Below are 227053 nucleotides of genomic sequence, written 5' to 3'. Positions count from 1 at the left end.
CCGACATAGGTTTCTTCCGCCGGACGCGCCACCAGTCGCAGCCCCGGCACGCCGTCCAAGCCCGCCTCTAACGCCTGATAGCGCTCGGCCCAGCGGGCCACGCGATCCGCCAACAGCCCCAACTGCGGGCGCAAAATCGCGGCGCGCAAGTTGTCCATCCGGCCCGAAACATTCGGCACTTGCATCCGCACCGCTTCAAACGCCTCGATGGGCGGGGCAGCGCGGTGCCGCCCGTAAAGCATATAAGACCCCGACAGCAGCACCGCCCGCGCCATCACGGCCGCGTCGTCCGAGATCAGAAAGCCGCCCTCACCCGCGTTTATATGCTTGTAGGTCTGCATCGAATAACAGCCGATCACCCCCGACCGTCCCGAGGCCACACCCTTCCACGCAGCCCCCATCGTATGCGCGCAATCTTCGATGATCAGCACCCCAAGCCGCGCACAAAGCGCCACCAGCGCCTGCATGTCACACAGATGGCCGCGCATATGCGACAGCATCAGCACCTTTGCGCCAGAGGACACCGCCTTCGCCGCAAGATCATCGAAATCCAGCACCAACTGGTCGGTGATCTCGACAAAGACCGGGCGCGCGCCGACCGATGCGATCGACCCCGGCACCGGCGCGAGCGTGAAGGCATTGGTCAACACCGCATCGCCCGCAACCACGCCCACCGCCCGCAAGGCACATCCCAAAGCATAACCGCCCGAGGCCACAGCAAGGCAATATTTCGCGCCCATCAGGTTGGCAAATTCTTCCTCCAGCAGCGCGGCTTCTGCGATCTCACCCGCTGCGGTATTATAGCGGTGCAACCTGCCATGCCGCAGCACGGCAATCGCGGCTTCAATCCCGGCCTCTGGGATCGGCTCTTGCTGGGTGAAACTACCGCCAAACACTTCTTGCGTCACAGGCGCTTCTCCTCATGCGGTACAATCACCATGAACATCACCAGTGTCAAAGCCATGCCAGCCCCCGCCACAAAGAACGCCACATCCGGCGACTGCCAGCCACCGGGGCGCATGAAATAGCCGAAAATCTGGCTGAAAAACACCGTCCCCGCCAGCATTGCGACGTTCATGATCGCCGAGATGCCGCCCTGCAATTCACCCTGCGCATCCGCGGGCACCGCCTTGGACATCATCGCGGTCAGCATCGGATGGATGAACCCCTCGGGCCCATGCACGATCATCAACACCACCACCACGCCCAAAGAGCCTGCAAAGCCATAGCCCGCCGCCGCGATCAGCGCCGAGATCAAGCCGACCAACGCCAGATTACGCTCGCCGAACAATTTGACACCCGGCCCGGTCAAACCGCCCTGAAACCCAGCCATCACCACGCCAAACACCGCCAAAGTCAGCCCCACCATTGCCGAAGACCAACCGAATTTCGCCATGCCCCAATAGGGCCAGATCGCCGGATATACCGAGGTGAAAAAGAAGAACGCGAACATCACCGCGCACATCGGGATCACACCGTGATAGCTGCGAAACACCTTGAACGCGCCGAGCGGGTTTGAGCGCGCAAGGCTGAAGCTGCGGCGGTTCGCTGGCGCCAAAGTCTCGGGCAGCACAAACCAGCCATAGATGAAATTCAGCCCCGAAATCGCCGCCGCCACGAAAAACGGCACCCTTGGCCCGAACTCGCCCAGCACGCCGCCCAAGGCTGGCCCCAACACAAAGCCCAAGCCAAACGCCCCGCCCATCATGCCGAAATACTTGGCGCGTTCCTCCGGTTCGGTCACATCGGTGATGAATGCATTGGCGATCACCCAGCTTGATCCGCAGACCCCAGCAATCACCCGGCCGACAAACAGCCAGCCCAAAGTCGGTGCCAAGCCCTGCAACAGATTGTCCATCCCCAGGCCCGCAATCGCCAGCAGCAACAACGGGCGGCGGCCAAAGCGATCCGACAAATTGCCCATCAACGGGCTGAACGCGAACTGCGCCATCGAGAACGCAAAGAACATCCAGCCGCCGATCACCGAGGCCTCTGACAGGCTGACGCGGCCCACCTGCTCGATCAGTTGCGGCAGCACCGGAATGATCAGGCCAAAGCCAATCATGTCGAGCAGCACACACAACAAAACAAAGATAATCGCATGGCGGGACGGGGCTTTTGTCATAGCCGCAACCTAGTCTTGCGGCGAAACACTGTCAAACCACCGAATATTCCCCATAGGCGTCGCTAAACCCGCGCTTTCCGCCCGGTGCCAATCCAGACAATGACCGCGAACAGCACCAGCGACAGCCCGGTCAGCATCGAGCCCGCGATCAACGGTGCCTCGCCCCAAGCAGCGCCCTCCAGCTTGCCATAAAGCCCAACTGCAAAGCCGATCATCCCCACAACTGTCAGCAGATAGTGCAGCCCAGACAGCCGTGTCGAGATCTGCGGATGGGCGTTGTAAAACAGCCCCGCCAGAAACATCCACACCCCGCCGATCAAGTTGATATGCGTATGTGTCGGCGCTTGGATGAAATCCTCGGTCATGCCCATTTTCATGCCCAAAACCACGCCACAGACCAGAAAGACAACGCTCGTCCGCAAAAACACAGTGCCATTCATGCAAGCCTCCAACGCATGATTTAAAATAGGCACAGTGCTAAACCTGCGGCGGGGCGTCTGGCAAGATTTTCCGCAGGCTTAGGGCAGCAGCCGCGCCACAAGTGCTGGCAAATCCTCGTAGCGGTCCAACAGCGCCTCGGGCTGCAGCCGCGACACGCCCGTGCCCTCTGGCCCAAAGGTCACCAAAGCCACCGGCACCCCCACAGCGCGGCCCGTCAAGCGATCGGTCTCGGTATCGCCAATCAGCATGGATTGCCCGACAGCACCGCCCACCCGCCGCACGGCCTCGATATAAGGTGCGGGATCGGGCTTGCGCACGGGCAATGTATCCGCCCCCACCACTGCGCCAAACAGATCACTGACGCCCAAGCGGCGCAGCAGCTCCACCGCCAAGCCTTCGGGTTTGTTGGTGCAGACGGCGGTGCGGTAGCCATTGCTCAGCAGTTCAAATACCGCTTGGATCGCACCCGGATACATCTTGGTATGCACGTCAATGCCATCCGCATAGGCCGCGAGCAGCACGGGATATTGCGCCGCAATATCCGCCTCGGAATAACTGACCCCCAGCCGGTCGAACCCCGCCCGCAGCATCGCCCGCCCGCCGTGAAACGCCGTCAGCGTGTCGCGGCCATCCAACACCACGCCATGACCCAACTGCACGAAACACATATTCGCCGCCGCCAGCAAATCCGCACTGGTATCGGCCAGCGTGCCATCCAGATCAAACACCACCGTTTTCATTCTGTAACCTTGCGTGAAGAACCACCCCTTGCGGCCCAGCCCAACCGGGGTAAAACGGGCGACACATAAAGGAAAGAGGCAGATGGCGGTTTCATTCATCGTTTTGGCGGCTGGCATGGGAAGTCGGATGAACTCTGACACCCCCAAAGTGCTGCACAACATCGCAAGCGCGCCGATGCTGCACCACGCGTTGACGGCCGTCCGCGCGCTGGAACCATCGCGGATCGTCGTCGTCACCGGCCATGAAGCCGCCTTGGTCGCCAAATCCGCCGAGGCTTTCGATCCCGCTGTCGATTGCGTGCTGCAAGAACCGCAACTTGGCACCGCCCATGCCGTCGACATGGCAGCGCCTTTGCTCGCCGATTTCGCAGGCGATGCCATCGTGCTTTATGGCGACACGCCGTTCATCCGCCCCGAAACCCTGCAAGCGATGCTGGATGCGCGCGCGCGCCATTCGGTGGTGGTGCTGGGGTTCCAAGCCCGCGATCCGGGCCGCTATGGCCGGCTTGTGGCATCAGGCGACAGCCTTGAAAAGATCGTCGAATACAAAGACGCTTCGGATGAAGAACGCGCCATAACGCTTTGCAATTCCGGCGTTCTTTGCGCCCCCGCCAAGCTGATGTTCGAGCTGATCGCGCGTGTTGAAAACAACAACGCAGCGCAAGAATACTACCTGACAGACCTGCCCGCCCTTGCCCGCGCGCAAGGTCTGTCGGCAGGCGTGGTGATCTGTGACGAGTCCGAAACCCTTGGCATCAACACCCGCGCACAGCTGGCCGAGGCCGAAGCCGCCTTCCAAGCCCGCGCCCGCGCCGATGCACTGGAAAACGGCGTCACCCTGACCGCGCCCGAAACCGTGTTCTTCGCGCTGGACACCCATATCGGCCGCGATGCCATCATCGGCGCGAATGTGATTTTTGGCCCCGCCGTCACCATTGAATCCGGGGCAGAGGTCAAAGCCTTTTGCCATCTTGAGGGCTGCCACATCTCGCGCGGCGCGGTTGTTGGCCCGTTTGCGCGCCTGCGCCCCGGTGCCGAACTGGCCGAAGATGTCCATGTCGGGAACTTTGTCGAGATCAAGAACGCCATCCTTGATGAAGGCGTCAAAGTCGGCCATCTGACCTATATCGGCGATGCTGACGTGGGCGAGTTTACCAACATCGGCGCGGGCACCGTCACCTGCAATTATGATGGCGTGATGAAGCACCGCACCAAAATCGGCAAACGCGCCTTCATCGGATCATCGACCATGCTGGTCGCCCCGGTCAGCGTTGGCAACGATGCGCTGACCGCCTCGGGCTCGGTGATCACCGAGAATGTCCCCGATGAGGCATTGTCGATTGGCCGCGCCAAACAAGTCAACAAACCGGGTCTCGCCACCAAGCTGATGGCCCGTCTCAAGGCGATCAAAGCCGCGAAAGGGAAGTCGTAAATGTGTGGAATCGTTGGCGTTCTTGGCAATAACGAAGTAGCGCCGCTGCTGGTTGAATCCCTTAAACGGCTGGAATATCGCGGCTACGACAGCGCAGGCATCGCCACCGTCAACAAGGGCAGGCTTGATCGTCGCCGCGCGGTGGGCAAGCTGGTGAACCTGTCCGATCTTCTGGTCCACGAACCGCTCGCGGGGAAGGCTGGCATCGGCCACACCCGCTGGGCAACGCATGGGGCTGCCACCACAACCAACGCGCACCCGCACCGCTCTGGCCCCGTTGCGGTGGTGCATAACGGCATTATCGAAAATTTCCGCGAACTGCGCAGCGAACTGGCAGCGGCGGGCCTGACCCAGGAATCCGAGACCGATACCGAGACCGTCGCACTTCTTGCACATCTGTACATCACCCGCGGTGCCACCCCTATTGAGGCCGCCCGCCAAACCCTGAAACGCCTGCACGGTGCGTTTGCCTTGTGCTTTCTGTTTGATGGCGAAGAAGACCTGATCATCGCCGCCCGCAAAGGCTCTCCGCTGGCCATCGGTCACGGCAAGGGTGAGATGTTCGTGGGATCAGATGCCATCGCGCTGGCACCGATGACCGACCGCATCACCTATCTGGAAGAAGGCGATTACGCTGTGATCACCCGCCAAGGCGCTGTGATCTATGATGAAAATGATCATCTTGCCAACCGCGCCGAAGCCCGCATCCAAGTCGATGCCACCCGCATCGAAAAGGCCGGCTACAAGCATTTCATGGCTAAAGAAATCGCCGAACAGCCGGTGGTGATAGCCGACGCGCTGAAGCGATACGTGCAAAACGGTGCGCTACACCTGCCAGCCGAAGTCGATTTCACCGCTGTTGACCGCCTGACGATGGTCGCCTGCGGCACCGCAAGTTACGCCTGCCATGTCGCCAAATACTGGTTTGAACAAATCGCGGGCCTGCCGGTTGAAATCGACATCGCCTCGGAATTCCGCTACCGCGAACCGCCGCTGTCGCCCAAGCAATGGGCTTTGTTCGTCAGCCAATCCGGCGAGACCGCCGATACCCTCGCCGCCCTGCGCTACACCCGTGACAAGGTCGCCAAGATCGTCGCCGTGGTCAACGTCCCCACCTCATCCATCGCCCGCGAAGCCGATCTGGCTTTGCCGATCATGGCGGGGATCGAGGTTGGCGTGGCCTCGACCAAAGCCTTTTCTTGCCAGCTGACCACCCTCGCGCTGTTGGCGTTGAAAGCCGCCCAAGATCGCGGCCGCCTGACCCCGGAAAGCCTTGCGCAACATCTCTCTGATCTCGCGGCGATCCCCGGCCTGATGAACCACGCGCTTGCGCTCTCCACCCCGATTGCCGCCATCGCGGAAGAACTGGCCGAGGCGCAAGACGTGCTGTTTCTGGGCCGGGGCGCGATGTTCCCGCTGGCCTTGGAAGGTGCGCTAAAGCTGAAAGAAATCAGCTACATCCACGCCGAAGGTTATGCATCAGGTGAACTCAAGCACGGCCCCATCGCGCTGATCGACAACCGCGTGCCGGTGATCGTGCTGGCCCCCCGCGACCCTTTGTTTGAGAAAACCGTCTCAAACATGCAGGAAGTCATGGCCCGTCACGGCAAGGTGCTGCTGATTTCTGATGCGCAAGGCGTGGCCGAGGCTGGCAGCGATTGCTGGAAAACCATCACCATGCCACAGGTCTCTGACGCCTTCGCGCCGATCCTCTATGCGATCCCGGCGCAGCTTCTGGCCTATCACACCGCCATCGCCAAAGGCACCGATGTCGACCAACCCCGCAACCTTGCCAAATCGGTGACCGTCGAATGATCGCGCATGCCCTTGACCAATTGAATGCCCTTGGCGACCCGCAAAAGGCCATCGAAGCGCTGGCTTATCACAAGACCGAACGCCCTTATCTGGGGCTGAAAGTGCCGCAAATCGAGGAATTGACCGATCAATGGCGCGCAGATCTTAACCTTGAGGACCGGATCCAGCTGGCCAGCGATCTGTGGGACAGCAACATCCACGAGGCCCGCATCGCCGCTGCCAAATTGCTGACCCAAGCCCGCATCAAACCCGATGATACCGCTGCTTGGGATCTGCTTTGCCAATGGGTGCCGCAATTCGACGCTTGGGCCATCGCTGACACCGCCTGCAAAGCCGTTGAAAAACGCATCACTGCCGATCCGTCACGCATCGAGACGGTCGAAAGCTGGACCACGTCCGAGAATATGTGGACCCGTCGCGCCGCCTTGGTCGCAACCCTGCCCTTCACCAAGCAAAACTTCCCGAAGGATTTTGAACTGGAGATCCGCGACCGCGTGCTGTCTTGGGCTGCGGTCTATATCGACGACAAAGACTGGTTCATCCAGAAATGCGTGGCGTGGTGGCTGCGCGATCTGTCGAAACACGACCCCGACCGCACCGCAGCTTTCCTGGAGGAATACGGCCTGCGCATGAAAAGTTTTGCACGCAAAGAGGCGGCGCAATATCTGGGGTAAGGCGATTTCCGAAGCCGGAAATCGTGCACGATTTACGCGGCGTAAATCGGCTTCATTCTGCGTAGATCGTGACCTGGGGCAGATCGGTCAACCCAAGCCCCAGCGCACGAAACGCCGCCAGCGACAATGAGGCCGAACCAGATCCCGGCAGCAAATCAACCGCCACCGAAGCGCCGCTTTCCGTCACCACCCGCCCCTTGGCCTTGGCGACGATCAGCGGCGACTTCACCCACAGACCCTGCTCTGCCGGGCTGCCCAACGCCACCACTGCCTCTCCCAAAGCCCGCTCTGCGCCCGCAGGCTTGACGGCTGTCGCCGCCGCCCGCTCGGCCGCCGTGGTCTGGTCGAGTGCCGCAGCAGAAGCGCCAGCACCAATCACCGGCCGCGCCATCGGTGCCGAAACCTGCGCCACGGCATCCGGTTTTGACGGTGTCATCATGGCACAGCCAGACGTCGCCAGCGCCATACTCATCAAGATCAAGGTTTTATGCATCATCCCCAAACGATACCGTGGCGCTTGCCCACGCGCAACCGTCGCATTCGACCTTGATCGCAAACCCGCGCAGCCCTACCTTGAACCCATGTCAGAACTGCCCCTCATCGACCCGTTCGCCCGCGCGATTTCCTATCTGCGCGTTTCGGTCACCGACCGCTGCGATTTCCGTTGTGCCTATTGCATGACCGAACACATGACCTTCCTGCCGAAAGCCGAATTGCTGACGCTGGAAGAGCTTGACCGTTTGTGCAGCAATTTCATTGCTTTGGGTGTTGATAAGCTGCGCATCACCGGTGGCGAGCCCTTGGTGCGCAAAGGCATCATGACGTTTTTTGAAGCCATGGCGCGGCATCTGCACTCTGGTGCGTTGCGCGAACTGACTCTGACCACCAACGGCAGCCAATTGCGCAAATATGCAGCTGAGCTTGCCGCCTGTGGGGTCAAGCGGATCAATGTATCACTCGACAGCTTAGACGCAGAGAAATTCGCAAAGATCACCCGCTGGGGTCGGCTGGATCAGGTGTTGGACGGGATAGAAGCCGCAAAGCAGGCAGGCCTGAAGGTCAAGATCAACACCGTCGCCCTGAAGGGCTTCAATGAGGATGAGTTGTTCAGCCTGACCGAATGGTGCGGGCGCGAGAACCACGATCTGACCTTCATCGAAGTGATGCCGATGGGCGATATGGGCGAAGCGCAACGGGTGGATCAATACTGGCCGCTGAAAGATTTGCGCAGGCAACTGTCCACCCGCTACACATTGCAGGATTTGCCTGACCGCACCGGCGGCCCCGCCCGCTATGTCCGGTTGGCCGAAACCGACCAGCGCATCGGATTTATCACGCCGTTGACGCATAACTTCTGCGAAAGCTGCAACCGGGTGCGGCTGACCTGCACGGGCGAACTCTATATGTGCCTTGGCCAAGAAGACATGGCCGACCTGCGCGCGCCACTGCGTGCCAGTGCCGACGACGCACAGCTGCGCCAAGCCATCCGCCGCGCAATCAGTCACAAACCCAAGGGCCATGATTTCGACTATACCCGGCAAGGGGTTAAGGGCCAGATGACCCGGCACATGAGCCACACGGGGGGGTAAGCATCGGGGCGGGTAAGCATACGGGCGGGTGAGGCTCTGCGCGCGCCTTCGACACGACCTGTTTTCGCAGCCTATGTGGGATGCTCCGCAGGGAGTATTTCAAAAAGAGCAAATCCTTCGTGGCGGTGCACTTGTCATTGCTCTTTTGGAAATACTCAAACCTTGCGGTCAGACACCCGCACAGACTGCGCCAAGTGCAAGCGCCGCTGGCAAAGCCTGCACAAGAAGTATCCGGCGTGAGGCGGTCGCGCCGCCGTAAACTCCTGCCGCCAGCACACAGATCAGAAAAAACACCGCCACATCGCGGCCTTCGACGCCAAGCCACAGGCTCCAGATCAAACCCGCCGCCAGAAAGCCATTGTACAAGCCCTGATTGGCAGCCAAAGCCTTGCTTTGGGCGGCAAATTCGGCCGAAGTGCCAAACACCGCCCGCGTGCGCGGGGCCTGCCAAAGAAACATCTCCAGCACGAGGATGTAAACATGCAGCGCTGCGATCAGCGCGATCAAGGCCGAAGCAATCATCGTCAAAGCCTTCTGATGTCACAAGGTTTCAGCTTGGCCCCACTGCCCCCCGAGGGCGGTGGGGTGGGCGGGTGGGAACCGCCTGAGGGGGGCAGTCTTACGCGGCTGGCATCCGGGATTCGACCATGCCCGCATACCAGCTTGACCCAAACGGAATCGCATTATCGTCGAAGTTATAGGCCGGATGATGCACCATCGCCGTGTCGCCGTTGCCCACAAAAATATAGGCCCCGGGCCGTTCCAGCAGCATGAAGCTGAAATCCTCTGCCCCCATCAGCGGCGCTGTGTTGGTATCCACCTGCCCCGACACCGCCCGCGCCACGTCTGCCGCGTATTCGGTATTCGCCTCGGCGTTTACCGTCACCGGATAGCCACGGGTGTATTCGACCACCGCTACAGCCCCCAAGGCAGCCGCCGTGCCTTCCGCAATCGCCTTCACCCGGCCTTCTACATAATCCTGCACGCCGAAATCCATCGTGCGCACCGTGCCCTTCATCTTGACCACCTGCGGGATCACGTTATGCGCCGTTGAATCCGTCGCCACCGTACAGACCGACACCACCACCTGCTTCAGCGGATCAACCCCGCGCGAGGCTATCGTCTGCATTGCCACGATGATATGCGCCGCCACCACCGTGGTATCTATGCAGTCATGCGGCTTGGCAGCATGGCCACCCTTGCCCGTCACCGTGATCTCGAATTGATCCGCCGCCGCCATCATTGCCCCCGGTCGGATCGCAAAATGCCCCACCGGAATCCCCGGCATATTGTGCATGCCGTAAACTTCCTGAATCCCCCAGCGGTCCATCATGCCATCGGCGCACATCTCGCGGCCACCACCGCCACCTTCCTCCGCAGGTTGGAAAATCAGCACCGCCGTGCCGTCAAAATTCCGCGTCTCCGCCAGATATTTCGCCGCCCCCAGCAGCATCGAGGTATGGCCGTCATGGCCGCAAGCATGCATCTTGCCCGGCACTTTTGACGCATAAGCCACCCCGGTCTGCTCGATGATCGGCAGCGCGTCCATATCTGCCCGCAGCCCGATCACCCGGCCCGAAGTATCCGTCTTGCCCTTGATCACGACCACAACTCCGGTGCGGCCAATGCCTTCGGTCACCTCATCACAGCCAAACTCGCGGCAGAGTTCAGCCACACGCCCAGCGGTGCGATGCACCTCAAACAACAACTCGGGGTTTTCGTGGAAATCCTGCCGCCATCCGGCGATCTCGGGCAGCATCTCGGCAAATCGGTTCTTCGGGGCCATGGCAAATCTCCTTTGCCCCATGATTTGATCAAAGCACCGAGTCCTGCAAGCCCTATCGTCCTGCAAGCCCTATCGTCCTGCAAGCGCAATCGCCCGCAAGCCCTATCCGCGCGCCCGCACCATCTCGGCCAGCCAAGCCGCCCCATAAGGCAGTCCCGCATCATTGAACGCATAGGCCGGGTGATGCAGCAGCGGCCCATCACCATTGCCGACAAACATGAACGCCCCCGGCACCGCGTTCAGAAACTCGGAGAAATCCTCGGATACCATCATCGGCGCCACATCCGCCTCAACCGCGCCCGAAAGCCCGCGCGCCACGTCCAACGCATGCGCCGCACAATCCGCATCATTCACCGTCGCGGGCGCATCGCGCAGATAATCCACCGTTGCCACACCGCCATGCGCCGCAGCCACCCCCAGCACCACCGCCCGCAACCGATCCTCAAGCACATCTTGCACCGCGAGTTCAAAACTGCGCACCGTCCCGGTCAGCACCACTCGCCCCGGGATCACACAAGCCCCCGATCCCTCACTCACCACGGTCGAGACCGACAAAACCGCAGGCTTCAGCGGATCAATGTTGCGCGAAACCACCGTCTGCAAGGCCACCAAGACATGCCCGGCGATCATCACCGGGTCCAACGCCAGATGCGGTTGCGCGGCATGCCCGCCGCGCCCGGTGATGACAATCTCAAACATATCTGCCGCAGCCATGATCGGCCCCGGACGGCTCGCATAAGCCCCCACCGCCAGCCCCGGCATGTTGTGCAGCGCATAAACCTCATCCAGCGGATAGCGCGCCAGCACACCATCGGCGATCATCGCCTTTGCCCCGCCGCCCGCTTCCTCGCCGGGTTGGAAAATCAGCACCGCCTGCCCCGCGAAATCCCGCGATGCCGCCAGATATTTCGCAGCCGCCAGCAGCATCGCCGTGTGGCCATCATGGCCGCACGCATGCATCACACCCGGCACCGCGCTGACAAAGTCCACCCCCGACGCCTCATGGATCGGCAGCGCGTCCATATCCGCCCGCAAGCCGATCCGCCGCCCCGGCCCGCGGCCATGGATGACCGCCACAACCCCGGTGCCGCCTATCCCAGCCTCAACCAGATCGCAGCCGAAACTCCGCAGCAATTCCGCCACCCGCGCCGCCGTGCGATGTTCGGCAAAACTCAGCTCTGGGTGCTGATGAAAATCGCGCCGCCACGCCACCGCTTCCGCAAAAAACGCCTCAATCGCCGCCAGCATCACGCCCCCTCAGGAAAACTTCCGCCGCGCATCCAGCGCAAGGCCCGTCCCGACCGAACCAAGCATATCCCCGGTGGCAATCGCAACCCCCGGCAGCGCCGCCTGCACGCAAGCCCGCAAGATCGGCAGGCCCGAAGAACCACCCGTCATGAACACGGTGCCAATATCCGCCACCCCAACGCCCGCCTGCGCCAGCACCGCGCCCAGCCGCTCGGAAATCCGCTCCACCTGTGGCAACACCGCCGCCTCAAACCCCTCGCGCCGCAGCATCGGGTTTGGCCCGCCCGTCAAAGCCGCCAGTTGCAACCGCACAACCTCTTGATCTGATAGCGCAATCTTCGCGGCCTCTACCGCCATCGCCACGGCATGACCTTGCCGCTCAGAGATTACCTTCATCAGACGATCCAGCAATTCGGGCCGATCAACCTCGCGCCGAAACGCCTTCAAATCCGCCAGACACCGCTGGGTGTACAGCATGTTGATGCGGTGCCATGTCGCCAGATCAAGGAAATAATGGTTTGGCATCAGGCCCTGACCGCCCTTGGTCGTGGCCTTGTAGCCCAGATGCGGCATCACTTCGGCCAGACTCAGAAACCGGTCAAAATCGGTCCCGCCGACGCGAATACCGTCATTGGCCAGAATATCCGCACCCCGATCCGCCGCCCGCGCCCGCGTGGGCGACACCCGCACGATGGAAAAGTCTGACGTACCGCCGCCGATATCGACGATCAACACCAGTTCTTCGCGCGCGATGCCCTGCTCATACTGCAAGGCGGCTGCGATCGGCTCGTATTGAAACGACACTTCCCGAAAGCCCAAACCGCGCGCGATCTCCTCCAGCGCGGTTTGCGCCTTCAAATCGCCTGCATCATCGCCATCGACAAAATGCACAGGCCGCCCCAACACCACCCGGTCTGCCCCCGGCGCATGGTCGCGCAAAACCCCGACCATATGCCGCATGAAGCGTGTCAGCACCTCGCGGAACGTCACCGCACGGCTGCCAATCGCCGTGCGCTCGTCAATCATGCCAGAGCCGAGCGTGCTTTTCAGCCCGCGCATCAGCCGCCCCTCGTCGCCGCGCAGATAGGCCGCAATCGCCGCACGACCAAACTCCGGCGCGCCGCCATCCTGCTCCCAAAACACCGCCGAGGGCAAAGTTTCGGCCTGATCTTCCAACCCGATCAGCCATGCCCGATCCGCATCCGCCAGCGATACCGTCGAGTTGGACGTGCCAAAGTCGATCCCACAAAACAGCGTCATATCCGGCCCCTCGCGCTTGGCAAAACGCGCCGTCTAACGGCCCCGCTGCGGGAAGTAAACCCAAAGCCAGGCCGAGGGCCAAGCCTCGCGCCAAAGCTGCGCCAGCCATTTCATACTGGCAAAAAATATCCCCGCCGGAGGCTCCGGTGCGATCAGACGAAACTGCGGCCAAATGTTAACAAAAGGCAAATGACCCCCGGTTAACTTCTTGATTTTGCATAAAACCAAAGCGTGTCCACGCGTGGACAGCCGACAAATCCCTAGCCCAGAATCGCCAAGACGTAATTCTTGGTCTCATCATAGGGCGGCACACCGCCGTGCTTTTCGACCGCCATCGGTCCGGCATTATAGGCCGCAAGCGCCAGCTTCCAAGTGCCGAAGCGATCATACATCATCCGCAGATAGCGTGCGCCACCCTCCAGATTTTCGCCCGGATCGTTGATATCAACGCCCAGATGCTGCGCGGTGCCCGGCATCAATTGCGCCAGACCCGTCGCCCCCTTGACCGACACCGCCCCGCTGTTCCAGCCACTTTCCTGTTGCACCAGCCGCAGGAAAACATCCTCTGGCACGCCATGCTTGCGGGCGGCCGCCTTGGCGACCTCAAGATATTCGCCCCGGTATTTGCCAGAGAACCGCTTCACCGGCGCATCCACGCCCGCCGCCGCATCATCTTTGTTATAGTTCGGCTTCAGCCGCGCCGAACCGTTATATTCCACCGCCAACCGCCCATCCAGCAGCGCCATCTGCGATTTCAAAACGCTGGAGCGGTTCTTCTTGCCGCCCAGCTTCAACGCTTCAGCATCTGCGCCCCCCGCGGACGTCAGGGCCAGCCCCGCCGCAATTGTCACCTTCAAAACCAACGCCGCAAATCGCATGGCAATCCTGTTTCAGCCGGAATAAATCTCGCGGCACTATACGCAATTTTCCGCCCGGTGCCAGCCTTGTGATGGAACCACCGCCGCGGCCATCGGCGAAGCCTTGCCCATCATGCCCTGAGGCGTGCATTGGATTACAACCGTATCAACTTGCAGCCAATGGGCGGCTGTCCGGTTGCAGGGCCAGATCGGGCGGTCTATAGAAATTATTAGCAACCTGCCGCGATGCTGGCGGGTAGATCAGACCCAAATTCGGAATCAGGGAGTCCCGTGATGGCAGGCGTCAACAAAGTGATCATCGTCGGCAATCTGGGGCGCGACCCGGAAGTGCGCAATTTCCCCAATGGCGGCAAAGTGGTGAACCTGCGGCTTGCGACCTCGGAAACTTGGCGCGACAAACAAAGTGGTGAGCGCAAAGAGCGGACCGAGTGGCACTCTGTCGCCATTTTCAACGAAAACCTTGGCAAGATCGCCGAGCAATATCTGCGCAAAGGCTCCACGGTTTACATCGAGGGTCAGCTGGAAACGCGCAAATGGCAGGACCAATCCGGCGCAGATCGCTACACCACCGAAATCGTGCTGCGCCAGTTTAATGGCACGCTGACCCTGCTGGGCGGTCGTGATGGCGGCGGCGCGGGTGGCGGTGGTGACGATGACCGTGGCCGCTATGAAGATCAGGGGGGCGGCAATTCTGGCGGTGGTGGCGGCAATTCAGGCGGCGGCTATAACCGTGGCGGTGGCGGTGGTTACGGCGGCGGCAATGCGGGGGGTGGTTCAGGTTCGGGTGGTGGACGCTCGGATATGGATGACGAAATCCCGTTCTGATCTGACGCGCTTTTTCCCCTTTTAACAGCGGATACCATAGACCATGTCCAGCGCCGCGCGCAGCCGCGCCGTCGATGTCCTGAAGCTTGTTCTGGCTTTCATGGTCGTCGGTATCCATGCCAACCCGTTCGCCCCGCTGGGTCGGACGGCGATCCTGCTGACCGGCGACGGGCTGTTTCGGCTGGGCGTGCCGATATTCTTGCTGTTCAACGGCTATTTTCTGCAAGCTGCGGTGATCCGCCAGCGTGGCTGGGGCTATGTCAAACGCGCGGGCCAGCTTTATGTGCTGTGGATGCTGTTGTATCTGCCGCTGTATTGGCCGTTGCTGGTGGCGCGCGGGCCCTTGCAAAACCTGCGCACCTTGGTGTTTGGCTATTGGCATCTGTGGTATCTGGCCGGGATGGTGATGGCGGCGGCGGTGATTGTGGCAATCTCGCATTGGTCAACCCGCGCGCTGGCGTGGGTTTCGGCCCTGACATTCCTTGGCGGCATCTTGGTGACCTATGGCATTGCCTGGGATCTGATCACGCCAAACCGCGCAATCTTTTCCGACCCCTTGTCGCCGCATCGCAACCCGGTGTTCCTCTGCCTGCCCTTCATGCTGGCAGGGTTTCTATTTGCCCGCGAAGCCGTGGCGGATCGTCTGCGGATCGGTTGGTTGCAAGTGGCAGCAGCTTTGGGCGTGGCGCTGGTGCTGGCCGAATCTCTGTTTCTGGCGCGATTTGCCATCAAGGGTGTGGCGCATGACAACATGATCGCGCTGGGGCTGGCCGCGCCTGCGCTGATGCTGCTGGCGCTGAAACTGCCCGGCACTTTGGCCAGCCGGGCCTTGAACGATTACGGCTCGGGGATTTACTTCATCCATGTCGCGTTTTGCGCTGTGCTGTTTCGGTTTACCGATTTCGGCCGCCCAGCGATCTATGCCTATGCGGTGGCGGGATCTGTGTTGCTGACTTGGGGCATCCGGCAAGCTGGCTTGGCGCGACGGCTGTTCTAGCGCTGCCATATCTCTGACGCGCGATTTCAATTTCCGGCACTGGACCTTTGCTGCGCAATCCCTATATAATTACTCAACTAACGCGTGAGAATGAGATGAACCAGCCGCTGGACCAGATCGAGGGCGCCCCCCTGATCCGCCCCTCTACCACCGAACATCCGCTGTATGAGCAGATCGTCGAGGCGTGCCGCACGGTCTATGACCCCGAGATTCCGGTGAACGTCTTTGATCTGGGCTTGGTCTACACGATCGAGATTTCGGCAGAGAACAGCGTTGAGATCATGATGACCCTGACCGCCCCCGGCTGCCCGGTGGCGGGCGAGATGCCCGGCTGGGTGCAGGATGCGGTGGAGCCCGTCGCTGGGGTGAAAGAGGTCAAGGTTGGCATGACCTTTGATCCGCCTTGGGGGATGGAGATGATGTCGGACGAGGCGCGGCTGGAATTAGGCTTTATGTAAAGGCTTGTCGGGCGCGCCCGGCATGCCTATCTTTGGCGCTATAGCGTAAAGGACCACCCCATGTTCGGCATCCCCGGCAAAGCCGCCGTCACCCTGACCCCGATCGCCGCACAGCACATTGCACGGCTGATGGCAAAGCAAGGCTCGCAGGGGCTGCGCATCGGCATCAAGAAGGGCGGCTGCGCGGGCATGGAATATACCATGGATTACGTCGCCGAAGCCAATCCGATGGATGAAGTTGTCGAGCAAGACGGTGCGCGGGTGCTGATAGCGCCCATGGCGCAGATGTTCCTGTTTGGCACCGAGATTGATTACGAATCCGATCTGCTGCATGCCGGTTTCAAGTTCAACAATCCCAACGTGGCAGAGGCCTGCGGTTGCGGCGAAAGCATCAAGTTCAAAGACGCCTGATCGGCGTGATGAACCGAATCTGCGTGATCCCATAGCGCGGCTTTGCCGCAAGTCTATCAGCGCTGACGCGCGGTGGGTGCTTGGTGTGACGGGATTTGACGGTTTCACAGCGCGCATCGGCGGGTCTGTTGCGTCGCAAGATTGAGTATTTTCAAAAGAGCAATACCAAGGGCTTTCCCTTGAGCTTTCGCTTCGCTAACCCTTTGCGCGAACCTTGGGAGGATGCGATGAAAAAGCTTGCGGCGGGCAATTGGAAAATGAACGGCAACCGGGCAGCTTTGGCGGAAGTGTCGGCGCTTTTGTCGGCCCATCCGGCCCCCGGCTGCGAGATCTTGCTGTGCCCGCCCACGACCTTGCTGGCCGAAATGGCTGGTTTGGCGACTGGATCGGCGCTTTTGGTCGGCGGGCAGGATTGCCACGCCAAGGGCTCGGGCGCGCATACCGGCGATATTTCGGCGGCGATGCTGGCGGATGCCGGGGCGAGCCATGTGATCTTGGGTCATTCAGAGCGGCGGGCAGATCATGGAGAGCGCAACGAATTGGTGCGCGCCAAAGCTGAAGCTGCGATTGCTGCGGGTCTGATCGCGGTGGTTTGTCTGGGTGAAACCGAGGCCGAGCGTGATGCCGGCGAGACTTTGGCGGTGATTGGCGCGCAGTTGGACGGCTCTGTGCCTGCCGCGGCGACGGGTTCTCAGCTTGTGATCGCTTATGAGCCGGTCTGGGCAATTGGCACCGGCCGCACCCCAACCATCGCACAGATCGCCGAAGTTCACGCGTTTCTGCGTGCGCGCCTGACCGCGCATATCGGGGCCGAAGCCGGGAAAACACGCCTGCTTTATGGTGGTTCGGTGAAGCCGTCGAATGCGACCGAGATCTTTGCGGTGCCGGATGTCGATGGTGCTTTGGTCGGCGGGGCCAGCCTGAAAGCTGCCGATTTCGGCGCAATTGTTGCCGCCCTCGCCGCCGCCTGACCGAAGCGCGTCGCGGACAGAGCAGCGCGGATCGCCGCACCACCTAGAATGAGTCGATGACAGCAGAAACCAACCTTCCCGCCGCGCCCGCGCCCAGCTTGCTGGGGGCCAATCTGATCTGTATGGCCTCGATGTTGATCTGGGCCGCGGGTCTGCCCGCCGCCGATTTCATCATTCCGTTGCTGCCTGCCGACCAGCTCAGCAGCCTGCGCATGGCATTGGCGGCGCTGGCGCTGTTGCCGGTCTGGGCACTGATGGAGGGGCCGGGCGCTTTGCTGCGTGTCAACTGGTTGAAAGGCATCGCCGTTGGCAGTCTGATCGGGCTGGGGGCGTGGTTTCTGGTGCAGGGGCAAGCGCGCGGCGGGGCGGTGACGGCGGCGGTGATCTCGGCCACCCTGCCGGTGGTTGGCATCGCGCTGGAGGTTGCCTTGGATGGCCGCAAACTCAGCCGCGCCTTGGTTCTGGGCCTGCTGTTGTCCTTGGCAGGCGGCATGATGGCGCTGGATTTCAAAGGCGGCGGGCTGTCGTTGGGCTTCGGCGCGCTTTTGTGCTTTGGCTCGGTGGTCTCTTTTGCCTTGGGTTCGCGCCTGACCGTCACGGCATTTCCCGGCCTGTCACCGATAGGCCGCACCGCTCTGACCATCGCAGGTGCAGCGATTGCTGTCAGCGCCGTCGCCAGCCTTGGCATCGCGGCTGGCAATCCACTGCCGGAGTTCAGCCGCTGGGGCTGGAAAGAGCTGATCGCCTTGCTGGCGTTTTCTGTCGGCTCGCTTGGCATCAGCCAACTGATGTGGATCATGTCGGTCGAAAAACTCGGCATCGGGCTGTCAGCTCTGCACATCAACGCGGCGCCGTTCTATGTGATGATCATTTTGTTTGCGATGGGCGGGCGCTGGGATTGGGCGCAGGCTGCCGCCGCTGGCTTGGTGGCGATTGGCGTTCTGGTGGCGCAGGGCATCATTCCCTTGGGGCGACGCGCATGAATACCCTGCATCAATCGCCTTTGGATCCGGGTTTCGTGCAAAACCCCTACCCGTTTTACGAGCGCGCCCGTGCGCAAGGTCCGTTCTTCCACTGGGCCGAATATGGCATGGCCTGCACCGGCAACGCTGCTGCCTGCTCGGCGATCTTCCGCGACCGCCGCTTTGGCCGCGAAGCCCCTGCCGAACTGGCACCCAAAATCCCTCCGCATCTGGCACCGTTCTACGCGGTTGAGGCCCATTCGATGCTGGAGCTTGAGCCGCCGCGCCACACCCGCCTGCGTGGCCTTGTGCTGCGCGCCTTCACCTCGCGCCGCATCGCGGGCCTGCTGCCCGAGGTTGAGACCCTGACGCATCAGCTGATCGACGCCTTCCCCGCAGGGCCGTTCGATCTGTTGGCGCAGTTCGGCCAAAAGCTGCCAGTCATCATCATCGCCCGCCTGCTGGGCGTGCCAGAAGCGATGTCCGATGATCTGCTGCGCTGGTCGAACGCTATGGTCGGCATGTATATGGCGGGCCGCGACCGCGCCCGCGAAGACCGCGCAATTGCCGCGACCGAGGCCTTCGTCGCCTTCATGCGGCAATATGTCGAAGCCCGTCGCGCCGATCCGCGTGACGATCTGATCACCAGCCTGATCGCCGCCGAAGAGGCCGGAGAAAAGCTGACCACGGACGAGCTGATCACCACCTGCATCCTGCTGCTGAACGCAGGCCACGAGGCCACCGTGCACACCATCGGCAATGGTGTCAAAACCCTGCTGGAAACCGGCCATACCGTCACGCCGGACAATGCCGAAACCTGCGTTGAAGAAATCCTGCGCTTTGATCCCGCCCTGCATATGTTCACCCGCTGGGCATATGAGGATATCGAGGTTATGGGCCACACGTTCCATCGCGGCGAACAGGTGGCGCTGCTGCTGGCTGCGGCCAACCGCGATCCCGGCGTGTGGGAAAACCCCGGGCAATTCCAGCCAAACCGCCCCGCCAAACCGCATGTCAGCTTTGGCGCGGGCCTGCATTTCTGCGTCGGCGCGCCGCTGGCCCGGTTGGAGCTGCAAGCAGCCCTGCCAATCCTGTTCCAACGTCTGCCGACACTGCGGCTGGCCGAGGCTCCGAGCTATGGCGACGTCTATCACTTCCACGGGCTCACCAAGCTGATGGTGCAGGCAACTTAGCCCGGGCTGCCATCTCCACGCCGCCCTGGATTTGATCCGGGGCCTCTGGTCAAAGCGGCAAACCCCGGATCAAGTCCGGGGGGCACAGGATGTCGGAAAAAGCGCAAACCCTTCAAGCCGGGGCAAAGCCAGGGGCCAACCCCTCGCCCTTCGGGCTCACCCCGGGATATTTAGGCCAGTATGAAAGCCCAAAGCGCTGAGTTTCACATTGGCGCAAGTATCCTCTGGGGTAAGGGGGCAGACAGCCCCCTTGAAATTCGTGTTTTGAATTTCGTCTTCGCTAGAGTGGCAACACAGTCGTTGCTTTGATTTCTTCCATGCTCAAAAGCGCTGTCACGTTGTAAATCTTCACTTCTGAAATCAACGCCTGATAGAACGTGTCATAGGCCCGCGCATTCTTCACCAGCACTTTCAGGATATAGTCGATATCCCCAGCCAGCCGATGCGCCTCCAGCACTTCTGGGCGGCTTCGCAGCACTTGCAGGAATTTGTGCTGCCAGTCGGCCTCGTGCTGCGAGGTGCGGATCAGCACGAAGAAACAGGCCTCCAGCCCAAGGCTTTCGGCATCCAGAAGGGCTGTCTGTTTCAGGATCACGCCTTGTTCGCGCATCCGCCGGATGCGGTTCCACACCGGGGTCTTCGACGAGCCTACTTTGCGCGCGATTTCGTCCAAAGATTGCTCGGCATCCTCTTGCAACTCGGCAAGGATTTTCCGATCCAACTCATCCAACTGGGCTGCCATTCGCCAGACACCCTCCTTTGCGGAAATTCATTCTAATCCACCGCAGTATCGGAACATTCTTCCTTATCCGCAAGGGGGACTGGCAAAAACATAGGAAAATATCCTATATTGGCAGAGTAAAACCACTGGATCACCCCTTGCCCCGCTTGACTGCCCTTGCAGGAGTGGCGGTGATCCTCTACCGCATTGCCGCAACCGATACCGACCAGCCCAACAGGGACGCAAGCATGAGCCGCCAGTTTATCCCCAAAGTCGTCACCGCCAATGATCTGCGGGAAGGCGACGTGGTTTATCTTACCGCCGATGATCGCTGGACACGCCTGCATCACGAGGCCGAGTTGATCGCGGATGAGGCTCACGCCCAGATCCGGCTGCTGTTTGGCAGCGCACAGCGCAACGTCATCGTCGGCGCTTACCTTGCCGATGCAAAAGCTGGCCCGAACGGCCCAGAGCCTGTGCATTTCCGCGAAGCCTTCCGCACCCGTGGCCCCTCCAACTATGCGCACGGCAAGCAAGTGGACCTGAGCACCGAGGCTGAAAATGTATAACTACTCTGATTTCGACGAATCTTTCGTCCGCGCCCGCGTCTCGCAGTTCACCGATCAGGTCAACCGCCGCCTTGACGGCTCGCTGACCGAGGATGAATTCCGCCCCCTGCGCCTGATGAACGGCCTTTATCTGCAACTGCACGCCTATATGCTGCGCGTCGCTATCCCTTACGGCACGCTCAATCCGCGCCAAATGCGGCAACTGGCGCTGATCGCCGACACTTGGGATAAGGGCTACGGCCATTTCACCACAAGGCAGAACATTCAGTATAACTGGCCGAAACTGCCCGACGTGCCAGCGATCCTGACCGCTTTGGCCGATGTGGAAATGCACGCCATCCAGACCTCGGGTAACACCGTGCGCAACGTCACCGCCGATCATTTCGCCGGGGCTGCGGCGGACGAGATCGAAGACCCCCGCCCCTATGCCGAACTGCTGCGCCAATGGTCCACCGACCACCCGGAATTTCAGTTCCTGCCGCGCAAGTTCAAGATCGCCATCACCGGCTCTCCGAATGACCGCGCCGTGACCAAGGCGCATGACATCGGCCTGCGCATGGTCCGCAATGCCGCCGGAGAACCGGGTTTTGAAGTGATGGTCGGCGGTGGACTTGGCCGCACTCCGATGATCGCATTTACCGTCCGCGATTTCCTGCCCGTGGCCGATCTGCTGCCTTATGTCGAGGCGGTGCTGTCGGTCTATAACGTGCTGGGCCGCCGCGATAACAAATACAAAGCCCGCATCAAGATCACCGTGCATGAGACAGGCCGCGACGAAATCAGCCGGATGATCGAGGAACGCTTCCTTGAAACCCGCCCGCAATTCGGCGGTGCCGATCAGGCTTTGCTGGAGGATATCCGCGCGGCCTTCGCCCCCCCGGCGTTCCGCAATGCGCCCATTGACGCCTATGACGCCTTCTACAAAGCCGACCCGAGCTTCCGCGCTTGGGTCGATACCAACCTTGCCCAACACCGCAACGACCAATACGCCATCGTCACCATCAGCGTCAAAGCCCACGGCCAGACCCCCGGCGATGCCACCTCTGATCAGATGCGCGTGATGGCCGATCTGGCCGAGACATACGGCCACAACGATCTGCGCATCAGCCACGAGCAGAACGTGATCCTGCCGCATGTGCATAAATCTGACCTGCCCGCCGTTCACGCGGCCCTGACCCAAGCGGGACTTGGCACCGCCAATGTCGGCCTGATCAGCGATATCATCGCCTGCCCCGGCATGGATTATTGCGCGCTTGCCACCGCCCGCTCGATCCCGGTCGCGCAAGAAATCGCGCTGCGGTTTGAAGAACTCAAGCTGGAACACGACGTCGGCCCGCTGAAAATCAAGATCTCGGGCTGCATCAACGCCTGCGGCCATCACCATGTCGGCCATATCGGCATCTTGGGGTTGGACCGCGCAGGCGTGGAAAACTACCAGATCACCCTTGGCGGTGACGGCACCGAGACCGCCAGCATTGGCGAGAAAACCGGCCCAGGTTTCGCCTATGACGAGATCGTGCCTGCCATCGAGCGCATCATCCGCGCCTATCTGGAAATCCGCGAGGATGCCTCGGAAACCTTCCTGCAAACCTACCGCCGCGCCGGATTTGCACCGTTCAAAGCCGCGCTTTATGACGCAGAAGGCGGACGTGATGCCGCGTGATTTCCCCGCAGGCTCGGTCGCTGACCGGGTTAAGGTGCTGAATACGCGGTATAAACACCATGCCGCGACTTCGGTGCTGGAACATGCGCTGAAAGACGATGATTTGGGCCAAGTCGCCCTTGTGTCGTCATTCGGCGCGGAATCGGTGGTGCTGCTGCATCTGGTTTCGGTGATCGCCCCCGAAACCCCGGTGCTGTTCGTCGACACGCGGATGCTGTTTCAGGAAACCCTAGACTATCAGCGCGAGCTGGCAGAAAAGCTGAACCTCTGCGATGTGCGCACCATCCGCGCCAACCCGGCCCGGCTAAATTTTGAAGACCCCGACAACACTCTGCATCAGTTCAACACTGATGCCTGCTGCGCCGTGCGGAAAGTAGAGCCACTGGAACGTGCCTTGGCCCCGTTCGACGGCTGGATCACCGGGCGCAAGCGCTTCCAATCCTCGACCCGCACGGCGGTGGAGTTTTTTGAGGCCGACGGCGACACCCGCATCAAGGTCAATCCGCTGGCGCATTGGGGCCGCGAGGATCTTGAGGAATACATGATCAACAACCGCCTGCCCCGGCATCCGCTGGTCGCCCAAGGCTTTCCGTCGATCGGCTGCGCGCCTTGCACCAGCAAAGTTGCGCCCGGCGAAGACCCCCGCTCGGGCCGCTGGCGCGGTCAGGATAAAACTGAATGTGGCATCCATTTTATCAATGGCAAAGCCGTTCCGATCAGAAAGGATAGCGCCGCATGAGCGTTCTCGTCACCGATCTGGGCTTCTCGCCCGCCCCTGAAGTTACCGCCGTGCCGCTGGCCGAAATCGCCAGCCACAAAGGCGCGGTTGATCTGTTGCACACCGACGCGCCCGAGGCTCTGCTGCCCTATCTGGCCGACCTCACCCTGATCCGCATCGCCTTCCCGGCGTTCTCCGACGGCCGCGCCTTCACCATCGGCCACCGCCTGCGCGCGCTGGGGTATAAAGGCCATCTGCGCGCTATGGGCCCGGTGATCGCCGACCAATATCCGATGGCACGCCGCACCGGTTTTGACGATGTCGAAATCCCCGATGAAATGGCCGCTCGCCAGCCCGAAGCGCAGTGGAAATTCCGCGCCGACTGGAAAGCCCATGACTATCAGGCCCGCCTGCGCGCCTGATCCGCCTTAGCCGAGGCTGCAAGCCCGCGCTGACGTTTTTGTTGCGCAAGCCCGCAAACCTTGTATGCCCACGCCAAATAACTCTGAGAGCATCCGCATGTCCGCAACCGCCGAGCCGACCATCACCGCCAAACCGCACCTGCCCGACGCTCAGACCGTCACTTCGGTGAAACACTGGACGGACCGGTTGTTTTCCTTCCGCGTCAGCCGCCCGAAAACCCTGCGCTTCCGCTCGGGCGAATTCGTGATGATCGGTTTGATGGGCGATACTGGCAAACCCCTGCTGCGCGCCTATTCCATCGCCTCGCCCGCTTGGGATGAAGAGCTGGAGTTCTACTCGATCAAGGTGCCGGATGGCCCGCTGACCTCGAAACTCCAGCACATCAAGGTCGGGGATGAGATTATCCTGCGCCCCAAGCCGGTCGGAACGCTGGTGCATGACGCCCTGCTGCCCGGCAAGCGCCTATGGCTTTTGTCGACCGGCACTGGCTTTGCCCCTTTCGCAAGCCTTCTGCGCGAGCCGGAAACCTATGAGAAGTACGACCAAGTCATCATGATGCACACCTGCCGCGAAGTGGCCGAACTTGCCTATGGTCAGGCTTTGGTGGAAAGCCTGTCAGATGATCCGCTGATCGGCGAATTGGTCGGTGACAAGCTGCGCTACTACCCCACCACGACGCGGGAGCCCTTCCACCACATGGGCCGCGTCACCGACAACCTGCAATCCGGCAAGGTCTTTGCCGATCTTGGCCTGCCGAAAATGAACCCGGAAGAAGACCGCGCCATGGTCTGTGGCAGCCTTGCCTTCAACGTCGATGTCAAAGCCATCCTCGAAGGTTTTGGTCTGCATGAAGGTGCCAATTCTGACCCCAAACAATTTGTGGTCGAAAAAGCCTTCGTCGGCGACGGGATCTGACGCCAAGCCGTTTCATACTGGCCCTGCACTGCCCTTTGACTTTCCACGCAGATTGGCGTATATACGCGTCAATCTGCATGGAGGCCGCTATGAACATCCTTGCCTTTTCCGAAAAATCCCTGTTCCAGCCCCGGCTGCTGGCAGAGGAATGGCTGACCACCCAAGATGAAATCGCCCGCACCGCCGGGCTTGGTCGCGATGCGATTGCGCGCAAGGATCGGCTGGCTTCGGCGAAAACCCAGACCCGCCTGCGTGAGATGGTGGAAATCATCAACCGCCTGACGCCGCGTTTTGGTTCGGGCTTGGTGGCCTATGCGTGGTTCCGATCTGAACCGCTGCCGGGTTTTGGCGGCATGACGCCTGCGCGTTTGCTGCAGGATGGGAAGGCGGCCGATGTGATGGATTACATCGACGCGGTGGATGCGGGCGGCTTTGCCTGAACCGTCCTGCGCCTATAAGGGCCCGCTCTACCGCGCGCTCAACCCGATCTGGGCGCGCGATCCTTTGTCGGGGGAAGGTGCCAAGCGCCATGGCGGGCGCTTTAACGCCAAGGGCCGCGCGGCGCTTTATACGGCGATGTCGGTGATGGGGGCGGTGGCCGAGGCCAATCAGATCGGCCGCCCGTTCGAGCCGGTGACTCTGGTCAGCTACACCGCTGATCTGACGGATATCTTTGATGCAACCAACCTAGCGCATCTGGCGGCGCGTGGCATCGCTTTGGCGGATCTGGCGGCGGATGATTGGCGCTTGCAAATGCACAGCCGCGGCACGTCACGCGCACAAGACATCGCCGAAAGCCTGATCGCTGCCGGATACCATGGCCTGATTGTGCCGTCTTACGCCAAAGGCACCGCGCCCGATGCACGCAATCTGGTGCTGTGGCACTGGCCCAATCTGACGCTGATCGACAGCGAACTGCGCTTGAAATGAAAAAGGCCGCGCTTGGGTTACCCCAGCGCGGCCCGATTGTTGCTTTACGGCAGATTACATGCCCAAAGCGGCTTTCACTGCGGCCAAAGCGCTGGCAACTTTGCTCGGGTCGGCTGCAGCGGCATCAACGCCGGCTTTCAGCGAGGTTTTCAGCGACGCATCCAAAGCCGAGGCGTCGATCATCGCATTGACCTTGGCCGCGTCAAAGTTTGCCGGGTCCAGCGCTGCCATTGCATCTGCGGCCATGCCGCCTGCAGCTTCGGTCATAGCGCCTGCTGCTTCGGTGGTGGCTTCGGCCATAGCGCCCGCAGCTTCGGTGGTGGCTGCTGCCGCGTCATTGGCCGCAGCGGTCGCCGTGGCTGCTGCTTCGGTTGCTGCCGCTGTTGCTGCCGCTGCCGCATCATCGGCGGCTTTCTGGGTTGCCGCAGCCGCATCTGCTGCTGCTTTGGTTGCGGCTTCTTCTGCTGCTTTGGCTTCCGCCGCTGCCGCCACTGCCGCTTCCTGAGCAGGCTTCATGCTGAACTGATAATAGCCAGCGCCAGCCAGAGCGATCAGCACGATGCCGATAAGGACGTTCTTGTTCATATTCATTCTCCCAATACCGATTAGCCTTCGGTTAACCGGGCTATGACAGAATCTGTCGCAAAAGAAAAGACCTGCACAGGGTGCCCGCCGCGGCGATGCGTGACGATTGCTTGCCAAACAGGCAGATCATGCACCATTTCCATGGCTTTTCAGGTTGAAGCTTGGCCCCGCCGCGACTATCTTGCGCGGGCTGATAACCATTCAAAGGACCACCACCATAGCCCGCAGACCCCACAATGCCCCGCCGCAACGCGAAACCGGCCCGCGCATCAATGATCGCATCCGCTCGCCCGAGATTCGCCTGATCGGCGCGGATGGTGAAAACGTCGGCGTGGTCACCCCCGCCCGCGCGATGCAGATGGCCGAGGAAGCTGGGCTTGATCTGGTGGAAATCTCGCCGAATGCCGAGCCACCCGTTTGCAAAATCATGGATTTCGGCAAGTTCAAATATGAGCAGCAGAAACGTGAGGCCGAGGCCCGCAAGAAGCAGCACATCATTGAGATCAAAGAGATCAAATTCCGCCCCGGCACCGACACGCATGATTATGACGTGAAGATGCGCTCGGTGCTGAAATTCCTTGATGAAGGCGACAAGGTGAAAGTCACCCTGCGCTTCCGTGGCCGCGAGATGGCGCACCAGGAACTTGGCCTTGAACTGCTGCACCGCGTCGCTGCGGATGTGGGCGAGGCTGGCAAGATCGAATCGATGCCACGGCTGGAAGGCCGCCAAATGGTGATGATGGTCACGCCGAAGTAAGGCCGCCATCATACTTACGTTTTCCAAAGGGGGCCTCTGGCCCCCTTTTTCATGCCCGCGCCCCTTGGCAAGCTGGACTTGGCAAGCTGGACTTGGCCCGCGCCACTTGGTCCGCAGCACGCAACCTGCGTCAGCATGCAACCTGCGTCCCCTGATAGACAGACCAGCAGCGCTGCGCTAACCGTAGGGCCCAGCGGTTGAAAGGATGCTATCATGGCAGAACGCGACCCCAAAATCACCAGCTTCTTCGACGCGGCGCCGATCTGGCAGGCCGAATTGCAAGCCCTGCGCGCCATTCTGCTGGGCTGTGGGCTGGAAGAAATCTACAAATGGCGCGGCCCTTGCTATTGCTTTGAAGGCGGCAATGTTGCCCTGCTTTGGGGCTTCAAAGACGCCGCCACTTTGGGGTTTTTCAAGGGGGTGCTGCTGGACGACTCCGCCGGAATTCTGGCTGCGCCGGGCGAGAATTCGCGCGCGGTGCGGATGGTGAAATTCACCGATCTGGCCCAGATCGACCAAGCGAAAGCCACTTTGATCGCCTATATCCAAGCCGCAGTTGCGCTAGAGAAATCCGGCGCGAAGATCACTTTCGCCAAGGATGATCTGCCCTACCCCGACGAACTGATCGCGGCCTTGGACGATAACCCTGATCTCGCTCTGGCTTTCGATGCGCTGACGCCGGGGCGCAGGCGCGGCTATCTTTTGCACTTCAACCAGCCCAAGGCCTCTGCCACCAAAACCGCACGGATTGCAAAGCACAGCGCCCGGATACTTGATGGCAAGGGGATGAATGACCGCTAAGCCTTTGGCCAACACATCCGAGAGCGGATCGGCACGGCGTCAAAATTGCCCTTGCCAGCGACATCCAGATGCCCGGGATCGAAGCCAGTGTGCCTTGGCTGCTGCAAAACTGGCAGCCGGAATGGCCGAAGCAAATCGCGCCCAATTTGGTGCAAAGATTAACAAACCATAAATTTAAAAAACTAACCGATTGATATAAAACAAACAAAAAAGGTCCCGAGTTGGGACCACAGCAAAAGCAAAGGCCCCGAGGTTTCCCTCGGGGCCTTGATAGCCTCAATCCTGGCCTATTTTACGCCTTTCAGCAGCGGCGTGATGATCCGCACCGCCACACGACGGTTGCGGGGCTCATCGTTCTGGGTGTCAATGCGCAGCTCGCTCTCGCCATAGCCTTGGATGACCATGTTTTCCGGCGGAATGTCGAAATATTCCGTCAGTGCCAAAGCCACAGATTCCGCGCGCCGATCCGACAAAGCAAGGTTCATCGCAGCCTTACCGGTCGCATCGGTGTGGCCCTCGATCAGGAACATCTCGCCGGGGTTTGCATCCAGCATTTCCTGCATCAAGCTGCCCAACTCCGCCAGATCGGACGCCTCATCCGCAGCAATCGCGGACGAGCCCGAGGCAAAGTTGACGTTATCGACATCGACGGTCGCCGCCAGATAGCGCACCTCTGGAATCTCGCGGATCTGGCGCAGACTGAAGGTCCGGCCGATCTTGGCAATATCCTTCGCTGCAAGCGCCGCCTTCAACGCATAGTCGTTGTCCTTGGTCGAGATAACCACCCGGTTCGGGCGCGGCTTCGGCAGATCGCGCACGATCACCACGCGCTCTGGTTCCAGATCGTCGATCAGCACCAGTTCACGACCACGCTCGTCATATTGCGCACGGCGCAGAACCCGCCCCGAAGCATCGCGGATGGTGACAACCTGCGTGCCGTCGCGGCGCTCAACAATCGTGCGGGTCGAGCCGTCACGGTAGGTTTCGGTCCGCACGTTCGAGCCGGGCTGACGCAGCACCGCATCATCGTCCTTGTAGACCTGATACGTGCCATCGGGTTTCAGAACGACAACCCGGTCACCGGTGTTTGACACCACTTTCGCGGCTTCACGGCCCCGACGATCCTTGTTGTTGTCCTGAATGATCGCGCCGACGACCAAAGCGCCCAGCGCCACGAGACCAACTTTTTCCAGATCGGAAAGCCCACTCTTTTTCTTTTTGTCGCTGCCCAGCAACACCGGAGCCGCCGCGAATTCCTGCGTCGAGCTGCGCACCGCATTATCGTCGAGCATTTCGGTGACAGTGGCCACGGCATCCGCCGACGGCGCCTGATCTGCAGGTTTTTCGCCCTCGACCGCCGGAGTCGACAAAGCAGCAGCTGCACCCAGCGCCGCCGGATCAATGCCCTCGGGTTGATCAAGCAGGTTGGTCAGCGTCTGCACCTCGGTTTCCGAGGCCACCGGTACATCCACCGGCGTTGCGTTCGGATCAACAACGGTTTCAGCGGTTTTCAAGCCAGCCGAAGGATCAACCACGGTGCCATCAGCCTCGACCGCGATTTCCTTTTCCGCTTCTGCCAGCGACTTTTCCTGCTCGGCGGCCTTGGCGGTGGCTTCTTCTTCGGTCATCGCAGCGCCAGTGGCGGGATCAACTACCAAAGTCTCGCCCGTCGCCGGATCGGTCACGGTTGCGGGCAACACTGCCGCCTCTTCGGTGGCCGGATCCACAGGAGCCGTCTCGGCACTCGCCTCTGGAGTGGCACCTTCCTCAGCGGGAGCCGCTTGCTCGGTCGTAGCTGCTTCCTCGGTCGGGGCTGCGTCGGCGGGTTCATCCGCCGGGGCGGCCTCTGTCGCTTCCTCGGTGGGGGCAGCTTCGGTGGTGTCGGTCGCAGCCTCAGCCGGAGCTGGTTCCTCCACAGCTTCATCGGTTGGGGCAGCCTGAGCAGCCTCGTCCGCCGGGGCAGCTTCCATGCCCTCACCGGCTGCGGCCTCGTCAGACGCAGCCTCATCCGCCGGAGTAACCTCTTCAGTCGCGGCCTCAGAGTCAGCTGGCTGCTCTACAGCCTCTTCCATCGGGGCCTGATCAGTCGCTTCTTCAGCAGGAGCAGGTTCTTCAACAGGAATCTCTCCGGCTGGAGCCTCTGCCTGAGCCTGTGCTTCAGCTTCTGCCTGAGCCTGTGCCGCAGCTTCGGCGTCTGCCTGAGCCTGTGCTTCAGCATCCGCCTGAGCCTGTGCTGCGGCTTCTGCCTGGGCTTGTGCTTCGGCTTCTGCCTGAGCCTGTGCATCAGCTTCTGCCTGAGCCTGTGCTGCAGCTTCGGCGTCTGCCTGAGCCTGTGCTGCAGCTTCTGCCTGAGCCTGTGCTTCGGCCTCTGCCTGAGCCTGCGCTGCGGCTTCTGCCTGAGCCTGTGCTTCAGCCTCTGCCTGAGCCTGAGCTGCAGCTTCTGCTTGAGCCGCCATCTGCTGTTCTATCGCCTTGGCCTGATCGACGAACTGCGACGGATCGCAAGCGGCATCTGCGGTCGGTTCGCACAAAACCGAGCCATCTGCCGCCACGACGGCGCCCGAGTCAGTCAGGGTTTGCGCCTGCAATGGCCAAGGTTGCACGTTGAACATCGCCATAGACAGGGCCGTGGTGGTTCCAAGCAATCTTCTCATCGATCGTCCTTTCAAAACTCATGGCGGCCAGAGATCGAAACTGATTCCGAACTGGTCGCTGATCACGCATCAAAGCACAGGGTTGGCGGTGATATGCGATAACACCCCATAAACCGCAGGCCAGATTGGCCGGGTTTGGCGATGTTATCGGCTAGCAGTCCTCCCAGATCGCCTCCTGCGCCAAAATGGCATACCGCCTTAGCCAAGCAAAGTGCAATTTGCCCTACGCTTGCCAACGCACGCCTGAAGCATTGGTTCCCAAGCATCATAGCGCGTGGATCGCCGCCCGCATCGCCTGCACCCGTGCGCGGTTTTGCGCATGAACCGCCTCATAGGGCTCAAAGTACCGCAAGGTGCCATCTTTCAGCCAAGGCGCAATGATCTCGGCCATCGGGCGCGGATCAGCCGCTTGCAGATGCCGGATGTAATCGGCGGTCGCCGCCAGCAGCTTTGCGTTATAGCCACCCTGCGCGATCATCTCTGCAGCGCCGTGATTGGGCAGCACCCACTCCGCACCCAGTTCCGCCAACCGGTTAAGATCGCGCAAATGAATGTCGAACTCTTCGGGCGCGCCCACATAGGTCACGCAATCCTCAACCGTGTCGCCTGCAAGCAAGATCCGCCGATCAGGCAACCACAACACCGTCGCATCATCGGAATGAATATTGGCCGAGATCAACTCCACCGGCTCGCCACCCAGGTCAAGCCGCATGCGGTCTTCAAACACCGTATCCGGCAAGATCAACGGCGAGATCACAGGCAAGCCGTGATCTGTGCCTGCCTCTATCGCCGCCTGCCGCGCGGTCAGATGCCCCAAGGTGCGCGCATTGGCGATCACTTGACAGTCCGCAAACGCCTCGGTGCCCGCAACATGGTCCAGATGCCAATGCGACAGCACCACCCGGATATCAGTTACCCCGTGCCGTTCCAACTCGCTGCGGATAAATCGCCCATGCGGCACTGATACATGGCTGTCATAGACAATCGCCTGCCCGCCGGCGATCAATGCATAAGACGCGATCCCAAGCGAAAGTGCGCCGTCATCCACCCAATTTGGCTCCGCAGCAAAGCGGTGGCCTGCCACCCGCCCATCATAAAACGCCAAAATCCCCGGATGCGGTTCTAAAACCCGCAGCTGTGATAGCATCGCCATCCTCCCAAAACCCGCGCCATGCTTGCCCCCGGCGCAGCAATCGGTCAAGTTCAGCTTCTCTTGCTTTTCCTCTCTGCCCAAATATCCGTCGGAGGCTTCGAGCTTCCCGCCCAAATCCCGGAAGCCCCATGCGCGCCACCGCCCTTATCGGAGTGAAAAACGAAGCGGCCTTCCTGCTGGAATGGCTCGCGCATCACCGCGCCTGTGGCTTCAGCGATTTTCTGGTTTATTCCAATGATTGCAGCGATGGCACCGATTTGATGCTGGATCGGTTGGCGGCGCTAGGCTGGCTGACCCACATGCGCAACCCCGGTCCCCACCCCGAGGGGCCGCAATGGGCGATGTTGAAGGTTGCCGACAAACACCCGCTGATCGCACAATCCGATTGGGTGCTGGTTTGCGATATTGACGAATTCGTCAACATCCATGTTGGCGACCGCAGCCTTAACGCCTTGCTGACCGCCCTGCCCGATGCCACCGCGATTGCGTTGACGTGGCGGATGTTTGGCAATGCAGGTGTGATCGAGATTGCCGATCAACCGATCACCGAAACCTTCACCAAAGCCGCGGAAGCCAGTTTCGCTTGGCCATGGCGGGCGCAGTTGATCAAGACTCTGTTTCGCAATGACGGCACATACCGCAAACTTGGCGTGCACCGTCCGCGCAGCCCTGACCCCGCGCGCGCGGGCCAAGCACGCTGGTTTGATGGCTCTGGCAGGGCATTGCCGGATACGCCGCAAGGTCGGATTTTCTCGGATTACAGCCGCGACAATTACAAATTGGTGCAGTTGAACCATTATGCTTTGGGGTCAATGCAAAACTATCTTGTCAAAGCCGATCGCGGCCGCGCCAACCGTGACGCTTCAGCCTTTGACATGAGCTATTGGGTAGAGCGCAACTTCAACGAGGTTGAGGATCGCTCGATCCACAGCCTGAATTCCGCCACCCTGCGGGCCGAGCTTTTGGCCGATCCCGTCCTTGGCCCGTTGCATTACAAAGCCGTCGCATGGCGGCAGGCGCGCTTTGCCGAGCTGATGCAAGCCGAGCCGTGGCGGGCCCTGTTTGGTCGCCTGCTGATGACGCCAGCTTCGCATACACTTCAACCAGAGCGTGCACGTCACCTTCTTCGCTACGCCACAACCAGCAAAAAACCATGACATTTGAAACAGTCTTTAGAAACTGTTCCCAAGCGCGATGCCTTTCAGCCCCGAGTTTTGCTTGCCCGAATGGCGCAAAAAGCAGATTATAGCGCCAGAGTTTTGTGCTCCCGTAAAGCGTTGACTGGATATCATGATGACCGATCTTGCCGAAACCACTCAGCTGCCGCAGACCACGCAGCAGCCGCAGGATCATTTGTCGGCTGGCATCATGCTGGATGATGATGCAAGCGACCCCTATGAAATCTGGGAACAGCAGATGGAGCAGGCTACCGAAGAGGCAGGTTATTTCCACAGCGTCGGTGACAAGCATTGGGCCTATTTTGCCGATGAAAGCACTACCCTTCTGGTCAGTTTTGAAACCATCGCCTCGGTGCTGGCACGCCCCGGCCAGATGCCTTTGGCAGACAGTCTGGCAAAGGCGCATGGCTGGTCGGTGCTGAGCATTATTTCGGATGGCGACACCTGGTTCCGCGATCCGGCGGTGTATGGCTTCTTTGACCGTCAGGTTGACGATGCTTTCTTCGAAGATTTCGATCAGGTGCTGTTTTACGGCGCGGGCATGGGCGGTTATGCGGCCTGCGCCTTTGCGGTGACGGCGCCCGGCGCGCAAGTGCTGGCGCTCAACCCACGCGCAACGCTTGATCCGGCGCAAAGCCGTTGGGACAACCGCGATCGTGCGGCGCGGCGGTTGGATTTCACCTCGCGCTATGGCTATGCGCCTGACATGCTGGAAGGTGCGGCGCAGGCAGTGTTGATCCACGATCCAACCATTGCCACCGAAGCGATGCATGCAGCCCTGTTCCGCGCACCCTATATCACCAGAATTTCCACCCGATATATCGGGGACAGTGTGGAATCGGCGCTCAGTGCCACCAGCATCTTGCCAAAAATGGTTGATCTCGCGATGGCGGGCAATCTTTCGGCGGAAAGCTTTGCAAAACTATGGCGGGTGCGGCGCAACTACGGCCCCTACCTGAACAGCCTGCTTGCAAAGGCAGAAGGTGCGCGACGCGATCAACATGCGCTGATGATCTGCCGCTCTGTCACCAGCCGACTCAATTCGCGCAATTTTGCCCGGCGCTTGGCAAAGCTGAAGGAAAAACTGGCGACACCAGAGACAACCGAGGCTTAAAGCTGGACCGCGCAGGCGCTAGTATTCCTCGGCCATCGCTTTCAGGTCGGCCACACGCTGTTCGGTCAATCGCGCGCGGCATCCGTAGATCACCATAGGCTCGGCCGATCCGCCATGCATCGCATAGCCCTCGGCTGCGCAAGTTGCATCGCGGAACGTCACCCAAGCCCGCTGACCATCGCGCAGATACTCTGCAGCGCCGCGCTGCGATGCCTCAAGATCGTCATCAATGCCCTGCATCTGCTTGCGCGCCGCGGCATAGGCAGTGTTCAGCTCAGCATCCGCCGCCATCCAATCCTGCTCGGCGCAATAGGTCAGCTCCATCTGGCTTTCCGCAGTGCCGCAATCGACATCTTGCGCGGTGGCCGGCCACGCCATCAGCGAAATCACATAAGCCGCCCGATAAAAACCCATCATGTCCCCTATTCCGACCTGCAGGCCGCAAACCTAGCCCTGCGCCACCTTACGCTGCAACCGCTTGGCATTGGCACTGGTTTTGGCGCGCACCGGCTTCATCGCTGCCATCACCATGTCAGAAATGGTACCGCCCGCCATACCAATCCGCAACGCAGCCTGCGCCGAATCCATTCCAGCGCTTAGCTTTTCCGTCATCATGCGGTCTTGCTCGGCGGCAGACATAGGCCAAAATCCGGCCATACCCGCCAGACGCAACCCAATCACCAGCTGCGATTCCACCATGATCTGGCTCGCCTCCAGTGCTGGGGCCATAAAATCAAACGGAGTCATCAGCTTCATCGCGGTTTCCTTAACCCTTTGCGGCTACATGGCGCTTAATGCTGCGCCGCAGCAAGGGTATTCTCGCCTTGGCAGCCTGCGCCCAAGGGATAGCCGCGAAAAGCTAAGATCAAGTGTCGCATCCCTGCGCCACGCCCCCTAGAGAATCGCGTCAAGCTGCGCTATCTGCATCGCTATGACACACAGCCTCACGCTTCGCCGCCCCGATGACTGGCATTTGCACCTGCGCGATGGCGCGATGCTAAAGGGCGTTCTGCCCGAAACCGCACGACATTTCGCCCGCGCCCTGATCATGCCCAATCTGGTGCCGCCCGTAGTGACGGGTGCACAGGCGCAGGCCTACCGCGACCGCATCATGGCAGCCTTGCCAACTGGCTCGGCCTTCCAGCCGCTGATGACGCTGTATCTGACCGAGGCCACCGATCCCGCCGACGTGGCCGCCGCCGCCGCATCGGGTTTGGTGAAAGCGGTGAAACTTTATCCGGCAGGGGCCACCACCAACTCGCACTCCGGCGTCGCCGACTTCAGCAAAGTGCAAGCTGTGCTGGAAAAAATGGCCGAAATCGGCCTGCCTTTGTGCCTGCACGGCGAAGTCACTGACCCATCAGTGGATATTTTCGACCGCGAGGCAGTGTTTATCGACACGATCCTTGATCCGTTGCGCCGCCGAATCCCATCCTTGCGCGTGGTGATGGAGCATATCACCACCGAAGAAGGCGTGGCCTATGCCCGCAGCGGTGGTGATAATCTGGCGGCCACCATCACCACCCATCACCTGATTATCAACCGCAACCATATCCTCGCCGGTGGCATCAAGCCGCACTATTACTGTCTGCCCGTCGCCAAACGCGAAAAACACCGGCTTGCCTTGCGTGCCGCCGCCACCTCGGGCGAGGCGCGCTTCCTCTTGGGCACCGATTCCGCCCCGCATGTCGATGCGCTGAAAGAACACGCCTGCGGCTGCGCCGGTTGCTTCACCGCCACCAACACCATGCCGCTGCTTGCGCATGTTTTCGAGGAAGAGGCGGCGCTGCATAATCTGGAATCCTTCGCCGCGCTGAACGGTCCCGCCTTTTACCGTCTGCCGGTGAACGAGGGCCACATCACTCTTGTCAAACACGAACAACCGCAAAGCTTCCCCGAGAAAATCCTCACCGAAGCAGGCCCCGTTACCGTCTTCAACCCAGGCTTCCCTGTGCATTGGCATGTCGAAGCCTAAGTCCGCCGCATTTCACACCAGTCTGAATTTCACATTGGTCTAAATATCCCCGCCGGAGGCTCTTGTCGCCTGCCCCTGCCCGCTCCGTCGGGATATTTATGCCAGTCTGAAAGCCCAAAAAGGAACCGTCATGATCCCGACCAGCTTTCCACCGAAAGAAGAAATCGCCCGCCTCACCGCACGCGCGCTGCTGGAAATCAAGGCGGTGCATTTCAACGCCGAAACCCCGTTTACCTTGGCCAGCGGCCTGCCCAGCCCGACCTATATCGACTGCCGCAAGCTGATCTCTTACCCGCGCATCCGCGCCACATTGATGGATTTCCTGACCATCACCGTCATGCGCGACGCAGGCTTTGAAGCGTTTGACAATATCGCAGGTGGCGAGACCGCAGGCATCCCCTTTGGCGCTTGGGTGGCTGAACGTTTGGCGCTGCCGATGACCTATGTGCGCAAAAAACCTAAGGGTTACGGCCGCAATGCCAGGATTGAGGGCGAAATGACACCCGGCCAGCGCGTGCTGCTGGTCGAGGATCTGACCACCGATGGCGGATCCAAACTGTCCTTCGTCGATGCGATCCGCGAAACCGGTGCCTCTTGCGCCCATACGGCGGTGATTTTCTACTACGGCATTTTTCCCGAAACCACCCAGCGTCTTGCCGATCACGGCGTCGCCTTGCATCATTTGTGCACTTGGTGGGACGTGCTGGCCGAAGCCCGCGCCCAAGGCAGTTTTGATGCCAAAACCCTGACCGAGGTGGAAAGCTTCCTGAACGATCCGCGCGCTTGGCAAGCCGCCCGCGCACCGAAGTAATCCACAGAAATCTAACGCGAAGGCACTTCACCGACCTGTGGATGGCCTGTGGGCAAGTTTTTGCCCGAATCGAGCGAGGAAGCCGTAGTTTGTGGAAAATCTCCAAACCCTGCCCAAATGTGGTAGGGTTTGATCAAGACATATGGCAACACACAGCAAAATCCCGCGCTTTTCCACAGCCTTATTCCTGCCTTGCGCCACCAATCCAATCAGCGCAAGCACACCAGCAACGTCACACGCACGACCGCCTTAGGGAAGACCATGAACGAACTCGCCACCCTTCGCCCGATGCCGCCCGCCGTGTCCGCCGCAGCCCTCGAAACCGAGGCGTTGCCGCATAATATCGAGGCCGAGCAGCAGCTGCTTGGTGCGATCCTGACCAATAATGATGTCTATGACCGCATCGCATCCTTGGTGAAGCCAGAGCATTTCTTCGACCCGGTCCACCAACGCATCTTTGAACGCGCCGCCGCGCGTATTCAGAAAAACGCTCTCGTCTCGCCCGTCACCCTGAAAATCTATTTCGAGGATGATGACGGTTTGAAAGAATTGGGCGGCCCGTCCTATCTCGTTCGTCTCGCCGGGGCCGCGATCTCGTCCTATGCAGCCCGCGATTACGCGCAGATGATCTATGACCTTGCTGTGCGCCGCGAGCTCATGTCGCTGGGCCGCGATCTGACCGCTAAAGCCGCCAAGGTCGAGATTGATTCAGAGCCGAAAGATCAGATCATCGAGGCCGAACAGCGCCTCTATAAGCTCGGCGAACAAGGTGTGGCCGAGCGCGGGTTTCAGTCCTTCCTGAAAGCCGTGACCGAAGCCGTCAACGTCGCCAACGCCGCCTATCAGCGCGGTGGTGGTCTTGCCGGCATCTCGACCGGCCTGATTGATCTCGATAAAAAACTCGGCGGCCTGCACGCCTCTGACCTTCTGATCCTCGCCGGGCGACCCTCAATGGGTAAGACCTCACTCGCCACCAACATCGCCTTCAACATCGCCAAAGCCTACAAACGCGGCCGCACCCATGACGGCCACGAAGGCGCGGTTGAAGGCGGCGTCGTCGGATTCTTCAGCCTTGAGATGAGCTCGGAGCAACTCGCCGCGCGTATTCTTTCTGAGGCATCAGAAGTCCCTTCTGAACAAATCCGCCGTGGCGACATGCAGGAATTTGAATTCCGCAAATTCGTGGAGGCAGCTAAATCCTTGGAATCCTGCCCGCTTTATATCGACGACACCCCCGCGCTGCCGATCAGCCAAGTCGCCGCCCGCGCCCGCAGGCTGAAGCGTACGCATGGGCTTGATGTTTTGATCATCGACTATCTCCAACTCTTGAAAGGCACCGGGAAAGGCGACAACCGTGTGCAGGAAGTATCGGAGATCACCCAAGGCCTGAAGGCGATCGCCAAAGAACTCAACATCCCGGTAATCGCGCTCAGCCAGCTGTCACGTCAGGTGGAAAGCCGCGAAGACAAACGCCCGCAACTGTCCGATCTGCGCGAATCCGGCTCGATCGAGCAAGACGCGGATGTGGTGATGTTCGTCTACCGCGATGAGTATTACAAAGAACGCGAAAAGCCCGGCGACCACGAGTTGGAAAAAATTGCCCAGTGGCAAGTGGTGATGGAACAAGTGCGTGGCAAGGCCGAAGTCATCATCGGCAAACAGCGCCACGGGCCCATCGGATCGGTAGAACTGTCGTTCGAGGGCCGCTTCACCCGCTTTGGCAACCTCGCGCAACAATGGCAAGGCTCCGGCCCTCGCGACGACGTCGGCTTCTAAGCGCGCCGCAGACTGGCGCAGCAAATCGGGCCGGCCAAACCATTCCGGGTCAGCGAGACTCTGGACAGGCAACACTCTGGGCCAGAAAGCGAAAGCGCTGATCGTCATCGCTGGCCCCACTCGCCTCAACCGCACTCAAAAACCCCTACCCAATTGCTCTTTTCAAAATACTCCCGCCGGAGGCTCCCCCGCCCCCAAAAACCATCACCCCCCACGGAAAGGTCCGCGGCAGCAGCGATCGCGTGGTGGCTCGATGCCACCCAAGATCGCCCTAGTTCATGCCGAGCGAAGAATTCCCCCTTGACCCCGCGCGCGGCCCTGTCAAAACCGCAATATGGCAACAGCAACTCTCTCCATCGACCTCGACGCCATCGCCGCCAACTGGCGCGCTTTGGATAAAGCCTCCGCTTCGGGGGTGCAGACCGCTGCGGTGGTCAAAGCAGATGCATACGGGCTTGGCATCACCCGCGTCGCGCGCGCGCTGGCGCAAGCAGGGGCGCGGCGGTTCTTCGTCGCCGTCGCCGAAGAAGGCGCAACCCTGCGGCAAGTCCTCGGCCCTGGCCCGCAAATCTGCATCCTGTCGGGCCATATGGGCGGCGACACCGATATGATCGGCGATCTTGACCTCACACCAATGCTGAACAGCCTTGATCAGGTCACCCGCCATCTCGAATCGCTGCCCGGCCATGCCTTCGGTGTGCAGCTTGATACGGGCATGAACCGGCTTGGCATGGAAGAACCCGAATGGGAAGCGATTGCCCCCTTTGTGCTGGAGGCTGGCCCAGAGCTGCTGATGTCGCATCTGGCTTGCGCCGATGATCCCGACCACGGCCTGAATGAAACCCAGCTTGCCACCTTCCTTGCGATGACCAATGGCACCGGCGTGCCGCGCAGCTTGGCCGCAACTGGCGGTATCCTTTTGGGTCCGAAATACCACTTCGATCTGACCCGCCCCGGCGTTGGCCTGTTCGGGGGCCGCCCGTATGAGGCTGCACGCCCCGCCGTCACCCTGTCGCTGCCGGTGATCCAGACGCGTCAAGTCGCCGCGGGCGAAGCGGTGGGCTATTCCAGCACATGGATTGCCGATGCGCCCAGCACCGTGGCGACGGTTTCGGCGGGGTATGCCGACGGTCTGCCTCGTACACTGTCCAACGCAGCTGTGCTCTGGGATGGCGACACGCCCTGCCCGCTGATTGGCCGCGTTTCGATGGATCTGATCACCGTTGATATCAGCCATCTGGCGCAGGTGCCGCGCTATCTTGACATTATCGGCCCTAATCAAACCGTGGACGAACTGGCGGATATTGCGGGCACTATCGGCTATGAAATTCTGACTGGACTGAGCCCGCGCTACATCCGCCGCTATTACGAGGGCACTGCGTGAGCCTGCTTGCTTTGCCCGAAACCGCGCTTGCCAGCCTTGGCCGTGCCTGCTTTGCCGGATTGGCGGCGGTGGGGCGGGTCGCCATTTATGCAGCTGTGACGCTGTGGCATATCATCCGCCCACCTTTTTATGGGCGCGAATTTTTCAGCGCCTTGCTGTCGGTCGGCTGGCTGTCGCTGCCGGTGGTGGGGCTGACTGCGATCTTCACTGGCGGCGCTTTGGCGCTGCAAATCTACGCCGGCGGCCAACGCTTTTCTGCCGAGGCCGTGGTGCCGCAAATCGTCGCCATTGGCATGGTGCGCGAACTTGGCCCGGTGCTGGTTGGCCTGATGATCGCCGCCCGCGTCACATCTTCCATCGCTGCCGAGATCGCCACGATGAAAGTCACCGAACAAATCGACGCTTTGACCACGCTCTCCACCAACCCAATGAAATACCTCACCGTTCCGCGCGTGCTGGCGGGGTTTCTGACAGTGCCGTTACTGGTTGGTGTCGGCGACATCATCGGGATCATGGGCGGCTTTCTGGTTTCGACCGAACAACTTGGCTTCAACCGCGCCAGCTATATCAAGAACACCGTCGATTTCCTGCAAACCGCCGATGTCGTGTCATCGCTGATCAAAGGGGCGGTATTCGGTTTCATCGCCACGCTGATCGGCTGCTATTACGGTATGAACTCGGGTCGGGGCGCGCAGGGCGTGGGGTCCGCCACCAAAAACGCCGTGGCGACCGCATCCATCCTGATCCTTGCGGCGAATTTCGTGCTGACCTCGGTGATGTTCGGACAATGATAGAGCTTTCAAACGTCGCAAAGACCTTCGGCAAGAACCGCGTCCTGCGTGGCGTCAATCTGACCATCCCGCGCGGGCAAAGCATGGTGGTGATCGGCGGCTCTGGCACCGGAAAATCGGTGCTGCTAAAGTCGATTCTTGGCCTAGTCACCCCGGATTCCGGGCGCATCACCTTGGATGGCTCGGATGTGCGCGAGGCCAACCGCGATGCGTTTCTGGCCCGCTTTGGCATGCTGTTCCAAGGTGGCGCTTTGTTCGACAGCCTGCGCGTCTGGGAGAATGTCGCCTTTCGCCTGATGCGCGGCGCGACCAAGCGTCCAAAGGATGAAGCCCGCGCCATCGCCATCGAAAAGCTGCGGCGCGTGGGGTTAAAGCCCGAAACCGCCGACCAGTTTCCGGGTGAACTTTCCGGTGGCATGCAAAAGCGTGTGGGCCTTGCCCGCGCGATTGCTGCAGAACCCGAGATCATTTTCTTTGACGAACCGACCACTGGCCTTGATCCGATCATGTCCGGCGTGATCAACGCCCTGATCCGCGAGATCGTCACCGAAATGGGGGCCACAGCCATGACGATCACGCATGACATGTCGTCAGTCCGCGCCATCGCTGACCGTGTGGCGATGCTGCATGATGGGCTGATCCGCTGGACTGGCCCGGTTTCCGAGATGGATCAGGCTGACGATCCGTATTTGCAGCAATTCATCCATGGCCGCGCCGAAGGCCCGATTGAATCCGTCAGATGACACCGCTGCTCAGCCTTGGCAGTGACCTGATCGCGCTTTTGGCGCGACCGCTGCCCAGCCTTGCTGCAGCCCTGCTGCCCGCGTGTATTGCCGTGGCAGGGATCGCCAGTCTGCGCGCCCGCTCGGATGACCGGATTTTGGCTTGGGTGCAGATCATCACCAGTATCGCGCTCACGCTATGGATGCTGGCGCCCTGGCATCCGACCGAGGCCGATGTTCTTGGTATGAACCGCTCGATGACTTTGTTCAGCTTTGGCTACGTGCTGCAGGATTGGCTGCGCGAGGCATGGCGTTCCGGGCTGCACCCTCGCTGGGCACATCTGTCGGTGATTCTCTCGGCAGCCCTGCTGGTCGCGGCGCTGGCTTATACCGCGTTCAGCGCCTGAGCCATGCGGTTTCCCGCAAGGGTTGCAGCACTGTTTCTTAAGCAGAAACAACCCCGGCTGTAGGTGCCGGTTTGATCGCTAACGCCCTTTGCGGTAAGGAAAATATTTGCAAAAATCGCTGCGATTGGAAAGGTATAGGCAAAGCCAGCGGGGATAGGCTTGGGTTGTGTCGATGGTGCGGGGATAAATCATGTCGGTGAACTGGCGCGAAACAATGCAAGCTGCGCGCGCAGCTGTGCAAACCGGGGCGCAGGGGCTGATCGTCATTGTGGCGCTGGGGTTAAGTGTTGCGACGCTGGCAGCCTCCCTTGGTCTGATCCCATGGCCTCAGATTGCATTGTTCTTTGGCGGCCAAGCTGTGCCCAACGCCGGCATGTGGCTGCAGATCGGCCTGACCCTGTTGCTGGTCCTGATGACGTTCTTTCTGCCCTCAAACATCCGCATGGCCCAGCTGGAACGCAGCCATCGCAGCTTTGCGGTTGGCATGGCCGATGTGGCGCAAGCCTATGCCCACGCCCATGCTGCCGATCGCGCCGGGGTGTTCGCCTTGTCGGGCGAATTCGAGTCCATGCGCGCACGGATGGAGCATCTGCGTCAGCATCCCGATTTCCAGCATCTTGAGCCCGAACTGCTGCAACTCGCCGCCCAAATGAGCATTGAGACCCGCGATCTGGCCCGCGTCTACTCCGATCTAAAAGTCGCCCGGGCCAAGGATTTCTTGCGCCAGCGGCAGGAAGAGGTGCAAAATCTGACCGACCGCCTCGCCATCGCGCGCCGCACCTGTGACGAGCTGCGCCGCTGGATGGGCGATGTCCAAGCCGAAGAAAACCTCGCCCAGATCCAGATGAAACGCCTTGAGGCTGATTTGAAGGAAATTCTGCCGACTTTGGGTTATGACTTTGATCTGGAAGATCACAAAGATGAATACAAAGACGCCAATGTGGTGTCGTTGCCAAAACCCGGGAAAGGGCTGGATGCGGCAACTCCCTGATCGCAGCGCGGCTTGACGAAACAGTGACAATCCCGCAGCACAGCACGATGAAATACGCCAATCTCGCCCTGCTGGTCCTGCTGCCGATTGCATGGTTCGCGCCACTGCTCCGCGCGGCGCTGCTGCCAATCTTTGGCATGGATGAAATATCTGTCATCACCGGCCTGCAATCTTTGTGGGGCACCGACCCCGGCTTGGCCCTGCTGGTGACCTTTTTGGCAATCTTCGCGCCCTTCGCCAAAATCCTTGGCCTTGCCCTGATCCACTTTGGCCTGCTTTCCCCCAAAACCCTGCCCACGCTGCAAATTTTGGGCAAACTCGCCATGGCCGAGGTGTTCTTGCTGGCGCTTTACATCGTCATCGCCAAGGGGGCGGGCTATGTCACGATTGAAACCGCTTGGGGGCTTTATCTGTTCACCGCCTGCATTGCCGCGTCCATCTTCATCGCGCACAAAACGGAAACATCTTGAGCCGCCCCCGATTTCCGGGCATCTAACGCCATGAGCAAAAATTCTCCCAGTTTCACCTGCACCACCTGCGGCGCATCCCATCGCAAATGGATCGGCAAATGCGAAGGCTGCGGCGGCTGGAACACCCTGATTGAGGAAGCGCCGCTGTCCGCAGGCCCGAAAGCCTTGGGCAGCAAAGGCCGCGCCATCCATTTGACCGACCTTGCCACGGTGGGTGAGGCCCCGCCCCGCGCCTCGTCCGGCATTGAAGAATTGGACCGTGTGCTGGGCGGCGGCCTTGTGCCAGCATCCGCTATCCTTGTCGGCGGCGATCCCGGCATCGGCAAATCCACCCTGCTTTTGCAAGCCGCCGCATCGTTTTCGCGGCACGGCGTCAAATGCCTGTATATCTCGGGCGAAGAAGCCACTGCCCAAGTGCAGATGCGCGCGCAACGCCTTGGGCTGACCGAATCCCCGGTCGCCTTGGGCGCAGAAACCAACCTGCGCGACATCTTGACCACTTTGGATACCGAACGCCCCGGCCTTGCGATCATCGACTCTATCCAGACCATGTGGCTCGATACAGTCGATTCCGCCCCCGGTTCCGTAAGCCAAGTCCGCGCCGCCGCACATGAACTTGTCACTTTCGCCAAACGTCGCGGTGTCGCGGTGATCCTTGTTGGCCATGTCACCAAAGATGGGCAGATCGCAGGCCCGCGCGTCGTCGAACATATGGTTGACACTGTGCTGTATTTTGAGGGCGAGCGTGGCCACCAGTTCCGCATCCTGCGCGCTGTGAAAAACCGCTTCGGCCCCGCAGATGAAATTGGCGTGTTCGAGATGACAGGCGACGGGCTGCAACAAGTGCTTAACCCCTCGGCGCTATTCTTGTCGGAACGCGGCCAGCCCTCTCCCGGCTCTGCGGTTTTCGCGGGCATTGAAGGCACCAGACCGGTCTTGACCGAAATTCAGGCCCTCGTGGCCCCCTCGCCGCTTGGCACCCCACGGCGCACTGTCGTCGGCCTCGACTCAGGCAGGCTCTCAACAATTCTTGCCGTGCTGGAAGCCCGCTGCGGCATCCCTTTCGCAGGGCTTGATGTGTTCCTCAACGTCGCAGGCGGCATGCGCGTCACCGAACCCGCCGCCGACCTTGCCGTGGCAGCCGCCCTGATTTCCGCCCGCGAAGACATCGCTGTGCCCCCGGAAACAGTGTTATTCGGAGAAATCAGCCTTTCAGGGGCCCTCCGTCCGGTCAGTCAGACCGAAAACAGGTTGAAAGAAGCCGCAAAACTTGGTTTCTCACAGGCAATCGCGCCCAAAGGGTCAAAGCTTGGGCAGGTCGAGGGCATGAACGTGCGGCAGATGCCGGATCTCACCGCTTTCGTAGGTGAAATATTTGGGGCGGGCTAAGCCTTAAGGAGCGGAAGATGGAAGGTTTTACCATTGTTGATGCGGGCGTTGCTGGCATCATCGTGCTATCTGCGGTGCTTGCCTATTCGCGCGGCTTCGTGCGCGAGGTTATGGCGATTGTCGGCTGGGTCGGCGCTGCCGTGCTGGCCTATATGTTCGCAGCCCAAGCGCAGCCCTTGGTCAAAGAGATCCCCGCTGTCGGTAAATTTCTTGAAAACTGCGAACTTTCCTTGATCGCAGGCTTCGCCGCCGTGTTTGCCGTGGGCCTGATTGTCGCGGCGCTGTTCACCCCGTTGTTTTCATCGGTCGTGCAACGCTCGGTTCTGGGCGGACTTGATCAGGGCTTGGGATTTTTGTTCGGCGTGGTGCGCGGCGTGGTTCTGGTTGCCATCGCCTTCATGGTATATGATCGCGCCGTCGCCGCAAACACCGTGCCGCAGGTGGACAATTCGCGCTCTGCGAAGATTTTCGCGTCGTTTCAGGGTGACATCGACTCGGCGGTGCCAACCGATGCGCCGAATTGGGTTGTTGCCCGCTACAACGAGCTGACCGCGACCTGCGCCGCAACCACCCCCGTCACCGGGGAGCCTGCGCCAGCCGCCGAACCCGCGCCCGCAACTGCGCCGTAAGCTGTGCTTTATCCATGCGGCACGACGCACCCGCCCGACAAAGGCGGGTGCGTCGTGCTTTGATCCGCGGGATCTGCCCCACTGGGCGCAACACTGCCATGCAAGCGCGCGCAACTGCTTGTAACTGCGCAGCCAGTGCCTATGTCACCGCAATGACTTACCCTGCGAAACTGATAGCCCTTGCACAGCCGCTCTGCTGCATTGCAGCACTAGACGCGCTTTCTGGGGGTGACAGCGCCGTCAGTTCAGCCTAAAGGGAAGGCGCAGAACGAACCCGGAATCGGAGGCTCCATGCAACCTTTCTATGCCCATCCTTTCGACGATGATAAGCTGAAAGAGGAGTGCGGTATTTTCGGCGTGATCGGCGTCTCGGATGCCTCAAATTTCACCGCGCTCGGCCTGCATGCGCTACAACATCGCGGCCAAGAGGCCGGCGGCATCGTCAGCTACGACCCATCGACCGGCTTCAATTCAGCCCGCCGCTTTGGCTATGTGCGCGACAATTTCACCAAAGCCGATGTGATGGAAACCCTCCCGGGCTCGCTTGCCATCGGCCACGTCCGCTATTCCACCGCCGGATCGAAAGGGGCTACCGCAATCCGCGACGTCCAACCTTTCTTTGGCGAATTCTCGATGGGCGGTGCCGCAATCGCCCATAACGGCAACCTAACCAACGCAGCCGCCCTGCGGCGCGAGCTGATCGAGCGTGGCAGCATCTTCCAATCCTCGTCAGACTCCGAATGTATCATCCACCTGATGGCCCGCTCTATCCAGAAAAACATCTCCGAACGCATCAAGGACGCCTTGCGCCGGGTCGAGGGTGCGTTTTCGGTCGTGGCAATGACCCGCACCAAGTTGATCGGCGTACGCGACCCCCTGGGCGTCCGCCCGCTGGTTTTGGGCCGCATAGGTGATTCTGCCTGGGCGCTCAGCTCGGAGACCTGTGGCCTCGACATCATCGGAGCCGAGTTCGTGCGTGAGATCGAGCCCGGCGAAATGGTCGTGATCGAAGACGGCAAAGTAAACTCCACCCGCCCCTTCGCCCCCGCCAAATCCCGCTTCTGCATCTTTGAACACGTCTATTTCAGCCGCCCCGACAGCATCCTCGGTGGCCGCTCGGTCTATGAGACCCGCCGCGCCATCGGCGTGGAACTTGCCAAAGAGGCTCCGGTTGACGCCGATTTGGTCTGTCCCGTCCCCGATTCAGGCACACCCGCCGCCATTGGCTACAGCCAGCAATCCGGCATCCCCTACGCCATGGGCATCATCCGCAACCAATATATGGGCCGCACTTTTATTGAACCCAGCGAGTCGATCCGCAACATGGGCGTGCGGCTGAAGTTGAACGTCAACCGCGCGCTGATCAAAGGCAAACGGGTGATCCTCGTGGACGATTCCGTTGTGCGCGGCACCACCAGCCGCAAGATCAAAGACATGATCCTTGAGGCAGGCGCCGCCGAAGTCCACTTCCGCATCGCTTCGCCCCCAACCGCATGGCCTTGCTTTTACGGCGTAGATACGCCCGAGCGCAGCAAACTTCTCGCCGCCACTATGACCGAAGAAGAAATGCGTGAGTGGATCGGCGTCGACAGCCTCAAATTCATCACCCTCAACGGTCTGTACCGTGCCGCTGGTGAGGCCAATGGCCGCGATGACGCATCGCCGAAGTATTGCGACGCCTGCTTCTCGGGTGATTACCCGATTGCCCCCTTGGACAAGTTGGAAGAAGGTTTCCAGATGAAAGCCGCCGAATGAGCGCAGAGGTAGAAATCTACCTCTCCGCCCTTCCAAGCGCCTTCCGGGCCGCCGCCGAAACCCTGCGCGCCCAGCTGAAAGCCTTGCTGCCCGACCATATCGAATGTCTGTCTTACGCGATGCCGGGCTTTCGAGAACCGAAACCAAAGGGAAAGATGGTCGCGGGCTACGCGGCCTTCACCCGCCATCTCGGCCTCTACCCACATTCCGGTAGCATCATTCCGCAAATTAGCTGCACCCCGTTCAAAACCTCAAAATCCGGCGTGCTGTTCACTCCCGAAAATCCGCTTTTCACCGCGCTGATCACTCAGATCATCCGTGCCCGCCAAGCCGAATTGTCGAAATAACCCAAAGTTGCGTGCCCCACCCATGACCCCAGTATGCGTGCTCTGCAAATGACCCAGGTATTCGTGCTCTGCACAGGCCGTTGCGGCTCCAAAACCTTCACCCGTGCCGCCGAGCATATGACCAATTTCACGGCCAAGCATGAATCACGCACCCATCTGCTGGGGGCCAACCGCTTTGCTTACCCGGTCAATCATATCGAAATCGACAACCGACTGGCTTGGTGGACAGGCAAGCTCAATCAAGCCTATGGCGACACACCGTTCTATGTCCACCTCACCCGCGACCGCGATGCGGTGATAAAATCCTATGTTGCGCGCAAGAACTACGGGCTCGTCAAAGCCTACCGCGAGACCATGTTGTGCAATTTGCCGCTGCGCAAACCCAACACCGACATCACAGCAATTGCCGAGGATCTGGTCGATACCATCACCAGCAACATCACATATTTTCTGCGCGACAAAACCCGGGTGATGCAGATGCGGATGGAGACCATGGAACAGGATTTCCCCGCATTCTGGGATTGGGTCAGCGCAAAAGGCGATCTTGCCGCCGCGATGACCGAATGGACCGTGCGTCACAACGCGACAGAGTAAAACCGTCCGCACATGCGCCGCCCCCTTGCCCTTTCACATTGGCTCAAATATCCCCGCCGGAGGCTCTTAAAGGCCGCCAAGATCCAGCCGCCGAAAGGATAAACCATGACCGAACGCCTCGCCCTGATCACTGGAGCATCGCGCGGCCTTGGTGCCGCGATGGCCGAACAGCTGGCCGCGCGCGGATGGCATGTCGTGGCGGTCGCCCGCACGGTTGGTGGGCTGGAAGACCTAGACGACCGCGTCAAAACCCTGAAATTGCCCGGCTCGGGCGGGCTGACCCTTGCGCCAATGGATGTGACCAATGATGACGCAATGCGGCATCTGTGCCTGTCGATCCACCAGCGTTGGGGCCATCTGAACCTGTGGCTGCACACGGCGATCCATGCGGCCCCGCTCGCCCCTGCGGGCTCGGTGGATGTGAAGGATTGGGAGAAAAGCATCGCCACCAACACCCGCGCCACCGGCACGCTGATACCGATGATTGAGCCCTTGCTGCGTGCGGGCGATGGCAAGGCGGTGTTCTTTGACGATCCCCGTGCGGGTGAGAAATTCTTTGGAGCCTATGGCGCAAGCAAAGCCGCGCAGATCGCACTTGCGCGCAGCTGGGCCGCCGAGAATGTCAGCATCGGCCCGCAAGTCAGCATCGTGACGCCAAACCCGATGCCCACCGCTACGCGCGCCCGCTTCTATCCGGGTGAGGATCGCGCGCCCCTGTTCGCGCCGCGCGACGAGGCCGCCCGCCTGCTCGACCTGCTGTAACGACGCCCGCCAAACGCTCGGAGTTTTACGAGAAGTTCGCTGCACGATTTCTGCCGCAGCAAAGTCGCTGGCATTCAGGCGTTCAGTGCCGCTTCCATCGCCGCCCACAACGGGGCCAACGGCTCGATCCCCACCGACAAACGGATGAATCCGGGGGCGACTTTATCGCCCCACCGCGCCCGCCGCTCGCCCGAAGTATGGGTGCCGCCGAAACTGGTCGATTGCACGATATAGGGACATTCCATCAAGAACCGCTCGGCCCGCGCTTCGTCGGCCAATTCAAAGCCGATCAAAAAGCCAAACCCAGACATTTGGGCTTTTGACACCGGATAGGACGCATCGCCCACCAGCCCCGGATAGCGCAGGTTTGCGACGGCTTTATGCGCCGCCAATCGTTCCGCAATCATGCCCGCGCTGGCGCACATGCGTTGCAAGCGGAGCTCCAGCGTCTCGATGCCGCGATGCACTTGCCAGGCTTCAAACGGCCCCGGAACCGCCCCCGACAACCGCCGCCAATCGCGTACCCGTGCCATCAAAGCGGCGTTGCGCCCTGCAACATGGCCAAACAAGACATCTGAATGTCCCGCAGGTGCCTTGGTATCTGCGGCCACCACCAGATCGGCCCCCAGATCCAAGGGGCGCTGCAACAGCGGCGTCATCGTGGTGTTGTCAACGATCACCAGAGCCCCGGCCGCGTGGGCGCGAGCGGATACTGCGGCAATGTCGACCACGTCGAGACCGGGGTTGGAGGGGGTTTCGAGATAGACCACGCTTGCCCCGGTAAAATCATGGGCCGCGTAGTCGGCGGTGGCAATCTGAATCACCTCGACACCGAAAGGCGCGAGAAACCCCTCAGACAGAACCCGCGTCACATAATAGCCGTCGGCAGGAATGATCAGCTTGGCTCCGACCTTCAACGTCGCCATCAGCGCCGCCGAAATCGCGGCCATGCCTGAGGGAAAGCTGACGGTCTCGGCATCTTCCAGCAGGGCTAGCTGATCTTCGACCGCCTCCCAAGTGGTCATGCCGTTGCGGCCGTAGATGTGGCTGGCCCCCCCAACCTCGGGCAAATGAAAGGTCGCCGCGGGGACGATCGGCAGGCTGATCGGATCGCCCTTTTTCAGGCCCGCGCTGCGGTGGTGCAGCAGTTGGGCGGCGCGGGTTTGAGAGGCTTTATCCATCGCTCTTCCTGTGGTCCCAACTCGGGACCAAAAAACCATAATTTATTTCAATGGGTTAGGGTGGTGCCTTTAACACATTTTTAACAGTTTCGCCGAAAAGCCACCCCTTGTGCAAGCCGCTATTCCAGCCGCGCGGGGAAGCCTTCGGCACGCAGATCGGTGCCGAGCAGGTCTTCCAGCAGTTTGGCGATCATCGGCGATTGTGCTTCACCACCGTAGGCGGCTTTCGCGGCGATATAAGTCTGGTTGGTCATCGACGCGAGGTCCAAAGGCACGCCAAACTCGCGGCCAAAGCCCAAGGCAAAGCCCAAATCTTTCAGCGCCAGATCAACATTGAACGCCACATCATATGACCCGTTCAGGATCAGCGCGCCTTCGGTTTCATGCACGAAACTGTTGCCGGACGAGGCCGCAATCGCGGCATGCGCCTGCGCCAGATCAAGGCCCCCACGTTTGGCCAGCATCAAAGCCTCGGACGTGGCTTTCAGGTGGATGAAGGCCAGCATATTGGTGATCACTTTGATAATGCAGGCTGATCCCAATGGCCCCATGTGGAAAATCTTGTCACCCATCGCCTGCATCGCGCCAAAGTGCAGGTCGAACAGGTCGCGGTCGCCGCCCGCAAGCATGGTGATCTTGCCCTGATAGGCCAGATGCACGCCGCCTGTGACGGGAAGCTCCATCATCCGCACGCCCGCATCTGCCGCGACGGCGGCGAGTTTCAGCACCTCATCCCGGCCCAAGGTGGACATCTCAAGCCACGAGGCACCTTGTTTCATCTGTGGCAGGATGGCGCGCAGCACCTTTTCCGACACAGTGGGCGATGGCAGGCAGGTGATCACATGATCGACCGAGGCGGCCAAAGCCTCGGCACTGGTCGCCAAAACTGCGCCTTGGGCGATCAGAGGAGCTGCCAAAGCTGGATTCAGATCATAGACCGTGACCTGAAAGCCTGCCTTCAGCAAACAGCCCGCACAGGCGGCCCCGAGGTTGCCAAGGCCGATGTATCCGTAATGCATAATTTTCCCTTTTGCCGCCCCAAGGCGATTTTCGCGCGAAAATCGTGTCCGGATTTCGCGCGAAATCCGTTTTATACGCCGAAGCCGACGATGCCCTTGATTTCGCAGAAATCATGGATGCCCCAATCGGCATATTCGCGCCCGTTGCCGGATTGCTTATAGCCACCGAAGGGTGCCGAGGTGTCCCAATCAGGATAGTTCAGGTTCACTGTGCCCGCGCGCAATTTACGCGCGATGGGTTTGGCATCTTCAACCGGGCCCGCGATATAGGCGGCCAAGCCGTAGACCGTATCATTGGCCATGGTCACGGCCTCATCCAAGCTGTCATAGGGCAGGATCGCCAGCACTGGGCCGAAGATTTCTTCCTTGGAAATCGTCATCTCGTTCTTCACATCGCCAAAGATCGTGGGTTTGGCGAACCAGCCGTGGTTCAGGCCAGCCGGACGGCCAATACCGCCTGTGACCAAGGTTGCGCCTTCGTCAATCCCGGCCTGAATCAGGCGCTGCACCTTTTCCCACTGGGTTTTGGAGATCAGCGGCCCCATCGTTGTCGTCTCAAGCGTCGGATCCCCCGGCAGCAAAGCCTCGGCGGTTTCTTTTGCCACCGCCAAAGCCTGTGCCTGCTGCGCACGCGAGACAAACATCCGCGTCGGTGCGTCACAAGATTGGCCGGTGTTGGACATGATCGCATTGACGCCAGCCGCCACTGCAGCCGCGATATCCGCCGTAGGCAGGATGATATTGGCCGATTTGCCGCCCAATTCCTGCGCCACACGCTTCACCGTTGGGGCAGCAGCAGCAGCCACGGCGGTGCCTGCACGGGTCGATCCGGTGAAGGACACCATATCAACCTCGGGGTGCGACGACATCCGCGCGCCAACTTCCGGCCCGGTGCCGTTCACCAAGTTGAACACGCCCGGCGGCACGCCAGCGGCATGGCAGACTTCGGCGAACAACACGCCCGACAACGGCGCAATTTCGGACGGCTTCAGCACCATGGTGCAGCCTGCGATCAGCGCTGGCGCCACTTTGCAAGCGATCTGGTTCATCGGCCAGTTCCACGGTGTGATCAGAGCGCAGACGCCGATGCCTTCATGCACGATGCGCGTGGTGCCGCGATCATATTCCCACGCCATTTCCTCGGCAGCTTTGATCGTCGCCTCGATATGCACCTGCCCTGCCCAAGCCTGCGCGCCGCGCGCCCATTCGATCGGAGCGCCCATTTCGGTGCTCATCGCCTGCGCGAATTCTTCGTAGCGGCTGTTGTAGACTTCGAGGATCTTCTTCACGAGGTCGATGCGTTTTTGCACCGGCCACACCGTATAGGCGTCAAACGCCGCCCGCGCCGCTGCGATTGCCGAGTCAATGTCGGTCTGGTTGCCCAAGGCAACTTCGGCGACGATTTCTTCGGTCGCCGGGTTTTCAACGCCCATGCGTTCGGCCGAGTTCGGTTCAACCCAAGCGCCGTTGATGTAGAATTTCGTCATATTGGCAGAGATCGTCATGGCGGGCTCCTTCAAGGGCGCGAGATTTCGTCAAGATACCAGTTGATGTAGCGTAATTCGTTCTGCTCCATCGGCGCAATCGGTCCTGGCACAAAATATTTAGACCGCACCCCGCGAGAGGTATGTTCGATGATGGTTTTATCCTCGGCGGTGGTCACCGTCCAAAGCCAGGTCAAGCGGTCAAAGTCGTAATCGCGGCCCGCTTCGGCTTGGCCATTGACCAGCCAGATCAGCTCCATCTCGCAGGCCTGCGGGCCAGTTGGCACAAAGCGGTAGATCATGCCGTGATCGGGGTAGGCGACCAGAAAGGTGGTGCCGCCAAGGTGAACCGAGGTGACGCCGCCATCAAATGCGCTGAACCGCCCCATCAATGGGGCCAGCGGCTTGCCATCCTCGGACCCGGTGCTGACGCCATCGTAAAGCGCGTAGCGAAAGGCGTGGATCGCCTCGCGCCCTGCCCGGCTGGTCTGCCACGCATCGGCTTGGCCAACCTCGATGCCCAAGGCGCAGGTGCGCGCCTCCATCGCGGCGTTGAGTTCGGCGATACGCTCCAGCGGTTGTTCCAGCGCATGAGTTTGCGAATATTCGGGATGGGCCGGGCCGCAATGGTAGCACTCGACATAGTTTTCGACCGCAAGTTTCCAGTTGGCATCGACGGGATAGGTTTCACGATGCGCCACTTTGGCCTGATCCCAGCCATATTGGCCGCAGGTGGCGCGCAACAGGCGTTCCACCTCGGAAAAATCCAACGGATCATCGGCGAAAGAGATGAACACCAAACCCGCCACGACGCGGACATGGAGGCGGCGCAGGCCATGGTCTTCGCGCTTGAAATCCTTTGGCATCAGCCGGGCAGCCTTGAGGCGGCCATCGTTGCCATAGGTCCAGGCGTGATAGGGGCAGACAAAGGCCTTGGCATTGCCCTTGTGTTGGGTGCAGACCTCGGCGCCGCGATGGCGGCAGATGTTCAGCAGCGCATGAATTTCACCCTGCGCATCGCGGGTCAGGATGACCTGTTCCGTCGCCATCTTGAACAGCTCGAAATCGTTCGGATTCGGGATCACGCTTTCATGGGCGATGCAATGCCAATGGCGGCGGAACACCCGGTCGAGATCGCGCTCGTAGATGTCGGGGTCGGTGTAGAAGGCGCGCGCAAGGCCGATGCCGGGTTGATGCGCGGCAATCAGGCGGTCAATCGGATCGCTGTTGTGCGAGGGGCTGGCGAGGGGGGTCTCGGATGCGAGCATGTCAATTCTCCAATCAAATTCGGTCAGCGGCACCTTGCCGCAACAAAGCGTCGATCTCATCGCCAGAGGCGGCCCCGGCCAGCGGCGCGAAAGATCCCGCATCCAGCATCGCTGATGTGGCGTCCCGGATCGCCGCATGCGTTGCCCGCGCGATCTGGCTGCCGGTGGAAATCCGCCGCACCCCCATCGCCGCAAGCTCCTTCACCGTTAGTGCCTTGAGCGGCCCCGCCGCCAAAGCGTTGAGCGGGGTTTTCACCGCAGCCAAGACCTGCGCAAGTTCCGCCCGCCCCGGTGGCACCGGTAGATACAGCAGATCCGCGCCAGCAGCCTCATAGGCCTGCAGTCGGCGGATGCCCTCTGCCAGATCATAGCTGCCGTTCATCACGCCATCGGCACGCGCGCAGAACACAAATGGACGCCCCAAAGCACGGGCCGCCGCCACCGCTGCGCGCACCCGTTCCACAGCCAGGTCAAAGCCGTAGGACGAGGCATCGCTGGGGTCGGTATCCTCGATGGAACACCCTGACAGCCCGACCTCTGCCGCCAACCTGATGGTTTCGGCCACGCCCTCAGGGTCATCGGCAAAGCCATTCTCAAAATCCCCAGAGACTGGAAGCGCAGTCGCAGTCACCATCATTTCGGCATGGGCCAAAGCCTCATCCCGGCTGACTCCACCGATGTCTGGCCGCCCCATGGTGAACGCATGCGCCGCAGACGAGGTCGCCAGCGCCTTGGCCCCCAAAGCCGCCATCATCCGCGCAGATCCCACATCCCAAGGGTTCGGGATGACAAAGCAGCCTTGGTTGTGCAGGCGCTCAAACGCCTGATGTCGTGCCAACTCTGTCATCCTGTGCCCTTTCATCTGTCCCTAAACATCTCACGGGGTGCATAGAATTTTACTGTGAAGCCGCGCAGAACCTTCGCAGCAAGAGAGTGTGAGACCCCGGCTGCGCCTCGTTTCATGCCTTGATCCGTTCCGATTTCGGGTCATACATCGGCACCAAGGACGCCACGGCCTGATGCCGCACACCGGCCACTTCGATCTCATAGCGCGAAGCCAGAATGTCGGCGTCTGACTGCCCCGTGCAGGGCACATAGCCCAAGCCCACCGCTCCGCCGAGGAAATGCCCATAGTTGCCAGAGGTCACCGGCCCCACGATCACGCCATCGCGCACCACGGCTTCGTTGTGGAACAACAACGGCTCGGGGTCGGTCAGGCGGAACTGCACCAGTTTGCGATCCAAGCCAGCCTCGGCCTTGCGCAGCACGGCATCGCGGCCAATGTAGCTTTGCTTTTTCTTCGAGACTGCAAAGCCAAGACCCGCCTCAAGCACATGATCTTCGTCGGTAATATCATGGCCAAAGTGACGATAGGCTTTCTCGATCCGGCAACTGTCCAGCGTGTGCAAGCCGCAGAGCTTCAGGCCCAGATCCGCGCCCGCTTCCTCCAAAGCCTCAAACACATGCGCGGTCTGGTCCGACGAGACATAAAGCTCCCATCCCAATTCGCCCACATACGTCACCCGATGCGCCCGCGCGATGCCCATGCCGACCTCGATCTGCCGCATGCTGCCGAACGGATGCCCGGCGTTAGAGAAATCATTCGGGCTGATTTTCTGCATCAACTCCCGCGATTTTGGCCCCATCACGCACAACACCGACTCCGCCGCCGTCACATCGGTGATCACCGCGAACGCATCGCCAACATGACGCCGCAGCCAAGCCAGATCGCGCTGCAACGTTGCCCCCGGCACCACGGCAAGATAGGCGGTTTCCGACAGCCGCGTGATTGTCAGATCAGACTCGATACCGCCTTTTTGGTTCAGCATCTGCGTGTAGACGATCCGCCCGACGGCGACATCCATTTCAGCCGCGCAAACCTGATTGAGCAACGCACACGCATCGCGCCCCTCAATGCGGATTTTGCCGAATGAGGTCATATCAAAGAAGCCAACGCCTGTGCGCACGGCCAGATGCTCGGCCTTCTGGTTGTCAAACCAGTTCTGCCGCTTCCAGCTGTAGTGATATTCGCGCTCTTGCCCCTCATTGGCGAACCAGTTCGCACGTTCCCAGCCTGCCACTTCACCAAACACCGCGCCGCGCGCTTTCAGATGCTCGTGCAACGGCGTGCGCCGCACCCCGCGTGCGGTGGCGACCTGACGGTAAGGGAAGTGATCGGCATAAAGCAGACCCAAGGTTTCGGTCACACGCTCTTGCAGGTACTTGCGGTTCTTCTGGAACGGCTGCGCGCGGCGGATATCGACCTCCCACAGATCAAACGGCGCCTCGCCCTCGACGATCCAATGCGCGAGGGCCATGCCCGCACCACCCGATCCGGCAATACCGACCGAGTTATAGCCTGCGGCCACCCAATAGCCGCCGACCTCTGGTGCTTCGCCCAGATAATAGCGGTCGTCCGGAGTGAAACTTTCTGGCCCATTGAAGAAGGTGTGAATCCCAGCCGTCTGAAACAGCGGCATGCGGTTCATTGCATCTTCCAGGATTGGTTGGAAATGGTCCCAATCTTCGGGCAACGTATCAAACATGAAATCTTCGCGGATGCCGCCCATGCCCCAAGGTTTGGCTTTGGGTTCAAACGCCCCGATCATCATCTTGCCCGCGTCGGATTTGTAATAGGCACATTCATCCGGCACCCGCAGCACCGGCAAATGGCCAAGGCCCTGCACAGGTTCGGTGATCAGATAGAAATGCTCGCAGGCATGCAGTGGCAGGGTCACACCCGAAGCCTCGGCCAGATCGCGGCCCCACATGCCGCCGCAGTTCACCACCACATCGGTTGCGATGTGGCCCGGCTCACCGTCTGCGCCGATGTAATCCACGCCTGACACGCGGCCATTCGCTTTGGTGACGCCAACAACTTTGGTATGCTCGAAAATCTGCGCCCCGCGCATCCGCGCGCCCTTGGCCAAAGCCATGGCGATATTGGCCGGATCGCATTGGCCATCCAGCGGCAGATGCACCGCCCCCACCACATCCGACACGTTCAGATGCGGATACATCGCTTTGACTTCAGACGGCGAAATCTCGGACACATCCACGTCGAAAATCCGCGCAACGGTAGCCTGACGCAGCAATTCCTCGCGCCGCGCCTCTGTCAGCGCCACCGAGATGGAGCCCACCTGCCGCATACCCGTCTCGACCCCGGTTTCTGCGGCCAGCTTCACATAAAGATCCGCCGAATACTTCGCCAACCTTGTCATATTGGCCGATCCGCGCAACTGCCCGATCAACCCCGCCGCGTGCCAAGTGGTGCCCGAGGTCAGCTGCTTACGCTCCAAAAGAACCACATCCGTCCAACCCATCTTGGCCAGATGATAGGCCACGGAACAGCCAGAAACGCCGCCACCAATGACGACCGCACGCGCGTGTTTAGGAATCGAGGGCATCAGGTTCTCCATAGGATATGATCATTGATCCATGCGCGTCCCAAAATGAAATTTCAACTTCATTTTTCATTTTAGGCATGATGAACCCGATAATCATCACTTTTCAGCCACATCTCAGCACTGATTTCACCCGACATCTTGCCAAAACCGCCCGTAGCCGCCACCCTGACCGAAAGGAGATCCTGATGAGCGAACAGGTCGGCCAAGACATCCGCGCCCTGCGCAAAGCGCGCGGGCTTACTCTGGCGGCGTTGGCCGAGGCCGTGGGACGTTCGGTCGGCTGGCTGAGCCAGGTCGAACGCGGTCAGACCCTGCCCGCGATCCCCGACCTTGCGCGGCTTGGCGAAACCCTGGGCGTGACGATCAGCTTCTTCTTCCGCGCCGCAAACCGCAACCCGGCCGAACGTGGTCTGATCCAGCGTGCCGCCGACCGCAGCGCGATTGGCGACGCCGGCGCGGGGTTGACCGAGGAACTGCTCTCCCCAAGCCTTGGTGGCAGCTTCGAGATGCTGAAATCCACCCTCGCGCCGCATGCTCACAGCCAGATCCTGCACCCGACCCCGCCGCGCGAAGATGGCGGCGTGGTGATTGCGGGCCAATTCATCCTGACCATCGGCGCGCAAGATTTCCATCTCGACACCGGCGACAGCTTTCAATTCGCGGGCAAATCCTACAGCTGGCGCAACCCACATGACGCGCCCGCCGTCGTGCTGTGGGTGATCTCTCCGCCGGTTTACTGACATCGCCATCCTACGCCTTCATCTTGGCAAAAATACTCTGGAGTCGTCATGGGTTTCACCATTGGCTCAAGAAACCAATGACTGGGGGCTGGCCCCCGCCGTGGTCATTCAAGCGCGGATGCGCTCGTTCTTGGGATCCCATAGCGGCGCGTCTTCCTGCACCACTGCAGGATAGCGTTTCCCGAAAATCTCAACTTCCACCGCCTGCCCCGGTTGGTTCAGATCGGCGCGCAGCATGCCAAGGCCGATACACGCGCCAACCCGGTGGCCGTAATAGCCGCTGGTGAGTTCACCCACCACCTGATCGCCTGCCCAGATCGTTGACATATAGGGAGGGTCTTGATCGCCGGCCTCAATCAGCAGGGTGCAGAACCGCTTGCCCACGCCGCGCTGTTTTTGCGCCAGCAGAGCGGCTTTGCCGGGGAAATCTTGCGGTTTGTCAAATTTGATAAAGCGCTCCAACCCACCCTCAAGCAGGGTGTAATCGGTGGAAAGATCACCCTTCCACGCCCGATAGCCCTTTTCAATCCGCAAGGAATTCAGCGCGAACATGCCGAACGGCTTGGCCCCAGCCGCCAAGATCGCGTCGTAGATTGCGGGCATCCGGGCGGGTGTTGCATGCACCTCCCAGCCCAGTTCCCCAGCAAAGCTGACGCGGAACAAAGCGCAGTCTTGGCCCGCCACCACAGCGCCCTGCGCGCTGAGCCAAGGTGCTGTCAGGTCAGCGGAAGTGAGGCCTGCCAAAACGTCGCGCGATTTCGGGCCGGTGACGATGATGCAGGTGAAATCCTCGGTGCGGTCGCGCAAGGTCAGCCCCTCGGCCAACTCGCGGCGCAACCAATCGCCGTCATGGCTTTGCGCCACAGCGGCGGTGATCAGGGTGAAGGCATCTTCCTCGCGCCGCACCACCGACATTTCCGTCACAATCCGGCCCTTGTCATCCGGAAAATAAGCCAGCCCCAGACGGCCAACCTTTGGCAATCCGCCCGAAATGCGCCCCGCCAACCACTCGGCAGCCCCCGGACCTTCGAGTTCAAAGCGAGAGAACCCCGGCAGATCGAGCACGCCCGCGCCGTCGCGCACTGCCTCACATTCCGCCTTCACTGCGCCAAACCAAGGCCCTGCGCGGTCCCATGTGCGCTGACCTGCCTCTGTCGTATCATCGCCCGAGCGCGCATACCACAACGGGCGCTCCCAGCCATTGAATGGGCCAAACTGCGCGCCCAAAGCTGCGGTGCGGTCGTGCAACGGAGACAGCTTTTTGCCGCGCCCCTCGCCCCAGACGTGGTGCGGAAAGTGGATGGCGTATTCGTGGCCATACACTTCCATGCCCTTGGCAACGCAATAGTCCTGATCTTCAAACCCGGTAAAGCGGCGCGGATCGCAGGACCACATATCCCATTCGGTAGCGCCTTGGGTGATCCATTCGGCCAAAACCTTGCCCGCGCCGCCCGCCTGACAAATGCCAAAGGTGAACACACAAGCTTCGAACGCATTCGGCACACCGGGCATCGGCCCGATCAGCGGGTTGCCATCCGGCGTGTAGGGGATTGGGCCGTTGATCACTTTGGTCAGTGGCGCAGTTTCCAACAGAGGCACGCGGGCCATGGCGTCGGTGATATACCACTCCAAGCGCTCCAGATCGTCGGGGAACAATTGGAAGCTGAAATCCTCGGGGAACGGATCATCTTCGCTGACCCAATGCGCCTTGCAGTTGCGCTCGTAAGGGCCAAGGTTGAAGCCGTTCTTCTCCTGCCGCAGATAGTAGCTGCTGTCGACATCGCGCAAGAGCGGCAGCTTGTGGCCGACGGCTTGGGTGCGTGCCTCGACCTCTGGCACTGTGTCGAACAGCATGTACTGATGGCTCATCACCATCATTGGCACGTCGCGGCCAAACCATTTGCCGACTTCGCGCGCATAATAGCCCGCCGCATTGACCACGATTTCGCAGCGAATATCGCCCTTGTGGGTTTCCACCACCCAAGTGTCACCCTCGCGCCGCACGCCGGTTGCAGGGCAGAACCGCTCAATCCGCCCGCCCATCTGACGCGCGCCCTTCGCCAATGCCTGTGTCAACTGCGCCGGGTCAATATCGCCATCATTCGGATCATAGAGCGCGCCCAGCAAGTCGTGCGCTTCGATGAACGGATAAATCTCTTTCAGCTCTGCCGGGGTCAGCAGCTTCAGATCCATGCCCTGATAGCGCCCCATGCCAACAACGCGCCGAAATTCCTGCATCCGCTCTTCGGTATGTGCCAGCCGGACCGAGCCTGTCACCGAATAGTTCATCGGATAATCCACGGCTTCGCCAAGCCCGCGATACAACTCTGCCGAATAACGCTGCATGTTCATCAGCGACCAGCTGGAAGAGAACGTCGGCACATTGCCCGCCGCGTGCCAGGTGGAACCCGCTGTCAGCTCGTTTTTCTCAAGCAGAACACAATCGGTCCACCCCGCCTTGCACAGATGATACAAGCCAGAGGCACCAACAGCACCCCCGCCAATGATGACAACGCGCGCAGTTTTGGGGAAATCCGACATCTCTTGCTCCGGCTTGGGTCGCCCCCTTATCAATCGGCGGCTTAACGCTTTCAATTGCCTTGAAGCCGCGCTATTGATCGAGTGAACCGATCAGATCAAAACTTCGGACAAAAACGGCGGAGCACAGCATGCAGATCGAACTTCTGGATACCTTTCTTGACCTTGTGGAAACCCGCAGCTTTCACCGCACGGCGGATCGGCTGAATGTGACGCAATCGACCGTGTCGGCCCGCGTGCAAACGCTTGAGGCTGCGGTCGGTGCGCGGCTGTTCACCAGATCACGCGCGGGCACCGATCTGACCACCGAGGGCCAGCGGTTTGAAACCCATGCCCGCATGCTGCGCCGCGACTGGAATGAAGCCAAGCGCGCCGTGGCCCCCGCGGGTGAAGCCACAGCCACCATGCGGCTTGGCATCCAGAATGACTTGGCAGATGCCTATATCGGCGACCTTTTGTCAGATTTCCGCAAGATGTTTTCGCAAATGGCGTTTTACATCGAGCCCGATTATTCGGCCCAGATGTGTGCCGATGTCGTGGCGGGCGTGCAGGATTTCGCGGTGCTGTTCACGCCAAAACCGCATCCTGATCTGCATTTTGTCAGCCTTGCCGATCTGCCTTACCGGCTGATCAGCTCGGATGCCGAAACCCGCGCCGAGATAAATCTGAAAACCTATATCTCGGGGCATTTCTCGCCCGCGTTTGAGCAGGCGCACCGCGCCGCCCTGCCGGAACTGGTCGGCGCCCCCTTGGCGGTGGGCCAAAGCTCGACCATTGCATCCTTGCTGCTGGCGATGGGTGGCTCTGGCTTTGTCATGGCCGAAAAGGCGGCCGAGATGGTCGCCACCGGTCGCTTCAAATACATCGCCGATGTCGAGCCTATCGACCAGCCGGTGTTTGCGGCGATGCATCTGCGCCAGCGGGTGTCAAAGCCGCACCGCAAGCTGACGCGGATGCTGGCCCGCCGCCTGATGCGCGTGGGGCCAGCCAGCACACCCGCGACGGCTGCGGAAACGCCCGAGCCTGCCGAGCCGCAGCTGTAGCCGCTAGCCCGCCACGCGCGGGTTTTTGGCAGGCACGCCTTCAACCCAGATCGGGTTGGACCAAGCCCGCTTGCCCGCCGCATCAATCACGGCAACCCGCAGCCAAGGCGAGTTATTCAAGCGCGCCAGCGGCACTTCGGCGCGGGTCAGGGATTGGCCATGCACGGCCTTGGCACCAGTGCCGTGTCCAATCGCCACAACCGACACCACAGCCGAACATTCGACCACCACCTTGTCGCCCTCAATGCGCACATCGCGCAGTTCAGGCCCTTGGCTGGAATAGAAATGGCCCGCCTTAAGCGCGGCAAGCAAAGCCTCGGGGGTGTTGGCCTCAGATTTCACCATCACCCAGCCGCCAAAGAAATCCGGCTCTGAGAAATGGGCATCATCGGTGGCGATCATGCTCAGACGCCGCCCCTCGGTCAGCAAAAGATCAGCGATTGCAAAGCCATCCGGGCGATCACAGCCAAAATCGCAGCCGGTGTTATAGACCTCGACCGCATGGGCGGCGGTGATGCTGCGGGCATCCGCCAGCGTCAGCCCCGACCATTGCGGATGCGCAATCGCCACGAACGCCCCCGCCGCAACCGCACGCGCGGCAATCTCGGGCCCGGTTTCCTGCCCCGCCACGGGGATAAAACCGGGGCTGTTTGACGGTGCAAAATCGCTGGGCAAGCCCACCGCCAGAATATGCCACAGCTCGCCATTCGACATGGCACCCGAATGAAGCTCTGCCCCCAGAATTGTGGTGAAAGCTGCATCGCGCATCGGCTTTGTATCGACAATCGGATAGCCATAAAGACCTACGAAATGATCGGTCAGCGCCAGAAAGTCATACCCTTCGGCCTTGTAACGGCGGCAGACCTCTTCAGGTGCCAGCACGCCATCAGAGCGGGTGGAATGGGTGTGCAGATTGCCGCGCCAAAAGCGGCCAGCGGCGGAGAAAGCGGGATCGCGTTGCATGTCAGGTTCCTTGGGCAAATCTTTTGCCGCACAGTAGCCAAGTCGCGGTGACAGTCCAGTGACAGCCCACCTAGCCGCGCCCGATATAGGGCATATCCCGCGCCATGATTGTCATGAAGGGCACATTCACCGACAAAGGCAGGCTGGCCATATGCAAGACCGCATCGGCCACATGGGTCACATCCATCACCGGCTCTACCGCGATCTGGCCATTGGCCTGCGGTACACCTTTGGTAAATCCCACCGCCATATCGGTCAGCGCATTGCCAATGTCGATTTGCCCCGCCGCGATGTCAAACGGCCGTCCATCCAAGCCCAAAGTCCGCGTCAGCCCCGTCACCGCATGTTTTGACATCGTATAGGGGGCCGAGCCGGGCCGTGGCACATGCGCCGAAATCGAGCCGTTGTTGATGATTCGCCCGCCACGCGGCATCTGCGCCCGCATCAGCCGAAACGCTGCACGCGCGCATAAAAACATGCCGGTGATATTGGTGTTGCTGACCGCCAACCATTGCTCGATCGAGATTTCGTCAATCGTCGCCGCCGGAGCCGAAATGCCCGCATTGTTGAACAGCACATCCAACCGAGGCAACTTGGCAAATGCCGCATCTACATCATTCGGGTTGCGCACATCCGCCGCCAGCAACAGCGCCGCCGCGCCGTCTGCCGTTTCCGCCAAGGCCTCCAGCCGCCGCCCCATCAACGCCACCCGCCAGCCCGCCGCCAGAAACGCCCGCGCCGTCGCCCGGCCAATGCCAGACCCCGCCCCTGTGATCAAAATAGTCTTGCCGTCGGTCATCCGTTGCCCCCCAATTCAGGGGCCAAAGGTAGCCATGCCCTTGAAAAGCGCAAGCAGCGCAAACGACCAAGTCACGATATAGCCAAGCCCCAACTCCGCCAAAGCAGCCGAACCCGCGTCTTTTGAAAGCCTTGGTCAGCGGATGCTGTTCGGTTGAGATATAGTCAATCGCGGCCTCAATCGCCGCATTTACCAAATTCAGCGCCAACAAAAGCAGCCCATCCGCCACGATCAATACACAGGCGCAATATTGGGTCGCAAGATCAGCGGCATCACCCTAGCCGCAAGATTGCCCCCGGCCCAGTGGCGCAGACCTTTCGCGGCCCGCCAGCGCCTACCTCGCCGTGCGCAAACTCCGCGCCGCGTCTTCAGACACAGGAACCGCAAGCCCCGTTTCCGAGCATATTACGTCTTCAAATATAAAAAGTGGTGCCCCCATCAGGATTCGAACCCGAGACCCCCTGATTACAAATCAGGTGCTCTACCAGCTGAGCTATAAGGGCAGTTCCCCTCAGATATCGACAGCCGCGCCCGGGTGCAAGTGGTTTGCACGTCAGTCTTGCCGGGTGGCGCGCACCAGCAGCGCCACGGCTACGAGGCCCATTGCGGTGACGATCAGCGCAGCGGGGGCGGCCTCGCCGATCTGCTCAAGGCTCGCCAGCTCATAGACCCTTGTCGCTAAGGTATTGAAATTGAACGGGCGCAGCAGCAAGGTTGCGGGCAATTCCTTGACACATTCGACAAAAACCACCAGCAGCGCCGCCAAAACCGAGCCGCGCATCAGCGGCAGATACACCTCGCGCAAAGTCCCACCCGCCCCGCGCCCCAAACTGCGTGCGGCCATCGGCAAAGACGGCGAGATCCGCCCAAACGCCGAATCCACTGCACCCTGAGCGATGCCAAAGAACCGCACCAGATAGGCCAACACGATTGCAGCTGACGTGCCCGTCAGCATCAGGCCCGGATCATGCCCCGTCACCGCCGCCACTGCATCCGCCACCCGGTGATCCAGCGCCGCCAGCGGCACCAGCAAGCCCACCGCCAGCACAGCGCCGGGCATGGCATAGCCAAGCGAGGTCAGTGGCAACACGCTGCGCGCCAGCCGCCGCCCGGCCATCCGCACCGCGTAGATCAAGATCAGCGCTGCCGAGACGGTCAACACTGCTGCGATACCACCGACGATCACGGTGTTCAGCGCGGCCTCGGCCAAACCCGGTGCGAGCCACATCTGCGGCTTTGCCAAGGCATGGCCCAGCATCACCGCCGTCGGCAGCACAAAGCCCAACAGGAACGGTACTGCACATAAAGCCGCCGCCGCCACGGCCCAAATCCCTTGCAGCACGATCGGGCTGACCGGACGGCTGGCGCGCGAGGGTCGGTGAAAACGCGCACGCCGCCGCCCAAGGTATTCGACGCTCAGCAGCACTAGGACCAGCACCAGAATGACACCTGCGATCTGTGCGGCCCCCCCGGCATTGCCGCCGTTCAACCAAGTTGAAAACACCCCTGTTGTCAGCGTCTGCACACCAAAGGTCGCCACCGTGCCGAAATCGGCCACCGTCTCCATCATCACCAGCGCCACACCTGCGGCAATCGCCGGACGCACCAGCGGCAGGCCCAGCCGCCAGAACATCCCCCAAGGCCCCAAGCCCAGTGCCCGCGCGACCTCATAGCTGGCCCCAGACTGCTCGCGCAGGGCCGCACGGGTCATCAGATAGACATAGGGATAGAACGCGGACGCGAGCACCAGAATGGCTGTGGGCTCCGAGTGTATTTCGGGAAACCAGTAATCGCGCGCCGAATTCCAGCCGAATATGCCGCGCAACGCGCCTTGTAGGGGCCCCGCATAGTCCAGAAAATCCACCAAAGCATAGGCGCCGACATAGGCCGGAATAGCCATCGGAAACAGCAATGCGTATTCCAGAAAACGGCTACCCGGAAAGCGATACATCACCACCAGCCAAGCCGCCCCCGCCCCCATCGCCGCAGCCAGCACCCCGACACCAAACATCATCCGCACTGTCGCGGTAAAGTAGCGCGGCAACACGGTGGACAGCAGATGCGGCCAGATGTTTTCGGTGGGGTGGAACGCAATCCAGATCACCGCAAGCAGCGGCACCAGCACAACCCCGGCCACCCCCAGCGCTGCAAGCGACCACAGATCAAACCGCGCCCACCCGCGCCATTTGCGCCGCATCTGACTGTTTTGCTGGCTTTGCATCGCGGCCTGATAACGGAAAGCGGTTTCCCTGTAAAGAAAACCGACTATAGTTGCGCCAACAAGAACAAGCAGGCAGGCCCTCTTCCGATGCGGATCGTCTATCACCTTGGCGCGCACTTCACCGATGAAGAGCGGCTGTTGAAATGTCTTTTGAATAACCGCGAGGTGCTATCGCAGCATGGCATCGTGGTGCCGGGCCCCAAACGCTATCGCAACCTGTTGCGCGACACCGCGATCCAGCTGAAAGGTCAGGCCGCCAACCGCGACACGCAGGCCCTGATCCTTGACAAGATCATGGAAGAAGACATCGCCGACCGCATGGTGCTGTCATGGGACAGTTTTTTGTCGCTGGCACCTTGGGCGTTGGATGGCACCCTCTATCCGGCTGCCGGAGAGCGGGTGCGCGCGTTTAGCCAGATCTTCCCGGAAATTGAGGCCGAATTTCATCTGGCGATCCGCAATCCGGCGACTTTTCTGCCAGCCCTGCTGCAAAAACTGCCGAACAAAAGCTACACTGACTTCATCGGCAAAGCCAACATTTACGACCTGCATTGGTCGCAAGTCGTCCAACGGATCCTGACCATCAACCCCGATATTCCGCTGACGATCTGGTGCGACGAAGACACGCCGCTGGTCTGGCCCGAAGTGTTGCGCGCGGTCTCGGGTCTGCCCGATGATGTGGTGCTGGAGGGTGAGGATGATCTGCTGGCCACGCTGATGTCGGGCGAGGGTCTGACCCGGTTGCGCAGCTATCTCGACAGCCATCCGCCAGCTTCGGTGATGCAACGGCGCAAGATCGTCTCGGCGTTCCTTGACAAGTTTGCCCTGCCCGACCGCATCGCCACCGAGGTTGACATGCCCGGCTGGACCGAGGCCACGGTGGACGAGCTGACCGCGCTTTACGACGAAGATGTTTACCGCATCAGCCATATGCCCGGCGTTCAGTTCATCGCGCCCTAAATCCGCGGCCGGAAAGCTGAGCCAGCCAGCCGGGCCGGGTTCACCGCCCCGCGCGTCCATGGGATATTTCTGCACCGTGTCTGCACAGCGGATGCGTGAGATCGAAGAAACAGCCGGATTTCGCCCACGGTTTTAACAAAGCAAAAGCCGAGCAGCGGCTTTGCGCGACTCGGCTTGTAGAACATCGTCGCAGATGCGCAGCGCGCCGCTTACTGCATGCCCAATGCGGATTTATACATCTCGATGATGGCTTCTTCTTCGGCAATCTCGTCAGGCTTGCGCTTGCGCAATGCGATCACTTTGCGCATGACTTTGGTGTCATAGCCGCGGCCTTTCGCCTCGGCGAACAACTCTTTTTCCTGCTCGGCCACGTCTTTTTTCTCAGACGCCAGCTGCTCGGCACGTTCGATGAACTGGCGCAGCTCGTCAGCGGTCACGGTATAGGCGGATACGTCATTCATCGCGTGGGGCTCTTTTTGCTGAGGGTTGCGCCGTTCCTATATGGCGCGGCGCGCAGGATCAAGCGTGCAGCGGTTGGGGTTGCAAGGCGCCGCTTGCGACGTTACCGAAGCAACAGATTTGAAGGAGTGGCGGATGCATAGTGTGATCTGGATCGGGACGGCGCTGACCGTTGCAGGCATCATGGGCCTGTTGTGGTGCATCAAACTGGTGCTTGGAATCAAACGCCAAGCGCTGCCAGATGATCAGGCCCGGCTTGCAATGCAGCGGGTCGTGGTCTGGAATGTCGGCGCGCTTGCGGTGTCTTTTCTGGGGCTGATTCTGGTGGTTGTAGGCGTGATATTGGCCTGATCTGGCTCAGGCTGATCCCGCCCCCCTAATCCAGCCGGTTCAGAGCCGCAAAATTCTGACCATCGGCGATCAGGCGATCAAGCAGCAGATCGGGCGCGTAAAGCGCGGGTGCATGCTCCGCGCGTTTGCGCAGATAGGCGCGCAGCACCAATAGGCCGCGCTGGTCAGCCTGAAACAATGGCCCACCGTGCCAGCGCGGGAAAATCCCGTTCAGCACCGCTGCGGCATCGACATCAGACGGCCTGCGCGCAACCCCTTGACTCATCAGCCGCGCGCCTTCATTGGCCAGTGCCGCGAGACAGGCATCCAGCACCGCCCGCGCCTCGGGCCCGGTGTTTGGCACTGCACCCTTGGCCCCAAAGCCATAAGATCCCAGCGCCGCCGCAATCACACCCCGCGCTGTGCCGTCCCGCTCCAGCTGCGCGATGGCCGCTGATAATGTCGCCCGCAGTCGTTGCTCGATCGGGCCTCCCGGCCCTGTCACCAGCACCACCCAACCCAAGCGCCGCCCAAGCGCAAGCCCAAGCGCTGCAAGCGTCGGTGGCGCTTGCGGCCCCACACCAAGCTCGGCGATTAGTCCCGCAGCAGGTGCCGCACGCAGCGCAACTTTGCCGCCCGCGTCGTGCAACGGCAAAGCCGCCATTTGGATCTGCGGCACATCCGATGCGGTAAAGCCTGCGCCAATCTCGCCGCCCGCCTGCGCATTGTTCAGCACAAGATCAACCGGGCCGACCGCCACCGATCCAGTGGTCAGTCGCGCCCAATCGGCATCACGGGCTTCAGCAGTCAGCCGCCCTGCGGCCACCGCAACCTCTTGCCGCTCGGCAATTTTCTGCAACGCGGCGACCAGCGCATCCCGAGACGGATCAAACAGACACACCCGTAACCCCGCCGCCAAAGCCTGTGCCACCAGATCGGCGCCAAACCCCGCAGCCCCCCAGACCGCAAGACTGCTCAACGGCCCGACGGTGGCCTGCGCCAGCCATGCCGGTGGGAAAGCTGCCCGACGTTCAGCCTGAAATGCGTGCTGCAAGCCCCGCGCTTCGGCAGATGCTGCCAAATCCTCATAGGCCGCTGCCTCAAAAGCCAGCCCCTGCGCAAACGGCAACAACTGCGCTGCCGCCACACAATCAATCAACCGCGATACAGCAGGCAGTGGTGTGCCCTGATGTTTCAGCCGCGCAGCCGCAACCGCCGCCTGATAGGCCTTGCCATCGCGCAAACCCTCGCCGCGATCCCCTGCCTTGACCCATGCACCGCCCACAGCCATCTGTCGCGCCATGCCAGCCGCTTGGGCGCGCAGATCCCCCTCGACCACCTGATCGACCAAGCCGATCAACAGCGCCTGCGTCGCCGACAGCGCGCCGGGCTCCAGCAGCAGCTTCAACGCCGCAGCCGCCCCCACCAAACGCGGCAGGCGCTGGCTTGACCCGGCCTCGGGCACCAGACCAAGCGCAACCGCAGGCAGCCCAAGTTGCGCCGCCGGGGCGGCAATGCGACCATGCGCTGCCAAAGCCAGTTCCAGCCCCGCCCCCATCGTGCTGCCATTCAGGGCCACAATCACAGGCTTCGGAAAATTTTCCACCTGCGCACAAAGTGTCGCAAGGCTGGGTTCTTGCACTGACTGTCCGCCCTCACTCAGAGTGGCCCCCGCCGAGAAGGCCGCGATGTCCGAGGCAATCACAACCGCGCTGACATCTGCCGCCAGCCCCAGCGCCAAACTCTTGGACAAGGCGGCGCGCAAGGGATGCGTCATCGAATTGACCGGAGGTTGCGCCAAAATCAGCAGCAAAACCGCCCCGTCGCGCGCCACCCGCACCGCATCCGTCACGGGTTTGCCATCCATTCCAACGCTCCACCGATAGCCTCGGGTCCATTAAGCGGCGGCAGCGCGTCAATGGCAATCCCGCAATGCAGCGCTTTGCGGAGTTGCGCCGCCACAGCAAGGCCGCGCCTGCACATTGGCGTGCTGCGATGGCGCTATCTGCCCCGGCATGATCGCCCACAAGGCCTGCATTTCTGCCAGCAACCGCCGCAGCGCAGGGCCTTGTTCAAGCCCTCGCCCCAGATCCGGCCAAGCCGCGTCACCATCAAACGCTACATGCATCGCACACATGCCAATCATCCCCCTCTATATTTGTCGCACGGATGCTGCCCTCATCCCCCCGCCCTTGTCGTTGACACAGATCAAGCCCGCACCCCGCAGGTCGCCTTGCTGCAAAACATTCCCAGATTGCACATCCCCCAGCCAAGGCTTACCCTCTTTACAACGCCGCAGGAGACCGCCATGCACCCCGCCGTTCATGCTTTTTTCGATGAAGCCACCAACACCATCACCTATCTTCTGCGCGAGCCCAACGGCCGCGCCTGTGCTGTGATCGATTCCGTGCTGGATTTTGATTATGCGTCAGGGCGCACCGATACCCGGTCGGCAGATACGGTGATTGCCTATATCCGCGCGCAAGAGCTTGATCTGCAATGGGTTTTGGAAACCCATGTCCATGCCGACCACCTCTCTGCCGCGCCCTATATCCAACAGGCTTTGGGTGGGCAGATCGGCATTGGCGACCGCATCACCGTGGTGCAGGAAACCTTCGGCAAAGTGTTCAATGAGGGCACAAGCTTTGCCCGCGACGGCAGCCAGTTCGACCGCCTGTTTGCCGAAGGCGACAGCCTGATGATCGGCCAGCTGCGCGTCGATGTGATGCACACGCCCGGCCATACCCCGGCTTGCCTGACCTATGTGGCGGGGGATGCAGCCTTTGTAGGCGACACCTTGTTCATGCCAGATTTCGGCACCGCGCGCTGCGATTTCCCCGGCGGTTCGGCGGCGGTGATGTTCGATTCCGTGCAGCGAATCGTGGCGCTGCCCGATGCCACGCGCATCTTTGTCTGCCATGATTACAAAGCGCCGGGTCGCACAGAGTTTGCGTGGGAATCCACTGTCGGCGATCAAAAAGCCCTGAACGTCCACATTGGTGCCGGCCGCAGCCGCAGCGATTTTGTCGCCCTGCGCGAGACCCGCGATGCCAGCCTCGCGATGCCGCGGCTGATCGTGCCGTCGCTGCAGATCAACATGCGCGCGGGTCAGATGCCAGCGCCAGAGGACAACGGCCTGTCCTATCTGAAAGTGCCGCTGAATGGTTTGTAAGGCAGGAGCACGGCGATGATGGATTGGTTTTGGGGCCTTGCGGGCGGGCTGATGATTGGCAGCGCAGGGGCGGTCTTCCTGCTATATAATGGCCGGGTGATGGGGGCCTCGGGCATCATTGGCGGTTTGGTCGATGGCTCTGGCTGGGGCAATTGGGCCGAGCGTCTGACGTTTCTGGCCGGGTTGATCGGCGTGCCTTATCTTCTGTCGCTGCTGATCGGCGGCGAGACTCATCTGACCTCGAACTGGTTTGTCATCGTGCTTGCGGGGCTTCTGGTCGGCATCGGCACCCGGCTGGCCAATGGTTGCACCTCGGGGCATGGAGTTTGTGGCATCTCGCGGCTGTCATGGCGCGGCATTGTCGCCACGCTGGTCTATGTCGGGGCAGGCGCGCTGACGATGGCGCTGCTGCGTCAGTTGTTTGGGGTGATCTGATGCGCCGCTATGGGTATGCCCTGCTTGCGGGTGGGTTGTTTGGCGCGGGCTTGCGGCTGTCTGGGATGACCGACACGCTGAAAGTTCAGGGCTTTCTGGATCTGTTCGGCGCTTGGGATCCGACCTTGGCCTTTGTCATGGGCGGCGCGATCCTGCCGATGGCTGCGGCTTGGCGGGTGGCATCGAAACTGGACCGCTCTTACCTCGACCTTGCGTTGCCTGGGCCAGCGACGCGCGGGATTGATCGCAATCTGGTGCTTGGTTCGGTTTTGTTCGGGATGGGCTGGGCCTTGGCCGGGCTATGCCCCGGTCCGGCGCTGGCCTCGATCAGCTTTGGCGGCAGTGGCGGTCTGGCCTTTCTATTGGCGATGCTGGTCGGTATGATCGTGGCACCCAGCCTGCGCCGCCGTCTTGACGCCGCACGCCCCAGCCCGAGGAGCAAAATGGACATTCGCGCCCTGACCCCGACCTATGCCGTGTCGCCGCAGATCGACCCGTCTGATCTGCCCGCCATCAAGGCGGCTGGCTTTACCACGGTGATCGACAACCGCCCTGATGGCGAGATCCCCGCCGATCTGCACACCCCGGTCATGCAAGCCGCGGCCGAGGCTTTGGGGCTGACCTTCATCGCAAACCCGGTGATTGGCGGCGCTATGACGATGGAAAACATCCGCATGCAGGCCGAGGTGATGGCCAATGCGACCGGGCCGGTGTTTGCCTATTGTGCCAGCGGAAACCGCTGTTCGGTGGTTTGGGCGATGATGAACGCGGGCGAGAAGCCCACCGATGATCTGATCGCCACCCCGGCCAAATTTGGCTACAATCTGGAGCCTTTGCGCGGCCAGATTGATGCGTTGGCGGCACAAAAGCGCTGATCTATCTCCGCTGTCCACGCGTGGACAGCGGCTGGCTTTGTGACAGATCAATGGCTTACGCGACGCTGTTCAGACTTTTTTAACCTCTGGCGAAGGCCGGAGTTTTCAAACCCCGTGCAGAATCTCCGTGCGAAAATCGGTATGTGGCAAACCGCCCAGCATATGCGGTCTGGCTGCGCAGCCTTATGCAGTCTGGCGCATCGGTTCGGGCAAAGCTGCCAGTGCGGTGGAGCTTTCAGCATCGGGGTCAGTCGCCACGGCACGCGGCGCGCCTGCGTTCAGACGGATCGCCCGCATGCCGCGATTTTGGCCCAGACGACCCTCGGCCAAGGGCAGCCCGTCCATGGTTTCAAACTTCACCCGCTCGATCGAGGCGCGCGGCAGGCCGATCACCTCGCCGATCTGCAAGCCCAGCACCTGAGCCAACGGCAGCGAAACCCGCGCCACCACCGCATCCAAAACACAAGAGGTCTGCTCGATCTGCGCGCCCAAGGCCTGCGCAAAGGCAAGCCCCGCCTGCGCCGCGTCCGGTGGCCCCGGCAGCGCCTGCATGGGCCGCGCGCCCTTGCCTTCTGCTGGCAGCACCAGCAGCACACTGCCTTGGCGCGCGCCCAAGCCCAAGGACAGCTCTGCCGTCATCACCCGGTAGTCGATGTCTTCCAGCACCAGCCCAAGCGGGCGCGGGTCATCCAGAAAGCTGGCATAGCGAAAGCCGCCCGCCCATTGCAAATCTGCCTCTTGCGCCAAGGATTGCTCTAACCCGTCCAAGGCGGCATCCAGCGTAGGGGCGACCATAGCCGCATCGGTGCGGGTGGGTTTGCGTGCCGCCAGCGCCAGCCCCGAAACCTTGCCCAAAGTCTGCGCTTCGATCATCGCCGCCAGCGCTGGCGGCGACAAAACCAGCAATCCCAGACCTTCGGCAGGGCCCTGCAACACCGCAATCAGCGCCTGCGGCGGCGGCAGTTCCAACACCTCGGCCAGTGATCTGCGGTGCAGGGCCAGCGATGTCACTTCAAGCGGCAGGGCCAGCATGTCGCGCGCCGCCCGCGCAAGGGCAATGCGCCAACCGCGATCCGCGCCGGGGCTGCCTTCTGCCATCAACGCCTGACTGGCAGCGATTTTGCGCCGAATGATGCCGTCTTGCTGTGCTTCTGCCACTTCGTTCCCCTGACCGGACCGCCCTGCGGCAACGATAGCCGCCCCGAAGCTAACAAAGCGTTTACAGCAGACAGGTTTTTACTGCGGCCTTTCTTGCGGCTTTTCCATTGGCCTTTCCTGTGGTTTTTCAATCCGCAGCGGTAAACTCACCCGAAAGGCCGCGCCCTTTTGCCCCGGCAGATAGCTGACCGTGCCGCCCAGATTGCCCATGATCTCGCGGCAGATCGCCAACCCCAAACCTGCGCCGCCCGCGCGGCCATCATCGCTGAGCCGGGCGAATTTCTCAAAGATCAGCCCCTGCTTGTCCTTGGCGATGCCTGCACCATTGTCGATGAAATCGACCACCACCCGCCCCCCCTTTTGCCGCACCGCAATGCGCAACACGGGTGCTTGCGCATCGCAATATTTGCGGCTGTTCGAGATCAGATTGATCAACACCTGCACCAGACGGTCAGCATCTGTGCGCAGATGAATTTCCTCTGACGCGTAGTCGCGCTGAATGTCAAAATTCCGCTCGGGCCGGGTTTGGCTGGCTGCGGCCAAAGCCCGGTCGATCATCTGCCCCAGATGCGACAGCGCCAGATCCAGATGCACCGCGCCATTTTCCAGCACCGACAAATCGAGCAGATCATCCAGCAACCGGGTGAGCCGCTTGGCTTCGGCATGGATGATCTGGCCATATTCCGCCACCCGCACCGCTGGCAGATCGCCCTCGGCCAAAATCTCGGAGAACGCCCGGATCGACGTCATCGGCGTGCGCAATTCGTGGCTGATCTGGCTGAGAAACGCATCCTTTTGCACCGAAAGCTGGGTCAGCTTTTCATTGACTTCGCGCAGTTGCCGGGCCGAGCGGGAAAGTTCGGATTGCTGACTTTCCAGCCGCGCCGAATATTCCATGATCTGCGCGGCTTCGGTGGCAACTGCCATCAGATCCTCGACCGTCACAGTGGCGCGGCCAAACAACTGGCTGATCATCGCATGCGCGGTGGCCGCGCCCACCGAGCCTGCCAAATTCCGCTCCAGCCCCGCCAGAAAGCGCGGCGTGAGGTCTGGCAGAAACCCGGCCTTGCCCTGCGCGCCTGCTTCGGCCTCAAAGAACGAGATCGCGGCTTCTTCGCCCAAAATCCGCTGCGCCATGTTAAGCAACGCCTCGGGCTCGGCCTGACCATGGGTCCAGCCGACGCGCTCGGCCTGCAATTCGTCGTCAAAGGCATTGACGAAAGCGGCACCCTGTATCCGCTCGACCGGATCGGGGAAAGACAGCAGCGATCCGATCAGATAGCCCGCCACATTCAGAGCCAGCGACCAGAAGATCGAATGGATCAGCGGATCCATCGCCCCGGTGCCAAACAGCGCCTGCGGACGCAACCATGCCAGCCCGAACAGCCCGTTTTGCAGCAGATCAGCCGAAATCAGCGCCCCCGCCCCGAACGACGGCAAAAACAGCGTGTAGCCCCAAGTGACAAAGCCAATCGACAGGCCCAACAGCGCCCCCAGCTTGCTGCCGCCACGCCAGAATATCGCACCGAGCAAGGCGGGCAACACCTGCGCCATGCCCGCAAAGGCAATCTGGCCAATCGCCGCCAGTGCGCCTGATCCGCCAGACAGCCGGAAATACGCCAGCCCCAAGGCCAGCACCATGATGATCGACAGCCGCCGCGCCAGCAAAATTGCCCCACGCAGATTGCCCGACACAGCCGCTTGCGGGCGCAGCCACAGCCAAGCGGGCATCAGGATATGGTTCGACACCATCGTGGCCAGCGCGATGGTTTCCACAATCACCATCGAGGTCGCCGAGGAAAACCCGCCCAAGAACGCCAGCAGCGCAAGACCGCCCTGCCCCTCGTGCAGCGGCAAGGTCAGCACCAGCATGTCGGGGTTTGCGCCTGCTGGCATCCGCTCCAGCCCGATCACGGCGATGGGCAGGATGAACAGGCTCATCGCGAACAGATAGGCCGGAAACGCCCACGAGGCCCGCGACAGATGCGCCTCATCGACATTCTCGACCACCAAAACCTGAAACATCCGCGGCAAAGTGATCACCGCCGCCGCCGACAGAAAAATCAGCCCCGCCCAACGCCCCGGCTGCATCGCCCACTGGGGATCGACATGCGCCTCGATGCGCGCGATCATCGCCGATGGGCCGCCGCCCAAGCCCCAGACCACGAAAATCCCCACCGCCAGCAGCGCCACCAGCTTGACCACCGCCTCAACCGCGATGGCCATGACGATGCCGTGATGCTGCTCTTTGGCGTCAAGGTTGCGGGTGCCAAACAGGATGGTGAACAAAGCCAAGCCCGCCGCCACCCAGATCGCCGTAGCGTCGCGCCCCGGCATCGCCCAAGCCTGCGGATCGCTTGCCGCAAAGGCCCCGAACGACAGTGTCACAGATTGCAACTGCAGCGCGATATAGGGCGTCGCCGCCACCACCGCGATCACCGTCACCAACACGCCAAGCAGGTTCGATTTGCCATAGCGGCTTGAAATCAGATCGGCGATCGAGGTCACCCTTTGCCTGCGCCCGATCCGCACCAGCTTGCGCAGCACCCACCACCAGCCGACAAACACCAAGGTCGGGCCCAGATAGATGGTCAGAAACTCCACTCCCGTCCGCGCCGCAGACCCCACCGCGCCGTAAAACGTCCAAGCCGTGCAATAGATCGACAAAGACAAGGTATACACCACCGGCGAGCGTAAAAACCGCATCTCGCCGCGCATCGCCCGCCGCTCGACCACAAAGGCCACCACGAACAAAAACGCCACATAGGCCAGAGAGGTCAGCACCAAGACATTGAATGGCATCAGACATCCTCGGCGGGTGCATCGGCCTCGGGCTCGGCCAAGGCGGGGGCTACATAGGCCGCAAGCCCGATCAACAGCGCCCAGACCCCGAACAGATACACGGCAACCTGCCCCGAATTGGACTTGGCCGCGACACCCGCACCCCCTGAACCTGCATCCCCCGCGCTTGCCACCGCGACAGAACCAGAACCAGCGCCCGAGCCTTCCCCCCACAGCAGCGGCAACAGCAACAGGAACAACCCAAAGATCGGCAACAGCCGCGCCGCATCCCGCCAGCGTCGCTGCCGATACACTGCCCGAGCCAGAAACAAAGGCGCGCGCGGGCCCCGCATCACGCCCCCAACAAATCCCGCACCAAGGCGCGGATTTCTGAATTGTCAAACGGCTTGCTCATAAAGGCCGACACGCCCGCCCGCTCGGCGGCCTCGCGGTCGCGCAACTGGCCCTTGGCGGTCAACATCAGGATCGGCAGGCCCGCATGATCCGGGTCGGCGCGCAAAGCCGTCAAAATCTCCAGCCCCGACATCCCCGGCAACATCGAATCCAAAATCACCAGATCAGGCCGCAGCCGCGCCACCTCGGCCAAAGCCCGCGCTCCATCCGCCAAGACCGAGACCGCCCAGCCATCGCGCGACAGAATAAACCGCAGCGCCTCGGCAATATTGGCCTCATCCTCCACCAGCAAAACCTGACGCATGATTGCTCCCCCGACCCCGACTATCCCCACAAACCCCGCCGCTGTCAAAAGCCAAGCCTTTGCCATTTCACATTGGCCCAAATATCCCCGCCGGAGGCTCCGCCCGCCTGCCCCACCACCTGCCCGCTTTCTCAGCCCTGCAAGATCGAAGGCTCGCGCCGTGCCGCACAGGCATGGCGCTGACAAATCCGGCAGGTTGACCCAATCGGCAAAGCCTCGCCCGCCCGGCCCTGCTCGGGCAAAATCAACATCGCCGCCTCGCGCAATTCCGGCCCGCGCGATCCTTGCGGAAACCGCGGCTGACAGAAGGCGCGCACCCGAAACCGCGCAGGCACCGGGCCTGCGGTCTCGACCACCATTTCAATCGGAGTCATGGGGCGTGAAAGTGCTGCAAACAGGGGCCACAGCGGGCAAGCGGCACCAAAGCGCGGCAAGCCAAAGCCCGCCAGCGGCTTGCGAAAGGTCAGTGTCCCCGAAGCGTCGCAGACCACCAGCCCCGCCTGCAGCCCCGGCTGCAAAGCGATCCGCCGGAATGCTGCCAAGACATCGCCGCCAAACCGCGCAGCCACAGCCACCGGATCGCTGCCACTTTCGGCCACCACAGCCGCAAACCCCGCCGCAGGATAGGCCGCCAGATCGCGCGCCGCCTGCGCGCGCCACTGATCCGCCATGTGCCGCGCCGCCGCTGAAACCAGCCCCCGCGTGTCCGCCCCCTGCCAATCGGTGCTGGCCAGCCAAGCCTCCAACTCTTCTTGTGGCGAGGCCAGACCCTGCTCTTCCGCCTGCCCCGCCGTATCGAGATAGCGCACCAAAGCCTCGGCCCCCAAGGCGAGCCGCTTGCTGTCATCCTGCAGATTGCCCAAAAACCGCGCCTGCCATTCCGGCTCGATATCCTGCGTTTCCGCCAAAATCGCCGCGGTTGATCGCACCGAGGCCACCGCCGACAGCACTTCGTGCAGACTGGCAGACAGATGCGGGTCTTGGCTCATGCGGTCACTCATCGCCTCCAAGGCCCGCTCCAGCCCCGCCACGCGCTGATGCAGCCCAATCACCGTGGCGGCCCAGCCCGGAAAACGCCCGGCAAAATCCTCGGATCGGTCGATCTCGGCCCCCGGCAACCGCCCTGCCGCCGCACGCAGATCATCCAGAACCGCCGCCGCGATGCCCTCTTGAAACGCCTCCACAGGTTGCCCCAAAGCCTGCGCCAGCCGCGCAAGCAGCGCATCGCCAATGCGGCGGCGGTTGTGTTCAATCAGGTTCAGATAAGACGCCGAAATTCCCACGGTCTCGGCCAGATCTGCCTGCCGCAGCCCCAACGCCACGCGCCGCTCTCGCAGGCGGCTTCCGGTCAGGGCAGAGATCGGCATGGCGTAACTCCTGATGCTGGCGCAAGATTTACAGGAAATGGAAAAGTTTACAACGGCGCGATGGCGGTGCGCTCGGTTTCAGCCTGCCCCCGCAGGCCCACGCCTCCGGGCAGCGCCTGCCCTCTGTCAGGGGTGCTTGAAGCGGTCTCAACAAACGCTCTTGCGTGGCCGGGCAAACTCTCCGCCGGAGAGTTTGCTTTCCCCGATCAGCCAAATGCGGTGTGCACTCTGGACAAAACCAAAACGGGCGCGAGGTTTCCCCCGCGCCCGTCTTACTCAAACCCGCAAAAGCTTATTGCAGCGCCTTGTCCGTCACCACATGCGTCCAAGCGCCGGTGGGTTCCTTGGTGATCACCGGATCAGAACCACCCGACATCAGCGCCGCCACTGTGCGCTTGTAATCGGCCTCGTCCAGCGCGCCATTGCTGCCAGCGGTCAGCTTGCCAATCTCGGCCACCATGCGCTTTTGATGCTCGATGGTTTGCGCACCCGTCGCGTCATTGTCGATCACGATCTGGGCTGCCTCATCGCCATTGGCTTCGGCGTATTTCCAGCCCTTCATCGAGGCGCGCACGAAGCGCACCATTTTGTCTTCAAACGCCGGGTCAGCCAGCTTGTCTTCCATGACGTAAAGCCCGTCTTCCAGCGTCGCCACACCTTCGTCTTCATATTTGAAGGTCACCAGATCTTCCGGCTTCACACCGGCATCAATCACCTGCCAATATTCGTTATAGGTCATGGTCGATATGCAAGCCGCCTGCTTTTGCAGCAGTGGATCGACGTTGAAGCCCTGCTTCAAAACAGTCACACCGCCTGCCGAGCCATCGGTTTTCAGCGCCAGCTTGTTCATCCAGTTCAGGAACGGATATTCGTTGCCACCAAACCAGACGCCCAAGGTTTTATCGGGGAAATCCGCAGGGGTCGCGACGCCAGATTCCTTCAGGCACGTCAGCATCATGCCCGAGGATTTGAACGGTTGCGCGATATTGACCAGCGCCAGACCCTTTTCGCGCGCAGCGAGGGCCGAGGGCATCCAGTCGATCACCACATCCGCGCCACCGCCCGCGATGACTTGGGTTGGGGCTACATCCGGGCCACCCGGCAGAATGGTGACGTTCAGGCCCTCTTCCTCGTAAAACCCTTTCGCGGCAGCGACGTAGTAGCCCGCGAACTGGCCTTGGGTGACCCATTTCAGTTGCAGCGTCACATCATCGGCTGCCTGTGCGCTGCCGGCAAATGCCAGAAACAGCGCCGATGTCAGTAGCTTTTTCATTCTCAACCTCCAAGTTGATGCCCGGTTTTGGGCGTTTTGGTTTCGCAAGTCTCAGTTTCGCAAGTCTCAGTTTCGTTGTGACGGATGCCAGAACGTCACCCGTTTCTCGATCAGCGCGACCAGCCCATAGAACGCCGATCCCGCCAAAGCCGCCACCGCAATCTCGGCCCAAACCATGTCGGGATTCGAGCGCCCAACCTCGGCCACGATGCGGAATCCCATGCCCACGATAGGGCTGCCGAAAAATTCAGCAACAATCGCGCCGATCAGCGCCAGAGTTGTCGCAATTTTCAGCCCGTTGAAGATAAACGGCATCGCGGCAGGCAGGCGCAGCTTGAACAGCGTCTGCCAGTAGCTGGCCGAATAGGTCGCCATCAGATCGCGCTGCATGGTGTCACTGGCCGCAAGCCCCGCAATCGTGTTCACCAGCACCGGAAAGAACACCATCACCACCACGACCGCCGCCTTCGATTGCCAGTCAAAGCCGAACCACATCACCAGAATAGGCGCGATGCCAACAATCGGCAGGGCTGCAACAAAATTCCCCACCGGCAACAACCCCGCTTGCAGGAACGGCGAGCGGTCGATGGCCACGGCGGTCAGGATCGCCGCCGCGCAGCCAATCGCATAGCCCGACAAAGCGCCCTTGAAGAAGGTTTGCACCACATCGGCCCAAAGCGTCGGCCCGCTGGTTCCGATCCGCGCGATCACATCACTCGGCGGTGGCAGGATGATCTTGTTGACGCCGTAAGCCGTCACCCCTGCCTGCCACAGCACCAGCACCGCCACACCGAACACCAATGGCACCGCATAGCGCACCCAAGACGCGCGCGCCTTCGAGAGTTCGGAATTCAGCAACCAAGTGCCAACCCAGAACGCCAGCAAACACCACAACCTTGGGTCCACAATCCAGCTCATCGTGCCATCCCCATCCTCTTCAGCACACGCCCCTCAATCCGCCCGGCCAACATCACCAGCACCGCCGCCAAGATCGCCGACAGGAACAAAGCCGCCCAGATTTGCGTGGTCTGGCCGTAATAAGACCCCTGCAACAGCCGCGCGCCAAGCCCGGCTTGCTGGTTCAACTCGGCCACAATCGCGCCGACAAGGCTTGCGGCAATCGCCACCTTCACGCTTGCAAAGAAGTAGGGCATCGAGGACGGCAGCCGCAGTTTCCAGAACACAGCACTGCCGGGGGTGGCATAGGTTTGCAGCAGATCAAGCTGCATCGCATCCGGGCTGCGCAGGCCTTTCACCATGCCCACCACCACCGGGAAGAATGAGAGGTAAGCCGAGATCACCGCCTTGGTCATCAGTGGCGTCGCCCCCACCGCGTTCATCACCACCGCCAGCATCGGCGCCAATGCGATGATCGGCACCATCTGGCTGGCAATCGCCCAAGGCAAAACGCTCATCTCCATCGCGCGGTTGTAAACGATGCCAACTGCCAGCAAGACGCCCAACGTCGTGCCCATCGCAAAGCCCAGCAGAGTGCCGGAAATCGTCACCCAAGCGTGATAGACCAGCGATTTCTTAGAACTTGGCGCAAGGCCAAGCGTGGATTTGACCAATTCCGAGAACACCTGATGCGGGCTTGGCAACACCGGGCGGTCCTGATCCAGCGTCAGCCCGGGCAGTTGCAGCAATGTTGGGGCCGCCTGCTCTGCACGCGCCGCCTGATCATAGGCCCAAGGCGCGTTCATCCAGATCGCCGCCGCGTACCAGACCGCGACGATGATCAGAAGGACAGTCAGGATCGGGGCCGCGCGCCTCATGCCTGCCCCCCCGGCCATGCGATCATCAACACGGCGACCACGCCCAAAGCCATCCCGGCCAATTGCAACGGACTGGGCTTTTCGCCAAACACCACCATCGCCATCGCCGTGATCGCCACCAGTTGAAACACCACCGACAAGGCAATCGCCACGCCAAGGCCGTTGCCGCGCATCACCTGCACCATCAGCGTATTGCCCAGACAGAACAAAGCCAGCGCCCCGGCCAGCACCCAAATACCGCCCTGCTGCGCATAGGTCTTCAGCACGCCGTTCGCCGCGACAAACACGGCGGTCGAGGCGGCCAGCCACGCCAGCGTCACAAGGCTCATCTTTTGCCCCCCTGCCAGTCATAGGTCGCCCAGAGCGTCACGCCATCTTTGACCACGCTGTCATTGACGCGCACCATCACCGCACTGGTGCCCGCAGGGTCGCTGGCCACGGGGCGAAACCTCAGATCAAGGTCCAGCGGTTGAAACGTGCCTTCCGCATCCAGCAAACGCCCCTTGTAGCAAGGCACATCCTTCACAAAGTCAGAGCTTTCGGCCGTGGCATCAACAAAATGCACCTTGCAATGCAGTGAAACGTCACGGTCGGCGGCACCTTCGCGCGCGAAAAACGCAAGCTCAAGCCGCAAGACTTCGCGGCGCGGCACCACATCGGCCAGCGCGCCCGATGCGTCATGCACCACCCGCGCACGGATCGACAGATCGTCGTCGATCTTGGCCCAATGTTCGGGCTTTGGCGGATGAGAACCCAGACCATAGGCGTCAACTTCGGTCTCTGCCGCGACGGGCGATGCAAGCGCCAGCAGCAGCGCCAGCGCGATCACGCGTAAGGCCCCTATATGGCCCTTTCCCATACGGTTTCCATATCGTTCATCTTTGGGTAACAAATGCGGTCTATTCATCGGAATGACCCGCCCGCAGACCCTCGCGCACCCGGTGCGCAATCTCGATGAATTCCTTGGAATCGCGGATATCCAATGGTCTCTCCTTCGGCAAAGGGCTGTCAATTACATCAGTAATCCGACCGGGGCGCGGTGACATCACCACGATCTTGGTCGACAGATACACCGCCTCGGGGATAGAATGTGTAACAAAACCAATGGTTTTGCCGGTGCGCGCCCAAAGCTTCAGCACCTCTTCGTTCAACCGGTCGCGCACGATCTCATCCAGCGCACCAAAGGGTTCGTCCATCAGCAGGATGTCGGCATCAAAGGCGAGGGCGCGGGCGATACTGGCGCGCTGCTGCATGCCCCCCGAAAGCTGCCAAGGGAATTTCTTGCCAAAGCCTTTGAGTTCAACCAGCTCCAGCACCCGCTCCACCCGGCTTGCCTGTTCCGCCTTGGAAAACCCAATGATTTCAAGAGGAAGCTTGATATTCCCAGCAATAGTGCGCCACGGATAAAGCCCCGCCGCCTGAAACACATAGCCATAAGCGCGCTTGCGCCGCGCCTCATCCGGGGTCAGGCCGTTAACAGTCAGCGTGCCCCCAGTGGGCGTCTCCAGCGCAGCAATCGCGCGCAGGAAAGTCGTTTTGCCACAGCCACTTGGGCCGATGAAGGAAACGAAATCGCCCTTGTTGATGGTGAGATTCACATCCTTCAGCGCCTGCACCGGCCCGTCATTGGTCTGGAAAACCAGTTGCAGGTTGCGGGCTTCGATGACGGGGGAGTTGGCCACAGTGTCTTTCACTTGCCGTTCGCTCCTGAATTCAAAGAATTGCTTGCTGACATGCTGGCATTGATAAGCGCCCTTTCGATCTGACAATAAATAACTCCACCCAATCCACCAATAGTTGCGGCCATTGTGATCAAATTATAACGCCACAAAACCCAAAGGTGGTCGGGCAAGCAAACTATAACGCCCGAAAGGATTCCGGCGAATGCACCGCCTATCGCAAATGCGAAAACCGATCTCGCACTTATGCGCCACAAGGTAACTCGGACCAATGCGAAGCCAGGAAGCGAAATTATCGCGGCAATAAGGGCTATCGCAAAATAGAGTTGCGGTATGGACACAAAACCTATGCGCTCCGGGGTGGGAATAAACCAGAACATTCTTGCCCCGAGCAGAAGCAAGGGCATTAGTGCAGCCGTCGCCAGATAGGCCATCGCAATCGGGAGTGCCCTTTGCATCACACCCCCGTCGCCGGAATACCCGAGCGTGCCACGGGCCGCGGTGCGGTCAGGTCTTTCCACGCACTCAGGGCGCGGTTGACGGCGGGGCGGGGGTCGCGGGCGATGAATTTGCCATGGCCTTCACGGGTTTTGATCTCGCCATCATCGACCGAGACCACGCCGCGCGACAGGGTGTAGCGCGGCAGGCCTTTGACGACTTTGCCCTCGAACACGTTGTAATCAATGGCGGATTGCTGACTGGCGGCGCCGATGGTTTTCGATTTTTCAGGATCCCAGACCACCAGATCGGCATCGGCGCCGACCAGAACAGCGCCTTTTTGCGGGTAGCAGTTCAGGATTTTGGCGATGTTGGTCGAGGTGACGGCGACGAATTCGTTCATCGTCAGGCGCCCCATGCCAACGCCATGCGTCCAGAGCATCGGCATCCGGTCCTCCAGCCCGCCGGTGCCGTTGGGGATCTTGGCGAAGTTGCCGACTCCGTAACGTTTTTGTTCGGTGGTGAAGGCGCAATGGTCGGTCGCCACCACCGACAAAGACCCCGATTGCAGGCCCGCCCACAGGCTATCCTGATGCAGTTTGTTGCGGAAGGGCGGCGACATCACCCGGCGGGCGGCGTGGTCCCAATCTGGGTTCTGGTATTCGCTGTCGTCCAGCGTCAGGTGCTGGATCAGGGGTTCGCCCCAGACCCGTTTGCCCTGCATGCGGGCGCGGCGGATGGCTTCGTGGGCATCCTCGCACGAGGTATGCACGACATAAAGCGGCACGCCTGCCATATCGGCGATCATAATGGCGCGGTTGGTGGCCTCACCTTCCACCTGCGGCGGGCGGGAATAGGCGTGAGCTTCGGGGCCGGTGTTGCCCTCGGCCAGCAGTTTGGCGGTCAGTTCCGCCACCACATCGCCGTTTTCGGCATGGACCATGGCAAGGCCACCGAGATCGCCAACCCGTTTGAAGGATTGATACAATTCATCATCATTGACCATCAACGCGCCTTTGTAGGCCATGAAATGCTTGAAGCTGGTCATGCCGGCCTTGACCGACAATTCCATATCCTCCCACACCTTCTGCCCCCACCAGGTGATCGCCATGTGATAGGAATAGTCGCAATTGGCGCGGCCTGATTTGTTGTGCCACATCTGGGCGGCATCCATCAGCCCCTGCCCCTGCCCCGGAAGGACGAAATCGACGACCATTGTGGTACCGCCCGCAAGCGCCGCCCGCGTGCCGGATTCAAAATCATCCGCCGAATAGGTGCCCATGAACGGCATTTCGAGATGCGTGTGCGGATCAATCCCGCCGGGCATGACGAAGCAGCCCGTGGCGTCGACGGTGCGATCGCCTTTGAGGCCTATGCCGATCTGGGTGATCTTGCCTTGGTCGATCAGCACATCGGCCTTGTAGGTCAGATCAGCGGTAACGATGGTGCCGTTTTTGATCACTGTGGTCATGGGTGATACCTCTTGATTACTCAAAATAGAGTCTTAGGGGAATAAGCGCTTCGTTGTCGTCCGACCTTTGGAATGTTGGAAGGTCTGACGCGAATGTAATTTCGAACCATTTCTGAGAAAGTGTATTGAGTGGGAGTTTTCCCCTCTGGTGTGCTTAGTAGATCACTTTGATAAAATGAGCCGATCAGGCCCCAGCGATTCTTGTCGAAGCTCTCAAGAACCCGCTCCGCTATTTCAAAATGGTCTTCGGCAAGCAAGGCCACAACATATGTAATCCATAAATAATCGCCACGCGGGTAGACAGAATGACTGTCTGGATTAGCAAACACTCCTATACAGAGATCTGAAAAATCTTGGCTGGCCAACAAATCTCTAGCTTGGAGAAGTGCTGATTGCAGAAAATCGATTAGACTGTCGACATCATCAATATCCCCTACAAACGCGGCAATTGGTAGACCGCCACAACAAAAGCTAGATGTCGCACGCAACGATACCGGCGTCCGATTGTGCTCGGGGATGTCCAGGACGTCCCATAGCAGGTCATCTAGCTTCATAGGCTTGACTGACGCGAGCATTTTCAGTTTCAGTACACCTTGCTGATCACGAAAAGGCACCTGATGCGCAGCAAAGAAAAGACGCCCTGACTGCAAATAAAGGCAATTGCCATTCTTTTTCCATCCAATGCGTTTTGCGACGGTCATCATAAAAATGCGCATCGACTTCTCGAATGCAATGTATTCCTCACGCAACTTGCGATCTTCGGCGGCACTCACCCCACCACCCCCGCCACTTCCAGCACGGCGTGCAGCAGAACATCCGTCCCTGCTGCTGCCCATTCCGGGGAAATCTCTTCGGCCTCGTTGTGGCTCAAGCCTCCGACACAGGGACACATTACCATCACTGTTGGGGCGACGCGGTTGATCCAGCAGGCGTCGTGGCCTGCGCCAGAGATGATGTCCATATGGGAATAGCCCAGCTTTTCAGCGCTTTGGCGGACGATGTTCACCAAGTTTGCATCGAAGGTGACGGGGTCGAAATGGCCGACCGCCTCAATCGAGCAGCCTAGGCCCAGCTCGGCAGCAACTGCATGGGCTGCGCGTTCGACTTCGCCGCGCATCAGGTCGAGTTTGGTTTGATCGGGGGAACGGATATCGACGGTGAAGATCACTTTGCCGGGGATCACGTTGCGGGAATTGGGGAAGACCTTGACCTGCCCCACAGCCCCCACTGCCCCCGGTTGATGACCCATGGCGATCTGATGCACGCGCTCGGTGATCCGCGCCATCCCGAGGCCTGCGTTCACCCGCATCGCCATTGGCGTCGAGCCAGTATGGGCGTCGCGGCCGGTCAGGGTGATTTCCAGCCACCACAGGCCTTGGCCGTGGGTCACGACGCCAATTTCCTTGCCCTCGGCCTCCAAGATCGGTCCCTGCTCGATGTGGAGCTCCAGCATGGCGTGCATTTTGCGGGCACCGACGATTTCATCGCCGACCCAGCCAATGCGGGCGAGTTCATCGCCGAAGCGCAGGCCGTCCATATCGGTGCGGTTATAGGCATAATCTTGTGTATGAAGGCCTGCAAACACGCCCGAGGCCAGCATGGCAGGGGCGAAGCGTGCGCCTTCTTCGTTGGTCCAGTTCGTGACCACAATCGGGTGGCGGGTCTGGATGTTCATGTCGTTCAGGCTGCGCACCACTTCTAACGCCCCAAGCACGCCGAGCACGCCGTCATAGCGGCCGCCGGTGGGCTGCGTGTCGAGATGCGACCCCATATAGACAGGCAAAGCGTCAGGATCGGTGCCTGCGCGGGTGGCGAACATGTTGCCCATGGTGTCAACGCCCATCGTCATTCCAGCAGCCTTGCACCAATCGGCGAACAAATGGCGGCCCGCGCTGTCGGCATCGGTCAGGGTCTGGCGGTTGTTGCCGCCTGCCACGCCGGGGCCGATCTGCGCCATCGCATCAAGGCTGTCCCACAGGCGTGCTGCATTGATCCGCTGATTTGCGCCTATTGTCATCGTGAACTCCCTGCGGGGACGTTGCCCCAGATCGCGCTTGCTGCGAATCTTTTCCTGACCGTATGGTCAGCTATCAGGCTATAGAACCTGACCAAGCGGTCAACGAAAATCTGAAGGCTAAACGCATGCCCCAGCCCGCCCCCGAGCCATTGCGTCCAATCCGGCGCAATGAGATCCGCCAACAGAACGAACAGCTGATTTTACAGGCAGCCGAGAAAGTCTTTGCCGAGGCCGGATTCGGTGGGGCTACGATGCAACTGATCGCCGATGTGGCGGGGTTGCCTAAGGCCAACCTGCATTATTACTTCACCACCAAGGAAGAACTGTACCGCAAGGTGGTGTCGAACATCTTCGATATCTGGCTGCATGCGGCGGAAAGCATGGACAACGCCCCCGGCCCGGTTGAGGGCATCGGCGCTTATATTGACGCCAAGATGGAGATTTCGCGCAGGCATCCTGATGGCTCGAAGGTCTGGGCATCGGAAGTGATGCATGGCGCGCCGGTCATTCAGGATTATCTGGAAACCACGTTGCGCGATTGGACGGCAGGCCGGGTGGCGCTGATCCAAGGTTGGATTGACGCGGGGCAGATGGCTGCGGTGAATCCCGATCATCTGCTGTATATGCTGTGGGCGGCTACCCAGCATTATGCTGACTTCGGCCATCAGATTGAGACTCTGAACGGCGGCCCGCTGACTGATCGGCAATGGGCCGAGGCGAAGGACAGCGTCAAGGCGATGATCCTGCGCGGGATTGGCGCTGCATGAGGCAAAGCGCTGCATGAGACAGCGGACTGCGTGATGCAAATTCCAGCGCCATCGCGCATGCGATTGACACAGCGCCCTGCGTTGCAGAAGTTGCCGTATCTTACCCTGATCTGACCGGAGCCTGACATGACACCCACCTGCGCCAGCCTTGAAGCCGAATATGCCGCTCTGACCTTCCCGCGGTTTGCCGAGGCCGAGGCGCAGGCTTTGGGCGCACAGCTGATCGCGTTGGCGGGTACCGCCCCGGTGGTGATCAACATTCGCACACCAGACCGGGTCTATTTTCATGCGGCGTTGCCGGGATCGGCACCGCTGAATGATCTGTGGATCAAGCGCAAAAGCAATACGGCGCTGCTGTTTCAGCTGCCGTCTTTCCTTGTCGGTGCCCGCAACCGCGAGGCAGGCCATCTGCTGTCGCGCAACGGTCTGGCCGAGGCCGATTATGCCGACAACGGCGGCGCTGTGCCGATCAAAGTCGCTGGTGTCGGCGTTGTGGCTTGCGCCACAGTCTCGGGTCTGCCGCAGGCTGAAGATCACGCACTGGTGGTGGCAGCCATGCAAGCTTTTCTGGCAGGGTGAGGCTTATTTCAGCTCGACCTCGACAAAGCTCATCACCTGATCGCCGTCGTTGATCACGTTATGCTCGATCCCTTCGACGCGACGGTAGGCGGTGCCCGCTGGCACCAGCACCTGACGCGTGCCGCCACCGGGCTCTTCCAGCAGCATATGGCAATCGGTAACGGCGGTGATCACATAATCCATGCTGTGGCGGTGCCAGCCGGTCTGCGCGCCGGGGGCGAAATCAAACCGCGTTACGCGCACGCGGTCGTCGTCGATCAACTGAGTGGCGGTGCAGCTTTGGTGCATATGGCGTTCCTGTTGGCGGTTCGGGCGTGTGGCAAGGCTAAGGCTTGCGGGCCTTGGGTCAAGGCGCAAAAATGCGGGGGATTTGGGGGCGAACCGTACAGGGCAGATGGTCGAATGGGGTTTACTTCCTGCCCGATATTACGTCACCCTTGCCCCCCAAGGTGCAAAAGATGGCGCATGCAATGACCAAACCAAGAACCCGAATTCAGGCGCGCAACTCGACCACAATTCTGGATGCGGCACTGGATGTGTTCTCGCAGCACGGCTTTCGCGGCGCGACGCTGGATATGATTGCGGAGGGGGCCGGGCTGTCGAAGCCCAATCTGCTGTATTATTTCCCCTCGAAAGAGGCAGTGCATGCCGCCCTGCTGAACCAGCTTTTGCGCAATTGGCTTGACCCGTTGCATGCGATGAATCCCGAGGGCGACCCAGTGGCCGAGATCATGGCCTATGTTCACCGCAAGCTGGAATTGTCGCGCGATTTCCCCCGCGAAAGCCGGCTGTTCGCCAATGAAATGCTGCAAGGTGCGCCGCGGATGCGCGAGGTGATCGAGGGCGATCTGAAAACCCTTGTCGATGAAAAGGCAGCAGTGTTGCAGATGTGGATGGATCAGGGCCGCATCGCCCAACTGCCGCCGGTGCATCTGATCTTTTCAATCTGGGCAATGACCCAGCATTATGCCGATTTCGATGTGCAGGTGCGCGCGGTGCTCGGCCCAGAACATGACCCCTTCGCCGAAGCTGGCGCTTTTTTACAAACGCTGTTTGTCAAACTGCTGACCCCAAGCCCACAGATATCCGCGCAGCAATGATCAGCCCCGCAATCGTCGCTGCGACCCCACGTCACGCGTCTAGTGCTGGACCTTTGCGCGAAGCCAGTATAGTCAGCAACTCTGCAAGAGTTTCCGATCGAAGGTCATGAACCCAGCAAACGAAACCACCGATCGGGCTGCCAACCCGACGCCCGTCCCCCCGCACCCAGAGCATCAACATACTCAGAACATGGGTAAATTGGTGCTCGGCTGCATCGGCGTCGTCTATGGCGATATCGGCACCAGTCCGCTGTACGCTATGCGGGAATCGCTGCATGCCGCCAGCTATGACGGGCTGTCTCGCGATGATGTGATCGGGGTGATCTCGCTGCTGATCTGGACCCTGATCCTGATTGTGTCGCTGAAATATGTCACGCTGATCATGCGCGCTGACAACAAGGGCGAAGGCGGCACCCTGTCTTTGGTGGCCTTGGTGCAGCGCGCGCTGAACAAGCGCCCGGGCTGGTTGCTGGCAATTGGCGTGGTGGGGATCTCGCTGTTCTTTGGCGATGCGATGATCACGCCCGCAATGTCGGTGCTATCGGCGGTTGAAGGTCTGGATCTTGTGGCGCCCTCGTTGGGGCCGTTCGTGTTGCCGCTGACTTTGCTGATCATTCTGGGGCTGTTCTTGTTCCAAAGCCAAGGCACCGAACGGGTGGCGATTCTGTTCGGCCCAATCATGGTGGCATGGTTCGTGGTGATGGCGGTGATGGGGATTTACCATCTGAGCGACGATCTCAGCATCCTGCACGCGTTTAATCCCGCCTATGCGGGGGATTTCCTGGTCACCAACGGCAAGGCTTCATTCTTCGTGCTGGGGTCGGTGTTTCTGGCCGTCACCGGTGGTGAGGCGCTCTATGCCGATATGGGCCATTTTGGCCGCAAACCGATCCGGCTGGCTTGGGCGTTTCTGGTGTTCCCGGCCCTGACACTGTCCTATCTTGGCCAAGGTGCGTTGGTTTTGGCGCATCCCGAGACCTTCGAGAACCCGTTCTTCCTGATGGCACCGCCCGCATTGCTACTGCCCTTGGTGCTGCTGTCGGTGGCTGCAACCATCATCGCCAGCCAAGCGGTGATTTCCGGAGCATTTTCGATGATGCACCAAGCCGTGCAAATGGGCCTGCTGCCGCGCTTTGAAATCCGCCACACATCCGAGACTCAACTGGGCCAGATCTACATGCCCAAGGTCAACCTGATCCTGATGGTCGGGGTTTTGTGCCTTGTGGTGGCATTTGGATCATCGTCAAACCTTGCCTCGGCCTACGGCATCGCCGTGACCGGCGATATGGTGATCACCACGATCCTTGCGTTCATCGTGTTCTTCAAGGCGTGGAAATGGCCGATCTGGAGCGTGGTGGCGGTTCTGCTGCCCATTTTCATCATCGAACTGATGTTCCTTGGTGCAAACCTCGTCAAACTGCCCGATGGCGGCTATGTGCCAGTGATCATGGCGGCGACCTCTTGTTTCCTGATCTGGACATGGGTGCGCGGCACCGCGCACGTGCAACGCAAAGCCCACGATTCTGCGGTGGCATTGCCCAAGCTGATCAAGATGTTGGAGAAATCGCATCCGATCGAAGTGCCCGGAACCGCCGTGTTCCTGACCCAAGACCCCGATACCGCGCCCTCGGCGTTGCTGCATAATCTCAAGCACAACCGGGTTTTGCACAGCCAGAACTTTATCGTCACGGTTGGGGTGGCGACGACGCCAAAGGTCAATGACGAAAACCGCATCACGCTGGAGCGGTTGTCGGATAATTTCCTGCGGGTGCGGCTGATGTTTGGCTATATGGAAACCCCGAATGTGCCGCGCGCCTTGGCTTTGGCGCGGCGCAGGGGCGAGAAATTCGACATCATGACGACTTCGTTCTTCTTGAACCGGCGCACATTCCGATCAGCCCGCAACCATGGCTTGCCGTTCTGGCAAGAGCGCGTGTTCATCTCTATGACGAAATCCGCATCAGATGCGACCGCGTTCTACTGCCTGCCGTCGAACCGGGTGGTGGAATTGGGCCAGCAACTGGCCATCTGAAGCAAGCGGGGGGTTACCTCCACCCGCACCCCCGTTGCATTTACAAAGCCCCTGCCCTTACAGCCCGCGCATAACTTCAGCGGCAATCTCGAATGACCGCAGGCGGGCTTGGTGGTCATGGATCATCCCGGTCAACATGATTTCATCCGGGGCATAGGTTTCGAGCAACTGCGCCAACTGCCCGCGCAGGGTCGCAGGAGATCCGACCGCTGCGCAAGACAGCGCATGTTCGACCTCGGCGCGCATCTGGGCCGAGACTTCTGACAAATCATGCACAGGGCGTGGCAGCTTGCCGGGCCGCCCGGTGCGCAGCCGCGAAAACGCCAACACTTGCGAAGAACGCAGGTATTCCGCCTCGGCGTCGGTCTCCGCCGCAGACACCCCCGCCAGCAGCATGAAATATGGCTTCTCCAGCAATTGCGACGGGCGGAATGTGGCACGGTAAGTTGCGAGTGCATCGGCCAGCATTGCCGGGGCAAAGTGACTGGCGAAAGCATAGGGCAACCCCAGATAGGCCGCCAACTGCGCGCCATAGATGCTTGAGCCCAAAATCCAGACCGGCACTTCCGTCCCCTCGCCCGGCACCGCGCGAATACGGGCGTCGGGGTGAGGCGCATCAAGATAATTGATCAGCTCCAGCACATCTTCGGGGAACTGATCCGAGGCTTGCATATTGCGCCGCAGGGCGCGCGCGGTGCCCTGATCGGTGCCGGGCGCTCGGCCGAGGCCCAGATCAATCCGGCCAGGAAACAGCGTCGCAAGGGTGCCGAATTGCTCGGCAATCACCAAAGGCGCGTGGTTTGGCAGCATGATGCCCCCTGCCCCCACCCGGATGGTTTTGGTGCCAGCTGCCACATGGCCAATCACGATAGAGGTCGCGGCGGATGCGATCCCCGGCATGTTGTGATGTTCGGCCAACCAATAGCGGTGATAGCCCCATGTCTCGGCATGGCGCGCAAGGTCAAGCGTGTTGGCCAAGGCGTCGGCGACAGTAAGGCCCTCGGGCACGGGCGACAGATCGAGCATGGAATATTGCATGGGATACTTTGTGCAAAGGGGGCGCTGCGGCGGGCGCAGGCGAGTATCTATACAGTTGGGTTTAGTTTTCCAAAAGGGAAGATCAGCGCCGCAGTTTATCTGCGCTTGCATGCAAAATCCGTGGCCGTGTCGGCTGCATTATGGCGAAATCGTGGCAACTGCCTCAAAAGCGCGGGGCTTTACGCTGCCGCATGCTTTGGATTTTTGCTATGCTGGCACCGGGGGCGACTGTTGCAAAAGGTGTAAGGATGGGACTGATCTCGTCACTTGCGGCACCCTCAGCGCCGCAATTCCAATCGCTGACCCAAAAGCCCTTGACCCGGCAGCTGCCCGCGTCCGAGATCGGCAACCACGGCGCGGCGCTGCAAGACGCCGCGCAGATCAGCGGCGCGGCTGAACTGCCAGCCGAAGCTGTGCTGCGCCCGGTGCAAGCGCCCGCAGCCAGTGAGGCTATTTTCAAGGGCTTGTTGCCGGTGCATGCCAGCTTGGCCGAGGTGGTGCGGGCGTCGGATGCTGACACCTCTCTGATCCCGCGGATGCGTGAGGTGGACGGCATCAGCCTTGATGGCATCCCCTATTTCAATGACGGAGCCGTGCTACTGGACGATCTGCCGCAAGCAGAGCCAGAACCTTCAGCCACGCCGAAAGCAGTTGCCCCACCACCAGACGCACCCGCTGAGCTGACAGTACAGCCGCCCGCCCAACCGATCGAAGCCGAAACAACGCCTGCACCCGCGCACTTGCTGTCTGATCAAGCCGAACGCGCCTATCAGGACGAGCGTGACATCTCGGCCCTGCGTCCAGAGCCACCGGCGGAGCCGCCCGAAGCAGCACCGCCTGCACCGCAAGCCAAGCCCGTGGCGGATGATGCCACGGCCCTCGACAAGCGCAGCTAAAGTCTGGCCCAGCCGCCTATGGCAGATCGCTATTCGGCGGCTGTTGCCGTGGGATTGTTGGGGTGGCTGGTCCAGTTGGCATAGCCGGTGACCGGGCGGCCCGTGCGTTCATCAACGGCACCTTTCGGCAGTTCAATCATGGTGATGCAGTTTTCCACCGGGCAGACGTTGACGCACAGGTTGCAGGCGACACATTCGTCGTCCTTCACGGTAAAGGTGCGATCCGGGCTCATCGCAATCGCTTGGTGGCTGGTGTCTTCGCAAGCCGCATAGCAGCGACCGCATTTGATGCAATCATCTTGGCTGATATGGGCTTTCGTCACATAGTTCAGGTTCAGGAATTGCCAATCGGTGACATTCGGAACAGCGCGGCCAACCAGCTCGGACGTATTGGTCATGCCTTTTTCGTCCATATATTCCGACAGACCCGAGATCATTTCCTGCACGATCTTGAAGCCATAGGTCATCGCCGCCGTGCAAACCTGCACATTGCCCGCACCAAGGGCCATGAATTCCGCCGCATCACGCCAAGTGGTGATACCGCCGATGCCCGAAATCGGCAGGCCGTGGGTTTCTCGGCTTCGCGCAATCTCGGCCACCATGTTCAACGCAATCGGCTTGACTGCCGGGCCGCAATAGCCGCCGTGGGTGCCTTTGCCGTCAATGGTGGGTTCCGGCGCAAAGCTGTCGAGGTTGACCGAAGTGATCGAGTTAATGGTGTTGATCAGGGAAACCGCATCGGCCCCGCCACGCTTGGCAGCCTCGGCGGGTTTGCGGATGTCGGTGATGTTCGGCGTCAGCTTGACGATCACTGGCATCCGGGTGTGCTTCTTGCACCAGCGCGTCACCATCTCGATATATTCCGGCACTTGGCCCACAGCGCCGCCCATGCCGCGCTCGGCCATGCCATGCGGGCAGCCGAAGTTCAGCTCGACCCCGTCGGCCTCGGTATCTTCCAGATGGCCGAGGATGTCGCGCCACGAATCCTCGTCACACGGCACCATCAGGCTGATGATCATCGCGCGGTCTTTGTAATCGCGCTTAACCGATTTGATCTCACGCAGGTTCACCTCCAACGGGCGGTCGGTGATCAACTCGATGTTGTTCAGCCCCAGCAAACGCCGATCTGCGCCGTAAATCGCGCCATAGCGCGGGCCGTTGACGTTGACGACAGGCGGGCCTTCCGCACCCAGAGTTTTCCAGACCACGCCGCCCCAGCCTGCTTCAAAGGCGCGGCGCACGTTGACCTCTTTGTCGGTCGGCGGGGCCGAAGCCAGCCAGAAAGGGTTGGGGGATTTGATGCCGATGAAATTGGTTGTCAGATTTGCCATGATGTTCCCCTTACGCCATCAAGCTTGCATGAATGGCTTCCGCCGCATCGCGACCCTCGGCCACCGCAGTTACCGTCAGATCTTCACCGCCAGCCGCACAATCACCGCCAGCCCAGATCTTGCCCTGCTGTTTCACCAGTTTAGCGCCATCTTTGGCAATCGGGGCCGCGGTCAGCGTCTGGCCAATCGCCTTGAACACCTGATCGGCCTTCAGGGTAAAGGTCTCGCCCATCTCAAGCCCATTCGGGCCGTCGTGAGTATAGGCAAACTCGACGCCTTCGACCGCCGAAGTGCCCAGCACCTTGACCGGCGCCGCACCATAGATGATCCGCACGCCGCTTTGCGTGGCATGGTCCTGCTCATACTCGGATGCGCTCATCTTGTCCTTGCCGCGCCGATAGACCATCGTGACCGAATTCGCGCCAAGCAGCTTCGATTGCACGGCGGCATCCACAGCCGTCATGCCGCCGCCGATCACCACCACATCGCGGCCCACCGCGACCGCAGGTTTGTCGGACTGGCGCAGTTCAGCAATGAAATCAACGGCATTGCGCACGCCTGCCAGATCTTCACCGCTTGCGCGCAGCGCGTTCACCCCGGCCAGACCAACTCCCAGAAACACCGCGTCATACTCCGCCTGCAACTGATCCAACGTCACATCGCGGCCCAATTCGACCCCGGTTTTCACCGTGATACCGCCGATTTTCAGCAACCATTCCACCTCGCGCGCGGCAAAATTCTCGGGCGTTTTGTAGGTGGCAATGCCGTATTCGTTCAAACCTCCGGGCTTGGCGCGGCGTTCAAATACCGTGACCTCATGCCCCTTCAACGCCAGTCGATGCGCGCAGGCCAGACCGGCAGGCCCTGCGCCCACCACCGCCACCTTTTTGCCCGTAGCCGCCGCCCGCGTGAACGGATGCACGCCCTTGCCCATCAGCGTATCGGTGGCAAAGCGTTGCAGGCGACCGATTTCCACCGGCTTGCCTTCGGCCACTTCGCGCACGCAGACCTCTTCGCACAGCTGCTCGGTTGGACAGACCCGCGCGCACATGCCACCAAGGATGTTCTGGGCAAAGATCGTCTTGGCCGCCGCATCCGGCGTGCCCGTGGCGATCTGGCGGATGAACAGAGGAATGTCGATCGAAGTTGGGCAAGCCGTCATGCAAGGCGCATCATGGCAGAAATAACAGCGATCCGCTGCCACCCGCGCCTCGTGCCGATCAAACACCGGCTGCACGTCGGAAAAGTTGTCAGCATAGGCACCGGCTGGCAGTCGGGCGGCCACCACACCGGGGGTCAACGGGCTATTGGACAAGGCAGGGCCTCCCTTTGGCTAAGTTGTTAGAATCAGGCTGGCACAGCTTTATTTTTTTATCAAATGGTAAATTTTATCTCGACCCTGCCGGGGGCAGTTTTTTACGCCTCAACCAGCCGCAGCCAATCTTGGGCCTTTTTTCTAGGCGCTGGCTTATGTATATGTGTCCGATCAAGGCGCGGATATGGCCCATCCAGCGCGCAGCAATGACGCCAGAAGACCAAAAGAGGACGGCATGAGCAAACAATCTTCCGACGCAGACGTTGCGTTTATCTCGGCCCTTGCCGAACTTTTGAACAAGAACGAGTTGACCGAGCTTTCGGTGAAACGCGAATACGGCGAGGATGACAGCCTTGAAGTGCGCGTCGTCAAGCAGGCCAACATCGTGCAAGTCGCGGCAGCGGCACCCGCGGTGCAATACGCGCCCGCGCCAGTTGCTGGTGCTGCAGCACCTGCTGCTGCTGCGGTGGCGCATGAAGACCCGGCGCAGCATCCGGGCGCATTGACCTCGCCAATGGTCGGCACGGCCTATCTTTCGGCTGAACCCGGTGCGGCGGCCTTTGTCAGCGTAGGTTCGGTTGTAACCGAGGGTCAGACCGTTCTGATCATCGAGGCGATGAAAACCATGAACCACATCCCGGCGCAAAAGGCTGGCACAGTGAAGCGTATCCTTGTCGCCGACGGCAATTCTGTCGAATACGGCGCGCCGCTGATGATCATCGAGTAAGCCGATGTTTGAAAAAATCCTGATCGCCAACCGGGGTGAGATCGCCCTCCGTGTGATCCGCGCCTGCCAGGAGATGGGGATCAAATCGGTCGCCGTACACTCCACCGCCGATGCTGATGCGATGCATGTGCGGATGGCGGATGAAAGCGTATGTATCGGTCCAGCCTCATCGACCGACAGCTATTTGTCGAAAGCCGCGATCATCTCGGCGTGTGAGATCACGGGGGCACAGGCTGTGCATCCGGGTTATGGTTTCCTGTCGGAAAACGCCGCTTTCGCGCAGGCGTTGGAAGATCACGGCATCACCTTTATCGGTCCCAAGGCGGAACATATCCGCATCATGGGCGACAAGATCACCGCCAAGATCACTGCGAAAGACCTGGGGATTCCGGTGGTGCCGGGCTCGGATGGTGGTGTGGCCGATTATGAGACCGCGATTGGTGTGGCCGCAGGCATCGGCTTTCCGGTGATCATCAAGGCGACCGCTGGTGGCGGTGGTCGTGGCATGAAGGTTGCCCGCAACGCCGAGGAATTGGAGATCGCTTTCCGCACTGCGCGGTCGGAATCCAAGGCCGCGTTTGGCAATGATGAAGTCTATATCGAGAAATACCTGCAAAAGCCGCGCCACATTGAAATTCAGGTGTTCGGCGATGGCAAGGGCCGTGCGGTGCATCTGGGTGAGCGGGATTGCAGCTTGCAGCGCCGCCATCAGAAGGTGTTCGAGGAAGCCCCCGGCCCCTGCATCACGCCAGAGATGCGCGCCAAGATCGGCAAGACCTGTGCGGATGCGGTCGCCAAGATCAACTATATCGGCGCGGGAACGATTGAGTTTCTGTATGAAAACGGCGAGTTCTTCTTCATCGAGATGAACACCCGTTTGCAGGTCGAACATCCCGTCACCGAGGCGATTTTTGGCGTCGATCTGGTGCGCGAGCAGATCCGGGTCGCGGCTGGCATGGAGATGTCGCTGGTTCAGGAAGAGCTGGAGATCAACGGCCACGCGATTGAGGTGCGGATCAACGCGGAACGGTTGCCCGATTTTGCGCCGCGCCCCGGCAAGGTCAAGGTGTTCCACGCGCCCGGTGGTTTGGGTGTGCGGATGGATTCGGCTTTGTATGGCGGCTATTCGATCCCGCCTTATTATGACAGCCTGATCGGCAAACTGATCGTGCATGGTCGGGATCGGCCAGAGGCTTTGGCGCGCTTGAAGCGGGCGTTGGGTGAGTTGATCATTGACGGCGTCGAGACCACGGTGCCACTGTTTGATATGCTGCTGGCCGAGCCTGATATTCAGAATGGCGATTATGGCATCCACTGGCTGGAGAAATGGCTGGAAGCCACCTTCGGGCAATAAGATCAAAGGGGCGCTTTCGGGCGCCCCTTTTCTTTGGTCCCAACTCGGGACCATTTTTTATTGCGTTTAATCAATGGCTTGACTGTGCGGCTTTAAGGAATTTTTAACGATTGGGCGCGGTCTTAGGGCAGTGCATGATCGCCGGATGGGCGCGCTGTGCGTCACAAATGCCAAGCCGCCCCGGACTTGATCCGGGGCCTCTTGGGCTGAGGAGAGGCCCCGGATCAAGTCCGGGGCGGCTTGGGAAGGCGGCGCTAAAGCGCCTTGATTCCGGGCGGGTTGTTTGCTTGACAGGGCGAGAGATAAAGGTGGCCCTATGAACCAAAGTTTAACCCCCGAGATTTTGCTGCGGGCTTATGGCTTGGGGATTTTCCCGATGGCCGAAAGCCGCGACAATCCCGAAATCCACTGGGTTGATCCCAAGCGGCGCGGGGTGTTTCCGCTGGATGGGTTTCATATCTCGCGCAGCTTGGCCAAGCATATCCTGACGGCGAGCTATCGGGTGAGCGTCAATGAAGCATTTTCCGAGGTGGTCGCAGGCTGTGCGGATCGGGCGGAAACCTGGATCAATGCCGAGATCACGGCGCTTTATACCGCATTGCACCAGATGGGGCACGCGCATAGCCTTGAGGTCTGGGAAGGCGAGGCGCTGATCGGCGGGGTGTATGGTGTCACGCTGGGCGCGGCTTTCTTTGGCGAAAGCATGTTTTCGCGGCAAACCAATGCGTCAAAAACCGCCCTTGCCTATCTTTTGCATCGGCTGCGGGCGGGCGGGTTCCAGTTGTTTGACACGCAGTTTCTGACCGATCATCTGGCATCACTTGGCGCTGTGGAAATTCCGCGCGCCGAATATCAACGCCGCTTGGCACTGGCACACCAAGGCGACGCCAGCTTTAGCCCTGTGGGGTATCAGCCGTTGCCATCATCGGTGGTATCTTCCTCGGCGGGCTGACCCTCACCCGGGGTGTCCTCGGGCGGCTCGCCCACATCGGGCAGCACCACATCGGGCACATCGCAACGCAGCACCCAAACATCGTAACGGGCATTGTCCAACGCCGACAGGGCCGGGCTGGAGGCCGTCATCCAGCCGTTGAACACCGGATCGGGCAGCATCGCATCCAGAATGGTCAGATGCGCAAACGCCTCGGCGGCGGGGTTTTCAGGGTCGTAACGGCACGCGTCCATTTGCACGGTCAGACGGCCAACGGTTTCAGATTGGCCGCTGGACAGATCAAGATCGGTGACTTTGCCAGTCAGCTTATCCAGCAAGCGCAGCTTGGCCCCCGGCGCATCGGCGACATCCTGCGCTGCGGCGGTGTTGGCCAGCAGCATAAGGCACATCGCCAGCCGTTTCATGGCGTGGCCGGGGCTGCGGGTTTGTCGCCCGACGATCCGCCCGAGACGAATTTCATCAGCAGTGAAATCAGGCTGACCGAGCCTTGGGTGTCTTCAATCTCGTCGCCCGGGGCCAGAATATCGGGCGCACCGCCCGGCACCAGCTCGACAAAATTTCCGCCAAGCAGGCCTTCGGATGAGATCAGAATGGCGGTATCAGTCGGCAATTGAATCTTGCTGTCAATGGCAATGCTGGCATCGGCAAAGAACGTCTCGGGGTTCAGCGTCAGCGCAGTGATACTGCCGACTTTGACGCCCGCAAGGCGAACGTCTGATCCCGGCGTGATGCCATCGACCGAACGGAATGAGGCTTTCAATGGATAAGTGCCAGCGGCGGCGGACAGGCCAGAGCCACCGGTGGCATAGACCAGAAAGCCTATAGCGGCTGCAAGCACGGCGGCTCCGGCCAGTATTTCTGCGCGATTTTCGGACATTATTGCTGCTCGCAGATCATTCGGGCTGCCACGCCTCATAATCGCTGCGCTTGGCTGGGGCGGTGGCGCGGATCGAGCCGGGCGGCGCATAGGCGGCGGCGGTGCCGGTCAGGTTTTCCTGATGCGGCTGCTCCCACGGTTTATGTTTCAGCGGAGCTTTGGTCGGCGGTTGATCCCAGGTGAAATGCAGCCAGCCGTGCCAATCGGGGGAAACCCGTGACGCTTCGGATTCGCCGTTGTAGATCACCCAGCGGCGCTTGGTGTCGGCGGTTTGGTAATAGATATTGCCCTGCTCATCCTCGCCAACCTTTTGACCCTTGCGGGCGGTATAGATCTGGGTGCCAAGGGTTTGGCTGTTCCACCAGGTCAGCAGTCGCTTGAGGAAATACATGGAAGCCTCCGCAGGGGTTTGTTGTGATATGGCCGAAAGGCGCGGCAAGGTCTAGGGGGCACGCAGGCGACGGGCTGCAATCTGCTGCAAGTTCGGCACAAGTTCGGCGGCATCGCGGCAGACCAGCGCGCCTTCGGCGGCAAGCTGGTCACCGACGTCTTGCGGCAGCGAGGTGTTGGAGCCTTCGGGGATCTGGTTCAGGCGGCCGCCGATCAGGATGGGGGTGGTCAGGCCGTGGCGGTCAAGGCCCGCGCGCAGGGCTTGGTAATAGCTGAGTGCGACGCCGTTGTAGGTGGAAATGGCGATGGCGTCAGGGGAGGTTGCGATGGTTTGCGCGATGATGCGGTCGGGATCCGTCGAGGTGCCACCGTCGATGGCCGTTGCGCCGAGTTGGTTCAGCATCTCTTCCAGCAGCATTTTGCCGTGTTCATGCACGTCGGATGTGGCGACGAGGATGTTCAAATCGGGCAGGCTGGGAGGGTTGGGACCAAGGGCCGCTGCAGCCATATGGGCGATTTCGGACAGTATGGTGGCGGGCACGATGGGGGTGCGGCCCCCCATCGCACGCGGATCAAGTTTGCCCGCGCCATAGCTGGCCTCGATACGACGCCCGCCCATGCGGCGCAGGGCTAGCAAACATTCAAAGGCATCGCTGGTGTCGATGCCAGCCTCGGTCAACCCCGCCCAGAGGTTTTTGCGGAAGACATGCGCGCCGTGGCGCAGGGTTTGGCTTAGGCTGCCGACGGCCGCGGGGTCGATCATCGACTGCCAGCTGCCCGCCATCTCGATCAGGCGACCTGCGAACAATTGCGCCTCGATGACCTCGTCGACCTCGGGGATGCGTTGGTTTTCGGTGAGGGGGACCGGGTTGATGGCGTGACCCGATGGGGCGCGTTGTTGGCCCAAGGCATCGACCATCAGATAGGCGGAAAGCGCCGCCCAGTTTTGCGCAGGCGTGCCGCGATAGGAAGTTGTGTTGCCGTAGATCATCGTACCGGGGGCGGCGCCTTCGGCAGCAAGCGCCTGTTGGAAGGCAAGGCGGGCGAGTGGATCGCTGAAATGGTGGCCAAAGGCGTGGCCGATCGGGGCGCCGATCAGGGCGGCGATGTCACGCTCGACCAGAATCATCCCCAAGGCGTTGGCAAGATCGGTGAATTGCGCGGCAAAGCCATCGTCAATGTTGGAATGGATCATCACGGGGCGGGATTGGGCGGCGATCAGGCCGAGGGCTGTGACGGTGGCTTTGGTCGCCGCGATATCGTCGTCATGGCCGGGGACGCGGAAGGTGAAATACTGGCCAAGGTTGCCGATGGCGGTCGCCCCTGCGGTCAGGGCGGCTTGGGTGTTTTCCAAGGCGGCGGGAAAGCCCAGCACGAAATCGCCGAAATGGGCGGCGACGGGGGCGGCGTTGGCGAGGGTTATGAAATCCTCGATGGTGGGCAGAATCATGCCCGTGCCGCGTTGGGCGCGGGCGCGGATGGCGCGGGGTAAGGCCATCGACCAATCGAGGCAGAGGCCATAGCGATCCAGCCGCATGCCTGCCGCATCGCAGGCGGCCCAGATATCGTGGTAGGCACGGATGCTTTTAGTGGGGTCGCGGTAACCGATCTGCGCGTGCTGCATCACCCGGCCCTGCGCCATCGCCTGCCGTTTGTATTCGAGTTCAGAGGCGGTGTCGTAATGGGTCAGAAAGGCCGAGGGGCCGGTTTGCCAGAGGCTTGCGAGCGCGCGGCCCTCGGCCAGAAGGTCAGCGCCGTTTGGCAGATCGGGTTCGGGGAGGAGATCAGCGCGGTTCATGGGGCAATGATTGGGCAGATCGGGAGGGCTTGCAATGGGGAAAGGCCGGGTTTCATCTCCACGGCGCCCCGGACTTGATCCGGGGCCTCTTGGTGGTCGCCTAAGGCCCCGGATCAAGTCCGGGGCGGCGGAGTGTGGCGGGGATTACACCGCACATTCTGCGCTTGGTTTCAGGGTTGCCCGCGAACCGGGCAAAAACTCTGCGGGGCAGAGTTCTTCAGTGAGTTGCTCATAAGGCGGAACGCCGTGGAGCAAGTGGAGCAGGGCAGCAAGCAGTCGCTCTCAAAATCGGGGCGCGCCTGACTGGGCGGGCGCGGCAACGCGCCTGCCTACGGGCACGCAGGCGCGGCCCGATTTGTCGCCGGACAAATCGGGCAAAGACGAGCCCCGTTGTGCCTGTTCATCCAGTCAAAAAAGCAAAAGCCCCGACACTTGGCCGGGGCTTTCTGGTCTTGCAAGAGGCCCCGGATCAAGTCCGGGGCGGCGTGGCTTTGGTTTAGCCCGCAGTCGCAGGCTCTTTTTTCTTGGCTTCAGTGTGGACCAACAAGGGGGCCGCACCGTTGTTGACGGCCTCTTCGTTGACCACGACTTCTTCAACGTCGTCCATGCCGGGCAGTTCGAACATGGTGTTCAGCAAGATACCTTCCATGATCGAGCGCAAGCCGCGCGCGCCGGTTTTGCGCTTGATCGCGCGTTTGGCGATGGCGGTCAAAGCGTCGGGCGTGAAAGTCAGCTTGGTGCCTTCGATGTCGAACAGGCGCTGGTATTGCTTGACCAAAGCGTTCTTCGGCTCGGTCAAAATTGTGATCAACGCGGATTCGTCGAGATCGGTCAGAGTGGCAATCACCGGCAGACGGCCGACAAACTCCGGGATCAGACCGAATTTCAGCAGATCTTCCGGCTCCAACTCTTGGAACAACTCGCCAGCACCACGTTCTTCCGGGTCTTTCACCGCAGCACCAAAGCCGATAGCCGAGCCTTTGCCGCGTTGCGCGATGATCTTCTCAAGCCCCGAGAACGCCCCGCCGCAGATGAACAGGATGTTGGTGGTGTCGACTTGCAGGAATTCCTGCTGCGGATGCTTGCGGCCACCTTGCGGCGGAACCGATGCAACGGTGCCTTCCATGATCTTCAGCAAAGCCTGCTGCACGCCTTCGCCCGACACGTCGCGGGTGATCGAGGGGTTGTCAGACTTGCGGGTGATCTTGTCGACCTCGTCGATATAGACGATGCCGCGCTGTGCGCGTTCGACGTTATATTCGGACGCTTGCAGCAATTTCAGGATGATGTTTTCAACATCTTCGCCGACATAGCCAGCCTCGGTCAGCGTCGTCGCATCGGCCATGGTGAATGGCACGTCGAGAATACGGGCCAAGGTCTGCGCCAGCAGCGTCTTGCCGCAACCCGTCGGGCCAATCAGCAGGATGTTGGATTTCGACAGTTCAATGTCGGTTTTGCTGGCGTGGTTCAGACGCTTGTAGTGGTTGTGCACCGCGACCGACAGCACGCGCTTGGCGTGGATCTGGCCGATGACGTAATCATCCAGCACCTTGCAGATATCACGCGGCGTTGGCACGCCATCGGTGGTTTTCAGCCCGGTGGTCTTGGTTTCTTCGCGGATGATGTCCATGCACAGCTCGACACATTCATCACAGATGAAAACGGTCGGGCCGGCGATCAGCTTGCGCACCTCGTGCTGGCTTTTGCCGCAGAAGGAACAATAGAGCGTGTTCTTGCTGTCGCTGCCGGAATTGTTCGCCATGAGTATCCTCTGCCCTGCGTTCTTGGAGGGTATGTCAGGGAAGTGTAGGCCAAGGCCCAAACCTCCACAATGCGAAAGTGCCACCCGATGCGGGCGGGTCGAAATTGCCCCCGGTTTTGGCCGGGGGCGACGGGCTTACTTTACTTCGTCTACCTTGCCACGGCTTTCGAGAATCTCGTCGATGAGGCCCCATTCCTTGGCTTCTTCGGCGGATTTGAAATTGTCACGCTCTAGCGCGGCTTCCACGGCTTCGTAGCTGTTGCCGGTGTGCTTTTCGTAAATCTCGTTCAAGCGGCGCTTGAGCTTTTCGGTCTCACGCGCGTGAATCATGATGTCGGTCGCCTGCCCCTGATACCCGCCAGAAGGTTGGTGCACCATCACGCGGGAGTTCGGAAGCGAGAAGCGCATGCCCTTTTCGCCAGCCGTCAGCAGCAGCGAGCCCATCGAGGCGGCTTGACCGATCACCAGGGTCGAAACCTTGGGGCGGATGTATTGCATCGTGTCGTAAATCGACAGGCCCGAGGTGACAACGCCGCCGGGGCTGTTGATATACATAGAAATTTCCTTGGAGGGGTTCTCGGCCTCAAGGAACAGAAGCTGGGCGCAGATCAGCGACGACATCCCGTCATGCACTGGGCCTGCAAGGAAAATGATGCGCTCTTTCAGCATACGGCTGAAAATGTCGTAGGCGCGTTCGCCGCGGCTGGTCTGTTCGACCACCATCGGCACAAGAGTATTCATATAGTGGTCAACTGGATCGCGCATGAAAAACCTGCCTGTTGGTCCGTGGAACTTGTGTAATCGCCTGATGCTTTCCAGAGTCTTAGTGTTGCGCGCCGGGGGGTGCAAGGGCGGGCGGGCGCATTGAAACAATCGGCGCGGGATAGTGGTGATCTTTAGCAAAGCTGTGCTGAAAATTTGGCGGATACGCGAGGGCGGCGGCGGCTCTGGATGCGCTGCTGTCGCCCGTTTCTGCGCGTGCCTGTCCGTTTCTGGCCGCGCTTGGCAGATAGGGCAGCGCAAGCCGGGTTTCAACGGGGCGGCAGCAGATCGTTTGCGCCGGAATGGGGCGGTTGCTTAGCGCGCGACGCTGATTTCTGCGCGCAAACCGCCCAAGCGTTCGCTTTCGCCCAAGCGCAACGCGCCGCCATGGCTGCGGGCAATGTCCGAGGCAATCGACAGCCCCAAACCCACGCCGCCGCCTTTGTTGGGGTTGCGGGCTGGGTCAAGCCGCTTGAACGGCTCCAGTGCCTCATCGCGGCGGTCTTTGGCGATACCGGGGCCGTCGTCTTCAACGATAAAGCGCAATACCCGGTCCGAGCGTTGCAGGCTGACCTCGACCTGTGCCGCATGGCGCACGGCATTGCCGATCAGGTTTTCCAAGGCGCGGGTGATCGCCTGCGGCCGCAGCTTGGCGGTTTCCAGTGCGTCACCGGGTTGGGAACTATCGGGAGCAAGTGTCACCGGCTGGCCCATGCGGCGGGCGTTCTCGACAATATGGTGCATCAGCGCGGTCAGATTGACAGATTCGGGTTCCTCCATCGCATCGCCGCGCGCGAAGGACAAAAACTCATCCACCAAACGCTCCATATCCGCGACGTCTTGCTGCAAGGCACGGGTGTCGTCATCTTCGGGCAGGAACGAAAGGCCAAGTTTCAACCGGGTGAGCGGCGTGCGCAGATCGTGGCTGACGCCCGACAGCATCTGGGTGCGCGATTCGATCTGACGCTCGATCCGGGCGCGCATGTTCAAAAACGCGTTGCCCGCCGCGCGAACTTCGGTTGCGCCACGCGGGCTGTAGGGCATGGTCTGGCCCTTGCCGAACGCTTCGGCGGCACGGGCGAGGCGGGTGATCGGGCTGAGTTGGTTGCGCAGGAAAATATAGGCGATGAAGGTCATCAAGGCCGAGGTGAACACCATCCAGACCAGCAATTGATGCGGGTTGCTGGCAGACAGGCGCGATCGTTTGATCTCAATGCGCAACGGGCCCTTGTTGGTGTTCATATAGACCTGTACCACCAAGGGATTGCTGGTCAGATCCACCGCGCGCACGCCAGAAAGCCGCTCGTACAGTGTCGCGGTGATGGCGCGCCCGGCATAATCGAACCATTCCCGGCTGTCGGTTTGCCTAATGTCAGCTTCGGCCAGCGGGAAGGTCAGACCCAGATCCAAGCCGCGCGCCAGATCATAGGCCACTGCCTGCGCCTGACCGGCATCGGACACCGCCTCCATGCGCGCGCGCAGATAGCGCAGCTCGATCGTGACGCCGCCAGTCATCTGCCGGGTGACGCCGTCGAAATGCCGCTGAATGAAGGCGATCGACACGATCAGTTGCACCACCACAACGGGCAGCACCAGAATAAGGGCTGCACGGCCAAACAGGCTGCGGGGCAGAAAGGGCTTGAGGCGGCGCTGCATAGGCGCAAGATTAGCCGGGCCGCAGCAAGATGGGAAGGCCAGCATGCAAATGGGCGCAGAACAGATCGCGGGCGGTGTGTGGCGGCTGCGCGCGGGAAACCCCAGCCCGATGACAGGCAGCGGCACCAACAGCTATGTCCTGCTTGGTCCAGATGGCGCGGTGCTGATCGACCCCGGCCCTGCCCTGCCCGATCATCTGGCCGGCCTGCTGGTTGTTCTGGGCAATGCGCCCTTGCGAGCAGTTCTTCTCAGCCATCCGCATCTGGATCACTCGGCAGGTCTGCCCGCGCTGCAGGCGGCAACCGGCGCACGCAGCTATGGCTTTGGTGCAGCCGATGCCGGGCGCAGCATGCCGATGCAAAGGCTGGTTGACGCCGGGCTGACCGGTGGCGGCGAGGGCGTTGATGCCGATTTCATTCCCGACGTGGCGGTGAAGGATGGCGAGATCCTGCAGCTTGCCGGCTTGCAAATCGAGGCGATCCACACCCCCGGCCACATGGGCGCGCATCTGTGCTTTGCACTGGCTGAGACGTTATTCAGCGGCGATCATGTGATGGGCTGGTCAAGCAGCCTGATCTCGCCGCCCGATGGCGATATGGGGCAGTATATGGAATCGTTGGCGAAACTGGCCGCCCGTGACTGGCAGCATTTCTACCCCGGCCATGGCGAGATCATCGTCGACCCCGCCGCGCGGCTGTTGGAACTGACACGCCATCGCCGCGCCCGCGAAGCAGCCATTCTTGCCGCCCTTGCCAAAGCCCCCGCCTGCCCCGATGGGCTTGCGGCCCAGCTCTATACCGATACGCCGCCCGCGTTGCTGGGCGCTGCCGCGCGCAACATTCTTGCGCATCTTATTGATCTGCATGAAAGAAAACTTGTGACCACCCCCCAGACTATCGCCCCAGACGCATTTTTTCACCTGATCTGAGCCAAGCTGCATTTTTCTTCACGCACCCCCCTTGCCGCCCCCAAACACCCTTGCTATAGACCCCTCGTGTTCCGGCGTAGCTCAGCGGTAGAGCAAGCGACTGTTAATCGCTTGGCCGTAGGTTCGATCCCTACCGCCGGAGCCAAATCATCCGCCTTTATCTGAAATGTCAGATATTTAGGCGGAGATTTGGAAAACTTTTCCCACAGTCTAAATGTAAAGTAAGCTCGATCCGTGAATTTTCGGTTCGTAGTATGTGGTTAGATTTGCGGTTCGCACTTTGCGGAAACAATAGCAAACCCTTGTCGTTCGCGTTGCCTGCCTGCAAGGTTATCCAAGCCCACAAAAGCGGCCCCTACAGCGCGCCAATGGCACGAGGCATATAGCGGTCAAACCCCGCACGGCCTTTCCACGCCCCCCTATTACGTCGCCGCGTGTGAAAAGGTCCGCGGGCACGGTGCGCTGCGAACTTGCATGGCCACCCGGCTTCGCCGACCTTGCAGGCCAGTCCGCTTCGCAGTCTGCGGGATAGTCATGTTGCAAACGTGCTGCGCTCTGACTCGGAAGCTGCGACTTCGCAGCGTCAAATTCTCAAGGCTTCTTTGTGGATTATCTTGGTATTCTCTAAGTGATTATCAGAGGGTAGCAAACTCGCTCGGGCAGCCTGCAAGTGTTGCATGAGATAAACCTCACAATCGCGCAGGGCGAGCGGCTGGTAATTTGCGGCCGCTCTGGATCGGGTAAATCGACGCTGATCCGCACGATCAACGCCTTGGAAGGCTTCCAGCATGGGGGGATCAACGTGGCGGGCATCACGCTGAACCATGATCAGCAGGTGGTTGAGAAGATCCGCCGCAAGGTCGGTACGGTGTTCCAGCAGTTCAACTTTTTTCCGCATCTGACCGTGTTGGAAAATTGCGCCCTGCCTTTGCGCTTGGTGCGCGGCTTGTCTGCGCCAGAGGCGCGCGACCGGGCGATGCATTACCTCTTGAAAGTGCGCATCCCGGAACATGCCATGAAATACCCAGCCCAGCTATCGGGGGGCCAGCAACAACGTGTTGGCCGCATAGCCCAGTGCCGCCAACATCTTGGTGATGCTTTCAAACACCGAAATCGGACGCGCCACATTCAAGGCCGCAACCGCCGTAACAAAACGCCCGCGCCCATGCACGGTGACGACAAGCCGTTCCTGTTCCAAAAGCCGCAATGCCTCACGCACAGAAGGACGCGACAGGCCAAACGCCGCACACAACTCTGCCTCGGTAGGGATGCGATCGCCGGCTTTCAGCCCGTGTTCGCGGATATAGTCGCTGACCGCATCGCGGACCTGTTCGGCCATCTTTTTCTTTGACCGCAGCGGTTTGGTCGTCAGCATCGCACCCTTACCTCGATTGCTGCATCTTTGTCAGTTATCTTACAACGGCCCAGAAGCCCCCGGCAAGCGCACTGGCCGACCGAACCGATTGCCGCCTCGCGAAATCAGCCTCTATGCCTAGAAAATATGCACCAGCACCGTTCAGGCCTTGCGCTCTTGCAGGATGTTGCCGCCATCGACCACCAGCATGGCACCATTGATGTAGCTCGCCTTGGCCGATGCCAGAAATACCACCGCCGCTGCAACTTCATCGGGTCGACCCGCGCGACCGCAGGGCGTCGCCGTTGCCGCCCGCCGCTCGTCATCGGTGGAAGCTCCGGTTTCGATCCATCCGGGCGCCACCGCATTGACCGTCACCCCATAAGGCCCCGCCTCCAGCGCCAAAGCCTTTGTCAGCCCAACCATGCCCGCCTTCGCCGCTGAATAGGCGCTTTCGCCCGGATTGGTCACACAGGGGCCGGTCACAGAAGCCACGTTCACCACACGGCCATAGCCAGCAGTGATCATATCGGGCAGATAGGCGCGGGTGGCAAGGAAGGCCGTCTTGAGGGTAACGGAAATGCCGCGATCCCAGTCTGCCTCCGCAAGATCGACGAACAATCGCTGCAAAGCTGGCTGGCCTTGACTGCCCATTCCGGCGTTGTTCACCAGAACCGTTGCAGGCCCGGTGGCTTGGCGCAGCCGCAACACCGCTGCGCCATCGGTCAAGTCACAGAGATGCCCGGTGGCGCGGTATCCCTCGGTCCGCAATTCAGCCGCGCGATCAAGGATTCTGTCGCTGGTTGCCACCAGATGCACCTCAAAGCCCTCGGCGGCAAATCCACGCGCGCAAGCCATCCCGATGCCGTCCAAAGCCCCAGCCCCGGTGATCACTGCTGTCATCAGATCCGCAGACATCACTCAATACCCCGCCGTGACGCCAAAATCCATCGACAGCGCTGCACCCGTGATAGGGGCCGCTTCCGGCGCACAAAGATATGCCACAAACTGTGCCACCTCCTCGGCTGTAAGGAACCGCGCCGCTGCACCCTGCGGATAATGCGCGAGCAATCTGCGCTTGTAGCCGTCAGGATCGCCCATGCCGTATTGTTGGGCCTGAAATTCGATCATCGGCGTTGCCACATCGCCGGGACAGACTGCGTTCACCCGGATTTGCCGCGGTGCCAGTTCCAGCGCAAGCGCTTTTGTCAACAGCACCAGCCCACCTTTCGAGGCGCAATAAAGTGCCGCACCCGCATTGCCAACCAAGCCCGCATCCGAGGCAATGTTAACAATAGACGCGCCCGCTTGCAGATGCGGCAAAACCGCTTGGATCAGAAAGAACGCGCCCTTCAGGTTCACATCCATCACCAGATCCCAATCGGCTTCTGTCACGCTGGCCGCATCGCCTTCGCGCCAGACACCTGCAGCATTGACCAACACATCCACCCTGCCCGCCCAAGCGATCACTTGCGAGACCGCACCTTCACAAGACCCCGGCTGCCGCAGATTGAGCGACACCGCAAGCGCACTCTGGCTGTCAGTGCCAAGCCCAAGAACAGCTTGATCAAGCGCGGTTGAGGCCAGATCCGCGATCGCCACCCGATAGCCCTGCCGTGCAAATGTCGCGCAGATCGCACGCCCCATGCCGCCAGCCCCGCCTGCGATCAAAGCAACAGGCCGCTTGTCTTGTTCATTCATCCGTCAGATCCTTTGCTGGTCTCAATGATCACCATGCCCGCTGGCAACGTCTTTGACAGCATGGAGCCGGTTACCGAAGCCCTGACCTTAATCCAGTGAAATGGGGCCCAGATCTGCATAGACATCGCCGGGGCCACGGTTTTCTGCCGAAGAAGTGCCGCCAAAATGGTGCATGATCCCCCAGACAGCATTCAGCGCCGTCTGTACTGCGCCCTCGACCCACGCCGGCGTCCAACTGATACCATCGCCAGCAAGGAAGATGCCGCGTTGCTGCACTGGAAGGTCATCTTGGATGAAATGCCCATACATGCGGTGATTGTAGCGGTAATGGCCGGGCAGCGCGCCCTTGAACGCGCCCAAGAAATTCTCGTCCGCCTCCCAACTGACGCAGATCGGATTGCCGCGGATATGGCTGGCGATGTCGACGTTTGGATAGGTCTGGCCAAGCGCCGAAAGCGCCAACTCGACCCGCTTTTCCGCACCATGCGGCAGCACCTTCAGCGCATCCGTCATCCAGCTGTAGGATAGGCAGATCACGGCGGGCCTGTCGGGGCCGTTGTCGAAGAAATAGGTGCCGCGCGTGATGCGGTCGGTCAGCGTCATCGACAAAAGCGGGCGACCGGTCGCGGGGTTTATGTCGTTCCAGAACGGGCGATCCACCATGACGAAGGTCTTGGCCGCTTGCATATATCGCGTGCGGTCAAGCGCCATCCACAACGGCTGCGCGAACAGGGCCTCGTCCGTCTCGATCGAGGTGGTCAGCAGGTGGCTTTGACAGGTCACCAGCACAGCTTCGTATAGATCCTTGCGCCCCCAGCAATCGGTCACAGCAATCGCACCCGAAGCATCACGGGCGATCTTGACCGCGCGCGCCCGGGTCGCCCCACCGTTCAGCCCGGCCAGCGTTGTGCTGTCAGGCCAATGAGCGCACGCGGCGGATTGCCGCCACAGCCGTTGCAAAACCGTCTCGACCCCGCCCTTGATGTAGCGCTGATTGTCGTCCAGCCCGCAGAGATTGACGCGCAGGATTTCCAGCATCGAATTCGGAAAATCGCTGTCCCAGCCGCCAGTGCCAAAACCAACCTGACCAAAGACCTCACGGTGGCGAAACGACAGCGCCCCAAAGGATTTGGAAGAGGTGATGAAATCATAGAAGGTCCGCTCGTCCCAAGCCGCCACCAGCGGATCCCAGATTTCCTTGACCCGCTTGGCATCCTTTGCCTTCATCGCGGCTTGCAGATCGGAAAAGCGCGCGCCCTCTTGCAGCGCCGCATCATAGGCCTGCGCGACCTCGCGGTAGAGTTCTGGCAGATCTGCAAGCGTGCGGGCGAACAGCGTTTCCCCCTCCAGATCAATGACGGTAGAGCCTGCGGCCTCGGTCAGTGGATTGGGAAAGGGCGCACTTTCGCAGCCGACGAGATCGACGTAGTGATAAAAGGCTTTAGAAGAAACCGGAAAGCGCATCCCGCCCAGCTCGGCGATAACGTCCTCGGTGCTTTCAAATATCTCGGAACGCAGGCGGCCACCGAATTTGCCCGATTCATACAGGATCGGGCGCAAGCCCAGCTTCATCAGTTCGTGCCCAGCCGTGACGCCCGCCGCCCCCGCGCCAATGATGGCAACGCTTTCTCCGTGGCGGTTTGCGGGAATTTGGCCCAGACCTGCGGAATGGGTCAACCACCGGTCGTATGCAAAGGGAAAGTCGGGGCCAAAGGCGGAAAGGTCTGTCATTCGGGCTGCCTGCTGCAAATACTCTTGGGCCATGACTGACATAGCGCCATCGCGTTGATGCAGTGCTATGAAAAAAACCCGTGAATAGCCACGCCAAAAGTTAGACAGCTCTGTGGGTCGTGTTTCGGGCGTCCGCGAAGCCTTTTGCGACCCACCAGACCAGCCTTGTCGCCCAAGCGGACGCATCAATATGCGTGTTAGAAAAACCTTGGTCGTTTAGCGGCTGGTGCAGCACATCATGTCACGCAAGATCGCAAAACTTGGTGCGACCAACGCTGCAAAATCTTGGCGCGGAAGCAGCGTGCGCGCTCTTTCTGGCGGCGCGCCACGCTTTCACAGGGCTGATCACGCTCAGCCTGCGTGCAGATGTGGGCTTGCGACGGTTCTACGCAGCGAGATGCGGCTGCGCAGAACCGCCTGTTATCACGACAGCACAATCCCGCCATCGACGTTCAGCGTCTGGCCGGTCACAAACGCGCTGTCGTCTGAGCAGAAAAACGCCACCGGGCCCGCCACATCTTCGGGTGCGCCAATGCGGGCCATTGCAGTCTTGGCTTTCCACGCATCGCGGATCGCCGCATCTTCCAGATTGACCCGCCCCATATCGGTCAGGATGATGCCGGGGCAGATGCAGTTCGCGGTGATGCCCAAAGGCCCGACTTCTTGCGCGAGCACCCGCGTGAACCCCATCACGGCCGCCTTTGAGGCCGAGTAATGTGCCTGCTCGGGCGCGCCATGTTTGCCACCGATGGACGAGATATTGCAGATCCGGCCATAGCTTTGCGCCTTCATGATCGGCAAAACCGCCTGCACCACAAGGAACGTGCCCTTGGCATTGATCGCCATCACGCTGTCCCAATAATCCTCGGGGCAGTTTTCGACATCCGAGGCCCGCAGGATGCCCGCATTGTTGACCACGGCGTGAATGGTGCCCATCTGCGCCACCGCATCCGCAACCATCGCCTGAACCTGCGCCTTGTTCGAGACATCGGCATGCAAAGCGATCACGCGCCCGCCATGCGTGCGCGCCTCAGCCGCTGTTTCCTGCAGTGTTGCGGCCTGCGCTGCGATATCGTTCAACACCAGATCAAAGCCGCGTGTGGCCAGCCCCAATGCAATTGCCTTGCCGATGCCGCGGCTTGCGCCAGTGACCAGCGCGATACGTCCGTTTCCGCTCATGTTTCCCCCCGTCAAATTGCCGTATACCCACCGTCCACCGTCAGCACCGTGCCGGTGATATAGCTCGCCGCGTCCGAAGCCAGAAACGCCACTGCCAACGCGATTTCGCGCGGATCAGCCAGACGGCCCATTGGAATACCGGCAAGCCATGTGTTGAACCATTCGGGCTTTGATCGCCCCAGCAAGGTCAGTTCCGTTGCAGTATAGCCCGGCGCTATGGCGTTGACGCGCACCCGGCCCGCCCATTCCACCGCCAGAGATTTGGTCAACAGGTTCACCCCGGCCTTGGCCGCGTTATAGGCGACCTGCGGTTGTGGATGCACCGTCACCTCGCCGCAGATCGAGCTGATGTTGACCACGCTGCCCGCGCCTGCCGCCACCATATGCCTCCCAAACGCCCGCGCAGTGTGAAAAACGCCGTGCAGGTTGACATCAATCACCCGCCGCCAATCGGCAATCGTCACATCCAGCGCGGGCGCGTTCTGAACGATGCCTGCATTGTTCACCAGAATTGCCGCCGGGCCATGTTCCGCCGCCAAAGCAAGCGCTGCAGTTTCGCAGGCGTCGGGATCGGTCACATCCAGCGCCAAAGCATGGCCGCCCAAAGCCTGCGCTGCCGCCTTCGCCGCTGCACTGTCGCGGTCGGCCACTACCACCCGGGCGCCAGCTTCGGCCAGCACCTCGGATATGGCGCGGCCAATGCCTGCGGCACCGCCCGTCACTACCGCCAGACGCCCGGTCAGATCAAACTCGCGTATCATGTCAGCGCACCTTTCAGCGCCGGATAAAGCGCCTTGTAATGCTGGTAAATCTCATCATATAGCGCGACCTCGCGCGGGCGCGGATCAATGCTGCTGCCGGGGCGCACCATCGCGGCGATACCGTCGTCGATCGTGGCAAACCGCCCCGCCCCATGCGCCGCCAATACCGCAGATCCCGTCGAGGGCGCATCGGCGCTGGCGGGGATGCGCACCGGCAGTCCTGCCGTATCGGCGTGAATCTGCATCCATAGCCGCGAGGCTGTGGCCCCGCCGCCGACGGTGATTTCGGTTGAATGATAACCGCCTGCCTTGAACGCATCGAGAATGGCACGGGTGCCAAAGCCGATGCCCTCCATGATGGCGCGAAAAATATGCTGCGGCTCGTGCGCCAGCGTCAGCCCAACGATGGCCCCCCGGCTGAGCGGATCGGTATAGGGCGTGCGGTTGCCTTGGAAATGGTCCTGCACGATCAAACCGTCGCAGCCGGGTTCCAACGCCTCGGCTTTCAGGTTCATCTCGGCCAGATCCAGCGTGCCACCAGTCAGCCGCCGCAGCCAGTTGATGATTGAGCCGGTCGAGGTCTGGCCGCCTTCAACGATCCAGCGCCCCGGATAGACGATGTCAGGATAGGCACCCCAAACCCCCGGCGCGTGCAAGGGGGCTTCGGTCACGCCAAACTGCAAATGCGATGAACCGGTGATCAGCGCCAATTGGCCGGGCTTGGCCACGCCCAGACCGATCATTCCGATCAGCGCATCCGCGCCGCCCTGCACCACCTTGACGCTTTGCTTCAAACCCAAAGCATGCGCTGCATGCGGTCTCAGAGTGCCGACCACCTCACCCGGGGCCACGACGCGGGCCGGCCATTTTTCGGCCAAAGCCTCTAGGCCCAGCTTGGCCAAAATGCCATGCGCCCAGCCGCCGTTGCGGCTGCTGTAATGCCAGCGCAGCCCCGCGTTGTCCAAGCTGGCGCAACGCTCGCCAGTCAACCGCAGCACCAGAAAATCCTGATACTCGCAGATCGTATGCGCGGCATCGAAGGTCGCCGGTTCATTACGTTTCAACCAAAGCGCCTTGGGGATCATCCATTCAGCCGAGACAGGCCCCTGCCCTGCGCCATTGATCGCCAAAGCCGCATCGCCCGTCGCAAGAACGGCATCAGCTTCGGCATGGGCGCGCACATCCATCCACATCAGCGCAGGACGCAGCGCGCGGCCATGTTCATCCAATGCGACCACGGTGCAGCAGGTGGTGGCAAAACACATTGCCTCGATCTGGCCTGCGTCAATCCCGGCCTCGGCCACGGCCCCAGCGGTTGCGGTGACCAGTGCGGTCCACCAATCCTCGGGGTTCTGCTCGGCCCGCGCGCCGGGAGCGAATTTTGTAGGGTAAGCCACTGCCTGTTGGCCCAGACAGGTGCCCGACAGATCATAAATACGCGCCCGCAGGCTTTCGGTGCCGCCATCGGCGGTCAGATAATAGGCCATCGCACTCCTCCCTTTTGACTGCGCTCAGGCAAGGTTGCGCCAAGCGTCCAGCGCCTTGGCACCATACATAACCGCCGGACCACCGCCCATTTCGACCGCGATTTCCAACGCCTCGATCAGCGCGGCCTCGTCGGCACCATGACGGCGCGCGCCGTCCAGATGATACAGGATGCAATCCTCGCAGCCTTTGGCAACCGCAATCGCCACCGCCACCAATTCCTTTTGCGCGGCTGAAAACTGGCCCGGCGTGGTTGCCGCGCGGCTGATGCCCCCGAAGGATTGCATCAGCGTCGGGGCGCCTTTGGCAAAACCGCCCAGCCGGGTTTTCGCGGCTGCAAGCGCTGATTTTGCGTCACTCATCCCGGCTTCCTTTCAGGATCAATTCGACCACTTCGCGGGTGGCGTCCCATTGCGGCATATGGCCGGTTGGCAGGAAATGCACCGCCACGCGGGCGGGCAGGTTCATCGCATCGCGCGCCGAAACGATAGGATCATCGCGCCCGAACAAGGCCCGGATCGGCAAGCCTTCGGGCAAAGCCTCTAGCATGCGGATCAGGTCAATGCGCTGGCGTCCCTCGGGCGAGGCCAGCGCCGTTGCCAATGGTTTCAGCCGCCCGCGCGCAGTCTGTGCCGCCATTTGCGCCAGAACACTGTCCGACACAGCGCCACCCTTCGGGCCGAGCAGGCGCAGCAGATGGCCGACCTCTCCTGCCGTGGTGGCCGCCGCCATGCCATGCACAAATTCGGCACCGATCTGCGGACCACAGCCCGCAGGTGTGATCAGCACCACGCCCGAAACCTTGGCCCCAAGCCGTGCAGAAACTGCAACCGCAACCGCTGCCCCCATCGAATGACCGACCAGCACCAGCGGCCCCGGCAAGCCATTGGCCACAGCCATTGCCGCATCGGTCAGCGCGTTCAGATCACTGGCCTGCGCGTCATTGCTGCCATGCCCCGGCAGATCAAACACCGCCGTGCGATGTCCTGCCCGCCGCAAAGCCGCAGCAGTGGTGGCCCAAGCCGAGCGATCACCGGCAAAGCCGTGGATCAGCAGATGCAACCGCCCGCCCTTGCCTTCGACATCAACGTCCACAACGGGCATAGCCGCGCGCTCGACATCCGCACGCTCGATCCGGCCCCGCCGCCCTGTGCCTTGCAGATTGTGCAGCGACACATTGTTCTGCCGCGCGATCTTGCGTGCAAGCGGGGTCGCACGCAATCGGGCATCGCTGGTGCTGATACTGGGTGCAGCGGTCGCAGGCAGAGCTGCCGTCACAACAGCCGCAACCGGCGTCGCGGGCACGATCTCTGCCGCCTCAACTTGGCCCTCAACCTCTGCAATCGGCAGCCCGACAGTGATGCGGTCACCCGGCTGGGCCAGAATCCGCACCACCCGCCCTTCATACAGCGCTGGAACTTCGGCCACGGTCTTGTCGGTTTCAATCTCTAGAATCGCATCGCCGCGACCGTAAAGCGCACCTTCGGCGACCAGCCATTGCACGACGACGCCTTCTTCCATCGTCTCGCCCAAGCGCGGCATGGTCAGGATATTCAGCCCGGCCGCCGCAGGGGCAGAGGCAGGCGCGGGTGCAGCTGCAGCATCGGTCTGAACCGCATCCGCCCATTCGGCGGTATTGCCAAGCGTGGCGCGCGCAATCGGCGTGCCGACCGGAACACGATCACCTGGGCCGACCAGCACTTCTTGCAGCACGCCATCGCCCAGCGCCGGAAATTCCACCACCGTCTTGTCGGTTTCCAGCTCCAGTATCGGATCGCCGCGCTTGAACGGCTTACCCGGTTCGACCATCCAGCCGACGATGACGCCTTCTTCCATCGTCTCGCCAAGCCGGGGCATGGTGAGCGTTTGCACGATCATGCCGCCACCCGCCCAGCCATAAGCTTCATCGCAGTCTCAAAGATCAGTTGCGGGCCGGGCACCGAGCCGGTTTCCAGCACGGTCGAGACCGAAATCGGAATATCTTCGCCCGCAACCCGGATCACCGGATCTTCAAGGAAATCAAAACACTCTTCGGAAATCCGGGCTGAAAGTTCGGCAGCCACGCCCGCTGTCATGACACCTTCCGATACCACCATCGCGCGGCCAGTCTTTTCGACCTCGGTGCGGATGGTGTCAAAATCGAGCGGGTTCAAAGTGCGCAAATCTATCACGGTCGCCTCGATGCCCTGGGCTGCCAGCTGTTTCGCGGCCTCCATCGCGTAATGCACCTGACGCGAATAGGTGACGATCACCAGATCGCGGCCTTGACGGCGCACCGCCACCTTGCCCCATTCCGGCACCGGCGCATCCAGATCGACGGTTTCTTTCAGCGTATACAACGCCTTATGCTCGATGAACACCACCGGATCGGGCTTGGTCAGCGCTTGGCGCAGCAGATGATAAGCATCCGCCACCGTCGCAGGCATCGCCAGCCGCAGGCCGGGGGTGTGCATCACATAGGCCTCAAGGCTTTGGCTGTGCTGCGCGCCTGCCGAGCGCCCTGTGCCGCCCTGCGTGCGCAACACCATCGGCACGCCGATCTGGCCGCCAAACATGTAGCGGATCTTGGCGGCTTGGTTGGCCAGCTGATCCATCGTCATGCCGATGAAATCGACATACATCAGCTCGGCCACCGGGCGGAGCCCCGCCAAAGCCGCGCCGACCGCTGCCCCGACGATAGCAGGTTCGGAAATCGGCGTGTCGATCACCCGTTCTGGGCCAAATTCCTTGATCAGGTCTTTGGTCACGGCATAAGCGCCACCATAGCGGCCGACCTCTTCGCCGATGATCACCACATCGGGGTTTTCGGTCATGGCGTCGGCCAGAGCTTTGCGCAAGGCGTCGCGGTAAGTCAGTTCCTGAAGTGCCATCTTTATCCCCTTATGCGCGCGCCAGAATCCGGTCGATGCGCGTGCGCACCGGTTCGGGTTCAGGCTCTTCAGGTGCGTAGACATCGCGGAACATCGACGACAGCGGCGGCTCGTGCTGCGCCACGGTAAAGTCGATGGTCGCATCCATCTCGGCGGCCACTTCGGCATCCATCGTGTCCAAGGCAGTCTCTGCCAGCAGCTTGCGGTCAATCAGCGCAGCACGGGCAAAGGCCACCGGGTCTTTGGCGCGGCCCACTTCTTCCTCGACAGGATCGCGGTAGGGCGATTTGTCTTTGCGGGCGTGGCCATAAAAGCGGTAGCAATCAATCACCAAAAACGCAGGCTTTCCGGCACGCACGCCATCGACCAGACGCCGCCCCGCCTCGGCCACCGCCTCGACATCCAGACCGTCGACGGTTTCCGCTGTCAGACCAAAGGCTTGCGCACGTTCATGCAAGCGCGGGTTGGCCGTCGCCTGATCAATCCGCGTGCCCATGCCGTATTGGTTGTTGATGCAGACAAACAGGCACGGCAGCGACCACAGCGCCGCCATGTTCATGCTTTCATAGAGGATGCCCTGCCCCGTCGCGCCATCGCCGAAGAACGCAGCCGAGATCGCACCCGATTTCTTGTGCCGTGCCGCAAGGCCAGCGCCGACCACCGCCGGGATACCACCGCCGACAATCGCATTGGCCCCAAGATGCCCCAGCCCCATATCGGCAATGTGCATCGAGCCGCCTTTGCCATGGCAGTAGCCCGCCTCTTTGCCGCCAATTTCGGCCATCATCCGGTTTGGATCAGCGCCACGTGCCAGAAAGATGCCATGCCCACGGTGATGGGTGGTAAAGGTATCGCCCTCGCGCATCGCCGCACAGACGCCCGCTGCCGCACTTTCCTCGCCAATCGACAGATGCAACATCGAGCCTGCGGATTGGCCGCGCACGAACAGCTCGCCGACACGTTCTTCAAAGGTGCGGATGCGGCGCATCATCCGGTAGAGCTGCGGCAGATCCGTGTTGGAACTGGCGTCGGCCCGCTGAACAGCCTGTGGCTGGTTCATCATCGTCTCCGATCTTTACAGAAGGTTCAATTTGGTGGAGCGCGACACCACAGCCACCGCGACAAGGATGATCACACCCTTCACGATTGACTGAATGTAAGTGTCCATGCCCATCAGGTTCAGGCCATTGTTGATCACCCCGATGAACAACGCGCCAAAGAAAGTGCCCAAGACGGTGGCCGTGCCGGGGCGCAGCATGGTCATACCGATGAACACGGTGGCCAGACCGTCCAGCAGATAGCGCTCGCCCGCGTTGGGCTGGCCCGAGCCAAGCCGTGCCGCAAGCAGGGTGCCTGCCATCACCGCGAACACCGCGCAGACAACCAGCGCTGCGGCTTTGTAACGGCGCACTTTGACGCCCGACAGCTCTGCCGCCTTCTGGTTGCCACCGACCGCATAGATGTAGCGACCAAAGATCGTCCGCTCCATCACGAACCAAGCGATGGCCACCGCTGCCAGCATAAAGAACGCCAGCACCGGGATACCAGCCACCCGGCCTTGACCCAGCCACAGATACGTGTCCGGCAAGCCGCCATAAATCGCGCGCCCCCCGGTCATCAGAAAGTTGATGCCGAACAGGATCGAGCCTGTCGCCAGCGTCGCAATCAGCGACGGAATACCCACCAGCGTCACCAAAGCCGCGTTGACCGCACCAATCGCAAGCCCGGCGGCAAGACCGCCCAGCAAGGCCAGCGGCAAGGACACTCCTGCCACCAGCATCAACGGTACCAGAACGCCAGCAAGGCCGACACTGAAGCCGACCGAAAGATCCATTTCTTTGGCGGCAAAGCCAAAGGTCAGCCCAGCGCCCACAATCGTCAGCATCGAAATCTGCTGCGCGATGTTCAAAAGGTTCTGCGGCGTCATGAATTTGTCCACCGTCACGGTAAAGACCGCAAACATCAGCACCAGCACGACCAAAGTGCTGTAGCGTTGCACCAGATCCTTGCGCAGAAAGCCCGTCGGGCTTTGGGCGCTGACGGTGGTGGTCGAAGGGGTCAGATCGCTCATGCTGCGACTCCTGAAATGGCGGCGATAAAGGCGCTTTCCGAAAAGCCGCTCTGGGCGATTTCGGGGCCGGGCCGTTGATTGGCAAAGGGGATGACGCGATGCGCCACGGATTCGATTTCCAGAAGGTCGGACGAGGCAATGATGATGCCCACGCCCGAGGCCGCCAGCCGCCGCATCTCGGCATAGATTTCAGCCTTGGCGCCAATATCAACACCTTCGGTCGGCTCGATGAAGATCATCACCCGGTAGCGGCCTTCAGCGCCGTAAAGCCATTTGCCGATAGAGATTTTCTGCTTGTTGCCACCCGACAGGGTTTTCAGCAACTGACCCGAGCTGTGCGCCTTGACGTTGAGCAGCCTCATCACCCGCTGCGCCTCGGCCTCTTCGCGCTGCATCGACAGCACGCCGCCGCCAATCCCCGCAAACGACGGATGCACCATCGCAAGGTTTTCGCGCACGCTCCATTCGCCGATCAGCGCATATTCCATACGGTGATCCGGCACCAAAGCGATGCCCGCCTTCTGCATCTGCGACACCGAGCCGGGTCGCACGGGCTTGCCCGCCACCGACATCGCACGGCAACGCCCGCCCACCGGATTGTGCAAGGATCGCGCAAAGCCGAAATGTCCGGCCCCGGTCAACCCGATCAGGCCGACGATTTCACCCGCATGCAGACGGAACTGCGGCACCTCAATCGCACCGACGCTCCACCCCGCGACATCCAGCACCACCTCGGTGGATTGAGCGGCACCCGCCGCCCCCCGCAGGTTCGCCCCGCCCGATCGGCGCAGCATCATATCGACCATGTCATGCTCTGACATCGACGCAGACGGATCGGTGCGGATGTGGCGGCCATCGCGCAAAACCGTGATGCGATCCGACAAAGCTTTGATTTCAGATAGGAAATGGCTGATCAACACCACGCCGACGCCCTGTTTCGGCAATTGGCGAATGATGCCCCACAATTGTTCCTTTTCGCGCGCGGGCAGCGTGGCGGTCGGCTCGTCCAGAATGACGATACGGGCAGCGCCACGCAACGCCCGCACAATCTCAATCACCTTGCGGTCGGCCATCGGCAATTCGCTGACCGGGCGGGCCAGATCAATCCTGACCTGCGGAAACCATTTTGCCACCAGTGCTTCAGCCTCGGCCTTCAATGCGCCAGTGCGGATCATCGCCCCCGCCACTCGCGGTTCAGCCCCCAGCAGGATATTCTCGGCCCCGTTCAGTCCCGGCACCAGACTGCCCTCTTGGCTGACATGGGCGATACCTTGTAACAACGCATCATGCGGCGAGGCCAGACGCACCGCGCGCCCGTCAATCTGCACCGTGCCTGCGCTGGGTTGCAGACTACCGCCCAAGATGTTCACCAGCGTGGATTTGCCCGCGCCATTTTCACCGATCAGGCCATGCACTTCATCGGTGCGAAAGCCCGCCGTCACCCCATCCAGCGCTAGCGTGCCGGGGAATTGCATCGTGATATCGGAAAGCACGATTTCCATGCGCCATTCCTTTCCAGTCAGAAAGCAAGGCCGGGGCGGTCAAACCACCCCGGCAGATGGATCACATGAAGTCTTTGCAGTTCTTCTTGGTGACCAGCGGCGCATCCATATAGACGGTTTTCGATGGCAGAACGTCATCGGGGTTTTTCTTGTCGACGATGATTTCCTGAATCCACTCGCCCACCTGAGCCCCCATCTTTTCAAACGGCTGGCTGACGGTTGCGATCATCTGGCTGTCGGGCTTGCAGACCTCGGCCACGGCTTGCGGATGGCCGTCAATGCCGATCACCTTGACGTTCTTCAAGCCAGCAGCGTTCAGCACGTTGACGGCAGCTTGTGCCGGCTCATCCCAAGGCGCCCAGACAGCATTGATTTCATCGCCAAAACGCGCGACGTAATCTTCCATGGTCTTGTTGGTATCTTCAAAGAAGGCGGTGTAGTCGATGTTATGCTCGGCCAGCACCTTCACATCGGGGTATTCCTTCAGCACGGTTTCCATCACATCGCCGCGCTTGCGGGTGCCGTGATGCTCGGCCATACGCAGGAAAATCAGATTGCCCTTGCCGCCCATCTGATCCAGCAAATAGACAGACACATCGGCCGACATCTTCCAGTTATTGGTGGTGATATCGACGAGAACGCCCTCGGTATAGCCCGAGTCCACCGCGAACACCGGGATATTCGCGGCCTTGGCCGCATCCAAAGCCGCCCGGCTGGCGCGCAGATCGGCCATGGTGATCACAATGGCATCAACCCCACGGCTGGCGGCATCCTGAATGTTCGACGCCGTCGCCTCGCCCGAGCCGCCGCTGTCCAGCAGGCTTACGTTCCAGTCGGTCTTGCCCGACTCTTGCAGCCACGCATCAAAGCCTGCTTTCACCCGCGATTCAGATTGTGCGGCGGCATTGGCGTGAACCCAAGCCAGCTCCAACGCCTGCGCCGATCCCGACATCAAGGCCAGCATCGAGCAAGCCGCTACCATTCCGGCAAACCGGTTTTTCATATGTTATGTCCTCCCTGAGCCAGCGAGCTGGCGGTATCCCCCGTCGGTCCTCTGCCGACAGGTTAAAAATGAAACGACTCATTACAATTGTCAAGCATCATGACATTTGTAATTATAGCCCCAGGATGCAGCCGAGGAGTATGCGTGAAGATGGCCGGAGAAATTCAGGAAGATCATATCCTTATGGCCCGCGCGGCTTGGCTGTATTATGTTGGCGGTCTGAACCAAGAGGCCACCGCCAAGCGGTTGGGTCTGACCCGTGCCCGTGTGAACAAGCTGCTGTCAGATGCCCGCGACACCGGTTTGGTCAGCATTTCGATCAACCCCGCCAATGTTGGCCTGCTGCCCGTCGAGGAAGCGATTCGCTTGCACTATGGTCTGGATTTCTGCATCTGCACCCCCGCCTTGGGCAAAGACGCCCACCGCAGCGAGACAGAAGCGATCCTGTCGGGCTTTGCCTTCCGCGCCGTGGGCACCGCCGCCGCCACCCACCTGCGCCGCCACCTTGCCGAAACGCCGCGCGCGGTGGTGGGAACCGGCTGGGGGCGCACGCTGGAACAAATGACCCTGCAACTGGCCGGGGTTTCCGCCCCCGGCGCGCGGTTCATCAGCCTGATGGGCTCGCTGACCTCGAACCTCGCCTACAACCCGTTCGAGGTGCTGCACGCCTTCGCCCGCACCACCGGGGCCGAAGGCTTTTTCCTGCCAGTGCCGTTCATCGCCGACACGCCCGAGGTGCGCGAAATTCTGCTGTCGCAGCAATCTGTGCAACAGGCGCTGAGCCTCGCGCGTGCGACCACCGTGGCCTATATTTCCATAGGCGAATTGCGCGAAGGCTCTTTGCTGCGCACCCAAGGCATGATTTCGGCGCGCGAGTTGGAAGAACTGCGCGAGTTGGGCGCGGTGGGCGATACCAACGGGCTGTTCTTTGACGGCAAAGGTGCCGCCGTGCAGCATCCCCTGAACCAGCGCACCATCGCCTTGGGATTTGAAGACCTGCGCAAAACCTGCACCGTCGCACTTGTCGCAGGCCGCTCTAAGCTAGAGGCATCGAAGGGCTTTCTGGCCAGCGGCGTTGCGCGCGGCCTGATCATCGACGGCGACACGGCGCTTGAACTTGCGGCAGCCATCTAGCGCGTGTTCGCGGCCATAGCCCTGTGGGTCTGTCTGGAAAATCTGCACCACCACAGCCCATCACCTTGGGCGGGCTTATCGCGAACGCGCCAAGTTTGAGCCAAGCACCAATGCGCAACAGGTGTTTAGCTGCCGCTACCCGGCCCCGCTGACACCTGCGCGTTCGCAAACGCTCGGGCGGCGGTAAGGAACGCTTTGAACGCCGCCGGAGGATTTTTCCTGCCCGGATAGTAAAGCGCCAGTGGCGCCAGACGCGGCGTCCAATCCGCCAGCACCCGCACAAGCCGCCCGGCCGCGATGTCATCGCGCACATCCGCTTCCATCACATAGCCAAGCCCCATGCCTTCCTGCGCCGCAATCCGCACAAGGCTGGCTTCGTCAAGCGTGAGGCTGCCTTGCACATCAATCTGCACCGGCACGCCATCCTTTTCAAATCGCCAGCGAAACAAGGCGTTGTTCGGCAGGCGCGCGCGGAGACAGCGATAGCGGTAAAGATCGGCAGGAACGCTGGGTGTGCCATGTGTTTGCAGAAAGTCCGGCGCTGCGACGACAGCATTTTCGCGCGGCAACCCAAGAGACAGGGCGATCATATCGCTGGGCACAAGGTCAGCCGGTCGCAACCCCAGATCAAACCCACCCGCGACGATATCGACCAGCTTACCTTCCGTGACCAGATCAATATGCACTTGCGGATATTGCCGCAGAAACGTGCAGACCAGCGGAGCCATCACTTCGCGCGCCGCTGATGCAAAAGCGTTGATGCGCAAAGTGCCGGTTGGCGTTTCCTGAAGCGATTGCACCGCCAGCATCGCATCGTGGATATCGGTCACAGCGGGCCCGATCCGGTCAACAAATGTGCGTCCAGCATCGCTCAGCGCGACACTGCGGGTCGTGCGGTTGAAAAGACGAACTCCCAAACGCTGCTCAAGCTTGCCGATGGCGTTGCTCAGCGCGGTGGTCGACATGCCAAGCTCAAGCGCTGCCGCCCGGAAAGACCCGTGCCGGGCTATGCTGAGAACCGCATCCAGATCGGCGAACAAGGCTCTGGTCATTATCCCTCTTATCGGAATTCTTCATCCCCTTTTATCCCAGTTATCGCGGTATGCGTCTAGGTCTAGTTTGTCCCTTGTCGGCCCAGACCAGCGCGACGCAGCGCTGGCAACGCAAGCAAACCCAAGATGGAGATCAAGATGGCGATCACACTACCAAAAAGCATCGAGGCCTATTTCGCCGCTGACCGCGATGGCAACCCAGAAGCTGTCGCTGCCGCCTTCACTGAAAGCGGCAGCGTCAAGGACAAGGGCAAGACCCACACGGGCCATGACGCCATTCGTGCGTGGATGGCAGACGAAAGCCAGCAATACACCTACGCAGTGACGCCCTTTTCGATCACCACGCAGAACGGAAAGACCCAAGTGAATGGCCACGCGGTCGGTGATTTCCCCGGCAGCCCGATTGACCTGCGTTACATCTTCGTCCTCGCCGACGACAAGATCGCTGAACTGGAGATTACCGTATGACGCCGTTTCTGACATTGCAGGGGCGTCGCGCCCTGATCACCGGCGGCACTTCGGGCGCAGGCGCGGCAACCGTCGCGCTTTTTCAGGCGCTGGGTGCCGAGGTGCTGACCACGGCCCGCAAAAAGCCCGCAGATTTCTCTGGTGCGGCCTTCGTCGAAGCCGACCTTACAACTGTGACGGGGGTTCAGACCGTCGTTGATGCTGTGGATCGCACATTTGGCGGGCTTGATATTCTGGTGAACATGCTGGGCGGTTCTTCCGCCCCATCGGGGGGCTATGCCGCGCTGGATGATGCCGAATGGGAGAAAGAGATGAACCTCAACTTCTTTCCCGCCGTCAGGCTTGATCGCGCCTTGATCCCGGCGATGATCGCGCAGGGGCGCGGCGTTGTCATCCATGTCACCTCAATTCAAGGCCGCCTTCCGTTGCCCGAGGCGACAACCGCCTATGCTGCGGCAAAAGCGGCGCTTAACACCTATAGCAAAAGCATCTCAAAAGAGGTTTCACCCAAAGGCGTGCGGGTGGTGCGTGTCTCTCCGGGATGGATCGCCGCGCCGGGCGAAAACGGTCTGGCCCTGCGCATCGCAAGCCAAGCTGGTATTGGATATGACGCAGCGGTGCAGGTGATCATGGATTCGCTGGGCGGCATACCGCTGGGGCGCCCCGCTGCCCCGGAAGAAGTGGCTGATCTGATTGCGTTTCTTGCCTCGGATCGCGCGGCCTCGATCACCGGATCCGAACATATCATCGACGGCGGGACAGTGCCCGTCGCATAGCTTAGGCAGGCACCGCTGCGATTGCACGCGGTGCCAACCTGCAAACGCGGTTCAGCAGCCTGATCGCTGTGTCGCGTCTCGATTGCCAGCCCCTCTGCGAAGATTGCAGCAACCAAAGCCCTGTGCTTCGGTCACATCGCCACAACAGCACCGAGGTCTATCGCCGGAAGCAGGGTATTTTCAGCACAGAAATCCCGACCACACAGGCTTTGAAACAGCGTAAAACCAGCCGTATGCAGCGGCGTTACCTGACCCACATGCTGGGCCAACGTGATGATCTCCAAAATGCCAAACGGCAAATCTTCGGTGATAAAGCGCGTTGAAAGATCGGTCGGACCGGGCGGACCGCCACGGTCAGCGTGGATCCGTGCTGCCATCTGCGCCAGCGACAACGCGTCCGGCAGCGCGAAGGTTTCGCGGAAATGACGCTCGACGCTGCGCACGCTCAGACCAAAAGCCGCAGCCAACGCCAGCCTTTCCGCATCCAACCCCTTGATCAGCCGTGCCACCGCTGGGGTGATGCCATCATAATTCGCCCAGACTTCGCCGCGCTCGATCCGGGTCAAGTTGCACAATGCGTTTGCCATATGAACCGGCGGGTTGAGGTTGCCCAAGGCGATTGCCAGCAGCGTCGGCGCTTTCGCAAAGCGGTCGCCAAAAAGCGTTTGGCACAGCGCCAAGGCTTCATCCGCACGCGCCACTGGCAGTGCCGCCACTTCGACTCGCCGGCGCAAGCCCCCGATCTGCACGCCATCCGCGCCCAGCGCACGACCCAGAACCACCGTCGTGCCCCAAGCCATCACCAAAGCCGAAACCCCGCGCGCGGTCAGGGCCTGATGCACGTAAAACCCGCCCAGCGACAGTTGCGCCGAGATGATGATCGTATGATCGGCGCGCAGACGCGGAAGCACAGCATCCAAGGCAGCGCGATGGCCATTGGCGGGCATCGCCAGCACCACCACCTCGGCCCAGTCAAGCGCCGTTGCCAGATCTTGGGCGATGGCGACGCGCAAAGTGCCCGCAAGCGCACCTGTCACCTGCAGCGGCTGGCTGGCCAGCGCGCGCGTGCCCTGCCCCGATGGCGACCACAGCATCGGCTCATGGCCCAGACTGTGCAAAAGCGCTGCCATGCCGCGCGCCACGCCGCCTGCCCCAAGGATCAAAACCCGCCTTGGCATGCCGCTACAAATCCTGATCGCAGTCCAGAAACGCCTCGATCCGGGCGCGCCAAGGTGCGATGTCGATGCCGCGCTCGGCAAGCCAGGCGTCGTTGTAATAGCTGCCGTCATAGCGCTCGCCGCTGTCGCAGATCAGCGTGACCAAAGCACCGCTTTGCCCCTCGCGCGCCATCTGTGCCGCGATCATCAGCATGCCGAAGAAATTCGTGCCGGTAGAGCCGCCAACCCGGCGAAACAACCGCTCGGACAGCACCCTTGCCGCAGCAATCGAGGCCGCATCAGGCACCCGGATCATATGGTCGATCACTTCGGGCACAAACGAAGGCTCGACGCGCGGGCGGCCAATTCCCTCGATCCTGCTGCCCTCGGCAGTGATATCGCGCCGCCCCGTCGCCCATGCCTCGTAAAACGCTGATCCCTCGACATCAACGACGCAAAGCCGCGTTGCCAGATTGCGATAGCGGATAAAGCGCCCGATGGTGGCCGAAGTGCCCCCGGTGCCCGCACTCATCACCACCCAATCGGGCACGGGGTCTGCCTCGGCCTGCATCTGGTCAAAGATGCTCTGCGCGATGTTATTGTTGCCGCGCCAGTCGGTGGCGCGCTCGGCAAAGGTGAACTGATCCAGATAATGCCCGCCGGTCTGCGCGGCCAACTCCTCTGCCACGCCGTAAACCGCCCCCGCATGATCGACAAAATGGCAAGACCCGCCGAATTGCGCAATCGCCTGCACCTTTTGCGGGCTGGTCGAGCGCGGCATCACCGCAATGAATTTCAGGCCCAGAAGCTGGGCAAAATAGGCCTCGGACACCGCGGTCGAGCCGGACGAGGCCTCGACCAGCGTGGTTTGCGGACCGATCCAGCCGTTGCAGATGCCATAAAGGAACAGCGAGCGCGCAAGGCGATGCTTCAGACTGCCGGTCGGATGCGTGCTTTCATCTTTCAGATACAGCGAGATGCCCGACAGCCCTTTGAACATCGGCTTGATCAGATGGGTGTCAGCCGAGCGGCGGGCATCCCCCATCAGCAGGTCAATCGCCCGGTGCCGCCAATCCCGCGCCGGATGATCTCCCAGCGGCAACTTTTGCTTCAAACAGTCGTCAAACCGCATCAGACTGCTCCTTTCAGGGCCAGAATTGCATCGACCTCAACCGCAGCGCCTTTTGGCAAGGCCGCGACCTCGACCGTCGCGCGTGCCGGATAGGGTGCGGCAAACGCCTCGGCATAGCCGGCGTTGATCTCGGCAAAGCGGGACAGATCAGTGACATAAATCGTGGTTTTCACCACATCAGACAAAGAAGCGCCCGCAGCCTCGGCAATCGCTGCGATATTGCGCAGGCATTGGCGCATCTGATCGACAGCGTCCGCCGACGGAAATTCGCCCGTCGCAGGATCAATCGGCAGTTGCCCCGAAACAAACAGCAGCCCACCAGCCGCGATTGCTTGCGAATAGGGGCCGATGGCTGCAGGTGCCGCAGAGGTGGAAACCGGGATCATTGCATATTCTTTCGATCAGTAGGTGGCACAGAAGCCCGAAGGCTTCTGCAAAGGCGGGCAAGTGCCGCATATCTTAAGCGCCCGCAAATCATGCCGCGCATCAAACCGCCGCGCGGCTGCGCTTCTTCCACATGCCCCAGATCGGCATGGCAAGGATCAAAACAGTCAGCGTCACCACGATCATCGACATCGGCGAGGCGATCAGCGCCAACGGATGCCCGCCCGAGATGGTCAGTGCCAAAGACAGCTGCCCTTCGGCAATCGGCCCTAAAATCACCCCCAGAATGATCGGAGGGCTGGGATAGTCAAGACGCTCCATCACATAGGCGATCAGGCCGATGCCCAGCAGCAGATACAGATCAAAGGTGGAATTGTTGACCGCATAAACCCCAATTGCCACGAACATCAGGATCAGTGGCGCAAGCACGACATGTGGCAGCCGCAGCACCTGGCCAAAAATCCGCGTCGCTGCCAGACCGCCGACAAAATACAGCAGCACCGCCGAGATCAGCATTTGCAGCATGAAGCCATAGACGACATCGGGATGCTCGGTGAAAAGCTGCGGGCCGGGGCGCAGGCCATGCACCAGAAGGCCGCCCAAGATCACCGCCGCAACCCCCGATCCAGGGATGCCCAGCGAAAGCGCTGGGATAAGTGAGGCCGCATTATCTGCACCATTGCCACATTCCGAAGCCGCAACACCGTCTGGATTGCCCTTGCCAAAGCTATCGGGATCCTTCGAGCGTTGCTTGGCATCGTTATAGGCCAGATAACAGCTCATGGAACCACCCGCGCCGGGCAAGATGCCGATGATGATGCCGATCACCGACGAGCGCATCCAGATCGGCAAAAAGCGCCGCCAATCCTTCAACACCGACCCCTGCTTGCGCAGATTGAGCAACTCTTTTGACATGCCTTTGTGGCCTGCCGTCTCGATCATCTGGATCACCGGCGGGATGGCGAAAAGCGCGGTCAGAAGCACCACGATATCCATGCCCTCGGCAAACTCCAGCCGCCCGAAGGTGTAGCGCTCGGTGCCCGTCGCCAGATCCGTGCCCATGGTGCCGATCAAAAGACCAATGAAAGCCGCCATCAACCCCTTGAGCAGATCATCCCCCAACAGCGAGGCCACCGTCGCCAACCCCAGTATTGCGACCCAGAAATACTCGGCCGGGCCAAACATCAGGCTCAGCTTGACCAGCAGCGGTGCAAGCCCGATCAGGGCCAGCGCCGACAGCACCGATCCGATCACGCCAGAAACCACCGCAACCTGTAAAGCATAGGCCGCCTTGCCCTGCTTGGTCATTTCATAGCCGTCCATCAAAGTGGCGACCGAGGCCGGCGTCCCTGGCACCCGCAACAGAATGGCCGGGATCGCTCCCCCATAGCTGCCACCGTTGTACATTCCCGCCATCATGCCCAGCGCAAACAACGGGTCCATGCCAAAGGTCAGCGGAATCAGAACCGCAAGTCCGGTGGTCACGGTCAGGCCCGGCAATGCCCCGACCAGCAGCCCCGCAATCGTGCCGATCAGCACCGCCAGCAGACTGGAAGGCGCGAAAGCATGCGGCAGCGCATTCAGCAAAGCATCCATCATCGCAGCATCCCCAACAAAGGATCCAGCACATCCGCAGGCAGCGGCCGCTTCAGGATCACGACAAACACCACAAGAATGAAGGCCATCGTGGCAAAACTGGCCAGAACCGCCATGCGCAGGTCACGAAAGCGCAGCGCCAGTGGCAAGGCGATGCCAAGGATCAGGCTCGGGATCACATAGCCGATCGTGTCGATTGCCAGAATATAAAACCCCAACACCCCAAACCCGAGCAAAAACCGACCCAGATGGGTGAAGAATGGCGCGTCGTCACCGGGCGCGCTTTGCATCACGGCGCGCAGGATAACCAGCATCGCACAGATGCCAAGGCAGATCGCGAAAACGCGGGGATAGGTGCCGCTTGCGCCGGGATAATCCCCTGCCCCCAGGAAGGCAGCCCCCGCGACGGCCAATAGCACCGCCGCGAAGCCGATCTCTCCCTGCTTGCGCGTGGGAGATGAATTTACCGCCACGGCGTCACCTTCCAGGTCTCGGCCAGTTCGCTTTCCATCCGGGCCAGCAAGGCGCGGTAATCCGTGCCGTCCAGATAGGCCAGCGGGATCTCGGCAGCCTCGGCGGTCTTGACATATTCTGGATCTGCCATCGCGGCCTTCAGCGCCGCTTGCAGCTTTTCGACCATCTCGGGCGGGGTGCCCGCCGGAGCCGCCAGCCCGCGCGAGGCCGTCACCACCAGATCATAGCCCTGCTCTTTGAAGGTCGGCGCATCGGGCAGATAGGTCGAACGCTCCAGCGACATCACGCCCAGCAGCCGGATATCACCGCTGCGGATCAACGGCAGCGCTTCGGAAAGGTTCATCGTCGCCGCGGGAATATGCCCACCCAGCAAAGCCTGACGCACAGGCGCGGTAGAGCCAAAGAACGCAGGCGTAAAGCTTGATCCCGCCGAGCGGTTCAGGTTCAAAATCCCGATATGTTCCGACGACCCAGCCGCCCCCGAGGTGCCGACGACAATCGCCCCAGGTGCGGCCTTTGACGCCGCCATCAGCGCGTCAAGCGTCTGGTATTGGCTGTCCTTGCCCACCACCAGAATACCGGGATCGAGGACAATATTGCCAATCATCTGAAAGTCTTGCAGCTTGTACTTCGCCTTGCCTTCGACCGTCAGCGCCACAAAGGACGGCGGGTTGATCATGCCGATTGTATAGCCATCCGGCGCGGCCTGCGACAGCGCGGTCCAGCCCAATTCACCGCCGGCCCCCGGCTTGTTGATCACGGCGATCGACGCACCATTGCCCAGATATTTTTCCATGAACATCGCGACAGAGCGCGCCGCCACATCGGTGCCGCCGCCGGGCGCAAAGGCCACGATCAGCTCGATGGGCTTTTCAGGATATTCGGCCAGCGCAGGCTGTGCCAACAGTGCGGCCATCGCCGCCCCAAGTAGAAGTTTCGGAAGCTTCATGTCATCCTCGTTCTGTTGTGGTTCATCATCTCTTGGTCTGGCAGCCCTAACCACCATTCGTGATCTTTGGTGTCACGGTATCGGACATCTAAAGGCGGGTCACGGCGCGCGATCCGGCCGCTGCCCGCAAAAACCTGTCTTGACAGCACCCCGCCCATTCAGGCTGCGGCTTCGGCAGTATCTGGCGCGAACTCTGGCAAAGCGCGGACAAAGTCGCGCACCTCGCGCAGGGTGTCGCGGGAAAATCCGGCGCGGATCGAACAACTGGGCGCGATGATCAAATCACCGCCAAGCCCCTGCACCTCGTCCAAAGTCTGCAGGATCTGCGCCTTGACCAGATCCACGTCATTGCCGGTCAGCGCACGGCGGTCGATGCCGCCGACGATGCATTTGTTGCTGCTGATCATGGCCGCCGCAGCACTGGGCCGGGTCTCCCAATTGTGCCAGTTCAGCGCATGCACAGGATAATCGCGGATATCGCGAAAGCGGATCTGCGCGCCATGGGCATGCAGGATGTTAAAGCGGCCCCGCTGCGCCCCCACCAAAGCCTCGATATCGTACGGAGCCACAAATTCACAAAAATCATCATAGCCCAGCACATCGCGCCCGCTGTCCTGATGCGCAAAGAACACGCCGTCAGCCCCTGCCGCGATAGCGGCCTTGGCGTATTCGCGCACATTGATCGCGATCCGCTCCAGCGCCGCATGCAGCCCGTCCAACCCCTGCCTTTCAGCAATCTGACGATGAACCGCCCCACGGCTAAGCTTTGAGGCAATCGTCATCGGGCTGAAAATCGTGAAGATGATCGGCAGCTTGGGCAATTCTGCCCGCATTAGCCGCAGTGCATGCAACTCGCGCCCCAACGCCCCGGCTTGCGGGTCAACCTGTGGCAGCCGCGCCCAATCCTGCGCGCGCTCGAACGGCGTTTCGACGATACGGGCCACGCCACCGCGAGCAACCTCTGAGAAATCAATCGTCACCCCCATATCCTCGACCGCATACATGCCATTTGGCGCGGTCTTCAGAAAATCCAGATCGAAGTCGCGCTGAAAGGCGACACTCGCCTCGGCCAGTCGCTCGGCTTCCATATCCAGCGCGGGAAAATGGCTCCAGACCGAAAACAGCGGCCCCTTTCCAAGTCGGTCGGCAAAGACGGTTTTGATCGCATCGCTATAGGGCATCCGAAGTCTTTCGCTCGTGTAACAGGGCTGTGACTTGGTTGTAGCGAGGGGGTTGTTATCTGAAAAATAGTACTTCACGATATGTCTTATCGCAAACTACGATAGAAAACCCATGCGCCTCGATCAGCTGAAATACTTCATCGCGGCCAGCCAAAGCGGCTCTATCTCGGCGGCGGCACGGATCGTGCATCTGGCCCAGCCCGCGTTCTCGGCCCATATTCGCACGCTGGAACAAGAGCTTGGCGTGCAGCTGTTTGAACGCTCCCGCAAAGGTGTGGTGCTGACAGAGGCCGGACAGCGGCTGTATGACGGCGCGGTTTCACTGTTTCGTCACGTCGAACAGGTGCGCGAAGAAACCGTCAATGCCGCAACCAGTCTGACCGGCGAGGTCCGCGTTGTGCTGGCGGCGTCGGCGGCGGCGATGCTTGCCGGGCAGCTTTATTGGCGCACCGCCCAACAGCATCCGCAGATTCGCCTGACGATTCTCGACCTTTTGCGGATGGAAAGCGATACGCTCGTCACCTCGCGGCAGGTCGATTTCGGGCTGCTGCCCAATGTCTCGACCCTTGTGGGTGCCACGTCCGAACCGGTTCTGGCGCAGGATTTGCACCTTGTCGGGCGCCATCGGCCAGATCACATCGGCGACGAGATTGATTTTGCCGCGCTAAAGAATTTCCCGCTTGTGATGGGCAGCCGTCACAATCAGTTGCGGATCGAGTTGGAAAACACAGCACTTCGCACCGGCAACCGCATCAACATCGCCATCGAACAGGACTCGCTTTCGGTATTCCGCAGCATTGTGATGAATGGACCCGCCTTCACCGTGGTGCCCTATTCAGCCTTCGCCGTCGAAATCGAAGCCGGCCTGCTGAGCGCGACGCGCATCGTCAACCCCGTGATCGAGCGCACGCTGTCGTTCGTCTGGCACGAACACTCCGAACTGTCGCTGTCTGCAAAGGCCGTCAAAGACCTGTTTCGCGCTCATATCGGCGAATTGCTGACCCAACATCGCATGCGCGGACGCCTGTTAGAGCCAGCCTTGGGCGCATAGATTGACCTGATCTGCCCTGCACCGCGTCAAAATCTTGGGCGGCGCTGGATTGGTTTACCGATCAGCGCAAGAATCGTCCGCAAGGATGAAATGGCGAAATACCCCGATGCACGCGCGTGCTTGTATCTGACTTACATGAGTGACAATTACTATGTAATATCATGAAATTTATCTATAATTTCAACCTTGCACAGCTGTGCAATTTTCTGTTGACACCAATTCGCCTTTTGGTGAATCCTAATGTCAGTTCGGCGGATTGCCGTGGTGGCTAAGGAGGGCTGTCACGGCGCATTGGGGCAACCCAGACCGCCACCGTGGAGGGAACGATACTATGCTGATCACTGGCTACGGGCCGGTTGCGCTGTCACGGCCAGAGGCCCGGGCATGAGCGCGCCGCCCATCACGACAGCTGCGGCGCCATCATGGCGCAATCGCCTGCGCTACCAGATGCGTCTCACGCTGCGAGAGCCTACGACGGTGATCGGCGTGCTGATGGCTCTGCTGTTCGCCTATCTGATCGTGGTGCCGATCCTGTCGATCCTGATGGATTCCGCCACCGTGCAATTTGGCGATGACCGCCGCACCAAGGCCGAGCTTGGCAGCGTCACCCTGTATTATTTGACGCGCACATTCACCTCGGCGGTGGCGCGCGATTTGTTCTGGGTGCCGCTGCGCAACACGCTGATGGTGGCAGGTGGCGCTATTGCCATCTCGATGGTGGTGGGCGGCATCCTCGGCTGGCTGATCGCGCGCACCGACATGTTCGGCCGCCGCTGGTTTGCGACGGCGTTGATCGTGCCTTACATGCTGCCCGCCTGGACCTTTGCCTTGGCCTGGACGACGCTGTTCAAGAACCGCACCGTCGGCGGCCAGCAAGGCTGGTTTGAGGCCATCGGCCTGACACCCCCCGATTGGCTGGCCTATGGCCAATTCCCGATCACCGTCATCCTTGCACTGCATTACACGCCCTTCGTCATCTTGCTCTTTGGTTCGGCGCTGCGGCGGTTTGACAGCCAGCTAGAAGATTCAGCCCGAATTCTTGGCGCCTCGGGTGCCACCGTGGCGCGGCAGGTGATCTTGCCCCTGATGCGTCCGGCGCTGATGTCGGCGGTGGTGCTGATTTTCGCAAAATGTCTGGGCGAATTTGGCGTGCCCTATGTGTTGGGCCTGCCGGTGAAATTCGACGTGCTGGCAACCTCGCTCTACCGCTCGATCGGCTCGCGGCAAACCGGGGTCGCAGGGGTGCTGGCAGGCGCGATCATGCTGATCGGGGTGATTGCCATTCTGGTCGATGCTTATCTTGCCCGTGAGGCACGGCGCTTTGTCACCGTGGGCTCCAAAGGCTCGATGAACCGCGCCTCGCGGCTGAAGGGCTGGCGGCTGCCTGCCACCGGGTTTGCCGGATTGATCTTTGCCGCAAGCGTGGCAATGCCGATCCTGACGCTGTTCCTGTCCACCGTGATGCGGATGCCTGCGAATTTTGCATGGTCCAATTTCACGCTGGATTACTGGATCGGCTGGGATCTGCCAACTGTCGCCATGCGCACGGGTATCCTGTTCAGCCCCGATCTGTGGCGCGCCGCGTTCAACACGATCTGGATTGTCGGATCGGCGTCGATCTGCTCAGGGCTGCTGGGGATTCTGACCGGCTATATCGTCGTGCGCTCACCCTATCGGCCGCTGTCAGTCTTTTTGCGGCAGGTGACGTTCATGCCCTACCTTGTGCCGGGGATTGCCTTTGCCGCCGCCTATCTGTCGCTGTTTGCGGTGCAGCGCGGCCCGGTTCCCGCCTTGTATGGCACCTATGCGATCCTTATTCTGGCGCTGATGGCCGATCAGATGCCCTATGCCTCACGCGCGGGGATATCGGCGATGATGCAGCTGGGCAAAGACCCCGAAGAAGCAGCACAAGTGGTTGGCGCTGGTTGGCTGCGGCGGATGACATGGGTGGTTATTCCGATCCAGAAAGGATCGCTTGTCACCGGTATCTTGCTGCCGTTTATCTCTGGCATCAAAGGTTTAAGCCTGTTTGTGATCCTGGCTGTGCCTGCGACAGACGTATTGACCACGTTCTCGCTGCGGCTGGTCGATTACCACTACACCCAGGCGGCCAATGCGGTCGTGCTGATCATCGCGGGGCTGGCCTATGTCGGCACGCTGACCGCGCAGAAACTCACCAAGACAAATCTGGCCGAAGGACTTGGAAGCTGATGCCTGATATCATTCTGCGGAACGTTCAGAAAAACTATGGCGCAGGCTCGCCCAATGCGGTTGCCGATTTGGATTTGCACATCGGGGATGGCGAATTCATGTGCCTGCTGGGGCCATCGGGCTGCGGCAAAACCACCACATTGCGGATGATCGCCGGGCTTGAAAACCTGTCAGGCGGCGAAATTTCGGTCGGTGGTCGCGTGGTGGATTCGATCCCGCAGGGCATCTTTGTGGGCCCGGAAAAGCGCGGCATGGGGCTGGTGTTTCAATCCTACGCGCTCTGGCCGCATCTGACGATCGAGCGCAACACCGATTTCGGTCTGCGCCTGCGCAAAGTGCCCAAGGCCGAACGTGAGTCCCGCGTCAACACCGTGATGAAGGCGCTCGACATCGAGAAATACCGCGACCGCTATCCCTCGCAACTGTCAGGAGGGCAGCAGCAACGGGTGGCCTTGGCGCGGATGCTGGCGGTCAACCCCGGTGTGCTGTTGCTCGACGAGCCGCTGTCGAACCTTGATGCCCGCCTGCGTCTGGAAATGCGCGCCGAGCTGAAACGCATCCACGCCGCTTTCAAAACCACCATCGTTTTCGTGACCCATGATCAGTGGGAGGCGATGACCCTAGCCACCACAATCGCCGTGATGAACGAAGGCACCCTGCAACAGCGCGGCACCCCAAACGACATCTACGAACGCCCCGCCAACCGCTTTGTCGCCGAATTTGTCGGCAGCCCACCCATCAATATCATCGAGCTGGCAGCGTCTGGCAGTGATCCGCTGGAACGCGCCGCCCGCGACTACCTGCGCGCCCGGCTTGGTGCTGCGGCCGATCTTGGCTCGGTCGGGATCAGGCCAGAGGCGTTGATGCTGGCCCTGGACGATGCGCCCGTACCACCGGGCCATTTCCGGCACGGCGCCAGCGTCACCGCAGTTCTGCCCACCGGTGGTAGCTGGATCATCGAGGTGAATTGCGCAGGGCGGGTGATCTTTCTGACCACCACCGAAAGCCCGACCTTGCAGGGCGGCGAGATCGTCACGCTGCACGCGCGCCCCGCAGCCTTGCATGTGTTCGACAGCCATCAGAACCGGTTGGCCGGGGTCGATGATGCACTGGCCCGGGTCGCCTAACCCGTGCCGCAGAAATCAATGAACAGGAGGGATTAATGAAACGCGTAACGATGGCAATGATCGGTCTGTTGGCAGCAACCACAGGTCACGCCCAAACTCAGACCGGGGCCGAAACACAGACCGGGCCCCAAACCGAGGCCGAATTGCTGGCCGCGGCCAAAGCCGAACCCCCGATGACCGCCTATGCGGTGACCGGCAAGATCGTCGACACCGCCGAGGCTTTCAGCGCCAAATATGGGCTGTCGGTTACTGGCAAGAAGGTGAACGAAGCCGGACAGATCGAGCTTTTGATCCGCGAAGCTCAGGCAAACAACGTGGTCGGTGGTGTGTCGCTGGCCGCTGACGCCGCCACGATCGCGGCGCAGCTGATCCCCGAAGGCATCGTCGAAAGCTGGGTGCCGCCCGATGTGGCAGATCAGCTTGCCGCCAGCGCGCGCGATCCGCTTGTGGTGGTCAGCGACCCGATGGTCTGGAGCTATAACACCGAAGCCTACGCGGCCTGCCCGATCTCTAACGTCTGGCAACTGGTTGATCCAGAATGGAAATCGCGCGTCAGCATGATGGATCCGCTGGAAAAGCCCGCCTATGCCGATTGGTTCAACCAGCTGGAAGAGCATCACGACCCAGCCATGGCCGCCGCTTATGAGGCGCATTATGGCAAGCCGTTTGACAGCGCCGAAGGCTCGGCCACGCAGGCTTGGGTCAAGGCTTTTGCCGCAAATGGCGTGCTGATCGCCGATTCCTCTGGTGTGTCCGATGCGATTGGCGCGGCTGGTCAGACCAGCCCGTTCTTTGGCATCCTGTCCACTGCCAAGTTCCGTGACAATGTCGACAAAGGCCACAAGCTGGGCTTCTGCGCCAATGTCGCGCCGTTCAGCGGCTGGCTCTATCCCGGCCTTGGCGTGATTGCAAAAGGCACCGCCAGCCCGAACACCGCCAAGCTGTTCATCAGCTATCTGCTGACAGCCGAAGGCATCGCGCCCCAAAGCGTGGATGGCAAAGTGCCGTCTGACCCGCGCGTCGGCCTGCCCGCAGATGAGGCATCCGGCATCGCGGCGCATCTGGATCAGCTGATGGTCTGGACCAATGCCGGGGCGCAAAGCGATCTGGACCGCCGGCAAGACTGGCAAGATCTGTGGCGCACCAACCTGCGCTGAATACCCAACCTGCGCGCCGATCTGAGGAGGGCTGCGCGCAGGCTCACACCCCGCGACCACTGGGAGGAAGCAATGAAACATCTGACGACATCGGTGGCAATTTTGTTGGCCCTGACCACCACCGCATCTGCCGAAGATTTTGATCTGAACGCGCTGATCGCCGCAGCCAAGACCGAACCGCCGATCACGGTTTTCGACAGCACGGGCAAGATTGCTGATATGGCCGAAGGCTTTACCGCGAAATACGGCATCGCCGCCACTGGCACCAAGACCAAAGCGCCCGCGCAGATGGAAACCATCATCCGCGAAGTGCAGGCGGGCAATGTGCAGGGCGATGTCTCGCTGATCGCGGATGTGCCTGCGGCGATGGGGCAATTGCTGCCGGGTGGTTTTGCCGAAAGCTGGGTGCCGCCGGATCTTGCCGCCGACATCGCGCCCGAGGCCCAAAACCCGCTGCTGGTGGTCGCAAGCCCGAATGTGCTGGCCTATAACACCAAACTTTTCGAGACCTGCCCGATCACCAACATCTGGCAACTGACCGACCCCGATTGGAAGGGCAAGGTCGCGATGCAAGACCCGCTTGGCAAGCCATCCTATACGGATTGGTTCAACCAGATGCGCAGCTACAGCGATGACAAGATCCGCGCCGCCTACCAGTCCCACTACGGCAAAGCCCTTGAAACCGACAAAGCCAGCGCGACCGAGGCTTTTGTGGCAGCGCTCGCCGCCAATGGTCCGCTGTTGACCGATGCCGATGCAGCGGCGGCAGAGGCCGTGGCCGCACCCGGGCAAACCGAACCCTTCGTAGGCCTCGTCAGCGCCGCCAAGTTCCGCGACAATGCTGGCGCGGGCTTTACCTTGGGGTTATGCGCGGGCGTTGATCCGTTCATCGGCTTTACCAATGCAACCGTCGGGCTGATCGTCAAAGGCACCGACAGCCCGAATGCAGCCAAGCTGTTCATTCACTACGCCATGACCGCCGAAGGCATCGCGCCGCAGGCCGAGGATGGCAAGATCTCGCTGAACACCAAAGTCAGCCTGCCCGCAGATGAACCGTCAGGCATCGCCGCGCATACCGCCGAGCTTTTGGCCTACAACCCGGCATCGGGGCTGGAAGATTGGGACACGCGCCAGGATTGGCAAGATTTCTGGCGTTTGAACTATGCAAAATGAACAAAGGACTCGCAATATGACCCCCAAAATGCTCGTCCCCTTGGGGATTTTGCTCGCCACGACCGCACAGGCGCAAAGCTTTGATCTTGACGCGCTGATCGCCGCCGCCAAGACCGAACCGCCGATCACCATCTATGACAGCACCGGCAAGATCGTCGATATGGCTGACGCATTCAGCGCGAAATATGGGCTGCAGGCGACCGGCGAAAAGGTCTCGGCCAACAGCCAGCTGGAAATGCTGATCCGCGAATCTCAGGCCGGAAATGTACAAGGCGATGTTGCTCTGCTGACCGATACCCCAGCTGCGATGGCACAATTGTTGCCGACCGATATTCTGGAAAGCTGGGTGCCTGCCGATATCGAGGCCGATATTCCCGAAGGCTATCGAAATCCACTGGCGATTTCGACCAATGCCAACGTCTGGGTTTATAACACCGAGAAATATCCCGCCTGCCCGGTGCAAAACATCTGGCAGCTGACCGAGCCTGAATGGAAGGGCAAGGTCGCCTTGATCGACCCTTTGACCAAGGGCACCTATACCGATTGGTTCAACCAGATGGCGCTGCATGGCGGTGACAAGATTGCCGCCGCCTATCAGGCGCAATACGGCAAGCCGCTGGAAACCGATCAGGCCAGCCCCGCCGCCGCTTGGCTTGCCGCACTTGCCGCCAATGCCCCCCTGATGGCAGATGGCGATGACCGCATCTCCGAAGCCGTCGGGGCCGCCGGACAGGCAGAGCCGTTCATGGGCCTCGTCAGTTCCGCCAAGTTCCGCGACAACGCCGACAAAGGCTACAAGTTGGGGCTTTGCACCGGTTTGGACCCGTGGCTGGGCTGGACCTATACCAAACTTGGCCTGATCGCCAAAGGCACCGACAGCCCGAATGCCGCGCGGCTGTTCATCCACTATGTGCTGACCGAAGAAGGCATCATGCCGCAGATGCTGGATGGCAAGATCCCCACCAGCAGCAAGATCACCCTGCCCGCTGACGAGCCTTCGGGGCTTGCGGCGCATATCGGCGATCTGTTTGCCTATGACGCCTCGACCGGTCTGCAAGATTGGGAAACCCGACAGGATTGGCAGGACTTCTGGCAGCTGAACCACAAGCGCTAGCCCCTGCCATGCGGGGGGCGGCTCTCCAAACCGCCCCCCCGTTTCAATCATTGACCCCGTTCATGCGCTGGAACCCCAGATGACCGATGCCCACCGCCATATCGCTGCCACTGCCGAAGCCGCCTGCCGTTTGGTTGGCCCTGCCCTGCTGACAGCCTTTCGGTCGCAAATGCAGATCGACTTCAAAGTGGATCGCCACGATCCCGTCACCGAACATGACCGCGCCGCCGAAGCGGCCATCCGCGACTTTATCTTCCGTGAAGTGCCCGATTCCACCTTCATGGGCGAGGAAGGCGGCAGTGTGGGCACCGGCCCGGTGCGCTGGTTTGTCGATCCGATCGACGGCACCTCAAACTTCGCGCGCGGGCTGGCGTTCTGGTGCGTCTCGGTCGGGGTGATGATCGGCGATAAGGTCGTCGCCGGTGCAATCTTCGATCCTGTCGCCGATAACATGTTCACCGGATCGGCAGCGGGGGCATTTCTGAACGGCAAACCCATGCAGTCGCGGGCCGAACCCGACGAGGCCCATGCCGTTCTGATCACCGGCTATCCGGTGACACGGGACTTTCGCCTTGATGGTCAGACGCTGGCCTTGCAGCGCTTTGGACGGCTGACTGAAACCTTCGCCACAGTGCGGCGTCCGGGCAGTGCGGCGCTGTCGATTGCGCATGTTGCGGCGGGTTGGGTCGATGCGGCGGCGGGTTTTGGCGTCAACCCATGGGATGTCACCGCCGCAATTGCGATCTTGCAGCACGCGGGCGGCAGCTATCACCCCTACAGCCTTGGCAAAGTGGCCGAAGACGCCCCACCCCACCTGCATCCGGGCTATATAGCCCTTGGGGCAGGCGCGCAGTATCCGGTTTTGCGCAGCATCGCCGCTGAAATCTCGGCAGGGCGGACTGTCGCGCGCACGGCAAAAGAAGCGCCACAGAACGCGCGTGCATCATGATCTGGATTCAGATGAAAAACAGCATTAATTACCCATATAAATCAGAGTTGAAGCCAATGCACACATGTGCAATTACCCATGGGAACACTTCGACCAACACCACAGGAAACACCCGATGATCCTTGATGATTTGGCCATCGACCAGCGCGAGGCCTTCTGCCTTGATCTGGCACGCAGCGCGGCAATTCTGGCTTTGGCGGGGTTTGAGCGGCAGGCAGGCCAGCCGATCGGCATGAAGGGCCCGCAAGACTATCTGACCGAAACCGATGGTGCCGTTGAACAGCATATCCGCAACCGCATCGCCACGGCCTTTCCGCAAGACGGCTTTCTCGGCGAGGAAACCGGCGGCACGCCGGGGGATGTCGCTTGGGTGGTGGACCCGATTGATGGCACCGCGAATTTCGCCCGCGCCATCCCGCATTTTTGCATCTCTATCGCCTTTGTTGCCAATGGCGAGGTGCAACTGGGCGCAATCCTGAACCCCGCAACCCAAGAGCTTTACTTTGCCCGCAAAGGCCGTGGTGCCACCCGCAATGGCCAAAGTTTAAGGGTCTCCCCGACCACCGATCTGAACGCCACCTCGTTCGAGCTTGGCTGGTCAAACCGCGTGCCGCTGGCGCGCTATATTCAGGCGCTGACCGCCCTGTTTGAAGCGGGCAGCAACGTGCGGCGCAGCGCGTCGGGGGCGATGGCATTGGCCTATGTGGCGGATGGGCGCACCGACGGTTACGCCGAATTGCACATGAATTCATGGGATTGTCTGGCGGGCCTGCTGCTGGTGCGCGAGGCGGGCGGCGTCACCGGCCCGTTCCTGTCGCTGGGCGGTTTGCTTGACGGCGCGCCGGTGCTGGCAGCCTCGCCCGCTGTGGCGGCCGCACTGTCCGCCGCCACCGGCATCGCCCTTTTGACCCAAGCCGATATTCTGGCCACCCCAAACCAGCCGACCCTTACCACCCTGAGGACCGCATGACCGAAAAACCCTCCCCCCGCTTTGACCGCCCGACGATCAGCAAGGTTTACGAAAACCTGCCCGGCTACGGCGTCGATCTTTATGTCGGCGGGCGCGAGGGGGCCTCTGACATCCCGTTGTTGCGCGCGCATGGCATCTCTACCGTGCTGAATTGCGCGGTGAACCTGGATTTCAACTATGTCGCCACCCCGGATGAAGTCTCGCACGACTCGGTCGGCTATGGCCCCGCGCTGATCCGCTATTACAAGCTGGGCATCGTCGATGGGCCGGGCAATCCTGACACGATGATGCTGGCGGGCTTTTTCCAGCTGCGCGGCGCGCTGGATCAGATCCTGCCCGAAAAGCCCAGCTATCCCCGGCGCGAACGCGGCAACCTTTTGGTAAACTGCCGGGCGGGCCGCTCGCGCTCTGTGGCCTTGGTGGCGCTTTTTCTGCATGTGCATCTGCCGCAAGAGTTTCCAAGCCTGTCCGCAGCCATCGACCATGTGCGCACCCAGCGCGCCCTGCAGCCTGAGGAATGGCACGAGACGCCAAAGCCCATGCTGATCGCCGCAGCCGAGCGCACCGCGCATTGGGTTGCGTTGATTGATGCCGACATCGCCCGCAGCGCCAAGCCCTAAGCGATGATACGCCTTGCCGTCATCGCCGACCCGCATTTCCACAATTGCAATTGGGTGCCCAAAGACAGCGGCCTGCCGGGGGCGATCCGCAGCTTTGCAGACAGCATAGACTCCACCCGCGTGTTCAACGAATCCGCCGCAGCCTTTCGCGCGGCTTTGGATCACGCGGTGGCTGCAGGCGCAAAACTTGCCATTCTGGTGGGCGATCTGACCGATGACGGCCAAGCTCCCAACATTGATGCCGCTGTTGCCCTGCTTGCCGATTATCGCAGGCTGCACGGGCTGCGGGTGTTTGCGACGCTTGGCAATCACGACTGCTTTGCGCAAAGCGGGCGGCCTCAGGTGAAGAACTTCATAGCCGCCGATGGCCGCTGCATCGCGGTTGACAGCGCAACCGCGCCCGATGCCGCAACGCTTGGCACCCTGCCCGCGCTGCAGAAAATGGCGCGGCTGGGCTATCAACCCGATCCCGATGATCTGCATTGGGAAACCCCCTTTGGCCAAAACCCCGACTGGGCCGCGCGCAGTTATGCAACCTTCAGCCCCGATGGCGCCACGCAATGCCCGATGATAGATGCCTCTTATCTGGTGGAGCCAGTCGCCGGGCTTTGGCTGTTGTCGATTGATGCCAATGTCTGTGTGCCGCGCGATGGGGCTACGGATTTCAGCGATCCCGCGCAGTTTCACGATCCCAGCAACGGCGGCTGGCCCAGCCTGCTGCGCCACCGCGCGCATCTGCTGGGCTGGATGACCGATGTGGCCGCCCGCGCGAAAGCCGCAGGCAAGCAGCTGATCGCATTTTCGCATTATCCGGTGCTTGATCCGCTGGCAGGCGCTTCGGCGGATGAGGTGGCGCTGTTTGGTGCAACCGGACTTGCGCGCCGCGCACCCGGTCCAGCGGTGGCGCAGGCTTTCGCGGCCACAGGCGTCGCTGTGCATTTTTCGGGACATCTGCATGTCAACGACACCGCGCTATATCAGACCACGCAAAGCCGGTTTCTGAACATCGCGGTGCCGTCGCCAGTGGGCTTTCCGCCCGCGATGAAACTGGCCGAGATTGACCACGGCCAGATTAGCCTGCGCACAGTCTCGCTGGCCCAAGCCGCCGGACATGACGCAGCCTTTGCAGCCTACCGCGCCGAGGCGCAGGGCACAGGTCTGCAGGCGCGGGCGACGGATGCAAAGACCTACGGCGCCTTCATGGATCACCACCTGCGCGCAATCGCGCAAGGCCGCTACATCGCGCGCGAATGGCCCAAGGACATGGCAGCTTTTCTGATCGGTCATCAGATGTCAGACTTGCTGGCGCTGATCGGCGTGGCGCTGCACGCGCCAGACCTGCCGCTGCCGGTGTTCGCCGAAGACTGGTATCGGTTGCGCAAAGGCGGCGCGCTTGCCCTGCCCTACATCCCCGCCCAGCGGCTGACATTCTACCGCGCGCTCTGCGCTCAGCTGCCAAAGTCAGACGGCACCCCGCTTGCCGCACAATTTGTGGCGCTGTTGCGGATGATGCGCGCCTATCTGGATCGCCTGCCGAATGGGGATTTCGTGATCGACATGGCCGATCTGCGGATCACCCCGCTCTGATCACCGCGCTCTGACCAAAACTGCCCGGTCTGCCCCTAGGGCCGCACGCTGCGCCGCCACACCACCTGCACCGGGAATTTCTTGTTCTGGGTGGCGACCTCATCCGTGGTCAGGATCGCTGCGATATACTCTGCAATCTCGCCAATAGGTTGGCGGAATGTGGTCAGGTTATAGCCCAGCCATCCCGCCTCGGCGATATCGTCAAAGCCGATCACACACAGATCATCCGGGATCGACAGACGGAAATCCTGCCGCGCCGCATCTATAAAGCCAATCGCCAAAAGATCAGTGACGCAAAACACCCCGTCAGGCCGCAAAGACGCCGCCAGCAGCTGCCGCGCACTATCGCCGCCCGCCGCATAACCCGTAGGCCCCGCCCGGCTGACGGTGACAGCAAATCCCTCTGCCGCCGCCGCCGCGACAAAGGCATTTTCGCGCGCGGTGACACTTGGCGTCCCCGCGGTCGAGCTGACCACCGCAAGCCGCGTGCAGCCAGCGCGAAGCAACATCAGACAGGCCTCGCGCGCCGCATCTTCATTGCCAACCATGATACATTCCGGCCCCACGATCGGATCATCCCGGTTGATCAGGATCACCCGCTGGCCATTATCAATGCAGGTTTCAATCAACGAGGCCGAGGGGCTGCCCGACACCACCACCGTGGCATCGGCACGATAGTTCAACGTCTGGCGCAGCGCCGCTTCGACATTGGCCGCCAGCCCTGCGGTGTTCAGCACCATCACCACCTTGCCGATTTCCTGCAACCGACGTGTCACCGCCTCAAGGAAGGCCGATTGATAGGGCGTCTGCATTTCCGCCACGATCAGACACACGATCCCCGACCGATGCTGGATCAGCCCACGCGCCAGATGGTTGACGTGGTAGCCCAGCTTTTCCGCCGCAGCCATGACCTTGCGCCGCGTCGAGTCAGACACACTCGCGCCTTCAGTAAAGGTGCGCGACACAGCCGAGCGCGACACGCCAGCAAGCTCTGCCACCTTATGCGCGCTGATCGGCGCCTTTTGCGGCTTTGATTTCGACTTGGGCAAGATCGGCATCCGGCGTTAAGGCAACTTGTTGCAGTGTTGCACAGATGTGTGAACAAGAAAACCACTTCGATTGCACCGCCGCAAAATCCGCTGATTGCGCGGTATACCTTAAAAATACTGGAAAAATCTGCGCCCGGCCGATCGCTTGCACAACTATATCTTCGGCAGCGTTGCAATACATTCTGGTTTCCAGCATCAAATATTGCACACATGTGCACAACCTGTCACCCTGCCCTGCAAAAGGCGCATACCGCGCCCAGCGACGGGGGCCACCTTGGAATCGACGATACAGCTGATTGACCTGCTTGGCGCGGCTTCGCTGCTGATCTGGGGCTTGCGGATGATCAAGACCGGGGTGCTGCGGGCTTTTGGCGCGGTCCTGCGGCAATGGATCGCCAAGGGCACCACCAACCGGGTCTATGCGGCGTTCTGGGGCTTTCTGGTGACGTTGGGGTTGCAATCCAGCACGGCGACGGCGGTGATCACCGCCTCATTCACCGCCCGCGACATCGTCAATCCGCGCATGGCGCAGGCGGTGTTGCTGGGGGCCAATCTGGGCACGGCGCTGGTGACATTGGTGCTGTCGATGGACATTCACTGGCTGGGCAGCGTGCTGATATTTGTCGGCGTGGTGCTGTCAACCTCGGCTGAAACCAACATGCCGCGCAACTTGGGCCGGGCAGTGCTGGGGCTGGGGCTGATGCTGCTGGCGCTGCATCTGTTGTCCGGCATCACGGCCCCGCTGCGGTCGTCGCCCACCGTGGTCACGGTGCTGTCGGCGCTGGACAATGCCCCGGTGTTTGCGGTGCTGGTGGCGGCGGCGCTTGCCGTGCTGGCATCCTCCAGCTTGGCGGTGGTGGTGCTGGTGATGCTGCTTGCAGGGGCTGGCGTGGTCGCGCCACCGCTTGCGCTGTGCCTTGTCGCCGGGGCCAATCTGGGCGGCGCAATCCCGCCGCATCTGGCGGTGGCCTCTGAAGGGGTCGCCGCACGGCGCTTGACGCTGTCAAACATGATCGTGCGGATGCTGGGATCGGTCTTGGTGATGATCTTTGCAGTCCCACTCGCGGCGGCATTGCAGCAGGTGCTGCCTGATCCGGCGCAGCTGACAGTGGGCGCGCATGTGGGCTTCAACCTTGCGCTTCTGGTGATTTTCCTGCCGCTGATTGGCCCGGTGGCCCGGTTGGTGGAACGCGTGATGCCGGATCGCACTGATCCCACGCGCGGCGGCCCGGCCTATCTTGATGACAGCCTTTTGCACACCCCCGACATGGCGCTTGCTGTCGCCGCCCGCGAGACGCTGCGGGTCGGCGACATCATCGGCGAAATGCTGGACCGCACGCTGGTGACGCTGAACACCTCGGACGAGCTGGCCTGCACCGATGTTGCACGGCTGGAAAACGAGGTCGACGAGCTGCACGAGGCGATCAAGCTTTATGTCACCCGCCTTGGCCGATCAGAGCTTGATCCAGACGATTCCCGCCGTGCGCATGAGGTGATTTCCTATGCGATCAATCTGGAGCATGTCGGCGATATCATCGAAAGCGGTCTGGCCGAGATTGCCCTGAAAAAGGCGCGCAAAAAGCTGAGTTTCTCGGCCGAGGGTCTTGCCGAGATCAAGGATTTCTACGCCCATACCCGTGAAAACCTGCAAATGGCGCAGGCGATCTTTCTGTCGCGCGATCCGCAAATGGCCCGCCGCCTGCTGGATCAAAAGGTGATCATCCGCAAGATCGAAGCGCAATCTGCCGAACATCACCTGAACCGCGTCCGCGCAGGCCGCGTCGAGACGATAGAAACCAGCACGCTGCACCTTGATCTTCTGCGCGACCTCAAGCGCGTCAATGCCCACCTTGCCTCGGTCGCGCATCCGATTTTGGAAGAGCTGGGCGCTCTGCGCGAGAGCCGCGTGCGCTGACAGGGCAGCACACTTTGCCGCCAATGCTGCCCCCCCAGATCATGCCCGCCCCGCAAAACAAAACCCGCCGTGGAAACCACGGCGGGATAAGTCTTGCCTGAAATCTGGCAATTCGGACATCTGGCCACCTCGGTCGCCAGCTGAAACCGCGCTTTAGCTTTGGGCCAGCGCCGGATAATCAGTATAGCCCTCTGCCCCGCCACCATAGATCGTGGCCGGATTGCTTTCGGCCAATGCAGCCCCGCTTTGCAGGCGTGCCACCAGATCGGGGTTGGCAATGAAAGGTCGCCCAAACGCCACCAGATCAGCAGCGCCGCTGTCAAGGTGCTCGGCAGCCAAGGCCGCATCATAGCCGTTGTTGCCGATATATGTGCCGCTGAACGCACGGCGCAGGGCGGCATAATCAAACGGCGCAACATCGCGCGGACCACCGGTGGCACCTTCGATCAGGTGGATATAGCTGATGCCCAACGCATTCAGCTTGGCCACGATATAGTCGAACAGCGGCTGCGGATCGCTGGTCGAAACCCCATTCGCAGGCGTCACCGGAGACAACCGGATGCCAGTGCGATCCGCACCAATCTCGCGCGCCACCGCTTCGGTCACTTCCAGCATCAGCCGCGCGCGGTTTTCTATCGAGCCGCCATAGCCATCGGTGCGCTGGTTCGCCCCATCCTTGGCGAATTGGTCCAGCAGATAGCCATTCGCGCCATGCACCTCAACGCCATCAAACCCGGCCTTGATCGCATTGGCCGCCGCTTGGCGGAAATCCTCAATGATCGCCGGGATCTCGTCCAGCTTCAGCGCGCGCGGCATCGAAGTCGCGACGATCTGATTGTGCACAAAAGTCGTGGTGCCCGAGGCAATCGCCGAAGGTGCCACAGGCGCTTGCCCGCCCGGTTGCAGATCAACATGCGAAATCCGCCCGACATGCCAGATCTGCAGAAAAATCCGCCCGCCCTTGCCATGCACCGCATCCGTCACTTTGCGCCAGCCGTCTATCTGATCTTGGGTGAATATCCCCGGCGTGTCCTGATAGCCCTGCGCCTGCGCCGAGACTTGCGTGGCCTCGGCAATGATCAGCCCGGCACTTGCACGTTGGGCGTAATATTCCACCGTCAACGGCCCCGGCACCAGCCCCGCAATCGCCCGGCTGCGGGTCAATGGGGCCATGACAATACGGTTTGCCAGCGGGGTCGCACCCAGCTGATAGGGTTGGAAAAGCGAAGTCATAGGCAGTCCTTTGGTGACTTGGCCATTTCAAATTTGGCCATATTTGCAATTTTCGGCGGCTGAAGCCGGCGCATCCTGTGCGCCAGAACCCCGATCGGCCCATCTCATCAGAACCGTTGATCTGGCCAGCGCGCCCGAGGCCCTAACATGGGGGCCAAGCTGCGAAAGTCAATGCAGCCCCACTCGAAACTCCGGGGCTAAGGCCTTGCCGCTACGTCCCAAATCCGGCGCGCATTGCCTTGCAAGACCGCATCGCGTTCGGGCGCACTCAGCCCCGAAAGCAGCGCCTGCGTGCAAGCCACCCATTCCGCAAGGTTGGACTGCAAACTGCACACCGGGCTGTCCGACCCCCAAACCATCCGCGCCGGGCCAAAACTTTGCAGCACATGATCGACCCAAGGCCGCAGGCTTTCAAGGCTCCAGCCGCCCCCGGTATACGCGGTGATGCCAGAAAGCTTGAGGCTGACATTGGGCCGCTCGGCCAAAGCGGTGATCCCCGCCGCCCAAACCGCAAAAGCGTCACCCGCAATATCGGGCACGCCGCAGTGATCCAGCACAAACGCCGTTTCCGGGCAGGCATCGGCCAGACTTTGCGCCAGCGGCAATTGCCGCGCCAGCATCACAATATCGAAAGGCAGCCCAGCCTTTCCCAACCGCGCGATGTTCTGCCGGAAAAGCGCCCCCTGCGACACCGCATCCGGCACCACATGCAGCACCCGCCGCACCCCCTTCACCACCCGCAGATCAGCCCGCTCCAACCAAGCCGCAAAGCCCGCGGCCTCGGGTCGCGCCGCCGCAATCGCCCCGCGGATCAAACTGCCCGGCCGCTGCATCAGTTCGGCGACAAAGGCGGTTTCAGCCTCCATATCCGCCTCAGCCACGTCCACTTCCATATGCAGCACATCCCTGATGCCAACGCGGCGGGCCACGGACTCGTAGTCATCATACGTCCAATCGCGGTTCAGCGCCGGGGCATCGCCCAGCCACGGATAAGACAGCCGCTTGCGGTCGATCAGATGCAGATGGGTGTCAAAGATCATCGGCAGGCCCCCTGTTATGGCAATCACCCCGACCAAACCGCCGGATTTGCACACAGTCATACTTGACTCGCCGCCGCATGTCACGTTTAACTATAAAAAGATGTTCTGGATATGAAATTGCCATCATCCGGGATCACCCCATTGGAACATCACAAAAACGGGAGGAGACGACATGAAGGGACGCGTTGCCAGCTCTGTGCTGGCGCTTGCCGCTGGTTTGGGATTTGCCACAGCCGCCTTGGCCGATGGCGAATATGCCGGCGTGACCATCGAGGCCAAACTGATCGGCGGCCAACAATATGAGGCCCTCTACGCCCGCATCGCCGATTGGGAAAAAGCGACCGGCGCCAAGGTCAATATCATCAGCCAGAAGAACCATTTTGAGCTGGATAAGGAATACAAGGCCGATATCGCGGCAGGCACCACCAGCTGGTGCGTGGGCTCGAACCATTCGTCCTTCGCGCCGCAATACCCCGATCTGTTCACCGATCTGACGCCCTTGGTGCCAGCGGAATCGGTGGCAGGCTTTGTGCCCGCCAACATCACCGCCGCCACCATCAACGGCAAACTGACCATGCTGCCGCGCGCGCAGTTCGATGTCTCGGCACTGTATTACCAGAAATCGCTTTACGCCGACCCGGCCAAGGCCGAAGCCTTCAAGACCAAGTTCGGCTATGATCTGGCCGTGCCGGAAACCTGGGACCAGTTCCGCGATCAGGCGGAATTCTTTGCCGCCCCGCCAAACTTCTACGGCACCCAATACGCGGGCAAGGACGAGGCGATCAACGGCCGCTTCTACGAGCTTGTCGTCGCCAACGGCGGCAAGATGTTCAACGACGACATGTCGCCCGCCTTCAACTCGGCTGCGGGCAAAGAGGCGCTGCAGTGGTTCGTGGATCTGTATAAGGCGGGCGCAGTTCCACCCGGCACCACCAACTATCTGTGGGATGATCTGGGCAACGGCTTTGCCTCGGGCACCATCGCGCTGAACCTCGATTGGCCGGGATGGTCGGGCTTCTTCAACGACCCGGCAGCCTCGAAAGTCGCGGGCAATGTCGGCGTCGCCCCTGCGCCCAAAGGCTCGGCTGGCGTGCGCACCGGCTGGTCAGGCTTCCACGGCTTTTCGGTCACCGAAGGCTGTGCAACCAAAGAAGCCGCTGCATCCTTGGTGGATTTCCTGACCAATGAGGACAGCCAAAAGCTGGAATCTGCCGCAGGTCCGCTGCCATCCCGCACCGCTGTCTGGGCCTATGTCAAAGACCAAGCCAAGGCTGATCCTTACAAGACCGAGGTTCTGGCCGCATTCGAGGAAACCGCGAAAACCGCGTTCCCGGTGCCGCCAACGCCCTATTGGATCGAATCCGGCAACCTGATCTTCCCGGAACTGCAAGCCGCCATCCTTGGCGACAAAACCGTGGATCAAGCGTTGCAAGACGCGTCAGATGCCGTGGACAGTCTGATGAAAGAAAACGGCGTCTATTGATCGCCGCTTAGCCAACAGGGGCGGCCACCGCGCCGCCCCTTCCCCCTCTCTTGTCGCTTGATGGCCCCGCCTCAGCCCGGAGTTTCCATGTTTCGTGCCAAACTGCCCCCATGGCTGGTGCTTTTGCTGCCCGCCTTCATCATCATTCTGGCGGTGGTCGCGATCCCGCTGATCCTGTCGCTATATTCCAGCTTTACGCCCTACCATCTGACCCGGCCCGATACGCTGTGGAAGTGGACAGGCAGCTTCAACTACATCAAAGCCGCCAGTGATGCGAATTTCTGGAAAGCCTTTGGCCGCACCGTCCTGCTGCTGACGATTGCCCTGAACACCGAGATGCTGCTGGGCCTTGGCCTTGCGCTGATGGTGTCGAAAGTCACCCGCGGCCAGCGCGCTTTGCGCACCGCGATGATGTTCCCAATGATGTTCTCGCCGATTCTGGTGGGCTTTCAGTTCAAGTTTATCTTCAATGATAACGTGGGCTTGGTGAACAACGCCCTGCAATCTCTGGGCCTGACCGATGTGGCGATCCCGTGGTTGGTCGATGGCAACCTTGCGATGTTCGCCATCATCTTTGCCGAGGTCTGGACCTCGACTTCCGTTTTCGCCATCCTGATCCTCGCAGGCCTGTTCGCCATCCCGCAAGACCCGCTAGAGGCCGCCAAGGTTGACGGCTGCACGCCATGGCAATCGTTCCGCTTTGTCACCCTGCCCTTCCTGATGCCGTTCATCTACATCGCCATGGCCATCCGTTCGCTGGATGTGGCCCGCGCCTATGACATCGTGCAAGTGATGACCAACGGCGGCCCCGCGCGACGTACAGAACTGCTCTGGACCCTGATCGGGCGCACCGGCTACGTCGATGCCCGCATGGGCTATGCCAATGCCATGGGCTACATCGCGATCCTGATGTCGATTGGCTTCACGATCTATTTCTTCCTGAAACTGCAAACCGCCCGGCGAGAGCTGGGCATGGGGGAAATGTGATGGCCTCTGCCACCCAACACCGCATCAAGAAACGCGCCCTGAAAACCGCGCATTTTCTCGGGCTTTTCCTTGCAATGTCGCTGATCTGCATCCCCGGTCTGTGGGTGGTGCTGAACAGCTTCCGCCCAACCATCGAGATCATGGCGAAACCTCCGGTCTGGATGCCGCAAAGCCTCAGCCTTGATCACTACCGCGCCATGTTCGGTGGCGCAGGCGAAGGCGGCATCCCGGTGATGACCTATTTCCGCAACTCGCTGATCATCTCGATCACCTCAACCGTGATCGCTTTGCTGGTCGGCATGGCGGGCGGCTATGCGTTCGCGCGCTATAGCTTCAAGGCCAAGGGCATGATGTTCGTGGCCCTGATGGCCAGCCGCGCCGTCCCCGGCGTGGCGCTGTCCTTGCCGCTGTTCATTATCTTTGGCCGCACGGGCATCATCGACACCCATTTCGGCCTGATCCTTGTCTATGTCGCAATGAACGTGCCGTTCACCATCTGGCTGATCGACGGCTTTTTCCGGCAAGTGCCAAAAGAACTGGCCGAGGCCGCCGAGATTGACGGCTGCACCCGCTGGCAGGCGTTCTGGAAGGTTGAATTTCCGGTCGCCCGCTCTGGCATCGCAAGCGCTGGCATTTTCGCCTTCCTGACCTCGTGGAACGAATATGCCCTTGCCAGCCAACTGACCCGCTCCACCACCTCAAAAACCATGCCGGTGGGTCTGCTGGATTTCACCTCGCAATTCACCCTCAACTGGGGCGGCATGTGCGCGCTGGCGGTCTTGATGATCATTCCAGCCCTGCTGCTGACCTTCGTTGTGCAAAAACACCTGATCGCCGGGCTGACCTTCGGCGGCGTCAAAGGATAAATCATGGCTCAGGTTCAACTTAAAAACGTCGTCAAGAAATACGGTGCCCTTGGTGTCGTCCACGGCGTCAACCTCGACATTGCCGAGGGCGAGTTTGTCGTGCTGGTCGGCCCATCCGGCTGCGGCAAATCCACCACCCTGCGCATGGTCGCGGGGCTCGAAGACATCACCGGCGGTGACATTGTGATCGGCGACCGCGTGGTCAACGACCTGCCGCCACGCGAGCGCAATCTGGCGATGGTGTTCCAGAACTACGCCCTATACCCCCACATGACCGTGCGCGAAAACCTTGGTTTCAGCCTGAAGATTGCCAAGAAATCGCAACCCGAGATCGACCGCGCCGTGGATGAGGCCGCCAATATCCTCTCGCTCACCCCGCTGCTTGATCGCAAACCCGGCGCTTTGTCGGGCGGCCAGCGCCAGCGCGTTGCCATGGGCCGCGCCATCGTCCGCCAGCCCGAGGTGTTTCTGTTCGACGAACCCTTGTCGAACCTCGACGCCAAACTGCGCACCCAGATGCGGGTCGAGATCAAAAAGCTGCACCAGCGCGTTGGCTCCACCGTGATCTACGTCACCCATGATCAGATCGAGGCGATGACCCTCGCCGACCGCATCGTGATCATGCGCGATGGCCATATCGTGCAGGTCGGCACGCCGTTGCAGGTGTTTGAAAACCCGGTGAACACCTTTGTCGCCACCTTCATCGGCTCCCCCCCGATGAACCTGCTGGATGGCACCGTGCAGGCGGGGCAAGTCGTGCTGGCCGATGGCACCACCATCCCGCTGCCGCCGGGTCTGCACATCGCCGACGGGCGCCGCGTGCAATTTGGCGTGCGTGCCGACAACATCATGCCCGAAGGCCACGCCCTGCCACCCACCGCGCATATGGCCTTTGTCGACATGGCCGTCACCCTGACCGAGCCCTTGGGCACCGAAACCCTGCTTTATGCCACGCTTGCAGGCACAGAGATTCAAGCCAAAATGCTCAACCCCCGCCCGGTATCGCCGGGTGAGACGATGCGCTTTGGCGTAGCCCTCGACAAATGCCACATCTTCGACGCCGACACCGGCCTCAACTTGCGGGGTTAACTCATGGCACGCATCACCCTAGCCGAGGCTTTTCTGGTCGATCTGATCCCCAAGGTCAAACGCACCGACGCGATCCAGTCGTTCAAATCGCAGGAAACCATCTTTGTCACCCTGACCGATGCCGATGGCGCGTCGGGCATGGGCTATTCCTACACCATCGGTGACGGCGGCCCCGCCATCCTGTCGCTGCTGCAACGCACCCTGCTGCCCGTCCTCATGGGGCGCGAGGCCGAGATGATCGAACAAATCTGGCGCGATCTTTTGTTCACCAGCCACGCCACCGCCACCGGCCCGATCATGGCGCTGGCACAAGCTGCCATCGACACCGCCCTGTGGGATCTGCGCGGCAAACGCGCCAACCTGCCGCTGCACATTCTGGCAGGCGGCGCAAAGACCCGCGTGCCGATGTATTCCACCGAAGGCGGCTGGCTGCATCTGGAACCCGCCGCTTTGGTCGAGGATGCCTTGGCGATGCGCGAAGCAGGCTTCAAAGGCTCGAAAATCAAGATCGGCAAGCCCACTGTCGCAGCCGACGCCGCCCGCCTGACCGCGGTGCGCGCCGCACTTGGTGATGATTACGAGATCATGACCGACGCCAACCAATCCCTGACGCAACCCGAGGCCTCGCGCCGCCTGAACCTGCTGGAATCCCTCAATATCGCGTGGTTTGAAGAACCCCTGCCCGCCGATGACATTGCAGGCCACGCCCGGCTGAACCGCCAATCCCGCGTGCCGATTGCAGTGGGCGAGTCGCTGTATTCCCCCGGCCAATTCGCCGATTACATCGCGGCCCAGGCTTGCGGCATCGTGCAGGCCGATGTCGCCCGTATCGGCGGCATCACCCCATGGCTGAAAGTCGCGCATATGGCCGAGGCGCATAACCTGATGATCTGCCCGCATTTTCTGATGGAACTGCATGTGTCACTGGTCTGCGCCGTCCCCAACGCGCCGTGGCTGGAATATATCCCGCAGCTTGACGATATCGCAGCCCCGATGGCGCGCGACGGCGGCCATGCCCTTGCCCCCACCGCCCCCGGTCTTGGCATTGATTGGGATCATGCTGAACTGACAGCCCGCACCGCCCCCGGCTCGCGCTTGACGGTGAGGCCCGCATGAAACGCTACGCCGCCCTGATCGGCCTGTCAGAAGACGGCAAAGCCGACTACCGCAAGCTGCATGCCGCCGTTTGGCCCGCCGTTCTGGCCCAGATCAGCGCCAGCAATATCCGCAATTATTCAATCTTCCTGAAAGAACCTGAAAACCTGCTGTTTTCCTATTTTGAATACCACGGCAGCGATTATGCTGGCGATATGGCCAAGATGGCCGCCGACCCCACAACCCAAGACTGGTGGGCGCTGAACATGCCACTGCAACGCCCGCTCGACACCCGCAGCGACGGGGAATGGTGGGCCGATATGACCGAGATTTTTCATCATGCCTGATCTGCGCCAAACCATCACACCGCCAAAAACCAGCCTGCCGATCGTGATCTTCGGCGCAGGCTCGATCGTGTCAGACGCGCATCTGCCCGCCTATGCGCAGGCAGGCTTCGCGGTTGCGGGCATCTATGATCCCGATCACGCCAAGGCTGCAGCGCTGGCAAAGGCCCACGGCACCCGCGCCTTTGCCTCTTTGACCGAAGCCACAGCGCTTGGCACCCAAGCGCTCTATGATCTGGCCGTGCCGCCCGCAGCCCTTCCCGGCCTGCTCGATGCGCTGCCGCAAGGCTCCACCGCACTGATCCAAAAGCCGATGGGCAGTGATCTGGCCAAAGCCGACAAGATCATCGCCACCCTGCGCGCCCGCAACATCCATGCGGCGGTGAACTTTCAGCTGCGCTTTGCGCCGATGTGCTTGGCGCTAAAGGATGCCATCGCGCAGGGTCTGCTGGGCGATGTGGTGGATTTTGACGCATGGCTGGCCTTGGACACGCCTTGGCATCTTTGGGCCTTTCTTGCCGATCTGCCGCGGGTCGAGATTTTGCTGCACTCGATCCATTACCTCGATTTCATGCGTGATCTGCTGGGCAACCCGTCTGGCATCTCGGCGCGCACCATGGGGCATCCGTCCTCGTCGATCTCAAACACCCGCACCGCGCTGCTGATGGATTACGGCCCCGATCTGCGCGCCAATCTGTCGATCAACCACAACCACGCCTTTGGGCGCAAGTTTCAGGCCTGCGAGTTCCGCATCTGCGGCACCAAAGGTGCGGCCTATCTGAAAATGGGCGTCAACCTTGATTACCCCAAGGGCGAACCGGATGAGCTTTGGCTGAACACAGGCGGCGATTGGCAGCAAATCCCGCTGGTCGGCAACTGGTTCATTGCCGCTTTTGTGGGCCGCATCACCCAAGTCATGCGCTTTGCCACGGGCGAGGATACGGTCTTGCAAGGCAGCGCCGAAGACGCATGGCACACTATGGCTTTGGTCGAGGCCGCCTATGAAAGCGCCGCAGCGCCCCTCCATCCGATCAGGACGCAACCGCATGTTTGAGCAGACCAGATACTACGAGGATTACCAGATCGGCGAGACCCGCGACACCATGGGCCGCACCATCACCGAAACCGATTTCGTGGTCCACGCAGGCCATTCCGGCGATTTCTTTCCGCATCATCTGGATGCCGAGTTCTGCAAGACCCTGCCTTTCGGCCAACGCATCGCGCATGGCACGATGGTGTTCACCATCGGCGTCGGCCTGACTGCCACGGTGATCAACCCGGTTGCATTTTCCTATGGCTACGACCGCATGCGCTTTGTGAAACCCGTGTTCATCGGCGACACCCTGCGCAGCCGCGTCGAGATCATTGCCAAAGAGCTGATGGAAAAACGCCCCGGCTTTGGCCGCGTCACCGAACGCCTGACGGTGACCAAACACACAGGCGAGGTCGCTCTGGTCGCCGATCACATCTATATGGTGGAGTGCCGCAAATGACCGCCTTCGACTTCGGCCCGTTCCTGCTGCTGTCGGGCAAAGACAACGTGCTGGTGGCCCGCGCCAATGCGGCCGAAGGTCTGGCCGTCACGCTTGAATCCGGCCCCGTCACCCTCACCCGCCCGATCCCGATGGCGCATAAAATCGCGCGCCACGCCATTGCCGCAGGCGACACCATCCTGAAATACGGCATGCCCATCGGCATCGCCACCGCAGCCATCGCGGCAGGCGAACACGTCCATATCCACAACATCCGCTCGGCCTATACCGCGACGATCTCGTTGCAGGATGCCGACGGCGTCTCGGCAGGAGTATCGCTATGATCAACGCATGGGCCCGCGCCGATGGCCGCAAAGGCATCCGCAATACCGTTGTGGTGGCCTATCTGGTCGAATGTGCGCATTTCGTCGCCTCCGAAATCGTCCACCGCTTCCGCAACACGCCCCATGAAGGCGATGTGCAACTGATCGGCTTTCCCGGCTGCTATCCCAACGAATACGCCGCCCAGATGATGGAGAAACTCTGCACCCATCCCAATGTCGGCGCAGTTTTGTTCGTCTCGCTCGGCTGCGAAAGCTTCGACAAAGTTCGCGCCGCCAATGCCGTCGATACCTCGGGCCGCCCGGTGAAAACCCTTGTGATCCAACGCGCAGGCGGCACCCGCTCCACCGTGCAAGCGGGCGCCGATTGGATCACCCAGACCATCGCCCAGATCGCCGAAACCCCCCGCACGCAGATGGGCGTTGACGAGCTGATCATCGGCACCGTCTGCGGCGGATCAGACGGCACCTCTGGCATCTCCGGCAACCCCGCTGCGGGCAAGGCGTTTGATCTGCTGGTCGCCGAAGGTGCTGCCTGCATCTTCGAGGAAACCGGCGAGTTGATCGGCTGCGAAGACATCATGGCCGAACGCGCCATCACCCCTGAACTCGGCCAGATCCTGCGCGAATCCGTCCAGAAGGCCGAGCGCTACTACGCCACCCTCGGCTATGGATCCTTCGCCGCAGGCAACGCCGCAGGGGGCCTTTCTACCATCGAGGAAAAATCCCTCGGCGCATATGTCAAATCCGGCGACAGCCCGATTTCCGGCCTGATCAAACCCGGCGACATCCCCCCCACCGGCGGGCTTTACCTGATGGATGTGGTCCCCGACGGCGAAGTGCGCTTTGGCTTCCCCAACATTTCCGACAACGCTGAAATCGTCGAGATGATCGCCTCTGGCGCGCATATGACGCTGTTCGTCACCGGGCGCGGCTCGGTCGTGGGCTCTGCCATCTCGCCCGTGATCAAGATCTGCGCCAACCCCGACACCTATCGCGCGCTCGCCGAGGATATGGACGTCAACGCAGGCGACATCATCGAAGGCAAACGCTCTATCGCCGAGGTCGGCCAGGAAATCCGCGATCTGGTCATTGCCGTGGCCCAAGGCGCGCAGACCAAATCCGAAGACCTCGGCCACCGCGAATTCATCCTGACCTACAAATCATTCGAGCCCATCGGCCCGGCCTGCCTGCCAAGCGCCGCCTAAAGGAGACGACCATGCAAAGACTGCTGGGCAAACGCGCCCTGATCACCGCCGCCGGACAAGGCATCGGCAAAGCCACCGCCCTGCGTTTGGCAGAAGAAGGCGCGCAAGTGCTGGCCACCGATGTGAACGCCGAGACTTTGGCAGACCTGAACGGCACCCAAGGCATCACCACCCAAGTGCTGAACGTGCTCGATGCCGCCGCCATCACCGCCACTGTGGCCGCCGCGGGCCGCATCGACATTCTGTTCAACTGCGCAGGTGTGGTGCATGCGGGCGACATCATGCAATCGACCGAGGATGAGTGGGATTTCGCCTTCGCGCTGAACTGCAAGGCGATGTATCGCATGCTGCGCGCCGTCCTGCCCGGAATGGTGGCGCAGGGTGGCGGCTCGATCATTAACATGGCTTCGGTCGCAGGCCCACTGACCGCGCCGCCGAACCGCTTTATCTACTCGGCCTCCAAGGCCGCTGTCGGCGGCATCACCAAATCGGTGGCGCAGGATTACGTCAAGCAAGGCATCCGCTGTAACGCCGTCTGCCCCGGCACGGTCGACAGCCCGTCCTTGCACCAACGCCTGCGCGACACTGGCAATTACGACGCCGCAATGTCGGCCTTCATCGCCCGTCAACCGATGGGCCGCATCGGCAAACCCGAAGAAATCGCGGCGATGGTCGCCTATCTCGGGGCCGACGAATCCGCCTATACCACCGGCCAACTGCTCGCGCTCGACGGCGGCTGGACCATCTAAAACAGGAAAATCTCATGAAACTCGTCCGTTACGGCACCCGCGGCGCCGAAAAGCCCGGTATGATCGACGCTGATGGCCAGCTGCGCGATCTGTCCGCCCATATCCCAGACATCGCAGGCAACGTGCTGGCCGATCTGAGCCAGCTCAGCACCATCGACCCCACCAGCCTGCCCTTGGTCGAAGGCGACCCCCGCTATGGCGCTTGCGTCGGCCAGATCGGCAAATTCATCTGCATTGGCCTGAACTATTCCGACCACGCCGCCGAATCCGGCATGGCCGTGCCACCCGAGCCGGTGATCTTCGCCAAATACACCTCTGCCGTCTGCGGCCCGAATGACGATATCATCATCCCGCGCGGATCGGAAAAAACCGATTGGGAGGTTGAACTGGCCTTCGTGATCGGCAAACCCGGCAAATACATCGCCGAGGCCGATGCGATGGATCATGTCGCAGGCTTTTGCGTCTGCAATGACGTGTCCGAGCGCGCCTATCAGACCGAACGGTCCGGCCAATGGTCCAAGGGCAAATCCTCTGACAACTTCGGCCCGATCGGCCCGTGGCTGGTGACGCGGGATGAGGTCGCCGATCCGAACAACCTGCATATGTGGCTCAAGGTCAACGACGCGCAGATGCAGAACGGCTCGACCAACACGATGGTCTATCAGATCCCGTTTCTGGTATCTTACCTGTCGCAATTCTTCACCCTGCATCCGGGCGATGTGATCTCGACTGGAACGCCCCCGGGCGTCGGTCTGGGCATGAAGCCACCGCGCTATCTGAAAGCGGGCGATGTGGTCGAACTCGGCATCGAAGGCTTGGGCACGCAACGCCAGATTTGTGTGAACGATCTGTAAACCATAAAGTCGCCCCGCACTACATAGTGCGGGGCGAAATCCACAAACCACAAGCTACAGAAATTTGTCCCAGCTGGGACAGATTTACCCCGCTTTCCAAGCCGAAAAAGCCGCCGCCGGAACGGCAACGCCCCTAGCCTCGCGCCGCCTTTTCCGCCATCCGCGCCCGTCCACGCTCCTGCGCCGCTTCGGCAAATGCCGCCGGATCGCGGTAAAGTGCGGTCAGCAAATGCTCGGCATATAGAACCAACTCGCCCTCGCCCTTATAGACCGAATAGCTGACCCGCAGCTTGCCCATTTTCTCGGAATGAACTTCTTTCGCAAGGTTCTCGCGGATGGTGTAAATGGTGTCGCCAATGAACACCGGCTTGATAAACCGCAGCCGGTCATAGCCGTAGCTGAACGAATTCAGGCAATTCGTGGCAGCCAGCCCAAGCCCCAGCGAGAACACAAACGCCCCCGCCACCAACCGCCGCCCGAACACGCCTTCTTCCACCGCAAAGCGCTCGTCGCTGACATAGGGGTGGTGATCCATCACCAGACTGTTGAACTGCATCGACTCGCCTTCGGCAATCGTGCGGCGGATCGAGCGGATTTTATCGCCAATCGCAAAATCCTCGTAAAACCAATTCTCGGCATTCCACACCGGAATTTTCGCGTGATCCTCCGGCAATCCCGGCAAACCACGCGCATGCACGCCAATCTCAGCCATGCCTCACACTCCTGCGAATTTCAGACACATCGGCGTGCCGATCTGCAAAAAGGCCCCGGTATCCGTCAGCCCGCCCGTCTCGGAATCCCGCGCCAAAACGCTGACCCGGTCCGCGTTTTGATTGGCCACCAACAGATGCCGCCCCGAAGGCGTCAGCGCCAGATGCCGCGGCGTCGCCCCCCCGCAAGGCACAAATCCCCGAGGGGACAGCTGCCCGCTGGCCTGATCCACCGCGAAAATCGAAATGCTGTCATGCCCCCGGTTGGCACCATAAACAAACCGCCCATCGCCCGAGATCTGGATATCCGAACAATGGTTGCCCGCCCGCGCTTCAGCGGGCACCGCTGGCTGGCTGTCAATCGGCGTAAGCGCCCCACTGGCCGCATCAAACCCATGCGCCGTGACGGTCGAGTTCAACTCATTCATCACAAACACAAACCGCCCATTCGGATGCAACGCCAGATGACGCGGCCCCGCACCCGGCGCAGTCTGCGTCACCGCCACCTTCTCCAGACCTGCTCCTGCGCCAATGCGGTAAGTGATCAACTGATCCATCCCCAGATCAGCCACAATCACCATCCCGCCCTGCAAAACCTCTGTGACACTATGCGCATGCGCCCGCTCCTGCCGCGCCCCATCCGGCCCAGACCCCTGATGCGCCACATGCGCCACCGCCGGCGACAAGCCATTGTCGAGCAAGTCAAAAACCACCACAGACTGATCCGGCCCCCCGACCCCCACCGTGTAATTCGCCACAAACAACCGCCGCCCATCCCGCGAGATCATGTTATGCGCGGTGATGCTGCCAAGGCTGGGCTGCGTGTTCAGATAGTCCAACGCATTGGTTGCAGGATCAAAAGCAAACGCCGTAACCAAACCCTCGCGCCAATCCGACACTTCCGAATTGGTATAAACCCGCCGCCCATCCGGGCTGACAGAAAGGTAGGTGGGATTTTCAACTTGGCCGTATCCCGCCCGCTTGCGAAACCTCAAAGCCTGCTCGTCAAAGCCAAACACATTCAACCCATCCCCCCGCGCGCCCTGAAAATAAGGCGCCTCACGGTTCAACGTGCCAATGAACAGCAGCAACTCTTCCGGCATATTCCCCTCCCCCATACCGTCTCTCAACGGCAAATCTTCCACTTGTAAAAGATTATCCCGCCAGTAAACGCTGTTGACCTTGCCGCGTCAATGCGTAGCTTACAGAGACAATTTCACAGGTGAAACCATGTCCGAGACAGACGACGACGGCCGCTACCGTGCCCCCGCTTTGGACAAGGGGCTGGATATGTTGGAGCTTCTTGCCGCCCGCGAAGAAGGCATGACGCTGAAAGACATCTCTACCGCGCTCGACCGCTCGCCGACCGAGCTTTACCGCATGCTCGATCGCCTTGCACGGCGCGGTTATGTCGCGCGCCATGGCGATACCTATGCGCTGACGATGAAGCTGTTCCTGCTTGCGCATCTGCGTCCGCCGATCCGCCGTCTGGTCGGCCAAGCCATGCCGGTGATGCGCCGCTTCACCAACGAGGCCGAGCAAGCCTGCCATCTGGTGAAATATGATCGTGGCGATCTGGTGGTAATCGCGCAGGTAGAGGCCCCCGGTTATTGGGGCGTCACCATCCGCGTCGGCGCGCAGATTGGTTTGGTAAACTCTGGCTCGGGCCATGTGATTCTGGCGTTTGCATCACCGGAAGAACGCGCCTTGATGTTTGAAGAACATGATCTGATGCCCTATGAGGTCGCCCCCCCCGACCTCGACGCCCGCTTGGCCGAGGTGGCCGAAAAGGGCTATGAAGCGATGCAAAGCCAGCAAACCCCGACGGTCTGGAACCTGTCTGTGCCAATCCTTGGCCCGAATGGCACCGTGCTGGCAGCCTTGACCTGCCCCTTCGTGCGGCGGCTGGAAAACCCAAATGCGCCGGACCTTGACCGCGTGCTGGCCCTGCTGCGCGCTGGCGGCGACGCCCTGTCAGTGACCTCGACCGCGCATTAAGCCTTCCTTTCGCAAAGCCAAGAACCCACAGCCCCGGCCCCAAGCCGGGGCTTTTTCTTTGCGCATTTTCTTTGTGGCCGCGATCAGATTCCCGCTTGCGTCAATCTTCCATAAATGAAACTATAATTTACCAACGAAAGATTGTGCTGCAGCGCCGCATAAACAAGGCAGTCTGCAGCAACGGCGAGGAGACCATGACGTGACACAACCCGAGGCCATCTTGCCGCTTGACGGTCTGATCGTGCTGGACATGAGCCAGTTTCTATCCGGCCCCTATTGCTCGTTGCGTTTGGCCGACATGGGCGCGCGGGTGATCAAGATTGAACGGCCAGATGGCGGTGATCTGTCGCGCCGCCTCTACCTGTCCGATACCGAGATCGGCGGCGATTCCACGATTTTCCACGCGATCAACCGCGGCAAGGAAAGCCTTGCGATTGATCTGAAAAACCCTGCTGATCTGGCGGCCCTGCGCAAGCTGATCAGCAGCGCCGATGTTCTGATCCAGAATTTCCGCCCCGGTGTGATCGAACGGCTTGGCTTGGACTATGCAGCGGTAAAGGCGATCAATCCGCGCCTCGTCTATGCCTCGATCAGCGGATATGGCGACGAAGGCCCTTGGGTGTCGCGCCCCGGTCAGGATTTGTTGGCGCAGGCGCGCTCGGGTGTGATGTGGCTGAACGGGGATGACGACCAAGGCCCGGTGCCGTTTGGTCTGGCGATTGCCGATATGCTTGCGGGGGCGGCATGCTGCCAAGGCATCCTTGCGGGCCTCGTGCGGCGCGGGATTTCCAACCAAGGCATGCATGTGCAAACCAGCCTGATGGAGGCTTTGGTCGATTTTCAGTTTGAGGTGCTGACCACGCATCTGAACGATGGTCGCCGCCTGCCGAAACGATCAGATTTCCGCAGCGCGCATGCTTATCTTTCGGCACCTTACGGCGTTTATCAGGCGAGTGATGGCTGGCTGGCAATTGCAATGACGCCTTTGCCAAAGCTGGCCGATCTGATGGATCTCGACACGCTCGCCCCCTACCGGGATGATCCGAAACTCAGCTTTACCCAGCGCGACACCATCAAGCGCCTGATCGCCGACAAGGTGGCGACCCGGTCAGTCGATGAATGGCTGGCAGTGCTGGAACCCGCAGATATCTGGTGCGCTCGCGTGCTGGATTGGCCTGCGCTGCTGGCGTCCGAAGGGTTTCAGACGTTGGATATGCTGCAAACCGTCACACGTGACGATGGTGTTTCCATTGCCACCACCCGCCTGCCGCTGCGGCTGAACGGCCACCGCCCGGTCAATACCGCAGCCGCGCCGCTGATCGGCGCACACTCGGCTGCCATCCGCAAGGAGTTCAACCTGTGACCCGGCTTAAAGGCATGACATGGAGCCACCCGCGCGGCTTTGATCCGATGGTGGCATGTTCGGCGATCTGGGCCGAGAAAACCAGCGTGCAGATTGATTGGGAAAAGCGGTCCTTGCAGGATTTTGAAAGCTTTCCGGTCGAAGAACTGGCCCGCGCCTATGATCTGATCGTGATTGATCACCCGCATGTCGGGCAGATCACCGACGAAGGCTGCTTGGCCCCGCTCGACATTCCGGGGCGACAGGCCGAACGCGCAGCACTGGCCGCAGGCTCGGTCGGCGCAAGCTATCCCAGCTATTTCTGGCGTGGCCAGCAATGGGCCTTCCCGATTGATGCAGCAACGCAAGTGCTGGCGTGGCGACCCGATCTGCTGGACGCGCCGCCCGCAACTTGGGCCGAGGTGATCACGCTTGCCCGCCAAGGCCGCGTGCTGTTGCCGCTGCGCCCGCCACATTCGTTGATGTGCCTTTACACGCTGGCGGGCAATATCGGTGTGCCCTGCGCGGTGGAAGGCGACACGCTGATTGATCCCGCAACGGGTGCGCAAGTCTGGGACATGCTGCGGGAAATCACCGATCTGGTGGACCCCGCCTGCGCCGGTCACGATCCGATTGCGGTGTTTGAAGAGATGGCAAAACCCGGCTCGCAGATCGCCTGCGCGCCGCTGATCTATGGCTATGTCAACTATGCCATCCCCGGCTTCCGCGCCAATCTGATACGCTTTGCCGATATGCCAGTGGCGGGCACGCATGGCCCGGTAGGCTCGGCTTTGGGTGGCACTGGTATTGCCGTATCAGCCTTTTCCGCCGCCAAAGATGCTGCCATCGACTTTGCCTATTGGGTCGCCAGCGCGGATGTGCAGCGCGGCCCCTTTGCCGCAGCTGGCGGGCAGCCCGGCCATGCCAGCGCTTGGGAAGATGCCGCCGTCAATGCCAGCACGTCGGATTTCTACGCAGCCACCCGTGCCACCCTGCAAGGCGCATGGGTGCGCCCCCGCCACAACGGCTACATGGCGCTGCAAGAGGCTGCGTCCCAGCGCATCACCGCAGGTCTTGCCGCCAAAGACCCGGGCGCGCAGGTGATTGCCGACATCAACCGCCTGTTCCAACAAAGTTTTTAACACGAAACCGCCCCTCAAGGGGCAATAGGGAGGAGGAACCCAATGAAGACCCTGATCTGTGGCCTGATGGCCGCAACCGCACTGACAGCGGCACTGCCCGCTTTTGCCGCGACGGTGGAAGAAACCATCGCCGCCCTGCCAGAGGCTTTGCGCGCGCAATACGAAGGGGCGCCGCAAGCCATCACCCCCGGCCCTCTCGCCGATTTCACCCCCAAGGCCAAGCCTTACAAATGGTGCCATTCCGAAAGCTATCAGGGCAATCCGTGGCGGGTTTCTGTCACGACCGAGCTGAAACGGCTGGTGGATGGCCTGATCGCGCAAGGTGTGGTGTCGGATTTTGAGGTCTCGGATTCCAACAGCGATGTCGGCCAGCAGATCAACCAGATCCGCGCGTTCATCGACAAAGGCTGCGGCGTGATCACTTCGATCCCCGGCTCGGCCACTGGTCTGGACGAGGCCATCGCGGCAGCCTCTGCGGCAGGTATCCCGTTCATCACGGCGGCTGGTTCGGTCACAGCCCCTTCGGCGGTCAATGTTGACAGCAACTATGCGCGCTGGGGCTACGAGATGATGGACGCCATCGGCAAAGCCCTGCCCGAGGGCGGCAATGTGCTGATCGTCGAAGGTATCGCGGGCCATCCGATTGTGGCGCAAGAACGCGCGGGTGGCGATGCGGCGATGGCGCTTTATCCGAACCTGAAAACCGCACGCGTGGTCAATGGCGACTGGACGGCGAATGTCACCAAGACCGTGGTGCTGCAAACCTTGGCCACCAACCCCGCCCCGATTGATGCGGTCTGGTCTGCCGGATCGGAATCGCGGGTGATTGCCGAGGCGTTTGCTGAGGCCGGTCGCCCGGTGCCGCTGATCACCGGCTCGATCACCGGCGATGCTTTGGGCTATTGGAAGGCCAATCCCGAAGGCTACCGCTTTGAAGGCCATGCTGTGCTGCCGGGCTGGACCGCGCAAACCCTGTTCCGCGTGGCCGCCCGTATCATGGATGGCCAAAAACCCGTGCTGAACACCCTGCTGATCCCGCTGCCACCCGTGCATGAGGCCGATCTTGCGGGCTGGTATCAGGATTGCATGACCCCCGATGCGGTATCCGTGTTCCCGGTGCCGCCGACCGATCCGGTATCCGAGGCCGATATGGACGCCTATTTCTCAAACCCCGCCGCAAGCCCGGGTTGGGATTACGCCGCCGTTCCGGCTGCCTGCGCCAAGTAAACCAAGCTGCCGCGCCTGACAAGGGCGCGGCATCCCCCCTGACCGGAGACAACGATGCTGGCGATCACCGGCCTGTCCAAACGCTATGGGGAAACCGTGGCGCTGGATCAGGCGCACATTTCATTTCGGGCGGGCACCGTCCACACCATCTTGGGCGAAAACGGCTCGGGCAAAAGCACCTTGGTCAAGTTGCTGTCGGGCATCGTTTTGCCGGATGCGGGCACGATCCAGTTCAACGGCCAACCCGTCACCGCCCGCACCCCCGCCGCCTTTCAGGCCGCAGGGTTTGCCACTGCTTTCCAAGAGGTGCTGATCGCGCCAGATCGCTCTGTCACCGACAACATTCTGCTGGGCCTTGATGGTCTGTTTACCCGCCGCATCCCGCGCGCAGAACGCCGCCCCCGCGCAGCCGAAGTGCTGTCACGCTTTGCCCGCACCCCAATTGATCTGGACGCGCCCGCAGGATCGCTGCCCCTCGCGGCCCAACAATTGGTCGTCCTCGCCCGCGCCGTCGCCCGTGAACCCCGCGTGTTGATCCTGGATGAGATCACCGCAGCGCTCGATTTTGGCGACCGCGAATCCGTCTTTGCCTTCATGCGCGCACGCGCCGCTGCGGGCTTTCTGATCCTGTTCATCACCCACCGCATGGACGAGGTGATGGCGCTGTCAGACGATATCTCCATCCTGCGCTCGGGCCGTGTGGTTGCCACGCAAACCCGAGACGCTTCGACCCCGGCGCAACTTTTGCACCTGATGGCCCCGCAAAAGGCGCAAGCGTTGGAGGCTCACCATGCCTGACCTTTCCATGCGCATCCGCGATCTTACCCTGCGCCCCGGCGCGGCCGCTGTCTCGACCCAGATCAGTGGCGGAGAGATCGTCGGCCTTGCGGGTCTTGATGGCCACGGCCAAGACGTGTTTCTGCGCAGCCTTGCCGGGTTAGAGCGCAATCAGGCCGCCGTTGATCTGCAAGGCAACAGCATCGCCAGCTTTCGGGATGCCGAGAAAAATGCCGTGGTCTATGTGCCGCGCGACCGCCGCTCGACCGGCATTTTCCCCGGCCTGTCGATCCTTGACAACTTTGCCATAGCCACCCCCGGACGCGACCGGCGCGGCCTGCTGATCAGCGCCAAAGCCCGCCGCGCGCGCTATGAAGACTGGAAAGAGCGCCTGCAAATCAAAGCCCCCAGCCCCGATGCACCGATCACCGCGCTGTCAGGCGGCAATCAGCAAAAAGTGTTGTTGGCGCGTGCCTTGGCGCGTGATCCTAAAGTGCTTTTGCTGAACGATCCGACCCGCGGTGTCGACGTGGCGACACGTCTGGTGCTTTATGATCTGTTCCGCGATCTTGCCGCGCAAGGCATGGCCTTGGTGATCCTGTCATCCGAAATCGAGGAGATCCTCGTGCTGTGCAACCGCGTTCTGGTGTTCCGCGATCACGCCCTCGCCGCCGAAATCAGCGGCGCTGCGATGCGCACCGATACCGTCATCGCCGCCATGTTCGGGAGGCAAGCATGACCCGCATCTTTGGCCGCTACGGCTTCGCCATCGCCATTCTGGTGGTGTTGCTGATCGCCAATCTGGTGATGAACCCCGCCCGCTTTGCCCCCGGCAATTGGGGCACGCTGCTGGGGTTGGCCGCCCCTTTGATTGGCGCGGCCTTGGCCTCGACACCGGTTATTCTGGCCGGGCGCGGGGGCATTGATATCTCGGTCGGCCCGGTGATGGGGCTGGTCAGCGCCGTGGTGATCAAGGTGCTGTATCTGGATGCGGGGCTTGCCTCGCCGTTCATCCTGTGGCCAGCCGCTTTGCTGGTGGGGGCTGCGATTGGCGCGTTTAACGGCTTTATGGCGACTGTGGTGCGGGTGCAGCCGATTGTGGCGACGCTGGGCACCTATCTGATCCTGGGCGGCCTGACGCTGACCATCCTGCCCGCCCCCATCGGCCCCGCGCCAGACTGGCTAAAGGCGATGGCGGGCGCGTGGAGCTTTCTGCCGCTGGGCATCATCGCCGCCCTGTGGTGGGCTTTGTGCCGCACGCCATTCCACGGTCAGTTGATGGCGGTGGGCAGCGATGACCGCGCCGCCTACACGGCGGGCGTGCCCGTCACCCTGACGCGCTTTCTGGCTTATGTGTTGACCGGAGTGTTGGCGGGGGCAGCTGGCATGATGCTGACCGCGCTGATCGGCTCGGCTGATCCCAAGGTTGGTGCGAATTACACCCTGATCGCCATTGCCGCCGTTGCTTTGGGCGGCGTCAGTCTTGCGGGTGGGCGTGGCGGCTTGCTGGGCGCCGCGATCGGAGCCGTCGACATCTTCCTGCTGCAAAGCCTGCTGACCGCCTTCAACGTCTCAACCTATGTCCTGCAAGTGGCGTATGGCACCATCCTTGTCGCAGCCGTGGTGCTGATCGCCTTGCAAGACCGCAGCGCCAAACGGAGCCACGCATGACCCTGACATCGGCCCTTCAACTGGACAGCATCAAGGCCCGCGTGATCGGTGCTTTCGCGGTGGCTGTGGTGCTGCATGGTGCCGGCACTGCTCTGATCCCCGGCTATTCTGCACCCTTTGCCATCCGTGCCATGCTGGTGATCGCATCGCTGCTGGCGGTGGCGTCGATCGGGCAAACCTTGGTGGTGATCTTGGGCGGCATTGATCTGTCGATCCCGTTCGTCATCGGCTTTGCAAATGTGGTCGCAGCGCAGCTTTACGGCCAAGGCTGGCACTTTGCGCTGGTCTGCGTGGTGGTGTTTGGCTTGGCCGCGCTGATCGGCGCGTTCAACGGCGCTTTGTCGCGCGGGCTGAACCTGCATCCGCTGATCGTCACGCTGGGGGTGGGCATGATCGTGCAAGGGCTGGTGCTGATCTGGACCAAAGGCTTTCCGTCCGGCTCCGCGCCGAAAGCGGTATCCGCCTTCGTCTCTATCGGCGGATCGTTCGGGCCGCTGCCGGTGCCCGCCCTGATCCCCGCGCTGCTGATCCTGACCGTGCTGATCGTGCTGGTGCTAGAGCGTACACCCTACGGGCGCAGGCTTTATGCGCTGGGATCAAACCCCGGCGCTGCCCCCTATGCGCTGATCAATCCACTGCGGATCTGGACCGCCACCTTTGCGGCCTCATCGGTGTTTGCTGCGATGGCAGGGATTTTGCTGCTGGGCTTCACCGGATCGGCTTACGGCGATGTTGGCCAGCCCTATCTGTTCCAGACCATCGCGGCGGTGGTGGTGGGTGGCACGGCGCTGGTGGGCGGGCGCGGCAGCTTTATCGGCACCATTGCGGGCGTTCTGGTGCTGACCGAGATCAACACCCTGCTGATCGGCCTCAATTTCTCACCCGCTGCGGTGCAGTCAGCATTTGGCGCGATCATCCTGCTGCTGGTCTCACTTTACGGGCGCGAGCGGCACTTCCGCAGCACTGTCTAAAACAGCGGCGCGCGCTTAGCCCCCAGGAACGTCGGGCCCCCAGCATCTTCAGGCCCCTAGCACCTTCAAGCCCGGGGCATCGTCGGCGGCAAGCGCGCGCGCTTTTTGCAAATCCGCCAAAAGTTGCTGCCTTGCCTGCGCTTGCCGGGTTGGATCGGGCAGCCGCAGAATATAGGCCGGATGCCAGCTGATCAGCACAGCCCCCTGATGCAGCCCCGCCTCTACACCACCGCGCCGCGCCGCAAGCGGTGTGGCATCGCCCGTCAACGCAAAGGCCGCCGAGGCCCCCAGCGCCAGCGTGATGCGCGGTTGCACAAAGCGCAATTCCAGCCCCAGCCACCAGCGGCAATGCTCGATCTCTTGCCGATCCACCGATTGATGCAGACGCTGCTTCCCGCGCGGGGCGAATTTGAAATGTTTCACCGCATTGGTCAGCCAGACGCCGCCCGGATCCAGTGCCGCTTCGGCCATCAATTGGCGCAACAAACCGCCCGCAGGCCCGACAAACGGGCGACCTGCAAGGTCTTCCTGATCGCCGGGTTGCTCGCCCACGATCATCAGCCGCGCATCCGGGGCACCCTCGCCCCAGACAGTTTGGGTCGCGGCCTCACACAACCCACAACGGCGGCACTGGCTGGCCGCAACCCCAGCCGCCTGCAGGCTGTCGGGCACGTCCACCCGCTGCACCATAGCCGCACGGTAGCGCGTCGAGATCGCCGCCGCCCCCGGACGCGCAACGCTGCCACCCGCATCGCGCATCCGCTGCACCCGCGCCTCGGCATCTTTCAACATTTCAGGGATCAACCGGGTTTCGGGCAGGTTCTTCCAGTATTTCTTCGGCATCTCTGATCGCATCGCGTCCAGCTTGACCCGTGCCGGGTTGAAGATATTGGCAAAATAGGTCGCCCACAGCGCTTCTGACGCATCTTCGGGCAGATCAGGCCGCGCACCACCCGCGCCAAAACTCAGATCACCAGCCCGGAACTGCGCGGTCAACCGCGGTGTCGCAATCATCCAATCCATATCGGCAAAGCGCTTGACGAAGAAAGCCGATCCCGGCTCCAACGTGTGATGCTCGGGCTCGAACCAAGCCGCAAAACTGCGGCGCGCACCGTCAGACGCACATTCGCGAAACCGCACGAAGGCGTGCATCTTGTGAATATCGCGCCCGACCGCTTTCGCCATCAGCTGCAAGCGCCGCCCCAAGTCATCGGCGGGCGACAGCGGCGCGCCGTCGCGCTGATCCAGCCGCCACAACGCTTGATACAGCAGCGCAAACCGATGCGGCGCTGCGTGCCAGATCACCGATCCGGCCAGTTTCACAAACGCCTCGGGCACCCGCGCCTGATGCGCCCCCAGATCATCCGGCAAAGCCTGCGCCGCAAACAGACCCGCACCAGACAGCCCATCGGTCTGCCAATCTATCTGATCAGGCGCGATGCGGTGCGAAATGGCCACGCGCGCCGCCATCCGCCACGCCGCAAAGGTGCCGCGATCCGGCAAAGCGACGGCGTAATTCAAAACAAGGCCAGCTGTTGCGGCGGTGGCAAAAACCGCGCCCGCAGATCGGCGCTGTCGGTCATGCCTGCAGGCGTCCAGCCGGGCAAGCTAATGAACGCACGCGCTTTTTTCATCAACGCGCCGATCCGCACCAGATCCTCATAGCGCAAAGCCCGGTTTTTGCGCGCGGCAAGGATGCGGTCCACCGTGCGGGTGCCAAACCCCGGCACCCGCAGCAACATCTCACGCGGGGCGCTGTTCACTGCCAGCGGAAACAGCCCGCGATGCTGCAAGGCCCAAGCCAGCTTTGGATCAATCTCGAGATCCAGATGCCCGGCGCTGGTGCCTGTGGCGATATCTTCGGCGCTGAAGCCATAAAACCGCAGCAGCCAATCGGCCTGATACAGCCGATGCTCGCGCAGCAACGGCGGCTGGATCAGCGGCAGCGCTGCCGACGCATCCGGGATCGGCGAGAACGCCGAATAATACACCCGCCGCAGCTTGTAGCCGCTGTAAAGCCGCGTCGCACTGGTCAGGATCGCCACATCATCGCTGGCATCCGCGCCAATGATCATCTGCGTGCTTTGCCCCGCAGGCGCAAACCGCCGCGCCTTTTTGCCCCTGAACGACACCTCTTTCGCCGCCTCGCCTTCCAGTCGCACCTGCGCCATCGTCGCGCGGATGGTTTCGGGCCGCTTTTCCGGGGCAAGTGCGCGCAACCCAGCATCCTGCGGCAGCTCGACATTGATCGACAAACGGTCCGCATAAAACCCCGCCTGCTGGATCAGATCTGGCGCGGCATCGGGGATGGTTTTCAGATGGATATAGCCTTTGAAACCATGATCCTCGCGCAATGTCTGCGCGATCCGCACCATATCCGCCATGGTCTGATCCGGCGAGCGGATGATCCCCGACGACAAAAACAGCCCCTCGATATAGTTGCGGCGATAAAACTCCAGCGTAAGCGACACAACCTCTTCCACCGAAAACCGCGCCCGCTCGACATTCGAGGACACCCGATTGATGCAATAGGCACAATCAAAGATGCAGAAATTGGTCATCAGGATTTTCAGCAAGGAAATGCAGCGCCCATCCGGCGTATAGGCATGACAAATGCCGCTGCCCCCCGATGATCCCAAGCCGCCCTTGGTCGCATCACGTTTTTCACCGCCGGATGACGCACAAGAGGCGTCATATTTCGCCGCATCCGACAGCACCGCGAGTTTGTCTTGAAGCGTCAATTTTGCCATGACAGCAAAATAGATGTTCCTCGTTTGTTCGTCAATGCGCCGCCGGATCAACTCAGCGGAAACGCGTCATTCCCGCCGAGCCAGCACCGCCAAAATCGTATCTGTCAGCTCGAAATCCGAGAATGGCTTGCCCAGAACAGCATGGTTTGGCACATCGTCCGCACCTGACACAGCCCGCTCTCCGGTGGCGAAGATCACTCGCAGGCCAGCCACTTGCGCCACCGCCCGCCGCGCCACCTCGACCCCAGACATATCCGGCAGACCCAGATCGACGATCAGCAGATCAAACGGCTCGGCAGCAAGCAAGCCCAGCGCCTGCGCGCCCAAGCCCACACCCTGCACCTTGCAGCCCTGCTCGGTCAGTGCATCGACCATATCCATGCGGATCAACACCTCGTCCTCGCAGACCAGCACCCGCAAATCTGACAGGCTGGGCGCACCAGCCGGGCCCTGCGGCGCATCCGGATCAGCCAGCTGTGCACGCTCAGACTCAGGCTTGCCCAGAACTTCATGGATTTTCAACGCCAGCTGTTCTTGCGTGTAAGGCTTGCTCAGCAGCTGCACGCCGGGGTCCAAGCGCCCGCCATGCACGATGGAATTGCGGGTGTAGCCCGAGGTGAACAGCACCGGCAGCTGTGGGATCACCTGTCGCGCGCGATCTGCCAACTCGCGGCTGGTGATCTTGCCCGGCATCACCACATCGGTGAACAACAGATCAATCCGCGCGCCGCTTTCAATCACCGCCAGCGCCCGATCCGCGTCGCGGGCCTGCAGCACGGTATAGCCCAGATCATCCAGCAGACTTGCGGCAGTGCTGCGCACATCCTCGTCATCTTCCACCAGAAGAATGGTTTCATGCCCCCCCGCCAGCGCGCCATGCGGCACCTTGGCGGGCAGCTCTTCGGCATCAAGCGAGCGCGGCAAATAGATTTTCACCGAGGTGCCACTGCCAAGCTCGCTGTAAATCTTGATATGGCCGCCGGATTGCTTGACGAAGCCATAGACCATGGACATGCCAAGCCCCGTTCCGCGGCCCTCGGGTTTGGTGGTGAAAAACGGATCAAACACCCGCTCTATCACTTCGGGCGACATGCCCGACCCGGTATCCGTCACCGCCAGCATGACATATTGCCCCGGCACCACATCCAGATGGCGGCGCGCATAGGCATCGTCCAGATCGGCATTGCCGACCTCAATCGTCAGCTTGCCATGGCCCTCCATCGCGTCGCGGCCATTGATCGCCATGTTCAACACAGCGCTTTCCACATTGGTCAGATCAACGCAGGTGTTCCACAAGCCGCCTGCGACGACAGTTTCGACCTCTATCGCCTCGCCGATCGCGCTGCGGATGATGTTATCGGCATCGCGCAGCATCCGGCCAAGATTGACAACCTTGGGCGCCAGCGGCTGCCTGCGCCCGAACGACAGCAGCTGCGAGGCCAGCGTCGCCCCCCGCTCTACCGCCTTCATCGCCAGCGTCACCCGCGGCATCACCTCCGAGCTGGAGTCCATCTTGCGCATCGCCAGTTGCAAACTGCCGCTGATGGTTTGCAAAAGGTTGTTGAAATCATGCGCAATGCCGCCCGCAAGATTGCCAATCGCCTCCATCTTCTGGCTTTGGCGCAGTGCCGCGTTCACCATCTCCAACTCGCGGTTACGCTCGGCGACGCGGTCTTCCAGTTGTTGGTTCATCTCGGCGACGGCGGCCTCGTGCAGCTTGCGATCTTCAATATCGGTGTTGCTGCCGACCCAACGCTGCACCTCGCCCGCAGCCGAGCGTATCGGTGATGCCCGCACGATATGCCAGCGATATGCGCCATCGTGACGGCGGATGCGGAATTCGGTTTGATAGGGCACGCCCTGCGCCACAGCATTGGCCCAATCCGCCCCAGCCGAGGCCAAATCCTCGGGGTGCAGCGCATGCGCCCAGTCGTCGCCGTAAAGCTCGCCCTCGGCACGGCCAGTATAGGCATAGGCTTGATCGTTCAGCCAATCCAGCGCGCCATCCGCCGTTGCCGTCCAGACATGGTTCGGCATGGATTGCGCCATAACGCGAAAGCGCTCGCGCGTCTCGTACAGCTCCAGCTCTGCCAGCTTCTGCCGGGTGACTTCATGGCCCTGCACAAAGATGCCCGTGGTGTTGCCCGCGCGATCCCGCAAGGGCTGAAAGATGAAATCGACAAAGCGCAGCACCTGCGGAGCATCACCGCCACTGTCGCTGCTGTCACGAAACCGCACCGCCGCACCCGACTGCGCAACAGCAACCCCGCTGCGATAGACCTCATCCAGCAGCTCGTAAAAGCCCTGCCCCTCCAGATCCGGCAGCCCTGCCCGCACCGTCTGCCCCAGCAGATCGCTGCGCCCGACCAGTTGCATATAGGCTTTGTTGGTCAGCTGAAACACATGGTCGGGGCCGGACAGAATGGCGATAAAGCTGGGGGCCTGATCGAAGATGGTGCGAAAGAAATCGGCCACACTGCCCAGTTCAAGATTTTGCAGCGTCACGGCCTCGGCGCGCTGTATCATCGTTGCACGGTCAATCGGTGTCGATATCCCGCCCTGCCCGCCCGCCACATACAGCGGCGTCACATCATTGGTGTTTTGCAGCAGATATTGCACCGCCCCCGTCTCATCCAGCACCGGAGTATGCGTCGCACTCCAATACCTCGCCGTCTCGGTGCCATCTGCAGCCACGATCGGATAGGGGATCAGCGGCAAATGATCCGCCTTGCCGCTGTCCAACACCCGCTGAAACGAGCCCCGCAGCATCCGGTCGGCAATAGAATCCGGCGGAGCAGGGAATTCCTCGGTCATGATCCGCCCGATCAGCCGCTCCCGACTGCGATCTGTCACCGCAAGATAGGCGTCATTCGCCCAGACGATCCGCAAATCGCGGTCCAGCAGCACATGCGGCGACGGCGAGGCGGCATAAATCGCATCCAGATCAATCAGCATAGCGCAGCCCTTCCCCAGATCCGCCGCAGGATCTGCCATCCCGATTTGTCTTGTCTAGCCGGCACAGATCCCGCCCAGTCAGGTTTGACCCCAACCGTCACGACCATTGCCGCCAATGGTTGCTTGATGGGGTAAATTCCGCCGCATAACCTTGTCAACACCACAGATGCAGCGGCAACGCAGATTCCGCAGTTGCGGCAGCTCTGCCAAAATCGCGCGTTATTTTCGGCCAAAATATGCAAAATCTTGCGGAATTTTGGGAACCACAAGTGCGGCGCCGCGTTACCTCATATTGGCCTTGAGCAAAGCTTGGAATCGCGCGCGATCTGACCCGGCGCAGCACATCTTCTGGGCGTCCACCTGTCAACCGGACGATGCCCGCAGTCACAGATTCTCGCCCCGACCACCGCGGCATCAACGCCTGTTCGCATCCCACGCAGCACAGGCAGGCACAGACCCATCGCACAGAAGCGCATCATAGCATTTCTGACCGAAACCGAGCATTTTGCGACATTTTTCCGCAATGTTTGCGGTAACAATCCGCCTATTCACGATCTTTCTGCAATTTTTCTCACCGAATCCGTCGCTTTGGGGATGACGTTGCAGCGCCATTCTGACACATTCCGCGCCGATGATGCGTTGCGGCAAACGTGCCATCGCCGCGTCGGGCGCAGGCTTGCGCATCCCCAAAACCACACCGCCGCGCCACCAGAGTTCACCTGAATTTTCGCAATCACAGCAAGGCCACGCATGACAACCCCTGATATTCTGATCCTCGGCTCTGGCATGGGCGGAGCAACTCTGGCAGCCGCTTTGGCCCCTTCGGGCAAAAACATCGTGATTCTGGAGCGTGGCGATTTTCTGAAAGACAGCCCGCAGGCGCGTGACCCCGCAGCAGTCTTCGGCGGCTATTTCAGCCCGGGTGAGACGTGGTATGATGCCAATGGCGGCACCTTTACGCCGAACAATTACTACCACCCCGGCGGCAATTCAAAATTCTATGGCGCCGTGCTGATGCGCTACCGCGCCGAAGATTTCAGCCCCCTGAAGCACATGGGCGGCACCGCGCCGGGCTGGCCGATGTCCTATGACGAATTCGAGCCAGACTACCAAGCCGCCGAAGAAATGTATGAGGTGCGCGGCGCTTTGGGCGAAGACCCGACAGAGCCGCACCACTCCCGCCCCTATGCCTTCCCGCCGGTGCCGCACGAACCCGATATGATTGATCTGTGCAACCGCCTGAAAGCCCAAGGCCTGCATCCCGGCGCCTTGCCGGTCGGCGTTGACATTGATCTGTGGCTCAAGGGCGGCCCGCTGACCTTTGACGGCTTTCCAAACACCCGTGGCGGCAAAAGCGATGCCGAAACCATCGGTCTGGCACAGGCCCTGAAACACCCCAACGTGACGCTGATCACCAAGGCCAAGGTGACCAAACTGATCGCCGCAGGCGGGCGCGTCACTGGCGTTGAATACGAACAGGACGGGGCCACCCAAACCATCTCGGCCCCGCTGGTCTGCCTGTGCATGGGCGCTGTGAAGTCCGCCGCGATGCTGCTGGCCTCGGCCAATGCTGACCACCCCACCGGGCTTGCCAATGCCTCGGATCAGGTTGGCCGCAATTTCATGAACCACAATATCACGGCGGTGCTTGGTTTCAGCCCGTTCCGCCGCAACCGCTCGATCTATGAAAAAACCATCCAGATGAACGACTGGTATCTGACCGGCGGCCCGAATGGCGAACCTTTGGGCAATGTGCAGATGCTGGGCCGCATCACGGGCGAGATCATGGCCGCCGAATCCGGCCTGCCCTTGCCGATCTCGCGCTGGCTGGCCGATCATTCGGTGCATATGATGACGATGTCCGAAGATCTGCCCAACCCCGACAGCCGCGTGACCCTGCGCGATGGCAATATCGTGCTGCAATGGCAACGCTCGAACTGGGAGGCTCACGCCGCCCTGAACGCCAAGCTGAAAGCCACGCTGAAAAAGGCGGGCTGGCCCTTGGTGCTGACAAAGACGTTCGAGAAACGCACCCCCAGCCACCAATGCGGCACCGCCCGGATGGGCCATGATCCGGCGACCAGCGTGGTCAACCCATTCTGCCGCAGCCATGATCTGGAAAACCTGTTCATCGTTGATGCCTCGGTGCTGCCAACCTCTGCGGCTGCCAACCCGTCTTTGACGGTCGCGGCTTTGGCCCTGCGCACCGCCCGGCATATTTTGCAAAGCTGACACAGCGAAACCGCGCCTCAAGCCACCGCCGCCAATCTATTCTCTGCGATAGAAAGCGTGTGGTGGCAGGTTCGCCCAGATTACTGCTCCAGTCCGCGCATCATCGCCTCGACCAAAGCCGCGACCTCGCCGGGCAGCTGTGCGACGGGCGTGCCGACAAACCGCGCCGTCAGTGCCAGCATCACCACGCCATGCACCGCCGCAAACACCGTGCCCGCGCGCTGGCGCAGCGCCTCGCCGGTCAGATCGGGGCGCAGTTGTGACAGCGGCGCGATGATCTGCGCAATAAGCACGGCATGCTCCGCCCGGTGCCACTCCGGCGCATCAATGCCCTCGGGCAGCCGATGCGTGAACAACGCCGCCCACAGCCGAAAATTGTTTTGCGCAAAGCTGACATAGCCCTGCGCCAGCGCCGCCATCACCGCGCGCGGCCCCTGCACTGCGGCAACCGAGTCCTGCAACGCCGCCCCAAGCCGCGCCAAAGTGCGCGAATTCACCTGCAGGATCAGCCGATCCAGATCCTCAAACGCGGTGTAAAGCGCACCCAAAGCGCAGCCCGCCGCTGCTGTCACATCCCGCGCCTTCAAGCCGCTTAAACCACCCACCGCAATCTGGGCTTCGGCGGCATCAATCAGCCGCTGCTTCAACGCGTCCCGCTGCGCTTCGCGATTGTTTCGCATTTCACCCTCGATTGTTTCTTGAACAGCGTTCATTATTTTCTTGAACGACGTTCACGTCTCTGCCATACAGTATTCATGAACATCGTTCATAACAAGGGAGAGAGAAATGATCAAACTGTTTGTCACCCTGCTGCGCGGCCGCAACGCCGATGCCGCCGAAAATCTGACCGATACTTTGGCGCTGCCACTTCTGCGCCAGCAGTTGCGCGATTGCGCCGCCGGGGTTGAAACCGCCCGCCGCGCCGTCGCCATGGTGATGGCCTATGCCGAGCGCGAGCGTAAAGCCTCTGCCCGCATCGCAACCCAGCTTGCCGATCTAGAGACCCGCGCCCTTGATGCCTTGTCAAAAGGCCGCGAGGATCTGGCAACCGAGGCCGCAGGCGCAATCGCGCAACTCGAGGCCGAGGCCGCCACCACCACCCGCGCCCTTGCCACCTATGACGCCGAAATCGCCCATCTGCGCGGTGCATTGGCCGATGCCGAGTCCCGCCTGCGCGATCTGCAACGCGGTCAGCGCCTTGCGATCGCCACCAATCACACCCAGCGCCTGCATGGCACCGCCGCCGTCGCCACCCTGACAGAGGCCGAAACCACCCTCGCCCGCCTGCAACAGCGCCAAGCCGATACCGAAGCAACCCGCGCCGCCGTGCTGGAACTTTCAGCCTCGACCAATGCCGAAGCGATGCAAAACCGCCTTGCCGCTGCCGGCTGCGGCGCACCCTTGCGCCCCGATGCCGCATCCGTCTTGCAACGCCTGAAGGCTCGCGCCGCCTGACATCCCGAAAACCACCACACTTCACCCTAAGGTCGCAAAATGGCCACTGCGCCCGACCTTACCCTGTATAGGAGTTTACCATGAACGACCTGCTTCCCAACAAACCATCCTCTGCCTGGACCATGTTCACCTATCTCAACTTTGTCGTCGCCGCCGTGATGATGGGCGGAGGCATCTTCTTCATGGAAGCCACCTTCGCCGCCAAAGGCTTTTACGCCATGGCAGCCCTGATGCTGGTCAGCTCGACCGCCGCGATCACCAAATCCATCCGTGACGCCGAGGAATCGCAGCGCCTGCACAACAAGATCGACGAAGCCCGCACCGAGCGTCTGCTGATGGAAGTCAACGCGCCGCGCAGCTAGACTGGCTGAGATCTGACAAGCTGGCCCGCGCCCCACCCGCGCGGCCCAGCGGTTTTTTTGCTGGAGTATCCAATGCCCGCTACCCCCCGCTCTCGCACCCCCCGCTCTCGCACCCGCAGCCTTGGCCGCTGGCTTGGACATGCCGGTTTTGTGCTGCTGCTGGTGCTCGCCACCGCATGGGCCGCCACGGCGCTTTATCTGCAACTGAACGGCGCGCTGCAAATCACAGCCCTCGCCGTCCTTGCACTGGCCTTCGCGGCCATCCTCGTATTGCGCCGCCAAAAGCGCCGCCATGCTTGGGCTGGCTTTGCGCTTGCAGCCCTTGGCATCGGCCTCTGGTATCAAACCATCCAACCGCGCCAAGACCGCAACTGGGCCGCCGATGTCGCCCAAGGCGTGACCGGCACCGTGACCGGCGATCTGGTCACACTGGACCATGTGCGCAATTTCGACTGGAGCCCAGAGACCACCGCCAGCCCGCATTGGGAAACCCGGCACTACGACCTTTCGCAGCTGCAAAGCGTCGATATGCTGACCTCAACCTGGGGCAACCCCGACATCGCGCATCTGCTGGTCAGCTTTGGCTTTACCGGCGGCCAGCAAGTCGTATTCTCGGTCGAGATCCGCCGCGAAAGTGATGAAATCTTCTCCAGTATCGGCGGATTCTTCCGCAAGTTCGAACTGGTCCTGATCGCCGCAGATGAGGCCGACATTGTCAAACTGCGCACCAATTACCGCGCCGAAGATGTCCACCTGTTCCCGGTCAAACTCGATGCCGCCCAACGCCGCGCCCTGTTTTTGCGCTATATCGCCTTTGGCAATGATCTGGCGCTGGCACCGCAATTCTACAACACCGTCACCGCCAATTGTGCCTCAACCGTCTATCATCTGGTGCAGGTGATCAAACCCGATATGCCGCTGGATTACCGCCTGCTGTTCTCGGGGCAACTGCCGGAATATATCGACGAGTTGGGCGGGCTTCCCGGCACCGTCCCCATGGATCAACGCCGCGCACAGGCGGCAATCAGTGCCAAGGCGCTGACTTGGGTGCCGGGGCAGGATTTCTCGGCGCTAATCCGGGGGCGGTGAGACGTTTGCGCTGCTGCAGCGGGGGTTTCACGCCCCCGCGCCCAAAGGCGGTAGCCGTGCAGAAAGGCTGACCAAACCGATCAATCTCGGTCAGTCAGCCAGATCAAGATACACCCCGTTCGACCAGCCAAAACCATCTTGCAGCGCATATTCGCCACCCGAGCTTGGCGCCAACGGGTCAAGCACGTTGTATTTCTCGACAAACTTGCCCGATGCCCCAAACACCGCGTCACAGGTGGCAAGCCAGCGCTGCCGCAGGGTTTCGGCCAGATCGCCAAAGCCATAGCGCAGCAACCCCTGCACCGCGATCCATTGCAACGGCGCCCAACCATTCGGGCTATCCCATTGCTGGCCCGAGGTGACATCGGTGGTCAGCAATCCGCCGGGTGCCAGCAGATGGCTCTGCATCCAAGCGGCGGTCGTTTCTGCCTGCGCTTGGCTCGCGGCCCCGGCATAAAGCGCAAACATCCCCGCGGCAGTGGTGATCGGGGAGATCTTGCCATCCGCAATCTGCACATCGTGGAAATATCCGGTCTCGGCACTATAAAAGCGCTTTGAAATCAGGTCCCGGCGCAGCTTGGCGGCCTCTGCATAGCGGGCCTCATGACTGGCCTCGGCAAGGATCTCTTCATAGCGCAGCAGCAGGCAGTTCAGATCAATCGCCCACAACGCGGTGGTGCGGATTGTGGTCAGATCGGCGCTGTCGGTCAGCCAGCGCGCCGAGAAATCCCAGCCACTTTCGCAGGCCGCGCGCAGGTTGCGAAAATAGCCATCTGGCACGCCTTTATGCACGGCTTCCAGATCGGTGCGATACATCTCGACCCTTGGGCCGCTGGCCTGATCCCAATAGCGCGCAAGGCCTTGGTGGTTGTGTTCCGATGCGATGAAATACTGATATTCGCGCTGCATCGCTGGTAGAAACCGCGCATAAGCGCCCGCCGGATCGCCGACAGCACGGCCATAATCCTGCACCATCGCGGCAAAGAACGGCGGTTGCGACCGGGTCAGGAAATAGCTGCGAAACCCGTTCGGAATATGGCCGATCCGCTCAATCGCAAAGGCAAAGTTTTCCAGCATATCAAGGACAAGTGCCGTCTTTCCCACCTTCAGCAGCCCAAGCTGGGTGAAATAGCTGTCCCAATAATACGCTTCCTGAAACCGCCCGCCGACCACAACATAGGGCCGTGGCAAAGCAAACCGGGTTGAGCGTTCCTCCGCATCATCGGCAGGCCGGATCAGATGCGGCCAGATCGCCGCCAAATGCTGCTTTGGGCTATGCGTAGGGTCGGTGCGATAGGCTGTCTCCTGCGCCGCAACCGGGCGAAAATGCGCGGCGTAAAATGCGTGCAGATCGACCGGGCCCGCAGCCTTTGCCGCGTGATAGGCGCGCAAAATATCCGGCGCAGGGGCCAACAGGATTGAATCCGAAATCGCCTTTTCGTCCGGCCAGAATCCCGACATATGCAGATCGACGAACAGATCGCCCAAGCTTTGTTCCAGATGTTCCAAAGTGATCCTCCTTTGGCTGTCTTCCTTCCAAAGCGTATTCAAATTGATATTGCAAGCATCATGGCAAGCACCCCGCCTGCTTTGCGGCATTTTTTGCGCCATGGCCGTTGCAGCCCTGCGGATCCGAAAATGGGATTACCAGATATAGTGATTACAACCCAAACAGATACAAGTCTGTCCCAGCGGGGACAGATTTTTCGCCAGCAAACCCACCATGCAGCAGGCTTTGGGCAGCAAAAAGCCCGGCACATTGGCCGGGCCTTCTGTTCAATCTGCGATCACATCCTGACGCTGCTGACCAAGACCCTCGATCCCCAATTCCACCACATCGCCTGCTTTCAGGTATTGCGGCGGCTTCATCCCCAGACCAACCCCCGGCGGCGTCCCGGTCGAGATCACATCGCCCGGATGCAGCGTCATGAACTGGCTAAGATAGCTGACCAGATATTTCACCCCGTAAACCATCGTCCGGGTCGAGCCATCCTGCATTTTCTTGCCGTTCACCGTCAGCCACATCGGCAGGTCTTGTGGGTCGGCCACCTCATCGCGGGTCACCAGCCACGGGCCGATCTGGCCAAAATTATCGCAGGATTTGCCCTTGGTCCACTGCCCCGAACGCTCGGTCTGAAAAGCACGTTCGGACACGTCATTGGTCACCGCATAGCCCGCGACATAATCCATCGCATCGGCCTCGGTGACATATTTCGCCTTCTTGCCGATGATCACCGCCAGTTCGACCTCCCAATCGGTCTTTTCCGACGTGCGTGGAATGATGATCGGATCATTCGGCCCCACGATGGCGCTGGTGGCCTTCATGAAGATAATCGGCTCGGGCGGCACAGTGGCCCCGGTTTCGGCAGCATGATCAGAGTAATTCAGCCCGATGCAGATGAATTTGCCCGTGCCCGCCACGCATGGCCCCAACCGCGCCCCCGTCACAATCGGCAACCGCGCCGGATCAGCTGCGCGAATTTTCGCAAGCCCCGCATCCGACAGCACATCGCCGCCAATGTCCGACACAATCGCCGACAGATCGCGCACCGTGCCATCTTCATGCAGAATACCCGGCTTTTCTGCCCCAGCGGGCCCATGACGCAGCAGTTTCATCGTCTTTCCTTTGTGTTCAAATCCAAGCGTCTCGTTTGGCGCAACATGCCGCCGTTAGGCTGGCAGGTCCATCATCTTGGTGAAAATTTCCTGCCGTACATCCAGCAAAACCTCGTCTACAGCGCGGGCTTGTGGTCCGCACATCCAAGCCATCACGCTTGCCGGAACCTCGGGGCGCACCAGTTTATCCTGTGGAATCTTGCTGATCGGGTTAAATCCGGCATCTCGGATCGCACCTTGCATAGCGGTATCGGTAGGCGGGATGCCGACGAAATAGGTCTTCACATCCGGCGCAAGCTCCATAGCCATCATCTGGCTCAGCATGCGCATCCCGGCCTTGGTCGCGCAATACACCGTCCACCCCTCCATCGGCGTGGTAGCAGCCCCCGTCCCCGCATTGACGATCACACCCTTAGAGGCCCGCAGCAACGGCAAAGCCGCAATCGCCATCCGGTGCACACCAATCACATTCACCGCAAACGCCGGCGCCAGCGCATCCGAGGCCAAATCCGCCAGCGGCCCGATCGGCGTGATCATACCGGCGTTGTTCACAAGCACATCCAACCGCCCCGATTCGTCCTGCACCCGCGCAATCGCCGCATCGACATCCGCCTGTTTGGTCACATCCAACCCCAAAACCGTCGCGGCCTCGGGCAGCGCCTCAATGCTCTCACCCGAGAACACCCCGGCAAACACTTTCGCGCCGTTAGCCACGAGAATCCTTACCAGTTCCGCGCCAATTCCCTTCCCTGCTCCGGTCACCAAAACAGTGCGCCCCGTCAGATCTGGCACGGGAACAGCTGCGAGATTGAACATTTTTCTTGACCTCAGTTTGCTAAGCGTTGTTAATTGGCCTTACCAATTATTGAAGTATCGCGATCTGGCGGCCAAGTCAAAGATAAAGCCAAACGCGGGTCGGGGGGGGAATATGACGAAGATTGCACGGATCGAACCGATCCCGATTGAATACCCCGATCCGAATGACTTCGGCACCATCCGCCGCACCGTGCTGGTGCGGGTGGAAACCGATGATGGCATTGTCGGCTGGGGCGAAAGCATCGCCATGTGGCCCGAGGCTTGTAAGGCCACTGCACTGGTGGTCCGCGAAGGCCTGACGCCGATCCTGCTGGGCGAAGCGATTGATATTGAGGCACTTTGGGTCAAGATGCGCCGCCATGTCTGGTGGTATGGTGAGGGCGGCGTGGCCTCGCTTGCGATCTCTGGCATCGACATGGCCTTGTGGGACATTCGCGGCAAGCTCGAAGGCCAGCCGCTGTATGCGCTGTTCGGCGGGCTGAAGCACGACCGCTTGCTTGCCAACGCCTCCAGCCATGTGAACAAGAAGGGCGAAGCCGCTTGTGTGGCCGATGTGGAAGGCTTTTTCGCCAACGGCTTCCGTTCAACCAAGCTGGGCTTTGCGAAGAAGGGCGAGAGCAATATCGGCGGCGATCCTGATACCGATGTTTCGTTCATCCGCGCGTTGCGCTCGGCTTTGGGCGATGAGGCTGGAATTCTGGTCGATATCGGCAACGGTGTCCGCTGGGATGTTGATACCGCGATTTCCGTCGCAAATCGGATGCACGATCTGGGCATCGGCTGGTATGAAGAGCCGCTCTATGTCAGCGACGACGCCGGTTACCGCAAACTGCGCGCCAATACCAAGGTGCGGCTGGCCTCTGGCGAGCGTGAATTCACCGAAACTGGCTACCGCCGCCAGATGGAATTTGTGCAGGCCGTCGATGTTTACGGCGTTGACCCTGCGCGGGTTGAAGGCATCACCGGTTTCCGCCGCGTCGATGCTTTGGCGACCCAGTATGGCAAAACAGTCAACGCGCATGCTTGGTCAACCGGCATCACAACGGCGGCATCCTTGCATCTGTCGCTGGCCTCGCCCAATACCGAAGTGTTTGAATTCAAACCCTTTCCTGTGATCGTGCAGGATGAGTTGCTGGCCGAGAAAATCTGGCACAAGGACGGCTGGGCCTATCCGCTGCATGGCCCCGGTCTGGGGATCGAGGTGCAGGAAGATGTCGTGCGCCGGATTGCAATGGCATGACACCGCGCCCGCCCTATTTGCCGCCCCCAACCGAGGATGACATCCGCAAGGGTGGTTTCTCGACCCCGTGGGATGCGCCGATGATCCCGCCATTTCCGTTCCGCTTCCGCAATGCGGAAATCCTGACGGTGTACTGGCGCACAGATCCTGCGGCGATGGCTTATCTGCTGCCACCACCGCTGCGCCCCGAAGGTGACGTAGTTTGCTGCCATATTTACAAGATGAATGACACCGATTGGCTGGGGCCCTATGCCGAAGCCAATGTGATGTTCGGCGCGTCTTTTGAGGGTCGTCAAGGCGCCTACTCGCCCTATCTGGTGCTGTCGTCCGATGTGGGTGTGACGCATGGCCGCGAGATTCACGGCCAGCCGAAAAAGCTGGGAAAACCAACGCTTGAAGCGCGCGGTGATCTGTTCGTTGGCACCGTGGAACGCAACGGCATCGACGTTCTGACCGCCACCCTGCCCTATAAACAACACCCCTGCGATCCGGCCCGGCTGAAGCCCTATTTCGACTTTGCCACCAACCTGAACCTCAAGGCCATCGACCATATCGACGGTATGCCTGCGATTAGGCAACTGACCTCGCGCCGCCTGTCGGATGTGGTGGTGCATGAGTGTTGGGAAGGCCCCTGCACGGTCGAGCTGCGCGCCAATGCACAGATGCCGATCTTCCGCCTGCCAGTGCTGGAGCCTCTGCAAGGCTTCTACTGGCGCGCCGATTTCACCCTCGTCCCCGGCGAGATCATTCACGACTACCTGAAGGTTTCACCATGAAAGTTGTCGTAACAGACTACACATTCCCTGCTTTGGATCAGGAACAGGCCGCCGCCCGCGCCGCCGGGGCCGATTTCGCCGCACATCAATGCAAATCCGCCGCCGAAGTCGCCGCAGCCGTGGCCGGGGCTGATGTCGCCGTGGTGCAATTCGCAAGCTTCGGCCCCGAGGCGGCTGCGGCCGTCAAACCCGGCGCCACTGTAATCCGCTACGGCGTCGGGTATAACAACATCGACCTTGCCGCTGCCGCCAAACACGGGCTGAAAGTCGGCTATGTCCCCGACTATTGCGCTGATGAGGTCGCCGACCATACCGCCGCCGCCGCTTTGACGCTGCTGCGCAAGCTTGTGCCGATGGATCAATCGGTGCGGGCGGGGGAATGGGCAGCGGTTAAGATCGCCAAACCGATGAAGCCGTTCAACAAAACCAACTTCGGTTTCTTTGGCCTTGGCAACATTGGCCGCGCCGTCCATGCCCGCCTGATGGGCTTTGGCTTTCAATTTCTGGCCGCCGACCCTGGCCTGACCGAACCCCAAGCCGCTGAGATGGGCGTGCGCAAGGTCAGTCCCGAGGTGCTGCTGCGCGAGGCTGACATCATCAGCCTGCACGCCCCGGCGACGGCAGAAACCACCGAATATTTCAACGCTGCACGCCTGAAAACCATGCAACCCCACGCAATGTTGGTAAATTCGGCCCGTGGTCAGTTGATCAACGAGGCCGATCTGGCAGCTGCTCTGATCGCTGGCACCATCGCCGCCGCCGCATTGGACGTGTTCCACGTCGAGCCTTTGCAGGCCGACAATCCGCTGCGCACCGCTCCGAACCTGCTGCTGACCCCGCATGCCGCTTGGTATTCCGAGGCCGCGATCCATCAGCTGCAGCATCTGGTCGCCAATGACATCACCCGCGCCTTGCAGGGCCAAGGTCCACGCAAGCCAGTGCCGCAATAACCCTCGGGCAACCAAGGGAAATAACCCGGCACGGGGTTCGTGCCAAACCAATCTGGGAGGATTACAATGAAACACGTTCTACTTGGTGCCGCCGCCGCGATGATGCTGACCACCGCGAATTTCGCCTATGCCGACACCATCAAGCTGGAGCCCGGCAAGGAAACCAACATGGTTTTGCTGCCGAAATTCCTTGGCATTCTGGTGTTCGATCAGGCCAATGAGGGCGCGCAAGAGGCCCATAAAGAACTCGGTAACCCCGGCAAGCTGGAATTCACCGGCCCGACCCCGGAAAACTCCACCGCTGGCCAGATCGAGATTATGACCACCGCCGGCACCCAGAAGCAGGGCGCGGTGATGCTGTCGAATAACGCGGGCGACCAGATCGTGCCTGCCGCCGAGGCGGCGCAAGCGGCTGGCACCAAAGTGGTGACATGGGACAGCCCGATCCCCGGCGGTAAAGGTGAAAGCGTGTTCGTGGCACAGGTTGATTTCGGCTCGATCGGCACGGTGATGGCTGATATGGCGCTGAACATTCTGGGCGGCAAAGGCAAAATGGCCGTGCTGTCGGCAACGCCGGATGCTTCGAACCAGAACGCTTGGATCGAGTCGATGAAAACCGCCCTCGCCGCGGATCCGAAATACAAGGACATCGAACTGGTCGATGTGGTCTACGGCGACGATCAGGCCGAGGTTTCCTACAACCGCGCCCTCGCGCTGGTGGATAAGTATCCTGATCTGGGCCTGATCATGTCGCCGACCACCGTGGGCATCCAAGCCTCGGCCAAGGCGATGCAGGACGAAGGCCTGTGCGACAAGGTAAAAGTGTCGGGCCTTGGCCTGCCGTCGGAAATGGCAAGCTACACGATGAACGGCTGCGCGCCGGAATTCGCGCTGTGGGATTTCCGCGACCTCGGCTACCTGACCTACTTCACCTCTTATGGCCTCGCGACCGGTCAGCTGAAGGGTGAAATTGGCGAAACCTTCACCGCGGGCCGCATGGGCGATTACACAATCGAGGCCGATCCGGGCCGTGAAGGTGCCAAACGTATCCTGATGGGGCCATTCACTGTCTACAACAAAGACAACGTCGAAGCCGCTGCAAAGTAAGGCTTTTTCGCGCGGCCGGGAAGCCTCGGCCGCGCTTCTTTCCGACGGATTGGTGCCATGAACCCAGTGCTTGCCCTGCGGGCTGTTTCGAAAAATTTCGGCATGACAGCCGCCCTGACCGATATGACGCTGGAACTGTTCCCCGGCGAAGTTCACGCCATCGTCGGTGAAAATGGTGCCGGAAAATCCACCATGATCAAGATCATGACCGGGATTCACCAGCCATCTGCGGGCACGGTCGAGGTGGATGGCGCGCCCGTGGTGCTGAGTGGCTCCAAAGCCGCCCGCCTGCGTGGGGTGGCTGCGATCTATCAGGAACCAATGGTGTTTCCCGATCTTGATGTGACTGAAAACATCTTCATTTCAGCCACTTCCGGCCTTTTGTTGAACCGCCCCGCGATGCGCCGCCGCGCCCGCGAACTAATCGCCCGCATCGGCATGACGCTGGATGTGGACCGCATTGCCTCTGGCCTGTCGCTGGCCGAACAGCAAGCGGTGGAAATCGCGCGCGCTTTGTCCCAAGACGTGCGCGTGTTGATCATGGACGAGCCCACCGCCAGCCTTTCCGCGCATGAGGCGTCGGAATTGCGGCGGATCGCGCGGGCTTTGGCGGCGGATGGCGTCTCGGTCGTCTATATCTCGCACCGGCTGGAAGAAGTGTTTGAACTTGCCAACCGCGTCTCAGTGATCCGCGACGGCAAGCATATCTCGACCAAAGGGATCGCCGATACAAACCCGCAAACCCTGATCGCCGAGATGGTGGGGCGCGAGGTGGGCAATTATTTCACCAAGATGCCATCGACCGCCACCTCGGAAACCTTGATTTCCGTGCAAGGGCTTAGCGTTGACGGCGTGTTTGAGAACATCTCTTTTGACATCAAACGCGGCGAAGTTCTGGCAATGGCAGGCCTGATCGGCGCACGCCGCACCGATGTGGCGCTTGCCCTGTTCGGGATGCTGAAAACCAGCGCAGGCCAAGTCACCTACAAAGGTCAGCCGCTGCAAATCACCTCCTCGCGCCAAGCGATTGACGCGGGCATCGCCTATGTCTCGGAAGATCGCCGCAAGATGGGGCTGGCGATGGCACTGCCGATCCGCTGGAACATAACGCTTGCGACCTTGCAGAAATACCTGTCGCCGATGGGGTTGATCAACACCGGGGCTGAAGTGGCAACCGCATGGGATTACAAGAAAAAGCTGAACATCCGCACTCCCAACACCGATATTGCGGTGGGGCTTTTGTCGGGTGGCAACCAGCAAAAGGTGATGCTGGCAAAATGGCTGAACATGGCACCCGACCTGTTGATCGTTGATGAGCCGACCCGTGGCATCGACGTCGGTGCCAAAGCCGAGGTCCACGCCCTGATCCGCGCTTTTACCGCCGCAGGCGGCACCGCTTTGGTGATTTCGTCCGATCTGCCCGAGGTTCTGGCCCTTGGCGACCGTATTCTGGTGATGCGCGAGGGCCGCCAGATGGCGATTATTAACCACGAAGACGCGAGCCAAGAATCCATCATGGCGCTTGCCACCGGACAAAAGGACGCCGCCTGATGGGCCTGATTTCCCGCCTTTCTCCCGCCGCTTTGCGCATCATCGCGCTGCTTGCGGTGCTTGCCATCGTCGTGATTTTCTTCGCCGTCCAGATCGAGGGCTATCTGAACGGCCGCCTGTTCAACCGCATCTCGTCTTCGGTCGCCATCATGGCGCTGATCGCCACCGGGCAAACCTTGGTGATCCTGACGCGCAATATCGACCTTTCAGTAGGCTCGATGGTGGGCTTCGCGGCCTTTGCAACCGGATCCATCATCACCAACAACCCCGACCTTAACCCGCTGTTATTGGTGCTTTATGCCGCCGTCGTCGGCACCGCGTTTGGCATGGTAAATGGCGCTTTGGTGGCCTATGCCCGCGTGCCCTCAATCATCGTCACCCTCGCCACAATGGCGCTCTATCGCTCGTTCCTTGTCGAATACTCCGACGCAAAATCCATCACCACAAGCGGCCTGCCCGCTTGGTTGACTGATTTTCCCAACATGCCGGTATTCAGCATCGGCGCGATGGAATTCCGCGCCGGTTTCACCGCCAGCCTTGCCGTGGTGATCATCGTTCACCTCTGCCTGACCCGCCTGCGCCCCGCACGCGCGTTGTTCGCCGTTGGCTCCAACCCCGAAGCAGCCGAAATGGCAGGCATCGACGCCAAACGTGTGGTTTTCGCCGCATTCGCTTTGTCCGGCCTGATGGCGGGGCTTGCGGGCTTCATGTTCCTAGCCCGCTTCGGCACCATCACCGTCGTCGCGGGGCTTGGGTTCGAGTTGAAATCCGTCGCCTCCTCGGTGGTTGGCGGGGTGAATATCTTTGGTGGGTCTGGCTCGGTGATCGGCGCGTTCCTTGGCGCGATCCTCGTCGATCTGCTGGAAACCTCCCTCGTCCGCTGGGCCGTGGTCTCTGAGTTCTGGCGCGAAGCCGTCCTTGGCGCGCTGATCTTGGCCGCCGTCGCCACCGACACGATCCTGTCGCGCCGCCTCACCCGCCTGCGCGCGACAAAGAAAGGAGACGCCAAATGAGCCGCCTGTTCTCTTGGGAAGGTTTCCTGTTCGCCTGCCTGATCGTGATTTTCACCTTCAATGCCGTGGCAGCCCCTGATTTTCTCAGCATTTCCAACCAGATCAACCTGTTCCAGCTCTCGATCGAAAAGATCATCCTTGCCCTCGTGATGACCTTCGTGATCATCAATGCCGAGATTGACCTCTCGGTCGGCTCGATGATGGGGCTGTCGGCCTGCACCTTCGGCTACCTGCACCAAATGGGCATGCCCGCCGCGCTGGTCATCCTGATTTGCCTGTGCATCGGCGTCGCGGGCGGGCTGTTCAACGGCTGGTTCACTGCACGTTTGGGCCTGCCAAGTCTGGTTGTGACCCTCGCCACGCTGATCGGCTTTCGCGGCCTTGCGCGCGTGATGTTGGAGGATCGCGGCATCGGCGGTTTCCCGGACTGGTTCGCGGCCCTTGGTCAAAAGGGCCTGATCGGCCCGATCCCCTTCGCGCTGATCTCCTTCGTGGTGCTGTTCTTCGTGCTTTACATCCTGCTCGAACGCTCTGGCTTTGGGCGCAAAACCTATGTCATCGGATCGAACCGCGATGTTGCCGATTTCGCAGGCATAGACACCGCGCGGCATAAAATCATCATCTTCACCATGTCGGGCGCAGCCGCCGCCTTCGCGGGCCTGCTTTACGCTGCCCGCGTAGGGGCTGTGCGCGGCGATGTGGCCTCGGGGTTCGAGCTCGATGTAATCACCATTGTGCTTCTGGGCGGCGTCAGCATTTTTGGCGGCAAGGGCAGCCTCGTTGGCACGCTTTTGTCGATCCTGATCGTGCTTAACCTGCGCAACGGCATGGCGCTTCTCAGCATCACCGGGCATATCCAAACTGGGGTGATTGGCCTGCTGCTGATCGCCTCCGTCGTGATCCCGCGCACCAAACTCGCGACCCCCAGCTTCCTCAAACCCGAGGTGACGCCATGACTGATCCGATCCGCATCGAATTTGAAACGCCGATTCAGCGCGAATCTGTTGCTGAAATGGTGGTCAGGCGCATCCTTGATATGGTCAAATCCGGCGTGCTGAAGGCGGGCGATGCGCTGCCACCCGAGCGTGATCTGGCGCTTTCCCTTGATGTTTCAAGACCTTCCGTCCGCGAAGCCATGCGGGGCCTTGCCGTTCTGGGTGTGGTGAAATCGCGCCAAGGCGGCGGTGCCTATATCAGCGATCTTGGCCCCGACGCCCTGCTTGGCCCGATCCAGTTCTACCTGTCGCTGGAACAAATGAACATCCGTGAGCTTTACGACGCCCGCAGCCTAATCGAATCTGACGTGGCCCGCCGCGCTGCCGTGAACATCACCGACGTCGATCTGGCCCGGCTTGAAGCGGTGCTGAACGCCCAACACGACACCATCGGCGACGCTTTGGCCTTCCGTAAATCTGACTTCGAGTTTCACGAAATCATCTGGATCGGCTCGGGCAACGCCTTTCTGAAACGCATCGGCGAAACTCTGAACGTGCTGGGGCTAGAGTTCCGCAAACGCGCCTCTGAACGCCCCGGCGTGTTGGAGCAATCGCTGCAAGACCACCGCCGCCTGCTCGACGCACTAAAGGCCCGCGACCCTGCCGCCGCCGCCGCCGCCGCCGAGGTGCATATGCAAAATGTTTACCAATCCACCGTTGCACAGGAAGACTGACATGGCCAAGATCGGAGTCGTCGGCATCGGATGGTGGGCTTGCTTCAACCACATTCCCACACTGCAAGTCTCTGATGATGTTGAAAAAATCGCGATATGCGATCTGGATCCCGGCAGGCTTGCGCAGGTTGGCGATCAGTTCGGCATCAGTGCGCGCTACAGTGATGTGGCTGAAATGGTTAAGGCCGAAGGCCTCGATGGCGTGATCATCTCGACCCCGCATATTGCCCACACCCGCCCCGCCATCGCAGCCCTGCAAGCGGGCGCCCATGTGTTGGTCGAAAAACCGATGGCCACAACCGCCGCCGATGGCCGCGCCATTGCCGCCGCAGGCGTTGCAGCGGGGCGTGAAGTCCTGATCTCCACAGGCCTCAACTACACCAAATTCTCGGCCCAAGCCGCCGCTTGGGTCAAACAGGGCAAAATCGGCCAAGTCCGCCACGCAGCCTGCCAAATGGGCAGCGCGCTTGACGATCTGATGGCCGGCGAGCCGATGTTGGAAACGGCAGGCCATCTGTTCCGCCCCCCAGCCTCCACTTGGGCCGATCCAGCAAAGGCAGGCGGCTATGCGTGGGGCCAGATGAGCCATTCGCTCGCCTGGCTGTGCTATGTCGCCGATGTGCAGTTCCAATCCATCTACTGCCTTGATACCAAATCGAAAACCGGGGTCGATTATTACGACGCCGCCGTGGGTCGCTGCACCAATGGCGCAAGCGTGGCCCTTTCAGGAGCCTCTACAGTGCCAAAACAGCGCGGCATGCACACTGATGTGCGCATCTATGGCACCGAGGGCGTGATCTGGTTTGACTGCGAATCCGGCCGTGCGCGCCTGGAACTCTCGCGCCTTGATGGCAGCAATGAGGTCTACGAAATGGCCCCCGGCGAGGCCAATTACGACGGCACTCTGCCGGTGACCCACTTTGCCGCACTGTGCGCCGGAAAGCCGGTTGGCAACCCCGCCAACGGCGAAAACGGCGCCCGCGTGACCGAAGCGATCGCCGCAATGTACGCCTCTGCCGCCACTGGCGCACCCGTTTTGATTGAGGGTTAACATGAAACTTTCCGTAACCGCATGGTCGTTCCCGGCATGCAATTTGAACGAATGTGCAAGCATTTCCATAGCCTTGGGCATCAATGCTTTGGACGTGGGGCTGCATTATCGCTCTGGCCTGAACCGCGATGAAATCCTGTCAGACCCGCTTACCGCAGCCGCCAAAATCCGCGCGCTGATCATCACGGTGCCGAACTATTACCACCAGTTTGGCGATGGCATCGTGGCGCAGAACCTGTCGCTGCCCGGCGCGTTGGATCAGAACACCCGCGACATCGAACAGGTGCTCCGCTTCGCCGATGCCGCCGAAATCGCCTCGGTTTTCATCCTGCCCGGCGTAATCAACCCCGGTCAGTCGCGCGATCAGGCGGCGGCGCAGTCGGCAGTTGCGATCAAGGAACTGCTGCAAGTCGCCCGCCACCACAAAGCCAAACTTTGTGTCGAACCGCATGTGCAAAGCTGGGCCGAAAGCCCTGCCTTGGTGGAGCGGCTGATTGACCAAACCGGGATCGGATTGGCATTAGATTACAGCCACTTCACCTGCCTCGGCTACCGTCAGGATGAAATTGACCCCTTGGCCAAATATGCGTGCCACGTCCATCTGCGCCAAGCCAAAATGGGTCATCTGCAAGCCAAATTCGCCCAAGGCACACTGAATTTTCCGGCCATGTTCGCCACCCTGCGCGATGCCGGCTACCAAGGCCATCTGGCGCTAGAGGCCGTGCATCAGGATTACATGAACACCCTCACCGAAGATGTGCTGACGGAAACCATCCTGATGCGCGATTGTTTCCAAAACTGGAAAGGTTAAGCGATGCCCGGATATGCATGGGTGCTGGAAGTCCGCCCCGGATACGAGGTCGAATACCTCAAACGCCACGACGAAATCTGGCCTGAGATGCTGGAGGCTTTGCACGCTGCAGGCATCCGCAATTACAACATCTTTCGCCACGGCCTGACCCTGTTCGGCTTTTTTGAAACCGATGATCTAGAGGCCACAAAAGCCTATCTGCGCACATCCGAGGTGGACAAGCGTTGGGGCGAATGGATGGCACCGATCATGAAAATCGAAGTCGACCCCACCACCAACTACCCGTATTTGCTGCCAAAACAGTTCTATATGGCCTGATCACGCCTTGATCCGCGCCCCTGTCGGATCATACAGCGGCGTCAGGTGCAGTCGCGCTGGCACGCGCTCTGCGGCGACCTCCAGCTCATAGCTTCCGCTGGCCATAAATGCCGCATCGACGCCTTTGCTGCGGACATAGCCATAGCCAATCGGCTTTTTGATCGTATGGCCAAAACCCCCGGACGACAGCCACCCCACCCGCTCGCCGTTGCGATAGATTGTTTCCCGTCCTAGCAAAATCACGCTCGGATCATCGACAGTAAACGCCGCCAATCGCTTGTTCACCCCGCTCGCGATCTGCGACTCCAATGCAGCGCGGCCCAGAAAATCCAAACCCGACTTCATCTTGCAGGCCCAAAGCAAACCAGCCTCAACGGGAGTGTGGTCCGGCCCGATATCCGCGCCCCAAGCGCGATACCCCTTTTCCAGCCGCAATGTCTCAATCGCCCGGTAGCCTGCGTTGACCACGCCGCCGCCCGCCATCAGCGCCTCATATACCGTCACCGCCACGTCGGTCGGCATGTGCAATTCCCAGCCAAGTTCGCCGACATAGGTGACGCGCAGGGCCAGAACCGGGCAGCCCGCCACCGAAATCTGCCGCGCTGTGCCAAACGGAAACCCGATATTCGACAGATCATCCGGGCAAACCCGCGTCAGAACCGCGCGCGCATCCGGCCCCATCAGCGACAACACCGCCGAGCCAGAGGTCACATCGACCAACTGACAGTTGCCAGTCAGATTGCGGCTGATCCAGTCGAAATCATGCGTCGCAAATCCTGTTCCGGTAACGATATAGAATTCATCCCACGCCCGCCGCACCACGGTCAGATCAGCTTCGATCCCACCGCGCACATTTAGCATCTGGGTATAGGTCAACGACCCAACCGGGCGATCAATATTTCCTGCGGCTATATAACTCAACGCTTTAGCAGCATCTGGCCCTTTCAGCACAAACTTTGCAAATGACGATTGATCTATCAGCACAGCACCATTGCGGCACGCCAGATGCTCGCGCCGCACCTGGTCCCACCAACCGGGGCGCTGATAGGAGTAAACATCCTTCGCCACCTCGCCAACTGACAGATCGGCGAACCAATTTGGCCGCTCCCACCCCAGTTTTTCGCCAAAGCAAGCGCCAGCCGCCTGCAAATGCCCATACAAAGCCGAGCGCCGGGTTGGCCGCGCCGAGGTCATCTCCTCGGAAGGCCAAGCGATTGTGTAATGTTTGCCGTAAGCCTCCAGCGTCCGCGTGCGCACCCAATCTGTCGATTGATGCACGCGGCCAAAGCGGCGAATGTCGACCGGCCAAAGATCATAGGGCGCTTCACCCTTCGCCGCCCATTCCGCCAGCGCCATGCCTGCACCGCCCGCGCTGGCAATGCCAAAAGCGTTAAACCCTGCACCCACATAGAAATTCTTCAACTCCGGCGCTTCGCCCAAGATAAAGTTGCCATCCGGCGTGAAGCTTTCCGGTCCGTTCAGCAACTGCTTCACCCCGGCATGCTCCAACGCAGGCACCCGCGCGATCGCATCCGCCATGAACTGGCTGTAATGGTCGTAATCCGAGGTCAGCAGATCGAAATGAACCCCCTCAGGGATGCCTTTGACCGCCCAAGGTTTCGGGTTCGGCTCGTAGCCCCCCCAGACCAGTCCGCCAACATCTTCTTTCCAATAGGTCAAGCGATCCGGGTCGCGCAAAGTCGGCAAGCCCGGTGTAACCCCTTCAATACGCTCGGTAATCATATACTGATGCTCGACCGAAACCAGCGGCACATTCACCCCCACCGACCCTGCCAGCACCCGCGTCCACTGCCCCGCGCAGCAGATCACCTTCTCACATTCAATCACACCAAACGGAGTTTCCACGCCCCTGATCCGACCATCTTCGACAATCACGCGGCTCACCGGCGTGTCCTCAAAGATCTTCACCCCCGCCATCCGCGCGCCTTTGGCCAAGCTTTGCGTGATGTCCGAAGGGTTTGCTTGCCCATCGGTCGGCAGGTAAGCCGCCCCCACCAGATCCTCAATCGTCATAAGCGGCCACAGATCCTGCGCCTCTTGCGGGGTCAGAAGATGCATCTCTAGCCCGAACGATTTCGCCGTTGTCGCCTGCCGCTTCACTTCCGTCCAGCGCGCCTCATTACAGGCCAGACGCAGGCCGCCGTTCATTTTCCATCCCGTCTGCAAGCCGGTCTCTGCTTCCAGACGTTTGTACAACTCAACCGAATATCCTAACAATTGCGTGATATTAGCCGAAGTTCTTAACTGCCCGACCAGGCCCGCCGCATGAAACGTGGTGCCCGAAGTCAGCTTTTTACGCTCCAGCAAAACCGTGTCGGTCCAACCCAATTTGCCCATGTGATAGGCCGTCGAGCAGCCAATAATGCCGCCACCGATGATGACCACGCGCGCGGTAGAGGGAAGATCGACCATGTTATCCTCGGGTGTTTTCAAAGGCGGCGTAGGCCGCGCGGTATGTCGCCAGGTTTTTCGCAGTATAGCCAGCATAGTCGAATTCAAGCGCCGAGTAGATTTCGGAAACCATGCTCCACAAAGTTTCGCGCAGCGCAGCAGCGGCCTTCATCGCCTTGTATTTGCGCCATAAATCGGCATCCGGCGGACGGCTAAAGTATCGCTCCAACATGCGCGCCTCTTGCGCCGTATTCAGGCTGTTGTTCGCAGCCAAACCGCCGAGATCAAACAAGGGCGAGTTGAACCCGGCATAATCCCAGTCGATTAACCACATGCGGGTGCCATCATGGATAAAATTCGCCGGAAGCAGATCGTTGTGGCCGAAAACCAGATCAATTTGTCCGACGGCAGCTTCCAAAACCGCCGCATCGGCCATCAATGCGGGCAAAGCCGAAACATAGCGCGAGCGCGCCGCGCGCAGCGTTGCCGCGTAGTCGCGCAGGACCTGAAACACCCAAAACGCCAGGCTCGCGCCGCGCAAATGCTGCGGTATGCCGCGATGCGCAAGCATCAGCAGATCCAGCGATTGCTCCAGCACTGCATCGTCCGCGAAATCCGCAGCCGTCAACGTCCGCCCTTCGATAAAACCGATCACCAAAACGCCCGGCGCATGGTAAATCACCGGCGGCGACACCCCTGCGGCATAAGCCGCGATGCTGGCGGACAGTTCATTGAACCGCAAGATCTGGTGCAAAGGGATGTCATCACCGATCCGCACCACAACCTTTTGTATATCATCCTCGGCCACAAAATTCACATTGGTGATGCCACCGCCCAAGCGTTCAACCCGCACCGAGCCCTGCCAGATCGGCAGATTTTGCACCTTTTCCAGCGGAGTCATCGCCCCTCCTAGCGTTTGCCGTAGAACAATCCTACCACATGCTCGGCCTCTGCAAAGAACAACCAGCGCGCCGCAAATGCGCCGATCACGTGGCAAACCGCGGCCACCGCGAAGGCCCAAGGGCCGGCCGAAATCGCCAGCAAAACCGCAGGGATCACCGCCGCCAAAGCCAGTGCAATCGCCCGCAACCTTTGCGCGTGCTTGCGGCCGACCGCGAAAATCATCTCGCGCAGCAGATAATTGCCGGCAGTATGCGCTTGCTCGAAGACGGTCACCTCACCGATGCGGTCCAGCCCGGTTGCAGTGCCCAAACTTTGCGCCTTTCGCGCGAACTGGCCATCACCGACTTGCCAGATTGCAAGTAAAATCAACGCCAAAGCGGCCAGAAAAATCGGCGCAAAGCTTTGCGCGGCAAGCACCGCCCCCCCTGCCAGCGCAAAGCCCAAGAACATCACCGGCGTTAACCAATGATGCCAGCGCGGCACCGCCTTGATCTGCGTGTAGATCATCGAAGTGGTCAAAACTGTGGCCAGAGCCAGCACGCCCCCCACCATCCCAATCGCGCGCGGCCAACCCAAGCCGAGCCAATCCGACAGCGCCATCGGCGCGCAGATCAGCAATGCCGCGACCGATGCCCAAGCCTCACGGCTAAGCCAGCTCGTGCGCCATTGCGTGAATGCCCGCCATGCGCGCCCGGGGTTGCCAAGGTGAAAAGTGGACGCCAAAAGACCAATAATCGCAAGAGCATAGCCCATTCCCCACCACAGAAACGCGGTCCAACCCATGGCCTGCGCAAAGCCCAGACCAAGAAAGAACAACAGGCCAAATCCCGCGCCAGACAGCACCGAAAATACAATAACCGAGGGTGCCGGATTCATCAGATCTTCCCCAATACGCGGTCAAGCCAGCCGACAAAACCGCTCACCTTGATGTCCAGCAGCGGCGCCAGCACGCTGGCCTCGTGGCGCACATCTTTCTTGCGCGGCGGCAGATACCGGTTAACCGGCTTGGTGCCCAGATCGGGCATCAAAGCATAGCCACCACGTTCCGCGCTCAGGCGGCTGACCTTACTATCGGGGTCGGCAAAATCGCCAAAATGCCGCGCACCGGTCGGACAGCCACGCACGCAGGCCGGTTCGCGGTCTTCCTCGGGCAAGTTTTCGTTGTAAATCCGGTCAACGCATAGGGTGCATTTCTTCATCACACCCGCCGCCGCGTCCATCTCGCGCGCGCCGTAGGGGCAGGCCCAGGCGCATAATCCGCAACCAATACAGGCGTCCTCGTTCACCAAAACGATGCCATCTTCACTGCGTTTATAGCTGGCTCCGGTTGGGCAGACTGTGACGCAAGGCGCATCCTCGCAATGCAGGCAGGAACGTGGGAAATTGATCGTTTGTGCTGCGCCCTCAATGGGTTGTACGGCATAGCTGTGAACGCGGTTTAAGAACACCCCGGAAGGCTCTGCGCCGTAAGGGTTTTGATCCGACAAAGGAGCTCCGTAGCCCTGATCATTCCAGCCCTTGCAGGCCGTGACGCAAGCCTGACAGCCAACGCAGGTATCCAGATCAATCGCCAAACCCAACCGTTTTTCGGTGGAAACTGGTAAACTGGTCATGCCCGTTCCTTCCCTTGCGGCACCACATGCGGGATCGGCCCGAAGCTTGGCTCAGATTGCGCCCTTGGGTCCACCCGTTCAATCCGCACCCGCAGATCGAACCAAGCGGCTTGGCCGGTGACGGGATCAGAGTTCGACAGCCGCGCGCCATCGCCCTTATCTGGCAGCAACTCGGATATCAGATGGTTCAGCAGAAATCCGGTGGTGGCCTCGGGTGCGGCATCATCCAGCGCCCAAGCGCCCTTGCGTTTGCCAATCGCGTTCCAAGTCCAGACGGTGTTTTCATTCAGCGCCGCCATATGCGCGACGGGCACCGTGATGCCGCCATTGGGCGAGATCACGCGGGCATAATCGCCTTCGCTAAAGCCTTGTTCTGTCCAGATTTTCGTCGGCAGATACAGATAGTTCGTGCCCCGGATCTGGCGCAGCCACGCGTTCTGACTGCCCCAGGAATGGTACATATCCATCGGCCGCTGGGTGATCGCATGCACCGGATAGCCCCAGCCCGAAGCCTCAAGATCGCCAAACGGCGGATACCAGATCGGCAGCGGGTCCATCGCCTGTTTCAGCCGCGCGCGCAAATGATCGGGCGGTTGAATCGCCCCCAAACCTTCGGCGGCGGCCTGAAACTTGCGCATCGGTTCCGACCAGATCGAGAACAGATAGGGCTGCGGGGTTTCATAGAACGAGGTTTTCACCGCCCAATCCTGATAGGCCATGTTCCACGGCTTGTAGAACGCCGCCTCTTCCGGCACATGGGCTTGATAAAACCCGCCGTTTTCGATGTAGCGTGCCAGCTGATCGGGGTTGGCATCGCCGCGCCCCTCAGCCGTGCCATCACCGCGAAAGCCTATCAGCGGCCCGACGCCGGGGCGGCGGATGTGGTTAACGATGTAATCGGCGTAATCCTTGTAGCGGGCAGTGCCGTCCGCATTAACCATCGGCGCCAGCCCCAACCGCGCGCCCAGATCCAGCAGCACCGACTGGAACGGCCGCACATCGCGGTCAGGCTCCACCACAGGCCAGCGGATCGAATCCCCTGCCGCATCGGGTTCGGAAATCGGGCGATCCAGCAACGAAATGCAATCGTGACGCTCGAGATACGTTGTGTCGGGCAGGATCAGGTCGGCATAGGCCACCATTTCCGACGCATAGGCGTCCGAATAGATGATCCGCGGGATGACATACTCGCCATCCACTTGATCTGTCAGCATTTCCATGACCTTAGCGGAATTCATCGAAGAATTCCACGCCATGTTCGCCATATACAAAAACAGCGTATCAATCTTGTAAGGGTCGCCCGCATGCGCGTTGGGGATCAGCATATGCATCAGCCCATGCGCCGAAAACGGGTTCTCCCATGTGAAGGCTTTGTCGATGCGAATGGCAGAGCCGTCTTCCTTCAGCGCCAGATTTTCCGGCCCGCGCACATAGCCCAAGTGCGGCCCAGACAAAGGCTTGCCCGGGGCTGTGACGAAATGCGGCGTCGGATGCGCCTCCATTGGTTTGGGATATGGCGGTTTCAGACGGTAGCCACCGGGAACCTCAACCGTGCCCAGTACGATCTGCAAAAGATGCAAAGCGCGGGCGGTTTGAAAGCCGTTGGAATGGGCGGAAATCCCGCGCATTGCGTGAAAACTGACGGGCCGTCCCGGCATCGTGGTGTGGAAATCGCCGCGAAAATCCGTCCAAGACTGGTTAATTTCAATAGCCTGATCAAACGCCACATGCGCCAGTTCGGCAGCCAGTGCCCGGATGCGATCCGCCGCGATGCCGCAACGCGAAGCCACCGCTTCCGGGGCATAATCGGGCGACAGATACCGCTCTGCCATATGCTGGAACACCGTGCGGTTGCCTTGATATGTAGCCCCCAGATCGGGCTGCACACCCTTGCCATCCCACGGCGCGGGCTGCCCGGTTTTGCGATCAATCACAAAGGGTTGGCTTTCGGCATTCTTGGCGATCATACCCTTTTCCGGGCCGTCCTCCACCACCAGCAAGGGCGCATTGGTGAACCGAGCAAGATACTCCAGATCGACCTTACCCGCCTCTAGCAAGCAATGGATAAGGCTGAGAATAAGCAAACCATCGGTGCCCGGAGTAATCCCGAGCCAATCATCCGCCACCGCATTGTAGCCCGTGCGAATAGGGTTAACGCCGATCACCCGCGCACCACGTTCTTTCAATCGCCCAAGGCCAATCTTGATCGGGTTGCTGTCATGATCTTCGGCCACGCCAAACAGCACGAACAGCTTGGTCCGCTCCCAATCCGGCTGGCCAAACTCCCAAAACGCGCCGCCGATGGTGTAGATGCCACCCGCTGCCATATTCACCGAACAAAACCCGCCGTGGGCTGCGTAATTCGGCGTGCCAAACGCCTGCGCCCACCAGCCGGTAAAGCTTTGCGACTGATCGCGCCCGGTGAAAAACGCCAGTTTCTCTGGGGCAGTTTCGCGCAAAGGTGCCATCCACGACACCGCCAAGGCCAACGCCTCGTCCCAGGAAATCTCTTCAAACGCGCCCGATCCACGTGGCCCGACCCGCCGCAAGGGTGCCCGCAACCGCGACGGCGCGGTCACCTGCATAATCCCCGAAGCCCCTTTCGCGCACAGCACGCCCTTGTTGATGGGATGGTCGCGGTTTCCCTCAATATAGCTGACTTTTCCAGAGGTTAGATGCACGTTGATGCCACAGCGGCACGCGCACATATAACACGTCGTCTTGCGAATTTCGTCCGAAACCAAGGGCGAGGTATCGATCTTCGGCTGAACTGTCATCATCCCCCCCCTGCGCCCTTTTGCAGGGCTTACCGCCAATCTTGACGGAAGTTTTTCGCCAAACAAGCCCGATTGCGACACATCGTCACGACAAATGCAGCAAAGCCGGAAAATCTTTCGCAAGCAGCGCCATTGCATCCGCTGCAATCGCGCGTTCTTCCTCAGCCGCCACGATATGCACCGCACACGGCCCCGCCCACGCCAGACCATCGACAATCCGCCCGCGCACCAGCGCATCATTCTCGCCAATCCCGCCGGTAAAAGCGATGCCGTCAAGCCCGCCCATCGCCGCGATCATCGAACCAGCATGACGCACCGCCCAATAGCAGAAATGCTCAACCGCAAACGCCGCCTCGGCCGTGCCCGCGCCGTGCAACGCCCGCATGTCGCTGTGACCGCCCAAGCCCAACAAGCCACTTTCCCGGTTCAAAATCCGCGAGGCCGCATCAACGCCGTGCAATTCGGCCAACCGCAGCACCGCATTGCCATCCATGCCGCCCGACCGCGTGCCCATCGTGATGCCATCCAGCGGCGAATAGCCCATCGTCGTCGCCACCGAAACGCCCGCCTTGATCGCGCAAAGCGAAGCACCATTGCCAAGATGCAGCGCCAGCAGCCGATCCGGCAGCGCCCCCAAATCCCGCAACTGCCGCACCAAACCGCCATAGCTGATGCCGTGAAAGCCATAGCGCCGCAGTCCACGCGCCCGCTCTGCCGCAGGCAAGGCATAGGCCACCGCTACCGCCGGATTGCTGGCGTGAAACGCGGTGTCAAAGCTGGCAAACTGCGGCAGATCGGGGGCCAGCGCGCCCAGCGCCCGTATCGCCGTCAGATTGCCGGGGTTGTGCAGCGGTGCGAGCGGCACGCAAGCCTCAATCTGCGCGATCACTTCAGGCGTCACCCGCGCTGGCTTCACCAACGCCTCGCCGCCATGCACTACGCGATGCGCCGCAGCCGTCAGATCGGCCAAAGCCACGCCCGGCTGCGCCATCGCCTGAAACGCCAGTGCCAAAGCGGCTTGATGATCGCGCGCAAAGCAAGCCTGATCGACCACGCCGATCTTCAGCCGTCCCGCGCCGCCAATCTCGGTCACCGATCCGGTCAGCACCGCGTGCAAACTTGCGTCAAACACCGCCAGCTTGATCGAGGATGACCCGGCATTGACCACCAACATCATCTCAAAGCACCGCCTTGATCAGCCCCAAAGCCGCCAGTCCCGCCAGCAGCACAATCGCAAAGCGACGGAAGTCTTTCGGATCGGTGTTCAGAAAATGCCGCGATCCCAACCAGTTGCCCAAAAACGTCAGCGGCAGCGCTGCCAAAGACGCCCAAAGCGTGTCCCATGTCACCAGCCCATGCCACCAATACAATGGCGCGGAATACAGATCGAGCAGCGGAAAGAACGCGATCAACGTGGCACGAAACGTCGCCGCTTGCATCGGCTGCGCCGCAAAGAATGCTGCAATCGGCAAGCCACCCATCCCCGGTGCATTGGCCAGCCCCGAGACGACACCCGCCGCCAAATTGCCCGTGCCCCGCACCTCGGATTTAAGCCGCCACCCCGCCAGAAGCACGCCGCACATCACCAGAATATAGACCGAAATCACCGCCCGCGCGGCTTCTTCGCTGATCCCCGTCAACGCCCACAGCCCCAAAGGCAGGCCGACAACCGCCCCCGCCAGCATCAGCCAAACCCTGCGCCAATCGACATCCGCACCGATGCCGCGCGCGGCTTGCAGGCTCATCGCGGTTTCCAAGATCACCACAACCGCCACGAAATGCAGCGGGTTGGTGACCACGCCAGAGGCCGCAATCACCATCGCCGAATATCCGAAACCGGAATAACCCCGGATGAAGGCCGCGACCAGAATCGCAACCCCCATCCAGATCGACGCCCCCAGCCCCAGATCAAACGGCATCAGACAATCTGCTTGCGCATATCGGCGGCATCAATCCCCGCCACCGCCACAGGTTTCTTCATCGCATCACGGCGGAACGGCTCGCCCAGTTCCTGATTGATCATCGCCTCAATCAGCGTGGTCTTGCCCGCCTTTTGGTCGATGATGGCTTGGCGCAACGCCGCCGTAAGTTCGTCCATCGTGCGCGCCACAACACCCTGCAGCCCGCAAGCCTTTGCAATCCCGGCATAAGACACTTGCGTGTCCAATTCGGTGCCGACAAAGTTATCGTCATACCACAGGGTCGAGTTGCGCTTCTCCGCCCCCCATTGATAGTTGCGGAATACCACTTGCGTGATCGCAGGCCACTCACCCCGACCAATCGCGGTCAATTCCGTCACCGCAATGCCAAACGCGCCATCGCCCGAAAAGCCTACCACCGGCACATCCGGGCAGCCGATTTTCGCGCCAACCACCGAAGGCAGACCATAGCCACAAGGCCCGAACAAACCGGGTGCCAGATATTTCCGCCCCGCCTCAAACGTCGGATAAGCATTGCCAATCGCGCAATTGTTGCCGATGTCCGAAGAAATAATCGCCTCTTTCGGTAGCGCCGCCTGAATAGCCCGCCACGCCATCCGCGGGCTCATCCAATCCGGTTTCGCCGCCCGCGCCCGCTGATTCCAGCTGGTGCCCGCGTCGTCATCCTCATGGTCCATGCTGGACAAAGCCTGCAGCCACCCCGATTTCGTCTGCGCAATCCTGGCTTTGCGTTCGCTGCGCGCATGGTCACCAGCGGTAGAGGCCAACCGCGCCAAAACCGCCTCGGCGACCTTTTTAGCGTCGCCGACAATGCCAACAGTCACCTTCTTCGTCAACCCGATCCGATCAGGGTTAATATCGACTTGGATGATCTTGGCCTGTTTAGGCCAATAGTCCAGCGCGTATCCGGGAAGCGTTGAGAACGGATTCAATCGGGTACCCAGACAGAGTACCACATCCGCCGCAGAAATCAACTCCATTGCCGCCTTGCTGCCGTTATAGCCCAACGGCCCGGCAAACAGCGGATGGCTGCCCGGAAACGCATCGTTGTGCTGATAACCGACACAAACCGGCGCATCCAAGCGCTCGGCCAGCGCCATACTGGCCGGAATTGCCCCGCCCAACACCACGCCCGCCCCATTCAAGATCACCGGAAACTTCGCCGACGACAGCAATTCTGCCGCCGCAGTGATCGCCGCTTCCCCACCCGACGGCCGCTCAAATTCCACAATCGCAGGCAAATCAATGTCGATCACCTGAGTCCAATAATCCCGCGGCATGTTGATCTGCGCCGGGGCCGAGGCCCGCTTGGCATTGATGATCACCCGGTTCAGCACTTCCGCCACGCGGCTTGGGTCGCGCACCTCTTCCTGATAGGCGACCATATCGGCAAACAAAGCCATCTGCTCGACCTCTTGGAATCCCCCCATCCCAATCGTCTTGTTCGCAGCCTGTGGCGTCACCAACAACAGCGGCGTGTGGTTCCAATACGCCGTCTTCACCGCCGTCACAAAGTTGGTAATCCCCGGCCCGTTCTGCGCGATCATCATGCTCATCTTGCCAGTGGCGCGGCTATAGCCATCCGCCATCATCCCGCCCGAGCCTTCATGCGCGCAGTCCCAAAACGTAATCCCCGCACGCGGAAACAGATCCGAAATCGGCATGAACGCCGAGCCGATGATGCCAAACGCATGTTCGATGCCATGCATTTGCAGCACTTTGACAAAGGCTTCTTCCGTGGTCATCCGCATGGCACATCTCCTGAAATCCAGTGGCTAAACCCGTTCTACCCGCCGCAAGACTCCCGCCTTAGGGCCAGAGACAAAACCCTCATAAGTCCAGAGCCGCATTTCATCTGTTCACAAATATTCCGGGGTCCGGGGCTGGCCCCGGCGGCTCGCCCCGCAATCTCAGGCCCCCCGAATAGCCCGCCCGATCCGCGCGATCCCTTCCGGTATCTTCGCGGGCGAGATCGACGAATACCCAAGCCGATAGAAATTCTTCGGCGCCTGCTCGGGCGCGAAAAACGCCCGCCCCGGTTCGATCAAAACGCCTTCCGCCCGCAACCCCTCAGCCAGCACTTCGGTATCGACCCCGGCAGGCGCGCGCATCCAGAAACTCGATCCGCCAAAGCCGCCCTGCCCGGCCACCGCTAACCCGTTGTCGCGGATCGCTTCTTCCATCACCTGACGTCTGCGCCGATACGCATTGCGCATCCGGTTGATCAGCGCATCGTAATGGCCAAGGCTTAGGAAATACGCCACCGTGCGCTGAATATGCCCCGGCGGATGCCGCAGCATCATCAAGCGCAGCGCCCGCGCCTCGCGGATAAAACTCGCAGGTCCCACCAGATAGCCCAACCGCATCCCCGGAAACACCGATTTAGAGAACGACCCGGCATAGATCACCCGCCCCTCGCTATCCAAAGACTTCAGCGCAGGCGAGACCGGCTTCAGGAACGACATCTCGAACTCATAATCATCCTCGACGATCACAAAATTCTCACGCGAGGCCGCCTCCAACAAAGCCAACCGCCGCTCCAGCGGCATCGTCGCATTGGTGGGGCATTGATGCGACGCGGTGGTGAACACCACATCCACGCCCTTCGGCAACCGATCCGGCGGCAATCCATCAGCATCGACATCCACCGAGATCACCTCGCTTCCCGAAGGCGCCAACACACCGCGCAAACCGGAATAGCCCGGATTTTCCACAGCCGCCCGCCGGCCGGCCCCAAGCAACACGGCCGTGGTGATCCATAACGCGTTCTGCGCGCCCATCGTCAACAACACCTCGTCTTCCCGCGCCGCAATGCCGCGCCGGGGCAGGATGGATCGCAGCAAATGCTCGATCAACAGCGGATCATCGCGGTCATACATATCAGAGGTCAGCGCCGCGAAATCTTTGCGCCCCAATGCGCGCAGCGCGCACAAACGCCAGTTCTGATGATCAAACAGGCTGGCATCGGCCTGACCATATATGAACGGAAACTGATAATTCTCCCAGTCTAGCGGCCGCTTTACGGTTGCCAGTCGCGAAAATCGCCCGCCCGTGAGTGCCGCAAAATCGACCCCTTCCGCCCGTGGCGCGCGCGCTTGCAATTCCGGCGCGCGCGGCGCGTTCTCAGAGATGAAATACCCCGACCGTCCCCGCGCCATCAGATAATCGGCACTGACCAATTCGGCATAAGACAGGGTCACTGTGATGCGGCTGATGCCCAGATGCTCGGCCAACCCCCGCGACGACGGCATCTTCTGCCCCGCCCGAAACCGCCCCGATAGCACGCCTTCCGTCACCATTTGCCGGATACGTTGCTGCAAAGTGCCGCGCCCGGCGGGAGGCAGCACGAAAGCTTCGGCAGGGATCGACATTCTGGCCTCATGACGGCGGATCGGTTGGACTTATAGGCCCGCGCCCCCACTACAAAGTCAAGCGATCCGGGCCAGTGTGGAAGCCTCCGGCGGGAGTATTTCAAAAAGAGCAACTGCAAGGGATTTGCTCTTTCCTAAAAACGCATGCTTTGCTGGCAACGCGCGCGCAGATCGCAAAAACCCCGCGCCAGTCGTGGCACGGGGTTAAAGAGAAAGCGCAAATTTTAGCTAAAGTTTAGCCAAAAACCGTGGTCAGCGCGTTATCAATAGCACCGGTGATCTGGTCGATATCATCCGGCGTGGCGATCAGCGCAGGCGACAAGCACAATGTGTTGTTCAGACCGGGGATCGAGCGGTTGGTCATGCCGATGATCACGCCCTGCGCATTGCAGGCGGCGACCACGGCGGCGACTTTCTTTTCATCCATCGGTTCTTTGGTCACACGGTCCGCCACCAGTTCTGCGCCGCAGAACAGGCCCTTGCCGCGCACATCGCCGATGACTTTGTGCTTTTCCATCAGCGCATGCAGATTATCCATCACCCGCGCACCCATCTTCAGGGTGTTGTCGAGCAAGCCTTCATCCTCGATGATCCGCATGTTTTCCAGCGCAGCCGCGGGGCCAGCGGTGCAGCCGCCAAAGGTCGAGATATCGCGGAAATACGACAGGTGATCGCCCGCATCCTTGAACATATCAAACACTGCTTCGGTGGTGACGGTGCAGGAAATCGCCGCATAGCCCGAGGCCACGCCCTTCGCCATCGTCACGAAATCTGGCTTGATGCCGTAATGCTGGTAGCCAAACCAAGTGCCAGTGCGGCCCACACCGCAGACCACTTCGTCGATATGCAGCAGGATGTTGTATTTCTTGCAGATTTCCTGAACCCGCTCCCAATAGCCTTGCGGCGGGGTGATCACGCCACCGCCTGCGGTCACAGGCTCCAGCACCAGCGCGCCGATGGTATCGGCACCTTCGCGCAGGATGACTTCTTCGATCGCATCGGCCGCACGCTCACCGTAGTTCTCGACATCCCACTGTTTGCGGTATTCCAAGCAATGCGGCACCATCACAAAGCCGTCCGGGTAGGGCCCATACTGCGCCGCCCGCTCCAACTGGCCGCTGGTCGCAAGCGTGCCGATGGTGGTGCCGTGATAATCCCGCTCGCGGTACAGGATCTTCCACTTTTTGCCGCCGTGATGCTTGTGCGCGATCTGGCGCACCATCTTGTAGACTTTCTCGTTGGCTTCCGAGCCCGAGTTGGAATAGTAAACGCGGGAAAGCCCCGGCATTTTCGAGATCAGCCGTTCAGCAAACAAAGCGCCGGGGATCGAGCCGCCGACACCCGCAAAATAGTTCATTTTCAACAATGTATCGCGCACCGCATTGGCGATGCTTTCACGGCCGTAGCCGACGTTGACGGTCCAGACCGCGCCCGACACCGCGTCGATATATTCCTTGCCGCGCGCATCCCAGACCCGCAGGCCGCGGCCCTCGACGATGATGCGGGGGTCAACATCCGGCGTCTCATAGCCCTTGTGCTGGCTCAGATGGTGCCAGACATGCGCCTTGTCAGCCGCCACTACTGCGGAAATATCATTGGCGTTTGTATAGCCTTGCATGGCCGACCTCATGTTTTGCCAACCGCCCTGTGCGGTCTGAATTGGCGCTATAATCCGGGATAGCGCCGCATCTTCTTATGTCCAGACGTGCAGGGCCGATAAGGCCAGCCGCCACTATGCCATTTCCGCATAGTCCTGTGCGGTCTTCTCAATATCATGGCAGCGCGCAATCGGCTAAAACTTGCGCAAATCGGGGAGAATATCATGGGCCGCTCTGTCATCGTGCACGAGAATTTCCTGCGCCGGGTCGCTGCGCGTGACTTTCCACCGGGCAATCCAGCAACAGGCCCGCTGTCCCCCGAAGACGCTGTTGCCGCCTACCGTGCTGCCTGCACCAGCCGCGCCCTTGACCGCACCTCGCGCGAGATGCAGCGGCAGGGCACCGGCTTTTACACCATCGGATCGTCGGGCCACGAAGGCCTCGCAGCGGTGGCGCTTGCCCTGCGCCCCACCGACATGGCCTTTCTGCACTACCGCGACGCCGCTTTTCAGATCGCCCGCGCGGGCCAGGTGCCGGGGCAAACCATCGCCTATGATATGCTGCTCAGCTTCGCGGCCTCGTCGGATGACCCGATCTCGGGCGGTCGTCACAAGGTGCTGGGCAGCAAAGCCCTGAACATCCCGCCGCAAACCTCGACCATCGCGTCGCATCTGCCCAAAGCCGTCGGGGCCGCCTATGCCATTGGCGCTGCCAAGAAAAACCGCCCCGAACACGCGCAACTGCCCGAGGATGCCATCGTCTATTGCTCTTTCGGCGACGCCTCTGCCAATCATTCCACCGCCCAAGGTGCCTTCAACGCCGCTGGCTGGACCTCCTATCAATCCCTCCCCCTCCCCCTGCTGTTCGTCTGCGAAGACAACGGCATCGGCATTTCCACCAAAACCCCCACCGGCTGGATCGCCAATTCCTTCCGCCACCGCCCCGGCCTGAAGTATTTTCACGCCAACGGCCTTGATATCTACGACACCTACAAGGTCGCGCAAGAGGCCGCCGATTACGTCCGCACTCGCCGCAAGCCCGCCTTCCTGCATCTGAAAACCATCCGCCTTTACGGCCACGCGGGCGCAGACATGCCCACCACCTACCTGCCAAAGGAAGAAGTCGAGGCCGAAGAGGCCCATGATCCCCTCCTCCACATGGTCCGCCAACTCGACGCCAGCGGCGCCCTGCCCGCCGCCGAAGCCCTGCAAATCTACACCGACACGAACGACCGCATCACCCGCATCGCAGCCGAGGCCACCACGCGCCCGCATCTGAAAACCGCCGCCGATGTCATGGCCGCCATCATCCCGCCGCATCGTCCCTGCAAACCCAGCAACGGCCCTACCCCCGACGCCCGCGCAACCGCGTTCGGCAGCGATCTGAAGCAGATGGCAGAGCCGCAAATCATGTCGCGCCTGATCAACTGGGCCTTGACCGATCTGATGCTGACCCACCCGGAAATCGTGATGATGGGCGAAGACGTTGGGCGCAAAGGCGGCGTCTACGGCGTCACCCAAAAGCTGACCCAGCGCTTTGGCCAAGCCCGGATGATCGACACCCTGCTCGATGAACAGTCGATCCTTGGCCTCGCCATCGGCATGGCGCAAAACGGCTTCATCCCGTTCCCCGAAATCCAGTTCCTCGCCTATCTGCACAACGCCGAAGACCAGCTTCGAGGTGAGGCTGCCACTTTGCCGTTCTTCTCCAACGGTCAATACTCCAACCCGATGGTGCTGCGCATCGCGGGGCTGGGCTACCAAAAAGGCTTCGGCGGCCATTTCCACAATGACAATTCCGTAGCCGTGCTGCGCGACATTCCCGGTCTGATCCTCGCCTGCCCGTCAAATGGCGCTGATGCCGCCAAAATGCTGCGCGAATGTGCGCGTCTGGCGCGCGAAGAACAGCGGCTTGTGGTGTTCCTTGAACCCATCGCCCTCTACCCGATGCGCGATCTGCACGCCGACAAAGACGGCCTCTGGATGCAGCGCTACCCTGCGCCCGATGAGGTCATCCCCTTTGGCGAGGTTGGCATCCACGGCGACGGCACCGACCTTGCCATCGTCACTTTCGGCAATGGCAATTACCTGTCGCATCAAGCTCTTGCCCAGATTACCGCCGCAGGCATCAAAGCCCGCATCATTGATACCCGCTGGCTGTCGCCCTTGCCAAAAGACGCGCTGACTGCCGCCGTTCAGGGCTGCAAACACATCCTGATCGTCGACGAAACCCGCCACTCCGGCGGCGTCGCAGAGGCCCTGATGGCGCATTTCCACGAAACCTCCCCGGCAAAACTGGCCCGCCTGACCGCCGAGGACAGCTTCATCGCCACCGGCCCCGCCTATGCCGCCACCATGCCATCGGCCGCCAGCATCACCGCCGCCGCATTGGAGCTGTGCCAATGAAAAAAGCCGTCCTGATTTGCCCCGGCCGTGGCACCTATACCAAGACTGAACTGGGCAGCCTTGCCCGTTTCCCAAGGCCCGATCTGCTGGCGCATTTCGACGCCCGCCGCACGGCGCTCAGCCAAGAAACCCTGACTGCTCTAGATAGCGCCGCCACCTATTCGGTCGCAAAACACACCCGCGGCGACAACGCTTCGGCGCTGATCTACGCCTGCACCTTGGGGGATAGCCTCACCTTGCAAGGCGTTGACATCGTGGCAGTAACCGGAAATTCGATGGGCTGGTACTCAGCGCTCGCCTGCGCAGGCGCGCTGACACCCGAGAACGGATTTGAGGTCGTCAACACCATGGGCACGCTGATGCAGCAAAGCCTGATCGGCGGCCAGGTCATCCATCCGTTTGTGGACGAAAACTGGCACCCCAACCCCATGCGCAAGGCCGAATTGCTGGCCATCGCCACCGAAATCAATACCCGACCCGACCACATCTTAGCCCCGTCCATCGACCTCGGCGGCATGTTGGTGCTGGCAGGCAATGAGGCTGGCCTGAAAGCCTTCGAATCCGCCGTTCCGTCCGAGCAGGGTCGCTTCCCGATGCGTCTGGCCAATCACGCCGCCTTCCACACCGCGCTGCAAGCCCCGGTCGCCGCACAAGGCCGCGCCGCTTTGCCCGAAAGCCTGTTCAGCCAGCCGCAAAAACCGCTGATCGACGGGCGCGGCCAGATCTGGTGGCCGGGATCGGCGCGCACTGCCGCCCTTTACGACTACACCCTTGGCCATCAGGTGACCGAGCCCTACGATTTCACCGCCGCCATCCGCACCGCCGCCCGCGAATTTGCCCCCGATCTGTTCATCATCGCAGGCCCCGGCACGACACTCGGCGGGGCCGTGGCGCAAAGCCTGATCCTGTCGCATTGGCAGGGCATGGCCAGCAAACAGGATTTCCAATCTCGCCAGACCGAGGCTCCGCTGATGATCTCGATGGGCCTGCCCCAGCAACGTGCGCTTGTCACCTGAAACCCCGCCGCCCCGGACGTGATCCGGGGCCTCCGATCACACCACGAGGCCCCGGATCACGTCCGGGGCGGCGTGGCCGATGGGACAAAGGTTAAGCAAAGATGAATCACCCCCACCTAACCCCTTGATTTGATATCAGGCTGTCTTCTGTCCACGCGTGGACACATCCTTCGCCGCGATATGCCCGGCCAGATACTCCGCATCACCCCAGACCCCCCAGATGAACGGCGAGGCCCGCCGCGCCAGCCACGGCAGCCCCAGAAAATACAAGCCCGGCACGCCCGAGACGCCGCGATCATGCGCAGGCCGCCCCTGCGCGTCAAAAGCATCCACCTGCAACCACCCGAAATCGAGCGCAAACCCGGTGGCCCAGATGATCGAAGTCACGCCCTCCGCCGCCAGATCCAGCGCCAGAATTGGATGCGTCACACAATCCGGCTCCGGCCCGATCAGCTTCGCCTCTTCTTCCAGCGGCAAATCCAGTCCATGCTCGACCGCGAAAGCATCCGCCAGCGCCAGAGTGGCCAGATAGTTCTCATTCCCCGCCCGCACGTTGCGCCCCAGATCATCGCCAACCGCCAGCACCCCATCCCGATACGCCCCAACCCGCCCCAGCAAGGTCATCCCCTGCGCCGCCAGATCGTGGAAATCCACCGTATGCCCGCCATAAGCCCCCGAAACCGCGATCGTGATATGCTCGGTCCCCGGCGTCTTCACCTTCTGCTCCCACTGCCCCAGCACACCCAGCCACCAGCAGAAATCGCGGCCGCGATAGCTGCGCGGCGGCCGATCATGCGGCCCCACCGACAAAAACACCTTACGCCCCGAGCGGTTGATCTCGTCCGCAATCTGCGACCCAGACGACCCCGCCCCCACCACCAAAACCGCACCGTCAGGCAGTTGCCCCGGATTGCGGTAAGCGTTGGAATGCATCTGCACGATGCCGGCACTTTCCGGCACCAAGGTCGGGATCAACGGCTTCTGAAACGGCCCCGTCGCCACCACCACATTGCGCGCCCTGACTTGCCCCGCCGAGGTTTCTGCAACAAATCCCGCGCCATCCTGAACCAGCGATGTCACCGCAACCCCGCAGCGGATCGGCGCCGCGATCTGCTCGGCCACACCTTCGAAATACGCCACGATGTCGTGCTTGCTGGCAAAAGAATCCGGGTCCAGCTTATCAAACTTGCGGATCGGAAAACGGTCATGCCAAGCCGGACCATTCGCCACCAGCGAATCCCAACGCTCCGTGCGCCAACGCTCAGCAATCCGGTGCCGCTCCAGCACCAGATGACTCTGCCCGTGCGCCGACAACTGCGCGCTCATCGCAAGCCCCGCCTGCCCGCCACCAATCACCAGCGTGTCAACTGTTTCAGATGTCATCGCGCCGTTCCTTCAACTGCGGTGTCCAATGTTGCCCCGTCCTAGGCCAAGCCCGCGCCTGCGCAAATAAGGATTTCACGCAGCGTTGATTAGGCTAACCCGCAACCGGCATCGGCTTAAGCCCCGCCTAAGCAATGCTGAGCAAAACACTGATCGCCGCCCAGCGCATATTCGGGCAAAACCTGCGCAACGCTCTGGCCCCGGCCATCGCAATGCCTATCATGCCGCAACCGTCCCTAGCCACGAGCCAGCCATGAACCAGCACCAAACCCTTTCCCCCGCTGCCGAGCTGCACGCCAATGTCTCGGTGCCGTTCAATCAGGCGCATGCGATGCCGAAATCGGTCTACACCAGCGAAAGCTTTCTGGCGCAGGAACAAAAACACATCTTCGCACAAGACTGGCTCTGCGCCGGGCGCGCCGAAAGCCTGCCCAATCCCGGCGATTATCTGACCATGCAAATCGCAGGCGAGCCAGTGATCGTGCTGCGAGACCGCGACGGCGCAATCCGCGCGATGTCCAACGTCTGCCGCCACCGCATGTCCACGTTGCTGCACGGCCGGGGCAACACCCGCGCCATCGTTTGCCCCTATCACGCCTGGACCTATAATCTTGACGGCTCGTTGCGCGGCGCCCCCGCTATGGCGCTCAATGAAAGCTTCTGCAAACCCGACATCGCCCTGCCGCAAATTCGCTGCGAGGTTTGGTTAGGCTGGGTGATGGTCTCGCTGAACCCGGATGCCGTATCCCCCTCTATCGCCCTGAAAGACGTCGAAAATCTGGTCGGCTATCTTGATATGTCGACCTATACTGAAACCTTCCGCGAAGAATTCCGTTGGGCCACCAACTGGAAAGTTCTGGCCGAGAATTTCATGGAATCCTATCACCTGCCGGTCTGCCATTCTGGAACGATCGGCGGTTCGTGCGATCTGAACTTGATGACCTGCCCCGAAGGCACGACGGCCTTCAACTACCACTGGATCGTCAAAAACGACACAGTGCCGCTCGCCCTCGCCCATCCCAGCAACACGGCGCTGAAAGATGATCAACGCCGCATCACCTGGCTTTTGGCGATCTATCCATCGCTGCTGATTACGCTCACGCCGGGCTATTTCTGGTATCTGTCGCTGACGCCAGATGGTCCGGGCCATGTCAACGTGCTGTTCGGCGGTGGCATGTCCGCCGATTGGATGGCCGATCCCGCCGCCGCAGAAAACCTTGCCACGGTGAAAGCCCTGCTCGACGATGTGAATGTCGAAGACAAAGGCTGCACAGAGAAAGTCTATCGCGGCCTTTTGTCAGGCATGGCCACGCCGGGCCCGCTGTCCCACCTAGAGCGGCCAAATTTTGAATTCGCTCAATATCTTGCCAGCCGCATCCCGGCCTAATTCCCGCAACAGGACGCTCAAAATGACCATCACCCGCTACCGCAAGTTCAACACCAAAGTCACCTACCCCGAACAGAACCTGGATAACGACCTCTGCCATCTGGTTGCCACCCGCGGCGGAACCACTCTCTACTTCCGCGGTGCCTGCCCGCAGGATCTGGACACCGCCGAAAACCTCGGCAGCCACGACCCCGCTGAACAGGCCCATAAAGTCATGAGCAATATCAAACAGATGATCGAAGAAGCCGGTGGTCGGATGGAGCATCTGGTCAAGCTCGTCGTCTACCTCACCGACGTGCGCCACCGCGAACCCGTCTACCGGGTGATGGGTGAATATATCAAAGGCGTGCATCCGGTTTGCACTGGCCTCACCGTCGTAGCCCTTGCCCGCCCCGATTGGCTGGTCGAGATCGACGCCACCGCCGTGATCCCCGACTAAATGGATAAAACTTAGCTAAAAGTTTTCATCTGTTCACAAATATCCTCGGGGGTCCGGGGGCAGACAGCCCCCGGCCCTGCAGAAAAGGCACGCCATGACCTTCTCCCTCATCGCCCGCTGCGCCAAAACCGGCCAATTTGGCATGGTGATCTCCTCCTCCTCACCCGCCGTCGCCGCCCGCTGCGCCCATACACGCGCTGGGGTGGGCGCAGTCGCCAGCCAAAACATCACCGATCCCGCTTTGGGGCCCTTGCTGATGGATGAGCTGGCACGCGGCAGGCCCGCCGATCAGGCTTTGGCGGTTGTGATCAAGGACCGTCAACACATTGATTACAGACAGCTTCTGGTGATTGATCCACAGGGTCAAACCGCCATCCACTCCGGCGGCCAAGTCCTTGGTATCTGGGGTGAAGCACGCGGCAAAGACTGTGCAGCAGGTGGCAATCTTCTGGCAAACCCCACCATTCCAGCGGCAATGACCGCGGCGTTTGAAACCGCTAAGGGCCATCTTGGTGATCGCCTGATCGCCGCGTTAAGCGCCGGCTTGGCGGCGGGTGGCGAGGCTGGCCCGGTCCATTCGGCGGGGCTGAAAATAGCTGACAAGTTGGATTGGCCCTTGGTCGACCTGCGGATTGATTGGTCAGAGACGCCGATCCAAGACCTTGAAACTGCTTGGCAAATTTACCGGCCCCAGATGACGGCCTATGTCCAGCGCGCCGAAAATCCAACGCAAGCCCCGTCCTATGGTGTGCCGGGCGACGAATAACTTGGCAGCACGCACGCAATAGCTTAGCCTGTCCCTAACCCAGTTCGGACAAGCCAAATGCCACTCCGCTTTACCCTGCGCCAGCTTGAATACCTTGTCGCAGTTGGTGACAGCGGCTCAATCGCGCTTGCGGCGGAAAAAGTTAACGTATCCAGCCCTTCAATCTCGGCCGCGATCTCGCAGTTGGAGGCTGAATTTGGCTTGGCCTTGTTCGTGCGCAAACATGCGCATGGCTTGTCACTGACCCAAGGCGGGCGGCAATTCGTAGCGCAGGCCCGGCAGGTGCTGACCGAGGCAGGCCGCCTGAACGAACTTGCCAATCAGATCACCGGCAAGGTGCGGGGCCCGCTTTCCGTCGGCTGCCTTGTCACCTTCGCGCAGATGGTTTTGCCGCAGCTGCGCCTCAGCTTTGTGCAACAATTCCCGCAGGTTGATTTCACGCAAGTAGAGCTGAACCAGGTGGAGATCTTTGCCGCATTGCGCAGCGCTAATCTTGATATCGCCCTGACCTATGATCTTGATATTCCTGCTGATCTGAACTTCATCCCGCTTGTCACCCTGCCGCCCTATGCGGTGATGGCCCCGACGCATCCGCTTGGCCAGCGCGATCAGGTCACCCCGGGCGATCTTGCAGAATATCCGATGATCCTGTTGGATCTGCCGCTGTCCTCGGACTATTTTCTGTCGCATTTCACAGCGCAAAACCTGCGGCCCAGCATTGTCGAGCGCACCCGTGACATGGGCGTGATGCAGTCGATGGTGGCGAATGGCTTTGGCTATTCCATCGCCAACATCCGACCCTTGACAGATGCTGCCCCGGATGGCCGCCGCCTCCACTATATCCCTTTGGCAGGTGCGGTGCGTCCGATGAAGCTGGGGCTGGCCTTGGCCGACGGTGCCGGCATTTCGTTAACGGTGCAGGCCTTTATCGACCATGCACGCGCCAAGATCACCCTCAATTCCACCCCCGGCCTGCATCTGACAGTTCCCCGCAGCAGCTAAGTTTTAGCCTAACTCAGGCTTCACCTTTGCATCCTTTACGGCCGCCCCCGGCCTGCCAAAGATGTGCCACCCTACCCAAGAGGCCGGAAAATGCGCGACGCTCGCTATGACATTCTGTTTCAGCCGCAAAAGATCGGCCCGCTGACCGCAAAAAACCGATTTTATCAGGTTCCGCATTGCAACGGTGCGGGCTACCGCGACCCGTCTGCGGCGGCGGCGATGCGCGGCATCAAGGCAGAGGGTGGATGGGGCGTCATCTTCACCGAGCAGACCGAGATGCACCACAGCTCTGAAATCACGCCATTTATCGAACTGCGGCTGTGGGAAGATCAGGACGTTCCGGCCATCGCCAAAATGGCAGAAGCAATGAAAACCCACGGCGGTTTGGCGGGCATCCAACTGGCCTATTCCGGCATCAACGGCCCAAATTTCTACACCAAAGAGGTGCCGATGGCGGTATCTCCGGGACCGATCCGCACCTTCACCAATGATCCGGTGCAGGCACGCGGCCTGGACAAGTCAGACATTCGCGATTTGCGGCGCTGGTTTGTCAACGCAGCAAAGCGCTCAAAAACAGCAGGTTTCGATTTGATCTGCCTTTACGGCGCGCATGGGTTTGGTATCTTTCAACATTTCCTGTCCCGCGCCACCAATCAACGCAGCGATGAGTATGGCGGCAGCCTTGAGAACCGCTCGCGTTTCGTGCGTGAGGTTTTTTCCGACATGCGCGACGCGGTCGGCGATACGATGGCGCTGACCCTGCGCGTCAGTCTTGACGAACAGATTGGCAAGCTTGGCTTTTCCAACGCCGAATTGCGCGATTTCATTGCGATGAACGGCGATCTGCCCGACCTTTGGGATCTTGCCCAAGGCACATGGGAGGATTGTTCCGGCCCGTCGCGTTTCAAAGACGAAGCGGCACAAGAGACCTTGGTGCAAGGCATTCGCGCGCTGACCAACCGCCCCGTCGTCGGTGTTGGCCGCTTCACCTCTCCTGATGTGATGGCGAAAATGATCCGGCAAGGCGCGCTGGATTTCATCGGTTGCGCCCGCCCCTCGATTGCCGATCCGTTTCTGCCGAAAAAGATCGAGGAGGGCCGGATCGAAGACATCCGTGAATGTATCGGCTGCAATATCTGCGTCACTGGCGACATGACCCAAAGCATCAGCCGTTGCACGCAGAACCCGACCTTCATGGAGGAATGGCGCAAGGGTTGGCATCCTGAAAAGATGAACGCCAAAGGCCCCAGCACAAATGTGCTGATCGTCGGCAGTGGTCCGGCGGGGCTGGAAGCTGCCCGCGCTTTGTCGCTGCGCGGCTATGATGTGGCTTTGGCCGAGGCAAGCACCACGCTTGGGGGTCGCGTTGCCAAAGAACGCCTGCTGCCCGGCCTTTCGGCTTGGGGCCGGGTTGCGGATTACCGCACCTATCAGATCAGCCAGCGTCCAAACGTGGAAACCTATTTCGACAGCTGCCTGACCGCGGAAAACATCCTCGACTTTGGCTTTCAACACGTCGCCATTGCCACCGGGGCGCTGTGGCGGGCCGATGGCGTTGCGCGCATGCATGTCGAGCCGATCCCGAATAGCGGCCTACCGGTCTACACTCCTGATGATCTCATGGCGGGACGTCTGCCCAAGGGCCGCGTGACCGTGTTTGACGACGATCACTATTATATGGGCGGCGTTCTGGCCGAACTTCTGGCACAACATGGCTGCGCGGTCACGTTGGTGACGCCTTCGGCCTATGTGTCGGATTGGACCCTGAACACACTGGAACAGGCCGCGATCCATCGTCGGCTTGTCGCCGCAGGCGTCAAGATCGTGCTGAACACCGTCATATCCTCCCTAACAAATCAAGGTGTTAGCACGGCCTGCGTCTACACTGGCCACGCATCCCATATCGACGCCGAGGCGGTGGTGATGGTCGCAAGCCGCATCGCGCAGGATCAGCTTTACCATGATCTGAAGGCGCGCGAGGCGGATTGGGCCGATGCGGGCATCCTGTCGGTCAAGGTGATTGGCGATGCCTGCGCTCCCGGCCCGATTGCTTGGGCGACCTATGCGGGCCATCGCTTTGCCCGCGAATTGGATATGCCCGACATCGGGGATGTGCTGCCGTTCCGCCGCGAGGTCACCGCTTTGCAGGATTAGGTTGCAGAATTAAGACGCCAGTGGCTCTGCCAGAACTTGCGAAGCAACGACATCCGACCGCAGCATGTCCGCCAACGTCAGCGATTCGATCAGCAGCAGATAAGACCAGAAAATGTCGGCGAAAACCTTGCGTATCCGGCAGCTTTCTTCGTCAACACAATCCTCGCAGCGTTGATAGGCGCGGCGCGACAGGCACGGCAGCGGCGCAATCGGCCCGTCAATCAGCCGCAACAACTCGGAAATCGAAATCTCGGCCGGCGGTTTGATCAGCTGATAGCCACCCGAGCGCCCACGGGTCGACGCGATGATGCCCGCATTGCGCACTTCCAGCAGGATATGCTCAAGAAACCGCTTTGGCGTGCCCGAGCGTTTGGCGATAGCTTCGATCGTCAAGGCTTCCGGCGCGGGTTGCGCCGCAGCATCCGCCAGCACCAACAGCGCTTTCAACGCGTATTTCATCTTTTGCGTAATCATATCCAAGACCTAACTGCCACTGAAAAAGGAATCAATCCGCTCGGGGCCTGAATATCAAAAAAGCTGAAAATCATCGCGACTCAGGCCCTGAAGGCGTCGGTTTAGCGTAACAAGCCAACAACCGCCGATAGAATACCGCGCGCGAAACCCCAGAAATTACTGTGAAAACCACCTTGCCAGCACGCGCGAATCAATCACGATATATTTGATAGATTAATAATGCTTTCCCGGCTCACAAAAGCTTGATAATGTGACGACACGACCCATCCAAAGCTGCACAAGGATGCTCTCATGTCTGAAATGCTGCCACAGCGCCCAACCCGGCGCGCCAGCTACATTGCTTTTGCTGTCTTCGGCCTGGCCTATCTCGGTGTTATGGTGATCATTTTCGCCCCCGAAGGTAGCTTCTCCAGCCGCAATCTTCTGACTGTGACAGAACATAGCGAATAGACGAAACACTTAGAAAGGCAGGCCGCTGCGGCCTGCCTTTTGTTTTTATATCAAGCACTTACTGTGCGGCAATCTCGCGCGGGGCGGTCAAGATCCGCTCTGTCACCGCCGACAATGCCAAAGCCGCAGCCCCATGCGCCCAAAGCAGATCGCCCCAGGCGTGAATTTCGATGGGCGGGCGCGGACGCCCGGTGTTAATCACCAGATTGTCGATCTCGGCCAAAGTTTCGGTGGCATAAAGATAGTCAAACTTCAGCCGCTCGCCCGACAGGATGATCAGCGCCGGGTCAAACAGGTTGATCACATTTGCCAAACCCACCGCGAGATAGCGCCCGGCCCGCCGGAAAATGCTGCGTGCGGTGGCATCGCCCGATTGTGCGTGATCATACAGGCTTTCCAGCAGCACCGAAATCGGCTGGCCATCGCGGTGCCCCCAGTTCAGCGCCGTCGTCGCCTCGCGCGCCAGCGCATAATCGGCGACATAGGCCTCAAGACAACCGCGTTGGCCGCAGCGACACAAAGCCCCGTCAAGCTGCACCTTGGTGTGACCCAATTCCATGCCCAACCGTTGCGAGCCTCGATACATTCGGTGGTTCAGCACAAAGCCCATGCCCACACCATGCTCAAACGTCACCACAGCAAAATCAGCCAATGAGCGCCCGGCGCCGAACCACAGCTCGGCCAAAGCCACCAGATTGGCGTCGTTATCAATGCTGACCGGCAGGCCAAGATGCGCCTGCGCTGCCATCGCCAAAGGCACCGCGCGCTCGGTGAGCGTCGAGGACCACAACACCACGCCCTCGGCCTGATCAACAAACCCCGGCAGACCAACGCCCACCGCTGACAAAGCCGCGCGCGCCACCCCGGCCTTTGCGCAAACCCGGTCCAGCAAGGCCGCCATGGCGTCCAGCATTTCGGGCAAAGGCATTGGGCCGGGGCCGCGCGGGACCACCTCATCTGCCAGAAGTTTGCCTGCGAAATCAACGATCACCGCCGAATGTTCGCGGTCTGACATCTTCATGCCCGCCACCAGATGTGCCTGCGCACGCACCCCCAAAGCCACCGCAGGCCGGCCACGCCCAAGCTCTGGATCACGCGGCGCTGCGACCTCTTCGATTAACCCTGCGTCTATCAACTCGGAGGTAATCGTGGTGACAGAGGCTGGCGAAACCCCCAGATCCTTGGCCACCTGCACCCGCGCGATCAACCCCGCGGCGCGCACCCTCTCGAACACTTGCTGGCGCAGCGGTCGCATTTGTTCGGACAGCGGGGGAATCAGTGGCCCGCATCCGATGCACGCCCCTGCCTGCGGACTTGCGCCGTCAAAAACCGCCATTTATTTGATCTCCGAACAAAAACAGGGCGGAATTGTTCTTGCACGATCTATTATTGCTGCAACGCGGCGAAGATTTGCAAGATATTCCGGCTGTTCTGTTCTCGCGCATCAGTTTTATTTTGACAACTGAATTTATTAACGGCAATTTTCTGCCAGTTCTAGCGAATCTGCGGAACAGGTCATACGCTGGCCGAATCCATAGGGAGGATAAAAATGCGTAAGGTCATTATGCTCGCGGTTATCGCCGCGGCAGGTTTCTCGTCGGCTGCACTCGCAGAAGGCAAAAAAATTGGCGTGTCTTGGGCGCAGTTCCAAGAAGAGCGCTGGAAGATCGACGAAGCAGCTTTGAAAGCTGCAATCGAAGCGGCTGGCGACGAGTATATCTCGGCTGACGCGCAATCGTCGTCGGAAAAGCAGCTTTCGGATGTTGACGCGCTGATCGCACAGGGCGCGAATGTTCTGGTCATCAACGCGTGGGACAAAGACGCGATTGGCCCAGCCATCGAAAAAGCTGCCGCCGAAGGCATCCCGGTTGTCGGCTACGACCGCCTGATCGAAGACGCGCGCGCCTTCTACCTGACCTTCGACAACGTCGGCGTTGGCAAGATCATCGCTGAAGAAGTCATGAAGGCCAAGCCCGATGGCAACTACGCCATCATCAAGGGTGATCCGGGTGATCCGAACGCAGACTTCCTGCGCGCAGGCATGGAGCAGGTCATCGGCGAGGCTGTGAAGGCTGGCACCATCAAGATCGTCGGCGAAGTTTATTCCGATGGCTGGAAGCCGGAAAATGCTCAGAAAAACATGGAGCAGATCCTGACCGCCAACAACAACGCCGTGGATGCCGTTCTGGCTGAAAACGACGGTATGGCGGGCGGCGTCGTGGCGGCATTGTCGGCACAGGGTCTTGTGGTTCCGGTCGGCGGCCAAGACGGTGATCTGGCTGCAATCAACCGTGTGGCACGCGGCACCCAGACCGTTTCGGTGTGGAAAGACAGCCGTGCGCTTGGCAAAGCCGCTGGCGAGATTGCAGCACAACTGGCCAATGGCGTCGCAATCGACGCGATCCCGGGTGCAGTCAAGTTCAGCGACGGCGAAAAGAAAGTCGAGATGAACGCGATCCTGCTGACCCCGACCGCGATCACCAAAGACACGCTGAACCTCGCGATTGACGGCGGCCACATCTCGAAAGCCGAAGCATGCGAAGGCGCGATGGAAGGGCTTGCTGCCTGCCAATAATCAGCGGCATCGCAGTAGCTTTCAAAGTGTAAACCATCGGTCCGGCGTCAGTTTTAAGCTGACGCCGGGCTTTTCCCAACAGACGCAAAGCCGCCTCCAGCCCAAGATGCCTATTTGGCATGTATTGGCCAGGCACAGGCAGCCCGCGCGCCCCCTCTCAAGCCGGACGAGGATATGACAGACACCCCCACCCACGCGCCACAAAGCACGGATGCCCAGCCGGGCCCGATTGCCCGTTTTATCCGCGATACCGAACTTGACACCCGCATGCTTGGCATGGTCGGCGCGCTGCTGATGATCTGGTGCGTGTTTCACTTTTATCCGATCATCGCCAACCTGTTGTCCGGCAATGGCCTGAACTTTGGTCTTGGCCTGTTCATCACCCCGCGCAACCTGTGGAACCTGTCAGTGCAAACCTCGATGACCGGGATCATGGCGACCGGCATGGTGCTGGTGATTATCACCCGCAACATTGATCTGTCTGTCGGCGCCATCGTTGGCGTCACCGGCATGGCCATGGGGATCATGCAGGTCAATGTGCTGCCGCCGATCCTTGGCCTCGGCAACCCGATGATCTGGATTGTATCTGTGCTTGTGGGCCTTATCCTGGGTGCGCTGATTGGCGCATTCCACGGCTGGCTGATCGCATATCGCGGCATCCCGTCGTTCATCGTCACCTTGGGCGGCATGCTGGTATGGCGCGGCTTCGCCTTCCTGTCCGCGGATGGCAAGACCATCGCCCCGATGGACACCACCTTCGCCCTGCTTGGCGGTGGCCCGACCGGCTCTGTCGGCGCTGTTGGCAGCTGGATCGTCGGTGCGCTTGGCTGTATCGCCGTGCTGTGGATCCTCAGCGCTGGCCGCAAATCGCGTCGCAAGCATGGCTTCCCGCTGCGCCCGAACTGGGCGGAAACGGTACTGGCACTGCTCGGTTGCGGCGCTGTGATCGGCTCTGTTCTGGTGGTGAACGCCTACACTTGGCCCAAGGGCATCGTTGATGCCTATGTCAAAGCCAACCCCGATGTGGTTGTCCCCGAAGGCGGGCTTGAGATTTCGACCGGCTTTGCAATACCCGTGCTGATCTTGATTGTGGTCGGCATCCTGATGACCATTCTGATGACCCGCACCCGCTTTGGCCGCTATGTCTTCGCCATCGGCGGCAACCCCGAAGCTGCAGCCTTGGCGGGCATCAACACCAAATGGATGACGCTGAAAATCTTCGCACTGATGGGGATGCTGGCGGGTCTGGCTGCGGTGATTTCCGCCGCCCGCCTAAACGCCGCGACCAACGCGCTTGGTACGCTGGACGAGCTTTACGTCATCGCCTCGGCCGTCGTGGGGGGCACCTCGCTTGCGGGCGGTGTTGGCACCATCTACGGCGCAATCATCGGCGCTTTGGTGATGCAAAGCTTGCAAACCGGCATGGTGCTGATCGGCTATGGTGACGGGTCTTACCGGATGATCGCCGTCGGCGTGGCGCTGGTTCTGGCCGTCTATCTCGACAATCTCTATCGTCAGAAAACCAAGTAAGGGGCTGAAAGCAATGGCAAACACTGGCACCCCTCTGGTTGAGATGCGCGACATCTCTATCGCGTTCGGCGGCATCAAAGCCGTCGACCACGTCACGATTGATCTGCACCCCGGCGAAGTTGTCGGCCTTTTGGGCCACAATGGCGCAGGCAAATCGACGCTGATCAAATGCCTGTCCGGCGCCTACAAAGCTGATGCGGGCGAAATTTACATCAACGGCAGCCGCGCCGAGATCAACAACCCGCGCGACGCGCGCAACTACAATATCGAGACGATCTACCAGACGCTCGCCCTTGCCGATAACCTCAATGCCGCCTCCAACCTGTTCTTGGGGCGCGAAATTGTCGGGGCTGGTGGCACGCTGGACGATTCCGCGATGGAGGCTGAAACCCGCAAGATCATGGCGCGGCTGAACCCGAACTTCCGCAAGTTCAACGTGCCGGTCAGCGCCCTGTCGGGGGGGCAGCGCCAATCCGTCGCCATCGCGCGCGCGGTTTATTTCAACGCCAAAATCTTGATCATGGATGAACCAACAGCCGCTTTGGGTCCGCAAGAAACCCAGATGGTGGCCGAGCTGATCCAAGAGCTGAAAAAGCAAGGCCTTGGTATCTTCTTGATCGAACACGACATTCACGCCGTGATGGATCTATGTGACCGCGCCGTTGTGATGAAAAATGGCCAGCGCGTCGGCACGGTGAACGTCAATGAAGTCACCGATGAAGACATCCTCGGCATGATCATCATGGGCAAGAAACCGGCCCAAGCTGTGTAAGCCATCGGGCGCGGGGGCAACCTCGCGCCCGTTTTCTATCTCGCCCCAAGCGATCCCAGCAAGACCCAAGCACCACCCCGATCAGGAGCCCCCATGCAGCGCCGCCATTTCCTCGCCCTGACCGGGGCCGCCATTGCCCTGCCTGCTTTGCCTTTGCGCGCGGCGACCTCGCCCAGCGATACGATCCAGACATGGTATAAGCTGGTGCTGGAATTGGTCCGCCACACCGCCACCTATTCTCCCCCTGTCGCCGCCCGCGCCTTCGGCTATCTGGGGCTGGCGACCTATGAGGCACTGGCCTCTGGCAGCGGGGCTCACAGTTTTGCAGGCCAAATCAACGGCATGACCGCCCTGCCCGTCCGTCCGGCAGGCAGCTATGACGAAGCCTTGATCCTGCATGCCGTGATGTCCGAAGCGGTGGCGACCTTCTTTGGCAACACCGGCCCAACTGGCCAGCGCGCCATGGCGGCAATGCGTGATAAGCTGGGCGCCAAACTGCATGCTGGGGTTGCCGAAGATGTGGCCGCCCGCTCGGCAGCTTACGGCCTTGCTGTCGCGCAACATATTGAAGCCTATAGCAAAACTGACGGTGGCGCCGATGTCGACAATATGGGCTTTCCGCGGGATTGGCCGCCACCGAAAGGCCCCGAATTCTGGCTGCCGACCAGCACCATCGTGCAACAACAAGCGCCACTTTTGCCAGCTTGGGGCGAAAACCGTCCCTTTGCGATGCCCGTCGATGCGCCCTGCACGGCAGGCACCCCACCCGGCTATTCTGAAGACCCTGCGTCTGAATTTTACAAACAGGCGATGGAGGTCTACGATACCTCGAAAACCCTGACGGATGAGCAGAAAGCCATCGCCCGCTTCTGGTCTGACGACCCGATGCTGTCGCCTACCCCGCCCGGCCATTGGATTTCAATCGCGCTACAAATCATCCACCGCGACGGCACCGATGCCCTGCACGCAGCCGACGCGCTGGCCCGTGTCGGCATGGCGGAAAACGATGCGTTCATCGCCTGCTGGGCCGACAAATTTCACTTCAACCGCATCCGCCCGCTGACCTATATCAAGCGCGTGATCGACAAGAATTGGGAGGCTTTGCTGATCACTCCGCCGTTCCCGGAATATCCCTCGGGCCATTCCACCCAATCGGGCGCGGCAGCGGCGGTGCTCACGGCGGTGTTTGGCGAGAATTTCGCCTTCGATGACGCCACCC

216 protein-coding genes, 2 tRNA genes and 3 pseudogenes (2 of these 221 cut by a window edge) are annotated in these 227053 nt (G+C 60.9%); 117 read left to right on the top strand and 104 right to left on the bottom strand.

Annotated elements, in window-relative coordinates:
* The 4 genes from QQJ98_RS11325 to QQJ98_RS11310 all read right to left on the bottom strand — a co-directional run.
* A protein-coding gene (locus QQJ98_RS11325; RefSeq protein WP_284325435.1) for a DegT/DnrJ/EryC1/StrS family aminotransferase crosses the window boundary here: on the bottom strand, nucleotides 1-908 show its 5' portion. The gene continues 328 nt to the left of window position 1, outside the view; the window shows 908 of its 1236 coding nt (coding positions 1-908); it begins with the start codon at nucleotides 906-908; the stop codon falls past the left edge of the window.
* A complete protein-coding gene (locus tag QQJ98_RS11320) occupies nucleotides 905-2125 on the bottom strand; it encodes a TCR/Tet family MFS transporter (RefSeq protein WP_284325434.1) in 1221 nt (406 codons plus the stop codon). The genes QQJ98_RS11325 and QQJ98_RS11320 overlap by 4 nt, the downstream gene beginning before the upstream one ends.
* 62 nt (nucleotides 2126-2187) lie before the next feature.
* Nucleotides 2188-2565: a hypothetical protein gene (locus QQJ98_RS11315; RefSeq protein WP_284325433.1), complete on the bottom strand. Its 378-nt coding sequence runs from the start codon at nucleotides 2563-2565 to the stop codon at nucleotides 2188-2190.
* Between the two features lie 78 nt (nucleotides 2566-2643).
* Nucleotides 2644-3306 (bottom strand): HAD-IA family hydrolase, encoded by a 663-nt coding sequence (locus QQJ98_RS11310; RefSeq protein ID WP_284325432.1) that lies wholly within the window; start codon nucleotides 3304-3306, stop codon nucleotides 2644-2646.
* A gap of 82 nt (nucleotides 3307-3388) precedes the next feature.
* On the opposite strand from QQJ98_RS11310, the gene glmU reads away from it, so the two are divergent.
* Genes glmU through QQJ98_RS11295 form a run of 3 tightly spaced genes read left to right on the top strand, consistent with a single transcriptional unit; the run spans nucleotide 3389 to nucleotide 7227 of the window.
* Nucleotides 3389-4738 (top strand): bifunctional UDP-N-acetylglucosamine diphosphorylase/glucosamine-1-phosphate N-acetyltransferase GlmU, encoded by a 1350-nt coding sequence (gene glmU / locus QQJ98_RS11305; protein ID WP_284325431.1) that lies wholly within the window; start codon nucleotides 3389-3391, stop codon nucleotides 4736-4738.
* Nucleotides 4739-6553 carry a glutamine--fructose-6-phosphate transaminase (isomerizing) gene (gene glmS / locus QQJ98_RS11300; protein ID WP_284325430.1) on the top strand — a complete coding sequence of 605 codons (1815 nt, stop codon included), beginning with the start codon at nucleotides 4739-4741 and terminating at the stop codon, nucleotides 6551-6553.
* The gene (locus QQJ98_RS11295) at nucleotides 6550-7227 is read left to right on the top strand and encodes a DNA alkylation repair protein (protein WP_284325429.1); all 678 of its coding nucleotides are present in this window, start codon (nucleotides 6550-6552) and stop codon (nucleotides 7225-7227) included. The genes glmS and QQJ98_RS11295 overlap by 4 nt, the downstream gene beginning before the upstream one ends.
* 52 nt (nucleotides 7228-7279) lie before the next feature.
* Here the strand turns inward: QQJ98_RS11295 and QQJ98_RS11290 are convergent, their stop codons facing one another.
* Nucleotides 7280-7666: a hypothetical protein gene (locus QQJ98_RS11290; protein WP_284325428.1), complete on the bottom strand. Its 387-nt coding sequence runs from the start codon at nucleotides 7664-7666 to the stop codon at nucleotides 7280-7282.
* 142 nt (nucleotides 7667-7808) lie between these two features.
* On the opposite strand from QQJ98_RS11290, the gene moaA reads away from it, so the two are divergent.
* On the top strand, nucleotides 7809-8816 hold the full coding sequence (gene moaA, locus QQJ98_RS11285) for a GTP 3',8-cyclase MoaA (protein ID WP_284325591.1): 1008 nt from the start codon (nucleotides 7809-7811) through the stop codon (nucleotides 8814-8816).
* A gap of 168 nt (nucleotides 8817-8984) precedes the next feature.
* On the opposite strand, the gene QQJ98_RS11280 is transcribed toward moaA, so the two are convergent.
* The 5 genes from QQJ98_RS11280 to QQJ98_RS11260 form a co-directional block, all read right to left on the bottom strand.
* Nucleotides 8985-9338 (bottom strand): DUF1304 domain-containing protein, encoded by a 354-nt coding sequence (locus QQJ98_RS11280; RefSeq protein ID WP_284325427.1) that lies wholly within the window; start codon nucleotides 9336-9338, stop codon nucleotides 8985-8987.
* Nucleotides 9339-9435: 97 nt separating this feature from the next.
* Nucleotides 9436-10602 (bottom strand): M20 aminoacylase family protein, encoded by a 1167-nt coding sequence (locus QQJ98_RS11275; RefSeq protein ID WP_284325426.1) that lies wholly within the window; start codon nucleotides 10600-10602, stop codon nucleotides 9436-9438.
* A gap of 102 nt (nucleotides 10603-10704) precedes the next feature.
* Nucleotides 10705-11850: an amidohydrolase gene (locus QQJ98_RS11270; protein WP_284325425.1), complete on the bottom strand. Its 1146-nt coding sequence runs from the start codon at nucleotides 11848-11850 to the stop codon at nucleotides 10705-10707.
* Nucleotides 11851-11859: 9 nt separating this feature from the next.
* A complete protein-coding gene (locus QQJ98_RS11265) occupies nucleotides 11860-13110 on the bottom strand; it encodes an Hsp70 family protein (protein ID WP_284325424.1) in 1251 nt (416 codons plus the stop codon).
* 260 nt (nucleotides 13111-13370) lie between these two features.
* Nucleotides 13371-13988, bottom strand: a complete 618-nt coding sequence (locus tag QQJ98_RS11260; protein ID WP_284325423.1) for a lytic transglycosylase domain-containing protein — start codon at nucleotides 13986-13988, stop codon at nucleotides 13371-13373.
* A 273-nt stretch (nucleotides 13989-14261) separates the two neighbouring features.
* On the opposite strand from QQJ98_RS11260, the gene ssb reads away from it, so the two are divergent.
* From ssb to QQJ98_RS11225, 7 genes are all read left to right on the top strand, one after another.
* Nucleotides 14262-14813, top strand: coding sequence for a single-stranded DNA-binding protein (gene ssb / locus QQJ98_RS11255; protein ID WP_284325422.1), 552 nt, complete (start codon nucleotides 14262-14264; stop codon nucleotides 14811-14813).
* Nucleotides 14814-14856: 43 nt separating this feature from the next.
* Nucleotides 14857-15810, top strand: coding sequence for an acyltransferase family protein (locus tag QQJ98_RS11250; RefSeq protein WP_284325421.1), 954 nt, complete (start codon nucleotides 14857-14859; stop codon nucleotides 15808-15810).
* A gap of 95 nt (nucleotides 15811-15905) precedes the next feature.
* The gene (locus tag QQJ98_RS11245) at nucleotides 15906-16268 is read left to right on the top strand and encodes an SUF system Fe-S cluster assembly protein (RefSeq protein WP_284325420.1); all 363 of its coding nucleotides are present in this window, start codon (nucleotides 15906-15908) and stop codon (nucleotides 16266-16268) included.
* A gap of 60 nt (nucleotides 16269-16328) precedes the next feature.
* Nucleotides 16329-16679, top strand: a complete 351-nt coding sequence (locus QQJ98_RS11240; RefSeq protein ID WP_284325419.1) for a HesB/IscA family protein — start codon at nucleotides 16329-16331, stop codon at nucleotides 16677-16679.
* Between the two features lie 227 nt (nucleotides 16680-16906).
* Nucleotides 16907-17650 carry a triose-phosphate isomerase gene (tpiA, locus tag QQJ98_RS11235; RefSeq protein WP_284325590.1) on the top strand — a complete coding sequence of 248 codons (744 nt, stop codon included), beginning with the start codon at nucleotides 16907-16909 and terminating at the stop codon, nucleotides 17648-17650.
* Between the two features lie 56 nt (nucleotides 17651-17706).
* Entirely contained in the window at nucleotides 17707-18633 is a 927-nt protein-coding gene (locus QQJ98_RS11230) for an EamA family transporter (protein WP_284325418.1), read from the top strand.
* The gene (locus tag QQJ98_RS11225; protein ID WP_284325417.1) at nucleotides 18630-19805 is read left to right on the top strand and encodes a cytochrome P450; all 1176 of its coding nucleotides are present in this window, start codon (nucleotides 18630-18632) and stop codon (nucleotides 19803-19805) included. The genes QQJ98_RS11230 and QQJ98_RS11225 overlap by 4 nt, the downstream gene beginning before the upstream one ends.
* Nucleotides 19806-20085: 280 nt before the next feature.
* Here the strand turns inward: QQJ98_RS11225 and QQJ98_RS11220 are convergent, their stop codons facing one another.
* On the bottom strand, nucleotides 20086-20547 hold the full coding sequence (locus tag QQJ98_RS11220; RefSeq protein ID WP_284325416.1) for an Lrp/AsnC family transcriptional regulator: 462 nt from the start codon (nucleotides 20545-20547) through the stop codon (nucleotides 20086-20088).
* Between the two features lie 227 nt (nucleotides 20548-20774).
* Between QQJ98_RS11220 and QQJ98_RS11215 the strand changes: the two genes are divergently transcribed.
* The 7 genes from QQJ98_RS11215 to QQJ98_RS11185 all read left to right on the top strand — a co-directional run bounded on the left by QQJ98_RS11215 (nucleotide 20775) and on the right by QQJ98_RS11185 (nucleotide 25744).
* Nucleotides 20775-21095 carry a DUF2849 domain-containing protein gene (locus QQJ98_RS11215; RefSeq protein WP_284325589.1) on the top strand — a complete coding sequence of 107 codons (321 nt, stop codon included), beginning with the start codon at nucleotides 20775-20777 and terminating at the stop codon, nucleotides 21093-21095.
* Nucleotides 21088-22758: a nitrite/sulfite reductase gene (locus QQJ98_RS11210; protein WP_284325415.1), complete on the top strand. Its 1671-nt coding sequence runs from the start codon at nucleotides 21088-21090 to the stop codon at nucleotides 22756-22758. Before QQJ98_RS11215 ends, QQJ98_RS11210 begins: the two co-directional genes overlap by 8 nt.
* Nucleotides 22748-23497, top strand: coding sequence for a phosphoadenylyl-sulfate reductase (locus tag QQJ98_RS11205; protein WP_431307813.1), 750 nt, complete (start codon nucleotides 22748-22750; stop codon nucleotides 23495-23497). Before QQJ98_RS11210 ends, QQJ98_RS11205 begins: the two co-directional genes overlap by 11 nt.
* Nucleotides 23494-23898 carry a DUF934 domain-containing protein gene (locus QQJ98_RS11200; RefSeq protein WP_284325413.1) on the top strand — a complete coding sequence of 135 codons (405 nt, stop codon included), beginning with the start codon at nucleotides 23494-23496 and terminating at the stop codon, nucleotides 23896-23898. Before QQJ98_RS11205 ends, QQJ98_RS11200 begins: the two co-directional genes overlap by 4 nt.
* A gap of 97 nt (nucleotides 23899-23995) precedes the next feature.
* On the top strand, nucleotides 23996-24814 hold the full coding sequence (locus tag QQJ98_RS11195) for a ferredoxin--NADP reductase (RefSeq protein ID WP_284325412.1): 819 nt from the start codon (nucleotides 23996-23998) through the stop codon (nucleotides 24812-24814).
* A gap of 89 nt (nucleotides 24815-24903) precedes the next feature.
* The gene (locus tag QQJ98_RS11190) at nucleotides 24904-25254 is read left to right on the top strand and encodes an MbcA/ParS/Xre antitoxin family protein (RefSeq protein ID WP_284325411.1); all 351 of its coding nucleotides are present in this window, start codon (nucleotides 24904-24906) and stop codon (nucleotides 25252-25254) included.
* Nucleotides 25247-25744: an RES family NAD+ phosphorylase gene (locus tag QQJ98_RS11185; RefSeq protein ID WP_284325410.1), complete on the top strand. Its 498-nt coding sequence runs from the start codon at nucleotides 25247-25249 to the stop codon at nucleotides 25742-25744. Before QQJ98_RS11190 ends, QQJ98_RS11185 begins: the two co-directional genes overlap by 8 nt.
* 54 nt (nucleotides 25745-25798) lie before the next feature.
* On the opposite strand, the gene QQJ98_RS11180 is transcribed toward QQJ98_RS11185, so the two are convergent.
* A complete protein-coding gene (locus tag QQJ98_RS11180) occupies nucleotides 25799-26329 on the bottom strand; it encodes a hypothetical protein (RefSeq protein ID WP_284325409.1) in 531 nt (176 codons plus the stop codon).
* Nucleotides 26330-26483: 154 nt separating this feature from the next.
* Here QQJ98_RS11180 and infC point away from each other — a divergent pair, with 154 nt between their 5' ends.
* Both infC and QQJ98_RS11170 read left to right on the top strand, forming a co-directional pair.
* A complete protein-coding gene (gene infC / locus QQJ98_RS11175; protein ID WP_284325408.1) occupies nucleotides 26484-27086 on the top strand; it encodes a translation initiation factor IF-3 in 603 nt (200 codons plus the stop codon).
* Between the two features lie 213 nt (nucleotides 27087-27299).
* Nucleotides 27300-27887, top strand: coding sequence for a YdeI/OmpD-associated family protein (locus tag QQJ98_RS11170; protein ID WP_284325407.1), 588 nt, complete (start codon nucleotides 27300-27302; stop codon nucleotides 27885-27887).
* A gap of 287 nt (nucleotides 27888-28174) precedes the next feature.
* On the opposite strand, the gene QQJ98_RS11165 is transcribed toward QQJ98_RS11170, so the two are convergent.
* A complete protein-coding gene (locus tag QQJ98_RS11165; RefSeq protein ID WP_284325406.1) occupies nucleotides 28175-30541 on the bottom strand; it encodes an OmpA family protein in 2367 nt (788 codons plus the stop codon).
* 265 nt (nucleotides 30542-30806) lie between these two features.
* Nucleotides 30807-31688 (bottom strand): MBL fold metallo-hydrolase, encoded by an 882-nt coding sequence (locus QQJ98_RS11160; protein WP_284325405.1) that lies wholly within the window; start codon nucleotides 31686-31688, stop codon nucleotides 30807-30809.
* A 134-nt stretch (nucleotides 31689-31822) separates the two neighbouring features.
* Here QQJ98_RS11160 and QQJ98_RS11155 point away from each other — a divergent pair, with 134 nt between their 5' ends.
* On the top strand, nucleotides 31823-32851 hold the full coding sequence (locus QQJ98_RS11155; RefSeq protein WP_284325404.1) for a glycosyltransferase family 2 protein: 1029 nt from the start codon (nucleotides 31823-31825) through the stop codon (nucleotides 32849-32851).
* A 136-nt stretch (nucleotides 32852-32987) separates the two neighbouring features.
* The gene (locus tag QQJ98_RS11150) at nucleotides 32988-33986 is read left to right on the top strand and encodes a uroporphyrinogen decarboxylase/cobalamine-independent methonine synthase family protein (protein WP_284325403.1); all 999 of its coding nucleotides are present in this window, start codon (nucleotides 32988-32990) and stop codon (nucleotides 33984-33986) included.
* An 18-nt stretch (nucleotides 33987-34004) separates the two neighbouring features.
* On the opposite strand, the gene QQJ98_RS11145 is transcribed toward QQJ98_RS11150, so the two are convergent.
* Nucleotides 34005-34403 (bottom strand): lysozyme inhibitor LprI family protein, encoded by a 399-nt coding sequence (locus QQJ98_RS11145; protein ID WP_284325402.1) that lies wholly within the window; start codon nucleotides 34401-34403, stop codon nucleotides 34005-34007.
* A 30-nt stretch (nucleotides 34404-34433) separates the two neighbouring features.
* Complete coding sequence (locus QQJ98_RS11140) at nucleotides 34434-34742, bottom strand: antibiotic ABC transporter (protein ID WP_284325401.1); 309 nt, start codon at nucleotides 34740-34742, stop codon at nucleotides 34434-34436.
* 175 nt (nucleotides 34743-34917) lie between these two features.
* Here QQJ98_RS11140 and pyrC point away from each other — a divergent pair, with 175 nt between their 5' ends.
* From pyrC to QQJ98_RS11065, 15 genes are all read left to right on the top strand, one after another.
* Complete coding sequence (pyrC, locus tag QQJ98_RS11135) at nucleotides 34918-35961, top strand: dihydroorotase (protein ID WP_284325400.1); 1044 nt, start codon at nucleotides 34918-34920, stop codon at nucleotides 35959-35961.
* Nucleotides 35962-36091: 130 nt separating this feature from the next.
* Nucleotides 36092-36772 (top strand): orotate phosphoribosyltransferase, encoded by a 681-nt coding sequence (locus tag QQJ98_RS11130; RefSeq protein ID WP_284325399.1) that lies wholly within the window; start codon nucleotides 36092-36094, stop codon nucleotides 36770-36772.
* A gap of 261 nt (nucleotides 36773-37033) precedes the next feature.
* Nucleotides 37034-38548: a replicative DNA helicase gene (locus QQJ98_RS11125; RefSeq protein WP_431307808.1), complete on the top strand. Its 1515-nt coding sequence runs from the start codon at nucleotides 37034-37036 to the stop codon at nucleotides 38546-38548.
* 334 nt (nucleotides 38549-38882) lie between these two features.
* Nucleotides 38883-39932 carry an alanine racemase gene (gene alr / locus QQJ98_RS11120; protein WP_284325398.1) on the top strand — a complete coding sequence of 350 codons (1050 nt, stop codon included), beginning with the start codon at nucleotides 38883-38885 and terminating at the stop codon, nucleotides 39930-39932.
* Nucleotides 39929-40723: an MlaE family ABC transporter permease gene (locus QQJ98_RS11115; RefSeq protein ID WP_431307807.1), complete on the top strand. Its 795-nt coding sequence runs from the start codon at nucleotides 39929-39931 to the stop codon at nucleotides 40721-40723. Before alr ends, QQJ98_RS11115 begins: the two co-directional genes overlap by 4 nt.
* Nucleotides 40720-41466 carry an ABC transporter ATP-binding protein gene (locus tag QQJ98_RS11110; protein WP_284325397.1) on the top strand — a complete coding sequence of 249 codons (747 nt, stop codon included), beginning with the start codon at nucleotides 40720-40722 and terminating at the stop codon, nucleotides 41464-41466. The genes QQJ98_RS11115 and QQJ98_RS11110 overlap by 4 nt, the downstream gene beginning before the upstream one ends.
* Nucleotides 41463-41852: a hypothetical protein gene (locus QQJ98_RS11105; RefSeq protein ID WP_284325396.1), complete on the top strand. Its 390-nt coding sequence runs from the start codon at nucleotides 41463-41465 to the stop codon at nucleotides 41850-41852. Before QQJ98_RS11110 ends, QQJ98_RS11105 begins: the two co-directional genes overlap by 4 nt.
* Nucleotides 41853-42042: 190 nt before the next feature.
* Nucleotides 42043-42843, top strand: a complete 801-nt coding sequence (locus tag QQJ98_RS11100) for a DNA repair protein (RefSeq protein WP_284325395.1) — start codon at nucleotides 42043-42045, stop codon at nucleotides 42841-42843.
* A gap of 47 nt (nucleotides 42844-42890) precedes the next feature.
* On the top strand, nucleotides 42891-43313 hold the full coding sequence (locus QQJ98_RS11095) for a paraquat-inducible protein A (protein WP_284325394.1): 423 nt from the start codon (nucleotides 42891-42893) through the stop codon (nucleotides 43311-43313).
* A 30-nt stretch (nucleotides 43314-43343) separates the two neighbouring features.
* On the top strand, nucleotides 43344-44702 hold the full coding sequence (radA, locus tag QQJ98_RS11090; protein WP_284325393.1) for a DNA repair protein RadA: 1359 nt from the start codon (nucleotides 43344-43346) through the stop codon (nucleotides 44700-44702).
* Between the two features lie 17 nt (nucleotides 44703-44719).
* Nucleotides 44720-45331, top strand: coding sequence for a CvpA family protein (locus tag QQJ98_RS11085; RefSeq protein WP_284325392.1), 612 nt, complete (start codon nucleotides 44720-44722; stop codon nucleotides 45329-45331).
* A gap of 291 nt (nucleotides 45332-45622) precedes the next feature.
* Nucleotides 45623-47086: an amidophosphoribosyltransferase gene (gene purF / locus QQJ98_RS11080; protein WP_284325391.1), complete on the top strand. Its 1464-nt coding sequence runs from the start codon at nucleotides 45623-45625 to the stop codon at nucleotides 47084-47086.
* Nucleotides 47083-47433, top strand: coding sequence for an iron chaperone (locus tag QQJ98_RS11075; protein ID WP_284325390.1), 351 nt, complete (start codon nucleotides 47083-47085; stop codon nucleotides 47431-47433). Before purF ends, QQJ98_RS11075 begins: the two co-directional genes overlap by 4 nt.
* 48 nt (nucleotides 47434-47481) lie before the next feature.
* Nucleotides 47482-48027 (top strand): hypothetical protein, encoded by a 546-nt coding sequence (locus QQJ98_RS11070; RefSeq protein ID WP_284325389.1) that lies wholly within the window; start codon nucleotides 47482-47484, stop codon nucleotides 48025-48027.
* 105 nt (nucleotides 48028-48132) lie between these two features.
* A complete protein-coding gene (locus tag QQJ98_RS11065; protein WP_284325388.1) occupies nucleotides 48133-48789 on the top strand; it encodes an SDR family NAD(P)-dependent oxidoreductase in 657 nt (218 codons plus the stop codon).
* Nucleotides 48790-48863: 74 nt separating this feature from the next.
* Here the strand turns inward: QQJ98_RS11065 and QQJ98_RS11060 are convergent, their stop codons facing one another.
* From QQJ98_RS11060 to QQJ98_RS11035, 6 genes are all read right to left on the bottom strand, one after another.
* On the bottom strand, nucleotides 48864-49970 hold the full coding sequence (locus tag QQJ98_RS11060; protein WP_284325387.1) for a cystathionine gamma-lyase: 1107 nt from the start codon (nucleotides 49968-49970) through the stop codon (nucleotides 48864-48866).
* 119 nt (nucleotides 49971-50089) lie between these two features.
* On the bottom strand, nucleotides 50090-51043 hold the full coding sequence (locus tag QQJ98_RS11055; protein ID WP_284325586.1) for an NAD(P)-dependent oxidoreductase: 954 nt from the start codon (nucleotides 51041-51043) through the stop codon (nucleotides 50090-50092).
* Between the two features lie 17 nt (nucleotides 51044-51060).
* Nucleotides 51061-52494 carry an aldehyde dehydrogenase family protein gene (locus tag QQJ98_RS11050; RefSeq protein WP_284325386.1) on the bottom strand — a complete coding sequence of 478 codons (1434 nt, stop codon included), beginning with the start codon at nucleotides 52492-52494 and terminating at the stop codon, nucleotides 51061-51063.
* Nucleotides 52495-52505: 11 nt separating this feature from the next.
* Nucleotides 52506-53741, bottom strand: coding sequence for an aromatic ring-hydroxylating oxygenase subunit alpha (locus tag QQJ98_RS11045; RefSeq protein ID WP_284325385.1), 1236 nt, complete (start codon nucleotides 53739-53741; stop codon nucleotides 52506-52508).
* 13 nt (nucleotides 53742-53754) lie between these two features.
* Nucleotides 53755-54588 (bottom strand): isocitrate lyase/PEP mutase family protein, encoded by an 834-nt coding sequence (locus QQJ98_RS11040; RefSeq protein WP_284325384.1) that lies wholly within the window; start codon nucleotides 54586-54588, stop codon nucleotides 53755-53757.
* Nucleotides 54589-54700: 112 nt separating this feature from the next.
* Entirely contained in the window at nucleotides 54701-57148 is a 2448-nt protein-coding gene (locus tag QQJ98_RS11035) for a GcvT family protein (RefSeq protein ID WP_284325383.1), read from the bottom strand.
* A 185-nt stretch (nucleotides 57149-57333) separates the two neighbouring features.
* On the opposite strand from QQJ98_RS11035, the gene QQJ98_RS11030 reads away from it, so the two are divergent.
* On the top strand, nucleotides 57334-57888 hold the full coding sequence (locus QQJ98_RS11030; protein ID WP_284325382.1) for a helix-turn-helix domain-containing protein: 555 nt from the start codon (nucleotides 57334-57336) through the stop codon (nucleotides 57886-57888).
* Nucleotides 57889-57996: 108 nt separating this feature from the next.
* Here the strand turns inward: QQJ98_RS11030 and QQJ98_RS11025 are convergent, their stop codons facing one another.
* Nucleotides 57997-60429: a GcvT family protein gene (locus tag QQJ98_RS11025; RefSeq protein WP_284325381.1), complete on the bottom strand. Its 2433-nt coding sequence runs from the start codon at nucleotides 60427-60429 to the stop codon at nucleotides 57997-57999.
* A 128-nt stretch (nucleotides 60430-60557) separates the two neighbouring features.
* On the opposite strand from QQJ98_RS11025, the gene QQJ98_RS11020 reads away from it, so the two are divergent.
* Entirely contained in the window at nucleotides 60558-61469 is a 912-nt protein-coding gene (locus QQJ98_RS11020; protein ID WP_284325380.1) for a LysR family transcriptional regulator, read from the top strand.
* Between the two features lie 3 nt (nucleotides 61470-61472).
* Here QQJ98_RS11020 and QQJ98_RS11015 read toward each other — a convergent pair whose 3' ends face one another.
* The 5 genes and pseudogenes from QQJ98_RS11015 to QQJ98_RS11000 form a co-directional block, all read right to left on the bottom strand.
* Nucleotides 61473-62432, bottom strand: a complete 960-nt coding sequence (locus QQJ98_RS11015) for a CehA/McbA family metallohydrolase (RefSeq protein WP_284325379.1) — start codon at nucleotides 62430-62432, stop codon at nucleotides 61473-61475.
* A gap of 70 nt (nucleotides 62433-62502) precedes the next feature.
* Nucleotides 62503-63231 carry an SDR family oxidoreductase gene (locus QQJ98_RS11010; RefSeq protein WP_284325378.1) on the bottom strand — a complete coding sequence of 243 codons (729 nt, stop codon included), beginning with the start codon at nucleotides 63229-63231 and terminating at the stop codon, nucleotides 62503-62505.
* A gap of 133 nt (nucleotides 63232-63364) precedes the next feature.
* Nucleotides 63365-63469: pseudogene (locus tag QQJ98_RS19865) on the bottom strand (diacylglycerol kinase); the annotation flags it as partial.
* Nucleotides 63470-63658: 189 nt separating this feature from the next.
* Nucleotides 63659-63734, bottom strand: a tRNA-Thr gene (locus tag QQJ98_RS11005).
* Nucleotides 63735-63784: 50 nt separating this feature from the next.
* Nucleotides 63785-65428, bottom strand: a complete 1644-nt coding sequence (locus tag QQJ98_RS11000) for an ABC transporter permease (protein WP_284325377.1) — start codon at nucleotides 65426-65428, stop codon at nucleotides 63785-63787.
* 111 nt (nucleotides 65429-65539) lie between these two features.
* Here QQJ98_RS11000 and QQJ98_RS10995 point away from each other — a divergent pair, with 111 nt between their 5' ends.
* Nucleotides 65540-66412, top strand: a complete 873-nt coding sequence (locus tag QQJ98_RS10995) for a hypothetical protein (protein WP_284325376.1) — start codon at nucleotides 65540-65542, stop codon at nucleotides 66410-66412.
* Nucleotides 66413-66621: 209 nt separating this feature from the next.
* On the opposite strand, the gene QQJ98_RS10990 is transcribed toward QQJ98_RS10995, so the two are convergent.
* Nucleotides 66622-66873 carry a DUF2312 domain-containing protein gene (locus QQJ98_RS10990; RefSeq protein ID WP_284325375.1) on the bottom strand — a complete coding sequence of 84 codons (252 nt, stop codon included), beginning with the start codon at nucleotides 66871-66873 and terminating at the stop codon, nucleotides 66622-66624.
* Nucleotides 66874-67006: 133 nt separating this feature from the next.
* Here QQJ98_RS10990 and QQJ98_RS10985 point away from each other — a divergent pair, with 133 nt between their 5' ends.
* Nucleotides 67007-67222: a hypothetical protein gene (locus QQJ98_RS10985; protein ID WP_284325374.1), complete on the top strand. Its 216-nt coding sequence runs from the start codon at nucleotides 67007-67009 to the stop codon at nucleotides 67220-67222.
* Nucleotides 67223-67247: 25 nt separating this feature from the next.
* Here QQJ98_RS10985 and QQJ98_RS10980 read toward each other — a convergent pair whose 3' ends face one another.
* Complete coding sequence (locus tag QQJ98_RS10980; protein WP_284325373.1) at nucleotides 67248-69068, bottom strand: enoyl-CoA hydratase/isomerase family protein; 1821 nt, start codon at nucleotides 69066-69068, stop codon at nucleotides 67248-67250.
* Nucleotides 69069-69509: 441 nt separating this feature from the next.
* Here QQJ98_RS10980 and QQJ98_RS10975 point away from each other — a divergent pair, with 441 nt between their 5' ends.
* The 4 genes and pseudogenes from QQJ98_RS10975 to QQJ98_RS10960 all read left to right on the top strand — a co-directional run bounded on the left by QQJ98_RS10975 (nucleotide 69510) and on the right by QQJ98_RS10960 (nucleotide 71683).
* Nucleotides 69510-70373 carry an MBL fold metallo-hydrolase gene (locus QQJ98_RS10975; protein ID WP_284325372.1) on the top strand — a complete coding sequence of 288 codons (864 nt, stop codon included), beginning with the start codon at nucleotides 69510-69512 and terminating at the stop codon, nucleotides 70371-70373.
* Nucleotides 70374-70391: 18 nt separating this feature from the next.
* Nucleotides 70392-70808 (top strand): YeeE/YedE family protein, encoded by a 417-nt coding sequence (locus tag QQJ98_RS10970; RefSeq protein WP_284325585.1) that lies wholly within the window; start codon nucleotides 70392-70394, stop codon nucleotides 70806-70808.
* Nucleotides 70808-71239, top strand: a pseudogene (locus tag QQJ98_RS10965) (DUF6691 family protein); the annotation flags it as partial. The gene QQJ98_RS10970 and the pseudogene QQJ98_RS10965, both read left to right, overlap by 1 nt.
* Before the next feature lie 12 nt (nucleotides 71240-71251).
* The gene (locus QQJ98_RS10960; RefSeq protein WP_284325584.1) at nucleotides 71252-71683 is read left to right on the top strand and encodes a protein tyrosine phosphatase family protein; all 432 of its coding nucleotides are present in this window, start codon (nucleotides 71252-71254) and stop codon (nucleotides 71681-71683) included.
* 183 nt (nucleotides 71684-71866) lie between these two features.
* Here QQJ98_RS10960 and QQJ98_RS10955 read toward each other — a convergent pair whose 3' ends face one another.
* From QQJ98_RS10955 to QQJ98_RS10885, 15 genes are all read right to left on the bottom strand, one after another.
* The gene (locus tag QQJ98_RS10955; RefSeq protein ID WP_284325371.1) at nucleotides 71867-72841 is read right to left on the bottom strand and encodes a FliM/FliN family flagellar motor switch protein; all 975 of its coding nucleotides are present in this window, start codon (nucleotides 72839-72841) and stop codon (nucleotides 71867-71869) included.
* Nucleotides 72842-72919: 78 nt separating this feature from the next.
* Nucleotides 72920-75643 carry an ATP-binding protein gene (locus tag QQJ98_RS10950; protein WP_284325370.1) on the bottom strand — a complete coding sequence of 908 codons (2724 nt, stop codon included), beginning with the start codon at nucleotides 75641-75643 and terminating at the stop codon, nucleotides 72920-72922.
* Nucleotides 75643-75975: a hypothetical protein gene (locus QQJ98_RS10945; protein ID WP_284325369.1), complete on the bottom strand. Its 333-nt coding sequence runs from the start codon at nucleotides 75973-75975 to the stop codon at nucleotides 75643-75645. The genes QQJ98_RS10950 and QQJ98_RS10945 overlap by 1 nt, the downstream gene beginning before the upstream one ends.
* Nucleotides 75975-76340 (bottom strand): response regulator transcription factor, encoded by a 366-nt coding sequence (locus QQJ98_RS10940; protein WP_431307806.1) that lies wholly within the window; start codon nucleotides 76338-76340, stop codon nucleotides 75975-75977. Before QQJ98_RS10940 ends, QQJ98_RS10945 begins: the two co-directional genes overlap by 1 nt.
* 131 nt (nucleotides 76341-76471) lie before the next feature.
* A complete protein-coding gene (locus QQJ98_RS10935; protein ID WP_284325368.1) occupies nucleotides 76472-77707 on the bottom strand; it encodes a helix-turn-helix transcriptional regulator in 1236 nt (411 codons plus the stop codon).
* A gap of 292 nt (nucleotides 77708-77999) precedes the next feature.
* Nucleotides 78000-78980, bottom strand: a complete 981-nt coding sequence (locus tag QQJ98_RS10930; protein ID WP_284325367.1) for an ABC transporter substrate-binding protein — start codon at nucleotides 78978-78980, stop codon at nucleotides 78000-78002.
* Nucleotides 78981-79046: 66 nt separating this feature from the next.
* On the bottom strand, nucleotides 79047-79898 hold the full coding sequence (locus QQJ98_RS10925; RefSeq protein WP_284325366.1) for an ABC transporter permease: 852 nt from the start codon (nucleotides 79896-79898) through the stop codon (nucleotides 79047-79049).
* Nucleotides 79895-80755 (bottom strand): ABC transporter permease, encoded by an 861-nt coding sequence (locus tag QQJ98_RS10920; RefSeq protein WP_284325365.1) that lies wholly within the window; start codon nucleotides 80753-80755, stop codon nucleotides 79895-79897. Before QQJ98_RS10920 ends, QQJ98_RS10925 begins: the two co-directional genes overlap by 4 nt.
* Nucleotides 80752-81084, bottom strand: coding sequence for a DMT family transporter (locus tag QQJ98_RS10915; RefSeq protein WP_284325364.1), 333 nt, complete (start codon nucleotides 81082-81084; stop codon nucleotides 80752-80754). The genes QQJ98_RS10920 and QQJ98_RS10915 overlap by 4 nt, the downstream gene beginning before the upstream one ends.
* Nucleotides 81081-81584 carry a hypothetical protein gene (locus QQJ98_RS10910; RefSeq protein WP_284325363.1) on the bottom strand — a complete coding sequence of 168 codons (504 nt, stop codon included), beginning with the start codon at nucleotides 81582-81584 and terminating at the stop codon, nucleotides 81081-81083. The genes QQJ98_RS10915 and QQJ98_RS10910 overlap by 4 nt, the downstream gene beginning before the upstream one ends.
* 70 nt (nucleotides 81585-81654) lie before the next feature.
* Nucleotides 81655-82449: an ABC transporter ATP-binding protein gene (locus tag QQJ98_RS10905; RefSeq protein WP_284325362.1), complete on the bottom strand. Its 795-nt coding sequence runs from the start codon at nucleotides 82447-82449 to the stop codon at nucleotides 81655-81657.
* Nucleotides 82446-82892: a hypothetical protein gene (locus QQJ98_RS10900; RefSeq protein ID WP_284325361.1), complete on the bottom strand. Its 447-nt coding sequence runs from the start codon at nucleotides 82890-82892 to the stop codon at nucleotides 82446-82448. The genes QQJ98_RS10905 and QQJ98_RS10900 overlap by 4 nt, the downstream gene beginning before the upstream one ends.
* Nucleotides 82892-84343 (bottom strand): dihydropyrimidinase, encoded by a 1452-nt coding sequence (hydA, locus tag QQJ98_RS10895; RefSeq protein ID WP_284325360.1) that lies wholly within the window; start codon nucleotides 84341-84343, stop codon nucleotides 82892-82894. Before hydA ends, QQJ98_RS10900 begins: the two co-directional genes overlap by 1 nt.
* Nucleotides 84344-84363: 20 nt before the next feature.
* The gene (locus QQJ98_RS10890) at nucleotides 84364-85116 is read right to left on the bottom strand and encodes a hypothetical protein (protein ID WP_284325359.1); all 753 of its coding nucleotides are present in this window, start codon (nucleotides 85114-85116) and stop codon (nucleotides 84364-84366) included.
* On the bottom strand, nucleotides 85113-86360 hold the full coding sequence (locus tag QQJ98_RS10885) for a Zn-dependent hydrolase (protein WP_284325358.1): 1248 nt from the start codon (nucleotides 86358-86360) through the stop codon (nucleotides 85113-85115). Before QQJ98_RS10885 ends, QQJ98_RS10890 begins: the two co-directional genes overlap by 4 nt.
* A gap of 125 nt (nucleotides 86361-86485) precedes the next feature.
* On the opposite strand from QQJ98_RS10885, the gene QQJ98_RS10880 reads away from it, so the two are divergent.
* Nucleotides 86486-87127 carry a TetR/AcrR family transcriptional regulator gene (locus tag QQJ98_RS10880; RefSeq protein ID WP_284325357.1) on the top strand — a complete coding sequence of 214 codons (642 nt, stop codon included), beginning with the start codon at nucleotides 86486-86488 and terminating at the stop codon, nucleotides 87125-87127.
* Between the two features lie 126 nt (nucleotides 87128-87253).
* Nucleotides 87254-87706, top strand: coding sequence for a heme-degrading domain-containing protein (locus tag QQJ98_RS10875; protein WP_284325356.1), 453 nt, complete (start codon nucleotides 87254-87256; stop codon nucleotides 87704-87706).
* A 3-nt stretch (nucleotides 87707-87709) separates the two neighbouring features.
* Here the strand turns inward: QQJ98_RS10875 and QQJ98_RS10870 are convergent, their stop codons facing one another.
* The gene (locus tag QQJ98_RS10870; protein ID WP_284325355.1) at nucleotides 87710-87994 is read right to left on the bottom strand and encodes a cupin domain-containing protein; all 285 of its coding nucleotides are present in this window, start codon (nucleotides 87992-87994) and stop codon (nucleotides 87710-87712) included.
* A 182-nt stretch (nucleotides 87995-88176) separates the two neighbouring features.
* Here QQJ98_RS10870 and QQJ98_RS10865 point away from each other — a divergent pair, with 182 nt between their 5' ends.
* Nucleotides 88177-88806, top strand: coding sequence for a TetR family transcriptional regulator C-terminal domain-containing protein (locus QQJ98_RS10865; protein ID WP_284325354.1), 630 nt, complete (start codon nucleotides 88177-88179; stop codon nucleotides 88804-88806).
* Nucleotides 88807-88912: 106 nt separating this feature from the next.
* The gene (locus QQJ98_RS10860) at nucleotides 88913-90838 is read left to right on the top strand and encodes a potassium transporter Kup (RefSeq protein WP_284325353.1); all 1926 of its coding nucleotides are present in this window, start codon (nucleotides 88913-88915) and stop codon (nucleotides 90836-90838) included.
* A 57-nt stretch (nucleotides 90839-90895) separates the two neighbouring features.
* Here the strand turns inward: QQJ98_RS10860 and QQJ98_RS10855 are convergent, their stop codons facing one another.
* Nucleotides 90896-91876, bottom strand: coding sequence for an LLM class flavin-dependent oxidoreductase (locus QQJ98_RS10855; RefSeq protein ID WP_284325352.1), 981 nt, complete (start codon nucleotides 91874-91876; stop codon nucleotides 90896-90898).
* A gap of 248 nt (nucleotides 91877-92124) precedes the next feature.
* Between QQJ98_RS10855 and QQJ98_RS10850 the strand changes: the two genes are divergently transcribed.
* Nucleotides 92125-92772 carry a hypothetical protein gene (locus tag QQJ98_RS10850; protein WP_284325351.1) on the top strand — a complete coding sequence of 216 codons (648 nt, stop codon included), beginning with the start codon at nucleotides 92125-92127 and terminating at the stop codon, nucleotides 92770-92772.
* A gap of 29 nt (nucleotides 92773-92801) precedes the next feature.
* Here the strand turns inward: QQJ98_RS10850 and preA are convergent, their stop codons facing one another.
* Nucleotides 92802-94103: an NAD-dependent dihydropyrimidine dehydrogenase subunit PreA gene (gene preA, locus QQJ98_RS10845; RefSeq protein WP_284325350.1), complete on the bottom strand. Its 1302-nt coding sequence runs from the start codon at nucleotides 94101-94103 to the stop codon at nucleotides 92802-92804.
* 10 nt (nucleotides 94104-94113) lie between these two features.
* A complete protein-coding gene (locus QQJ98_RS10840) occupies nucleotides 94114-95418 on the bottom strand; it encodes an NAD(P)-dependent oxidoreductase (RefSeq protein WP_284325349.1) in 1305 nt (434 codons plus the stop codon).
* A 235-nt stretch (nucleotides 95419-95653) separates the two neighbouring features.
* Here QQJ98_RS10840 and accB point away from each other — a divergent pair, with 235 nt between their 5' ends.
* The 3 genes from accB to aat all read left to right on the top strand — a co-directional run bounded on the left by accB (nucleotide 95654) and on the right by aat (nucleotide 98451).
* Nucleotides 95654-96145 carry an acetyl-CoA carboxylase biotin carboxyl carrier protein gene (gene accB / locus QQJ98_RS10835; protein WP_284325348.1) on the top strand — a complete coding sequence of 164 codons (492 nt, stop codon included), beginning with the start codon at nucleotides 95654-95656 and terminating at the stop codon, nucleotides 96143-96145.
* A 4-nt stretch (nucleotides 96146-96149) separates the two neighbouring features.
* Nucleotides 96150-97499, top strand: a complete 1350-nt coding sequence (accC, locus tag QQJ98_RS10830; RefSeq protein WP_284325347.1) for an acetyl-CoA carboxylase biotin carboxylase subunit — start codon at nucleotides 96150-96152, stop codon at nucleotides 97497-97499.
* Nucleotides 97500-97815: 316 nt separating this feature from the next.
* Nucleotides 97816-98451 (top strand): leucyl/phenylalanyl-tRNA--protein transferase, encoded by a 636-nt coding sequence (gene aat / locus QQJ98_RS10825; RefSeq protein WP_284325346.1) that lies wholly within the window; start codon nucleotides 97816-97818, stop codon nucleotides 98449-98451.
* Here the strand turns inward: aat and QQJ98_RS10820 are convergent.
* From QQJ98_RS10820 to QQJ98_RS10790, 7 genes are all read right to left on the bottom strand, one after another.
* Nucleotides 98409-98855 (bottom strand): DUF2155 domain-containing protein, encoded by a 447-nt coding sequence (locus QQJ98_RS10820; RefSeq protein WP_348523132.1) that lies wholly within the window; start codon nucleotides 98853-98855, stop codon nucleotides 98409-98411. The genes aat and QQJ98_RS10820 overlap by 43 nt on opposite strands.
* Entirely contained in the window at nucleotides 98852-99328 is a 477-nt protein-coding gene (gene mlaD / locus QQJ98_RS10815) for an outer membrane lipid asymmetry maintenance protein MlaD (protein WP_284325345.1), read from the bottom strand. The genes QQJ98_RS10820 and mlaD overlap by 4 nt, the downstream gene beginning before the upstream one ends.
* Nucleotides 99329-99344: 16 nt before the next feature.
* Nucleotides 99345-99719 (bottom strand): NADH:ubiquinone oxidoreductase subunit NDUFA12, encoded by a 375-nt coding sequence (locus tag QQJ98_RS10810; RefSeq protein WP_284325344.1) that lies wholly within the window; start codon nucleotides 99717-99719, stop codon nucleotides 99345-99347.
* Nucleotides 99720-99770: 51 nt separating this feature from the next.
* Nucleotides 99771-101516 carry a hypothetical protein gene (locus tag QQJ98_RS10805; RefSeq protein WP_284325343.1) on the bottom strand — a complete coding sequence of 582 codons (1746 nt, stop codon included), beginning with the start codon at nucleotides 101514-101516 and terminating at the stop codon, nucleotides 99771-99773.
* 496 nt (nucleotides 101517-102012) lie between these two features.
* Nucleotides 102013-103278 (bottom strand): ATP-dependent Clp protease ATP-binding subunit ClpX, encoded by a 1266-nt coding sequence (gene clpX / locus QQJ98_RS10800; RefSeq protein ID WP_284325342.1) that lies wholly within the window; start codon nucleotides 103276-103278, stop codon nucleotides 102013-102015.
* Nucleotides 103279-103413: 135 nt separating this feature from the next.
* The gene (locus QQJ98_RS10795; protein ID WP_284325341.1) at nucleotides 103414-104043 is read right to left on the bottom strand and encodes an ATP-dependent Clp protease proteolytic subunit; all 630 of its coding nucleotides are present in this window, start codon (nucleotides 104041-104043) and stop codon (nucleotides 103414-103416) included.
* Nucleotides 104044-104355: 312 nt separating this feature from the next.
* A complete protein-coding gene (locus QQJ98_RS10790) occupies nucleotides 104356-105696 on the bottom strand; it encodes an ATP-binding protein (RefSeq protein ID WP_284325340.1) in 1341 nt (446 codons plus the stop codon).
* A gap of 43 nt (nucleotides 105697-105739) precedes the next feature.
* Here QQJ98_RS10790 and QQJ98_RS10785 point away from each other — a divergent pair, with 43 nt between their 5' ends.
* The 3 genes and pseudogenes from QQJ98_RS10785 to QQJ98_RS10775 form a co-directional block, all read left to right on the top strand.
* Nucleotides 105740-106624, top strand: coding sequence for an MBL fold metallo-hydrolase (locus tag QQJ98_RS10785; RefSeq protein WP_284325339.1), 885 nt, complete (start codon nucleotides 105740-105742; stop codon nucleotides 106622-106624).
* 70 nt (nucleotides 106625-106694) lie between these two features.
* Nucleotides 106695-106769 (top strand) — tRNA-Asn (locus QQJ98_RS10780).
* Nucleotides 106770-107288: 519 nt separating this feature from the next.
* Nucleotides 107289-107684: pseudogene (locus QQJ98_RS10775) on the top strand (ATP-binding cassette domain-containing protein); the annotation flags it as partial.
* On the opposite strand, the gene QQJ98_RS10770 reads toward QQJ98_RS10775, so the two are convergent.
* The 14 genes from QQJ98_RS10770 to QQJ98_RS10705 all read right to left on the bottom strand — a co-directional run bounded on the left by QQJ98_RS10770 (nucleotide 107658) and on the right by QQJ98_RS10705 (nucleotide 122281).
* A complete protein-coding gene (locus QQJ98_RS10770) occupies nucleotides 107658-107963 on the bottom strand; it encodes a GntR family transcriptional regulator (RefSeq protein WP_284325582.1) in 306 nt (101 codons plus the stop codon). The pseudogene QQJ98_RS10775 and the gene QQJ98_RS10770 overlap by 27 nt on opposite strands.
* 177 nt (nucleotides 107964-108140) lie before the next feature.
* Nucleotides 108141-108896, bottom strand: coding sequence for an SDR family NAD(P)-dependent oxidoreductase (locus QQJ98_RS10765; RefSeq protein WP_284325338.1), 756 nt, complete (start codon nucleotides 108894-108896; stop codon nucleotides 108141-108143).
* Nucleotides 108897-108899: 3 nt separating this feature from the next.
* Entirely contained in the window at nucleotides 108900-109679 is a 780-nt protein-coding gene (locus QQJ98_RS10760) for an SDR family NAD(P)-dependent oxidoreductase (protein ID WP_284325337.1), read from the bottom strand.
* An 87-nt stretch (nucleotides 109680-109766) separates the two neighbouring features.
* Nucleotides 109767-111410, bottom strand: a complete 1644-nt coding sequence (locus QQJ98_RS10755; protein ID WP_284325336.1) for a flavin monoamine oxidase family protein — start codon at nucleotides 111408-111410, stop codon at nucleotides 109767-109769.
* A gap of 423 nt (nucleotides 111411-111833) precedes the next feature.
* Complete coding sequence (locus QQJ98_RS10750; protein ID WP_284325335.1) at nucleotides 111834-112589, bottom strand: SDR family NAD(P)-dependent oxidoreductase; 756 nt, start codon at nucleotides 112587-112589, stop codon at nucleotides 111834-111836.
* Between the two features lie 11 nt (nucleotides 112590-112600).
* Nucleotides 112601-113350 (bottom strand): SDR family NAD(P)-dependent oxidoreductase, encoded by a 750-nt coding sequence (locus QQJ98_RS10745; RefSeq protein ID WP_284325334.1) that lies wholly within the window; start codon nucleotides 113348-113350, stop codon nucleotides 112601-112603.
* Complete coding sequence (locus tag QQJ98_RS10740) at nucleotides 113347-114837, bottom strand: FGGY-family carbohydrate kinase (RefSeq protein WP_284325333.1); 1491 nt, start codon at nucleotides 114835-114837, stop codon at nucleotides 113347-113349. Before QQJ98_RS10740 ends, QQJ98_RS10745 begins: the two co-directional genes overlap by 4 nt.
* 24 nt (nucleotides 114838-114861) lie before the next feature.
* Nucleotides 114862-115197, bottom strand: a complete 336-nt coding sequence (locus QQJ98_RS10735; protein WP_284325332.1) for a carboxymuconolactone decarboxylase family protein — start codon at nucleotides 115195-115197, stop codon at nucleotides 114862-114864.
* Complete coding sequence (locus QQJ98_RS10730) at nucleotides 115190-116713, bottom strand: alpha/beta fold hydrolase (protein ID WP_284325331.1); 1524 nt, start codon at nucleotides 116711-116713, stop codon at nucleotides 115190-115192. The genes QQJ98_RS10735 and QQJ98_RS10730 overlap by 8 nt, the downstream gene beginning before the upstream one ends.
* Entirely contained in the window at nucleotides 116710-117705 is a 996-nt protein-coding gene (locus tag QQJ98_RS10725; protein WP_284325330.1) for an alpha-ketoacid dehydrogenase subunit beta, read from the bottom strand. Before QQJ98_RS10725 ends, QQJ98_RS10730 begins: the two co-directional genes overlap by 4 nt.
* A 10-nt stretch (nucleotides 117706-117715) precedes the next feature.
* Nucleotides 117716-118765: a thiamine pyrophosphate-dependent dehydrogenase E1 component subunit alpha gene (locus QQJ98_RS10720; RefSeq protein ID WP_284325329.1), complete on the bottom strand. Its 1050-nt coding sequence runs from the start codon at nucleotides 118763-118765 to the stop codon at nucleotides 117716-117718.
* Between the two features lie 15 nt (nucleotides 118766-118780).
* Nucleotides 118781-119776, bottom strand: a complete 996-nt coding sequence (locus tag QQJ98_RS10715) for an ABC transporter permease (protein WP_284325328.1) — start codon at nucleotides 119774-119776, stop codon at nucleotides 118781-118783.
* Nucleotides 119773-121278, bottom strand: coding sequence for a sugar ABC transporter ATP-binding protein (locus tag QQJ98_RS10710; RefSeq protein WP_284325327.1), 1506 nt, complete (start codon nucleotides 121276-121278; stop codon nucleotides 119773-119775). Before QQJ98_RS10710 ends, QQJ98_RS10715 begins: the two co-directional genes overlap by 4 nt.
* A 61-nt stretch (nucleotides 121279-121339) precedes the next feature.
* A complete protein-coding gene (locus tag QQJ98_RS10705) occupies nucleotides 121340-122281 on the bottom strand; it encodes a sugar ABC transporter substrate-binding protein (protein ID WP_284325326.1) in 942 nt (313 codons plus the stop codon).
* 150 nt (nucleotides 122282-122431) lie between these two features.
* Here QQJ98_RS10705 and QQJ98_RS10700 point away from each other — a divergent pair, with 150 nt between their 5' ends.
* Nucleotides 122432-123415: a sugar-binding transcriptional regulator gene (locus QQJ98_RS10700; RefSeq protein ID WP_284325581.1), complete on the top strand. Its 984-nt coding sequence runs from the start codon at nucleotides 122432-122434 to the stop codon at nucleotides 123413-123415.
* Between the two features lie 125 nt (nucleotides 123416-123540).
* Here QQJ98_RS10700 and QQJ98_RS10695 read toward each other — a convergent pair whose 3' ends face one another.
* Complete coding sequence (locus QQJ98_RS10695; RefSeq protein ID WP_284325325.1) at nucleotides 123541-124467, bottom strand: LysR substrate-binding domain-containing protein; 927 nt, start codon at nucleotides 124465-124467, stop codon at nucleotides 123541-123543.
* Nucleotides 124468-124605: 138 nt separating this feature from the next.
* On the opposite strand from QQJ98_RS10695, the gene QQJ98_RS10690 reads away from it, so the two are divergent.
* Together QQJ98_RS10690 and QQJ98_RS10685 are read left to right on the top strand one after the other, a co-directional pair.
* Nucleotides 124606-124935 carry a nuclear transport factor 2 family protein gene (locus QQJ98_RS10690; protein ID WP_284325324.1) on the top strand — a complete coding sequence of 110 codons (330 nt, stop codon included), beginning with the start codon at nucleotides 124606-124608 and terminating at the stop codon, nucleotides 124933-124935.
* Nucleotides 124932-125711, top strand: a complete 780-nt coding sequence (locus QQJ98_RS10685; RefSeq protein WP_284325323.1) for an SDR family oxidoreductase — start codon at nucleotides 124932-124934, stop codon at nucleotides 125709-125711. Before QQJ98_RS10690 ends, QQJ98_RS10685 begins: the two co-directional genes overlap by 4 nt.
* 131 nt (nucleotides 125712-125842) lie before the next feature.
* Here the strand turns inward: QQJ98_RS10685 and QQJ98_RS10680 are convergent, their stop codons facing one another.
* The 7 genes from QQJ98_RS10680 to QQJ98_RS10650 all read right to left on the bottom strand — a co-directional run bounded on the left by QQJ98_RS10680 (nucleotide 125843) and on the right by QQJ98_RS10650 (nucleotide 132584).
* The gene (locus QQJ98_RS10680) at nucleotides 125843-126889 is read right to left on the bottom strand and encodes an NAD/NADP-dependent octopine/nopaline dehydrogenase family protein (protein WP_284325322.1); all 1047 of its coding nucleotides are present in this window, start codon (nucleotides 126887-126889) and stop codon (nucleotides 125843-125845) included.
* Between the two features lie 4 nt (nucleotides 126890-126893).
* Entirely contained in the window at nucleotides 126894-128000 is a 1107-nt protein-coding gene (locus QQJ98_RS10675; RefSeq protein WP_284325321.1) for a PLP-dependent cysteine synthase family protein, read from the bottom strand.
* Entirely contained in the window at nucleotides 128000-128386 is a 387-nt protein-coding gene (locus tag QQJ98_RS10670) for a Rid family detoxifying hydrolase (RefSeq protein WP_284325320.1), read from the bottom strand. The genes QQJ98_RS10675 and QQJ98_RS10670 overlap by 1 nt, the downstream gene beginning before the upstream one ends.
* Nucleotides 128387-128486: 100 nt before the next feature.
* The gene (locus QQJ98_RS10665; RefSeq protein WP_284325319.1) at nucleotides 128487-129983 is read right to left on the bottom strand and encodes a tripartite tricarboxylate transporter permease; all 1497 of its coding nucleotides are present in this window, start codon (nucleotides 129981-129983) and stop codon (nucleotides 128487-128489) included.
* A complete protein-coding gene (locus tag QQJ98_RS10660; RefSeq protein ID WP_284325318.1) occupies nucleotides 129980-130453 on the bottom strand; it encodes a tripartite tricarboxylate transporter TctB family protein in 474 nt (157 codons plus the stop codon). The genes QQJ98_RS10665 and QQJ98_RS10660 overlap by 4 nt, the downstream gene beginning before the upstream one ends.
* Nucleotides 130444-131403, bottom strand: coding sequence for a tripartite tricarboxylate transporter substrate binding protein (locus QQJ98_RS10655; protein WP_284325317.1), 960 nt, complete (start codon nucleotides 131401-131403; stop codon nucleotides 130444-130446). Before QQJ98_RS10655 ends, QQJ98_RS10660 begins: the two co-directional genes overlap by 10 nt.
* A gap of 158 nt (nucleotides 131404-131561) precedes the next feature.
* Complete coding sequence (locus tag QQJ98_RS10650) at nucleotides 131562-132584, bottom strand: uroporphyrinogen decarboxylase family protein (protein WP_284325316.1); 1023 nt, start codon at nucleotides 132582-132584, stop codon at nucleotides 131562-131564.
* A 112-nt stretch (nucleotides 132585-132696) separates the two neighbouring features.
* On the opposite strand from QQJ98_RS10650, the gene QQJ98_RS10645 reads away from it, so the two are divergent.
* From QQJ98_RS10645 to QQJ98_RS10600, 10 genes are all read left to right on the top strand, one after another.
* Nucleotides 132697-133635 (top strand): LysR family transcriptional regulator, encoded by a 939-nt coding sequence (locus QQJ98_RS10645; RefSeq protein WP_284325315.1) that lies wholly within the window; start codon nucleotides 132697-132699, stop codon nucleotides 133633-133635.
* 384 nt (nucleotides 133636-134019) lie between these two features.
* Nucleotides 134020-135846, top strand: coding sequence for an ABC transporter permease (locus QQJ98_RS10640; RefSeq protein ID WP_284325314.1), 1827 nt, complete (start codon nucleotides 134020-134022; stop codon nucleotides 135844-135846).
* Entirely contained in the window at nucleotides 135846-136973 is a 1128-nt protein-coding gene (locus tag QQJ98_RS10635; protein ID WP_284325313.1) for an ABC transporter ATP-binding protein, read from the top strand. The genes QQJ98_RS10640 and QQJ98_RS10635 overlap by 1 nt, the downstream gene beginning before the upstream one ends.
* A gap of 35 nt (nucleotides 136974-137008) precedes the next feature.
* Nucleotides 137009-138130, top strand: a complete 1122-nt coding sequence (locus QQJ98_RS10630) for an ABC transporter substrate-binding protein (RefSeq protein WP_284325312.1) — start codon at nucleotides 137009-137011, stop codon at nucleotides 138128-138130.
* Nucleotides 138131-138202: 72 nt separating this feature from the next.
* Entirely contained in the window at nucleotides 138203-139303 is a 1101-nt protein-coding gene (locus tag QQJ98_RS10625) for an ABC transporter substrate-binding protein (RefSeq protein ID WP_284325311.1), read from the top strand.
* A 16-nt stretch (nucleotides 139304-139319) separates the two neighbouring features.
* Nucleotides 139320-140417 (top strand): ABC transporter substrate-binding protein, encoded by a 1098-nt coding sequence (locus QQJ98_RS10620; RefSeq protein WP_284325310.1) that lies wholly within the window; start codon nucleotides 139320-139322, stop codon nucleotides 140415-140417.
* 79 nt (nucleotides 140418-140496) lie between these two features.
* Nucleotides 140497-141366, top strand: a complete 870-nt coding sequence (locus QQJ98_RS10615; protein ID WP_284325309.1) for an inositol monophosphatase family protein — start codon at nucleotides 140497-140499, stop codon at nucleotides 141364-141366.
* A gap of 115 nt (nucleotides 141367-141481) precedes the next feature.
* A complete protein-coding gene (locus tag QQJ98_RS10610) occupies nucleotides 141482-142336 on the top strand; it encodes an inositol monophosphatase family protein (RefSeq protein ID WP_284325308.1) in 855 nt (284 codons plus the stop codon).
* Nucleotides 142333-142956, top strand: a complete 624-nt coding sequence (locus QQJ98_RS10605) for a dual specificity protein phosphatase family protein (RefSeq protein ID WP_284325307.1) — start codon at nucleotides 142333-142335, stop codon at nucleotides 142954-142956. The genes QQJ98_RS10610 and QQJ98_RS10605 overlap by 4 nt, the downstream gene beginning before the upstream one ends.
* Before the next feature lie 3 nt (nucleotides 142957-142959).
* Entirely contained in the window at nucleotides 142960-144543 is a 1584-nt protein-coding gene (locus tag QQJ98_RS10600; RefSeq protein ID WP_284325306.1) for a metallophosphoesterase family protein, read from the top strand.
* A gap of 35 nt (nucleotides 144544-144578) precedes the next feature.
* Here QQJ98_RS10600 and QQJ98_RS10595 read toward each other — a convergent pair whose 3' ends face one another.
* Complete coding sequence (locus QQJ98_RS10595; RefSeq protein ID WP_284325305.1) at nucleotides 144579-145541, bottom strand: LacI family DNA-binding transcriptional regulator; 963 nt, start codon at nucleotides 145539-145541, stop codon at nucleotides 144579-144581.
* Nucleotide 145542: 1 nt separating this feature from the next.
* On the bottom strand, nucleotides 145543-145773 hold the full coding sequence (locus QQJ98_RS10590) for a hypothetical protein (RefSeq protein WP_284325304.1): 231 nt from the start codon (nucleotides 145771-145773) through the stop codon (nucleotides 145543-145545).
* 93 nt (nucleotides 145774-145866) lie between these two features.
* Between QQJ98_RS10590 and QQJ98_RS10585 the strand changes: the two genes are divergently transcribed.
* Nucleotides 145867-147507, top strand: a complete 1641-nt coding sequence (locus QQJ98_RS10585) for a Na/Pi cotransporter family protein (protein ID WP_284325303.1) — start codon at nucleotides 145867-145869, stop codon at nucleotides 147505-147507.
* A 153-nt stretch (nucleotides 147508-147660) separates the two neighbouring features.
* Here the strand turns inward: QQJ98_RS10585 and QQJ98_RS10580 are convergent, their stop codons facing one another.
* Entirely contained in the window at nucleotides 147661-148740 is a 1080-nt protein-coding gene (locus tag QQJ98_RS10580; RefSeq protein ID WP_284325302.1) for an alkene reductase, read from the bottom strand.
* A 197-nt stretch (nucleotides 148741-148937) separates the two neighbouring features.
* A complete protein-coding gene (locus tag QQJ98_RS10575; RefSeq protein ID WP_284325301.1) occupies nucleotides 148938-149780 on the bottom strand; it encodes an amidohydrolase family protein in 843 nt (280 codons plus the stop codon).
* 172 nt (nucleotides 149781-149952) lie between these two features.
* Between QQJ98_RS10575 and QQJ98_RS10570 the strand changes: the two genes are divergently transcribed.
* From QQJ98_RS10570 to QQJ98_RS10515, 12 genes are all read left to right on the top strand, one after another.
* Nucleotides 149953-151263: an ABC transporter substrate-binding protein gene (locus QQJ98_RS10570; protein WP_284325300.1), complete on the top strand. Its 1311-nt coding sequence runs from the start codon at nucleotides 149953-149955 to the stop codon at nucleotides 151261-151263.
* 87 nt (nucleotides 151264-151350) lie between these two features.
* The gene (locus tag QQJ98_RS10565) at nucleotides 151351-152250 is read left to right on the top strand and encodes a carbohydrate ABC transporter permease (RefSeq protein WP_284325299.1); all 900 of its coding nucleotides are present in this window, start codon (nucleotides 151351-151353) and stop codon (nucleotides 152248-152250) included.
* Nucleotides 152250-153116 (top strand): carbohydrate ABC transporter permease, encoded by an 867-nt coding sequence (locus tag QQJ98_RS10560; protein ID WP_284325298.1) that lies wholly within the window; start codon nucleotides 152250-152252, stop codon nucleotides 153114-153116. Before QQJ98_RS10565 ends, QQJ98_RS10560 begins: the two co-directional genes overlap by 1 nt.
* A 3-nt stretch (nucleotides 153117-153119) precedes the next feature.
* A complete protein-coding gene (locus tag QQJ98_RS10555) occupies nucleotides 153120-154205 on the top strand; it encodes an ABC transporter ATP-binding protein (RefSeq protein WP_284325297.1) in 1086 nt (361 codons plus the stop codon).
* Nucleotides 154206-154208: 3 nt separating this feature from the next.
* Nucleotides 154209-155321 (top strand): mandelate racemase/muconate lactonizing enzyme family protein, encoded by a 1113-nt coding sequence (locus QQJ98_RS10550; RefSeq protein WP_284325296.1) that lies wholly within the window; start codon nucleotides 154209-154211, stop codon nucleotides 155319-155321.
* Complete coding sequence (locus QQJ98_RS10545; RefSeq protein ID WP_284325295.1) at nucleotides 155318-155647, top strand: L-rhamnose mutarotase; 330 nt, start codon at nucleotides 155318-155320, stop codon at nucleotides 155645-155647. The genes QQJ98_RS10550 and QQJ98_RS10545 overlap by 4 nt, the downstream gene beginning before the upstream one ends.
* Nucleotides 155640-156698, top strand: a complete 1059-nt coding sequence (locus tag QQJ98_RS10540) for a Gfo/Idh/MocA family protein (RefSeq protein WP_284325294.1) — start codon at nucleotides 155640-155642, stop codon at nucleotides 156696-156698. The genes QQJ98_RS10545 and QQJ98_RS10540 overlap by 8 nt, the downstream gene beginning before the upstream one ends.
* Nucleotides 156691-157137 carry a MaoC family dehydratase gene (locus tag QQJ98_RS10535; protein ID WP_284325293.1) on the top strand — a complete coding sequence of 149 codons (447 nt, stop codon included), beginning with the start codon at nucleotides 156691-156693 and terminating at the stop codon, nucleotides 157135-157137. Before QQJ98_RS10540 ends, QQJ98_RS10535 begins: the two co-directional genes overlap by 8 nt.
* Nucleotides 157134-157460: a UxaA family hydrolase gene (locus QQJ98_RS10530; RefSeq protein WP_284325292.1), complete on the top strand. Its 327-nt coding sequence runs from the start codon at nucleotides 157134-157136 to the stop codon at nucleotides 157458-157460. The genes QQJ98_RS10535 and QQJ98_RS10530 overlap by 4 nt, the downstream gene beginning before the upstream one ends.
* Entirely contained in the window at nucleotides 157457-158665 is a 1209-nt protein-coding gene (locus QQJ98_RS10525; protein WP_284325291.1) for a UxaA family hydrolase, read from the top strand. Before QQJ98_RS10530 ends, QQJ98_RS10525 begins: the two co-directional genes overlap by 4 nt.
* Nucleotides 158666-158676: 11 nt before the next feature.
* Nucleotides 158677-159414 (top strand): SDR family oxidoreductase, encoded by a 738-nt coding sequence (locus QQJ98_RS10520; RefSeq protein WP_284325290.1) that lies wholly within the window; start codon nucleotides 158677-158679, stop codon nucleotides 159412-159414.
* A gap of 14 nt (nucleotides 159415-159428) precedes the next feature.
* Nucleotides 159429-160268 (top strand): fumarylacetoacetate hydrolase family protein, encoded by an 840-nt coding sequence (locus QQJ98_RS10515; RefSeq protein ID WP_284325289.1) that lies wholly within the window; start codon nucleotides 159429-159431, stop codon nucleotides 160266-160268.
* Between the two features lie 133 nt (nucleotides 160269-160401).
* On the opposite strand, the gene QQJ98_RS10510 is transcribed toward QQJ98_RS10515, so the two are convergent.
* Nucleotides 160402-160980, bottom strand: a complete 579-nt coding sequence (locus QQJ98_RS10510) for a MaoC family dehydratase (protein WP_284325288.1) — start codon at nucleotides 160978-160980, stop codon at nucleotides 160402-160404.
* Nucleotides 160981-160983: 3 nt separating this feature from the next.
* Entirely contained in the window at nucleotides 160984-162081 is a 1098-nt protein-coding gene (locus tag QQJ98_RS10505) for a lactonase family protein (protein WP_284325287.1), read from the bottom strand.
* A 127-nt stretch (nucleotides 162082-162208) separates the two neighbouring features.
* Between QQJ98_RS10505 and QQJ98_RS10500 the strand changes: the two genes are divergently transcribed.
* The 8 genes from QQJ98_RS10500 to QQJ98_RS10465 all read left to right on the top strand — a co-directional run bounded on the left by QQJ98_RS10500 (nucleotide 162209) and on the right by QQJ98_RS10465 (nucleotide 170106).
* Nucleotides 162209-162976 (top strand): IclR family transcriptional regulator, encoded by a 768-nt coding sequence (locus QQJ98_RS10500; protein ID WP_284325286.1) that lies wholly within the window; start codon nucleotides 162209-162211, stop codon nucleotides 162974-162976.
* 199 nt (nucleotides 162977-163175) lie between these two features.
* Nucleotides 163176-164339: a CaiB/BaiF CoA transferase family protein gene (locus QQJ98_RS10495; RefSeq protein ID WP_284325285.1), complete on the top strand. Its 1164-nt coding sequence runs from the start codon at nucleotides 163176-163178 to the stop codon at nucleotides 164337-164339.
* The gene (locus QQJ98_RS10490) at nucleotides 164336-165460 is read left to right on the top strand and encodes an extracellular solute-binding protein (RefSeq protein ID WP_284325284.1); all 1125 of its coding nucleotides are present in this window, start codon (nucleotides 164336-164338) and stop codon (nucleotides 165458-165460) included. The genes QQJ98_RS10495 and QQJ98_RS10490 overlap by 4 nt, the downstream gene beginning before the upstream one ends.
* Before the next feature lie 42 nt (nucleotides 165461-165502).
* Nucleotides 165503-166687 (top strand): substrate-binding domain-containing protein, encoded by a 1185-nt coding sequence (locus QQJ98_RS10485; protein WP_284325283.1) that lies wholly within the window; start codon nucleotides 165503-165505, stop codon nucleotides 166685-166687.
* 54 nt (nucleotides 166688-166741) lie between these two features.
* Nucleotides 166742-167485, top strand: coding sequence for an ATP-binding cassette domain-containing protein (locus QQJ98_RS10480; protein WP_284325282.1), 744 nt, complete (start codon nucleotides 166742-166744; stop codon nucleotides 167483-167485).
* Nucleotides 167478-168203 carry an ATP-binding cassette domain-containing protein gene (locus QQJ98_RS10475; RefSeq protein WP_284325281.1) on the top strand — a complete coding sequence of 242 codons (726 nt, stop codon included), beginning with the start codon at nucleotides 167478-167480 and terminating at the stop codon, nucleotides 168201-168203. Before QQJ98_RS10480 ends, QQJ98_RS10475 begins: the two co-directional genes overlap by 8 nt.
* A complete protein-coding gene (locus QQJ98_RS10470; RefSeq protein ID WP_284325280.1) occupies nucleotides 168200-169135 on the top strand; it encodes an ABC transporter permease in 936 nt (311 codons plus the stop codon). The genes QQJ98_RS10475 and QQJ98_RS10470 overlap by 4 nt, the downstream gene beginning before the upstream one ends.
* The gene (locus QQJ98_RS10465; protein ID WP_284325279.1) at nucleotides 169132-170106 is read left to right on the top strand and encodes an ABC transporter permease; all 975 of its coding nucleotides are present in this window, start codon (nucleotides 169132-169134) and stop codon (nucleotides 170104-170106) included. Before QQJ98_RS10470 ends, QQJ98_RS10465 begins: the two co-directional genes overlap by 4 nt.
* 48 nt (nucleotides 170107-170154) lie before the next feature.
* On the opposite strand, the gene QQJ98_RS10460 is transcribed toward QQJ98_RS10465, so the two are convergent.
* The 3 genes from QQJ98_RS10460 to QQJ98_RS10450 all read right to left on the bottom strand — a co-directional run bounded on the left by QQJ98_RS10460 (nucleotide 170155) and on the right by QQJ98_RS10450 (nucleotide 175811).
* Nucleotides 170155-171627 (bottom strand): UdgX family uracil-DNA binding protein, encoded by a 1473-nt coding sequence (locus tag QQJ98_RS10460; protein WP_284325278.1) that lies wholly within the window; start codon nucleotides 171625-171627, stop codon nucleotides 170155-170157.
* Nucleotides 171624-172856 carry a putative DNA modification/repair radical SAM protein gene (locus QQJ98_RS10455; RefSeq protein ID WP_284325277.1) on the bottom strand — a complete coding sequence of 411 codons (1233 nt, stop codon included), beginning with the start codon at nucleotides 172854-172856 and terminating at the stop codon, nucleotides 171624-171626. Before QQJ98_RS10455 ends, QQJ98_RS10460 begins: the two co-directional genes overlap by 4 nt.
* A gap of 66 nt (nucleotides 172857-172922) precedes the next feature.
* Nucleotides 172923-175811: a response regulator gene (locus tag QQJ98_RS10450; protein ID WP_284325276.1), complete on the bottom strand. Its 2889-nt coding sequence runs from the start codon at nucleotides 175809-175811 to the stop codon at nucleotides 172923-172925.
* A 750-nt stretch (nucleotides 175812-176561) separates the two neighbouring features.
* Here QQJ98_RS10450 and QQJ98_RS10445 point away from each other — a divergent pair.
* A complete protein-coding gene (locus tag QQJ98_RS10445) occupies nucleotides 176562-178043 on the top strand; it encodes an FAD-dependent oxidoreductase (RefSeq protein WP_284325275.1) in 1482 nt (493 codons plus the stop codon).
* Between the two features lie 80 nt (nucleotides 178044-178123).
* On the opposite strand, the gene QQJ98_RS10440 is transcribed toward QQJ98_RS10445, so the two are convergent.
* Complete coding sequence (locus tag QQJ98_RS10440; RefSeq protein WP_284325274.1) at nucleotides 178124-178723, bottom strand: TetR/AcrR family transcriptional regulator; 600 nt, start codon at nucleotides 178721-178723, stop codon at nucleotides 178124-178126.
* A gap of 106 nt (nucleotides 178724-178829) precedes the next feature.
* Here QQJ98_RS10440 and QQJ98_RS10435 point away from each other — a divergent pair, with 106 nt between their 5' ends.
* The 3 genes from QQJ98_RS10435 (at nucleotide 178830) to QQJ98_RS10425 (ending at nucleotide 180949) form a co-directional block, all read left to right on the top strand.
* A complete protein-coding gene (locus QQJ98_RS10435) occupies nucleotides 178830-179498 on the top strand; it encodes a PspA/IM30 family protein (protein WP_284325273.1) in 669 nt (222 codons plus the stop codon).
* An 80-nt stretch (nucleotides 179499-179578) separates the two neighbouring features.
* On the top strand, nucleotides 179579-179860 hold the full coding sequence (locus QQJ98_RS10430) for a YiaA/YiaB family inner membrane protein (protein ID WP_284325272.1): 282 nt from the start codon (nucleotides 179579-179581) through the stop codon (nucleotides 179858-179860).
* Nucleotides 179861-179932: 72 nt separating this feature from the next.
* On the top strand, nucleotides 179933-180949 hold the full coding sequence (locus QQJ98_RS10425; protein WP_284325271.1) for an Lnb N-terminal periplasmic domain-containing protein: 1017 nt from the start codon (nucleotides 179933-179935) through the stop codon (nucleotides 180947-180949).
* 90 nt (nucleotides 180950-181039) lie between these two features.
* Here QQJ98_RS10425 and QQJ98_RS10420 read toward each other — a convergent pair whose 3' ends face one another.
* The 3 genes from QQJ98_RS10420 to QQJ98_RS10410 form a co-directional block, all read right to left on the bottom strand.
* The gene (locus tag QQJ98_RS10420; protein WP_284325270.1) at nucleotides 181040-182458 is read right to left on the bottom strand and encodes a trehalase family glycosidase; all 1419 of its coding nucleotides are present in this window, start codon (nucleotides 182456-182458) and stop codon (nucleotides 181040-181042) included.
* A gap of 267 nt (nucleotides 182459-182725) precedes the next feature.
* Nucleotides 182726-183565 carry a fumarylacetoacetate hydrolase family protein gene (locus tag QQJ98_RS10415; RefSeq protein ID WP_284325269.1) on the bottom strand — a complete coding sequence of 280 codons (840 nt, stop codon included), beginning with the start codon at nucleotides 183563-183565 and terminating at the stop codon, nucleotides 182726-182728.
* A 54-nt stretch (nucleotides 183566-183619) separates the two neighbouring features.
* Nucleotides 183620-184381, bottom strand: a complete 762-nt coding sequence (locus tag QQJ98_RS10410; RefSeq protein WP_284325268.1) for an SDR family oxidoreductase — start codon at nucleotides 184379-184381, stop codon at nucleotides 183620-183622.
* 112 nt (nucleotides 184382-184493) lie between these two features.
* Here QQJ98_RS10410 and QQJ98_RS10405 point away from each other — a divergent pair, with 112 nt between their 5' ends.
* From QQJ98_RS10405 to QQJ98_RS10355, 11 genes are all read left to right on the top strand, one after another.
* Nucleotides 184494-185621 carry a mandelate racemase/muconate lactonizing enzyme family protein gene (locus QQJ98_RS10405; protein WP_284325267.1) on the top strand — a complete coding sequence of 376 codons (1128 nt, stop codon included), beginning with the start codon at nucleotides 184494-184496 and terminating at the stop codon, nucleotides 185619-185621.
* Nucleotides 185618-186397 carry an acetoacetate decarboxylase family protein gene (locus QQJ98_RS10400; protein ID WP_284325266.1) on the top strand — a complete coding sequence of 260 codons (780 nt, stop codon included), beginning with the start codon at nucleotides 185618-185620 and terminating at the stop codon, nucleotides 186395-186397. Before QQJ98_RS10405 ends, QQJ98_RS10400 begins: the two co-directional genes overlap by 4 nt.
* Entirely contained in the window at nucleotides 186394-187347 is a 954-nt protein-coding gene (locus tag QQJ98_RS10395) for a C-terminal binding protein (RefSeq protein WP_284325265.1), read from the top strand. The genes QQJ98_RS10400 and QQJ98_RS10395 overlap by 4 nt, the downstream gene beginning before the upstream one ends.
* Nucleotides 187348-187413: 66 nt before the next feature.
* On the top strand, nucleotides 187414-188454 hold the full coding sequence (locus QQJ98_RS10390; RefSeq protein ID WP_284325264.1) for a rhamnose ABC transporter substrate-binding protein: 1041 nt from the start codon (nucleotides 187414-187416) through the stop codon (nucleotides 188452-188454).
* 57 nt (nucleotides 188455-188511) lie between these two features.
* Nucleotides 188512-190005: a sugar ABC transporter ATP-binding protein gene (locus QQJ98_RS10385; RefSeq protein WP_284325263.1), complete on the top strand. Its 1494-nt coding sequence runs from the start codon at nucleotides 188512-188514 to the stop codon at nucleotides 190003-190005.
* Entirely contained in the window at nucleotides 190005-191018 is a 1014-nt protein-coding gene (locus QQJ98_RS10380) for an ABC transporter permease (protein ID WP_284325262.1), read from the top strand. Before QQJ98_RS10385 ends, QQJ98_RS10380 begins: the two co-directional genes overlap by 1 nt.
* On the top strand, nucleotides 191015-191974 hold the full coding sequence (locus tag QQJ98_RS10375; protein ID WP_284325261.1) for an ABC transporter permease: 960 nt from the start codon (nucleotides 191015-191017) through the stop codon (nucleotides 191972-191974). The genes QQJ98_RS10380 and QQJ98_RS10375 overlap by 4 nt, the downstream gene beginning before the upstream one ends.
* Nucleotides 191971-192687 carry a FadR/GntR family transcriptional regulator gene (locus tag QQJ98_RS10370; RefSeq protein ID WP_284325260.1) on the top strand — a complete coding sequence of 239 codons (717 nt, stop codon included), beginning with the start codon at nucleotides 191971-191973 and terminating at the stop codon, nucleotides 192685-192687. The genes QQJ98_RS10375 and QQJ98_RS10370 overlap by 4 nt, the downstream gene beginning before the upstream one ends.
* A 1-nt stretch (nucleotide 192688) precedes the next feature.
* Entirely contained in the window at nucleotides 192689-193738 is a 1050-nt protein-coding gene (locus QQJ98_RS10365) for a Gfo/Idh/MocA family protein (protein ID WP_284325259.1), read from the top strand.
* Nucleotide 193739: 1 nt separating this feature from the next.
* Nucleotides 193740-194549 carry a sugar phosphate isomerase/epimerase family protein gene (locus QQJ98_RS10360; protein ID WP_284325258.1) on the top strand — a complete coding sequence of 270 codons (810 nt, stop codon included), beginning with the start codon at nucleotides 193740-193742 and terminating at the stop codon, nucleotides 194547-194549.
* Nucleotides 194550-194552: 3 nt separating this feature from the next.
* Complete coding sequence (locus tag QQJ98_RS10355; RefSeq protein WP_284325257.1) at nucleotides 194553-194867, top strand: L-rhamnose mutarotase; 315 nt, start codon at nucleotides 194553-194555, stop codon at nucleotides 194865-194867.
* Here the strand turns inward: QQJ98_RS10355 and QQJ98_RS10350 are convergent, their stop codons facing one another.
* The 10 genes from QQJ98_RS10350 to tpa form a co-directional block, all read right to left on the bottom strand.
* Nucleotides 194868-197300, bottom strand: coding sequence for a GcvT family protein (locus QQJ98_RS10350; RefSeq protein WP_284325256.1), 2433 nt, complete (start codon nucleotides 197298-197300; stop codon nucleotides 194868-194870). It lies immediately after the preceding gene.
* A 1-nt stretch (nucleotide 197301) separates the two neighbouring features.
* A complete protein-coding gene (locus QQJ98_RS10345) occupies nucleotides 197302-198180 on the bottom strand; it encodes a choline/ethanolamine kinase family protein (protein ID WP_284325255.1) in 879 nt (292 codons plus the stop codon).
* 8 nt (nucleotides 198181-198188) lie between these two features.
* Nucleotides 198189-199058, bottom strand: a complete 870-nt coding sequence (locus QQJ98_RS10340) for a dimethyl sulfoxide reductase anchor subunit family protein (RefSeq protein WP_284325254.1) — start codon at nucleotides 199056-199058, stop codon at nucleotides 198189-198191.
* On the bottom strand, nucleotides 199058-199795 hold the full coding sequence (locus QQJ98_RS10335) for a 4Fe-4S dicluster domain-containing protein (RefSeq protein ID WP_284325253.1): 738 nt from the start codon (nucleotides 199793-199795) through the stop codon (nucleotides 199058-199060). The genes QQJ98_RS10340 and QQJ98_RS10335 overlap by 1 nt, the downstream gene beginning before the upstream one ends.
* Entirely contained in the window at nucleotides 199792-202575 is a 2784-nt protein-coding gene (locus QQJ98_RS10330; RefSeq protein ID WP_284325252.1) for a molybdopterin oxidoreductase family protein, read from the bottom strand. Before QQJ98_RS10330 ends, QQJ98_RS10335 begins: the two co-directional genes overlap by 4 nt.
* A gap of 82 nt (nucleotides 202576-202657) precedes the next feature.
* The gene (locus QQJ98_RS10325) at nucleotides 202658-203749 is read right to left on the bottom strand and encodes an acetate/propionate family kinase (protein WP_284325251.1); all 1092 of its coding nucleotides are present in this window, start codon (nucleotides 203747-203749) and stop codon (nucleotides 202658-202660) included.
* Nucleotide 203750: 1 nt separating this feature from the next.
* Nucleotides 203751-204491: a sulfite exporter TauE/SafE family protein gene (locus QQJ98_RS10320; protein ID WP_284325250.1), complete on the bottom strand. Its 741-nt coding sequence runs from the start codon at nucleotides 204489-204491 to the stop codon at nucleotides 203751-203753.
* Entirely contained in the window at nucleotides 204491-206263 is a 1773-nt protein-coding gene (xsc, locus tag QQJ98_RS10315; protein ID WP_284325249.1) for a sulfoacetaldehyde acetyltransferase, read from the bottom strand. Before xsc ends, QQJ98_RS10320 begins: the two co-directional genes overlap by 1 nt.
* A 159-nt stretch (nucleotides 206264-206422) precedes the next feature.
* Entirely contained in the window at nucleotides 206423-207883 is a 1461-nt protein-coding gene (gene pdxR / locus QQJ98_RS10310; RefSeq protein WP_284325248.1) for a MocR-like pyridoxine biosynthesis transcription factor PdxR, read from the bottom strand.
* Nucleotides 207884-208118: 235 nt separating this feature from the next.
* Nucleotides 208119-209501 carry a hypotaurine--pyruvate aminotransferase Tpa gene (gene tpa / locus QQJ98_RS10305; RefSeq protein ID WP_284325247.1) on the bottom strand — a complete coding sequence of 461 codons (1383 nt, stop codon included), beginning with the start codon at nucleotides 209499-209501 and terminating at the stop codon, nucleotides 208119-208121.
* Nucleotides 209502-209705: 204 nt separating this feature from the next.
* On the opposite strand from tpa, the gene QQJ98_RS10300 reads away from it, so the two are divergent.
* Nucleotides 209706-211886, top strand: coding sequence for a dehydrogenase E1 component subunit alpha/beta (locus QQJ98_RS10300; RefSeq protein ID WP_284325246.1), 2181 nt, complete (start codon nucleotides 209706-209708; stop codon nucleotides 211884-211886).
* Nucleotides 211883-212902, top strand: coding sequence for an ACP S-malonyltransferase (locus QQJ98_RS10295; protein ID WP_284325245.1), 1020 nt, complete (start codon nucleotides 211883-211885; stop codon nucleotides 212900-212902). Before QQJ98_RS10300 ends, QQJ98_RS10295 begins: the two co-directional genes overlap by 4 nt.
* A 135-nt stretch (nucleotides 212903-213037) precedes the next feature.
* Here the strand turns inward: QQJ98_RS10295 and QQJ98_RS10290 are convergent, their stop codons facing one another.
* Nucleotides 213038-214285, bottom strand: a complete 1248-nt coding sequence (locus tag QQJ98_RS10290) for a flavin-containing monooxygenase (RefSeq protein WP_284325244.1) — start codon at nucleotides 214283-214285, stop codon at nucleotides 213038-213040.
* 253 nt (nucleotides 214286-214538) lie between these two features.
* Here QQJ98_RS10290 and QQJ98_RS10285 point away from each other — a divergent pair, with 253 nt between their 5' ends.
* The 5 genes from QQJ98_RS10285 (at nucleotide 214539) to QQJ98_RS10265 (ending at nucleotide 220033) form a co-directional block, all read left to right on the top strand.
* Nucleotides 214539-215672, top strand: a complete 1134-nt coding sequence (locus QQJ98_RS10285; protein ID WP_284325243.1) for an aromatic ring-hydroxylating oxygenase subunit alpha — start codon at nucleotides 214539-214541, stop codon at nucleotides 215670-215672.
* A 22-nt stretch (nucleotides 215673-215694) separates the two neighbouring features.
* Nucleotides 215695-216111: a RidA family protein gene (locus QQJ98_RS10280; RefSeq protein ID WP_054008724.1), complete on the top strand. Its 417-nt coding sequence runs from the start codon at nucleotides 215695-215697 to the stop codon at nucleotides 216109-216111.
* A gap of 94 nt (nucleotides 216112-216205) precedes the next feature.
* Nucleotides 216206-216877, top strand: coding sequence for a DUF1028 domain-containing protein (locus QQJ98_RS10275; RefSeq protein WP_284325242.1), 672 nt, complete (start codon nucleotides 216206-216208; stop codon nucleotides 216875-216877).
* Nucleotides 216878-216934: 57 nt separating this feature from the next.
* On the top strand, nucleotides 216935-217879 hold the full coding sequence (locus QQJ98_RS10270) for a LysR substrate-binding domain-containing protein (protein WP_284325241.1): 945 nt from the start codon (nucleotides 216935-216937) through the stop codon (nucleotides 217877-217879).
* Nucleotides 217880-217969: 90 nt separating this feature from the next.
* On the top strand, nucleotides 217970-220033 hold the full coding sequence (locus QQJ98_RS10265; protein WP_284325240.1) for an oxidoreductase: 2064 nt from the start codon (nucleotides 217970-217972) through the stop codon (nucleotides 220031-220033).
* A 9-nt stretch (nucleotides 220034-220042) separates the two neighbouring features.
* On the opposite strand, the gene QQJ98_RS10260 is transcribed toward QQJ98_RS10265, so the two are convergent.
* Entirely contained in the window at nucleotides 220043-220507 is a 465-nt protein-coding gene (locus QQJ98_RS10260; protein WP_284325239.1) for an RrF2 family transcriptional regulator, read from the bottom strand.
* A gap of 291 nt (nucleotides 220508-220798) precedes the next feature.
* Between QQJ98_RS10260 and QQJ98_RS10255 the strand changes: the two genes are divergently transcribed.
* On the top strand, nucleotides 220799-220957 hold the full coding sequence (locus tag QQJ98_RS10255; protein ID WP_284325238.1) for a hypothetical protein: 159 nt from the start codon (nucleotides 220799-220801) through the stop codon (nucleotides 220955-220957).
* Between the two features lie 58 nt (nucleotides 220958-221015).
* On the opposite strand, the gene QQJ98_RS10250 is transcribed toward QQJ98_RS10255, so the two are convergent.
* The gene (locus tag QQJ98_RS10250; protein ID WP_284325237.1) at nucleotides 221016-222293 is read right to left on the bottom strand and encodes an ROK family transcriptional regulator; all 1278 of its coding nucleotides are present in this window, start codon (nucleotides 222291-222293) and stop codon (nucleotides 221016-221018) included.
* 213 nt (nucleotides 222294-222506) lie between these two features.
* Here QQJ98_RS10250 and QQJ98_RS10245 point away from each other — a divergent pair, with 213 nt between their 5' ends.
* From QQJ98_RS10245 to QQJ98_RS10230, 4 genes are all read left to right on the top strand, one after another.
* The gene (locus QQJ98_RS10245) at nucleotides 222507-223532 is read left to right on the top strand and encodes a substrate-binding domain-containing protein (protein WP_284325236.1); all 1026 of its coding nucleotides are present in this window, start codon (nucleotides 222507-222509) and stop codon (nucleotides 223530-223532) included.
* A 174-nt stretch (nucleotides 223533-223706) separates the two neighbouring features.
* On the top strand, nucleotides 223707-225062 hold the full coding sequence (locus tag QQJ98_RS10240) for a sugar ABC transporter permease (RefSeq protein ID WP_284325235.1): 1356 nt from the start codon (nucleotides 223707-223709) through the stop codon (nucleotides 225060-225062).
* A 13-nt stretch (nucleotides 225063-225075) separates the two neighbouring features.
* The gene (locus tag QQJ98_RS10235; protein WP_284325234.1) at nucleotides 225076-225834 is read left to right on the top strand and encodes an ATP-binding cassette domain-containing protein; all 759 of its coding nucleotides are present in this window, start codon (nucleotides 225076-225078) and stop codon (nucleotides 225832-225834) included.
* Nucleotides 225835-225927: 93 nt separating this feature from the next.
* Nucleotides 225928-227053 carry the 5' portion of a vanadium-dependent haloperoxidase gene (locus tag QQJ98_RS10230; RefSeq protein WP_284325233.1) on the top strand. Its footprint extends 173 nt past the window's final position, so the window shows 1126 of its 1299 coding nt (coding positions 1-1126); its start codon is at nucleotides 225928-225930; its stop codon lies beyond the right edge, outside the window.

Source organism: Cypionkella aquatica (assembly GCF_030161095.1).
Taxonomy (GTDB): domain Bacteria; phylum Pseudomonadota; class Alphaproteobacteria; order Rhodobacterales; family Rhodobacteraceae; genus Cypionkella; species Cypionkella aquatica.
Note: the sequence above shows the minus strand (reverse complement) of the source record. Positions and strands in the feature narration are given on the sequence as shown.

Coding starts and splice junctions, on each gene's coding strand:
- QQJ98_RS11320 (WP_284325434.1), bottom strand. CDS start 2,125: ATGACAAAAGCCCCGTCCCGCCATGCGATTATCTTTGTTTTGTTGTGT.
- QQJ98_RS11315 (WP_284325433.1), bottom strand. CDS start 2,565: ATGAATGGCACTGTGTTTTTGCGGACGAGCGTTGTCTTTCTGGTCTGT.
- QQJ98_RS11310 (WP_284325432.1), bottom strand. CDS start 3,306: ATGAAAACGGTGGTGTTTGATCTGGATGGCACGCTGGCCGATACCAGT.
- glmU (WP_284325431.1), top strand. CDS start 3,389: ATGGCGGTTTCATTCATCGTTTTGGCGGCTGGCATGGGAAGTCGGATG.
- glmS (WP_284325430.1), top strand. CDS start 4,739: ATGTGTGGAATCGTTGGCGTTCTTGGCAATAACGAAGTAGCGCCGCTG.
- QQJ98_RS11295 (WP_284325429.1), top strand. CDS start 6,550: ATGATCGCGCATGCCCTTGACCAATTGAATGCCCTTGGCGACCCGCAA.
- QQJ98_RS11290 (WP_284325428.1), bottom strand. CDS start 7,666: ATGATGACACCGTCAAAACCGGATGCCGTGGCGCAGGTTTCGGCACCG.
- moaA (WP_284325591.1), top strand. CDS start 7,809: ATGTCAGAACTGCCCCTCATCGACCCGTTCGCCCGCGCGATTTCCTAT.
- QQJ98_RS11280 (WP_284325427.1), bottom strand. CDS start 9,338: ATGATTGCTTCGGCCTTGATCGCGCTGATCGCAGCGCTGCATGTTTAC.
- QQJ98_RS11275 (WP_284325426.1), bottom strand. CDS start 10,602: ATGGCCCCGAAGAACCGATTTGCCGAGATGCTGCCCGAGATCGCCGGA.
- QQJ98_RS11270 (WP_284325425.1), bottom strand. CDS start 11,850: ATGCTGGCGGCGATTGAGGCGTTTTTTGCGGAAGCGGTGGCGTGGCGG.
- QQJ98_RS11265 (WP_284325424.1), bottom strand. CDS start 13,110: ATGACGCTGTTTTGTGGGATCGACTTTGGCACGTCCAACTCGACGGTA.
- QQJ98_RS11260 (WP_284325423.1), bottom strand. CDS start 13,988: ATGCGATTTGCGGCGTTGGTTTTGAAGGTGACAATTGCGGCGGGGCTG.
- ssb (WP_284325422.1), top strand. CDS start 14,262: ATGGCAGGCGTCAACAAAGTGATCATCGTCGGCAATCTGGGGCGCGAC.
- QQJ98_RS11250 (WP_284325421.1), top strand. CDS start 14,857: ATGTCCAGCGCCGCGCGCAGCCGCGCCGTCGATGTCCTGAAGCTTGTT.
- QQJ98_RS11245 (WP_284325420.1), top strand. CDS start 15,906: ATGAACCAGCCGCTGGACCAGATCGAGGGCGCCCCCCTGATCCGCCCC.
- QQJ98_RS11240 (WP_284325419.1), top strand. CDS start 16,329: ATGTTCGGCATCCCCGGCAAAGCCGCCGTCACCCTGACCCCGATCGCC.
- tpiA (WP_284325590.1), top strand. CDS start 16,907: ATGAAAAAGCTTGCGGCGGGCAATTGGAAAATGAACGGCAACCGGGCA.
- QQJ98_RS11230 (WP_284325418.1), top strand. CDS start 17,707: ATGACAGCAGAAACCAACCTTCCCGCCGCGCCCGCGCCCAGCTTGCTG.
- QQJ98_RS11225 (WP_284325417.1), top strand. CDS start 18,630: ATGAATACCCTGCATCAATCGCCTTTGGATCCGGGTTTCGTGCAAAAC.
- QQJ98_RS11220 (WP_284325416.1), bottom strand. CDS start 20,547: ATGGCAGCCCAGTTGGATGAGTTGGATCGGAAAATCCTTGCCGAGTTG.
- QQJ98_RS11215 (WP_284325589.1), top strand. CDS start 20,775: ATGAGCCGCCAGTTTATCCCCAAAGTCGTCACCGCCAATGATCTGCGG.
- QQJ98_RS11210 (WP_284325415.1), top strand. CDS start 21,088: ATGTATAACTACTCTGATTTCGACGAATCTTTCGTCCGCGCCCGCGTC.
- QQJ98_RS11205 (WP_431307813.1), top strand. CDS start 22,748: ATGCCGCGTGATTTCCCCGCAGGCTCGGTCGCTGACCGGGTTAAGGTG.
- QQJ98_RS11200 (WP_284325413.1), top strand. CDS start 23,494: ATGAGCGTTCTCGTCACCGATCTGGGCTTCTCGCCCGCCCCTGAAGTT.
- QQJ98_RS11195 (WP_284325412.1), top strand. CDS start 23,996: ATGTCCGCAACCGCCGAGCCGACCATCACCGCCAAACCGCACCTGCCC.
- QQJ98_RS11190 (WP_284325411.1), top strand. CDS start 24,904: ATGAACATCCTTGCCTTTTCCGAAAAATCCCTGTTCCAGCCCCGGCTG.
- QQJ98_RS11180 (WP_284325409.1), bottom strand. CDS start 26,329: ATGAACAAGAACGTCCTTATCGGCATCGTGCTGATCGCTCTGGCTGGC.
- QQJ98_RS11170 (WP_284325407.1), top strand. CDS start 27,300: ATGGCAGAACGCGACCCCAAAATCACCAGCTTCTTCGACGCGGCGCCG.
- QQJ98_RS11165 (WP_284325406.1), bottom strand. CDS start 30,541: ATGAGAAGATTGCTTGGAACCACCACGGCCCTGTCTATGGCGATGTTC.
- QQJ98_RS11160 (WP_284325405.1), bottom strand. CDS start 31,688: ATGCTATCACAGCTGCGGGTTTTAGAACCGCATCCGGGGATTTTGGCG.
- QQJ98_RS11155 (WP_284325404.1), top strand. CDS start 31,823: ATGCGCGCCACCGCCCTTATCGGAGTGAAAAACGAAGCGGCCTTCCTG.
- QQJ98_RS11150 (WP_284325403.1), top strand. CDS start 32,988: ATGACCGATCTTGCCGAAACCACTCAGCTGCCGCAGACCACGCAGCAG.
- QQJ98_RS11145 (WP_284325402.1), bottom strand. CDS start 34,403: ATGATGGGTTTTTATCGGGCGGCTTATGTGATTTCGCTGATGGCGTGG.
- QQJ98_RS11140 (WP_284325401.1), bottom strand. CDS start 34,742: ATGAAGCTGATGACTCCGTTTGATTTTATGGCCCCAGCACTGGAGGCG.
- pyrC (WP_284325400.1), top strand. CDS start 34,918: ATGACACACAGCCTCACGCTTCGCCGCCCCGATGACTGGCATTTGCAC.
- QQJ98_RS11130 (WP_284325399.1), top strand. CDS start 36,092: ATGATCCCGACCAGCTTTCCACCGAAAGAAGAAATCGCCCGCCTCACC.
- QQJ98_RS11125 (WP_431307808.1), top strand. CDS start 37,034: ATGAACGAACTCGCCACCCTTCGCCCGATGCCGCCCGCCGTGTCCGCC.
- alr (WP_284325398.1), top strand. CDS start 38,883: ATGGCAACAGCAACTCTCTCCATCGACCTCGACGCCATCGCCGCCAAC.
- QQJ98_RS11110 (WP_284325397.1), top strand. CDS start 40,720: ATGATAGAGCTTTCAAACGTCGCAAAGACCTTCGGCAAGAACCGCGTC.
- QQJ98_RS11105 (WP_284325396.1), top strand. CDS start 41,463: ATGACACCGCTGCTCAGCCTTGGCAGTGACCTGATCGCGCTTTTGGCG.
- QQJ98_RS11100 (WP_284325395.1), top strand. CDS start 42,043: ATGTCGGTGAACTGGCGCGAAACAATGCAAGCTGCGCGCGCAGCTGTG.
- QQJ98_RS11095 (WP_284325394.1), top strand. CDS start 42,891: ATGAAATACGCCAATCTCGCCCTGCTGGTCCTGCTGCCGATTGCATGG.
- radA (WP_284325393.1), top strand. CDS start 43,344: ATGAGCAAAAATTCTCCCAGTTTCACCTGCACCACCTGCGGCGCATCC.
- QQJ98_RS11085 (WP_284325392.1), top strand. CDS start 44,720: ATGGAAGGTTTTACCATTGTTGATGCGGGCGTTGCTGGCATCATCGTG.
- purF (WP_284325391.1), top strand. CDS start 45,623: ATGCAACCTTTCTATGCCCATCCTTTCGACGATGATAAGCTGAAAGAG.
- QQJ98_RS11075 (WP_284325390.1), top strand. CDS start 47,083: ATGAGCGCAGAGGTAGAAATCTACCTCTCCGCCCTTCCAAGCGCCTTC.
- QQJ98_RS11070 (WP_284325389.1), top strand. CDS start 47,482: ATGACCCAGGTATTCGTGCTCTGCACAGGCCGTTGCGGCTCCAAAACC.
- QQJ98_RS11065 (WP_284325388.1), top strand. CDS start 48,133: ATGACCGAACGCCTCGCCCTGATCACTGGAGCATCGCGCGGCCTTGGT.
- QQJ98_RS11060 (WP_284325387.1), bottom strand. CDS start 49,970: ATGGATAAAGCCTCTCAAACCCGCGCCGCCCAACTGCTGCACCACCGC.
- QQJ98_RS11050 (WP_284325386.1), bottom strand. CDS start 52,494: ATGACGATCTCTGCCAATATGACGAAATTCTACATCAACGGCGCTTGG.
- QQJ98_RS11045 (WP_284325385.1), bottom strand. CDS start 53,741: ATGCTCGCATCCGAGACCCCCCTCGCCAGCCCCTCGCACAACAGCGAT.
- QQJ98_RS11040 (WP_284325384.1), bottom strand. CDS start 54,588: ATGACAGAGTTGGCACGACATCAGGCGTTTGAGCGCCTGCACAACCAA.
- QQJ98_RS11035 (WP_284325383.1), bottom strand. CDS start 57,148: ATGCCCTCGATTCCTAAACACGCGCGTGCGGTCGTCATTGGTGGCGGC.
- QQJ98_RS11030 (WP_284325382.1), top strand. CDS start 57,334: ATGAGCGAACAGGTCGGCCAAGACATCCGCGCCCTGCGCAAAGCGCGC.
- QQJ98_RS11025 (WP_284325381.1), bottom strand. CDS start 60,429: ATGTCGGATTTCCCCAAAACTGCGCGCGTTGTCATCATTGGCGGGGGT.
- QQJ98_RS11020 (WP_284325380.1), top strand. CDS start 60,558: ATGCAGATCGAACTTCTGGATACCTTTCTTGACCTTGTGGAAACCCGC.
- QQJ98_RS11015 (WP_284325379.1), bottom strand. CDS start 62,432: ATGCAACGCGATCCCGCTTTCTCCGCCGCTGGCCGCTTTTGGCGCGGC.
- QQJ98_RS11010 (WP_284325378.1), bottom strand. CDS start 63,231: ATGACCGACGGCAAGACTATTTTGATCACAGGGGCGGGGTCTGGCATT.
- QQJ98_RS11000 (WP_284325377.1), bottom strand. CDS start 65,428: ATGCGGCGCAAATGGCGCGGGTGGGCGCGGTTTGATCTGTGGTCGCTT.
- QQJ98_RS10995 (WP_284325376.1), top strand. CDS start 65,540: ATGCGGATCGTCTATCACCTTGGCGCGCACTTCACCGATGAAGAGCGG.
- QQJ98_RS10990 (WP_284325375.1), bottom strand. CDS start 66,873: ATGAATGACGTATCCGCCTATACCGTGACCGCTGACGAGCTGCGCCAG.
- QQJ98_RS10985 (WP_284325374.1), top strand. CDS start 67,007: ATGCATAGTGTGATCTGGATCGGGACGGCGCTGACCGTTGCAGGCATC.
- QQJ98_RS10980 (WP_284325373.1), bottom strand. CDS start 69,068: ATGGATGGCAAACCCGTGACGGATGCGGTGCGGGTGGCGCGCGACGGG.
- QQJ98_RS10975 (WP_284325372.1), top strand. CDS start 69,510: ATGCACCCCGCCGTTCATGCTTTTTTCGATGAAGCCACCAACACCATC.
- QQJ98_RS10970 (WP_284325585.1), top strand. CDS start 70,392: ATGGATTGGTTTTGGGGCCTTGCGGGCGGGCTGATGATTGGCAGCGCA.
- QQJ98_RS10960 (WP_284325584.1), top strand. CDS start 71,252: ATGGACATTCGCGCCCTGACCCCGACCTATGCCGTGTCGCCGCAGATC.
- QQJ98_RS10950 (WP_284325370.1), bottom strand. CDS start 75,643: ATGCCATTCAATGTCTTGGTGCTGACCTCTCTGGCCTATGTGGCGTTT.
- QQJ98_RS10945 (WP_284325369.1), bottom strand. CDS start 75,975: ATGCGGGGCCCGCGCGCGCCTTTGTTTCTGGCTCGGGCAGTGTATCGG.
- QQJ98_RS10940 (WP_431307806.1), bottom strand. CDS start 76,340: ATGCGTCAGGTTTTGCTGGTGGAGGATGAGGCCAATATTGCCGAGGCG.
- QQJ98_RS10935 (WP_284325368.1), bottom strand. CDS start 77,707: ATGCCGATCTCTGCCCTGACCGGAAGCCGCCTGCGAGAGCGGCGCGTG.
- QQJ98_RS10930 (WP_284325367.1), bottom strand. CDS start 78,980: ATGAAAAAGCTACTGACATCGGCGCTGTTTCTGGCATTTGCCGGCAGC.
- QQJ98_RS10925 (WP_284325366.1), bottom strand. CDS start 79,898: ATGAGCTGGATTGTGGACCCAAGGTTGTGGTGTTTGCTGGCGTTCTGG.
- QQJ98_RS10920 (WP_284325365.1), bottom strand. CDS start 80,755: ATGAGGCGCGCGGCCCCGATCCTGACTGTCCTTCTGATCATCGTCGCG.
- QQJ98_RS10915 (WP_284325364.1), bottom strand. CDS start 81,084: ATGAGCCTTGTGACGCTGGCGTGGCTGGCCGCCTCGACCGCCGTGTTT.
- QQJ98_RS10900 (WP_284325361.1), bottom strand. CDS start 82,892: ATGCAAAGGGCACTCCCGATTGCGATGGCCTATCTGGCGACGGCTGCA.
- hydA (WP_284325360.1), bottom strand. CDS start 84,343: ATGACCACAGTGATCAAAAACGGCACCATCGTTACCGCTGATCTGACC.
- QQJ98_RS10885 (WP_284325358.1), bottom strand. CDS start 86,360: ATGACAATAGGCGCAAATCAGCGGATCAATGCAGCACGCCTGTGGGAC.
- QQJ98_RS10880 (WP_284325357.1), top strand. CDS start 86,486: ATGCCCCAGCCCGCCCCCGAGCCATTGCGTCCAATCCGGCGCAATGAG.
- QQJ98_RS10875 (WP_284325356.1), top strand. CDS start 87,254: ATGACACCCACCTGCGCCAGCCTTGAAGCCGAATATGCCGCTCTGACC.
- QQJ98_RS10870 (WP_284325355.1), bottom strand. CDS start 87,994: ATGCACCAAAGCTGCACCGCCACTCAGTTGATCGACGACGACCGCGTG.
- QQJ98_RS10865 (WP_284325354.1), top strand. CDS start 88,177: ATGACCAAACCAAGAACCCGAATTCAGGCGCGCAACTCGACCACAATT.
- QQJ98_RS10860 (WP_284325353.1), top strand. CDS start 88,913: ATGAACCCAGCAAACGAAACCACCGATCGGGCTGCCAACCCGACGCCC.
- QQJ98_RS10855 (WP_284325352.1), bottom strand. CDS start 91,876: ATGCAATATTCCATGCTCGATCTGTCGCCCGTGCCCGAGGGCCTTACT.
- QQJ98_RS10850 (WP_284325351.1), top strand. CDS start 92,125: ATGGGACTGATCTCGTCACTTGCGGCACCCTCAGCGCCGCAATTCCAA.
- preA (WP_284325350.1), bottom strand. CDS start 94,103: ATGGCAAATCTGACAACCAATTTCATCGGCATCAAATCCCCCAACCCT.
- accB (WP_284325348.1), top strand. CDS start 95,654: ATGAGCAAACAATCTTCCGACGCAGACGTTGCGTTTATCTCGGCCCTT.
- accC (WP_284325347.1), top strand. CDS start 96,150: ATGTTTGAAAAAATCCTGATCGCCAACCGGGGTGAGATCGCCCTCCGT.
- aat (WP_284325346.1), top strand. CDS start 97,816: ATGAACCAAAGTTTAACCCCCGAGATTTTGCTGCGGGCTTATGGCTTG.
- QQJ98_RS10820 (WP_348523132.1), bottom strand. CDS start 98,855: ATGAAACGGCTGGCGATGTGCCTTATGCTGCTGGCCAACACCGCCGCA.
- mlaD (WP_284325345.1), bottom strand. CDS start 99,328: ATGTCCGAAAATCGCGCAGAAATACTGGCCGGAGCCGCCGTGCTTGCA.
- QQJ98_RS10810 (WP_284325344.1), bottom strand. CDS start 99,719: ATGTATTTCCTCAAGCGACTGCTGACCTGGTGGAACAGCCAAACCCTT.
- QQJ98_RS10805 (WP_284325343.1), bottom strand. CDS start 101,516: ATGAACCGCGCTGATCTCCTCCCCGAACCCGATCTGCCAAACGGCGCT.
- clpX (WP_284325342.1), bottom strand. CDS start 103,278: ATGGCGAACAATTCCGGCAGCGACAGCAAGAACACGCTCTATTGTTCC.
- QQJ98_RS10795 (WP_284325341.1), bottom strand. CDS start 104,043: ATGCGCGATCCAGTTGACCACTATATGAATACTCTTGTGCCGATGGTG.
- QQJ98_RS10790 (WP_284325340.1), bottom strand. CDS start 105,696: ATGCAGCGCCGCCTCAAGCCCTTTCTGCCCCGCAGCCTGTTTGGCCGT.
- QQJ98_RS10785 (WP_284325339.1), top strand. CDS start 105,740: ATGCAAATGGGCGCAGAACAGATCGCGGGCGGTGTGTGGCGGCTGCGC.
- QQJ98_RS10770 (WP_284325582.1), bottom strand. CDS start 107,963: ATGGCCGAACAGGTCCGCGATGCGGTCAGCGACTATATCCGCGAACAC.
- QQJ98_RS10765 (WP_284325338.1), bottom strand. CDS start 108,896: ATGTCTGCGGATCTGATGACAGCAGTGATCACCGGGGCTGGGGCTTTG.
- QQJ98_RS10760 (WP_284325337.1), bottom strand. CDS start 109,679: ATGAATGAACAAGACAAGCGGCCTGTTGCTTTGATCGCAGGCGGGGCT.
- QQJ98_RS10755 (WP_284325336.1), bottom strand. CDS start 111,410: ATGACAGACCTTTCCGCCTTTGGCCCCGACTTTCCCTTTGCATACGAC.
- QQJ98_RS10750 (WP_284325335.1), bottom strand. CDS start 112,589: ATGAGCGGAAACGGACGTATCGCGCTGGTCACTGGCGCAAGCCGCGGC.
- QQJ98_RS10745 (WP_284325334.1), bottom strand. CDS start 113,350: ATGATACGCGAGTTTGATCTGACCGGGCGTCTGGCGGTAGTGACGGGC.
- QQJ98_RS10740 (WP_284325333.1), bottom strand. CDS start 114,837: ATGGCCTATTATCTGACCGCCGATGGCGGCACCGAAAGCCTGCGGGCG.
- QQJ98_RS10735 (WP_284325332.1), bottom strand. CDS start 115,197: ATGAGTGACGCAAAATCAGCGCTTGCAGCCGCGAAAACCCGGCTGGGC.
- QQJ98_RS10730 (WP_284325331.1), bottom strand. CDS start 116,713: ATGATCGTGCAAACGCTCACCATGCCCCGGCTTGGCGAGACGATGGAA.
- QQJ98_RS10725 (WP_284325330.1), bottom strand. CDS start 117,705: ATGGCACTTCAGGAACTGACTTACCGCGACGCCTTGCGCAAAGCTCTG.
- QQJ98_RS10720 (WP_284325329.1), bottom strand. CDS start 118,765: ATGAACCAGCCACAGGCTGTTCAGCGGGCCGACGCCAGTTCCAACACG.
- QQJ98_RS10715 (WP_284325328.1), bottom strand. CDS start 119,776: ATGAGCGATCTGACCCCTTCGACCACCACCGTCAGCGCCCAAAGCCCG.
- QQJ98_RS10710 (WP_284325327.1), bottom strand. CDS start 121,278: ATGGAAATCGTGCTTTCCGATATCACGATGCAATTCCCCGGCACGCTA.
- QQJ98_RS10705 (WP_284325326.1), bottom strand. CDS start 122,281: ATGAAAAACCGGTTTGCCGGAATGGTAGCGGCTTGCTCGATGCTGGCC.
- QQJ98_RS10700 (WP_284325581.1), top strand. CDS start 122,432: ATGGCCGGAGAAATTCAGGAAGATCATATCCTTATGGCCCGCGCGGCT.
- QQJ98_RS10695 (WP_284325325.1), bottom strand. CDS start 124,467: ATGACCAGAGCCTTGTTCGCCGATCTGGATGCGGTTCTCAGCATAGCC.
- QQJ98_RS10690 (WP_284325324.1), top strand. CDS start 124,606: ATGGCGATCACACTACCAAAAAGCATCGAGGCCTATTTCGCCGCTGAC.
- QQJ98_RS10685 (WP_284325323.1), top strand. CDS start 124,932: ATGACGCCGTTTCTGACATTGCAGGGGCGTCGCGCCCTGATCACCGGC.
- QQJ98_RS10680 (WP_284325322.1), bottom strand. CDS start 126,889: ATGCCAAGGCGGGTTTTGATCCTTGGGGCAGGCGGCGTGGCGCGCGGC.
- QQJ98_RS10675 (WP_284325321.1), bottom strand. CDS start 128,000: ATGCGGTTTGACGACTGTTTGAAGCAAAAGTTGCCGCTGGGAGATCAT.
- QQJ98_RS10670 (WP_284325320.1), bottom strand. CDS start 128,386: ATGATCCCGGTTTCCACCTCTGCGGCACCTGCAGCCATCGGCCCCTAT.
- QQJ98_RS10665 (WP_284325319.1), bottom strand. CDS start 129,983: ATGATGGATGCTTTGCTGAATGCGCTGCCGCATGCTTTCGCGCCTTCC.
- QQJ98_RS10655 (WP_284325317.1), bottom strand. CDS start 131,403: ATGAAGCTTCCGAAACTTCTACTTGGGGCGGCGATGGCCGCACTGTTG.
- QQJ98_RS10650 (WP_284325316.1), bottom strand. CDS start 132,584: ATGCCCTATAGCGATGCGATCAAAACCGTCTTTGCCGACCGACTTGGA.
- QQJ98_RS10645 (WP_284325315.1), top strand. CDS start 132,697: ATGCGCCTCGATCAGCTGAAATACTTCATCGCGGCCAGCCAAAGCGGC.
- QQJ98_RS10640 (WP_284325314.1), top strand. CDS start 134,020: ATGAGCGCGCCGCCCATCACGACAGCTGCGGCGCCATCATGGCGCAAT.
- QQJ98_RS10635 (WP_284325313.1), top strand. CDS start 135,846: ATGCCTGATATCATTCTGCGGAACGTTCAGAAAAACTATGGCGCAGGC.
- QQJ98_RS10630 (WP_284325312.1), top strand. CDS start 137,009: ATGAAACGCGTAACGATGGCAATGATCGGTCTGTTGGCAGCAACCACA.
- QQJ98_RS10625 (WP_284325311.1), top strand. CDS start 138,203: ATGAAACATCTGACGACATCGGTGGCAATTTTGTTGGCCCTGACCACC.
- QQJ98_RS10620 (WP_284325310.1), top strand. CDS start 139,320: ATGACCCCCAAAATGCTCGTCCCCTTGGGGATTTTGCTCGCCACGACC.
- QQJ98_RS10615 (WP_284325309.1), top strand. CDS start 140,497: ATGACCGATGCCCACCGCCATATCGCTGCCACTGCCGAAGCCGCCTGC.
- QQJ98_RS10610 (WP_284325308.1), top strand. CDS start 141,482: ATGATCCTTGATGATTTGGCCATCGACCAGCGCGAGGCCTTCTGCCTT.
- QQJ98_RS10605 (WP_284325307.1), top strand. CDS start 142,333: ATGACCGAAAAACCCTCCCCCCGCTTTGACCGCCCGACGATCAGCAAG.
- QQJ98_RS10600 (WP_284325306.1), top strand. CDS start 142,960: ATGATACGCCTTGCCGTCATCGCCGACCCGCATTTCCACAATTGCAAT.
- QQJ98_RS10590 (WP_284325304.1), bottom strand. CDS start 145,773: ATGTATTGCAACGCTGCCGAAGATATAGTTGTGCAAGCGATCGGCCGG.
- QQJ98_RS10580 (WP_284325302.1), bottom strand. CDS start 148,740: ATGACTTCGCTTTTCCAACCCTATCAGCTGGGTGCGACCCCGCTGGCA.
- QQJ98_RS10575 (WP_284325301.1), bottom strand. CDS start 149,780: ATGATCTTTGACACCCATCTGCATCTGATCGACCGCAAGCGGCTGTCT.
- QQJ98_RS10570 (WP_284325300.1), top strand. CDS start 149,953: ATGAAGGGACGCGTTGCCAGCTCTGTGCTGGCGCTTGCCGCTGGTTTG.
- QQJ98_RS10565 (WP_284325299.1), top strand. CDS start 151,351: ATGTTTCGTGCCAAACTGCCCCCATGGCTGGTGCTTTTGCTGCCCGCC.
- QQJ98_RS10560 (WP_284325298.1), top strand. CDS start 152,250: ATGGCCTCTGCCACCCAACACCGCATCAAGAAACGCGCCCTGAAAACC.
- QQJ98_RS10555 (WP_284325297.1), top strand. CDS start 153,120: ATGGCTCAGGTTCAACTTAAAAACGTCGTCAAGAAATACGGTGCCCTT.
- QQJ98_RS10550 (WP_284325296.1), top strand. CDS start 154,209: ATGGCACGCATCACCCTAGCCGAGGCTTTTCTGGTCGATCTGATCCCC.
- QQJ98_RS10545 (WP_284325295.1), top strand. CDS start 155,318: ATGAAACGCTACGCCGCCCTGATCGGCCTGTCAGAAGACGGCAAAGCC.
- QQJ98_RS10540 (WP_284325294.1), top strand. CDS start 155,640: ATGCCTGATCTGCGCCAAACCATCACACCGCCAAAAACCAGCCTGCCG.
- QQJ98_RS10535 (WP_284325293.1), top strand. CDS start 156,691: ATGTTTGAGCAGACCAGATACTACGAGGATTACCAGATCGGCGAGACC.
- QQJ98_RS10530 (WP_284325292.1), top strand. CDS start 157,134: ATGACCGCCTTCGACTTCGGCCCGTTCCTGCTGCTGTCGGGCAAAGAC.
- QQJ98_RS10525 (WP_284325291.1), top strand. CDS start 157,457: ATGATCAACGCATGGGCCCGCGCCGATGGCCGCAAAGGCATCCGCAAT.
- QQJ98_RS10520 (WP_284325290.1), top strand. CDS start 158,677: ATGCAAAGACTGCTGGGCAAACGCGCCCTGATCACCGCCGCCGGACAA.
- QQJ98_RS10515 (WP_284325289.1), top strand. CDS start 159,429: ATGAAACTCGTCCGTTACGGCACCCGCGGCGCCGAAAAGCCCGGTATG.
- QQJ98_RS10510 (WP_284325288.1), bottom strand. CDS start 160,980: ATGGCTGAGATTGGCGTGCATGCGCGTGGTTTGCCGGGATTGCCGGAG.
- QQJ98_RS10505 (WP_284325287.1), bottom strand. CDS start 162,081: ATGCCGGAAGAGTTGCTGCTGTTCATTGGCACGTTGAACCGTGAGGCG.
- QQJ98_RS10500 (WP_284325286.1), top strand. CDS start 162,209: ATGTCCGAGACAGACGACGACGGCCGCTACCGTGCCCCCGCTTTGGAC.
- QQJ98_RS10485 (WP_284325283.1), top strand. CDS start 165,503: ATGAAGACCCTGATCTGTGGCCTGATGGCCGCAACCGCACTGACAGCG.
- QQJ98_RS10480 (WP_284325282.1), top strand. CDS start 166,742: ATGCTGGCGATCACCGGCCTGTCCAAACGCTATGGGGAAACCGTGGCG.
- QQJ98_RS10475 (WP_284325281.1), top strand. CDS start 167,478: ATGCCTGACCTTTCCATGCGCATCCGCGATCTTACCCTGCGCCCCGGC.
- QQJ98_RS10470 (WP_284325280.1), top strand. CDS start 168,200: ATGACCCGCATCTTTGGCCGCTACGGCTTCGCCATCGCCATTCTGGTG.
- QQJ98_RS10465 (WP_284325279.1), top strand. CDS start 169,132: ATGACCCTGACATCGGCCCTTCAACTGGACAGCATCAAGGCCCGCGTG.
- QQJ98_RS10455 (WP_284325277.1), bottom strand. CDS start 172,856: ATGGCAAAATTGACGCTTCAAGACAAACTCGCGGTGCTGTCGGATGCG.
- QQJ98_RS10450 (WP_284325276.1), bottom strand. CDS start 175,811: ATGCTGATTGATCTGGATGCGATTTATGCCGCCTCGCCGTCGCCGCAT.
- QQJ98_RS10445 (WP_284325275.1), top strand. CDS start 176,562: ATGACAACCCCTGATATTCTGATCCTCGGCTCTGGCATGGGCGGAGCA.
- QQJ98_RS10440 (WP_284325274.1), bottom strand. CDS start 178,723: ATGCGAAACAATCGCGAAGCGCAGCGGGACGCGTTGAAGCAGCGGCTG.
- QQJ98_RS10435 (WP_284325273.1), top strand. CDS start 178,830: ATGATCAAACTGTTTGTCACCCTGCTGCGCGGCCGCAACGCCGATGCC.
- QQJ98_RS10430 (WP_284325272.1), top strand. CDS start 179,579: ATGAACGACCTGCTTCCCAACAAACCATCCTCTGCCTGGACCATGTTC.
- QQJ98_RS10425 (WP_284325271.1), top strand. CDS start 179,933: ATGCCCGCTACCCCCCGCTCTCGCACCCCCCGCTCTCGCACCCGCAGC.
- QQJ98_RS10415 (WP_284325269.1), bottom strand. CDS start 183,565: ATGAAACTGCTGCGTCATGGGCCCGCTGGGGCAGAAAAGCCGGGTATT.
- QQJ98_RS10410 (WP_284325268.1), bottom strand. CDS start 184,381: ATGTTCAATCTCGCAGCTGTTCCCGTGCCAGATCTGACGGGGCGCACT.
- QQJ98_RS10405 (WP_284325267.1), top strand. CDS start 184,494: ATGACGAAGATTGCACGGATCGAACCGATCCCGATTGAATACCCCGAT.
- QQJ98_RS10400 (WP_284325266.1), top strand. CDS start 185,618: ATGACACCGCGCCCGCCCTATTTGCCGCCCCCAACCGAGGATGACATC.
- QQJ98_RS10395 (WP_284325265.1), top strand. CDS start 186,394: ATGAAAGTTGTCGTAACAGACTACACATTCCCTGCTTTGGATCAGGAA.
- QQJ98_RS10390 (WP_284325264.1), top strand. CDS start 187,414: ATGAAACACGTTCTACTTGGTGCCGCCGCCGCGATGATGCTGACCACC.
- QQJ98_RS10385 (WP_284325263.1), top strand. CDS start 188,512: ATGAACCCAGTGCTTGCCCTGCGGGCTGTTTCGAAAAATTTCGGCATG.
- QQJ98_RS10380 (WP_284325262.1), top strand. CDS start 190,005: ATGGGCCTGATTTCCCGCCTTTCTCCCGCCGCTTTGCGCATCATCGCG.
- QQJ98_RS10375 (WP_284325261.1), top strand. CDS start 191,015: ATGAGCCGCCTGTTCTCTTGGGAAGGTTTCCTGTTCGCCTGCCTGATC.
- QQJ98_RS10370 (WP_284325260.1), top strand. CDS start 191,971: ATGACTGATCCGATCCGCATCGAATTTGAAACGCCGATTCAGCGCGAA.
- QQJ98_RS10365 (WP_284325259.1), top strand. CDS start 192,689: ATGGCCAAGATCGGAGTCGTCGGCATCGGATGGTGGGCTTGCTTCAAC.
- QQJ98_RS10360 (WP_284325258.1), top strand. CDS start 193,740: ATGAAACTTTCCGTAACCGCATGGTCGTTCCCGGCATGCAATTTGAAC.
- QQJ98_RS10355 (WP_284325257.1), top strand. CDS start 194,553: ATGCCCGGATATGCATGGGTGCTGGAAGTCCGCCCCGGATACGAGGTC.
- QQJ98_RS10350 (WP_284325256.1), bottom strand. CDS start 197,300: ATGGTCGATCTTCCCTCTACCGCGCGCGTGGTCATCATCGGTGGCGGC.
- QQJ98_RS10345 (WP_284325255.1), bottom strand. CDS start 198,180: ATGACTCCGCTGGAAAAGGTGCAAAATCTGCCGATCTGGCAGGGCTCG.
- QQJ98_RS10340 (WP_284325254.1), bottom strand. CDS start 199,058: ATGAATCCGGCACCCTCGGTTATTGTATTTTCGGTGCTGTCTGGCGCG.
- QQJ98_RS10335 (WP_284325253.1), bottom strand. CDS start 199,795: ATGACCAGTTTACCAGTTTCCACCGAAAAACGGTTGGGTTTGGCGATT.
- QQJ98_RS10330 (WP_284325252.1), bottom strand. CDS start 202,575: ATGATGACAGTTCAGCCGAAGATCGATACCTCGCCCTTGGTTTCGGAC.
- QQJ98_RS10325 (WP_284325251.1), bottom strand. CDS start 203,749: ATGATGTTGGTGGTCAATGCCGGGTCATCCTCGATCAAGCTGGCGGTG.
- QQJ98_RS10320 (WP_284325250.1), bottom strand. CDS start 204,491: ATGCCGTTTGATCTGGGGCTGGGGGCGTCGATCTGGATGGGGGTTGCG.
- xsc (WP_284325249.1), bottom strand. CDS start 206,263: ATGCGGATGACCACGGAAGAAGCCTTTGTCAAAGTGCTGCAAATGCAT.
- pdxR (WP_284325248.1), bottom strand. CDS start 207,883: ATGTCGATCCCTGCCGAAGCTTTCGTGCTGCCTCCCGCCGGGCGCGGC.
- tpa (WP_284325247.1), bottom strand. CDS start 209,501: ATGCAAGGCTATACAAACGCCAATGATATTTCCGCAGTAGTGGCGGCT.
- QQJ98_RS10300 (WP_284325246.1), top strand. CDS start 209,706: ATGGGCCGCTCTGTCATCGTGCACGAGAATTTCCTGCGCCGGGTCGCT.
- QQJ98_RS10295 (WP_284325245.1), top strand. CDS start 211,883: ATGAAAAAAGCCGTCCTGATTTGCCCCGGCCGTGGCACCTATACCAAG.
- QQJ98_RS10290 (WP_284325244.1), bottom strand. CDS start 214,285: ATGACATCTGAAACAGTTGACACGCTGGTGATTGGTGGCGGGCAGGCG.
- QQJ98_RS10285 (WP_284325243.1), top strand. CDS start 214,539: ATGAACCAGCACCAAACCCTTTCCCCCGCTGCCGAGCTGCACGCCAAT.
- QQJ98_RS10280 (WP_054008724.1), top strand. CDS start 215,695: ATGACCATCACCCGCTACCGCAAGTTCAACACCAAAGTCACCTACCCC.
- QQJ98_RS10275 (WP_284325242.1), top strand. CDS start 216,206: ATGACCTTCTCCCTCATCGCCCGCTGCGCCAAAACCGGCCAATTTGGC.
- QQJ98_RS10270 (WP_284325241.1), top strand. CDS start 216,935: ATGCCACTCCGCTTTACCCTGCGCCAGCTTGAATACCTTGTCGCAGTT.
- QQJ98_RS10265 (WP_284325240.1), top strand. CDS start 217,970: ATGCGCGACGCTCGCTATGACATTCTGTTTCAGCCGCAAAAGATCGGC.
- QQJ98_RS10260 (WP_284325239.1), bottom strand. CDS start 220,507: ATGATTACGCAAAAGATGAAATACGCGTTGAAAGCGCTGTTGGTGCTG.
- QQJ98_RS10255 (WP_284325238.1), top strand. CDS start 220,799: ATGTCTGAAATGCTGCCACAGCGCCCAACCCGGCGCGCCAGCTACATT.
- QQJ98_RS10250 (WP_284325237.1), bottom strand. CDS start 222,293: ATGGCGGTTTTTGACGGCGCAAGTCCGCAGGCAGGGGCGTGCATCGGA.
- QQJ98_RS10245 (WP_284325236.1), top strand. CDS start 222,507: ATGCGTAAGGTCATTATGCTCGCGGTTATCGCCGCGGCAGGTTTCTCG.
- QQJ98_RS10240 (WP_284325235.1), top strand. CDS start 223,707: ATGACAGACACCCCCACCCACGCGCCACAAAGCACGGATGCCCAGCCG.
- QQJ98_RS10235 (WP_284325234.1), top strand. CDS start 225,076: ATGGCAAACACTGGCACCCCTCTGGTTGAGATGCGCGACATCTCTATC.